The organism is Bacillus sp. L381, from assembly GCF_030284525.1.
GTDB classification, from domain to species: Bacteria; Bacillota; Bacilli; order Bacillales; family Bacillaceae; genus Bacillus; species Bacillus amyloliquefaciens.
This window is the reverse complement of the sequence record NZ_CP127224.1, coordinates 2,581,207-2,811,892: the sequence shown is the minus strand read 5'-3', so window position 1 is coordinate 2,811,892 and position 230,686 is coordinate 2,581,207. Positions and strand designations below refer to the sequence as shown.

General features: G+C 47.0%; 231 protein-coding genes, 2 tRNA genes, 2 pseudogenes, 2 riboswitches and 4 other annotated features (2 of these 241 running past the window's edge). Of the genes and pseudogenes, 177 read left to right on the top strand and 58 right to left on the bottom strand.

Annotated features, from left to right (window positions below):
• From menB to menC, 3 genes are all read left to right on the top strand, one after another.
• Window positions 1-3 carry the 3' portion of a 1,4-dihydroxy-2-naphthoyl-CoA synthase gene (gene menB, locus QRX25_RS14325; RefSeq protein WP_065982149.1) on the top strand. The gene continues 816 nt to the left of window position 1, outside the view, so 3 of the gene's 819 nt are visible here — the last part of the coding sequence; its start codon lies beyond the left edge, outside the window; its stop codon occupies window positions 1-3.
• A gap of 87 nt (window positions 4-90) precedes the next feature.
• Window positions 91-1,554 carry an o-succinylbenzoate--CoA ligase gene (locus QRX25_RS14320; RefSeq protein ID WP_212098819.1) on the top strand — a complete coding sequence of 488 codons (1,464 nt, stop codon included), beginning with the start codon at window positions 91-93 and terminating at the stop codon, window positions 1,552-1,554.
• Window positions 1,551-2,666 carry an o-succinylbenzoate synthase gene (menC, locus tag QRX25_RS14315; RefSeq protein ID WP_212098817.1) on the top strand — a complete coding sequence of 372 codons (1,116 nt, stop codon included), beginning with the start codon at window positions 1,551-1,553 and terminating at the stop codon, window positions 2,664-2,666. Before QRX25_RS14320 ends, menC begins: the two co-directional genes overlap by 4 nt.
• A gap of 159 nt (window positions 2,667-2,825) precedes the next feature.
• On the opposite strand, the gene QRX25_RS14310 is transcribed toward menC, so the two are convergent.
• From QRX25_RS14310 to QRX25_RS14300, 3 genes are read right to left on the bottom strand one after another with little or no spacing between them, the layout of a single operon-like run.
• Window positions 2,826-2,984: a DUF1540 domain-containing protein gene (locus QRX25_RS14310; RefSeq protein ID WP_065982146.1), complete on the bottom strand. Its 159-nt coding sequence runs from the start codon at window positions 2,982-2,984 to the stop codon at window positions 2,826-2,828.
• Window positions 2,985-3,042: 58 nt separating this feature from the next.
• Window positions 3,043-4,083, bottom strand: a complete 1,041-nt coding sequence (locus QRX25_RS14305) for a cytochrome d ubiquinol oxidase subunit II (protein WP_065982145.1) — start codon at window positions 4,081-4,083, stop codon at window positions 3,043-3,045.
• Window positions 4,084-4,105: 22 nt separating this feature from the next.
• Window positions 4,106-5,437 (bottom strand): cytochrome ubiquinol oxidase subunit I, encoded by a 1,332-nt coding sequence (locus QRX25_RS14300; protein ID WP_065982910.1) that lies wholly within the window; start codon window positions 5,435-5,437, stop codon window positions 4,106-4,108.
• 195 nt (window positions 5,438-5,632) lie between these two features.
• Here QRX25_RS14300 and QRX25_RS14295 point away from each other — a divergent pair, with 195 nt between their 5' ends.
• Both QRX25_RS14295 and QRX25_RS14290 read left to right on the top strand, forming a co-directional pair.
• Window positions 5,633-5,881 carry a type B 50S ribosomal protein L31 gene (locus QRX25_RS14295; RefSeq protein WP_003152229.1) on the top strand — a complete coding sequence of 83 codons (249 nt, stop codon included), beginning with the start codon at window positions 5,633-5,635 and terminating at the stop codon, window positions 5,879-5,881.
• A 124-nt stretch (window positions 5,882-6,005) separates the two neighbouring features.
• A complete protein-coding gene (locus QRX25_RS14290) occupies window positions 6,006-6,575 on the top strand; it encodes a beta-class carbonic anhydrase (RefSeq protein ID WP_065982909.1) in 570 nt (189 codons plus the stop codon).
• Here the strand turns inward: QRX25_RS14290 and yidD are convergent.
• A complete protein-coding gene (gene yidD / locus QRX25_RS14285) occupies window positions 6,572-6,799 on the bottom strand; it encodes a membrane protein insertion efficiency factor YidD (protein WP_065521603.1) in 228 nt (75 codons plus the stop codon). The two genes, QRX25_RS14290 and yidD, sit on opposite strands and share 4 nt — an antisense overlap.
• A gap of 125 nt (window positions 6,800-6,924) precedes the next feature.
• Between yidD and QRX25_RS14280 the strand changes: the two genes are divergently transcribed.
• Both QRX25_RS14280 and QRX25_RS14275 read left to right on the top strand, forming a co-directional pair.
• Window positions 6,925-7,398, top strand: a complete 474-nt coding sequence (locus tag QRX25_RS14280; RefSeq protein WP_003152237.1) for an S-ribosylhomocysteine lyase — start codon at window positions 6,925-6,927, stop codon at window positions 7,396-7,398.
• 116 nt (window positions 7,399-7,514) lie between these two features.
• Window positions 7,515-7,958 (top strand): FixH family protein, encoded by a 444-nt coding sequence (locus QRX25_RS14275; RefSeq protein WP_013353277.1) that lies wholly within the window; start codon window positions 7,515-7,517, stop codon window positions 7,956-7,958.
• Here the strand turns inward: QRX25_RS14275 and ytzI are convergent.
• The gene (gene ytzI / locus QRX25_RS14270) at window positions 7,955-8,104 is read right to left on the bottom strand and encodes a YtzI protein (RefSeq protein WP_115997795.1); all 150 of its coding nucleotides are present in this window, start codon (window positions 8,102-8,104) and stop codon (window positions 7,955-7,957) included. The two genes, QRX25_RS14275 and ytzI, sit on opposite strands and share 4 nt — an antisense overlap.
• A gap of 125 nt (window positions 8,105-8,229) precedes the next feature.
• On the opposite strand from ytzI, the gene QRX25_RS14265 reads away from it, so the two are divergent.
• The 3 genes from QRX25_RS14265 to ytkD all read left to right on the top strand — a co-directional run bounded on the left by QRX25_RS14265 (window position 8,230) and on the right by ytkD (window position 9,836).
• On the top strand, window positions 8,230-8,667 hold the full coding sequence (locus tag QRX25_RS14265) for a Dps family protein (RefSeq protein ID WP_003152242.1): 438 nt from the start codon (window positions 8,230-8,232) through the stop codon (window positions 8,665-8,667).
• A 152-nt stretch (window positions 8,668-8,819) separates the two neighbouring features.
• Entirely contained in the window at window positions 8,820-9,224 is a 405-nt protein-coding gene (locus QRX25_RS14260; protein ID WP_065982143.1) for a phage holin family protein, read from the top strand.
• Window positions 9,225-9,356: 132 nt separating this feature from the next.
• Window positions 9,357-9,836, top strand: coding sequence for an RNA deprotection pyrophosphohydrolase (gene ytkD, locus QRX25_RS14255; RefSeq protein ID WP_013353274.1), 480 nt, complete (start codon window positions 9,357-9,359; stop codon window positions 9,834-9,836).
• 34 nt (window positions 9,837-9,870) lie between these two features.
• Here ytkD and QRX25_RS14250 read toward each other — a convergent pair whose 3' ends face one another.
• Genes QRX25_RS14250 through QRX25_RS14240 form a run of 3 tightly spaced genes read right to left on the bottom strand, consistent with a single transcriptional unit; the run spans window position 9,871 to window position 12,456 of the window.
• Window positions 9,871-10,683 (bottom strand): ABC transporter permease, encoded by an 813-nt coding sequence (locus QRX25_RS14250; RefSeq protein ID WP_115997794.1) that lies wholly within the window; start codon window positions 10,681-10,683, stop codon window positions 9,871-9,873.
• Entirely contained in the window at window positions 10,658-11,440 is a 783-nt protein-coding gene (locus QRX25_RS14245; RefSeq protein ID WP_065982141.1) for an ABC transporter ATP-binding protein, read from the bottom strand. Before QRX25_RS14245 ends, QRX25_RS14250 begins: the two co-directional genes overlap by 26 nt.
• Window positions 11,441-11,451: 11 nt before the next feature.
• On the bottom strand, window positions 11,452-12,456 hold the full coding sequence (locus QRX25_RS14240; RefSeq protein ID WP_212098815.1) for an ABC transporter substrate-binding protein: 1,005 nt from the start codon (window positions 12,454-12,456) through the stop codon (window positions 11,452-11,454).
• A 139-nt stretch (window positions 12,457-12,595) separates the two neighbouring features.
• Between QRX25_RS14240 and QRX25_RS14235 the strand changes: the two genes are divergently transcribed.
• Window positions 12,596-13,369 (top strand): alpha/beta hydrolase family protein, encoded by a 774-nt coding sequence (locus QRX25_RS14235; RefSeq protein WP_212098813.1) that lies wholly within the window; start codon window positions 12,596-12,598, stop codon window positions 13,367-13,369.
• 57 nt (window positions 13,370-13,426) lie between these two features.
• Window positions 13,427-13,669, top strand: a complete 243-nt coding sequence (locus QRX25_RS14230) for a DUF2584 domain-containing protein (protein ID WP_003152249.1) — start codon at window positions 13,427-13,429, stop codon at window positions 13,667-13,669.
• Between the two features lie 42 nt (window positions 13,670-13,711).
• Here QRX25_RS14230 and pckA read toward each other — a convergent pair whose 3' ends face one another.
• Window positions 13,712-15,295, bottom strand: a complete 1,584-nt coding sequence (gene pckA / locus QRX25_RS14225) for a phosphoenolpyruvate carboxykinase (ATP) (protein WP_115997791.1) — start codon at window positions 15,293-15,295, stop codon at window positions 13,712-13,714.
• 198 nt (window positions 15,296-15,493) lie between these two features.
• Window positions 15,494-15,632, top strand: a riboswitch (SAM riboswitch).
• Window positions 15,633-15,801: 169 nt separating this feature from the next.
• Between pckA and metK the strand changes: the two genes are divergently transcribed.
• From metK to alaP, 3 genes are all read left to right on the top strand, one after another.
• Window positions 15,802-17,004 carry a methionine adenosyltransferase gene (metK, locus tag QRX25_RS14220; protein ID WP_065982137.1) on the top strand — a complete coding sequence of 401 codons (1,203 nt, stop codon included), beginning with the start codon at window positions 15,802-15,804 and terminating at the stop codon, window positions 17,002-17,004.
• 143 nt (window positions 17,005-17,147) lie between these two features.
• Window positions 17,148-19,046 (top strand): asparagine synthase (glutamine-hydrolyzing), encoded by a 1,899-nt coding sequence (gene asnB / locus QRX25_RS14215; RefSeq protein WP_013353267.1) that lies wholly within the window; start codon window positions 17,148-17,150, stop codon window positions 19,044-19,046.
• Window positions 19,047-19,243: 197 nt separating this feature from the next.
• A complete protein-coding gene (gene alaP, locus QRX25_RS14210) occupies window positions 19,244-20,647 on the top strand; it encodes an alanine permease AlaP (protein ID WP_065982136.1) in 1,404 nt (467 codons plus the stop codon).
• Between the two features lie 175 nt (window positions 20,648-20,822).
• Here the strand turns inward: alaP and QRX25_RS14205 are convergent, their stop codons facing one another.
• A complete protein-coding gene (locus tag QRX25_RS14205) occupies window positions 20,823-21,338 on the bottom strand; it encodes a gamma carbonic anhydrase (RefSeq protein ID WP_115997848.1) in 516 nt (171 codons plus the stop codon).
• A 46-nt stretch (window positions 21,339-21,384) separates the two neighbouring features.
• Between QRX25_RS14205 and QRX25_RS14200 the strand changes: the two genes are divergently transcribed.
• The 3 genes from QRX25_RS14200 to QRX25_RS14190 all read left to right on the top strand — a co-directional run bounded on the left by QRX25_RS14200 (window position 21,385) and on the right by QRX25_RS14190 (window position 24,183).
• Window positions 21,385-22,164 carry an alpha/beta hydrolase gene (locus QRX25_RS14200; RefSeq protein WP_115997789.1) on the top strand — a complete coding sequence of 260 codons (780 nt, stop codon included), beginning with the start codon at window positions 21,385-21,387 and terminating at the stop codon, window positions 22,162-22,164.
• Window positions 22,165-22,184: 20 nt separating this feature from the next.
• Window positions 22,185-23,264, top strand: coding sequence for a tetraprenyl-beta-curcumene synthase (gene tbcS, locus QRX25_RS14195; RefSeq protein WP_013353263.1), 1,080 nt, complete (start codon window positions 22,185-22,187; stop codon window positions 23,262-23,264).
• Between the two features lie 112 nt (window positions 23,265-23,376).
• A complete protein-coding gene (locus QRX25_RS14190) occupies window positions 23,377-24,183 on the top strand; it encodes a glycerophosphodiester phosphodiesterase family protein (RefSeq protein ID WP_115997788.1) in 807 nt (268 codons plus the stop codon).
• A 22-nt stretch (window positions 24,184-24,205) separates the two neighbouring features.
• On the opposite strand, the gene QRX25_RS14185 is transcribed toward QRX25_RS14190, so the two are convergent.
• The 3 genes from QRX25_RS14185 to mnmL form a co-directional block, all read right to left on the bottom strand.
• Complete coding sequence (locus QRX25_RS14185) at window positions 24,206-24,400, bottom strand: hypothetical protein (RefSeq protein ID WP_014470848.1); 195 nt, start codon at window positions 24,398-24,400, stop codon at window positions 24,206-24,208.
• A gap of 128 nt (window positions 24,401-24,528) precedes the next feature.
• On the bottom strand, window positions 24,529-25,110 hold the full coding sequence (gene mnmM / locus QRX25_RS14180; RefSeq protein WP_212098811.1) for a tRNA 5-(aminomethyl)-2-thiouridylate-methyltransferase MnmM: 582 nt from the start codon (window positions 25,108-25,110) through the stop codon (window positions 24,529-24,531).
• Window positions 25,107-26,075 (bottom strand): tRNA modification radical SAM protein MnmL/YtqA, encoded by a 969-nt coding sequence (mnmL, locus tag QRX25_RS14175; protein WP_212098809.1) that lies wholly within the window; start codon window positions 26,073-26,075, stop codon window positions 25,107-25,109. Before mnmL ends, mnmM begins: the two co-directional genes overlap by 4 nt.
• Before the next feature lie 237 nt (window positions 26,076-26,312).
• Between mnmL and QRX25_RS14170 the strand changes: the two genes are divergently transcribed.
• From QRX25_RS14170 to QRX25_RS14100, 14 genes are all read left to right on the top strand, one after another.
• Window positions 26,313-26,585, top strand: coding sequence for a YtzC family protein (locus QRX25_RS14170; protein ID WP_016938496.1), 273 nt, complete (start codon window positions 26,313-26,315; stop codon window positions 26,583-26,585).
• A gap of 348 nt (window positions 26,586-26,933) precedes the next feature.
• Window positions 26,934-27,326, top strand: coding sequence for a GntR family transcriptional regulator (locus QRX25_RS14160; RefSeq protein WP_013353259.1), 393 nt, complete (start codon window positions 26,934-26,936; stop codon window positions 27,324-27,326).
• Window positions 27,319-28,197 carry an ABC transporter ATP-binding protein gene (locus QRX25_RS14155; RefSeq protein ID WP_013353258.1) on the top strand — a complete coding sequence of 293 codons (879 nt, stop codon included), beginning with the start codon at window positions 27,319-27,321 and terminating at the stop codon, window positions 28,195-28,197. Before QRX25_RS14160 ends, QRX25_RS14155 begins: the two co-directional genes overlap by 8 nt.
• Window positions 28,191-29,171 carry an ABC transporter permease subunit gene (locus QRX25_RS14150; RefSeq protein ID WP_212098806.1) on the top strand — a complete coding sequence of 327 codons (981 nt, stop codon included), beginning with the start codon at window positions 28,191-28,193 and terminating at the stop codon, window positions 29,169-29,171. Before QRX25_RS14155 ends, QRX25_RS14150 begins: the two co-directional genes overlap by 7 nt.
• Window positions 29,172-29,186: 15 nt before the next feature.
• Window positions 29,187-30,170 carry an ABC transporter permease gene (locus tag QRX25_RS14145; protein WP_212098803.1) on the top strand — a complete coding sequence of 328 codons (984 nt, stop codon included), beginning with the start codon at window positions 29,187-29,189 and terminating at the stop codon, window positions 30,168-30,170.
• A gap of 36 nt (window positions 30,171-30,206) precedes the next feature.
• Window positions 30,207-31,187 carry an ABC transporter permease gene (locus QRX25_RS14140; protein ID WP_212098800.1) on the top strand — a complete coding sequence of 327 codons (981 nt, stop codon included), beginning with the start codon at window positions 30,207-30,209 and terminating at the stop codon, window positions 31,185-31,187.
• 15 nt (window positions 31,188-31,202) lie between these two features.
• The gene (locus tag QRX25_RS14135; RefSeq protein ID WP_065982126.1) at window positions 31,203-31,898 is read left to right on the top strand and encodes an ABC transporter ATP-binding protein; all 696 of its coding nucleotides are present in this window, start codon (window positions 31,203-31,205) and stop codon (window positions 31,896-31,898) included.
• Window positions 31,888-33,201 carry an ABC transporter permease gene (locus QRX25_RS14130; protein ID WP_212098797.1) on the top strand — a complete coding sequence of 438 codons (1,314 nt, stop codon included), beginning with the start codon at window positions 31,888-31,890 and terminating at the stop codon, window positions 33,199-33,201. Before QRX25_RS14135 ends, QRX25_RS14130 begins: the two co-directional genes overlap by 11 nt.
• Before the next feature lie 66 nt (window positions 33,202-33,267).
• A complete protein-coding gene (locus tag QRX25_RS14125) occupies window positions 33,268-33,963 on the top strand; it encodes a response regulator transcription factor (protein ID WP_212098794.1) in 696 nt (231 codons plus the stop codon).
• Window positions 33,956-34,960, top strand: a complete 1,005-nt coding sequence (locus QRX25_RS14120) for a sensor histidine kinase (RefSeq protein WP_212098791.1) — start codon at window positions 33,956-33,958, stop codon at window positions 34,958-34,960. Before QRX25_RS14125 ends, QRX25_RS14120 begins: the two co-directional genes overlap by 8 nt.
• A gap of 103 nt (window positions 34,961-35,063) precedes the next feature.
• Window positions 35,064-35,819, top strand: a complete 756-nt coding sequence (locus QRX25_RS14115; RefSeq protein WP_212098788.1) for an ABC transporter ATP-binding protein — start codon at window positions 35,064-35,066, stop codon at window positions 35,817-35,819.
• A complete protein-coding gene (locus QRX25_RS14110) occupies window positions 35,816-37,756 on the top strand; it encodes an ABC transporter permease (protein ID WP_212098785.1) in 1,941 nt (646 codons plus the stop codon). The genes QRX25_RS14115 and QRX25_RS14110 overlap by 4 nt, the downstream gene beginning before the upstream one ends.
• A 108-nt stretch (window positions 37,757-37,864) precedes the next feature.
• Window positions 37,865-38,584: a YwaF family protein gene (locus tag QRX25_RS14105; protein ID WP_212098781.1), complete on the top strand. Its 720-nt coding sequence runs from the start codon at window positions 37,865-37,867 to the stop codon at window positions 38,582-38,584.
• Between the two features lie 195 nt (window positions 38,585-38,779).
• A complete protein-coding gene (locus tag QRX25_RS14100; protein WP_115997783.1) occupies window positions 38,780-39,964 on the top strand; it encodes an MDR family MFS transporter in 1,185 nt (394 codons plus the stop codon).
• Window positions 39,965-40,001: 37 nt separating this feature from the next.
• Here QRX25_RS14100 and ytvA read toward each other — a convergent pair whose 3' ends face one another.
• Window positions 40,002-40,787 carry a YtvA family blue-light photoreceptor gene (gene ytvA / locus QRX25_RS14095; protein WP_212098777.1) on the bottom strand — a complete coding sequence of 262 codons (786 nt, stop codon included), beginning with the start codon at window positions 40,785-40,787 and terminating at the stop codon, window positions 40,002-40,004.
• Between the two features lie 389 nt (window positions 40,788-41,176).
• Between ytvA and QRX25_RS14090 the strand changes: the two genes are divergently transcribed.
• The 4 genes from QRX25_RS14090 to QRX25_RS14075 all read left to right on the top strand — a co-directional run bounded on the left by QRX25_RS14090 (window position 41,177) and on the right by QRX25_RS14075 (window position 45,346).
• A complete protein-coding gene (locus QRX25_RS14090) occupies window positions 41,177-41,512 on the top strand; it encodes a DUF4257 domain-containing protein (RefSeq protein ID WP_015418038.1) in 336 nt (111 codons plus the stop codon).
• A 102-nt stretch (window positions 41,513-41,614) separates the two neighbouring features.
• Window positions 41,615-41,828, top strand: a binding site (T-box leader).
• Window positions 41,829-41,937: 109 nt separating this feature from the next.
• On the top strand, window positions 41,938-44,352 hold the full coding sequence (gene leuS, locus QRX25_RS14085; RefSeq protein WP_065982117.1) for a leucine--tRNA ligase: 2,415 nt from the start codon (window positions 41,938-41,940) through the stop codon (window positions 44,350-44,352).
• Between the two features lie 116 nt (window positions 44,353-44,468).
• Window positions 44,469-44,780, top strand: a complete 312-nt coding sequence (locus tag QRX25_RS14080; RefSeq protein WP_212098774.1) for a rhodanese-like domain-containing protein — start codon at window positions 44,469-44,471, stop codon at window positions 44,778-44,780.
• Window positions 44,781-44,857: 77 nt separating this feature from the next.
• Entirely contained in the window at window positions 44,858-45,346 is a 489-nt protein-coding gene (locus QRX25_RS14075; protein WP_212098771.1) for a GNAT family N-acetyltransferase, read from the top strand.
• 37 nt (window positions 45,347-45,383) lie between these two features.
• Here the strand turns inward: QRX25_RS14075 and melA are convergent, their stop codons facing one another.
• Genes melA through QRX25_RS14050 form a run of 5 tightly spaced genes read right to left on the bottom strand, consistent with a single transcriptional unit; the run spans window position 45,384 to window position 50,778 of the window.
• Complete coding sequence (gene melA, locus QRX25_RS14070) at window positions 45,384-46,682, bottom strand: alpha-glucosidase/alpha-galactosidase (protein ID WP_212098767.1); 1,299 nt, start codon at window positions 46,680-46,682, stop codon at window positions 45,384-45,386.
• Between the two features lie 22 nt (window positions 46,683-46,704).
• Entirely contained in the window at window positions 46,705-47,526 is an 822-nt protein-coding gene (locus QRX25_RS14065; RefSeq protein WP_212098764.1) for a carbohydrate ABC transporter permease, read from the bottom strand.
• Entirely contained in the window at window positions 47,523-48,437 is a 915-nt protein-coding gene (locus QRX25_RS14060) for a carbohydrate ABC transporter permease (RefSeq protein ID WP_212098761.1), read from the bottom strand. The genes QRX25_RS14065 and QRX25_RS14060 overlap by 4 nt, the downstream gene beginning before the upstream one ends.
• A complete protein-coding gene (locus QRX25_RS14055; RefSeq protein WP_212098758.1) occupies window positions 48,434-49,711 on the bottom strand; it encodes an ABC transporter substrate-binding protein in 1,278 nt (425 codons plus the stop codon). Before QRX25_RS14055 ends, QRX25_RS14060 begins: the two co-directional genes overlap by 4 nt.
• Before the next feature lie 41 nt (window positions 49,712-49,752).
• Window positions 49,753-50,778 (bottom strand): LacI family DNA-binding transcriptional regulator, encoded by a 1,026-nt coding sequence (locus tag QRX25_RS14050; protein WP_212098755.1) that lies wholly within the window; start codon window positions 50,776-50,778, stop codon window positions 49,753-49,755.
• A gap of 199 nt (window positions 50,779-50,977) precedes the next feature.
• On the opposite strand from QRX25_RS14050, the gene QRX25_RS14045 reads away from it, so the two are divergent.
• On the top strand, window positions 50,978-51,160 hold the full coding sequence (locus QRX25_RS14045) for a sporulation protein Cse60 (RefSeq protein ID WP_013353238.1): 183 nt from the start codon (window positions 50,978-50,980) through the stop codon (window positions 51,158-51,160).
• Window positions 51,161-51,194: 34 nt separating this feature from the next.
• On the opposite strand, the gene opuD is transcribed toward QRX25_RS14045, so the two are convergent.
• Together opuD and QRX25_RS14035 are read right to left on the bottom strand one after the other, a co-directional pair.
• Window positions 51,195-52,733: a glycine betaine transporter OpuD gene (opuD, locus tag QRX25_RS14040; protein WP_065982112.1), complete on the bottom strand. Its 1,539-nt coding sequence runs from the start codon at window positions 52,731-52,733 to the stop codon at window positions 51,195-51,197.
• A 179-nt stretch (window positions 52,734-52,912) separates the two neighbouring features.
• On the bottom strand, window positions 52,913-54,178 hold the full coding sequence (locus QRX25_RS14035; protein ID WP_212098753.1) for a BaiN/RdsA family NAD(P)/FAD-dependent oxidoreductase: 1,266 nt from the start codon (window positions 54,176-54,178) through the stop codon (window positions 52,913-52,915).
• Window positions 54,179-54,386: 208 nt separating this feature from the next.
• Here QRX25_RS14035 and murJ point away from each other — a divergent pair, with 208 nt between their 5' ends.
• Window positions 54,387-56,024 (top strand): lipid II flippase MurJ, encoded by a 1,638-nt coding sequence (gene murJ, locus QRX25_RS14030; protein WP_065982110.1) that lies wholly within the window; start codon window positions 54,387-54,389, stop codon window positions 56,022-56,024.
• A 56-nt stretch (window positions 56,025-56,080) separates the two neighbouring features.
• Window positions 56,081-56,800 (top strand): pseudouridine synthase, encoded by a 720-nt coding sequence (locus tag QRX25_RS14025; RefSeq protein WP_115997773.1) that lies wholly within the window; start codon window positions 56,081-56,083, stop codon window positions 56,798-56,800.
• Window positions 56,801-56,928: 128 nt separating this feature from the next.
• On the opposite strand, the gene QRX25_RS14020 is transcribed toward QRX25_RS14025, so the two are convergent.
• Window positions 56,929-57,150, bottom strand: a complete 222-nt coding sequence (locus tag QRX25_RS14020; RefSeq protein WP_003152337.1) for a DeoR family transcriptional regulator — start codon at window positions 57,148-57,150, stop codon at window positions 56,929-56,931.
• Between the two features lie 280 nt (window positions 57,151-57,430).
• Here QRX25_RS14020 and QRX25_RS14015 point away from each other — a divergent pair, with 280 nt between their 5' ends.
• The gene (locus QRX25_RS14015; RefSeq protein ID WP_212098750.1) at window positions 57,431-58,135 is read left to right on the top strand and encodes an ABC transporter ATP-binding protein; all 705 of its coding nucleotides are present in this window, start codon (window positions 57,431-57,433) and stop codon (window positions 58,133-58,135) included.
• Window positions 58,132-59,292 carry an ABC transporter permease gene (locus tag QRX25_RS14010; RefSeq protein WP_065982107.1) on the top strand — a complete coding sequence of 387 codons (1,161 nt, stop codon included), beginning with the start codon at window positions 58,132-58,134 and terminating at the stop codon, window positions 59,290-59,292. The genes QRX25_RS14015 and QRX25_RS14010 overlap by 4 nt, the downstream gene beginning before the upstream one ends.
• A gap of 34 nt (window positions 59,293-59,326) precedes the next feature.
• On the opposite strand, the gene QRX25_RS14005 is transcribed toward QRX25_RS14010, so the two are convergent.
• The gene (locus tag QRX25_RS14005) at window positions 59,327-60,631 is read right to left on the bottom strand and encodes an NCS2 family permease (protein WP_013353231.1); all 1,305 of its coding nucleotides are present in this window, start codon (window positions 60,629-60,631) and stop codon (window positions 59,327-59,329) included.
• A gap of 95 nt (window positions 60,632-60,726) precedes the next feature.
• Here QRX25_RS14005 and pepV point away from each other — a divergent pair, with 95 nt between their 5' ends.
• On the top strand, window positions 60,727-62,118 hold the full coding sequence (gene pepV / locus QRX25_RS14000) for a dipeptidase PepV (protein ID WP_212098747.1): 1,392 nt from the start codon (window positions 60,727-60,729) through the stop codon (window positions 62,116-62,118).
• A gap of 36 nt (window positions 62,119-62,154) precedes the next feature.
• On the opposite strand, the gene cysK is transcribed toward pepV, so the two are convergent.
• Window positions 62,155-63,138 (bottom strand): cysteine synthase A, encoded by a 984-nt coding sequence (gene cysK / locus QRX25_RS13995; protein ID WP_115997769.1) that lies wholly within the window; start codon window positions 63,136-63,138, stop codon window positions 62,155-62,157.
• Window positions 63,139-63,213: 75 nt separating this feature from the next.
• Between cysK and thpR the strand changes: the two genes are divergently transcribed.
• The 4 genes from thpR (at window position 63,214) to QRX25_RS13975 (ending at window position 66,775) form a co-directional block, all read left to right on the top strand.
• Window positions 63,214-63,765 carry an RNA 2',3'-cyclic phosphodiesterase gene (gene thpR, locus QRX25_RS13990; RefSeq protein WP_115997768.1) on the top strand — a complete coding sequence of 184 codons (552 nt, stop codon included), beginning with the start codon at window positions 63,214-63,216 and terminating at the stop codon, window positions 63,763-63,765.
• 26 nt (window positions 63,766-63,791) lie between these two features.
• Window positions 63,792-64,724, top strand: coding sequence for a hypothetical protein (locus QRX25_RS13985; protein WP_212098745.1), 933 nt, complete (start codon window positions 63,792-63,794; stop codon window positions 64,722-64,724).
• A 52-nt stretch (window positions 64,725-64,776) separates the two neighbouring features.
• The gene (locus QRX25_RS13980) at window positions 64,777-65,706 is read left to right on the top strand and encodes a YegS/Rv2252/BmrU family lipid kinase (protein WP_212098742.1); all 930 of its coding nucleotides are present in this window, start codon (window positions 64,777-64,779) and stop codon (window positions 65,704-65,706) included.
• Between the two features lie 271 nt (window positions 65,707-65,977).
• Window positions 65,978-66,775 carry a phosphotransferase family protein gene (locus QRX25_RS13975; RefSeq protein WP_013353225.1) on the top strand — a complete coding sequence of 266 codons (798 nt, stop codon included), beginning with the start codon at window positions 65,978-65,980 and terminating at the stop codon, window positions 66,773-66,775.
• Here the strand turns inward: QRX25_RS13975 and QRX25_RS13970 are convergent, their stop codons facing one another.
• Window positions 66,776-67,054, bottom strand: a complete 279-nt coding sequence (locus tag QRX25_RS13970; protein ID WP_013353224.1) for a YtzH-like family protein — start codon at window positions 67,052-67,054, stop codon at window positions 66,776-66,778.
• Window positions 67,055-67,239: 185 nt separating this feature from the next.
• Between QRX25_RS13970 and trmB the strand changes: the two genes are divergently transcribed.
• The 3 genes from trmB to QRX25_RS13955 all read left to right on the top strand — a co-directional run bounded on the left by trmB (window position 67,240) and on the right by QRX25_RS13955 (window position 70,573).
• Window positions 67,240-67,893 (top strand): tRNA (guanosine(46)-N7)-methyltransferase TrmB, encoded by a 654-nt coding sequence (gene trmB / locus QRX25_RS13965; RefSeq protein ID WP_065982101.1) that lies wholly within the window; start codon window positions 67,240-67,242, stop codon window positions 67,891-67,893.
• A 58-nt stretch (window positions 67,894-67,951) separates the two neighbouring features.
• Window positions 67,952-68,797: a YtnP family quorum-quenching lactonase gene (locus QRX25_RS13960; RefSeq protein ID WP_065522545.1), complete on the top strand. Its 846-nt coding sequence runs from the start codon at window positions 67,952-67,954 to the stop codon at window positions 68,795-68,797.
• Between the two features lie 78 nt (window positions 68,798-68,875).
• Window positions 68,876-70,573 carry an NAD-dependent malic enzyme gene (locus QRX25_RS13955; protein WP_065982099.1) on the top strand — a complete coding sequence of 566 codons (1,698 nt, stop codon included), beginning with the start codon at window positions 68,876-68,878 and terminating at the stop codon, window positions 70,571-70,573.
• A 55-nt stretch (window positions 70,574-70,628) separates the two neighbouring features.
• Here the strand turns inward: QRX25_RS13955 and QRX25_RS13950 are convergent, their stop codons facing one another.
• Window positions 70,629-70,946: a PepSY domain-containing protein gene (locus QRX25_RS13950; RefSeq protein WP_003152366.1), complete on the bottom strand. Its 318-nt coding sequence runs from the start codon at window positions 70,944-70,946 to the stop codon at window positions 70,629-70,631.
• A 158-nt stretch (window positions 70,947-71,104) separates the two neighbouring features.
• Here QRX25_RS13950 and QRX25_RS13945 point away from each other — a divergent pair, with 158 nt between their 5' ends.
• Window positions 71,105-72,178 (top strand): M42 family metallopeptidase, encoded by a 1,074-nt coding sequence (locus QRX25_RS13945; RefSeq protein ID WP_212098739.1) that lies wholly within the window; start codon window positions 71,105-71,107, stop codon window positions 72,176-72,178.
• A gap of 33 nt (window positions 72,179-72,211) precedes the next feature.
• Here the strand turns inward: QRX25_RS13945 and QRX25_RS13940 are convergent, their stop codons facing one another.
• The gene (locus QRX25_RS13940; protein WP_065982097.1) at window positions 72,212-72,658 is read right to left on the bottom strand and encodes a YtoQ family protein; all 447 of its coding nucleotides are present in this window, start codon (window positions 72,656-72,658) and stop codon (window positions 72,212-72,214) included.
• Window positions 72,659-72,851: 193 nt separating this feature from the next.
• Here QRX25_RS13940 and QRX25_RS13935 point away from each other — a divergent pair, with 193 nt between their 5' ends.
• The 12 genes from QRX25_RS13935 to motS all read left to right on the top strand — a co-directional run bounded on the left by QRX25_RS13935 (window position 72,852) and on the right by motS (window position 84,449).
• On the top strand, window positions 72,852-73,175 hold the full coding sequence (locus tag QRX25_RS13935) for a thioredoxin family protein (protein WP_065982096.1): 324 nt from the start codon (window positions 72,852-72,854) through the stop codon (window positions 73,173-73,175).
• 15 nt (window positions 73,176-73,190) lie between these two features.
• On the top strand, window positions 73,191-74,000 hold the full coding sequence (locus tag QRX25_RS13930) for a DUF1444 domain-containing protein (RefSeq protein WP_081354737.1): 810 nt from the start codon (window positions 73,191-73,193) through the stop codon (window positions 73,998-74,000).
• A gap of 14 nt (window positions 74,001-74,014) precedes the next feature.
• A complete protein-coding gene (ytpR, locus tag QRX25_RS13925; protein WP_115997763.1) occupies window positions 74,015-74,620 on the top strand; it encodes a YtpR family tRNA-binding protein in 606 nt (201 codons plus the stop codon).
• A 167-nt stretch (window positions 74,621-74,787) separates the two neighbouring features.
• Complete coding sequence (locus tag QRX25_RS13920; RefSeq protein WP_115997762.1) at window positions 74,788-77,373, top strand: DNA translocase FtsK; 2,586 nt, start codon at window positions 74,788-74,790, stop codon at window positions 77,371-77,373.
• Window positions 77,374-77,612: 239 nt separating this feature from the next.
• Complete coding sequence (gene murC / locus QRX25_RS13915; protein WP_212098735.1) at window positions 77,613-78,911, top strand: UDP-N-acetylmuramate--L-alanine ligase; 1,299 nt, start codon at window positions 77,613-77,615, stop codon at window positions 78,909-78,911.
• Window positions 78,912-79,067: 156 nt separating this feature from the next.
• Window positions 79,068-79,490 carry a DUF948 domain-containing protein gene (locus tag QRX25_RS13910; protein ID WP_065982092.1) on the top strand — a complete coding sequence of 141 codons (423 nt, stop codon included), beginning with the start codon at window positions 79,068-79,070 and terminating at the stop codon, window positions 79,488-79,490.
• Between the two features lie 32 nt (window positions 79,491-79,522).
• Window positions 79,523-79,936 (top strand): YtxH domain-containing protein, encoded by a 414-nt coding sequence (locus tag QRX25_RS13905; protein ID WP_013353213.1) that lies wholly within the window; start codon window positions 79,523-79,525, stop codon window positions 79,934-79,936.
• Between the two features lie 25 nt (window positions 79,937-79,961).
• The gene (gene ytxJ / locus QRX25_RS13900; RefSeq protein WP_212098732.1) at window positions 79,962-80,288 is read left to right on the top strand and encodes a bacillithiol system redox-active protein YtxJ; all 327 of its coding nucleotides are present in this window, start codon (window positions 79,962-79,964) and stop codon (window positions 80,286-80,288) included.
• 238 nt (window positions 80,289-80,526) lie between these two features.
• Complete coding sequence (locus QRX25_RS13895) at window positions 80,527-81,603, top strand: bifunctional 3-deoxy-7-phosphoheptulonate synthase/chorismate mutase (RefSeq protein ID WP_065982090.1); 1,077 nt, start codon at window positions 80,527-80,529, stop codon at window positions 81,601-81,603.
• Between the two features lie 277 nt (window positions 81,604-81,880).
• Complete coding sequence (gene ccpA / locus QRX25_RS13890) at window positions 81,881-82,885, top strand: catabolite control protein A (protein WP_212098729.1); 1,005 nt, start codon at window positions 81,881-81,883, stop codon at window positions 82,883-82,885.
• A 69-nt stretch (window positions 82,886-82,954) separates the two neighbouring features.
• A complete protein-coding gene (gene motP, locus QRX25_RS13885; protein ID WP_065522551.1) occupies window positions 82,955-83,770 on the top strand; it encodes a flagellar motor protein MotP in 816 nt (271 codons plus the stop codon).
• Window positions 83,760-84,449 carry a flagellar motor protein MotS gene (gene motS, locus QRX25_RS13880; RefSeq protein ID WP_065982088.1) on the top strand — a complete coding sequence of 230 codons (690 nt, stop codon included), beginning with the start codon at window positions 83,760-83,762 and terminating at the stop codon, window positions 84,447-84,449. Before motP ends, motS begins: the two co-directional genes overlap by 11 nt.
• Before the next feature lie 9 nt (window positions 84,450-84,458).
• Here motS and QRX25_RS13875 read toward each other — a convergent pair whose 3' ends face one another.
• From QRX25_RS13875 to QRX25_RS13865, 3 genes are read right to left on the bottom strand one after another with little or no spacing between them, the layout of a single operon-like run.
• Complete coding sequence (locus QRX25_RS13875) at window positions 84,459-85,625, bottom strand: acetoin utilization protein AcuC (protein ID WP_212098727.1); 1,167 nt, start codon at window positions 85,623-85,625, stop codon at window positions 84,459-84,461.
• Window positions 85,622-86,266, bottom strand: a complete 645-nt coding sequence (locus tag QRX25_RS13870) for an acetoin utilization AcuB family protein (RefSeq protein WP_045509841.1) — start codon at window positions 86,264-86,266, stop codon at window positions 85,622-85,624. Before QRX25_RS13870 ends, QRX25_RS13875 begins: the two co-directional genes overlap by 4 nt.
• Before the next feature lie 24 nt (window positions 86,267-86,290).
• On the bottom strand, window positions 86,291-86,923 hold the full coding sequence (locus tag QRX25_RS13865) for a GNAT family N-acetyltransferase (protein WP_212098724.1): 633 nt from the start codon (window positions 86,921-86,923) through the stop codon (window positions 86,291-86,293).
• Window positions 86,924-87,081: 158 nt separating this feature from the next.
• Here QRX25_RS13865 and acsA point away from each other — a divergent pair, with 158 nt between their 5' ends.
• The 3 genes from acsA (at window position 87,082) to sr7p (ending at window position 90,649) form a co-directional block, all read left to right on the top strand.
• Window positions 87,082-88,800: an acetate--CoA ligase gene (gene acsA / locus QRX25_RS13860; RefSeq protein WP_212098721.1), complete on the top strand. Its 1,719-nt coding sequence runs from the start codon at window positions 87,082-87,084 to the stop codon at window positions 88,798-88,800.
• Window positions 88,801-88,853: 53 nt separating this feature from the next.
• Window positions 88,854-89,090 (top strand) — a binding site (T-box leader).
• A gap of 50 nt (window positions 89,091-89,140) precedes the next feature.
• Entirely contained in the window at window positions 89,141-90,403 is a 1,263-nt protein-coding gene (gene tyrS / locus QRX25_RS13855; RefSeq protein WP_065982086.1) for a tyrosine--tRNA ligase, read from the top strand.
• 120 nt (window positions 90,404-90,523) lie between these two features.
• Entirely contained in the window at window positions 90,524-90,649 is a 126-nt protein-coding gene (gene sr7p / locus QRX25_RS13850; RefSeq protein ID WP_014470826.1) for a small protein SR7P, read from the top strand.
• Window positions 90,650-90,690: 41 nt separating this feature from the next.
• Here sr7p and QRX25_RS13845 read toward each other — a convergent pair whose 3' ends face one another.
• From QRX25_RS13845 to QRX25_RS13835, 3 genes are all read right to left on the bottom strand, one after another.
• Window positions 90,691-91,014: an AzlD domain-containing protein gene (locus tag QRX25_RS13845; protein WP_065522555.1), complete on the bottom strand. Its 324-nt coding sequence runs from the start codon at window positions 91,012-91,014 to the stop codon at window positions 90,691-90,693.
• On the bottom strand, window positions 91,011-91,742 hold the full coding sequence (locus tag QRX25_RS13840; RefSeq protein WP_212098718.1) for an AzlC family ABC transporter permease: 732 nt from the start codon (window positions 91,740-91,742) through the stop codon (window positions 91,011-91,013). The genes QRX25_RS13845 and QRX25_RS13840 overlap by 4 nt, the downstream gene beginning before the upstream one ends.
• A gap of 72 nt (window positions 91,743-91,814) precedes the next feature.
• Window positions 91,815-92,621: a TrmB family transcriptional regulator gene (locus QRX25_RS13835; RefSeq protein ID WP_045509852.1), complete on the bottom strand. Its 807-nt coding sequence runs from the start codon at window positions 92,619-92,621 to the stop codon at window positions 91,815-91,817.
• Between the two features lie 218 nt (window positions 92,622-92,839).
• Here QRX25_RS13835 and QRX25_RS13830 point away from each other — a divergent pair, with 218 nt between their 5' ends.
• The 4 genes and pseudogenes from QRX25_RS13830 to QRX25_RS13820 all read left to right on the top strand — a co-directional run bounded on the left by QRX25_RS13830 (window position 92,840) and on the right by QRX25_RS13820 (window position 95,215).
• Complete coding sequence (locus tag QRX25_RS13830) at window positions 92,840-93,712, top strand: cation diffusion facilitator family transporter (RefSeq protein ID WP_065982084.1); 873 nt, start codon at window positions 92,840-92,842, stop codon at window positions 93,710-93,712.
• A 190-nt stretch (window positions 93,713-93,902) separates the two neighbouring features.
• Window positions 93,903-93,977: pseudogene (locus QRX25_RS19850) on the top strand (hypothetical protein); the annotation flags it as partial.
• Window positions 93,978-94,000: 23 nt separating this feature from the next.
• On the top strand, window positions 94,001-94,231 hold the full coding sequence (locus tag QRX25_RS13825; protein ID WP_065982083.1) for a hypothetical protein: 231 nt from the start codon (window positions 94,001-94,003) through the stop codon (window positions 94,229-94,231).
• A gap of 228 nt (window positions 94,232-94,459) precedes the next feature.
• Entirely contained in the window at window positions 94,460-95,215 is a 756-nt protein-coding gene (locus QRX25_RS13820) for an SGNH/GDSL hydrolase family protein (RefSeq protein WP_212098715.1), read from the top strand.
• 15 nt (window positions 95,216-95,230) lie between these two features.
• Here QRX25_RS13820 and QRX25_RS13815 read toward each other — a convergent pair whose 3' ends face one another.
• From QRX25_RS13815 to QRX25_RS13805, 3 genes and pseudogenes are all read right to left on the bottom strand, one after another.
• Complete coding sequence (locus tag QRX25_RS13815) at window positions 95,231-95,359, bottom strand: hypothetical protein (RefSeq protein WP_257784734.1); 129 nt, start codon at window positions 95,357-95,359, stop codon at window positions 95,231-95,233.
• 256 nt (window positions 95,360-95,615) lie between these two features.
• Window positions 95,616-95,687: pseudogene (locus QRX25_RS13810) on the bottom strand (protease); the annotation flags it as partial.
• A 164-nt stretch (window positions 95,688-95,851) separates the two neighbouring features.
• Complete coding sequence (locus QRX25_RS13805) at window positions 95,852-96,079, bottom strand: hypothetical protein (protein WP_065982081.1); 228 nt, start codon at window positions 96,077-96,079, stop codon at window positions 95,852-95,854.
• 276 nt (window positions 96,080-96,355) lie between these two features.
• Between QRX25_RS13805 and hmpA the strand changes: the two genes are divergently transcribed.
• Window positions 96,356-97,546 (top strand): NO-inducible flavohemoprotein, encoded by a 1,191-nt coding sequence (gene hmpA / locus QRX25_RS13800; RefSeq protein WP_212098712.1) that lies wholly within the window; start codon window positions 96,356-96,358, stop codon window positions 97,544-97,546.
• A gap of 172 nt (window positions 97,547-97,718) precedes the next feature.
• Here the strand turns inward: hmpA and rpsD are convergent, their stop codons facing one another.
• Complete coding sequence (rpsD, locus tag QRX25_RS13795) at window positions 97,719-98,321, bottom strand: 30S ribosomal protein S4 (protein ID WP_003152406.1); 603 nt, start codon at window positions 98,319-98,321, stop codon at window positions 97,719-97,721.
• Between the two features lie 290 nt (window positions 98,322-98,611).
• On the opposite strand from rpsD, the gene QRX25_RS13790 reads away from it, so the two are divergent.
• Window positions 98,612-100,360, top strand: a complete 1,749-nt coding sequence (locus QRX25_RS13790; protein WP_115997756.1) for a sensor domain-containing diguanylate cyclase — start codon at window positions 98,612-98,614, stop codon at window positions 100,358-100,360.
• 34 nt (window positions 100,361-100,394) lie between these two features.
• On the opposite strand, the gene msrC is transcribed toward QRX25_RS13790, so the two are convergent.
• On the bottom strand, window positions 100,395-100,877 hold the full coding sequence (gene msrC, locus QRX25_RS13785) for a free L-methionine (R)-S-oxide reductase MsrC (RefSeq protein ID WP_065982079.1): 483 nt from the start codon (window positions 100,875-100,877) through the stop codon (window positions 100,395-100,397).
• Between the two features lie 124 nt (window positions 100,878-101,001).
• On the opposite strand from msrC, the gene refZ reads away from it, so the two are divergent.
• Entirely contained in the window at window positions 101,002-101,625 is a 624-nt protein-coding gene (gene refZ, locus QRX25_RS13780) for a forespore capture DNA-binding protein RefZ (RefSeq protein WP_065982078.1), read from the top strand.
• On the opposite strand, the gene hisJ is transcribed toward refZ, so the two are convergent.
• Window positions 101,615-102,427: a histidinol-phosphatase HisJ gene (gene hisJ, locus QRX25_RS13775; RefSeq protein WP_212098709.1), complete on the bottom strand. Its 813-nt coding sequence runs from the start codon at window positions 102,425-102,427 to the stop codon at window positions 101,615-101,617. The two genes, refZ and hisJ, sit on opposite strands and share 11 nt — an antisense overlap.
• A 195-nt stretch (window positions 102,428-102,622) precedes the next feature.
• Here hisJ and ezrA point away from each other — a divergent pair, with 195 nt between their 5' ends.
• Window positions 102,623-104,314: a septation ring formation regulator EzrA gene (gene ezrA, locus QRX25_RS13770; protein ID WP_212098706.1), complete on the top strand. Its 1,692-nt coding sequence runs from the start codon at window positions 102,623-102,625 to the stop codon at window positions 104,312-104,314.
• A 113-nt stretch (window positions 104,315-104,427) separates the two neighbouring features.
• Here the strand turns inward: ezrA and brnQ are convergent, their stop codons facing one another.
• Complete coding sequence (gene brnQ / locus QRX25_RS13765; protein WP_212098703.1) at window positions 104,428-105,768, bottom strand: branched-chain amino acid transport system II carrier protein; 1,341 nt, start codon at window positions 105,766-105,768, stop codon at window positions 104,428-104,430.
• Between the two features lie 193 nt (window positions 105,769-105,961).
• On the opposite strand from brnQ, the gene QRX25_RS13760 reads away from it, so the two are divergent.
• From QRX25_RS13760 to QRX25_RS13740, 5 genes are all read left to right on the top strand, one after another.
• A complete protein-coding gene (locus QRX25_RS13760; protein WP_212098700.1) occupies window positions 105,962-107,107 on the top strand; it encodes a cysteine desulfurase family protein in 1,146 nt (381 codons plus the stop codon).
• 3 nt (window positions 107,108-107,110) lie between these two features.
• Window positions 107,111-108,316: a tRNA uracil 4-sulfurtransferase ThiI gene (thiI, locus tag QRX25_RS13755; protein WP_065982073.1), complete on the top strand. Its 1,206-nt coding sequence runs from the start codon at window positions 107,111-107,113 to the stop codon at window positions 108,314-108,316.
• An 80-nt stretch (window positions 108,317-108,396) separates the two neighbouring features.
• Window positions 108,397-108,618 carry an alpha/beta-type small acid-soluble spore protein gene (locus QRX25_RS13750; protein ID WP_007408043.1) on the top strand — a complete coding sequence of 74 codons (222 nt, stop codon included), beginning with the start codon at window positions 108,397-108,399 and terminating at the stop codon, window positions 108,616-108,618.
• Window positions 108,619-108,767: 149 nt separating this feature from the next.
• On the top strand, window positions 108,768-110,354 hold the full coding sequence (gene mbcS / locus QRX25_RS13745) for an acyl-CoA synthetase MbcS (RefSeq protein ID WP_212098697.1): 1,587 nt from the start codon (window positions 108,768-108,770) through the stop codon (window positions 110,352-110,354).
• 22 nt (window positions 110,355-110,376) lie between these two features.
• Window positions 110,377-111,972 carry an amidohydrolase gene (locus QRX25_RS13740; RefSeq protein WP_212098694.1) on the top strand — a complete coding sequence of 532 codons (1,596 nt, stop codon included), beginning with the start codon at window positions 110,377-110,379 and terminating at the stop codon, window positions 111,970-111,972.
• Between the two features lie 16 nt (window positions 111,973-111,988).
• On the opposite strand, the gene QRX25_RS13735 is transcribed toward QRX25_RS13740, so the two are convergent.
• Window positions 111,989-112,795, bottom strand: coding sequence for an NAD kinase (locus QRX25_RS13735; RefSeq protein ID WP_212098691.1), 807 nt, complete (start codon window positions 112,793-112,795; stop codon window positions 111,989-111,991).
• Between the two features lie 183 nt (window positions 112,796-112,978).
• Here QRX25_RS13735 and sppA point away from each other — a divergent pair, with 183 nt between their 5' ends.
• From sppA to QRX25_RS13665, 14 genes are all read left to right on the top strand, one after another.
• Window positions 112,979-113,986: a signal peptide peptidase SppA gene (gene sppA, locus QRX25_RS13730; protein ID WP_212098688.1), complete on the top strand. Its 1,008-nt coding sequence runs from the start codon at window positions 112,979-112,981 to the stop codon at window positions 113,984-113,986.
• 13 nt (window positions 113,987-113,999) lie between these two features.
• Window positions 114,000-114,491: an RDD family protein gene (locus QRX25_RS13725; protein ID WP_115997749.1), complete on the top strand. Its 492-nt coding sequence runs from the start codon at window positions 114,000-114,002 to the stop codon at window positions 114,489-114,491.
• Window positions 114,492-114,568: 77 nt separating this feature from the next.
• Window positions 114,569-115,258, top strand: coding sequence for a DUF2953 domain-containing protein (locus QRX25_RS13720; protein ID WP_065982068.1), 690 nt, complete (start codon window positions 114,569-114,571; stop codon window positions 115,256-115,258).
• A 12-nt stretch (window positions 115,259-115,270) separates the two neighbouring features.
• On the top strand, window positions 115,271-115,711 hold the full coding sequence (gene ytfJ / locus QRX25_RS13715) for a GerW family sporulation protein (RefSeq protein WP_013353179.1): 441 nt from the start codon (window positions 115,271-115,273) through the stop codon (window positions 115,709-115,711).
• 114 nt (window positions 115,712-115,825) lie between these two features.
• A complete protein-coding gene (tpx, locus tag QRX25_RS13710; protein WP_212098685.1) occupies window positions 115,826-116,329 on the top strand; it encodes a thiol peroxidase in 504 nt (167 codons plus the stop codon).
• 60 nt (window positions 116,330-116,389) lie between these two features.
• Window positions 116,390-117,376 carry a class I SAM-dependent methyltransferase gene (locus QRX25_RS13705; RefSeq protein ID WP_115997747.1) on the top strand — a complete coding sequence of 329 codons (987 nt, stop codon included), beginning with the start codon at window positions 116,390-116,392 and terminating at the stop codon, window positions 117,374-117,376.
• A gap of 312 nt (window positions 117,377-117,688) precedes the next feature.
• Window positions 117,689-118,876, top strand: a complete 1,188-nt coding sequence (locus QRX25_RS13700) for an acetate kinase (protein ID WP_013353177.1) — start codon at window positions 117,689-117,691, stop codon at window positions 118,874-118,876.
• 100 nt (window positions 118,877-118,976) lie between these two features.
• Window positions 118,977-119,489, top strand: a complete 513-nt coding sequence (locus QRX25_RS13695; RefSeq protein ID WP_013353176.1) for a MogA/MoaB family molybdenum cofactor biosynthesis protein — start codon at window positions 118,977-118,979, stop codon at window positions 119,487-119,489.
• Window positions 119,490-119,638: 149 nt separating this feature from the next.
• On the top strand, window positions 119,639-120,850 hold the full coding sequence (locus tag QRX25_RS13690; RefSeq protein ID WP_013353175.1) for an argininosuccinate synthase: 1,212 nt from the start codon (window positions 119,639-119,641) through the stop codon (window positions 120,848-120,850).
• On the top strand, window positions 120,847-122,223 hold the full coding sequence (gene argH / locus QRX25_RS13685) for an argininosuccinate lyase (RefSeq protein WP_065522570.1): 1,377 nt from the start codon (window positions 120,847-120,849) through the stop codon (window positions 122,221-122,223). Before QRX25_RS13690 ends, argH begins: the two co-directional genes overlap by 4 nt.
• A gap of 73 nt (window positions 122,224-122,296) precedes the next feature.
• On the top strand, window positions 122,297-122,425 hold the full coding sequence (locus tag QRX25_RS13680) for a hypothetical protein (protein ID WP_014470818.1): 129 nt from the start codon (window positions 122,297-122,299) through the stop codon (window positions 122,423-122,425).
• A 137-nt stretch (window positions 122,426-122,562) separates the two neighbouring features.
• A complete protein-coding gene (locus QRX25_RS13675) occupies window positions 122,563-123,330 on the top strand; it encodes an SDR family oxidoreductase (protein ID WP_212098682.1) in 768 nt (255 codons plus the stop codon).
• Window positions 123,331-123,390: 60 nt separating this feature from the next.
• The gene (locus QRX25_RS13670; RefSeq protein WP_045509919.1) at window positions 123,391-124,077 is read left to right on the top strand and encodes a metal-dependent hydrolase; all 687 of its coding nucleotides are present in this window, start codon (window positions 123,391-123,393) and stop codon (window positions 124,075-124,077) included.
• A 138-nt stretch (window positions 124,078-124,215) separates the two neighbouring features.
• Entirely contained in the window at window positions 124,216-125,532 is a 1,317-nt protein-coding gene (locus QRX25_RS13665) for a CBS domain-containing protein (RefSeq protein ID WP_013353170.1), read from the top strand.
• A 28-nt stretch (window positions 125,533-125,560) separates the two neighbouring features.
• Here the strand turns inward: QRX25_RS13665 and QRX25_RS13660 are convergent, their stop codons facing one another.
• A complete protein-coding gene (locus QRX25_RS13660) occupies window positions 125,561-125,863 on the bottom strand; it encodes a YtpI family protein (RefSeq protein ID WP_003152434.1) in 303 nt (100 codons plus the stop codon).
• 116 nt (window positions 125,864-125,979) lie between these two features.
• Here QRX25_RS13660 and QRX25_RS13655 point away from each other — a divergent pair, with 116 nt between their 5' ends.
• Window positions 125,980-126,921, top strand: a complete 942-nt coding sequence (locus QRX25_RS13655; protein WP_088613881.1) for a DHH family phosphoesterase — start codon at window positions 125,980-125,982, stop codon at window positions 126,919-126,921.
• Between the two features lie 17 nt (window positions 126,922-126,938).
• Here the strand turns inward: QRX25_RS13655 and QRX25_RS13650 are convergent, their stop codons facing one another.
• The 3 genes from QRX25_RS13650 to ytrH all read right to left on the bottom strand — a co-directional run bounded on the left by QRX25_RS13650 (window position 126,939) and on the right by ytrH (window position 128,077).
• Window positions 126,939-127,130 (bottom strand): YtzJ family protein, encoded by a 192-nt coding sequence (locus tag QRX25_RS13650; RefSeq protein ID WP_049627160.1) that lies wholly within the window; start codon window positions 127,128-127,130, stop codon window positions 126,939-126,941.
• Window positions 127,131-127,235: 105 nt separating this feature from the next.
• Window positions 127,236-127,739, bottom strand: a complete 504-nt coding sequence (ytrI, locus tag QRX25_RS13645; protein ID WP_212098679.1) for a sporulation membrane protein YtrI — start codon at window positions 127,737-127,739, stop codon at window positions 127,236-127,238.
• Entirely contained in the window at window positions 127,736-128,077 is a 342-nt protein-coding gene (ytrH, locus tag QRX25_RS13640) for a sporulation membrane protein YtrH (protein WP_212098676.1), read from the bottom strand. Before ytrH ends, ytrI begins: the two co-directional genes overlap by 4 nt.
• Window positions 128,078-128,221: 144 nt before the next feature.
• Between ytrH and dnaE the strand changes: the two genes are divergently transcribed.
• From dnaE to QRX25_RS13600, 8 genes are all read left to right on the top strand, one after another.
• Entirely contained in the window at window positions 128,222-131,560 is a 3,339-nt protein-coding gene (gene dnaE / locus QRX25_RS13635) for a DNA polymerase III subunit alpha (protein ID WP_212098673.1), read from the top strand.
• A 139-nt stretch (window positions 131,561-131,699) separates the two neighbouring features.
• Complete coding sequence (gene ystJ, locus QRX25_RS13630) at window positions 131,700-132,932, top strand: NADP-dependent malic enzyme (RefSeq protein WP_212098671.1); 1,233 nt, start codon at window positions 131,700-131,702, stop codon at window positions 132,930-132,932.
• Window positions 132,933-132,942: 10 nt separating this feature from the next.
• The gene (locus QRX25_RS13625; protein WP_065982060.1) at window positions 132,943-133,152 is read left to right on the top strand and encodes a hypothetical protein; all 210 of its coding nucleotides are present in this window, start codon (window positions 132,943-132,945) and stop codon (window positions 133,150-133,152) included.
• Between the two features lie 107 nt (window positions 133,153-133,259).
• Window positions 133,260-134,132 (top strand): acetyl-CoA carboxylase, carboxyltransferase subunit beta, encoded by an 873-nt coding sequence (accD, locus tag QRX25_RS13620; RefSeq protein ID WP_212098669.1) that lies wholly within the window; start codon window positions 133,260-133,262, stop codon window positions 134,130-134,132.
• Window positions 134,117-135,094 carry an acetyl-CoA carboxylase carboxyl transferase subunit alpha gene (gene accA, locus QRX25_RS13615; protein WP_007408067.1) on the top strand — a complete coding sequence of 326 codons (978 nt, stop codon included), beginning with the start codon at window positions 134,117-134,119 and terminating at the stop codon, window positions 135,092-135,094. The genes accD and accA overlap by 16 nt, the downstream gene beginning before the upstream one ends.
• Before the next feature lie 192 nt (window positions 135,095-135,286).
• Window positions 135,287-136,246, top strand: a complete 960-nt coding sequence (gene pfkA, locus QRX25_RS13610) for a 6-phosphofructokinase (RefSeq protein WP_065982057.1) — start codon at window positions 135,287-135,289, stop codon at window positions 136,244-136,246.
• Window positions 136,247-136,285: 39 nt separating this feature from the next.
• Entirely contained in the window at window positions 136,286-138,043 is a 1,758-nt protein-coding gene (pyk, locus tag QRX25_RS13605; protein WP_065982056.1) for a pyruvate kinase, read from the top strand.
• A 110-nt stretch (window positions 138,044-138,153) separates the two neighbouring features.
• Window positions 138,154-138,537 carry an FxsA family protein gene (locus QRX25_RS13600; protein WP_013353159.1) on the top strand — a complete coding sequence of 128 codons (384 nt, stop codon included), beginning with the start codon at window positions 138,154-138,156 and terminating at the stop codon, window positions 138,535-138,537.
• Window positions 138,538-138,568: 31 nt separating this feature from the next.
• Here QRX25_RS13600 and ytvI read toward each other — a convergent pair whose 3' ends face one another.
• On the bottom strand, window positions 138,569-139,684 hold the full coding sequence (ytvI, locus tag QRX25_RS13595) for a sporulation integral membrane protein YtvI (RefSeq protein ID WP_115997743.1): 1,116 nt from the start codon (window positions 139,682-139,684) through the stop codon (window positions 138,569-138,571).
• Between the two features lie 95 nt (window positions 139,685-139,779).
• On the opposite strand from ytvI, the gene QRX25_RS13590 reads away from it, so the two are divergent.
• From QRX25_RS13590 to coaE, 10 genes are all read left to right on the top strand, one after another.
• Window positions 139,780-140,244, top strand: a complete 465-nt coding sequence (locus QRX25_RS13590) for a DUF441 domain-containing protein (protein ID WP_007408072.1) — start codon at window positions 139,780-139,782, stop codon at window positions 140,242-140,244.
• Window positions 140,245-140,579: 335 nt separating this feature from the next.
• Window positions 140,580-141,698, top strand: a complete 1,119-nt coding sequence (gene citZ / locus QRX25_RS13585) for a citrate synthase (protein ID WP_013353157.1) — start codon at window positions 140,580-140,582, stop codon at window positions 141,696-141,698.
• A 160-nt stretch (window positions 141,699-141,858) separates the two neighbouring features.
• Window positions 141,859-143,130 (top strand): NADP-dependent isocitrate dehydrogenase, encoded by a 1,272-nt coding sequence (gene icd, locus QRX25_RS13580; RefSeq protein WP_045509931.1) that lies wholly within the window; start codon window positions 141,859-141,861, stop codon window positions 143,128-143,130.
• Window positions 143,131-143,175: 45 nt separating this feature from the next.
• On the top strand, window positions 143,176-144,114 hold the full coding sequence (gene mdh, locus QRX25_RS13575; RefSeq protein ID WP_003152455.1) for a malate dehydrogenase: 939 nt from the start codon (window positions 143,176-143,178) through the stop codon (window positions 144,112-144,114).
• Between the two features lie 215 nt (window positions 144,115-144,329).
• Window positions 144,330-145,049: a response regulator transcription factor gene (locus tag QRX25_RS13570; protein WP_045509934.1), complete on the top strand. Its 720-nt coding sequence runs from the start codon at window positions 144,330-144,332 to the stop codon at window positions 145,047-145,049.
• A complete protein-coding gene (pnpS, locus tag QRX25_RS13565) occupies window positions 145,042-146,781 on the top strand; it encodes a two-component system histidine kinase PnpS (protein ID WP_212098667.1) in 1,740 nt (579 codons plus the stop codon). Before QRX25_RS13570 ends, pnpS begins: the two co-directional genes overlap by 8 nt.
• A 244-nt stretch (window positions 146,782-147,025) precedes the next feature.
• Entirely contained in the window at window positions 147,026-149,665 is a 2,640-nt protein-coding gene (polA, locus tag QRX25_RS13560) for a DNA polymerase I (RefSeq protein WP_212098665.1), read from the top strand.
• Window positions 149,666-149,689: 24 nt separating this feature from the next.
• The gene (mutM, locus tag QRX25_RS13555) at window positions 149,690-150,520 is read left to right on the top strand and encodes a DNA-formamidopyrimidine glycosylase (RefSeq protein ID WP_212098663.1); all 831 of its coding nucleotides are present in this window, start codon (window positions 149,690-149,692) and stop codon (window positions 150,518-150,520) included.
• A gap of 136 nt (window positions 150,521-150,656) precedes the next feature.
• Window positions 150,657-151,289, top strand: a complete 633-nt coding sequence (gene ytaF, locus QRX25_RS13550) for a sporulation membrane protein YtaF (protein ID WP_013353151.1) — start codon at window positions 150,657-150,659, stop codon at window positions 151,287-151,289.
• Between the two features lie 15 nt (window positions 151,290-151,304).
• Window positions 151,305-151,898: a dephospho-CoA kinase gene (coaE, locus tag QRX25_RS13545; RefSeq protein WP_212098661.1), complete on the top strand. Its 594-nt coding sequence runs from the start codon at window positions 151,305-151,307 to the stop codon at window positions 151,896-151,898.
• A gap of 39 nt (window positions 151,899-151,937) precedes the next feature.
• Here the strand turns inward: coaE and QRX25_RS13540 are convergent, their stop codons facing one another.
• Complete coding sequence (locus tag QRX25_RS13540) at window positions 151,938-152,780, bottom strand: aldo/keto reductase (RefSeq protein WP_212098658.1); 843 nt, start codon at window positions 152,778-152,780, stop codon at window positions 151,938-151,940.
• Between the two features lie 57 nt (window positions 152,781-152,837).
• A complete protein-coding gene (locus QRX25_RS13535) occupies window positions 152,838-154,037 on the bottom strand; it encodes an MFS transporter (RefSeq protein ID WP_212098655.1) in 1,200 nt (399 codons plus the stop codon).
• Between the two features lie 183 nt (window positions 154,038-154,220).
• On the opposite strand from QRX25_RS13535, the gene QRX25_RS13530 reads away from it, so the two are divergent.
• The 9 genes from QRX25_RS13530 (at window position 154,221) to thrS (ending at window position 163,554) form a co-directional block, all read left to right on the top strand.
• A complete protein-coding gene (locus QRX25_RS13530) occupies window positions 154,221-154,607 on the top strand; it encodes a winged helix-turn-helix transcriptional regulator (protein WP_013353147.1) in 387 nt (128 codons plus the stop codon).
• 207 nt (window positions 154,608-154,814) lie between these two features.
• Complete coding sequence (locus QRX25_RS13525; protein ID WP_013353146.1) at window positions 154,815-155,837, top strand: glyceraldehyde-3-phosphate dehydrogenase; 1,023 nt, start codon at window positions 154,815-154,817, stop codon at window positions 155,835-155,837.
• A 237-nt stretch (window positions 155,838-156,074) separates the two neighbouring features.
• Complete coding sequence (speD, locus tag QRX25_RS13520) at window positions 156,075-156,455, top strand: adenosylmethionine decarboxylase (RefSeq protein WP_003152471.1); 381 nt, start codon at window positions 156,075-156,077, stop codon at window positions 156,453-156,455.
• Window positions 156,456-156,705: 250 nt separating this feature from the next.
• Entirely contained in the window at window positions 156,706-157,164 is a 459-nt protein-coding gene (nrdR, locus tag QRX25_RS13515; RefSeq protein WP_003152473.1) for a transcriptional regulator NrdR, read from the top strand.
• A 110-nt stretch (window positions 157,165-157,274) separates the two neighbouring features.
• A complete protein-coding gene (dnaB, locus tag QRX25_RS13510) occupies window positions 157,275-158,684 on the top strand; it encodes a replicative helicase loading/DNA remodeling protein DnaB (RefSeq protein ID WP_065982047.1) in 1,410 nt (469 codons plus the stop codon).
• 24 nt (window positions 158,685-158,708) lie between these two features.
• Window positions 158,709-159,644, top strand: a complete 936-nt coding sequence (gene dnaI, locus QRX25_RS13505; protein ID WP_013353144.1) for a primosomal protein DnaI — start codon at window positions 158,709-158,711, stop codon at window positions 159,642-159,644.
• Between the two features lie 31 nt (window positions 159,645-159,675).
• A complete protein-coding gene (locus QRX25_RS13500; protein WP_212098652.1) occupies window positions 159,676-160,317 on the top strand; it encodes a TVP38/TMEM64 family protein in 642 nt (213 codons plus the stop codon).
• A gap of 65 nt (window positions 160,318-160,382) precedes the next feature.
• Window positions 160,383-161,213, top strand: coding sequence for a putative sporulation protein YtxC (ytxC, locus tag QRX25_RS13495; protein WP_065982045.1), 831 nt, complete (start codon window positions 160,383-160,385; stop codon window positions 161,211-161,213).
• A 409-nt stretch (window positions 161,214-161,622) separates the two neighbouring features.
• The gene (gene thrS, locus QRX25_RS13490; protein WP_065982905.1) at window positions 161,623-163,554 is read left to right on the top strand and encodes a threonine--tRNA ligase; all 1,932 of its coding nucleotides are present in this window, start codon (window positions 161,623-161,625) and stop codon (window positions 163,552-163,554) included.
• A 54-nt stretch (window positions 163,555-163,608) separates the two neighbouring features.
• On the opposite strand, the gene QRX25_RS13485 is transcribed toward thrS, so the two are convergent.
• Complete coding sequence (locus QRX25_RS13485; protein ID WP_212098649.1) at window positions 163,609-164,403, bottom strand: HAD family hydrolase; 795 nt, start codon at window positions 164,401-164,403, stop codon at window positions 163,609-163,611.
• Window positions 164,404-164,590: 187 nt separating this feature from the next.
• Here QRX25_RS13485 and QRX25_RS13480 point away from each other — a divergent pair, with 187 nt between their 5' ends.
• The 8 genes from QRX25_RS13480 (at window position 164,591) to QRX25_RS13445 (ending at window position 170,170) form a co-directional block, all read left to right on the top strand.
• Window positions 164,591-166,372: a sensor histidine kinase gene (locus QRX25_RS13480; protein WP_013353139.1), complete on the top strand. Its 1,782-nt coding sequence runs from the start codon at window positions 164,591-164,593 to the stop codon at window positions 166,370-166,372.
• Window positions 166,350-167,084, top strand: coding sequence for a LytR/AlgR family response regulator transcription factor (locus QRX25_RS13475; RefSeq protein ID WP_013353138.1), 735 nt, complete (start codon window positions 166,350-166,352; stop codon window positions 167,082-167,084). The genes QRX25_RS13480 and QRX25_RS13475 overlap by 23 nt, the downstream gene beginning before the upstream one ends.
• Window positions 167,085-167,214: 130 nt before the next feature.
• Entirely contained in the window at window positions 167,215-167,655 is a 441-nt protein-coding gene (gene lrgA / locus QRX25_RS13470) for an antiholin-like murein hydrolase modulator LrgA (RefSeq protein ID WP_212098645.1), read from the top strand.
• A 12-nt stretch (window positions 167,656-167,667) separates the two neighbouring features.
• Window positions 167,668-168,351 (top strand): antiholin-like protein LrgB, encoded by a 684-nt coding sequence (gene lrgB / locus QRX25_RS13465; RefSeq protein WP_013353136.1) that lies wholly within the window; start codon window positions 167,668-167,670, stop codon window positions 168,349-168,351.
• Between the two features lie 180 nt (window positions 168,352-168,531).
• Window positions 168,532-168,662, top strand: a sequence feature (ribosomal protein L20 leader region).
• A gap of 58 nt (window positions 168,663-168,720) precedes the next feature.
• The gene (gene infC / locus QRX25_RS13460) at window positions 168,721-169,242 is read left to right on the top strand and encodes a translation initiation factor IF-3 (protein ID WP_010886591.1); all 522 of its coding nucleotides are present in this window, start codon (window positions 168,721-168,723) and stop codon (window positions 169,240-169,242) included.
• Window positions 169,243-169,254: 12 nt separating this feature from the next.
• Window positions 169,255-169,455 (top strand): 50S ribosomal protein L35, encoded by a 201-nt coding sequence (gene rpmI / locus QRX25_RS13455; protein WP_003222418.1) that lies wholly within the window; start codon window positions 169,255-169,257, stop codon window positions 169,453-169,455.
• Window positions 169,456-169,486: 31 nt separating this feature from the next.
• A complete protein-coding gene (gene rplT / locus QRX25_RS13450) occupies window positions 169,487-169,846 on the top strand; it encodes a 50S ribosomal protein L20 (protein WP_003152495.1) in 360 nt (119 codons plus the stop codon).
• 57 nt (window positions 169,847-169,903) lie between these two features.
• Window positions 169,904-170,170 (top strand): DUF1294 domain-containing protein, encoded by a 267-nt coding sequence (locus tag QRX25_RS13445; RefSeq protein ID WP_065982042.1) that lies wholly within the window; start codon window positions 169,904-169,906, stop codon window positions 170,168-170,170.
• 13 nt (window positions 170,171-170,183) lie between these two features.
• On the opposite strand, the gene QRX25_RS13440 is transcribed toward QRX25_RS13445, so the two are convergent.
• Window positions 170,184-170,576, bottom strand: a complete 393-nt coding sequence (locus tag QRX25_RS13440) for a sigma-w pathway protein ysdB (RefSeq protein WP_065982041.1) — start codon at window positions 170,574-170,576, stop codon at window positions 170,184-170,186.
• Window positions 170,577-170,758: 182 nt separating this feature from the next.
• Here QRX25_RS13440 and QRX25_RS13435 point away from each other — a divergent pair, with 182 nt between their 5' ends.
• The 12 genes from QRX25_RS13435 to cstA all read left to right on the top strand — a co-directional run bounded on the left by QRX25_RS13435 (window position 170,759) and on the right by cstA (window position 185,533).
• Complete coding sequence (locus QRX25_RS13435; RefSeq protein ID WP_065982040.1) at window positions 170,759-171,844, top strand: M42 family metallopeptidase; 1,086 nt, start codon at window positions 170,759-170,761, stop codon at window positions 171,842-171,844.
• A 141-nt stretch (window positions 171,845-171,985) separates the two neighbouring features.
• Complete coding sequence (gene abnA, locus QRX25_RS13430) at window positions 171,986-172,951, top strand: arabinan endo-1,5-alpha-L-arabinosidase AbnA (RefSeq protein ID WP_115997732.1); 966 nt, start codon at window positions 171,986-171,988, stop codon at window positions 172,949-172,951.
• A gap of 178 nt (window positions 172,952-173,129) precedes the next feature.
• Window positions 173,130-174,623, top strand: a complete 1,494-nt coding sequence (gene araA / locus QRX25_RS13425; protein ID WP_212098642.1) for an L-arabinose isomerase — start codon at window positions 173,130-173,132, stop codon at window positions 174,621-174,623.
• A 1-nt stretch (window position 174,624) separates the two neighbouring features.
• Window positions 174,625-176,310: a ribulokinase gene (gene araB / locus QRX25_RS13420; protein ID WP_212098639.1), complete on the top strand. Its 1,686-nt coding sequence runs from the start codon at window positions 174,625-174,627 to the stop codon at window positions 176,308-176,310.
• Window positions 176,303-176,992 (top strand): L-ribulose-5-phosphate 4-epimerase, encoded by a 690-nt coding sequence (gene araD, locus QRX25_RS13415; protein ID WP_003152509.1) that lies wholly within the window; start codon window positions 176,303-176,305, stop codon window positions 176,990-176,992. Before araB ends, araD begins: the two co-directional genes overlap by 8 nt.
• Window positions 176,970-177,776, top strand: coding sequence for a sugar-phosphatase AraL (gene araL / locus QRX25_RS13410; protein ID WP_373925703.1), 807 nt, complete (start codon window positions 176,970-176,972; stop codon window positions 177,774-177,776). Before araD ends, araL begins: the two co-directional genes overlap by 23 nt.
• A complete protein-coding gene (locus QRX25_RS13405) occupies window positions 177,773-178,957 on the top strand; it encodes a sn-glycerol-1-phosphate dehydrogenase (RefSeq protein WP_212098633.1) in 1,185 nt (394 codons plus the stop codon). Before araL ends, QRX25_RS13405 begins: the two co-directional genes overlap by 4 nt.
• A 30-nt stretch (window positions 178,958-178,987) precedes the next feature.
• Complete coding sequence (araN, locus tag QRX25_RS13400; RefSeq protein WP_115997728.1) at window positions 178,988-180,283, top strand: arabinooligosaccharides ABC transporter substrate-binding protein AraN; 1,296 nt, start codon at window positions 178,988-178,990, stop codon at window positions 180,281-180,283.
• Window positions 180,284-180,322: 39 nt separating this feature from the next.
• Complete coding sequence (gene araP, locus QRX25_RS13395; protein WP_115997727.1) at window positions 180,323-181,264, top strand: arabinooligosaccharides ABC transporter permease AraP; 942 nt, start codon at window positions 180,323-180,325, stop codon at window positions 181,262-181,264.
• Window positions 181,265-181,282: 18 nt separating this feature from the next.
• Window positions 181,283-182,110, top strand: a complete 828-nt coding sequence (gene araQ, locus QRX25_RS13390) for an arabinooligosaccharides ABC transporter permease AraQ (RefSeq protein WP_038463275.1) — start codon at window positions 181,283-181,285, stop codon at window positions 182,108-182,110.
• A 16-nt stretch (window positions 182,111-182,126) separates the two neighbouring features.
• Window positions 182,127-183,626, top strand: coding sequence for an arabinosylfuranosidase ArfA (gene arfA / locus QRX25_RS13385; protein WP_212098630.1), 1,500 nt, complete (start codon window positions 182,127-182,129; stop codon window positions 183,624-183,626).
• A gap of 110 nt (window positions 183,627-183,736) precedes the next feature.
• Window positions 183,737-185,533, top strand: a complete 1,797-nt coding sequence (cstA, locus tag QRX25_RS13380) for a carbon starvation protein CstA (RefSeq protein WP_115997725.1) — start codon at window positions 183,737-183,739, stop codon at window positions 185,531-185,533.
• A 68-nt stretch (window positions 185,534-185,601) separates the two neighbouring features.
• On the opposite strand, the gene QRX25_RS13375 is transcribed toward cstA, so the two are convergent.
• The 4 genes from QRX25_RS13375 to sspI form a co-directional block, all read right to left on the bottom strand.
• The gene (locus QRX25_RS13375; protein WP_115997724.1) at window positions 185,602-186,930 is read right to left on the bottom strand and encodes a (Fe-S)-binding protein; all 1,329 of its coding nucleotides are present in this window, start codon (window positions 186,928-186,930) and stop codon (window positions 185,602-185,604) included.
• Window positions 186,927-188,339: a glycolate oxidase subunit GlcD gene (gene glcD / locus QRX25_RS13370; RefSeq protein ID WP_212098627.1), complete on the bottom strand. Its 1,413-nt coding sequence runs from the start codon at window positions 188,337-188,339 to the stop codon at window positions 186,927-186,929. The genes QRX25_RS13375 and glcD overlap by 4 nt, the downstream gene beginning before the upstream one ends.
• A 117-nt stretch (window positions 188,340-188,456) precedes the next feature.
• Window positions 188,457-189,524 (bottom strand): CdaR family transcriptional regulator, encoded by a 1,068-nt coding sequence (locus QRX25_RS13365; protein WP_115997722.1) that lies wholly within the window; start codon window positions 189,522-189,524, stop codon window positions 188,457-188,459.
• Between the two features lie 60 nt (window positions 189,525-189,584).
• Window positions 189,585-189,800, bottom strand: coding sequence for a small acid-soluble spore protein SspI (gene sspI, locus QRX25_RS13360; protein ID WP_013353118.1), 216 nt, complete (start codon window positions 189,798-189,800; stop codon window positions 189,585-189,587).
• A gap of 120 nt (window positions 189,801-189,920) precedes the next feature.
• Here sspI and QRX25_RS13355 point away from each other — a divergent pair, with 120 nt between their 5' ends.
• The 3 genes from QRX25_RS13355 to pheT all read left to right on the top strand — a co-directional run bounded on the left by QRX25_RS13355 (window position 189,921) and on the right by pheT (window position 194,490).
• On the top strand, window positions 189,921-190,667 hold the full coding sequence (locus tag QRX25_RS13355) for a TrmH family RNA methyltransferase (RefSeq protein ID WP_115997845.1): 747 nt from the start codon (window positions 189,921-189,923) through the stop codon (window positions 190,665-190,667).
• 360 nt (window positions 190,668-191,027) lie between these two features.
• Window positions 191,028-192,062, top strand: coding sequence for a phenylalanine--tRNA ligase subunit alpha (pheS, locus tag QRX25_RS13350; protein WP_115997721.1), 1,035 nt, complete (start codon window positions 191,028-191,030; stop codon window positions 192,060-192,062).
• A 13-nt stretch (window positions 192,063-192,075) separates the two neighbouring features.
• Complete coding sequence (gene pheT / locus QRX25_RS13345) at window positions 192,076-194,490, top strand: phenylalanine--tRNA ligase subunit beta (RefSeq protein WP_115997720.1); 2,415 nt, start codon at window positions 192,076-192,078, stop codon at window positions 194,488-194,490.
• Between the two features lie 38 nt (window positions 194,491-194,528).
• Here the strand turns inward: pheT and rnhC are convergent, their stop codons facing one another.
• The gene (gene rnhC, locus QRX25_RS13340) at window positions 194,529-195,470 is read right to left on the bottom strand and encodes a ribonuclease HIII (protein WP_212098624.1); all 942 of its coding nucleotides are present in this window, start codon (window positions 195,468-195,470) and stop codon (window positions 194,529-194,531) included.
• A gap of 133 nt (window positions 195,471-195,603) precedes the next feature.
• Here rnhC and zapA point away from each other — a divergent pair, with 133 nt between their 5' ends.
• The 5 genes from zapA (at window position 195,604) to QRX25_RS13315 (ending at window position 201,018) form a co-directional block, all read left to right on the top strand.
• Window positions 195,604-195,861 (top strand): cell division protein ZapA, encoded by a 258-nt coding sequence (gene zapA, locus QRX25_RS13335; protein ID WP_003152533.1) that lies wholly within the window; start codon window positions 195,604-195,606, stop codon window positions 195,859-195,861.
• A 7-nt stretch (window positions 195,862-195,868) separates the two neighbouring features.
• Complete coding sequence (locus tag QRX25_RS13330) at window positions 195,869-196,402, top strand: CvpA family protein (RefSeq protein ID WP_212098620.1); 534 nt, start codon at window positions 195,869-195,871, stop codon at window positions 196,400-196,402.
• Between the two features lie 105 nt (window positions 196,403-196,507).
• A complete protein-coding gene (polX, locus tag QRX25_RS13325) occupies window positions 196,508-198,220 on the top strand; it encodes a DNA polymerase/3'-5' exonuclease PolX (RefSeq protein WP_212098617.1) in 1,713 nt (570 codons plus the stop codon).
• Window positions 198,221-198,240: 20 nt separating this feature from the next.
• Window positions 198,241-200,598, top strand: coding sequence for an endonuclease MutS2 (locus QRX25_RS13320; RefSeq protein ID WP_212098614.1), 2,358 nt, complete (start codon window positions 198,241-198,243; stop codon window positions 200,596-200,598).
• 15 nt (window positions 200,599-200,613) lie between these two features.
• Complete coding sequence (locus tag QRX25_RS13315; RefSeq protein WP_003152541.1) at window positions 200,614-201,018, top strand: DUF350 domain-containing protein; 405 nt, start codon at window positions 200,614-200,616, stop codon at window positions 201,016-201,018.
• A 139-nt stretch (window positions 201,019-201,157) separates the two neighbouring features.
• On the opposite strand, the gene QRX25_RS13310 is transcribed toward QRX25_RS13315, so the two are convergent.
• The gene (locus tag QRX25_RS13310; RefSeq protein WP_212098611.1) at window positions 201,158-201,835 is read right to left on the bottom strand and encodes a DUF2711 family protein; all 678 of its coding nucleotides are present in this window, start codon (window positions 201,833-201,835) and stop codon (window positions 201,158-201,160) included.
• 105 nt (window positions 201,836-201,940) lie between these two features.
• Between QRX25_RS13310 and lcfA the strand changes: the two genes are divergently transcribed.
• The 9 genes from lcfA to QRX25_RS13265 all read left to right on the top strand — a co-directional run bounded on the left by lcfA (window position 201,941) and on the right by QRX25_RS13265 (window position 212,575).
• The gene (gene lcfA / locus QRX25_RS13305; protein WP_212098608.1) at window positions 201,941-203,629 is read left to right on the top strand and encodes a long-chain-fatty-acid--CoA ligase LcfA; all 1,689 of its coding nucleotides are present in this window, start codon (window positions 201,941-201,943) and stop codon (window positions 203,627-203,629) included.
• Window positions 203,630-203,717: 88 nt separating this feature from the next.
• Window positions 203,718-204,302: a fatty acid metabolism transcriptional regulator FadR gene (gene fadR, locus QRX25_RS13300; protein WP_014470798.1), complete on the top strand. Its 585-nt coding sequence runs from the start codon at window positions 203,718-203,720 to the stop codon at window positions 204,300-204,302.
• A gap of 13 nt (window positions 204,303-204,315) precedes the next feature.
• Window positions 204,316-205,095 carry an enoyl-CoA hydratase gene (locus tag QRX25_RS13295; protein ID WP_212098605.1) on the top strand — a complete coding sequence of 260 codons (780 nt, stop codon included), beginning with the start codon at window positions 204,316-204,318 and terminating at the stop codon, window positions 205,093-205,095.
• A 13-nt stretch (window positions 205,096-205,108) separates the two neighbouring features.
• Window positions 205,109-205,882, top strand: a complete 774-nt coding sequence (locus tag QRX25_RS13290) for an electron transfer flavoprotein subunit beta/FixA family protein (protein ID WP_212098602.1) — start codon at window positions 205,109-205,111, stop codon at window positions 205,880-205,882.
• Window positions 205,883-205,913: 31 nt separating this feature from the next.
• A complete protein-coding gene (locus QRX25_RS13285) occupies window positions 205,914-206,891 on the top strand; it encodes an electron transfer flavoprotein subunit alpha/FixB family protein (RefSeq protein ID WP_212098599.1) in 978 nt (325 codons plus the stop codon).
• Between the two features lie 213 nt (window positions 206,892-207,104).
• Window positions 207,105-208,595 (top strand): alpha-N-arabinofuranosidase, encoded by a 1,491-nt coding sequence (locus QRX25_RS13280; RefSeq protein ID WP_212098595.1) that lies wholly within the window; start codon window positions 207,105-207,107, stop codon window positions 208,593-208,595.
• Between the two features lie 151 nt (window positions 208,596-208,746).
• Window positions 208,747-209,061: a thioredoxin gene (gene trxA, locus QRX25_RS13275; protein ID WP_003152560.1), complete on the top strand. Its 315-nt coding sequence runs from the start codon at window positions 208,747-208,749 to the stop codon at window positions 209,059-209,061.
• 145 nt (window positions 209,062-209,206) lie between these two features.
• Window positions 209,207-210,979 carry an excinuclease ABC subunit UvrC gene (gene uvrC / locus QRX25_RS13270; RefSeq protein WP_212098592.1) on the top strand — a complete coding sequence of 591 codons (1,773 nt, stop codon included), beginning with the start codon at window positions 209,207-209,209 and terminating at the stop codon, window positions 210,977-210,979.
• 61 nt (window positions 210,980-211,040) lie between these two features.
• Window positions 211,041-211,220: riboswitch (Lysine riboswitch) on the top strand.
• A 125-nt stretch (window positions 211,221-211,345) separates the two neighbouring features.
• A complete protein-coding gene (locus QRX25_RS13265; RefSeq protein WP_212098589.1) occupies window positions 211,346-212,575 on the top strand; it encodes an aspartate kinase in 1,230 nt (409 codons plus the stop codon).
• 46 nt (window positions 212,576-212,621) lie between these two features.
• On the opposite strand, the gene QRX25_RS13260 is transcribed toward QRX25_RS13265, so the two are convergent.
• On the bottom strand, window positions 212,622-213,068 hold the full coding sequence (locus QRX25_RS13260; RefSeq protein WP_013353101.1) for a YslB family protein: 447 nt from the start codon (window positions 213,066-213,068) through the stop codon (window positions 212,622-212,624).
• Window positions 213,069-213,364: 296 nt separating this feature from the next.
• On the opposite strand from QRX25_RS13260, the gene sdhC reads away from it, so the two are divergent.
• The 14 genes from sdhC (at window position 213,365) to QRX25_RS13190 (ending at window position 222,820) form a co-directional block, all read left to right on the top strand.
• Complete coding sequence (gene sdhC, locus QRX25_RS13255; protein ID WP_003152571.1) at window positions 213,365-213,973, top strand: succinate dehydrogenase cytochrome B558; 609 nt, start codon at window positions 213,365-213,367, stop codon at window positions 213,971-213,973.
• 33 nt (window positions 213,974-214,006) lie between these two features.
• A complete protein-coding gene (sdhA, locus tag QRX25_RS13250) occupies window positions 214,007-215,767 on the top strand; it encodes a succinate dehydrogenase flavoprotein subunit (RefSeq protein ID WP_013353100.1) in 1,761 nt (586 codons plus the stop codon).
• 2 nt (window positions 215,768-215,769) lie between these two features.
• Window positions 215,770-216,528, top strand: a complete 759-nt coding sequence (gene sdhB / locus QRX25_RS13245) for a succinate dehydrogenase iron-sulfur subunit (protein ID WP_013353099.1) — start codon at window positions 215,770-215,772, stop codon at window positions 216,526-216,528.
• 59 nt (window positions 216,529-216,587) lie between these two features.
• Window positions 216,588-217,025, top strand: a complete 438-nt coding sequence (locus QRX25_RS13240; RefSeq protein ID WP_013353098.1) for an acyl-CoA thioesterase — start codon at window positions 216,588-216,590, stop codon at window positions 217,023-217,025.
• A gap of 120 nt (window positions 217,026-217,145) precedes the next feature.
• The gene (gerE, locus tag QRX25_RS13235) at window positions 217,146-217,370 is read left to right on the top strand and encodes a spore germination transcription factor GerE (RefSeq protein WP_003152579.1); all 225 of its coding nucleotides are present in this window, start codon (window positions 217,146-217,148) and stop codon (window positions 217,368-217,370) included.
• A gap of 186 nt (window positions 217,371-217,556) precedes the next feature.
• Window positions 217,557-217,997, top strand: a complete 441-nt coding sequence (locus tag QRX25_RS13230) for a MarR family winged helix-turn-helix transcriptional regulator (protein WP_016938743.1) — start codon at window positions 217,557-217,559, stop codon at window positions 217,995-217,997.
• 7 nt (window positions 217,998-218,004) lie between these two features.
• The gene (gene racE, locus QRX25_RS13225; RefSeq protein WP_088613223.1) at window positions 218,005-218,823 is read left to right on the top strand and encodes a glutamate racemase; all 819 of its coding nucleotides are present in this window, start codon (window positions 218,005-218,007) and stop codon (window positions 218,821-218,823) included.
• Window positions 218,824-218,928: 105 nt separating this feature from the next.
• The gene (locus QRX25_RS13220) at window positions 218,929-220,014 is read left to right on the top strand and encodes a GerMN domain-containing protein (RefSeq protein ID WP_013353095.1); all 1,086 of its coding nucleotides are present in this window, start codon (window positions 218,929-218,931) and stop codon (window positions 220,012-220,014) included.
• A 110-nt stretch (window positions 220,015-220,124) separates the two neighbouring features.
• The gene (gene rph / locus QRX25_RS13215; RefSeq protein WP_060562697.1) at window positions 220,125-220,862 is read left to right on the top strand and encodes a ribonuclease PH; all 738 of its coding nucleotides are present in this window, start codon (window positions 220,125-220,127) and stop codon (window positions 220,860-220,862) included.
• A gap of 12 nt (window positions 220,863-220,874) precedes the next feature.
• A complete protein-coding gene (locus tag QRX25_RS13210; protein ID WP_088030569.1) occupies window positions 220,875-221,471 on the top strand; it encodes an XTP/dITP diphosphatase in 597 nt (198 codons plus the stop codon).
• 16 nt (window positions 221,472-221,487) lie between these two features.
• A complete protein-coding gene (locus QRX25_RS13205; RefSeq protein WP_065982014.1) occupies window positions 221,488-221,997 on the top strand; it encodes a YfcE family phosphodiesterase in 510 nt (169 codons plus the stop codon).
• Window positions 221,998-222,111: 114 nt separating this feature from the next.
• Window positions 222,112-222,185 (top strand) — tRNA-Arg (locus QRX25_RS13200).
• Between the two features lie 124 nt (window positions 222,186-222,309).
• A tRNA-Arg gene (locus QRX25_RS13195) sits at window positions 222,310-222,383 on the top strand.
• 251 nt (window positions 222,384-222,634) lie between these two features.
• On the top strand, window positions 222,635-222,820 hold the full coding sequence (locus QRX25_RS13190; RefSeq protein ID WP_212098587.1) for a hypothetical protein: 186 nt from the start codon (window positions 222,635-222,637) through the stop codon (window positions 222,818-222,820).
• 39 nt (window positions 222,821-222,859) lie between these two features.
• Here QRX25_RS13190 and QRX25_RS13185 read toward each other — a convergent pair whose 3' ends face one another.
• A complete protein-coding gene (locus tag QRX25_RS13185; protein ID WP_065982009.1) occupies window positions 222,860-223,210 on the bottom strand; it encodes a DNA helicase in 351 nt (116 codons plus the stop codon).
• A 425-nt stretch (window positions 223,211-223,635) separates the two neighbouring features.
• Window positions 223,636-223,888 (top strand) — a binding site (T-box leader).
• 119 nt (window positions 223,889-224,007) lie between these two features.
• On the opposite strand from QRX25_RS13185, the gene ilvB reads away from it, so the two are divergent.
• The 6 genes in view from ilvB to leuC are tightly spaced (at most 49 nt apart) and all read left to right on the top strand, a layout consistent with a single transcriptional unit that may run on beyond the window.
• Window positions 224,008-225,732, top strand: coding sequence for an acetolactate synthase large subunit (gene ilvB, locus QRX25_RS13180; RefSeq protein WP_212098585.1), 1,725 nt, complete (start codon window positions 224,008-224,010; stop codon window positions 225,730-225,732).
• Window positions 225,729-226,247 (top strand): acetolactate synthase small subunit, encoded by a 519-nt coding sequence (gene ilvN / locus QRX25_RS13175; RefSeq protein ID WP_013353088.1) that lies wholly within the window; start codon window positions 225,729-225,731, stop codon window positions 226,245-226,247. The genes ilvB and ilvN overlap by 4 nt, the downstream gene beginning before the upstream one ends.
• Before the next feature lie 22 nt (window positions 226,248-226,269).
• Entirely contained in the window at window positions 226,270-227,298 is a 1,029-nt protein-coding gene (gene ilvC, locus QRX25_RS13170) for a ketol-acid reductoisomerase (protein WP_212098583.1), read from the top strand.
• The gene (locus tag QRX25_RS13165; protein ID WP_212098581.1) at window positions 227,285-228,841 is read left to right on the top strand and encodes a 2-isopropylmalate synthase; all 1,557 of its coding nucleotides are present in this window, start codon (window positions 227,285-227,287) and stop codon (window positions 228,839-228,841) included. Before ilvC ends, QRX25_RS13165 begins: the two co-directional genes overlap by 14 nt.
• 20 nt (window positions 228,842-228,861) lie before the next feature.
• Window positions 228,862-229,959 (top strand): 3-isopropylmalate dehydrogenase, encoded by a 1,098-nt coding sequence (gene leuB, locus QRX25_RS13160; RefSeq protein WP_212098579.1) that lies wholly within the window; start codon window positions 228,862-228,864, stop codon window positions 229,957-229,959.
• A gap of 49 nt (window positions 229,960-230,008) precedes the next feature.
• Window positions 230,009-230,686 carry the 5' portion of a 3-isopropylmalate dehydratase large subunit gene (gene leuC / locus QRX25_RS13155; protein WP_065982006.1) on the top strand. Its footprint extends 741 nt past the window's final position, so the window shows 678 of its 1,419 coding nt (coding positions 1-678); the start codon lies at window positions 230,009-230,011; its stop codon lies beyond the right edge, outside the window.

Below are 230,686 nucleotides of genomic sequence, written 5' to 3'. Positions count from 1 at the left end.
TGATCAGATGACACTACGAAACAGCTTGAGCCGCTCTGGTCCAAGCTGTTTTCTTTTCAAAAACAGTACTTTTACCTCGGAGATGATAACATGCTGACAGAACAGCCAAATTGGCTCATTCAAAGGGCTCAGCTGACACCTGAGAGAATCGCTCTCATATTTGAAAACAAACAGATGACATTCAAAGAATTGTACCATGCTTCTAAACAAATGGCCGCGCGGCTGTCCGAATACTGCACGCTTAAAAAAGGAGACCGTGTCGCGATTTTGCTTTCTAACAGACCTGAAATGGTTTATGCCGTTCACGCCTGCTTCTTATTAGGAATGGAAGCGGTGCTGTTAAATACGAAGCTCTCAAAACAAGAACGGCTGTTTCAGCTCGAAGATTCACAGGCGAAGCTTTTATTGACGGAGGACGGTTTTCGCCGGGAAGATTATGAATCCACAGTCGCCACCGCAGATGTGGACGAGCTGCAGTCTGAAGAGGCGGAAGACATTGAGCCGGAAGAATATGTAACGCTTGATGATACGGCGACTCTTATGTATACGTCAGGAACAACGGGAAGGCCGAAGGGGGTGCAGCAGACTTTCGGAAACCATTATTCCAGCGCTGTATCATCTGCGCTGAATCTGGGGGTCACGGAGCGGGACCGCTGGCTTATTGCGCTGCCGCTTTTTCATATCAGCGGCCTGTCTGCACTGTTTAAATCGGTCATTTACGGCATGCCTGTCGTGCTTCACCAAAAATTTTCTGTCACTGATGTGCTGGACAGCATCAGCTCACACCGGGTCACGATCATATCGGCTGTGCAGACCATGCTGTCGGGTCTGCTTTCGGAGACTGAACAATGTCCTGAATCACTGCGTTGCATTCTGCTTGGCGGGGGGCCTGCACCGCTGCCGCTTCTTGAAGAATGCCGCAGGAAAAAATTTCCGGTCTTCCAGTCTTACGGCTTGACCGAAACCTGCTCACAGATTGTCACGCTTTCTCCTGAATTCAGCATGGAAAAGCTCGGCTCGGCTGGTAAACCGCTGTTTTCATGTGAAATCAGAATTGAAAAAGACGGAAATCGCTGTGCGCCGTTTGAACACGGTGAGATTACGGTGAAAGGGCCGAATGTGATGAAAGGGTACTATCATCGGGACGAAGCGAATCAGGCCGCTTTTCATAATGGATGGTTTAAAACAGGCGATCTTGGCTATTTGGATGATGAAGGGTTTTTATATGTGCTGGACAGACGGTCGGATCTCATCATTTCAGGCGGAGAGAACATCTACCCGGCTGAAGTTGAAGCGGCGCTGCTTGCCCATCCGGCTGTAGCGGAAGCCGGTGTTTCAGGAGCCGAAGATCCGAAGTGGGGGAAAGTGCCGCATGCCTTTCTCGTTTTGAATTCTTCTGTCAGTTCAGAAGAGCTGACCGCTTTTTGCCGTGAACGTCTTGCAAAATATAAAATACCGGCTGCTTTTTTCGCGGTTGACGAGCTCCCGCGGAACGCGTCCAATAAATTGATGAGGCATCGGCTTAATGAGCTTCGTAAAGGAGAATTGTCATGATTAAGATTGAAAAAATCACCCTTTATCATGTGAGTATGAGGCTGAAAAAACCATTTAAAACAAGTATTGAAACACTGCAGGACCGCAAATTTTTGATCGTGGAAGCGATCGACGAAACCGGCAGAACCGGCTGGGGAGAGGTATCGGCGTTTTCTTCCCCGTGGTATACAGAAGAAACGATTCAGACATGCGCTCATATGCTGAAAGATTTTTTTATCCCCAATATCGTAGGCCGTGAATTTTCCCACCCGTCAGACGTGCCTGACAGTCTCGTGCGTTTCAAAGGAAACCGCATGGCAAAAGCGGGCCTTGAATCAGCCGTGTGGGATTTATATGCCAAGAAAAAGGGGATTTCTCTTGCAGAAGCCTTGGGAGGCAAAAGAGATAAAGTGCCCGCCGGCGTCGTGGTGGGTATTGCTTCGGCTGATGAGATGCTTCGGGAAATTGAGCAATACGTAAAAGAAGGTTATCAACGTATAAAAATAAAAATTCAGCCCGGCAGTGACGTTGATTTGATCAGAGCCATCCGCAGCCGTTTTCCGAATGTACCGCTCATGGCGGATGCCAACTCAGCGTATGAACTGAAAGACATCAGCAGGCTGAAAGAATTGGATGAATTCCAATTAATGATGATAGAACAGCCGCTTCAGGCAGATGATATTGTCGATCACCGCCACCTGCAAAAACACCTGAGAACGGCGATATGTCTTGATGAAAGCATATGCTCATTTGATGACGCGAGACGGGCGATTGAGCTTGGAAGCTGTAAAATCATTAACATAAAACCTGCGCGTGTAGGAGGCCTGACAGAGGCTTTAAAAATACATAATCTGTGCAGAGAGCATCACATGCCCGTATGGTGCGGCGGAATGTTTGAGACCGGCATTTCGAGAGCGCAGACTGTCGCGCTTGCCTCGCTGCCGCAATTTACGATACCGGGGGACATTGCCTCATCAGACCGATACTGGGAGGAGGATATTATCACTCCTGACATCCGTATCGAAGAGGGATTTATCTCTGTTCCGGACGGTCCCGGGCTGGGTGTCGAAGTCAATCAGGAAATAATGAGAAAATACGTCACCCAAATGGACGTTTTTACGACAAACAGCTGATAAAACGATATTTCAGCAAGTTGAGCATTCTGTATGCCGCTGTTATATTGAAACTGTTCATCATCACCCCTTCCCCGTTTGAACCGGCTGTTAAAGCCGGTTTTTTAAATGTGAGCGGTGCGGAAATTAAAAAGAGCTGTATAAAAACAGCTCTTTTTTTTATAAATCATGCGGTTTAAAGGTTTTGCAATCCGTTTCTTCACTGTTTTCAGCTGTTTCGCCTGTATGGCTGACAACATAAATAGCGTCGGCTGTGCATTTGTTGCCTTTGCCCCAATATGAGCAGTTATTGACTTCACACAGAATTTTTTGGTCCATGCTGATTTCCCCTCCCAAATAAAAGGTACGCCATTAGTATGAGCCGCCTCGATTTTTGTTATTCCTCCTGGCGGATATAACGTCTGTCTTTCATAAAGAGCTTCCAGAAGAAATAAAATCCGGGAAACAAAATGATGAACGCGACGATATACGTCATAAACAGCGCCCTGAAGGTTGCAGGTTCCGTAAATCCTGACATGACCGTAATATCGGGATAAATCATATAAGGAAGATGAGCCCGTCCGTACGCATAGCTTGCCAAAAAGTATTGCAGCGCAATGGCAATCATGGCGATCCTCGGTTTGCCGAGGTTTCTGCCGAAGCGTTTATTCGGCAAAAAGAGGGCGACACCGGCAATGATAAATGTAATGACAGACAGGATGAGCCATGTCAGGTCTTTCATCATTCCCGTATACAGCCAGCCGGCTTCAGCGCGCAATGTCAGCATAATGAAGATCGCAAAAAGAAGAGACAGCGGTCCTGTTATTAAAGAGCTCCGTCTGTATATGCGATACGCATGCTCCTCTTCCGCAACATTTGAAAAGTCGGCCAGAAGCAGCGAAGATAAAAATAAAGTGCTTAAAATGGCAAAGCCGATAAAGGCATACGCATTCGGGCTTGTAAAGACATTTGCCAAATTCAAGTGATACACTCCGCCCGTTTTCTCGATAAATCCTCCGTGTGTTACCGGAAGGACCAAAATCAGCACAGCAGGAATAATGAAGCCTGAAATTCCGGAGATATATCTCATGATTTTTCTTTCTTTCGCCGTATTGGAGAAAACGAGAAAGCCGCTTCGGATGGCTAAAAGCAGCAAAATGATACTCCCCGGAATCAATAAAACGGTACCCAGCACGAAGGTTGCCCCAGGAAAGAAACTGAAAAGGGCGACAACGATCGCGACGATAAAGACATTGGTCACTTCCCATGTCGGGGATAAATAACGGTTGGCGATGTTAGTCGCCTTTGTTTGTTCTTTATTTAAATAAATCATAGACCAAAAGCCGGCTCCGAAGTCCATCGTTGCCATAACCGCGTAGATAAACACGAAGCCCCATACGATTGATATCGCGATGAGAGCATCCATGGTAATGTCCATTTCAATTCAGCCCTTTCTGTTGTTAAGATTCCGCCGCTTTTACATCCTCCTCAACGGGATGTTTGCGGAAATAATACAGCAGCACATAAATGACTGCGGCCGCCAAAATGGCGTAAACCACCGTAAACAGGATGAACAGCAAACCGATTGAACCGGTTGTCGTGACGACATCTGACGTTTTCAGAAGATGATAAATCACCCATGGCTGCCGTCCGGTACAGGCGAATATCCACCCGAATTCAATGCCGATCAGACTAAGCGGTCCCGCGGTTAAAAATAAAATCAAAAGCCAAGTCGGAAAGCTGTCTTTCTTTAACACTTTTCTCCACACGATGCCGATGACGGAGTACAAAATGAGCAGCATCCCGATGCCGACCATTCCGTTAAACAGTGTATGGATGAATAAAGGCGGCCACTCGTCTTTCGGAAACGCATTTAAGCCTTTGACGACGGTGTCAAAGCTGTTTGCAGCCAAAAAGCTTAAAGCCCACGGCACTTCTATCGCCCATTTTACTTTCTCTTCTTTTGCATCGGTAAAACCGCCGATCGCAAGCGGAGCATGTGACCTTGTTTCAAACAGCCCTTCTGCGCCCGCAAGCTTCTCAGGCTGGTATTCGTAAAGGAGCTGGGCTGACTCGTGTCCGTTTAAAGAGGCAATAATAGAAAAGATTCCGCCGATCGTTAAAGCGAGCAAAAGCGCTTTCCGGTGAAAACGATATACCTGCTCCTGTTTTCTCGTTCTAAGCATTTTATAAGCGGCTACTGACGCGACGATAAATGCACCGGTCATGAAAGCCGTCAAAACGACATGGCCCGCGGTGGTGAAAAAGCTTGGATTAAAAAATGCCGCCCACGGTTCGACGTCAGTGATTTTGCCGTTTAAAATTTTAAAGCCGGCCGGCGTTCCTTCAAATGCGTGAACATTTGTGATTAAGACGGCAGATGCCGCGGCGCCGATCAAAACGAAAATGACGGCAATGATGCGCATCGCCGGAGTCAGCCGGTCAGCGGCATAGACATAAATGGACATAAACAGCGCTTCGATAAAGAAAGCATAAATTTCAATTTGAAACGGGAGTGACATGACTCTGCCGATGACTTCCATGAATCCGGGCCACAAAAGGGCAAGCTGTGTACCCGCGATCGTTCCGGTCGGTATCGCCACGCCGAGCAGAACAGCCTGCGCCTTTGTCCATCTTTTCGCCATAATGGCATAATGCGGATCTTTTGTTTTTTGATAAATTAATTCAGCCATTAAAATCATCAGAGGCAAGCCGACACCAAGCGTCGCGAAAATAATATGAAAGCCCATGGTTGTCCCGAACAGGCTTCTGGCTAACACTAAATCATCCACGTCATAAACCGCCTTTCTAATTACCGTTTTATGTAATGTGGTTATATTATTTGCTGAAGCCATTAAATTATTCTTCTGATTCCATATATGTGCAGGGTTTAGAAATCAAGGGATCGGGGCATATATGATTGACAAGCGCCTATTTAAGGTTTAAAATAAAGCGTAATCATTACGATTTGAGGAAGGGAGATCAGCATGAAAAAAGATATTCATCCGGATAACCATCAAGTGATTTTTCAAGATGTGAACAGCGGCTACCGGTTTTTAAGCCATTCAACGAAAACATCAGAGGAAACAGCAGAGTGGGAAGACGGAAAAACATACCCGCTGATTAAAGTAGAAGTCAGCTCAGATACACATCCGTTTTATACAGGCCGCCAAAAGTTCAACGAAAAAGGCGGGAGAGTCGAACAGTTCAACAAAAAATACAATATGGGGAAATAAGACAAGCCCGAGGGGTTTGTCTTATTTTTTGTCCCGTCTGTAACTTTGTCATCAAGAGCGGGGAGTGACGAAAGGACCCGCTTTATGTTATATTGTGAATAAAAAGCAGAAAGGAAACACCAAGATGAGTCTTTTAAACGATATCATGAAATTTAATGAGCAGTTTACTAAACAAAAAGAATATGAAAAATACCAAACATCTAAATTCCCGGATAAAAAGATGGCGATTTTATCCTGTATGGACACACGCCTTGTTGAATTGCTTCCGCATGCGATGAACATGCGAAACGGCGATGTGAAAATTATTAAAAGTGCCGGCGCGCTTGTCGCCCACCCATTCGGAAGCATTATGCGCAGCCTTTTAGTGGCCGTATACGAATTAAACGCTGATGAAGTCTGCGTCATCGGGCATCATGATTGCGGCATGAGCAAAATCAACAGCGAGGATATGCTCGGTAAAATTATTGACCGCGGTATTCCGAAAGAGCGGATTGACATGCTGAAGCACTCAGGCGTTGACCTTGATCAATGGCTGAAAAGCTTTGATTCTGTAGAAGAGAGTGTTACAGACAGCGTAAACGTCATTAAACACCATCCTCTATTCCCTGATAACGTGCCGGTGCACGGTCTTGTGATTGATCCTGAAACCGGCAAGCTTGATCTGGTGATCGACGGCTATCAGCATATGGATTAATGCTTTTGTTTTTTTTCCGGTACGGGATCAACCCCGCCTGGATGAAAAGGATGGCACTTTAAAATTCGCTTCAGTGTCAGCCATCCTCCCTTTAATGCGCCGTGAGTCTTGACGGCTTCGATTCCGTACTGCGAACATGTCGGATAAAAGCGGCATGACGGCGGCGTCAGCGGAGAGATGAACTTCTGGTACCCGCGGATTAACGCAATCATTATGGTTTTCATCAAAAAAACCACCTTTCTGATGCTAGTATAGAAAAAAAATTTCAGATTGAAAAGCGTCCGCCGTAATTCTTATCGGAAAACTGTGTTATAATGGGTGCATATTCTGAAAAAAAGGGAGTGCCATTATGCCTTCAGTAGAAAGTTTTGAGCTTGACCATAATGCGGTTGTGGCTCCGTATGTAAGACATTGCGGAGTGCATAAAGTCGGAACAGACGGCGTCGTGAATAAGTTTGACATCCGCTTCTGCCAGCCGAACAAACAGGCGATGAAGCCGGATACGATTCATACGCTTGAGCACTTGCTTGCGTTTACGATCCGCACACATTCTGAGAAATACGATCACTTTGACATCATAGATATTTCACCGATGGGCTGCCAGACAGGCTATTATCTGGTTGTGAGCGGTGAGCCGACAGCGGAAGAGATTGTTGACCTGCTTGACGCTACGCTGAAAGAAGCCATCGATATTACGGAGATTCCGGCAGCCAACGAAAAACAGTGCGGCCAGGCGAAACTTCATGATTTGGAAGGCGCGAAACGTCTGATGCGTTTCTGGCTGTCACAGGATAAAGAAGATTTGCTGAAAGTGTTCGGATAAAAAAACAGGCCTTTTTGCTGTCATGCAAAAAGGCTTTTTTTACATATTTCTAAAAAATGTCACACCTTATGTGTAAGCGTTTGCTAAAATAGAAGCAAACACGAAGGAGTGATGGAATGAAACGGGCTGTATTGGCAGGTATGTGCGGTATGGTATTTCTTTTATCTTCCTGCGGGGGCAATTCGGACAAAACCTCCGCGGATGAAAAGCCTAAAGCGCTTGAGGTCAAGCTTACGGGACCGGAAACGGTAAAGCCGCATGAAAAAGCAGAATACAAGGCGGATGTTTTTTACGGCGGAAAGCGCGTCACGGATGCGGATGAAGTCATGTTTGAAGTATGGAAAGAAGGAAAAAAAGGCAGCAGCAAAACAAGCAAGGCCAAGGAGGAAAAAGGGGCGTATCATCTGCGGACTGAATTTGACGAAGAGGGTGTGTATACCGTTCAATCCCACGTAACGGCAAAACAGCAGCACAATATGCCGACTGTAAAAGTGCGTGTCGGAGATGCTGAAGCTGCCGATGATTCCTCCGGCCATGAGGAACAGACGCATCATCATTAAGGTTTGTTTTTATGCGTCAAGCCGTTTGATGTGTCCTGCGGCGGATCAATCGTATGCTTTACATTATAGGCTCTTACGGTCGACCAGATGGATAAAAGCAGCACGGCGAGCACGATAAGAAAGCCGAGACTCAGAAGAAGCAGCATGAAATCCCTCCTTTTTAACAAATCATAACATATTTTCCAGGCGTAAAATCAAGGGCTAAAAATTTATGTTTTAACAAACGATATAAAGGGTATATCAATAGTAAACCCAAAGGAGGAAGATAGGCATGTCAGAAAAACTATTGGAAGCAGTCAATAAACAAGTTGCAAACTGGACGGTCATGTATGTGAAATTACATAACTATCATTGGTACGTCAAAGGGAAGGACTTTTTTACACTGCATGAAAAGTTCGAGGAGCTGTATAACGAAACGGCTACATATATTGATGACTTGGCAGAACGTCTGCTGGCATTAAACGGCAAGCCGATCGGCACAATGACGGAATCATTGAAGACTGCATCTATAAAAGAAGCGGAAGGCAATGAGAGCGCAGAACAAATGGTACAGAACATTTATGATGATTTCACTGTCATTGCAGAAGAACTGAAAAGCGGAATGGATCTCGCAGATGAGGTCGGAGACGAAACGACCGGAGATATGCTGCTTGCCATTCACCAGAATATCGAAAAACATAACTGGATGCTGAAAGCGTATTTAGGATAATTAACAAGGGAAGGCCGGGGCTTAAAAGCGTCCCGGTCTTTTATTTGGCTGCTGAAGAGAGATGTTGTCCATTTTTCTGAAAAATCCAGTCCGTTCCATTCACTTTTCATAGAATAATGTAAGGCCGTTTCTGTGAAAGGATGTTGGATCAAGTGGGCAGAGACTTTGGCATCTTTTCGTTTTTTGCAGTGATTGTGTCGGCAGCGGGGTTTTTCTTCGGCGGTTTTCAGTATTCGTTTCTGATTTTGCTATCGGTCATGGCGATCGAATTTATCAGTACAAGCTTAAAAGAATCTCTTTTGCAACAGCTGAGCCCAAAAAGGCTTTTTGCGCGGCTGGTCAAAAAAATCGTGACCTTGTCTTTAGTCTCAGTTTGCCATTTTTTTGATCAGCTGCTTCATACCGAAGGCGCCATCCGCAATTTGGCTATCATGTTTTATATTTTATACGAATCGATACAGATTGTGATTACGGCAAGCTCGCTGGGCATCCCGGTTCCGCAGGTGCTCGTCGACCTTTTGGACACCCTGAAAAATAAATTCAAGCGCAAACCGTAACATTTGCTTCATAGGAGGCTATACTAGCGGGTATGATGGTTTTCCTCTGAATTTTTGATAAAGGGCTTCCGAACAAACGCAACTGTGGTATGATGTATGGAAGATATGAAGGAACGGATTAGAGGGATAAACATGTACGAGTTTAAAGACTATTATCAGAACACTGTTCAGCTCTCCTTTGAACACCAGCCTTTTTCAGACAGCCCGAAGCACGTATGGGTCATATGCCGATATGGTGACAAGTGGCTTTTGACTGAGCACGAAGACCGGGGGTTTGAATTTCCGGGCGGAAAAGTGGAGCCGATGGAATGTGCGGAGGAAGCGGCCCTGCGCGAGGTAAAAGAAGAGACCGGCGCCGCGGTAAGACACCTTCAGTACGTCGGACAGTATAAAGTTCTCGGCAGGGAAAAGGTAATCGTTAAGAATATTTATTTTGCCGATATTGAAAAGCTTGAAAAACAGGCTGATTATTTTGAAACAAAGGGGCCGGTGCTGTTCAGCGAACTGCCGGAGAATCTCCCGCGAAATAAAAAGTTCAGTTTCATTATGAAAGATTCGGTGCTTCCGATCAGCCTGAAAAAGCTGAAAGAAGACGGCGTATTTCAATCATAGAAACGAAGACCCGGCGTTTCCGCACGGGTCTTTTTTATATTTTTCCTTTCGTCCATTTTCTCTCTAACAGCTCCACTCCCTGATACATTAATGTCGCAAAAATCGCGATGATCAGAAGGCTTAAAAATACAAGGGTGAAATTGAAGACTTGAAATCCGTATATGATCATGTAGCCTAAACCTTTTTCGGAAACGAGAAACTCGCCGACAATGACACCGACCCAGGATAAACCGACATTCACTTTAAGCGCAGAAACAATGGCAGGGGCACACGCCGGCAGAATGACTTCTTTAAACATGATGCGCCTTTTCGCTCCAAAGGTTTTCATGACCTTAATATAATTTTCATCCACTTCCTGAAAAGCCGTAAAGACGACGATTGTCGTGATAATGACACTGATGACTGCTCCCATGGCTACGATACTTGTAAAATTCGGTCCGAGTGCGACGATGAGAATCGGTCCGAGTGCGACCTTCGGCATCGCGTTTAAAATGACGAGGTACGGGTCTAAAATCCGTGCGAGCCTGTTTGACCACCATAACAGAGCGGCGAGACATGTGCCGAGAAGGGTGCCGAGCACAAAGCCGAGAACGGTTTCGCCTAATGTGACACCGATGTGCGCCGCAAGGGATCCGTCCGCAATCTTTTCAACTAAGAGTCTGCAAACGGCAGAGGGGGAGCTGAAAATTAACGGATCGATCCAGCCCGCTTTGCTCGATATTTCCCACCCTGCAAAAAATACGATAAAAATGGCGGCCTGATACGCACGGATCCGGCGTTTTTCTTTTTGGTGTTTTTTCTTAAACTGCTGATGAAGCTCTTCAATCGTGCCGCTGCTGTTTTTCAAGAGAATTCAGCTCCTTCCATATGGTTTGAAACAGCGGCTGAAAGGCCGGGTTCTGACGCGCGTCAAACGGATCTAAGGCGGCAAGCTCCTTAGGCACGGTGAAGATTTGGTGGATCGTTCCCGGCTGATTCGAAAATAAATAGATCGTATCGCTCATCGCGATGGCTTCACCGATATCGTGGGTGACGAGTACGGCGGTTTTTTGAAAATCCTTTAATGTTCTGAAGACAAGGTTTTCTAAAGAAAGCTTCGTTTGAAAGTCCAGTGCGGAAAACGGCTCATCAAGAAGCAGCAGGCCCGGGTCCGGGGCAAGGGTTCGGGCAAGTGCCGCCCGCTGCCGCATTCCCCCTGACAGCTCTTTCGGATATTTTTTTTCGACGCCGATTAATCCGAGCTTAGGCAGAAGGCCGAGAACTTCAGCTCTCTTTTCTTCTGTTAATGTTTTGGAGATGTGTAAACCGAGCAGCACGTTTTCCTCAATTGATTTCCAAGGAAATAAATAATCCTGCTGAAGCATATAGCCGATTTGGTGTTCTTTATGGTTCGGCACGCTGCCTTCAATAAGCACCCGGCCTTGTGCGGGGGCAATAAGGCCGGCAAGAATGGATAGGAGTGTTGTTTTTCCGCATCCGCTTGGTCCGAGAAAGGAGATGAAATCCCCTTTTTCAATATGAAGATGTATATCTTTCACGGCAGTTGTTTTTTCTTTCAGCGAGAAATAAGTATGTGTCACATGATCCACATGTAAAAAAGACATTCATGTTCCTCCTATTGTTCTGAGGTGACTTTTTTGGCGATTTTTGTGTTGACGAGTTTGCTGTACGGAATATGTTTTGGGAGCTCCCCGGCTTCATCCATAATAGATTGAAGCTGTTCCCATTCATCCTCTTGCAGAACGGGGTCCGAAGAGAATGATTTTTGTTTTTTATAACGGTCTATCGATGCTTCAATAATGGCAGGATCGGTATCGGCAAATTCCTTTTGAATCGTTTTTGCGATGTCTTTGGCCGGATGGCTTTCCACCCATTGCTGGGCGCGGTAGATGGCGCGGGTGAATTTTTCCGCCGTTTTTTCATTGTTTTTTAAATAGCTTTCTTTTGCCATAAAGGTTGTGTAAGGCACTTGGCCGGAAGCTTCTCCGAAGGATGCGACGATATGGCCGATGCCTTCTTTTTCAAATTGGGATGCCGTCGGTTCAAACAGCTGGACATAATCACCGGTTCCGGATGCGAATGCGTTGGAAATATTGGCGAAATCAATGTTCTGAATCAGGTTAATGTCTTTTTTCGGCTGTATGTGATGCTTCTTCAGGACGTACTCACCGGTCATTTGGGGCATACCGCCTTTACGCTGGCCGAGAAATGTTTTTCCTTTTAAATCGTCCCACTTGAATGATGTCACATCCTTCCGCGCCACGAGAAATGTACCGTCTGTCTGTGTCAGCTGCGCGAAGTTGATGATAGGATCTTTTGCTCCTTGCGCTTCCACGTAAATGGATGTTTCAGAACCGACCAGCGCGATATCAGAGCCGTTTGACAAAAGCGATGTCATCGTTTTGTCTCCGCCCCATGTGGTTTGAAGTGAAACGTGAAGCCCTTCTTTTTTAAAGAAACCTTTCGCTTCAGCGACATACATAGGGGTATAGAAGATGGAGTGTGTGACTTCCGCCACCTTTACCTTCGTCAGACTTTCTTCCTGTCGGCAGGCCGGAAGAATGAGCAGGAAAAAGGAGCATATGACAAAGACGCAGCTCGTTTTGAGCCATTTGTTCACGGTGTAACCTCCTTGTTTTAAGCGTTAAAATAACCTTTTTTGCTTTACATATCGTATGATGGGTATAAAAAATGTGTGAGTGCCCATATTCAGGTTGGGAAAGAATAAAAAACTGATGATGGAAGGAGGCTCATTTGTTTTGCTTGTTGAAAAGAAAAGGTTTCCGTCTCCGAGTCCGCATGTCCGCCTCTTTACGGTGTGCTATGAGTCAGAAGGGCTGAAGGTAAAAGGGCTCCTTGCCGAGCCTGCGGCGCCGGAAACATACGACGGTTTTTTATATTTGCGCGGCGGCATTAAAAATGTCGGCATGGTCCGTCCGGGAAGAATCGTTCAATTCGCTTCCCAAGGTTTTGTCGTGTTTGCGCCTTATTACAGAGGCAATCAGGGCGGGGAGGGAAATGAAGATTTTGCGGGAGAGGACAGAGAGGACGCGTTTTCCGCTTTCCGCCTGCTTCAGGAGCATCCGAACGTCAGGGAAGGGCGGATTCATATTTTTGGATTTTCCCGGGGCGGAATCATGGGTCTTTTGACTGCGATCGAGATGGGGCATCAAGCGGCTTCGCTCGTTTCTTGGGGCGGTGTGAGTGATATGGCGCTTACTTATGAAGAGCGGAAGGATTTGCGGCGGATGATGAAGCGGGTGATCGGCGGCACGCCGAAAAAAGTGCCGGATGAATACAGATGGCGTTCGCCGTTTGAAAGAGCAGACCGCATCCAGGCGCCTGTGCTGCTCATCCATGGAGAAAATGACGAAAATGTCTCGATCGAGCACGCCAGGATGATTGAGGACAAGCTGAAAGAGACGGGGAAACCGGTGGAAACCTGGTATTACAGCGGTTTCACGCATTATTTTCCCCCGCAGGAAAACAGGCGCATTGTCCGGCGTCTGGCGGAATGGATGAAGACACGGTAAAATGCCGGATTTATGATATGATAATATAGAAAAAGAGAATGAAAGGGGATTTTCATTTTGGGAATGCCTGTAGAATTTAATACCATGATTGTGACAAAAGGCAATGAAAAACGGATAGAGGAAAATATCTTTTTATTAGAGAAAGAGGGCTATCGGGTCTATCCTCTTGATATTCCGATGGACGTGCGCAAAACAAAAACCGGCGAGAAATCCGGCACGGGCGAAGTCCAAAAGCTCGAATGGGCGAACGGCCGGACAAGCATTACATACAGACTCACTTCGCTTCATTCGACAAACTGAAAAAACAAAAGCCGAGGGCATATACGCCCTTGGCTTTTTTAGTTAAACGAGAGGTCCGCCGGCTTTGGCAATCGAGTCTGCATGGGAAAACTTTTTAAAGTTTTCTTTAAACTCATTGGCTAAAAACAGCGCTTTTTCGTTGTATGCTTTTTTATCGCTCCATGTGTTTTCAGGCTGAAGAACCTCATCCGGAACGCCCGGAACATGAACGGGGCTGTGCAGTCCGAAAATGCTGTCTGCTGTCATGTCTGTCTGATCAAGCGTGCCGTTAATTGCGGCTTTGACCATCGCTCTTGTATACGAAAGTTTCATCCGCTCTCCGACTCCGTACCCTCCGCCGGTCCAGCCTGTGTTGACCAGAAAGACTTGAACGCCGTGTTCGTCGATTTTCTTCCCGAGCATTTCGGCATATACGTGAGCCGGAAGCGGCAAAAACGGTGAACCGAAGCACGTGGAGAAAGTCGTTTGCGGAGATGTCACGCCGCGTTCGGTTCCGGCAAGTTTGCTGGTGTACCCGCTTAAGAAATGATACATCGCCTGCTCCTTCGTCAGTTTGCTGATCGGAGGGAGCACACCAAATGCATCCGCCGTTAAAAAGACGATCGCCTGCGGGTGACCGGCAATGCTCGGCTGCACGATATTGCCGATCATCTCAATCGGGTATGCGGCTCTTGTATTTTCCGTGTAGAAGGAATTGTCGTAATCAGCCTCACCCGTTTTCTCATCAAGCACAACATTCTCAAGAACAGACCCGAAGCGGATCGCATGAAAAATCTGCGGTTCTTTTTCTTCGCTCAGATTGATACATTTAGCGTAACATCCGCCTTCAATGTTAAAAACGCCGGAATCAGACCAGCCGTGCTCGTCATCGCCGATCAGTTTCCGGTCCGCATCGGCTGAAAGCGTCGTTTTCCCTGTGCCGGAAAGACCGAAAAACAGGGCGACATCGCCTTTTTCACCGACGTTGGCTGAGCAGTGCATCGGCAGAATATCCTGCTGCGGGAGCAAAAAGTTCATAATCGAGAATATTGATTTTTTCATTTCTCCGGCGTACTCGGTACCGCCGATTAAAATGACGCGCTTTTCGAAGGACACAATGATAAACGTTTCGGAATGCGTGCCGTCCGTTTGCGGATCAGCTTTAAAATGCGGAGCTGAAAGAATGGTAAACGGCTGTGCTTGCGGATCTCTTTCATTCGTCTCCGGTCTGATAAACAGCTGGCGCGCGAATAAATTATGCCACGCAAATTCATTTACGACTGTAATCGGCAGTCTGTATTTTTCATCTGCGCCTGCGAATCCTTCAAAAACAAACAGTTCATCTCTCTGTTTTAAGTAGCTGACGACTTTGGCGTACAGCTTTTCAAACGCTTCTTCAGAAATAGGCTGGTTCACCGCGCCCCAATCAATTTGATTTTCTGTGCTTTTTTCGCGGACGATAAATTTATCTTTAGGTGATCGGCCCGTATATGCTCCGGTAGTGGCGCGTACGGCGCCTGTTGATGTCAGCGTTCCTTCATTTCGGCTGATCACTTTTTCGGTAAGTTTTGGAGCCGATAAATTATGATGCACATTCGGACTTGCAAGTAACGCTTGAAGATCTGCGGTTAAATCAACTAATTTCATAAAAACCTTCCTTTGCCGGTTTATTTGTATTTCGCTGAATGTGGAATTAGTATAACATATATCTAAAAATAGTCTATACTATTTGTTGTTTTTTGTTTGTGTTTTTTCCATTGCTTCCTGAAATAAAGGCGCGTAATCGCTTTAATTCATATTGACACTTTCCGCCCTTTTACGTTAAGATATTTCATTGAGCGGATACTCTTATCCCGAGCTGGCGGAGGGACAGGCCCGATGAAGCCCAGCAACCGGTTTCTCTGTAAAAAAGCAGGTGAAAACACTGTGGGAAACCAAGGTGCTAACCTGATGCAAGGTTTAATATTTCCTTGAGCGATAAGAGTGAAAGGCACACAGACCAAACCCTTTCCTCGAGTGGAAAAGGTTTTTTTATTTCATAAAATATGCCAATTAACATTCTCTGATATAGTATGACATTGTATTAAGAGGGAGCGAGTTCCGTATCATATGAAAAGGTCTTGCAAAAGATCTTTTTTCAGGAGGAAAAGTGAATGAGTAAAAACCGTCGACTATTTACATCTGAATCTGTTACCGAGGGTCATCCGGATAAAATCTGTGACCAAATTTCTGACAGTATCTTAGATGAGATTTTAAAAAATGACCCGAACGCGCGCGTAGCCTGCGAAACGTCTGTAACGACAGGCCTTGTGCTGGTAAGCGGAGAGATTACAACATCAACATACGTTGACATTCCGAAAACAGTCCGTGAAACGATTAAAGAAATCGGCTACACACGTGCCAAATACGGATTTGATGCGGAGACTTGCGCTGTTTTAACATCAATTGATGAACAGTCTGCGGATATCGCAATGGGTGTCGATCAGGCTCTTGAAGCTCGTGAAGGCACAATGAGCGATGCTGAAATCGAAGCGATCGGAGCGGGGGACCAAGGTCTGATGTTCGGTTATGCGTGTAACGAAACGAAAGAGCTTATGCCGCTTCCGATCTCACTGGCGCATAAATTAGCCCGCCGTCTGAGCGAAGTCCGCAAAGAAGATATTCTTCCGTACCTTCGCCCTGACGGAAAAACGCAAGTTACCGTTGAATATGATGAAAACAACAAACCTGTCCGCATCGATGCGATCGTCATCTCAACTCAGCACCATCCGGAAATTACGCTTGAGCAGATTCAGCGCAATCTGAAAGAGCATGTCATTAACCCTGTCGTGCCTGAGGAACTGATTGATGAAGAAACAAAATACTTCATCAACCCTACGGGACGTTTCGTAATCGGCGGTCCGCAAGGTGATGCGGGTCTTACCGGCCGTAAAATCATCGTTGACACATACGGCGGATATGCACGCCACGGCGGCGGCGCGTTCTCCGGTAAGGACGCGACGAAGGTAGACCGTTCTGCGGCATACGCTGCGAGATACGTAGCGAAAAACATCGTGGCAGCAGGCCTTGCTGATTCTTGTGAAGTGCAGCTTGCATACGCAATCGGCGTGGCACAGCCTGTTTCTATTTCCATCAATACGTTTGATACAGGAAAAGCTTCTGAAGAGAAACTGATCGAAGTCGTACGGAATAACTTCGACCTGAGACCTGCCGGCATTATTAAAATGCTTGATTTGCGCCGCCCGATCTATAAGCAGACTGCTGCTTACGGCCACTTCGGACGCCATGATGTGGATCTTCCTTGGGAGCGTACTGACAAGGCGGATACGCTTCGCAAAGAAGCACTAGGAGAATAATTTTATAGCCGCTTACTTAAGCGGCTTTCCCTTTTTGCAGATGCTGCCATGCTGATTTTTTACATAGCGTGAAACCAATGGCGTAACAAAGCGTCTATAAAAAGGGGGTCCAATTAGAAAATTACACTTATGGAGGCTATACTATGTGTGGATTTGTCGGTGTTTTTAATAAGCATCCATTAACTCAAACCGCAGATCAAGAAGAGCTAATCAAACAAATGAACCAAATGATCGTTCACCGCGGTCCTGACAGCGATGGGTATTATCATGACGAGCACGTCGGTTTCGGCTTCAGACGGCTCAGTATTATTGACGTAGAAAACGGCGGACAGCCTTTATCATATGAAGACGAAAAATATTGGATCATTTTTAACGGCGAAATCTATAACTACATTGAATTGAGAGAAGAGCTTGAAGCGAAAGGCTACAAGTTCAATACAGATTCCGATACCGAGGTGCTCCTTGCGACATACCGCCATTATAAAGAAGAAGCCGCTTCAAAGCTTCGCGGAATGTTCGCGTTTTTAATCTGGAACAAAGCTGACCGCGTCATGTACGGCGCGAGAGACCCGTTCGGAATTAAACCGCTGTATTACACAACTATCGGGGACAAAGTGTATTTTGCATCTGAAAGAAAAAGTTTAATGGCCGCTCAAAACGGTATTGATCTTGATACAGCTTCTTTACAGCAATATATGTCTTTCCAATTCGTTCCTGAACCGAGCACGCTTGACGCTGAAGTGAAAAAAGTCGAGCCGGGCAGCCAGTTTACGATCCGCCCGGAAGGCGATATCGCGTTTAAAACGTATTTCAAAGCGAACTTTAAGCCCGTTCAGTCTGATGAAGATAAATTGGTGAAAGAAGTCAGAGACGCAATCTTTGACTCTGTCAAAGTCCACATGAGAAGTGACGTTCCCGTCGGCTCGTTCCTATCCGGCGGTATTGACTCTTCTTTTATCGTCTCAGTTGCGAAAGAATTTCACCCGAACCTTAAAACATTTTCTGTCGGCTTTGAGCAGCAGGGCTTCAGTGAAGTTGATGTAGCGAAGGAAACAGCTGCCGCGCTCGGGATTGAAAATATCAGCAAAGTCATTTCTCCTGAGGAGTATATGAACGAGCTTCCGAAAATCGTCTGGCACTTTGATGACCCGCTTGCAGATCCGGCGGCGATTCCTTTGTACTTTGTCGCGAAAGAAGCGAAAAAACATGTAACGGTCGCGTTATCCGGGGAAGGCGCGGACGAGCTGTTCGGCGGGTACAATATTTACCGCGAACCGCTGTCGCTTAAACCGTTTGAACGCATTCCGTCCGGACTGAAAAAAATGCTTCTTCATGTGGCATCCGTCATGCCTGAAGGAATGAGAGGGAAAAGCCTCTTAGTCCGCGGCTGCACACCGCTTGAGGAGCGCTATATCGGAAATGCGAAGATTTTTGAAGAGCCTGTGAAAAAACAGCTGCTTAAACATTACAATTCAGAGCTTTCATACCGTGATGTCACGAAGCCGTACTTTACGGAAAGCCGTTCATACAGTGACATTAATAAAATGCAGTATGTCGACATTCATACGTGGATGCGCGGCGACATTCTGTTAAAGGCTGACAAAATGACGATGGCCAACTCATTGGAGCTGCGCGTGCCGTTCCTTGATAAAGTCGTGTTTGACGTGGCCTCTAAAATTCCGGATGAACTGAAAACGAAAAACGGCACGACGAAATACCTCCTGCGTAAAGCCGCTGAAGGGGTAGTGCCTGATCATGTGCTTAACCGCAAAAAACTCGGCTTCCCTGTGCCGATCCGCCACTGGCTGAAAAATGAAATGAACGAATGGGTGCGCAACATCATCCATGAAAGTGAAACAGACGCTTATATTGAAAAGGATTATGTCCTTCAGCTTCTTGAAGATCATTGTGCCGACAGAGCGGATAACAGCCGCAAAATCTGGACCGTGCTGATCTTCATGATCTGGCACAGCATCAATGTCGAAAAAAGACTGGTGCCGGAAGAGCTGAATCATCAGCCGAAAGAAGTCATCTTCGTTTAATCCAAAAGGCTTTCGATGTTATCGAAAGCCTTTTTTCTTTTTTTTAAAACCTCCTATTCCGCTATGTTTTTCGTAAAGTATTACGCAATATTCAGAAAAATGTTATTATAGGACTAATCGGGCAGATTCCGGAGAGTGTTTTCTGGCTATTTCGTCTCGGTTTGTTTTTTCTGTCACAATCAGGGGGAGGGAGAGTTATGCAAAACAAAGGAAAAACGCTTCACCGCGGCTTGGAAGAGCGGCATATCTCGCTTATGTCTTTGGGAGCCGCGATAGGAGTCGGGCTGTTTCTCGGATCAGCTTCGGCCATAAAGCTTGCCGGGCCGGGGATTTTAGCCGCTTACGCCTGCAGCGGGCTGATTATGTTTTTTATTATGCGGGCATTAGGGGAAATGGCGATTCAAAAACCTGTGGCCGGCTCATTCAGCCGGTATGCCAGAGATTATCTCGGCCCGCTGGCGGGGTTTTTAACGGGCTGGAATTATTGGTTTTTATGGGTCGTTACCTGCATGGCGGAAATCACCGCGGTCGGCATTTATATGGGCTACTGGTTCCCTGACGTGCCGTCATGGATCTGGGCGCTTTGTGCACTCGTCATTATGACGGCTGTGAACTTTCTGGCGGTCAAAGCATACGGTGAGCTTGAATTCTGGTTTGCGCTCATTAAAGTTCTGGCGATTCTGTCAATGATTGCGATCGGCCTTGTGATGATCGTATTCGGTCTCGGAAACGGAGGCGTTGCGCTCGGAATCAGCAATTTATGGAGCCACGGCGGCTTTTTCCCGAATGGGATTAAAGGGGTGCTGCTGTCGCTGCAGATGGTCATGTTTGCATATCTCGGGATTGAGCTGATCGGTGTCACAGCCGGTGAGGTCAAAAATCCGGAAAAATCACTGGCGCGCGCCATTGATACTGTTTTTTGGCGAATTCTCATTTTTTACGTCGGAGCTTTGTTTGTCATTATGTCAATTTATCCGTGGCAGGAAATCGGTTCAGGCGGAAGCCCGTTTGTTTTGACATTTGAAAAAATCGGAATACCCGCAGCGGCCGGAATCATTAATTTTGTCGTTTTGACGGCGGCTCTTTCTTCCTGCAACAGCGGGATCTTCAGCACAGGACGCATGCTGTTTAATCTGGCCGAGCAAAATGAAGCCCCTAAAGCCTACGGCACGGTCACAAAAGGCGGGGTGCCGGGAAAAGCGGTAGTGGTTTCAGCGGGTGCGTTATGCATCGGCGTTCTGTTGAACTACGTGGTGCCGGCGAAAGTGTTTACATGGGTGACAAGCATTGCGACGTTCGGAGCGATTTGGACGTGGGCGATTATTTTGCTTTCTCAAATGAAATATCGTAAAAGCTTACAGCCGGAAGAACGAAAAAAACTGAAATATAAAATGCCTTTATATCCCTTTTCCTCTTATATCTCACTGGCATTTCTCGCTTTTGTCGTTGTACTGATGGCTTTTAATGCAGAGACCCGAGTGGCCGTCATCATCGGTCCTGCCTGGTTCGGCATATTATTAGCAGCCTATTACGGGAAAGGCTTCCATAAAAGAAAACACATAAATCTGGAAAATGGCCAGACATTTGCCGAAAAAGCGTAAAAAAAGAGCCCGCTGAAATGGGCTCTTTTTTCATAGGATCGGGTCAAAGGGGGAAGAATAAAACAAATTCCTGAACATTTTGCTTCTGTTTTCTGACAACCAGCAGAACGCAAATGGTTTTTGCTTAAATAATATTTTGAAAAATGGTACAGTAGTAAAACAAAGCTGATCTTTTTTATTTCTCTTGCAGTGCTTTATAGTATCGGCCTTTTTCAACATATTCCGTTCTGATTCTTTCCATGTCACGTACATCTTCTTCTGTCAGCCGGCGGATGACCTTTGCGGGGCGGCCGAACGCAAGAAAGCCGGGCGGAATGGTTTTGCCGGGAGGAACGAGACTTCCCGCGCCGATAAACGCGCCCTCTCCGATTTCTGCCCCGTCCAGAATGACGGAGCCCATACCGATTAAAGCATTCTTTCTGATGATTGCGCTGTGCAGTGTAACCTGATGGCCGATCGTGACGTCATCTTCAATAAGAAGCGGGCGTCCCGGACTTTGATGCAGACAGCTCAAGTCTTGAATGCTGACTCTTTTTCCGATTCTTGTCGGCGCCACATCCCCGCGGATGACGGCTGAGAACCAAATGCTTGATTGTTCTCCGATCACGACGTCGCCCGTAATGACGGCGTTATCCGCAATAAACGCTTCAGGATGTATGTCCGGCGTAAATTCTTTATAAGGGTAGATTATCATGTCTCATCCTTCTTTCTCTAAATTTATGTAAGAGGTGAACAGCATGTGGACTTGGAAAGCAGACAGGCCCGTCGGTACCATTGTCATAATCCACGGGGCAAGCGAATACCACGGGCGTTATAAATGGCTCGTTGAAATGTGGAGATCTTCCGGATATAACGTGGTGATGGGTGATTTGCCCGGTCAGGGAACATCCACCCGCGCCAGAGGGCATATTCGCTCTTTCCAAGAATACATTGATGAAGTAGATATATGGATTGATAAAGCGAGAACGCTTGAATCGCCCGTTTTCCTTTTGGGCCACAGCATGGGCGGACTGATTGCGATAGAATGGTTTAAGCAGCAGAGAAATCCCCGCATTACGGCACTCATTTTATCATCACCTTGTCTTGGGCTGCAAATAAAAGTCAATAAAGTGCTTGATTTTGCGTCTAAAGGACTGAATGTCCTCACCCCGTCCCTCAGAGTGGACTCCGGTTTATCACCTGATATGGCGACGAGGAATGCGGATATGATTGAAGCGGATCAAAACGATTCTTTATATGTCACGAAAGTATCTGTAAGATGGTACAGAGAGCTTTTAAAAACCATTGATGCCGCTATGGTGCCGACTGATGCGTTTTTAAAAGTGCCGCTTTTGCTTATGCAGGGCGGCGATGACAAAATCGTTGATAAAATGAAGGTCCGCAAATGGTTTTCCGGTGTGGCTTCCCATAATAAATCATACCGGGAATGGGAAGGGCTTTATCATGAAATTTTTAATGAACCGGAAAGAGAAGCTGTGTTTAAGGCGGCGAAAGCCTTTACAGATCAGTATATTTGAATTCGCTGGGGGTGCATTTGTTGACAGTACCGGAACATCCTTTTAACCTTATGGCAAAAGTGTATCGTGAAATTTTTCCGCTCGTACATCAGGAATTGAATATATGGCGGGAAAAATCAGATTCCATTAAAAATACCGAACTGCGGGAGCAGGCGGCCGCAAGTATCCGTGATAAATCGTTTCATTGTGAGGGCGGCGGCATTTTAGCCCTGCTGTCGGGAGAGCAAAAACAGAAATGCGTGCAATTTATCATAGCGTATCAGACGATCAGTGATTATCTGGACAATCTGTGCGACCGCAGCACATCGCTTGATCCGGAAGATTTCCGCATGCTTCATCTTTCCATGCGTGACGCGCTGACAGTCGGTGCCGAGGTGCAGCCGTACTATCAGTACAGAGAGGAGCAGGATGACGGCGGTTATCTTCATGAGCTGGTCAGAACATGCCAGCGGGTGCTTGGGTCAATAGAACACTACGGCATCATTAAACCTTATTTGCTTGAGCTGTGCGATTATTATTGCGATCTTCAGGTGCATAAGCATGTCGTTGAGCATGAACGCGTTCCGAGGCTTAAAAGCTGGTTTGAGCAGTACCGGTCACAGCTTCCGGAAATGGAGTGGTTTGAATTCTCGGCTTGCGCAGGATCGACGTTAGGCATTTTCTGTCTCGTCGCTTACTCATTCCAGCCTGATTTCAACGAACATACCGCTGAGAAAATCCGCAGCAGTTATTTTCCGTACATACAAGGGCTGCACATTCTGCTCGATTACCTAATAGACCAGGAAGAGGATCTGCTTGAAGGCGATCTGAATTTCTGTACGTATTATCAATCTCATGAAGAAATGATGCAGAGACTGAAGCATTTTATTGAAAAAGCGGATGAACATTTGCACGGCATTCCGCATGAAAATTTTCACCGGCTGATTAACCGGGGGCTGCTCGGCGTCTATTTATCCGATGACAAAGTCGCCAGCCAAAAAGAAATGGGCCGCCTCGCGCGAAAGCTGATCAGGGCAAGCGGAAAAACATCATTTTTCTTTTATATCAACGGCAGAGCCTACCGTAAATTTCAGAAGATGGCTTGGACGAAAAGTTCGTAATGGGTGAAAAGTGAACTGCGCCTTTCGTGTATATCATGAAGGCGCAGTTTTTTATTCATGAGGTGTAGGATGAAACATTGTTTGTCCTGTCAGAATATGATACTCTAATTTTATGAAAAAATTAAAGTATTTAGTCATCATAGGATTACTTTCCATTTCCGGCGGCTGCTCCGTCATACATGCTTCCGCCGGCTATCATCCCATATTGATAGCGCATAGAGGCTCTTCTGCGATTGAGCCGGAACATACATCTTTATCTTATGCACGTGCCATTAAAGACAAAACAGACTATATTGAAATAGACTTAAGGGAGACAAAGGACGGCCATCTGATTGCAATTCATGATAAGACCGTAGACCGGACAACTGATGGTAAAGGAATGACAGAGGATCTATCTTTGGCTCAGATCAAGAAACTGGACGCGGGAAAAGGAGAAAAGATTTTAACTTTAGAAGAAATCATACAGAAATTCGGACAAACTGCCAATTACTATATTGAGACAAGAGAAAGCGACGGAAGTTTAGTTATGGAAAAGAAGCTGATTGACATACTACAAAAACATAAACTGATTTCCAGCCATAAAGCAGTCATTGAATCTTTTAGCGAGAAGAGCTTAAAGAAAGTCCGATCTATGAATAAAAACGTTCCTCTTGTTCAATTATTAAAAGATAAAGAGGCTGAGAAGATAAATGATAAGCAGCTGCAAGCCATCAGAACATATGCTGATACAGTCGGGCTTAATGCAAAATTAACAAATGAGACCGTTGTAAAGCGTATCCATCATAATAAGATGAAGGTGCATGTATTTTTTGATAAGAAAGATGAGCGGACTTTAACGCCGATTATGCTGAAACAAAAAGTAGATGGTGTATTTACAAACAATCCCGCTTCTACACGCAGCGTGCTGCAAAAACAGTAAATGAAAAAGAGACATGCGCAATTTACGCTGTCTCTTTTTTTAATGGTTTCTTTTTTTCCGCAAAGTGCATTACAAATTTGCCGACCAGCCCGATGACGAAAAATGCAGCAAACCACCAATAATAGGTTTTCGCGAACTCAAATCCTAAATGTCTTGATAAAATGATGATGAACATCACGTAGGGAACACTTGAAAAAATGATGCGAAGAATATTCAAACTGCTGCTCCTCTCAGGTGTTTCATTGGAAAAATGAACTTTTTCCCATTATTTCATGGTAATTGACTTTTTTGAAAAAGTAAACACGTTCACAAAAAGAATCGGCCCGTTTATGACAGGCCGATTCTTTATTTACCAGGAGATTTCTTTTCAATCGCTATAATAAACGGCGGGTCGTTTCGCTGGTTGAGAAAGCCGTAGCTCAGCACCCGCGCCTTTTCCTGATCAAGGTTTTCACAATATTCCAGAAGCGCATTCTTTTCCGTCTTGCCTTCAGGATGCCCGTGGTAGACCACGAGAACGATCAGCCCGTTCTCTTTCAGCAGTTCAAGGAGCTGTTCGATTGCAGAAATGGTCGAGTGCCCGTTTGTCGTAATGCTTTTATTGCCGCCGGGCAGATAGCCGAGATTAAACACGGCACAAGCCACACGCCCGTGTGCGTCCTCGGGCAGAGATGCCTTTATTTGATCATGGCTCTTATGGTGCAGCGTGACGCGCGGGCCGAGGGCGGCACCGAGACGCTCCTTCGTTTTGGTGAGTGCGTCCGCCTGAATATCAAAGGCATGGACATGTCCTGTCTCACCGACAAGGCCGGCCAGAAAATATGTATCATGCCCGTTGCCCATTGTCGCGTCAACCGTGATATCTCCTTCTTGTGCGGCGGACTTCAGCAATTCTTTACTGAAAGGGAGGATGTGCATCAAAGTCATAGGGCAGACTCCTCCCCGATTTTTCTGAAGAGCTTTCCTTGATAGCTTCCCCGTGTTTCCAGCTCTTTTTGAATGGCGCCCAGTACTTCCCACTTATTGACGCTCCACATCGGCCCGACCATTAATTCGATCGGCCCGTCCCCCGTAATGCGGTGAACGATCATTTCCGGGGGAATGATTTCGAGCTGATCACATACAAGCTGGACATATTCTTCCTGCGAAAGGAATTCAAGCTTTCCTTTTTCATATTGCTTCACCATCGGTGTGCCTTTTAATAAGTGAAGCAGGTGAATCTTAATGCCTTGAACATCCAAATCAGCGACGGCTTTGGCCGTCTCCATCATCATGTCCCTGTTTTCGAGCGGAAGCCCGTTAATGATATGGGAACAAACGCGGATGCCGTGTTTTCTCAGTTTATTGACGCCCTCAACATAGCAGTCAAAATCATGGGCGCGGTTGATCAGAAGGGCGGTCCGCTCATGTACGGTCTGCAGCCCGAGCTCAACCCACAAATATGTCCGTTCATTCAGTTCGGCCAAATACTCCACGACATCATCCGGCAGGCAGTCCGGACGGGTCGCGATAGACATGCCGACAACGCCGTCAAGCTTGAGTACGGATTCAAATTTCTCACGCAGCTCCTCCACCGGCGCATGTGTATTCGTGAACGCTTGGAAATATGCGATATATTTGCCGTCTTTCCACTTTTCGTGCATGCGGTTTTTGATATCGTGAAATTGCGTGATTAAGTCATCGGCCCGGTTGCCGGCAAAATCGCCTGATCCCGCCGCACTGCAGAATGTGCATCCGCCGTGTGCAACTGTGCCGTCCCGATTCGGGCAGTCAAAACCGCCGTCAAGCGCGACTTTAAACACTTTATGCCCGAAATGCTCCCGCAGATGATAATTTAATGTATGGTACCGTTTTTCCGTATTTGAATAAGGAAAAGGGTTATTCTCGTTCAATGTTCAAAAAGCCTCCCTCACATCAGATGCATCCTAAAATTGTAGCATGAATGATGGGGGTTCACAATGTGAAAACAGATGCGGCTTTCTTTTGTTTATTATAACTGCGGGCAGGATTCTCATTCCTTTTCCTGACCCACGGAAAATTTGGTTCCCTTTCCTGCAATCTTCGGGTGTTAATCATTTTTCGTCCGCTCAAACTAAGGTTGATTTCCCATTCACTGAGGAGGGGTTTCGTTGGCAACAAGACAATCAGTAGATGAACATCTCCAAAGAAGCGAACAGGCGTATGAATTTGCGAATGAGCAATTTATAACCGCTTCCAAACAAGAGCATTATAATGATAATGAGTACAGTGAAGCGCAAATGATGCTTGAAAACGCGGTGAATGAATTAAACAAGCTGTCATTATCTGCGAATGATCAGCAAAGAGAGCAGCTTTACCGAATGAGATTGCAGCTCCAGACCCTGCAAAACAATATGATTTTGCAGCGTAATTTCGATTACTGACCCCACCGTTTTAGATGGTGCAAAAGACCTGCCGGAATCCCGGCGGGTTTTTTTGTATTTCTTTTTAAAAAAGAATTGACAATAGGGCGAAGTGTGTTTATTGTATTACGTGTACTACTTGATGTAATACACCACAAACACTCAAAAAATGAAATCGAAATATAAATGTTGAGCATAGGAAAGGAGAGCCTTCATGAAAAACAAAAGATCCGTAAAACAAGATGTGCCTCTTATTATCGCCGCCTCGGTTTTGGCCAGCAGTCTGTTTGTCATTCTTGTCGTCATCGGTTTTCAGTGGCAGAACATTTAAAGAAATAGAGCAGCTCGTAAAAGAAAGAAGGGAAGTAAATGATTCAAATCGATCCGAGAAGCTCAACCCCGATTTATGAGCAGATCATACAGCAATTGAAAGAGCTTTGTTTAAAAGGGATCATGAAGCCGGGGGATAAACTTCCTTCTGTCAGGGAATTGGCAACGATCATTATCGCCAATCCGAATACAGTCAGCAAAGCGTACAAGGAGCTTGAACGCGATGGCGTCATTGAAACGTTGAGGGGAAGAGGAACGTATATATCGGAGAATGCAAAAAAGACATTGGTTGAAGGGAAGATGACGATGATAAAAGAGCAATTGAAACAGCTCATCATCGATGCCCATTACGCGGGAGTTGAGCTGGAGAAGCTGCAGGAATGGATAAAGGAAATCAGCGCTGATGTGAAAGGAGGCAGGGATCATGATTGAATTGCGCAATCTGTCAAAAACGATTGACGGTAAAGAAGTGCTCAAGGATATTTCACTCACCATCGGAAAAGGAGAAATTTTCGGGCTGCTCGGCCGAAACGGATCAGGGAAAACAACGCTGCTCCGGCTCATTCAGCAGATTCTGCTGCCGGATCAAGGGACGGTTTTATTTAATCAGGTGGAGATAAAGCGGCACCCAAAAGTAAAACAGAATATCATTTATATGCCTGTTGAAAATCCTTTTTATGACAAATATACATATAAACAGCTTGTTGCTATTGTAAGCAGAATCTATCCGAATTTTGATGTGACTTACGCTAATGAGCTGATGAACAGGTACAGCATTCCGGAAACGAAGAAATACCGGGAATTATCCACAGGGCTGAAGAAACAGCTGGCGCTCGTCCTTGCCTTTGCTTCACGTCCGGCATTGATTCTTTTGGATGAACCGACGGACGGAATTGACGCCGTAACGCGTCATGACGTGCTTCAGCTTATGGTGGATGAAGTGGCTGAACGGGAAACGAGCATTCTGATTACTTCACATCGTTTAGAAGATATTGAGCGCATGTGCAACCGGATCGGATTTTTGGAAGGAAATCAGCTGACGAATGTGATGGATTTGGATGATATGAAAGAAGATTACATGAAAATCCAAATGGCGTTTGATGAGGATGTCAACTTGATGATCAGAGAACAAAACATACCGATCCTCGACCATGCCGGTGTGTTTTATACAGTGCTGATTCCGAAGAACGATGAGAAGAAAAAGAAATTTCTGCAAGAGCTGCGCCCAAAAGTGTGGAATGAGCTTCCTGTAAACTTAGAAGAAGTCTTCATCGCGAAGTTTGGAGGGAACCGGAGATGGTAGACAGGGGATTGCTGTACAGGGAATGGATGCAGAATCGTACTGTTCTCGTTATGGTCGGCCTTTTTTTAGCGGCGGTCAATCCGTTTGAAGTGTTAAATACCTATCTGGTCTACCAAGGCTGTCTGGATACCCCGGGAGCATATTGTAAGTTTTATGTGAATTCTTTTGAGAGCAGAATGCTGAACTTGAACTGGGCGCCCGCTGTGATTTTGGCGGTTTGTTTATTCGGACTGGAGCGCACAAAAGGAACGATTGATACGCTTTTCAGTCTGCCTTATTCCCGCGCTCAGGTGTTTCACACTAAATTTTGGCTCGGAGCGTCGGTCATTGCCGGCTTTCAGGTCATCGGCTACGGGCTGGCTGAGCTGTTGATCCTTCTGTTAAAGCCTGAGCGCGTATATTTCTTCCACCATTACAGCGTCGGAGAGATCATTGTGAGTGTTTTGGCTTTTACATTGGTCGTAAGCGCAGGCTGCTTAACGGGCAATACGTTCGCCCAGCTGTTAACGGCGTTTGCTGTATCGATAGCGCCTTACCTGATTATTACGTTGCCGTTGACAAATGCGGAAGTCATCTTCGGGGTCGGCATGCATGAGCTGATGCCGCCAGTCAATGCTTACCTAAACAATTCTTTTCAATATCTGAATCCGATTACGTACATTGATACGAATTGGGTATCTGCCAGCAAGTATATATTAATCATCCCGGCAGTAATGAGCGTTATATTTTATGCCATCGGGTACTTATGCTATGTCAGACAGCCCGTAGAACGTAACGGCCGTTTTTTCCTCTGGAGACAGCTTGACCGGCCCATTCAGATTGTCGTAATCATAATCGCCGTTCTCGGTTTTGGCCTGGCGGGGTACTCGACGGGACAGACGATGACAGGGTATGCGGTCGGGATGCTGGTCGGAGGAGCGGTCGGATTTTTGGTCAGTTATTTTGCGATTTATAAAAAAACGAAGCATGTGTAAGAAAGGAGGACCGGAATGATACCGCGGGGGCTATTGTACACTGAATTGAAGAAAAATCAGTGGTTGTTTTTATTGAGCAGTATTTTTTTAATAGCGGCAAATCCTTTTATGGTTTATAACAATTACGTAACATATCAAGGATGTTTGAATCATCCAGCTCCGCAAGATTGTGAGTTCGTCGTCAGTTATACGAATGGGTCGCTTCTTTCCTTCAGCTGGGTTGTGAGTGTCATCATTGCCGTCTTCTTATTAGGCTTGGAGCGGACAAAGGGAACGATGGATGCCCTGTTAAGCATGCCTTACAGCAGAAGCCAAATCTTTCAGACCAAATTCTGGCTTGGCGGGGCAGTCATAGTTGTTCCCCAGGCGATAGGCTACGGAGCGGCGTCATTGCTGATTTCTCTGCTGAAACCGAGCCATACGTACGATTTTGATCATTTTTCAATCGGAATGATTGTCATCAGTTTTATGGCTTACGCTCTGTTAATGGCATCCGGAGCATTGACGGGCCATATATTCGCTCAGCTGTTAACGGCGTTTACCGTAACGATTCTGCCCTTTTTACTCATCGGTCTGCCGGCCGCGAATTTGGAGGTTGTTTTCGATTTTAGTATTGGTAATGAATTCTCTTTCATCAGCAGCTATATCGAATCTCGTCTTTTTATATTTGTAACACCTATTGGATATGTGTTTAACGACTGGATCAGAGAGAGACATTTGGTCTTAATCATTCCGGCAGTCATGAGCCTCGTCTTTTATCTGATCGGTTACGTCAGCTTTCTGAAACATCCGAATGAACGGAACGGCAGATTCTTTCTTTGGAAAAAATTGGACCGCCCGGTGCAGATATTGGTAATCGCGTTTGCGGTTATGGGTTTTGGAGTTTTCGGATATGGGGTCACGGACACAATGTTCGGATATTTAGCCGGCATTATTATCGGCGCCGTTATCGGATTTTTGATCAGTTATTTTACGGTTTACAGGACAAAGCATATGTAGGTCTGTATGAACATGTTTAGTTTGGGGGAAGGCAAGGTGCCGATTAACGGTTTGCTTTATAAAGAATGGAAACAGCGGCAGACGCTGCTGCTCCTTACCGCGGGGTTCTTACTTATCATAGGCCCTTTGGCAATTATAAATGAGTATTTTCATTATAAGGATTGTTTGAGTGGACTTCATCAATATCCGGGTTCAGTTTGTACATTCAGCATTGATTACAGCAATCGGAATGTAGTTGGGCTGCATTTCATTCCTCCGGTTATTATGGGGCTTTTTCTGACAAGAGCAGGACGGGCTGAAAAAATGTATACATTAAGTCTTCCGTATTCGAGAAGCCGGATATTCCATACTAAGTTTTTACTGGGAGCAGCCGTGTTAGCCGGTTCCCAGCTTGTCTCTTACGGGGTGTCTGACATATTGTTTCTTATGCTTAAACCTGACGCTGTACATCATTTTCACTCATTCAGCGCAGGGATGCTGGTCATCAGCTTGATGATTTATGCATTAGTGACAGCTGCCGGCACAATAACTGGCAATTTAGCAGCACAGCTCATCACAACGTTCACGATCTCCGTCTTTCCAATCGTGATTTTCACCATTTATCTATTAAACGCTGAGTTCCTTTTTGGCAAGCAGGCTGTGCAGGATATTGATTTCCCTTGGAGCGGGTTTCTGATCTATTTCATGCCGGCCGCTTATATCCATACGTCATGGATTCATTACATGAAACATGCATTGCTTATATGTGCATTAATGGGTTTTTGTTTCTATCTTTTCGGCTATGTGAATTTCCTGAAAATGCCGAGTGAACGAAGCGGACATTTTATCTTGAGCAAACATACAGAACGCATCTTCCAAGTGCTCGTCATGGTGATCAGTATGTTGGGAAGTGCGGGTGTATGCGGATATGCTTATAACGGTTCATATTCTGGCTACATATTCGGCATGCTTATCGGTGCGGTTATCGGGTTTTTCATCAGTTATTACTTCATCTATAAAAAAACGAAACAAATATAAAGGGGAGTGGTTTACGTGATAGATGTACAGCATATCGATCATTCATTTAAAATCGGCAGGAAAGGCAGAGAGAGTGCGGTTCCGGTGCTGAAGGATGTCTCTTTGACCGTTGAAAAAGGGGAAATCGCCTGTATCGTCGGGCGGAGCGGTTCCGGAAAATCAACGCTTTTGAATTTAATTTCCGGCTACATAGCACCGACGAAGGGCCGTATCGTCATTAACGGCACTGATGTGACGGGCTTTAGTGAAAAAGAGTGGGCGGAGTTCCGCCTTGGGCATTTCGGTTTTATTTTTCAAAGTTTTCAGCTCATTCCGAGTCTGACAACCTATGAAAATGTTGAAATGCCGCTTGCCCTAAAAGGCGTAAAACCTTCTGAACGCAAGCAGAAAGTCGCGGATATGCTGAAACGGGTCGGTCTTGAAAATCATGCGAATCATTATCCGAATGAGCTGTCAGGCGGCCAGCAGCAGCGTGTCAGTATCGCAAGGGCGCTGATTTTAAATCCGTCTATTATTTTAGCCGATGAGCCGACGGGAAGCCTGGATTCAGAAACGGAGCTTGAAGTGCTTGCATTAATTCAGCAGCTGAACCGGGAGCGCGGAATTACATTTGTCATCATTACGCATGACGATGAAGTGGCTTCCATTGCTCATTCAAAATTCCAGCTGCATGACGGTGTATTAAAAGGGGGCGTTACAGTTGAGATTTAAGGATCAGGTTCACTTTATCAGAAGAAATATGAAGAAAAACCGGCTGCGTGTTTTCATGACGGTGCTGGCGACGACAATGGCGTGCGCGTTTTTAGTCGTCTTGTCCTCCGTCGGATTCGGCATCCAAAAAACGATTACAGACATTACCATGAGCCAGCAGATTGTTACGGAAATCAATGTGCTCGGCCAGGAAAACGGAAAAGCCGTAAAGAAATCAGACTTGGAAAAGTATAAGAATGTCAAGTCTGTCGTTGAAAGAACACAAGTGTATGAACCGAATAAAGCGTCATTGGGAAACAGAACAAATGAAGATTCAGCCATTGTGCTGACAAACATGAAAGACGAAGTCAAAGCCAATATGGAGCTTGATCGGGGAAGAGTCGCCAAATCAGAAAATGAAATTGTGGTCGGCTATAATTTCGCGAAGAACCTATGGACGAAAAAAGAGGCTGATGAATACAACAAGGAATTAAAGGATCATCAAGATAACCCGGGAGACGTCAAAAAGCCAGAAGGATATACGAAAGACCTGCTGAATAAAACCATCCAGCTGAGCATTTCTAAAACGAACAATGATACCGGAAAAACGGAAGGAACCAAAACGTACGACTTTAAAGTAGTCGGAATAACAAAAAAACCGTCCCAAGATTGGATGGAGGACACGAATATTTTTATCAGTGATCAATTCAAAAAGGACTTTTCGAAATTCTTAGATCTGAAAGGCGGAAATGCTGAAAAAAGCATAAAAGTCTACGCCGACAAATTTGACAATGTTGAACAGTTAACGAATGATTTGAGTGATGACGGTTATAAAGTCATGTCCGTTACAACCGAGCTGCAGGGCGTCAACACATTTTTCCTCGTCTTTAAAATCGGCCTGATCTTTGTCGGCTTTATCGCCGTCTTGATTTCTGCCATCGGTATTTTCAACACGATGACAATGGCGGTTACAGAAAGAACGCAGGAAATCGGGATTATGAAAGCGATCGGCGCAAGCCCGTCCATCATCCGCAGAATGTTTCTGATGGAAAGCGCCTATATCGGGATTTTAGGATCTGTGATCGGGATTATTATTTCCTACGGAGTGAGTTTTGCCGTTAATCTGGCTGTGCCGGTTATTTTGAAAGCGGTAGGGGGAAAGACCGGAGCTGAAGATCTTCATTATACCTTCTCCTATATCCCGCTCAGTCTCGTTGTGATCGCAGTTGTCATTTGTGCGGGAGTCGCGGTGATCTCGGGTATGAATCCGGCCCGGAAAGCGACAAAAACCAACGTTCTGACCGCGTTAAGAAGAGAATTGTAAAGAGAAAGGACCGGCTGAACACAACAGCCGGTTTTTCCTCTATCAACAGAAAAAGGGTGTATACAAATGTTTCATATTTTGTTAATAGAAGATGATAACACTTTGTTTCACGAGTTGAAAGAGAGATTAACGGGCTGGTCATTTGCGGTGCACGGGATAAAGGATTTCAGCCGGGTCACCCGGGAGTTTACCGAAATCAAGCCCGATTTGGTGATGATTGATGTGCAGCTGCCGAAATTTGACGGCTTTCATTGGTGCAGAATGATACGCTCCCAATCAAACGTGCCGATTCTGTTTTTGTCCTCGCGAGATCATCCCGCAGATATGGTCATGTCGATGCAGCTCGGAGCAGATGATTTCATTCAGAAGCCTTTTCATTTTGACGTCTTGATTGCTAAAATACAAGCCGTGTTTCGGCGGGTGTATCAATACAATGCAGAACCGGCGCTCATCAAAAGATGGTGCGGGGCTGCCATTGATGCTGAAACAAACATGGTCAGCCATGAAAACGGTTCAGTTGAGCTGACCAAAAATGAAATGCTGATTTTAAAACTGCTGGCCGAGCAGAAAAATAAAATCGTCAGCCGCGAAGAACTCATCAGAAGCCTGTGGAATGATGAGCGTTTCGTCAGTGATAACACGCTGACGGTGAATGTCAACCGGCTGCGGAAAAAACTTGATCAATTAGGCATCGGGAAGATGATTGAAACCAAAGTGGGGCAGGGGTACATCGCGAAGGAAGAAGACGGTCTTTATGATTAAATCATTTCTGCTTGAAAGAAAAAGCTGGATCGCGATGTTTCTTTTTCAGCAGGCCGTGCTCCTTTTTGCGGCATATATTGATCCATCCATTCCGTTTTTATCGGTGCTGTATTTCGTTTACCTATCGCTTCTTCTGTTTCTTGTGTTTCTCTTGTTCCGCTATCGCAAAGAGACCGCTTTTTATAAAAGCTTAAAAGAATGGGACGCCAATTTAGACATTTCCTATCTGAAAGAGCCTGACAGTCCGTTTGAATCCATCATTGAACAAAGCATCGAAGGGCAGACAGAGCAATTGAGAAAAAGCTCACTTCATCTCCAGACGGCCTCAGAGCATGAGAAAGATGAGCTGATGTCATGGATTCACGAAGTCAAAACACCGCTGACAGCGATGAACCTTATGATCGAACGCTTGGATGAACAGCCGCTGAAAGCTCCTTTGCAGTATGAATGGCTGCGGATTCACCATCTTCTTGACCAGCAGCTTCATCAGAAACGATTGACCTTTATTGAAAATGATTTATCATTTCAGCACGTTCAGCTCCGTCCTCTCGTTTTCAACGAAATTAAAAATCTGCAATCATGGTGTATACAGAAAGGAATCGGGTTTGACATTCAGCTTGAGGCACCAGACGTTCTCAGTGACGGGAAATGGCTGTCCTTTATCATCAGACAGCTGTTAAGCAACGCCGTCAAATACAGTGAAGCGGATGATATTACTGTAAAAAGCTATGAACAAAACGGCCGGGTGCATGTGGATATCGAAGACCGCGGCATCGGCATCAAGCCTAAAGATCTTCCGCGCATTTTTGAAAAGGGGTTTACTTCAACGCGAATGAGCCGTGATCACGCGTCAACCGGGATGGGCCTGTATTTGGCTCAAAAAGCCGCGGCCCCGCTTCTCATCCGCATCAGTGTGCGATCAGAGCCGAAACGGGGCACGGTTTTTACATTGGTGTTTCCGAAGCAGAACGATGCCGTCAGCACGTTCAGCGTGTGACAAAAGTGTCACATGCTTTTCTCTTTTGTTCGCTTAATCAAACGAAAAAAACGGCTCCTGTTCTTACAATAAATATAACCAATGTAAAAAGGAGAATTGTAACGTGATGATTTTAGAAGCAGGCAATATTCGCAAAAGCTATGGAAATAAGCTGAATAAACAAGAGGTGCTGAAAGGAATTGATCTGCAGATCCACAAAGGGGAATTCGTCAGTATTATGGGCCCGTCAGGATCAGGGAAAACGACCCTTTTGAATGTGCTTTCCTCCATTGATAAAGTGAGCGCGGGCACCATTAAACTGAATGAGACGGAGATTACGTCCATGAAGGAAAAACAGCTTGCCGAATTCAGAAAACGGCATCTCGGCTTTATCTTTCAGGATTATAACTTATTGGATACGCTGACCGTGAAAGAAAACATACTCCTGCCGTTATCCATTACGAAAATGTCTAAAAAAGAGGCGGACCTGCGATTTGCCGAGACGGCAGAGGAGCTTGGCATCTATGATTTGAGACATAAGTATCCGAGTGAAATTTCCGGCGGGCAAAAACAGCGGACATCTGCCGCAAGAGCTGTTATTCATGAGCCGGGCATTATTTTTGCCGATGAGCCGACCGGAGCGCTCGATTCTAAGGCTGCATCGGATTTACTGAATAAACTGAGCCGTCTGAATCAAAAGCGCCGCGCCACCATTGTGATGGTGACGCATGATCCGGTTGCCGCCAGCTATTCCGGACGTGTGGTTTTCATTAAAGACGGCCGTGTGTATACACAGCTGAATAAAGGCGGTCAGGAGAGACCAAACTTTTTTCAGGATATTATGAAAACACAAAGCGTGTTGGGCGGGGTTCAGGCATGAGTATTCATCATTTGATCTTCCAGAACCTGAAAAAGAATATGAAAAACTATTATCTTTACGTTTTCGCTCTGGTGTTCAGCGCCGCCCTTTATTTCGCCTTTGTCACGATGCAATACGATCCGGCGCTTGATGAAATGAAAAGCTCCATAAAAGGAGCGGCGGCGATCCGGGCCGCCTCCATTCTGCTTGTGGCGATTGTGTCGGTATTTCTTTTATACGCCAACACTATTTTTATTAAACGGCGCGGCCGGGAAATCGGCTTATTCCGATTAATCGGCATGACGAAAATGCACATTTTCCGCATACTCAGCACAGAAAATTTCATTTTGTATTTCGGGTCGATATGGATCGGTATTTTTGCCGGCTTTTCTCTTTCGAAATTATGTATGATGATGCTGTTCCATACAGTCGGTGTGAAAGCCGCTGTCTCATTGTTTTTCTCAAGCAGGGCGCTCGTTCAGACGTTGATTGTGTTCGGGGCCGTTTATGTGCTGATTATGATGATGAATTACTTATTTATTAAACGGCAAAGCATTTTGTCTTTATTTAAAGCCGCGTCATCGTCAGAAAGCGGCATAAGGCGGCTCTCTTGGCTGCAGATGACAATCGGCGTTATCGGTATCGGGACCATTATCGCAGGCTATGCTGTGTCCGCTCAACTATTCGGGGGCAGTTTTACGACCATGAATGAACTGTTTTCGGCAATGGTGTTTATTCTTGGATCGGTGATTATCGGAACCTATTTGTTTTATAAAGGTTCGGTCAGCTTTCTGGCTAACCTCATCAGAAAATCAAAGGGCGGGTATCTGAATGTCAGTGAAGTGCTGTCTTTGTCATCCATCATGTTTCGGATGAAGTCTAACGCCGTGCTGCTGACGATTATTACGACTCTTTCGGCGCTGTCAATCGGTTTACTGTCTTTAAGCTATATTTCGTATTACTCTGCGGAAAAATCAGCTGAGCAAAATACGGCGGCTGACTTCGCGTTTGATAACCAAAAGGAGGCTGACTCATTTACCGCCTTATTGAAAAAAAACGGAATTGAGTATCAAGTGAAGACAATCAAGACCATTCAGGCCGGTGTCAATATGAAGAACATCATAAACGGTGATATGAAAAGCTTTAAACAAGACCCATCCCACTTGGCGCTGCCGATTGTAAGTGAGACAGACGCGGAAGGGGTGACACTTTCTGACGGAGAAGCCGTGTTTACCGGATATAATGATATGATGAAAAAATTTCTCGACCTAAAAACGTCGGGTTCCATTGAAGTAAACGGCAAAACGGATAAAATACCGCTCGCGTATAAGGGCTTGAAGAACGACTTCATCCTGTCTTATACATTCACAAGCGGGGGACTGCCGACCGTTATTGTCACGCAGCATGTATTTGACCGGATCGAGAAAGATATCGACCCATCCATCCAGGGAAAATCAAATCAATTTTTCGGCATTACACTCAAAACGGAAGAGGACGTCCAAAAAGCTGATGACCTGTTTCAGGCGCAGCGCTATTCAGACGGCGGGCTTTCACAGTTTGAAACGGCTGACACCCAAAAGAAAAACATGGGGCTGATCATGTTTATCGTCGGGTTTTTGGGCTTAACCTTTCTGATCACCTCAGGATGTATCCTTTATTTTAAACAAATGGGCGAGTGCGAGGATGAAAAGGCTGATTACACGATATTGCGGAAGCTCGGTTTCACCACGGGAGATCTGCTGAAAGGCATCCGCCGGAAGCAGGCGTATCATTTCGGCATTCCGCTCGTTCTCGGACTTTTCCACAGCTATTTCGCCGTTCAGTCAGGATGGTTTTTATTCGGAACCGAAGTGTGGACGCCGATGATCATTGTCATGGCGCTGTATACGCTGCTGTATTCCATCTTCGGCATATTGTCGGTGCTTTATTATAAAAAAGTCATTCAATCCGCATTGTAAAATAAGTTGAGGAGCTTCCGCACAGCGGAGGCTTTTTTTTGCATGAATAGAAGAAAGCGATTTTTAAAAGAATAGACATACGTCATTTTTTTCGCGCGGGGGAGCCTTATGCAGAAATATTTTCAATTGAAATCTGAAACAGGGGCCTTTCATCTTTTTTCTGTGGAACACATTTTCACGCTTTTCATCATCGGATTGCTGGGAGTGTTCGTGATCATATTACGGAAAAAACTCAATCACGGCCGGCCGAATCGCGTTTTCCGATATGTGCTGTTCATTCTTCTTGCCGTGTCGCAGATCTGCTACCATATATGGCTGCTCTTTCATCATGCCTGGTCGCTGAAAACATCTCTGCCGCTGCAGCTGAGCGACCTTTCCGTCTATTTGGCGATGCTGATGGTCATGACAAAAAGCAAAAAGCTGTTCGCCTTTCTCTATTTTGCCGGTTTGGGCAGCGCCATACAGGCGATGGCTACGCCTGATTTAGGGGCGTATACCTTCCCTCATTTTCGATATATCGTGTTTTTCGTCTCTCACGGCAGTGTTTTTCTTGCCTGTCTATTTATGGCCAGTGCTGAAAAGTACAGACCGTCGGTGCGCGCGCTCTGGGTGTCAGTGCTGATCGTCAATCTGTACGGGGCGTGTGTCTTTTTTATTGACCGTGTGCTGAATGCGAACTACCTCTATTTAATGAAAAAACCGAAGACCGCTTCGCTTCTGAATGTTTTCGGGCCTTGGCCGTGGTATCTTCTTTCAATGGAAGCGGCGGTGATATTGAGCTTTTTCATTCTGTATATCCCGTTTTGGCTGCTAAAGAAAAGAGCATGATGCCGGCATGTTTTTGTGAATCCAATCATTTGTAATTTTTTCAACATTCCGGCATTATTTTTTTCAGATTCTTATGTTGAAAAAAGGCGTCCGCGGGGATAGAATGAATGTGCTATGATAACGTGATCGATACGGAGCTGCAGCTTGCGGTTTCCGTTTTTTCATGGATTTTTTTATAGAGAAAGGGGGATCGGTATGCCGCGCGCTTTGAAGATATTAATCATCGGAATGTTTATCAATGTGACGGGCGCATCTTTTTTGTGGCCGCTGAATACGATCTATATTCATAATCATTTAGGGAAATCGCTGACTGTTGCGGGGATTGTTCTGATGCTGAATTCCGGAGCCAGTGTAGCGGGGAATTTATGCGGCGGATTTTTGTTTGATAAAATCGGCGGATTCAAATCCATTATGCTAGGCATTATGATCACTTTGGCAAGTCTTCTCGGACTTGTTCTGTTTCATCAATGGCCCGTTTATATTTGGCTGCTCATCATTGTCGGGTTCGGTTCCGGCATCGTGTTTCCGGCAAGCTACGCCATGGCGGGAGCGGTCTGGAAAGAAGGCGGGCGGAGAGCTTTTAATGCGATATATGTAGCTCAGAACGCAGGTGTCGCTGTCGGTTCCGCACTGGGAGGAATGGTTGCGGCGTACTCGTTTACGTACGTGTTTTTAGCCAATGCCTTGCTGTATGTGCTGTTTTTCCTTATTGTATTTTTCGGTTTTCGAAATATCAAAACCGGAAATGCGAGCCAGGTCTCTGTTCTGGACTGCGAGCCAGTCAGCAGCAGAACGAAATTTACGGCGCTCCTTATACTGAGCGGCGGGTATGTTCTTGGGTGGATTGCCTATTCGCAATGGTCCACAACCGTTGCGTCACATACTCAAAGCATCGGTATGCCGCTTTCATTATACAGTGTGCTCTGGACCGTAAACGGAATATTAATTGTCGCCGGACAGCCTCTTATAGGAGTTGTTCTGAAAAAATGGTCCGGTGCGTTAAAAACGCAGATGGTCATCGGCTTTTGTATTTTTATCGTCTCGTTCGGCGTGCTTCTCGGCGCCAAGCAATTTCCGATGTACCTCACCGCGATGGTGATTTTAACGATCGGAGAAATGCTTGTCTGGCCTGCCGTTCCCACTATTGCCAATCAGCTTGCGCCTAAGGGGAAAGAAGGGTTTTACCAAGGGTTCGTCAACAGCGCTGCCACGGGCGGCAGAATGATCGGCCCGCTCCTTGGCGGCGTGCTGGTTGATCAGTACGGCATGAGCGTGCTGCTCTTGATCCTGATGGTGCTTCTTGTCGTCAGCATCGCAGCGACGGTGCTTTACGACAAACGCCTGAAAGCTGTTCATAAACAAAACGTCCAAGTGCGATGACGTCAAAAAAATCCCGCTGTTTCGGCGGGATTTTTGTTTATACAACGGGAAGCACGTTGACGGCGTCCTTAACATTTAAATAGGTCTTAAATGAAGAAAAGCTGGCATCAAGCTGATTCATTTTCATGGCAAGAGAAGGCTTGATACCGGTGATAATTAATTCTGTGCCGATTAATTTAAGCAGGTGGTGCAATTTGAAAATCCGGTCCGCGGTCTGTTCGTTCACCTCGGCCAAACCTGATAAGTCTATAATTAAGTAATCATCTTTAGATGCGGTTAATATGTCCGTCAAAGTTGTCACAATTGAGTCAAATCGTTCTTCTGTTAAGTTCCCCACTAACGGCAAGGCGGAGATGCCGTTTCTGATCGGAACAATCGGCGTTGACAGCATCGTAATTTCTGCGAGGGAATCCTCAAGGAGTTTTTCGTATTCTTTCTGCTCTGTGATGTCTTTTTGAAAACCGACAAAATAGAGCTTGTCTTCAACATAAAGAGGATCAATATTGAGTTCATTCCAAAACGGGGTGCCGTCTTTTTTTACATTTTTCAGCCGCACCGTGATCTTTTCTTTATGTTTTAAGCTTTTTCTTATTTTCGCGACTTGTTTTCGGTCGGTTTCTTTGCCTTGCAGAAATCTGCAGTTCTTACCTAATATCTCTTCGGAAGAATAGCCTGTCATATCCATAAATCCCTGATTCGTATATATGATGGGATTGTCCTCAAGAGAGGGGTCTGTAATCACCACGCCGATCCGTGCGTGATCAAGCGCCTTTTTGATAAGCTCCAGCTGCTCCAGTTTTCCGAATACATTTGAGTCAGCCATATAAAACCCCCTTTAGGCCGTAAAGCTTTGCGCTTTTTTCAGCCGTTGTTTCTCCCCTTTTTAAATGAATCTACAGTAACCGTAGCATAACACATGTTCTGTTTCAAGCAGCCGAAGTTTGCGATTTGTCATTCGGGCTTGTCCTCATATACACTGAAGATATAAGGGGAAGGTATATCGCCGCTAAGTAAGTGACTAGGTCATTGTCACTGGGTGAAAAATGAATCTAATGCATCAAGCTTACCGATCATGTGTTCACATATAATGGAAGAAACAAGCTTTTTACTTTCCTGCTCATTCGCCGGTATGTAGATATCGAAAATCATCGTATTCGTAAGGGGGCTGGATGGCCTGAAGTCGCTTTACTAAATAAGGGCTTTAGGAAGGTGATGAAGATGCTGCATCAGGTAATTATTGCTTGTGTAATTGGAGGAATCATGGGGGTTCTCGGTCATGTGAAAAAGAGAGGCAGGCTGGAGAAACCCAGAATGACAAAGCGGTTTATCTATCTCGGTTTTTTGGAAGATGGTTTTATCGGAATGGCTGCTTCCATCTTACTTGTCTTATCCGCTGACCCCGATTCAGGAATTCAACTCGTCATCTTATCCATAATCGCAGGCTACGGCGGAGAAGCTGTTCTCAGAAGCTTTGATTTTGTCAGGGAACAAAACAGTGATTCGGCCGAAGCAAAACCACACCAGCAAAAAAATCCTCCATCAAAATAATATCCCCGCTCATGACCCGTTCTGGGTACATTCCCATTGTATACAAACCTGCTTGCACTTATGAACAGAATTCTATAAAATACAGGTAAGATTACGGTAGCGATAAGAACAGTGAAGAGGAGCAGTAAGAAGCAGATTTTGCAGTCAGAGAGTTGACGGCCGGTGCAAGTCAATCAAGTCTGTTTCCGAACTCGCCTCAGAGTTGCAGCGGCAAAACCGCTGACGCATAACTGCGTTAAAAGTATCAAGTGAGTGCGGCTTAAAACCGCGCTAACGAGGGTGGTACCGCGGGAAACAAAAATCTCTCGTCCCTTTTTGGGATGAGGGAGTTTTTTTTAGTTTTAGAATAATCTGAATATAATCTTCCTCATCCCGTCAATACTTGGACTACATACGCCGTATTCAATAAGAAGGAGGTTTTTGCGTTGAGTTTTCAGCACGAAAAAATAGAAAAGAAATGGCAGAATTACTGGTTGGAGCATAAAACATTCGCCGTCAGTGAAGAGAATGACAAGCCGAAGTTTTACGCGCTTGACATGTTCCCGTATCCTTCAGGAGCCGGCCTTCATGTCGGGCATCCGGAAGGCTATACGGCAACCGATATTCTTTCACGTATGAGACGCATGCAGGGGTACAATGTGCTTCATCCGATGGGATGGGACGCGTTCGGGCTTCCTGCCGAGCAATACGCGCTTGATACGGGGAATGATCCGGCCGAGTTCACGAAACACAATATAGATAATTTCCGCCGCCAGATCCAATCGCTCGGCTTTTCTTATGATTGGGATCGTGAAATCAATACGACTGATCCGGACTACTACAAGTGGACGCAGTGGATTTTCACCAAGCTGTATGAAAAAGGCCTCGCTTATGTAGACGAAGTGCCTGTCAACTGGTGCCCGGCACTCGGAACGGTGCTTGCAAACGAAGAAGTCATTGACGGCAAAAGCGAGCGGGGCGGACATCCGGTTGAACGCCGCCCGATGAAACAATGGATGCTGAAAATCACCGCTTATGCGGACAGGCTTCTTGAAGATTTAGAAGATCTGGACTGGCCTGAAAGCATTAAAGACATGCAGCGCAACTGGATCGGACGTTCTGAAGGCGCAAACGTGCATTTCGCAATTGACGGCACTGATGACACGTTCACGGTGTTTACGACAAGACCGGACACGCTGTTCGGCGCGGCTTATGCCGTTCTGGCTCCTGAGCATGAGCTTGTTGAAGCCATTACGACGGCTGAACAAAAAGAAGCGGTAGACGCTTATGTTAAAGAAGTTCAGGCGAAAAGTGATCTGGAACGGACGGATCTTGCGAAAACAAAAACGGGCGTCTTCACGGGCGCATATGCAATCAACCCGGCAAATGGGGAAAAGCTGCCGATCTGGATAGCTGATTATGTTCTCGCTACTTACGGAACGGGTGCTGTTATGGCCGTGCCGGCGCATGATGAACGCGATTTTGAATTCGCAAAAGTGTTCAGCCTGCCTGTCAAAGAAGTCGTAAAAGGCGGAAACACAGACGAGGAAGCGTACACGGGTGACGGAGAGCATGTCAATTCCGGCTTTCTGAACGGACTGAATAAAGCGGAAGCGATTGAAAAAATGATCGCCTGGCTTGAAGAAACGAAAAACGGTGAGAAAAAAGTGACATACCGTCTGCGTGATTGGCTGTTCAGCCGTCAGCGCTATTGGGGCGAGCCGATTCCGGTCATTCATTGGGAAGACGGCACGTCAACAGCCGTTCCTGCGGAAGAGCTGCCGCTGATTCTGCCGAAAACCGATGAGATCAAACCAAGCGGAACCGGTGAATCACCGCTTGCCAACATAAAAGAGTGGGTGGAAGTCACTGATCCTGAAACGGGCAGAAAAGGCAGAAGGGAAACAAACACGATGCCGCAATGGGCGGGAAGCTGCTGGTACTTCCTTCGCTTTATCGATCCGAAGAATCCGGATCAGCTCGCTTCACCTGAGAAACTGGATAAATGGCTGCCTGTCGATATCTACATCGGAGGAGCGGAGCATGCCGTGCTTCACCTTCTGTACGCGCGTTTCTGGCATAAATTCCTCTATGACATCGGTGTCGTGCCGACGAAAGAGCCGTTCCAAAAGCTGTATAACCAAGGAATGATTCTCGGGGAAAATAATGAAAAAATGAGTAAATCCCGCGGAAACGTCGTCAATCCGGATGAAATTGTGGCGTCTCACGGAGCAGATACGCTGCGCCTGTACGAAATGTTTATGGGGCCGCTTGACGCATCTATCGCCTGGTCTGAATCAGGTCTTGACGGAGCCCGCCGCTTCCTTGACCGCGTATGGCGTTTGTTTATCGAGGAAAACGGAGAGCTTACCGGCAAAGTGACAGAAGGCGCGGGAGAAACTCTTGAACGCGTCTACCATGAAACAGTCATGAAGGTGACAGAAAACTACGAAGCCCTTCGTTTTAACACAGGCATTTCTCAGCTGATGGTCTTCATTAATGAAGCTTACAAAGCGAATGAACTGCCGAGAGAATATATGGAAGGCTTTGTGAAGCTGCTTTCTCCTGTTGCCCCGCATCTGGCGGAAGAACTGTGGGAAAAACTTGGCCACGAAGGTTCGATTGCATATGAAGCTTGGCCTGCTTATGACGAATCAAAACTGGTTGATGATGAAGTGGAAATCGTCGTCCAGCTGAACGGAAAAGTAAAAGCGAAATTAATGGTTCCGGCTGATGCGGATAAAGCAGCATTAGAACAGCTCGCACAAGCTGATGAAAAAGTGAAAGAGCAGCTTGAAGGAAAAACGATTCGAAAAATCATTGCCGTACCGGGCAAGCTTGTCAATATTGTGGCAAACTGACCGGGCGAAGCCCCTCTCATAAAGAGAGGGGTTTTTTTATCAGGCCTCTAGCATAGAAATTGCCCCGCAGGCTTTGGTATACTTAAAATCATTAAGACGAATGGGAGTGTCACACATTGAAAATAAATGAAATCAGCACAGCCGCACTGGAAGAGAAATTAAAAGCGGGAGATGAGCTTTATCTAATTGATGTCAGAGAAGATGAAGAAGTAGCCGAAGGAATGATTCCGCAGGCTGTTCATATCCGCATGGGAGACATCCCTGAGAAAATGGATTCGTTAGACAAGGACAAAGAATATGTATTTATCTGCCGTTCCGGAAAAAGAAGCATGAATGTTTGCATGTATTTACATGAGCAGGGCTTCCGCACGGTTAATGTTGAAGGCGGTATGCTGGAGTGGGAAGGCGAAACAAAGCCGAAGAAATAACGTTTTGCAGTGAAAGAAGAAAAAGGGACGTACGTCTTTTTCTTCTTTTTTTATACAAAAAACGGGAGGCGAATCAAGTGAAACCGGTAATACGCACTATGAAAGCAAGTGATATCAAACAGGTCCGGCAAGTCGCGGAACGAAGCTGGCATCATACGTATGAAGGGATTATCCCCAGACACATTCAGGATCAGTTTCTCAAATCCGCCTATCAGGATGAAATGATGGAACGCCGGCTTCAGCATTCTCTGTTCTTTGTGGCAGAAGGAAAAGAGGGAAAAGCACTTGGCTTTGCAAATGTCACTCCGGTTCAAAAAGACGGAAAAGCGGAGCTGGCATCTATTTATATTGATCCGGGTTTTCAGGGGAACGGGATAGGCACGTCACTCCTTAAAGAATGTATCAGACAGTCTGCTGGAATAAAAGAGCTTTATGTCCATGCAGAAAAAGAGAACCGCACCGCCTTGTCCTTTTATCAAGCGAAAGGGTTTCAACGGGTATGTGAATTCGAAGAAGACTTTAAAGGACACACCCTGCAGACGGTCAAACTGGTGCTGAACATATAAAGCGATCCAGCCCCCTCCCGGGCCGGATCGCGAATAATCAGTGATAAGCCGGAAGCCAGTCTTTATGGGCTTCAAATAAATCATCGCACAAAGAGATGATGTCATTCATGGAAAGCTCGGCGCTCGTATGAGGATCAAGCATGGCCGCCTGATATACGGCTTCCTTTTTTAAAGTAACGGCCGCTTCGATGATTAAAAGCTGTGTGTTAATGTTTGTTCTATTGAGCGCCGCGAGCTGTTCCGGAAGTTCGCCTGAATAGCACGGCATAATTTGATTTTTAACGGCGGCGCAAGGCACTTCAACGACTGCTTTCGCCGGCAGATTCGGTATGAGTCCCGTATTCAGCACATTGCCGCCGAACATAAACGGACGGCCCGTCTCCATCGCTTCTATAATTCTCGAACCGTATTCTTTCGAGCGCTCATGCGTCAGATTTTGATTGTTGATGATGCCGTCTCTCATCGTTTCCCAATTTTTGATTTGTTCTGCGCATCTTCTCGGATATTCATCTAGCGGGATCTGGAGTTCATCTATCAGCTCTGGATACCGGCTTTTTATAAAATACGGGTGATATTCGGCATTGTGCTCGGATGATTCCGTTACGTAGCAGCCGAACTTATCCATCAGCTCAAACCGCACCATGTCATTATGTTTCGTCTTTTGTTTCTCGCGGGCGCGTCTTTTAATTTCTGGATATAAATCAATTCCGTCTTTTTTGATCTCTAAGAGCCAAGCCATGTGGTTGATGCCTGCAATGCGTTCTTCCGTACCTTCGTGATCCATGCCGAGTGAGTCAAACAGATCTTTTGTACAGACCTGTACGCTGTGGCACAGGCCGACTGTTTTTACATTTGTATGTCTGAGTATCGCTCCTGTCAGAGAAGCCATCGGATTTGTATAGTTTAACAGCCACGCATCCGGACAGACCTCTTCCATGTCTTTAGCGATGTCAAATAAAACGGGGATGGTGCGGAGGGAACGGAAAATGCCGCCTATTCCGACGGTATCGGCAATCGTCTGGCGCAGGCCGTACCGCTTCGGGATGTCAAAGTCAATGACCGTCGCGGGTTTATAGCCGCCGACCTGAATGGCGTTTATCACATATCCGGCCTGTTTAAGCGCCTGTTTTCGGTCATCGTAAGAAATAATGGATACGCTCGTATTATAGCGGTCTCTCATGTTTTCCAGCATGAGCTGGGATTCTTTCAGCCGTACAGCATCAATATCATAAAGCGCGAATTCAAATCCGTTTAAAGCCTCAGTCAGTAAACAGTCTCCCAGTACATTTTTCGCAAAAATCGTGCTTCCCGCTCCGATAAACGTAATTTTCTTCAACAGAAATTCCTCCCTTTTCTTCTCAGCCTTTGACCGCCCCGGAGGACAGCCCTGAGATAAAATATTTTTGAAGGGCCAAAAACAAAATGACCATCGGCAGCATCGCCATAATTGCGGCTGCGGCGACTAAGTGAAGATTGTTCGTGTTTTCGCCGAAGAATCCGGCCATGGCTACGGTCAATGTCTGCACCTTTTGATCTTGTAAAAAGAAAATCGCAAATTGATAATCGTTCCAGATAAACACGCAGGAAATAATGCAGACTGTTGCGGTAATCGGTTTCAGCAGGGGAAACACGATCGTATAAAAAGTCCTGATCAATCCGGCGCCGTCCATCTTGGCCGCTTCCTCAAGCTCTTTCGGAATGGAAGAGCGGATAAATCCTGAATATAAGAAAACGGTCAGCGGCATATATGCAGCCGTATTAATGAGAATCGCTGCGGCATGCGTATTGATCAGTCCCGCATCAGCGACCATCTTGTATAAAGGAACCATGGAAGTCAAAGGCGGGATGATCATAATTGAAATCAAAAGGCCGAAGACGATTTTATTCAGCTTCGTATTTCTTCTCGCGAGCGGATATGCGGCAAGCGAACCCATGAAAATTAACAAAGCGGCGGAAACGGCTGTAATGATTATCGTGTTCAGAAAGGATTGCCCGAGAGAGGCCCGCTCCCATGCTTCACGGAAATTCTGAAATGAAAAAGCGGAGGGCAGCGACCATTTTGAACTGTAGTCTCCTTTTGCTTTTAATGACGTGGTCAGCAATATATAAAAGGGGACAATATGAACGCATGAGATGACGGCAGCCAGCAGGGTAAAGATCCGCATTCGGGCTGTTTTCATGACATTTCCGTCTCCTTTCGTTTGAAATACACAAGAGCCGAAAAGCTGATGACAAGAATAATGACGGACATAAACACGCCTTGGGCGGCGGCATATCCCGCATCCTGCCGTTTAAAATATAAATCATACATAAACGTCGACATCGATTGGGAGGAATTTCCCGGCCCGCCTGCGGTCAGGGCGAAAATGACATCAAACAGCTTGAGTCCTCCGATGATATTAATGACCATGTTGATGGTGACAGCCGGCATCAATAAAGGCAGGGTAATGGTGAAAAACGGCTGAAAGCCTCCCGCGCCATCTATTTTTGCCGCTTCGTAATAATCTTTCGGAATGCTTTGCAGGCCCGCCAAATATACAATCATCGCAATGCCTGCGTATTGGTAGGTGTTAATCATGACGATGATCCACGGGTTTGCCGTCGGGCTTGCCAAGGCGTTGACAGAACCGATCCCCAACGCGCCAAGCACATCATTCAGCGCGCCCCCGTCATACGAGAAAATAAAATACCAAATGTATCCCATGATCAGCGGACTGATAATGACGGGCAGGTAGACGATCGTTCTTGTGAGCGCCTTCATTTTTAAGCTTTGATTCAAAAGCAGCGCATATAAAAGGCCGAGCATATTCTGAAAAAAAGTGCTTCCGAGTCCGTAAAGCAAAGTGTTTTTCACAACGAGCCACGTGTCCGGATCTGTCAAAAGCCTTTTATATTGGGTGACCCCCACCCATTGATATGTCTGTGAGAAGCCGTTCCAGTTTGTAAATGTGATAAAAGCGCCTTTGACAAACGGAAAAATCATGAAAATAAAAACCGTGGCAAGAGCAGGGACGTACATCCACCATAATGACGCGGGTTTAATCGGCTTTTTATTTTGAAATCCGGCGGTTTCTCTTGCAAGATCACTCATTCTTCTTCAGCTCCCTGTGAATCAAATTGAAGACGGAGCCGCTTATATTCCCTGCCGAGTTTCGCCGAAATTTCTGAGGGAGTTAAGATATCAGCCATCAGCTCCTGCCCGGCCGTGCCCATCACATCCCACATTCCGTTCGGCAAATAAAGGCGGTCGAAATAAGGCTGCACCTTAATATGCTGATAGCGCTTATAGTCATTTGCGTAGAAAATGTCCGTTTTCACATTCACTAATCCTGCCGGAAGCGAGGTCGCTTCGGCAATTGATTTTGCATGTTCTGGACGGGCCATAAATGCGATAAACTGTTTCGCTTCTTTCAGCCGCGGGGAATCCTTGGATGCCGCCAGCGTATAACGTTCGCCCCCGATCCATACCGGTGCGTCTCCTTTGTGGACTGCCGGGGTCGGTATGATGCCGACTTTTACCTTCGGATTGATTTGAGCGACGTCTTGGCCGAGGGTGCCGCTCTGCAGCGTAAAGGCGATTTTGTTTTGCGCCATCAGTTCAATTAACTGGGAACGTTTTGCCGTCACGGCATCTGTATTGAGCAGGTTTTCTTTTTGCATCTCTTTCAGTTTGTCAGATAAATAGGTGAAGTGTGTCCAGCGGAAGGTTCCGTTTAACAGCTGCTTTTTGTAACGGTGAGCGGGATCTGTGATGAGAAGCGGTGCGGCGAATTGATCGTAATATTGGGCAAATGAGCTTTTCTCATAGCCGGCAAACCAGAAGGGAGTGACTGTTCCGCCGCTTTTTTCTTTAACCTGTCTCAGTGCCTTCATGAAATCGACCATCGTGTCCGGCGGTTTAATTCCGTATTCTTCCAATAGGGTACGATTGTAAGCAAGCCCGTCCTTTGCCTGATTCAAAGGGAAGGCGTATATCCTGCCTTTGGCGTCCTTGAGCATGCTGTTTAAATTCGGATCGAGCCGCTTCGTCCAAGACATGCCGCTGAGATCGGCTGTATATTCTCCGTAGCGGATTTTGGCCCAGCCGTGAGTGTCGAAAAGGTCGGGCATGTCATCGGCAGCCATTCTGACTCTCATCATATTTTCATAGTCATTGCCTGGGAAATGAACTTTTACTTGAATGCCCGGATGTTCTTTTTGAAATGAATCAGCCAATTTTCTGAACACGGCGCGTTCGCTGTCTGAGGATATAGTGGAATAGACGGTCAAGGTTTTCTGCTTTTCTCCTGCGCTGCTCTGTCCCGCGGAACAGCCGGGAAGTATCATACAAGTAAAAGAAAGAAACAAAACCAGTAAGCGTTTCATCTTTTCCTCCTTTAAATATGATATAAATGCTGCGGGAAACGTCACCTCCTTTCTTGTGAGCCGCAGCTTTGTCTGATAATCAGTGAAGTGGGGAGCGTCACGGCCAGCGGGACGGTCCTGCCGTTCAAACGGTCAAGAAGCAATTTGACACCCGTCCGGCCCATCTCTTCTGTATATACTTTTACCGTTGATAAAGGCGTGCTGGCGTATTCCGCTTCATCAATGCCGTTGAAGCTGACAATCGCTGTATCGCGAGGGACTTGAAGGTTGGCTTCCTGCAGGGCTTTTAAAGCGCCGATGGCCATCGAATCACTTGCGATAAAGAAGGCGTCGGGCAGACTGCCGCCTTTGATGGCTTCCTTCATCAGCCGGAAACCTTCGCGCATGCTGTATTCGCCGACCAGTACGTGCTCCGGCTCGGCGCCGGCCATTTGTAAGAAAGCGGTCAGGCGCTTATCTTCAATTGTTTGATTGCTGTTTACACCGTCTATCACGGTATGCTCCCGCTCCCGGCCGCCGATATAACCAAGCCGCCGATAACCGAGCGACAGCAGATGTTCTATCGCCTTCTGCGCTGCGGCATAAAAGTCTACGCTGACGGAGTCATAGCGGGCGGGATCAGGTATGCCGTTAACAAATACCGCGTGTCTGAAAGCGGTGCTGATATTCGTGAGCGCCTCGTCTTGGAGACTGCCGATTACGATCACACCGTCCAATTCGTGAAACATATGCTCTTGAAAAGAACCGAGATGGATAGAAGAAGTGATGAAAATTTTTTGCTGAAAACATTCTTCTTCAATGCCTTTTCTGATCGCCGAAAAATAAGGATCCTGCCGTTCTTCCTCCGGTGACAGGCAGCTGACAACGCCGATCAGGGGGGCGGAATCATTGCGGCTGCGGTTTTTTCGTTTTTTTGCCGACGGCTGATAGCCCAGCTCATCGGCGATCCGCAGGACTTTTTCTCTTGTTTCTTCAGTCACGGTTAAAGAGTCATCCCTGTTTAAAATTCTCGATACTGTGGCGCTGGATACAGACGCCTGTAAGGCAATATCTTTGAGACGGACCATTTTGCATCTCCTTTTTACTAAAAATTTACTAAATAGAAATGACTTGGTTATTGTTGAAGTGATATTATCACATATTAGTAAGCGTTTTCAACAACTTCTTTGGAGTTTTTTAGTAAAAAACAGTAAAAAGGGAAATCTGTTTTTCTCTATCATATTTCAGTTGAATCGGAATAAATTGATAGAGAAAGGAGAGGGTGACATGCTGAAGATAGCTGTTTTTGATGAGGAGCATGAAAAGGATCTGCAGACTGAAGTCAATTCATTTTTAAAAGGAATTTCCGAAGAACAGCTCGTTGATATTAAATATACGGTAGCGGCTGCCTGTGATCCTGAAGGGGAGCAGCTTTATTGTTTTTCCGCTCTCATTTTATACCGAAAGTAAAGAAGCCCGGGCGAATGCCGGGCTTCGTTGTGTATTATGCTTTTTTGACGCGGGGACTTCTCGGCTTTTGGTATTTCTCCGCTTGTTTGATTCCTTTTCTTTCGCTCACTAATGATTTGTACAGAGACACGATCATCAGAAGGATCACGACTGAAAACGGAACCGCAGCGAGAATGGCCGTGTTTTGCAGTGCGGCCAGACCCCCGGAATATAATAAAACCGCTGCTACGGCAGACTGGATGATGCCCCAAGTGATTTTTACCCGATTTGACGGGTCCAATGAGCCGTAAGACGTTTGCATTCCAAGCACAAATGTCGCTGAATCTGCTGATGTAATAAAGAATACAGCGATCAGAACAAGCGTTAATACGGATGTCACCATTGTGAGCGGATAGTGGCTGAGTGCGCCGAACAGCATCGTATCCGTTGACATTCCGGCGACATTGAAAACGCCTTTTTGCTGAAGATCCATCGCGGATACACCGAAGATTGCAAACCATAAGAAAGCCAATATACAAGGTGTCACTAACACACCGATTAAAAATTCCCGGATGGTCCGGCCTCTTGAAACCCGGGCGATAAATATGCCGACAAACGGTGACCAGGAAATCCACCAGGCCCAATAGAAAATGGTCCAGCTGTTAATCCATTCGCGTTTTTGGGGATCATTCGGTGACAAGCGAAAGCTCATCTGCACGATATTTTGGATGTATTGGCCGATAGAATCGGTAAATGAGTTCATAATCAGCACAGTCGGACCTGCAATGAGCATAAAGATCATTAAAATACCCGCGAGCACCATGTTTGTATTGCTTAAGTATTTAATTCCTTTGCCGATTCCGCTCCACGCAGAAATTAAGAAAAGCACGGTCACGACAACGATCAGTATCAGCTGAACGGAAAATGTCTTCGGAATGCCGAATAAATAATTCAGGCCGCCGTTGATCTGAGTCGCTCCGAGACCCAAGCTTGTCGCCACACCGACAACGGTAGCAAACACGGCGATACAGTCAATTACCTTGCCGATCGGCCCGTTTACTTTATCGCCTAAAAGCGGTGTCAGTGTGCTGCTGATTAAACCGGGCGCGTCTTTTCTGAATTGAAAATATGCGATACATAAAGCGACGACCGCATAGATGGCCCAAGCGTGCAGCCCCCAGTGGAAAAACGTGTACCGGAGCGCATCACGAAAAGCTTGGGGCGTTTCTGTTTCACCTGAGGGAGAGCTGATGGCGTAATGGCTGATCGGTTCCGCAGCCCCGTAAAATACCAAACCGATTCCCATGCCCGCGCTGAAAAGCATGGCAAACCATGATAATAACCCGAATTCCGGTTTTTCCCCGGGTTTTCCGAGTTTTATGTTGCCGATCGGACTCACAATGAGAAAGAGACAGAAACCGACAAATATAGAAACGACCAGGAGATAATACCAGCCGAAAGAATCTGTAATAAAATTTTGCGCTGTTTCAGTGACTTGCTGCAGGCTGTTCGGAGAGATGACACCCCATAAAACCGCAGCGGCTGTGATAACGATCACAATCCAAAAAACACTGGAGATATTCTTCTTCTTCAAACGTTCTCACCCTCTGACTATTTTTTCAATACGCCATTTTGTTTTAGTATGGTCGTACGATTGCAGATCATTCCTTTCTTCCTATTCCCTCAATCAGGTGAAACAAAACGCAGAAAACTCTATCATGTTTTTGATCAATTATCAATGGGGAGGCTCAGGTAAATGTGCTTTACACCATTTTACAGCGAGTGTGAGAAACGTCCTGCATTCAAGCCGGCGAGACGCCCAGTGACAAGGGCTGAGGTGATATTGTAGCCTCCCGTGTAGCCGTGAATATCGAGGATTTCTCCGCAAAAATATAAGCCTTCCATTTTTTTAGACGCCATTTGTTTCGGTTCAATCTCTTTTACGGAAACACCGCCGCCTGTGACAAACGCTTTGTCCAGAGAAAGCGTTCCGTCAGCTGCAACCGTAAATTGTTTGCAGTCTTTGACAAACGCCCTGAATTGATCCTTCGGCAGCTCCGTAAAGCTGATCTGCGGATCAAGACCGTTCCGTTCCAGAAGGAAAAGCAGGTACCGTTCCTGCATCCACGGCTTCAGCGCATTTTTGAGCGCTTTTTTCGGTGCGTCTTTCAGCTCCTTATGCATCCGCTGAAATAAATCTTCCTCGTTGATGCCGGGGAACAGGTCGATGCGGAGTTTGACCTCGGGCTGCTTTTTCAGTTCTTTGACGACAAACTGGCTGCAGCGGAGAATGGCGGGGCCTGACAAGCCGAAATGGGTAAACAGCATGTCCATCACATGTGTGACGATAGGTTTGCCTTTTTTATTCAGGACGCTGACGGCCGTGTTTCTAAGGGACAGCCCCTGAAGTGTTTTTTGTTTAATATACGGCTCTGACGACGTAACCGGCACTTCTGTCGGAAAGAGTTCCGTCACGGTGTGGCCGGCCGCTTCCGCCCATGCATAGCCGTCTCCGGTGCTGCCGGTGTGGGGGACTGATTTTCCGCCGACGGCGATAATGACGGCGCCGGCGGAAATGTGTTCGTCATTGTTTGTCGTAATGCCCGCAGCCCTGCCGTTCTCGTACCGCACTTCTTTGATTTTTTCATTTGTGCGGATGGTGACATTCAGTTCTTTTAAACGGTTCAAAAGCGCATCGACAACGCTTTGCGCTTTGTCTGTCACTGGGAACATGCGCCCGTGGTCTTCTTCTTTCAGCTGAATCCCGAGTTTCTCAAAAAAGGCGATGATATCTTCATTGTTAAATTCGGAAAACGCGCTGTATAAGAAGCGGCCGTTGCCGGGGATGTGTTTGATGATTTCTTCAACGGGGAGGCGGTTGGTTACGTTGCAGCGCCCGCCGCCGGAAATCGCCAGCTTCCGCCCCAGCTTGTTTCCTTTATCAATTAATAAGACATCTGCCCCTTCTTCGCCTGCGGCAATCGCAGCCATTAAACCGGACGGGCCGCCGCCGATCACAATCACGTCATAATGTTTCATATTTCATCAACAACTTTCTTTTTCGCGTAATAATAGGCGGAAATGTCCGCTTCCTGCTATTATAGCGAAAGTAGGGGATTCCTTAAACGTATTTTGTTTTTTTAAGAGCTTTCCCAAGAAGTTTTCCGCTGTAATTATTACCGTCTATTTGCCCAGTTGTGTTAAAATAGAAAAGTTGAATCTTCGTAGAAAATGGTGATGAGGAAACATGTCAAGCAAATTGTTAAGGGGCACGTTCGTGCTGACGCTCGGCACCTATATATCGCGGATTTTAGGGATGATTTATCTGATCCCGTTCGGAGCGATGGTCGGAGCGACGGGCGGAGCTTTGTTTCAATACGGATATAATCAATATACACTGTTTTTAAACATTGCCACGATGGGATTTCCCGCCGCGGTTTCAAAATTTGTCTCGAAATATAATTCCAAAGGAGACTATGAAACGAGCAGGCGGATGCTGAGAGCGGGAATGTCGGTTATGCTCGTTACCGGGATGATCGCTTTTTCGATTCTTTATATTTCGGCGCCGTTTTTTGCGGAAACATCTCTCGGCGGCACGAGTAATAACGGACTTACGATTGACCACGTCGTTTATGTCATCCGGATGGTCAGTCTGGCACTTTTGGTTGTGCCGATTATGAGTCTTGTGCGCGGTTTTTTCCAAGGCCATCAGATGATGGGGCCGACAGCCGTTTCTCAGGTTGTGGAACAGCTTGCCCGGATCATCTTTTTATTGGGCGCGACGTATTTGATTTTAAGAGTGATTAACGGCGGCCTTGTCATCGCAGTCGGATATGCGACTTTCGCAGCGCTGATCGGATCATTCGGAGGGCTTGTCGTCCTTTATATTTACTGGAATAAGCGGAAGGGCGATCTTCTGGCGATGAAGCCAAACCTTGTCCCGTCCGCAAACTTAAGCTATAAAAAAATGTTCATTGAGCTTTTCAGCTATGCCGCTCCTTACGTTTTTGTCGGCCTGGCGATTCCTTTGTATTCTTATATCGATACGAATACGTTTAATAAAGCGATGATTGCGGCGGGCTATAAGGACATCAGCCAGGACATGCTGGCAATTGTCACTCTTTATGTGCCGAAACTTGTGATGATTCCGGTTTCACTGGCGACCGCATTCGGTCTGACACTGATTCCGACGATTACCGAATCGTTTACGAGCAGGAATTATAAGCTTTTGAACCAGCAGATTAACCAGACGATGCAGATCATTCTGTTTTTGGTTATTCCCGCCGTTGTCGGGATGTCCGTGTTATCGGGGCCGGCCTATACGTTCTTTTACGGCTCTGAAAGCCTTCGCCCGGATATCGGACAGGATATTTTATTCTGGTACGCGCCTGTCGCGATTTTGTTTTCTCTGTTCACCGTAAACGCCGCGATTCTGCAAGGGATTAATAAGCAGAAATTTGCTGTCGTGAGTCTTTTCATCGGCGTCATTATAAAAGTGGTGCTGAACGTGCCGCTGATCAAGCTGTTTCAGGGAGACGGGGCCATATTGGCAACGGCGCTCGGTTATATCGCTTCTCTTCTGTACGGTTTTATCATGATTAAGCGCCATGCGGGCTATTCGTATACAGTGCTTATGAAACGGGTCATTTTAATTGCGGTCTTATCCGTCGTGATGGGAGTTGCGGTCAAGCTGACTCAATGGCTGCTCGGCTTTTTCGTCACGTACCAAAGCGGCCAGCTGCATGCGGCGATTGTCGTCTTTGTCTGCGCTGCTGTCGGCGGTGCGGTGTACATGTTTGCCGCGTACCGAATCGGATTTTTGCAGAAAATGTTTGGAAACCGTCTGCCCCGCGTTTTGAGAAGAGGCAGGCATTCCGCCCATTGAGGAATAATGAATAGTCCGCTTATCGCGGGCTTTTCTTTTTAAAGGAGAGGATCATGATGAGACTTGATAAGCTGCTTGCCAACAGCGGATTCGGCTCAAGAAAAGATGTGAAAAAAATCGTCAAGGCAGGGGCTGTCATGATTGACGGAGAGCCGGCGAAAGATGTGAAAACCCATGTCGATCCCGATAAACAGGACATAACGGTATACGGAGAGCCGGCAGACTACCGCGAATTTATTTATGTCATGATGAATAAGCCGCAAGGAGTGCTGTCCGCTACAGAAGACAGCCGCCAGCAAACGGTGGTTGATCTGCTGACGCCTGAAGAACAGCGGTTCGAACCGTTTCCGGCGGGACGTCTTGATAAGGATACGGAAGGCTTTTTGCTTTTGACTAACGACGGGCAGCTCGCTCATCGCCTGCTTTCGCCGAAAAAGCATGTACCCAAAACATACGAGGTTCGGTTAACATCACCTCTGTCTCCGGAAGACATCATCGATCTGGAAAGAGGCGTTGTGATTGAAGGAGGCTATAAGACGAAGCCGGCAGCTGTTAAAACCATTACCGAAGGTCCGGATGAAACGGTCATTCATTTGACCATTACAGAAGGCAAGTATCATCAGGTGAAGCTGATGGCAAAGGCCGTCGGAAATGAAGTGGCTTATTTAAAGCGGCTTTCGATGGGAGCTGTTTCTCTTGACCCGGAGCTTAAGCCGGGAGAATTTCGCGAGCTGACTGAAGAAGAGCTCGCAGCGCTGAAAGACGCTGAAGTGTAATCGAAATCAGAAAAACCCAAAACAGATTTGTTTTGGGTTTTTTATATAGAGGAACAAAAAGCAAGGCAAAGACGCTGCCTTTGCCTTGCAGCATGTCAGGCCGAAAAGGGCCCTATGTAATTGTTCGCTTAAGATGTAATTTTCACTTTTTTTCGTGTTGTCTCCCACTTGCCTCGGCTAGGACTATGAACAAGATCATTGTATGCTAACACATTTAAGTCTCGCTGAATGGTTCTAGGTGTAATGCCGAATTCATCAACCAGTTCCTGTGTTGTCACAAGGCCTTTCTCTTGGATGAACATGTAAACTGATTTAATCCGAGTCAGCATACGATTTGTTGAAGGTTTCAAAAAACCACTCCCTATCATAAGATCGGATGGACTTGATATACCACAACTCACGACTCTAAAACTTCGTACGAATAAGCAACAAAGGCAGACATTCTGTTTTTTCTCTTTTAACTGCCTCCATTATACACGATATGGAGGACACGAATCTAGGAATAAGCGCAGATAATTTTTTCCAATTGGGTGCCGCCTTGGTGCATTACTATGCCTGGCCCGCTTTTATTATTATGGAAACTGAAACTTTTTTTATACATGTCCGTATGAAAATGGGGGAGTGAGAAGCTTGGGAGACTTATTGAATGCAAATATCGTCTTTGCCGGTTATGCCGACAGGCCGAAGGTGATTTCAAATGTATCTTTGTCAGTCGGCACGGGAGAAATTGCCGGGTTAATCGGGGCGAACGGCGCGGGAAAAAGTACAGTGATAAAGGCGATTCTCGGGCTGTCCCGGGATATGGAAGGGTGTATTGAGTGGAATGATTCATCTTATGCTTACATACCGGAGCGGCCGAGTTTTTATGATGAACTGACGCTCTGGGAGCATCTCGAGCTGACTGGGTCATTACGGGGCATAGAAAGCGGAGCATGGCGTGAGCGGGCCGAGCGGCTGCTTGATGAATTTTCATTGACGGCGGTAAAACATGAATTGCCTTCCGGTTTTTCAAAAGGGATGCAGCAAAAGCTGATGCTCATACAGGCGTTTTTGGCGAAACCGGATATTTATATCATTGATGAACCGTTTATCGGACTTGACCCGATCTCAACGAAGCTGTTTACCGACATGCTGATTGCTGAGAAAGAACGGGGCGCGGGTATTTTGATGTGCACCCATGTTCTGGATACAGCCGAAAAAATCTGCGACCGGTTTTATTTGCTGGATCAAGGCGCTCTGCTGCTTCAAGGCGCGTTAGAAGAGCTTCAGGAAAGAACAGGGGGCCGTTCATTGTTGGATTGCTTTTATTCAGCGGTTCGGGGCAGTCAGCGATGACCGGGCGGGCTTTGTTTTTTCAAAGGATGTTTCATTATTGGCGGTATCAATGGAAGGTGTTCCGGACGGTCATTGATTGGACGGTCGCGCTCTATATCGTTCTTCCGGCTGCCGCATTCGTCGTTTACCAGTACGCAGAATGGCTGAACGGGAGGGGGCTCCTTGATGGGGCGGCCGGCGTATTGGGCTGGGACTGGCTGTATGTATTCAGTGTCCTGCTATTGTGCACGGGGTTTATTCATACCTTTTTGCTGGAAGCGGATCACGTGTTTTTGGTGCATGCAAAACATTTGATGCAAAAGCTGAAACGGTACGCGCTCTTGTATTCGATGTTCTTATCTTTCATCAAATGGGGAGTGCTTGCGGTGCTGTTATTTCCCTTATGGCGCCAGTACGGTGACTGTACTTTTTCGGCATATTCAGGTATGTTTTGCTGTCTGTTCGGGTTCCATACCGCGATATTAGCGGTGCACCGGCAAAGAAAAAACAGCAGGCAGACATTCGGGAATCAGACGTCAGGCTGGCTGAAAGTGATTGTTCTGATGGCGGTCGCGTTTTTTATGATCCGTTTTGCCGCCGAGTGGTACTGGCTTTGGCCGGCAGGCTGTATATTGTTCATCTGCTCTGTTTTTTTTACTTGGAAAGAGGCGGATTCTTTATCAGCTTTTGAGGAAGAAGTGCTTGAGGAGAATAAGCGCAAGCTTTCATTTGCGGCCTCTGTTTTGATGCTCAGCCATGATGTGCAGCTGCCGAATGTGAAAAATAAAGGGCGGAGCAAGCCGTTTTTTTATCCCGGCTCAAAGCATATCTTTTCAAAACGGTCGGCGTATACGGCGTGGAAAGAATTGTTTTTTAAAGTGCTGATCCGTAATGGCGGGTATCTCCGGCAGCTTTACCTTTTAACCGCAGCTTTTACGGCTCTTATTCTCGTTCTTCCGCTTTTGCTGAAGCCGGCCGCCCTCATTTTATTTATGCTAGTCAGCCGGTACGCCGCTTCGCTTTTATTTGACAGGATTACGGACAAACCGGTTTTAAGCGGAATTAAGAGAGAGAGTGATGACTATTTTCGGGCGAGAAACAGCGCAATAACTCTCATTCAAGTTATCTGTTCCGCCTGGTGCCTCATTGCCGCGATTCTTTCCGCCCTTTATAAGTGAAAAATCCCTCTCCGAAAAAGGAAAGGGATTTTTCTTAATGCCCGTTTAAAATAAAAAGCTGAATAAAAAACAGCACGGCAAAGATGATGACTAAAGGATGAATTTCGCGCCATTTTTTCTTAGCGAGCTTCACAAGCGGGTATGAAATGAACCCGAGTGCGATTCCGGTTGAAATACTGGACGTTAAAGGCATCGCCAAAATGACGAGAAATGCCGGGAACGCTTCATCAAGTTCATTCCAGCGGATATTCGACACCGCCCCCATCATCAGGCTGCCGACAATAATCAGAGCCGGTGACGTAATCGCGGACACTTCCGATAAGACGCTGACAAGCGGGCTGAAAAACATGGAAACAGCAAACATAACGGCAATCGTCAGCGCCGTCAGACCCGTTCTTCCGCCGGCGGCCACCCCTGCTGAAGATTCAACGAACGCGGTTGTCGGGCTGGTGCCGAAGATGCTTCCGACTGTCGTAGCGGTCGAATCAGCCAAAAGCGCTCTTCTGGCATTCGGAAGCTGATTGTTTTTGATCAATCCCGCTTGTTCGGCGACACCGATCATAGTGCCGGTCGTGTCAAAAATCGTAACGAGAAGAAAAGAAAACACAACGGCATACAGACCGTGATGTACGACATCCCCGAGGGCTCCGAACGGATTAGTTATCAACAGCCCCTCCGGCAGGTGCGGGAATGAAAGGAAGCCTTTTGTAAAATGGATCTGGCCGGTCAAGAAGGCAATGACGGCAGTCAGCGCCATGCCGATGAACAGAGCGCCGTTTACATTCAGCACCATCAGTACAATACTGATGATAAGCCCGATAAGCGTTAAAATGACGGCGGGCGAATGAAGATCGCCGAGTGCGACTAAATTAGATTTGTCAGCTGTGATAATTCCGGATTGGCGTAAGCCGATAAAAGCGATAAATAAGCCGATGCCGGTCGTAATTCCGTATTTTAAATTGCCCGGAATTGCTTCTATTAGTTGTTTTCTTAAAGGCGTTAACGATAAAATAATAAAGATGACTCCCGCGATAAATACGGCGCTGAAAGCTGTCTGATACGTAATTCCGCTGCCTGCGCCGACGACATGAAAGGCGAGATACGCGTTTAAGCCCATGCCCGGGGCAATGGCGATCGGAAAATTCGCAGCGAGAGCCATCCATAAAGTTCCGACAATGGAAGCGATAATCGTCGCGGTGAACACCTGGTCAAACGGAATCCCCGCATTTGAAAGGATCACCGGATTGACGACAATGATATACACCATTGTAAAGAAAGTGGTCAATCCCGCGGTAATTTCTCTTTTTATTGTCGTTTGATGCTTGTCGAGATGAAACATAAGTACCTCCAATGACGAACATTTTTTCAAAACATCATCTATATTATTCGTTCTATCAACATTTTGCAAGTCTTTATCAAGAAAGGGGATTTGTGATGAACTGGGAAGTGGAAGTGATCAGAAACAAAGAAGATCTGATTCGTGACACGCAGAAGTTTCTGCAAATCAACAGCGTAATGGACGAATCAACAGCCGGTCCCGGCCGGCCGTTTGGGGAAGGCGTAAATGACTGCCTGAATTCACTGTTGGAATTTGGTGAAAAAGAAGGCTTCACCGTAAAAAATCTTGACGGCTATGCGGGCCATATTGAGTGGGGGACGGGGGACGAAATCGTCGGTGTTTTGTGCCACGTCGACGTCGTTCCTCCCGGAGACGGCTGGACGAGCGATCCGTTTTCAGCCGACATCAGGGATGGCCGGATATATGCCAGAGGCGCCATTGATGATAAAGGGCCGACAATGGCGGCGTTTTACGCGCTGAAAATCGTCAAAGACATGCAGCTGCCTTTATCCAAACGCGTGAGAATCATCATCGGAACGGATGAAGAGAGTGATTGGAGATGTGTGGACCACTACTTCAAACATGAAAAAATGCCTGATGTCGGATTTGCCCCTGACGCAGATTTTCCGATCATTAACGCAGAAAAAGGAATTATAGACGCATCACTGCGCATTGCAAAAAGCGCTTCTGACAAAGATGCAACAAACGGGCTTCTGTCATTCCGTTCAGGACTGCGCTTGAACATGGTGCCTGATGCGGCTGAAGCGGTCATTGAAGGGACCGGCCTTGATGCCGTTCACACGTATTTCAGCAACTGGCTGGAAGAGACCAAAACACAAGGTAAAGCGGTTTCAGAAAACGGAAAACTGACGCTTCGGGTGTACGGGAAATCATGCCACGCAATGGAACCGGATAATGGCGTAAATGCCGGCTTAAAGCTTGCTGAATGCCTTGTCGGAGCGGAACTGGATGAAGCCGGAAAGCAATTTGTCAAAACTGTCAGTGACTATTTTTCTAATGATACACGAGGCAAAAAGCTGAAAATTGATTGCAGGGATGACATCAGCGGAGAGCTTACATTGAATGTCGGCACCTTTACATACAATAAGGGTGAGGAAGGGGAACTCGGCATCAACATTCGTTACCCTGTCACTTCAGACAGCAAAGTCATCCGTGATGCCTTTATGTCTGCTGAAGAATTCCGGCTTGAAGAATTTAAAGACAGCAAACCGCACCACGTATCTGCCGATCATCCGCTCGTAAAGACGCTTCAGAACGTATACGAAGGGCAGACGGGAAAGAAAGCGGATCTGATTTCAATCGGCGGAGGAACGTACGCGAGATCCCTTTCGGCTGGCGTCGCATTCGGGCCGCTGTTTCCCGGCAGGCCTGACAGCGCGCATCAAAAGGATGAGTACTTTGAGATTGATGACCTTCTCCGGTCAACCGCCTTATACGCTCAAGCCATTTATGAGCTTGCCAAGTGATAACAAAAGGGACGCCGAAAGCGGCATCCCTTTTTATCATTCAAATGACCATAAATCCGTTGATAAATAACGTTCTCCCGTATCGGCCGTCATACAGATGACGATCTGCTCGGAAGGGAGGCGTTTTGCGGTTTCAATGGCGGCGAAGCAGGCGGCGCCTGAAGACGGTCCGACGAGTATTCCTTCTTCTCGGGCCAGACGCCGGGTTGTCATATACGCATCTTCATCAGAAATTTTCATGATTTCATCGTAAACGTCCTGATTTAATATGTCTGGAATAAACCCGGGGCTTGTCCCGACAAGCTTATGGGCGCCGGGTTTTCCGCCTGATAATACGGGGGAACCCGCCGGCTCGGCGACATGGACGGTCAAATCCGGGAAAAGCTCTTTCAGTGTTTCTCCGGTTCCGGTAATGGTTCCGCCCGTCCCCGCCGTTGCCACAAAAGCACCGAGCGGTTTGTTGAGCTGCAAAACGGCCTGATAGATTTCAATGGCGGTCGTTTTCCGATGGGCATCGGGGTTTGCGCTGTTATCGAATTGCATCGGGATAAAACTTCCGGGGATCTGTTCGGCAAGTTCTTTCGCTTTTTTAATGCTGCCGGGCATTCTTTCCGCCCCCGGTGTTAACACAACCTCCGCGCCGTACGCTTTCAGCAGGTTGATGCGTTCTTTCGTCATCGTGTCAGGCATGACGAGGATTGCCCTGTAGCCGCGCGCCGCCGCGTTCATCGCCAGACCGATGCCTGTATTGCCGCTTGTCGGTTCAATGATGACAGAGCCGGGTTTTAGATGTCCGCTTTTTTCCGCTTCAATGATCATATTGTAAGCCGCTCTGTCTTTAACACTGCCGCTCGGGTTAAAAGATTCTAATTTTAAATAGACCTGTGCTGCATTTTCCGGCTGAAGGCGATTGAGCTTTACGATCGGTGTGCTGCCGATCAGTTCCGCCGTGCTGTTTACTATTTTCAAGGCCGGCTCATCCTTTCTGTATAAAACTTTCAGTACATAATATCCTATCATAATAAGCGGACAGGGTTCTCCTCTCCGCTTATCCGTTTTATAATAACACCATAACCAAAGATGGGAGATCCTCGCATGAAAGTTTCATTGCCGCATTATTTTATCGGCATTCCGATTCCGGCTGACATTGCTGAACCGATTTGGGAAGCAGCCAGAAAGGAGCCGGCGTTAACATTCAAAAAATGGGTGCATCCGCATGATTATCATATTACACTCATTTTTCTCGGAGCCGCGGATGAAGACCGGCTTGCGAAACTATCGGCTCTGCTCGCAGATGCTGCGTCGGCAGCACAGCCGTTTACCGTACAGTTTCAGCATCTGGACGTTTTCGGCGACCGCAGACAGCCAAGAGTGCTTCACCTTGAACCAGAACGCAATCAACTGCTCTTTGATTTGCGGGAAAAAACAAAACAGGCTGCTTTGAAAGCCGGTTTTCAAGTGGAAAAACGGCCGTATCATCCTCACATGACGATGGCGAGGAAGTGGGCGGGAGACCGGCCGTTTCCGGAAGATGTGCCGTTTGAAAGCGGCAGGGTGCAAAGTGCCGTCAGCCGGTTTTCCTTGTTTCAGACCCACCTTGACAGGTCGCCTAAATACGAAGAAATCGCACAGTTTCAATTGACATAAACAAATATTCGGAGTGGGGAAATCACATGGCACAAATCATCAAAATTCATGACTGCATATCAAGATATGAGCTTGATCCATATCACTATATGAACCAGTTTATCCGGCTGAAGAAGGAACGCTGGGAGACCCTTCTTGAAGAGTTTGACCGGAAAAAAGAAGAAAAAACAACAGAAACGGCTGCCGGCGGTGAAACCGATCAAGCGCCGGCCCGAAAAAAATTTTTCTTAAAAAAGAGAAAAGAAGAAAATCCGGCCGATATAAATGAAAAGAGGCACCAATGGTTTGATGAGCCGGAGGAAGATGAGGCGCTGTTCGGGAATCTTCCGTCTCAAAAGTCTGAGCTCGCATCTTTTTTCAAAGCCCAGCTGTATGACTTTCAATTAAAATGGGCGAGCTCCACGCTTTCTCAAAAGTCTGAGCTTTCGCAGGAAGTCAAGCGGGACGGGATGTTAAGAATGCTGGCTCAAAAGCTGCCCGATTCCTATTTTGTGATGTATCATCCGGTTCTTCAAATTCAGCAGGCGTCCGTCGAATTGAGCATCGTCATCATCTCCCCGCTGGAGATTTTCTGCGCTGCTTTTATGGAAGCTGAAGAAGACAGCGTATATATCGGATCAAAACATCGTTTCTGGGAAGAAAGGGGTTCCGGCAGCACCCGCCAAGTATTAAATCCGTCTCTCAGCCTGAATCGGACGGGTTCAGTCGTTTCGCAAATCATGAAAGAAAAGCAGGCCGACATTCCCGTCAGGAAGCTTTTGTTCAGCAGAACGTCTTATATTGATTATCCGGAGCCGCCGTACGGGCTGGATATAGCTGATAAACGGACTGCCGCAGAGTGGCTGGAAAAGCAGCAGAAAAATACGGCGCCGATCAAGCACCACCAGCTGAGGGCGGCGAAGGCTCTTTTGTCTTACGGCTTGAGTCAATCAAGCAGAAGACAGGAATGGCTTGATTAAAACGGACGTTTGCCGGCTGTCTCTTCATCTATGAAGCAGGTGAAAACAAACGATGAGTCAATGGTTTTTTATAATTAATCCGGTCTCAGGAGGCGGGCGGGGCCAGCGTGTCTGGAAATCGGTTCAAAAAGAGCTGACCAGGCGCGGGGTCAGCCACCGCTCCTTTTTGACCGGGCATCCCGGACATGCGGAGGTGCTGGCGAGACAGATTTCAACGATGCAGGATCATAAGCTTAAGCGGCTGTTTGTTATCGGCGGGGACGGCACGATGCATGAAGTCATTAACGGGCTGAAAGGAATGGATCAGATTGAGCTGACCTTTGTGCCTGCCGGTTCGTACAATGACTTTTCCAGAGGGCTCGGCATTAAGAAGTCGGCGCTTCTCCATGAAATCAAAGGTCTGCACCGCCCGCTCACACGGAAATTTTTTGCGGGAAACATCAACTTTTTTCATGACAAAGCACAATCTCTTTATTTTATTAACCATCTGTCTGTCGGCTTCGATGCCTCGGTCTTGAAGGCGGCCGCGGAGTTTCCGTTTTCGCGCGTTCTTCGGTTTCTGCGTCTCGGCTTTGTGATTTACCCGCTTTCGCATATACGTACGGCCTCGGGGTTTCAGCCGTTCAGATTTGCTTGCACCGCAGACGGCCAAAGGCATGAATTCCGCAATGTCTGGTTTGTCATTGCGGCTAATCATCCTTATTACGGAGGCGGTATGAAAGCGGCGCCTTCTGCAAATCCCCGCGAAAACCATTTTGATATTGTCATTGCAGAAAACCTGACCTTTTTTCCGCTGTACCGTTTTCTATGGGCGATGAGCTTTGGCCGGCATACCAAAATGGACGGAGTGACGATTTTAAAGGGGAAGGAATTCATTTTTGAAACAGATGGGAAAATTCCGTTTCACGCTGACGGCGAGCTTGTCGGAACGACGCCGTTTCGGCTTATGCCGGGCGGAGCGCCGTTAAAAATAAAAACATAATAAACAAATAAAACCCGTCAAATCTATCTCGGCAAAGAGCGGTTCGCGACATAAATCTTCAGAATTCACAGGTGTTCTTGCTAGTTTTGCTTGACGAAGTTTGTGCTGTAGCGCTAAAATTTATAAGACGGCTATTGATTAGCATATGAGACTCTCAATAGCTGTCTTTTTTATTCTCAAGAAATTGTTTATGACAGGCTGCTCCGCCAAAAAGAGAAAGGCTGGAGGCCTATTCTAAAATATTTTAAGAAATGATGGGTTGAACATTGATATGAACTGGTTGGGACAATTACTAGGTAGCGATTGGGAGATCTTCCCCGCCGGAGGAGCTACAGGAGATGCATATTATGCGAAACATAACGGCCAACAGCTTTTTTTAAAACGTAATAGCTCACCCTTTTTAGCCGTGTTATCCGCCGAAGGCATTGTTCCGAAGCTGGTTTGGACGAAACGGATGGAAAACGGAGACGTTATTACGGCTCAGCATTGGATGGCGGGCAGAGAGCTGAAGCCGAAGGATATGAGCGGACGCCCGGTGGCTGAGCTGCTTCGCAAAATCCACACATCCAAAGCCTTGCTTGACATGCTGAAAAGATTGGGAAAAGAACCGCTCGATCCGGGCGCCCTTTTGTCGCAGCTGAAGCAGGCCGTCTTTGCCGTGCGGCAATTTTCGCCTCTTATCCAGGAAGGCCTTGCTTATTTGGAAGCGCATGTGGATCAGGTTCAATTCGGTGAAAAAGTCGTCTGCCATTGTGATGTGAATCATAATAACTGGCTTCTGTCTGAAGACAACCAGCTGTATTTAATAGATTGGGACGGCGCCATGATAGCCGATCCGGCCATGGATCTCGGCCCTTTATTGTATCATTACGTCGAAGAGCCAGCGTGGGACAGCTGGCTTGGAATGTACGGCATGAAGCTCACGGAAGGGCTGCGGCTGCGGATGGCGTGGTACATGTTATCAGAGACCCTCACCTTCATTGCCTGGCACAAATCAAAAGGAAACGACAAAGCGTATCATGATGCCATGGAAGAGCTTCATGCCCTGATGAAGCGGATTGTCAAGTAGTCAGGAGTACGAATTCATCTGTTCCACCCATTGGGACAAATGGTTTTGGTGCTCCTGAATATGCGTGTCGATGGAATCGGCCGTGATGCCGGACTGGCTGTAGCGGTATACATCCTCGAGCACGTTTTTTATATTTGAATCAAGCCCGGTGTTGGCCATCAGTGATTTGATGACGCGCTCGAGCTGTTCATATTCGGCAACGGTCCCGCAGCAATCCAATTGATGGTCGGCCAATATGTCCTTTAATAACCGGACCTGATGTTCGCTTGTTAAGCCCATGATTCATATACACATCCTTTCTGTGTCATACATTGTGCAAAGCGGTGCGGTTTTATGCATCACATGAGTGTTCCGGACCGGGGAGCCTCTTTTTTTATGCAGCCGGAGCCTTTAAAAGGCGCTTGCGGCTCTTTTTGTTTCATGGTATGTTGTTACTCGAAATTATAGATAGAGGTGTCAATCATATGAGAATGCGCCATAAACCTTGGGCGAATGATTTTCTGGCAGAAAACGCTGACATCGCCATCAGTGATCCGGCTCAGTATAAAGGGCGGTGGAACACGGTCTTTGGCAATGACAACCCGATCCATATTGAAGTCGGTACGGGAAAAGGGCAGTTCATTTCAGGAATGGCCAAGCAGAATCCGGATATCAACTATATCGGAATCGAACTGTTTAAAAGCGTCATCGTCACTGCCGTCCAAAAAGTAAAGGACAGCGGAGCTCACAATGTCCGCTTGTTAAATATAGACGCGGAAACACTGAATGACGTATTTGAACGGGGAGAAATCAAACGCGTATATTTAAACTTTTCTGACCCTTGGCCGAAAAACCGTCATGAAAAACGCCGTTTAACGTTTAAAACGTTCTTGAAAAAATACGAAGAAGTAATGGGCGAAACAGGTGAGATTCATTTCAAAACCGATAACCGCGGTTTATTTGAATACTCCCTGAAAAGCTTTTCTGAATACGGCCTGCTCTTGACGGATGTCAGTCTCGATCTGCACAACAGCGATCCGAAGGGCAATATTATGACAGAATATGAAGAAAAATTCTCCGCGCTCGGCCAGCCGATTTACCGGGCGGAAGTTGAATGGAGAACAAAAGACAGACTCTGATGCGGGAGTCTGTTTTTTTATGCCGCCATTTGCTACCATTACATCAGGAGGGATTAAGATGGAGACATTGAATATTGGGAATATTTCATTAACATGGCTGGACGGCGGTGTGACGCATATGGACGGGGGAGCGATGTTCGGCGTTGTCCCGAAGCCTTTATGGTCGAGAAAATACCCCGTAAATGACAAAAACCAGATTGAATTAAGAACAGATCCGATTCTGATCAGAAAAAACGGCCTGAATATATTGGTTGACGCGGGTATCGGCAGTGGGAAATTCTCCGATAAGCAGAAAAGGAATTACGGCGTAACACAGGAATCCAATCTGAAAAAATCTCTCAGTGAGCTGGGGCTTTCCTGTGAGGACATTCATATTGCGGCGATGACCCATCTTCATTTTGACCATGCATGCGGTCTGACGGAATACAGCGGAGATGAGCTTGTCTCTGTTTTTCCGAATGCCCGTATTATCACTTCTGCGACAGAGTGGCACGAAATGAGAAATCCTAATATCAGATCGAAAAATACATATTGGAGAGAAAATTGGGAGGCGGTACAAGATCAGGTCGAAACCTTTGATAACGGGTATCAGCTGACAGAAGGCATTACGATGCACCACACCGGCGGCCACAGTGACGGACACAGTGTAATTGTCTTAGAAGACGGAGGAGAAACGGCTGTGCATTTTGCCGACCTGATGCCGACAAACGCTCATAAAAATCCGTTATGGGTGCTGGCATATGATGATTATCCGATGACCTCGATTCCGCAAAAGCAGAAATGGCAGACGTTCGCAGCGGAGAAAGACGCCTGGCTGATTTTCTATCACGACGCGATTTACAGAGCGGTAAAATGGGGTGAAGACGGCGAAGTGGCTGCGTCTGTCAAACGGGAGAAAAAATAAGCGGCCAAATGATTTACCTGTATGAATTTCGGGAATACAAGCAAACCTAAGACAAATTGCTTTGAAAGGAAGAGACAGGTGAATCAATTTCAAGTGACGAAAGATGGAGAAATCAAAACGACCCTGCGCGGATTAGAATTGCTTTCTACGCCTTTTTTAAATAAAGGGGTGGCCTTTACACAGGAGGAAAGGAAAGAACTCGGACTCGAGGGATTTCTGCCGCCGAAAGTATTGACAATCGAAGAGCAGGCGAGACGGGCTTACGAACAGTTCAGTTCGCAGCCTGATGAGCTGAGCAAAAATGTGTACTTGACCGCTCTCCATGATCGGAATGAAACGTTATTTTACAGGCTTTTAAATGATCATTTAGGCGAAATGCTGCCGATTGTATATACGCCGACTGTCGGCACTGCGATTCAGCGTTACAGCCATGAGTACAGAAAACCCCGCGGTCTGTATTTATCAATAGATGATCCTGAGGGAATGCGCACCGCATTTCAGCAGTTCGGAAAAAATGAAAATATTGATTTAATCGTTGCGACGGATGCCGAGGGCATTTTGGGAATCGGTGACTGGGGTGTCGGCGGCATCGCCATTTCTGTCGGAAAACTCGCTGTGTATACGGCAGCGGCGGGGATTGACCCGTCAAGAGTGCTTGCGGTCGTATTAGACGCAGGGACAAATCAAGAAAGTCTCTTAAATGACCCGCTGTATGTCGGAAACCAGCATTCAAGAGTCCGCGGCGAGAAATATGACCGTTTTATTGATGAATATGTCTCGCTTGCGCGGGAAACGTTCCCGAATGCGCTGCTTCATTGGGAGGATTTCGGTACGGCTAACGCCCGCGGCATATTAAAACGGTATAAAGATAAAGTCTGTACGTTTAACGATGACATTCAAGGAACGGGCGCGGTGTCGCTTGCAGCAGTGTTAGCCTGCGCGAAAGCATCAAAAGTGCCTTTAAAAGAACATAAAGTCGTTGTCTTCGGAGCAGGAACGGCCGGCATCGGAATTGCTGAGCAGCTCCGTGAAGCAATGGTGCATGACGGATTAAGCGAAGAAGAATCATACAGCCATTTTTGGTGTATCGACAGAAACGGACTGTTAACGGATGACATGAAGGATTTGCGTGATTTTCAGGTTCCGTACGCCCGGCCTGCTGATGAAGTGAAAGAGTACGGCCGCAGCGGTGAAGGCGGATCAATTGATCTGGCGGAGACGGTGCGCCAGGCGAAGCCGACGATTCTGATCGGTACGTCCACTGTATCAGGCGCATTTACGGAAGAAATCGTCAAAGAAATGGCCTCTCATGTCAAGCGGCCCGCTATTTTGCCGATGTCAAATCCGACCACTTTATCTGAAGCAAAACCAGAAGATTTAATAAAATGGACGGAAGGCCGTGCGCTTGTCACAACGGGAAGTCCGTTCCCTCCTGTTGCGTATAACGGCGTTACCTATCATATCGGACAGGCGAACAACGCGCTCGTATTCCCGGGACTCGGGCTCGGCACGATTGTGACGAAAGCAAGGCTGATTACGGACAATATGTTCGTTGCCTGCGCGAATGCCATTGCCGGTATGGTCGACGTCGGCAAGCCGGGGGCGCCGATGCTCCCGAAAGTGGAGGATCTCAGGACGGTATCGGCAACAGTAGCGGTAGCTGTAGCGAAAGCGGCCATTCAGGACGGTGTAGCGGAGACTGAACCCGAGGATCTGATCCAAACGGTGCAAGACGCGATGTGGCACCCTGTATACAAACGGATTCGGCCGATGTAACCGAATAAAGCCCAAAACGCTGATGGTTTTGGGCTTTATTTTTTGCTTGTCCGAATTATGAGGCGACAGAATCAATGACATCGACAATCTGGCCTGTTTTTGCATTGACCATAACTTCATATTGCTCCAGCTCGCCAAATGCCGAACGTGTCACGCCGGTTTTGTATACCTGAATGGTTTCTCCGTTTACCTGGTAAGGCTCGGGCTCTGTGTATATCCATGATCCATCTATCGGCCCGCGCTGTTTAAAAGCCGCTTTCACGATGCGCAGCGCTTTTTCTGAAGAGATATAAGGTTTCATCGCATACTTTTTCACTGCGATGGCAGCGCATAATCCGACTCCCGCACCTAAGAGAAAATGACGTAATTTCAATATGAAGCACCTCCAGTTATGTCGTAGTTTTTATTATACAGAAGATGCCAGACGGTGTTAAGTAAAGCGGCGGTTTTACAGCCCATTCAATTTGAGAGCTTGGAAAACGGTTGCTTTTCTAATAAAATAAAAGCACTACATAGAAATGAGGGGAAAATATGAATGAGGAAACGAAAACGCTTTTCCGGACGCTGACGCAGCTTCCCGGCGCACCGGGAAATGAACACCAGGTCCGCTCCTTTATGAAACGGGAGCTTGCGAAATATGCGGATGACATCGTGCAGGACAGACTCGGAAGTGTTTTCGGCGTAAGGCGCGGCGCTGAAGATGCGCCCACCGTTATGGTAGCCGGCCATATGGATGAAGTCGGATTTATGGTGACGCAGATTACGGATAACGGCATGCTGAGATTTCAGACGCTCGGCGGCTGGTGGAATCAGGTGCTTCTTGCCCAGCGCGTCGAGGTGCAGACGGATAACGGACCTGTCATCGGCGTCATCTCAAGCATCCCGCCCCACATTTTAACGGATGCCCAGCGCGCCAAGCCGATGGAGATCAAAAATATGATGATTGATATCGGTGCCGATGACAGAGAGGACGCGGTCAGAATGGGGATCAGACCGGGTCAGCAGGTCGTGCCGGTATGCCCGTTTACCCCTATGGCCAATGAGAAGAAAATATTGTCCAAAGCATGGGATAACCGCTACGGCTGCGGATTAAGCATTGAATTATTAAAAGAGCTGCACGGAAAAGAGCTGCCGAACAACCTGTACGCCGGAGCCACCGTTCAGGAGGAAGTCGGCTTGAGAGGGGCGCAGACAGCAGCCAACATGATTCAGCCTGATCTCTTCTTCGCACTTGATGCCAGCCCGGCAAATGATATGAGCGGCGATAAGGAGCTGTTTGGCCGTCTCGGCGAGGGAGTGCTGCTCCGCATTCTCGACAGAACGACGGTCATGCACCGCGGGATGAGAGAGTTCGTCCTTGATATGGCGGAAACGCATAATATCCCTTATCAATACTTCGCTTCAGGCGGGGGAACGGATGCCGGAAGGGTCCACATTTCAAACAGCGGAGTTCCGTCTGCCGTCATCGGCATTTGTTCAAGATATATCCATACAAATGCCGCCATCATCCATGTCGACGATTATGCCGCGGCGAAAGAAATGCTCATTAAGCTGGTCATGGCGAGTGACAAACAGACGGTCGAAACGATAAGAGAAAATGTGTAAAAAAATAAGCAGGCCCTCATAAAGGCGGCCTGCTTATTCTGTTTCAAATAAATAAGAGAGTGCTTTCATCGCTTGATTTACGGTTTCCACCGTTATATTCGCTTTTCCGGAAAGCTCTTTCAGAGGATGATGCAGCTCTTTCGGGCGGATAAGAATGAGCGGCTTTCCTTTTGCGATGGCATAAGAAGCATCCATCGCGGTATTCCACTGTTTATATTTCTCGCCAAACAGGGCGATCACAAAATCGGCTTTTTCCATCAGCACCTCTGTACGGAAATTGTTGATATCAGAAGCTCTGGCGTCTTTTAAAACAGAATCAGGCTGCTCGCCCATAATCTCTTCTCCGATATTGTCTGAGCGCTCATGGTTTTCCATCGGACCGACAAACGTAATTGGCAGGTGCAGCGCTTTTGCTTTGTTCTTGATCTCGTCCCGCCAATCGCTGTGGATTTCACCGGCTAAGTACACGACAAACTGCATCTTTTATCTCCTCCTTATGTACATATTCAGATTTTCGTACGGCTATAAACAAGATGGTAAACGAAACTTGCTTGATAATGCAAATGAAATATGATAATGATATTGCATATAGTTGGTCTTGCTGTAAGCAGTCTGGTATGATCCAATTGGACTCAGCATACAAAAAACTCAAAATCCAAATGGAGGAATCACAATGAAAAAAATTGAAAGCACGGAAGAATTGCAAAAAGCGGTACAGGACGATTGGGCGGTATTTATGTTTTCAGCGGATTGGTGCCCGGACTGCCGCTTTGTGGAGCCGTTTCTCCCTGAGCTGGAAGCGGACTATCCTGAATTCACTTATTACTACGTAGACCGCGATCAGTTTATTGATACATGCGCGGAATGGGAAATCTACGGCATTCCGAGCTTTGTGGTGTTTAACGAAGGAAAAGAAGTGAACCGCTTCGTCAGCAAAGACCGCAAAACGAAAGAGGAAATTGAGCAATTTTTAACCGATTCCCTTGCTAAAGCGTAAAGGAGGCCACAGGCTTTGAAAATGACGTCAAGGAAGCTGTCGGACCTATTAAAACAGCGCCTGCAGCACGAGAACCGATCCTTCTTTTTTGACAGAGAAAAAGACACCCTCCGTGTTGAGGATCAAACGACCAAAAAAGGCATCACATTGGAGCTCCCGCCGATTATCGCCAAGTGGGAGACGAAAAAAGAAGAAGCGATCGACGAGATTGTCTACTATGTGTCAGAAGCGATGGAGGCGATGGGTGGCAGCGGCCAGGAGATGACCGGAAAGGAAGCCGGAATCTATCCGGTGATCCGCTCCACATCATTTCCTGATCAAACGAGCGACGGCATTCCGCTCGTGTATGATGACCATACGGCCGAAACCAGAATCTACTACGCGCTTGACCTCGGCAAGACGTACCGCTTAATTGACAGCCGGATGCTTGAGAAAGAAAACTGGACAAAAGAACGGATCAGGGAGACGGCGTCATTCAACCTCCGCTCTCTCCCTTCCGTCGTCAAGCAGGATGCGGTTGCGGGCAATTATTTTTATTTTTTCAGGGCGAATGACGGCTATGACGCCAGCCGGATTCTCAATGATTCAATTCTTCATGAATACAAGCAGGCCGCTGAAGGCGAATTAGCGATTTCTGTCCCGCATCAGGATGTATTAATACTTGCTGACATTCGAAATGAATCGGGTTATGATATTTTAGGGCAAATGTCCATGAGCTTCTTTGCAAGCGGCACGGTGCCGATTACGGCCCTTTCATTTCTGTACAATGAAGGCAGACTGGAACCTGTGTTTATCATGGCGAAAAGCCGGCCGAAAAAGGATTAGAAAGGATTTTTCTTATGAACGCTTTTTACAATAAAGAAGGTGTGGGAGATACGCTTCTGATCTCTCTTAAAGATGCAGCACGCGAAGAAATCGGCTATGAAAGAGAAGGCGATGTCGCAAGAATCTTTAACAAAGAAACAAAAGAAACGACGGGCTTTAATATTTTTAACGTGTCTTCTTATTTACAGATTGAGGACAACGGCCCCGTCGCTTTGTCTGAGACATTCGTTCAGGACGTGAATGAAATACTGAACAGAAACGGCGTTTCAGAAACACTGACGGTTGACCTTTCTCCGAAATTTGTTGTCGGTCACGTAGAATCGAAAGAAAAACATCCGAATGCGGATAAGCTGAACATCTGCCAAGTGAATGTGGGAGAAGAAACCCTTCAAATCGTTTGCGGCGCGCCGAACGTGGACAAAGGACAGAAAGTCGTCGTCGCTAAAGTCGGCGCGGTTATGCCGAGCGGGCTTGTAATTAAAGACGCTGAACTAAGAGGCGTTCCGTCAAGCGGCATGATCTGCTCCGCGAAAGAACTCGCTTTGCCGGATGCGCCGAAGGAAAAAGGCATACTTGTTCTTGAAGACAGCCGCGAGGCCGGCGAAGCATTTCAATTCTAACTCCCATAAATAAGCGCACAGAATCGAATGATGTGAGGGAAAGCCGTTAAGCATGTCTGCTTAACGGCTTTCTTCTGTTGGGAGCTTAATCTTTTCTGAGCCGCCCGGCAATGGTATACTAAATATCGTCCCAGACTACTAAAAAGGGAGTTAGAGAGTGATTAAACATGAGTTGGCTGAATAAATTTTTTGACTTATTTTTAGGTGAAAAAGAAGAAGAGCATGAACTTGAACCGAACACGCATGCACAAGTCCCGAAAGAGCATATACCGGATCAGCCAGAAGGCAAATTAACGCGCATGGAAGATCCTAAAATATATTATGAATATCCGAAAGGGAATTTCCGCTTCCCCGTCGTTCCGGACGGCTATAAGCGGACGGAACAAAGACAGCAGGAAAGGCACGAACGCCGCCGCCAGCCTTCACGGGGTTATGCTGCCGCAAAGGAGCATACGGAGCGGAAGGAGCATACATATAAAGAGCCGGATACGGTGAAAAAGCCCTTTAAACCGTCATCCATTCCTTCACCGGTCTACGGCTTTCAATCTCAGCACAGCATTAAAAAAGCGCCTAATCCCCAAAAACAGCGTGAAGAGAGCGTAACATTGCTGTCAGAGGAGCAGTTTGTTCCGCCAAAGTCCGGTCAGGAAACGGAAAAAGAGCCCGTATTCACAGCATCCGGTTTAACAAAACAGACGAATACCCAGCCGGAACCGTTAACGAAACAAGAAACGGAAGAATACCCGGCCGCCAGACAAGAGCAGCTGCACACTGAGGCTGAACATGCGGAAGAGCAGGTGTACAGAGCATCCGAACCGCCGCAGTCTAAAGACCCGCAGCAAACGGAAAGCGCGGTGCCTGCCGGCTATACAGAAGAACAAGAGCATGAACAAACAGAGCCATCTGTAAAAGAACCTGAGTATGAAGCATCCCTGCGGGCTGAACACACAGAAGACCAAACGCCGCAGCAGGAGGAGTATCAGCAGCCTGAGCCGGAAACAGCCCGGCCTTTTGACACCGCGGAAGAACGGGGGTATACATACTCAGAAGAACAAGAAGAAGTTCAGCCGCAGTCTGAAGACCGGCCTGAATTGCCTGAAGCTGACGTGAAACAGGAAGCAGATCCTCAGCCTGAGTACAATGATGCCCCTCAGCAATCAGAACCGGAGCCTGAGCCTGTAAACATTGAGACGGCCGATGCCCCGGCCCGGCCTGCCGAACAAAAAACCGATCGCACCGCTCAGCCTGTGAGAAGAGCGGAGCGGCCGAGAGAGCGTAATGTGCCGTTTAACGTCATGATGCTTAAAAGCGATAAACACAAGCAGGCGAAGACGTCAGAAGGCGGTTCGAGCTATGTCTTTCCTAATCTGTCGCTTCTGGACGTGCCGCCGGCGCAAAGACAGGACGACCAATCATGGATTGAAGGACAGCGCGAGCTTTTAAACGTTACGCTGAAAAACTTTAATGTGCGCGCCCAAGTCGTTCATGTCACACAAGGCCCGTCTGTCACACGATTTGAAGTGCATCCTGAGCCCGGAGTGAAAGTGAACAAAATTACAAATTTAGCAGATGATATAAAACTGAGTTTATCTGCCAAGGATATTCGGATTGAGGCGCCGATCCCCGGTAAAAATACGATCGGCATTGAAGTTCCGAACCGCGTAAGCAAGGTCGTCGATTTACGGCAGATGATCAGAAGCGCCGCTTTCAGGGAGAATCCGTCTCCGCTTACAGCCGCGCTCGGTGTCGATATTTCCGGAAACCCGGTTGTCATTGACCTGAAAAAGATGCCGCACGGGTTGATTGCGGGTGCGACGGGATCGGGAAAAAGCGTCTGCATCAATACCATTTTGGTAAGTCTGCTTTATAAGGCGGATCCGAGCGATGTCAAAGTGCTTCTGATTGATCCGAAAATGGTGGAGCTTGCGCCTTATAACCAAATTCCGCATTTGGTCAGCCCCGTCATCACAGACGCCAAAGCCGCGACCGCCGCGTTAAAATGGGTTGTGGAAGAGATGGAACGGCGGTATGAACTGTTTGCCCATTCGGGTGTAAGAGATATCGGCCGCTTTAATGAATTAACGGCCGATCATGAGACCGGCGAAAAGCTCCCATACCTTGTTGTGGTCATTGATGAGCTTGCTGATTTAATGATGGTTGCGCCGAACGATGTGGAAGAAAGCATTGCCCGAATCGCGCAGAAAGCGAGAGCCTGCGGTATTCATCTGCTTGTCGCTACACAGCGTCCGTCTGTCGATGTCATTACCGGAATGATCAAAGCGAATATACCGACGAGGATTGCATTCTCCGTCTCAAGCCAGGTAGATTCCAGAACGATTATCGACATGGCGGGAGCGGAAAAGCTTCTCGGAAAAGGCGACATGCTCTACTGGGAAAACGGCACCGGAAAACCGGTGCGCCTGCAGGGCAACTTTGTGTCCGACAGAGAGATTGACCGAGTCGTCTCCCATGTCAGAAAGCAGCTGCCGCCTTCTTATTTGTTTGAACAGGAAGAACTGATCAGGCAGGGAACCGCTCTCAAGGAAGAGGACGAGCTGTTTCCTGAGGCGTGTCAATTCGTCGTGGAACAAAACAGCGCCAGCACCTCAAGCCTTCAAAGAAGGTTCAGAATCGGCTATAACCGCGCCGCGAGGCTGATTGACATGATGGAGGCTGAAGGCATGATCTCAGAAGCGAAGGGCAGCAAACCCCGCGAAGTGCTGATTACGGCCGCTGACATTTCTCAAGAATAAGAATATCGTTCATTTTTCTCACAAACATGGTATGATAGTGGATGGACCATCAAACTGCATCACTGTCACGCGCTGAAATATCATGCGGCAGGTTTAATCAAAAAGAAAGTTACAGATACTGACGATAACGTAAAAATAAATGGAAGCGCCGCTGTGCGGGCTTTTTGCCCGCGGCGGTCGCAAAATGAAATGAGCGTCATATACTGGGGAACAGATAGACGTTTGTTGGAGGTACGATTATGACTGTTTATCATTTTGTTGGAATAAAAGGGACAGGTATGAGCCCGCTTGCTCAAATCCTGCATGATACAGGGTATCAGGTGCAGGGATCGGATATCGAGAAGCAGATTTTTACTCAGGCTGCCCTTGAAAAAAGAAATATCCCGATCTATCCGTTCAGCGCCGATAACATCAAACCCGGCTTAACGGTAATCGCCGGAAACGCATTCCCTGATTCTCATCCGGAAATCGCAAAGGCGCTTTCTGAGGGGATTCCTGTTATCAGATATCATAAATTTTTAGCTGAATATATGAAAAAATATACAAGTGTCGCGGTAACGGGCGCACACGGAAAGACGTCCACAACGGGCCTCTTAGCACACGTGATGCAGCAAGCGAAGCCGACTTCGTTTCTTATCGGGGACGGAACGGGCAAAGGAAATGAAAGCAGCGAATACTTTGTATTTGAAGCCTGCGAGTACCGCCGTCATTTCTTAAGCTATCAGCCTGATTACGCGATCATGACGAATATTGATTTTGACCACCCTGATTATTTCGCCAACATTGACGATGTGTTTGATGCTTTCCAAAACATGGCGCTTCAAGTCAACAAAGGCATCATTGCCTGCGGTGATGACGAGTACCTGCCGAAAATTCACGCCAATGTGCCTGTCGTTTATTACGGCACGGGAGAAGAGAACGATTTTCAAGCGAGAAACATCGTAAAAAATACTGAAGGCACGACATTTGACGTCTTTGTCCGCAACACGTTTTACGATACGTTCTACATCCCGGCATACGGCCATCACAATGTCCTCAATTCATTAGCGGTCATTGCGCTCTGCCACTATGAAGAGATAGACGTGAACATGATTAAGCTCGGACTTGAATCATTCGGCGGCGTCAAACGCAGATTCAATGAAAAAGTGATCGGCAGCCAGGTGCTGATAGACGACTACGCCCACCATCCGACTGAAATTAAAGTCACGATTGAGGCGGCCCGTCAAAAATATCCTGAACGTGAAATCATCGCGGTATTCCAGCCGCATACGTTTACACGGACGCAATCTTTCCTTGATGAATTCGCAGAAAGCTTGAGCGCTGCCGATCGCGTATATCTGTGCGACATTTTCGGCTCAGCCCGCGAGAACGTCGGAAAGCTCACCATCACGGATTTACAGGAAAAAATCGATAACGCAGAGCTCATTGAAGAGAGTGACACATCGGTGTTAAAAGCGCATGAAAACGCAGTGCTGATCTTTATGGGCGCCGGAGACATTCAAAAATATATGAGGGCTTATGAAAACGTCATAGCGTAACAAAAAAGCAGTGGGGCTCTCACTGCTTTTTTGCGCGTGCTGCAAAGGGATTTCCCGATAAACGGAGAAATAGTATACAGACAGCCCCTTTCATATATGTTTATCATTTTAATAATTGGGTATATACCATTATATCCTGCAATAAGGAGGTATTAGATGATTATCATTCTTTACTTAAGCGTCGCACTCATTGCCGTAGCATTTCTTATCCTCGTCATTTATCTGTCCAAAACATTAAAGTCTGTGCAGATGACCTTAACAAACGTAGCATCTACTTTAAACGGCCTTGAGGGGCAGATGAAGGGCATCACCACAGAGACCGCCGAGCTGTTACATAAGACAAACCGTCTCGCGGAGGATATTCAGGAAAAATCAGAGAAATTAAATACGGTTGTCCATGCTGTGCAGGAAGTGGGAACTTCCGTCCAGCAGTTTAATACATCCATAAAGCAGGCAGCCGGTTCCGTTTCGGCCTCTGTAAGAGAGAACCAAGACAAGATCAGTCAGGTTGTCACCTGGAGCCAGGCGGCTATGGAAATATGGGACAAGTGGAAACAAAAGAAAAAAACATCGCTTTAATCATAAGAAAAATCCACTAAGGAGGAATCATAATGAGCAAAGATGGAATCAATAGTAAGGATTTTCTAATCGGAACGCTGATCGGGGGAATTATCGGCGCGACAACAGCTTTGTTTCTGGCGCCTAAATCAGGCAAGGAGCTGCGCGACGATCTCGGCAGCCAGGCTTCCGCATTAAAGGATAAGACGGACAGAATGACGGCCGACGCGAAAGAAAAAGGCTCTCAATATGTCAGCATCGCCAAGGACAAAACATCTAACATCACCCAGCTGGTAGCTGATCAGTCAGGCCAGATTATGAATAAAGTAAAGGATTTAAAAGACCGTTCTAAGAGCACACTAACTGAGAAAGCTGAAGAGACGAGAAGTGAAATGCAGGATACGGCTCAAAGCATCAAGAACGAAGCGGAAGAAGCCGCGGAAACAGCCGGTCAGGCAAATCGCTGATCTTCAATAAGGAGAGATAACCGACATGACTAAGCAGCTGATATCGTCAGAAGAAGAGTTCAAAACTGCCGCTGAGAAAGAAAACACGCTCGTGTTTTTGAAACACAGCACAACCTGCCCGATCAGCCAAGCGGCGTTTCAGGAGTTTGACGCCTTTGCATCGGAGCATACAGAAGTGCCTTCTTATTATCTGCAGGTGCAGGACAGCCGGCCGCTTTCAAACTATATCGCCGAGACCTACGGCGTGAAACATGAAAGCCCGCAAGTATTCGTCATTACAAACGGCGAAGTGAAATGGCACGCGTCTCATTCGCAAATTACAAAAAACGCAATAGAACAGCATCTTTCATAATTGCTTGCCGCCGGATAATACCGGCGGTTTTTTTTTTTTGAAAAAAACTATTGATCATTTCAGACATATCATGTAGGATAACATTATACGTTACTTCAACGCATAAAAGCTTAAAAGCGTTTTTGTGATAAAGCGGAATGTGAAAAAATTTATTATTTCATATTCCTATTTTCGCATAACTGTAGTAAGATGCATGTTAACTATTAAAATAAAACATAGCATAGAAGGGATGAAAAAGATGAGCAACAAGGAATTAGAGAACCTAAGACAGCAGGCAGACGCACTAAACTTAGAAATCCTTAAATTAATCAATGAACGCGGAGCCGTTGTAAAAGAAATCGGTAAAGCAAAAGAAGCACAGGGTGTCAACCGATTTGACCCTGTCAGAGAGCGTACAATGCTTAACCGCATTATTGAGAGCAATGACGGCCCATTTGAAAACTCAACAATCCAGCATATTTTCAAAGAAATTTTCAAAGCCGGCCTCGAGCTTCAAGAAGAGGATCACAGCAAAGCGTTGCTCGTCTCCCGGAAGAAAAAAGCAGAAGATACAATCGTTGACATTAAAGGCGAAAAAGTCGGTGACGGCGATCAGAGATTCATCGTCGGACCTTGTGCCGTAGAAAGCTATGAGCAGGTTGCGGAAGTAGCAGCCGCAGCGAAAAAACAAGGCATTAAAATCCTGCGCGGAGGCGCGTTCAAACCCCGCACAAGCCCGTATGATTTCCAAGGTCTCGGCGTAGAAGGCCTGCAAATCCTCAAACGCGTCGCTGATGAATATGACCTCGCGGTGATCAGTGAAATCGTAACGCCTGCCCACATTGAGCAAGCGATTGATTACATTGACGTCATTCAGATCGGCGCACGGAACATGCAAAACTTTGAATTGCTGAAAGCCGCCGGTTCCGTTAAAAAGCCGGTATTGTTAAAACGCGGTCTTGCCGCAACGATTTCAGAATTCATCAACGCAGCTGAATACATCATGTCACAAGGAAACGACCAAATCATTCTTTGTGAGCGCGGAATCAGAACGTACGAAACAGCAACGAGAAATACACTCGACATTTCTGCCGTGCCGATTTTGAAACAGGAAACTCACTTGCCGGTGTTTGTTGACGTAACACATTCAACAGGCCGCCGCGATCTCCTGCTTCCGACAGCAAAAGCGGCGCTTGCGATCGGCGCTGACGGCGTTATGGCTGAAGTTCACCCTGATCCTTCCGTTGCCCTTTCAGACTCTGCGCAGCAGATGGATATTCCTCAATTCGAGAAATGGCTGAACGAATTAAAGCCGATGATGAAAGTAAAAGCATAATACAGTGTTCCGCTCTTTAAGGCCGCCGTGTGCGGCCTTTTTTCGTTTCTTCATTTTATTTAATTATAAAATGAAAGTGAACGTTTTCATCACTGGGAAAAACGTGTATAATTTCATGAGAAGTATTTAAATTTGATGAATAATGAAAAATAATGTACACTACTGACTTACGCTTACAACCATAAACGACAGAATGCGAAAACGTACGACATTTCTTTACATAAAGTGTTTATGCTATAGATAAGGATAAGTGTATCCAGTAAAAGGAGTGGTTTCAGTGAGCAACATTACGATATACGATGTGGCCAGAGAAGCAAATGTCAGCATGGCGACTGTTTCCCGCGTCGTAAACGGCAACCCGAATGTAAAACCGACGACCAGAAAAAAAGTATTGGAAGCCATTGACCGGCTTGGCTACCGCCCGAACGCGGTGGCAAGAGGACTGGCAAGCAAAAAAACGACTACGGTCGGCGTCATCATCCCTGATATCTCAAGCATTTTTTACGCGGAACTTGCGCGGGGAATTGAAGATATCGCGACGATGTACAAATATAATATTATTTTAAGCAATTCAGACCAAAATCTCGAGAAGGAACTGCACCTGTTAAATACGATGCTCGGTAAACAAGTAGACGGTATCGTATTTATGGGCGGCAACATTACGGACGAGCATGTCGAAGAATTTAAGCGCTCTCCCGTGCCGATCGTATTGGCCGCGTCAGTTGAAGAACAGGGCGAGACGCCTTCTGTCGCCATTGATTATGAACAGGCGATTTATGATGCCGTCAAGCTTTTCATTGATAAAGGGAATCGCGATATCGCATTTGTCTCCGGACCGATGGCAGAGCCGATCAACCGCTCGAAAAAACTGCAAGGGTACAAACGGGCGCTTGAAGAAGCGGGCATTGCGTTTAACGAGCAGTTCGTAGCGGAAGGCGATTACACCTATGATTCCGGTATGGAGGCGCTTCAAAGCTTGATGAGCCTTGACCGGAAACCGACGGCGATCCTTTCTGCGACGGATGAAATGGCGCTCGGCATTATTCATGCGGCCCAGGATCAGGGTATGTCGATTCCTGACGATCTTGACATTATCGGTTTTGACAATACGAGATTGAGCCTGATGGTCCGCCCTCAGCTTTCAACAGTCGTGCAGCCTACGTACGATATCGGCGCCGTGGCGATGAGACTTTTGACAAAACTGATGAACAAAGAGCCGGTTGAAGAGCATATCGTTGAATTGCCTCACCGCATCGAATTAAGACAATCAACCAAGTCATAAGAAAAACGGAAAAGCAAGCTTCACTCTGCCTGAGTGGAATCTTGCTTTTTTACTTGATAAGGAGAAGATATGAAACGTTTTGATTATCTGACACCCGTTGGATTTATGTTAGGCTGTATTATTGTCGCAATCGGAATTCTGTCAGGAACGGGACTGGCGGGAATCAGCTCATTTTTAGATCTGACTTCTTTTTTAATCGTAACAGGCGGCCTTGCTGCGGCAGTGTTTATCAGTTTTCCGCCTCGGGATTTAAAGAAAACCCCATCTGTTTTAAAACAGGTATTCTCCCGTCAGGATGATAATGTGAAGGAGCTTGTCAGAGTATTCGTCAGCCTTGCGGAGCAGGCGCGCAGGCAGGGGCTGCTGTCTCTGGAGGATCAGGCGCGTGAGATCAAAGATCCGTTTTTAAAAAAGGGGTTATTGCTTGCGATAGACGGCTGGGACGAGGAAACGATCCGGCTGGTGATGGATTCTGAGATCGCCGCTATGGAAGAAAGGCACAGAAAGGGAAGACGTGTTTTTGAAAAAGCCGGCGATTTTGCGCCCGCCTGGGGAATGATCGGGACGCTTGTCGGACTCGTGCTCATGCTTAAAAACTTAAATGACCCGCATACACTCGGGCCGAATATGGCTATTGCGCTATTGACGACGCTGTACGGGGCGCTGCTTGCCAATTTGGTGTTTATCCCTATCGCGGCAAAGCTTGAAGAAAAAACCGAAAGTGAAATTTTCATCAAACAGGTTATCATCGAAGGGGTTGTCGGCATCCAATCGGGAAAAAATCCCCGCAATCTCGAAAGTCAGCTCGTCGTTTTCAGCTCAAGAGAAGACTGGCGTAAAGGACAGCCTGCGAACAAGAAAAAGGGCGCTGTCCATGAAGCTTAGAAAAGAGCGTTTTGAACGCAGGAACAAACAGGGAAATACAGGCGGTTCACCAAGATGGATGGTGACGTTTGCCGACTTGATCACGCTTATTCTCGTGTTCTTTATATTGCTTTTTTCGATGTCGCAAATCGACGCGGAAAAATTTCAATCAGCCGTTACTTCGATTCATACAAACGGCAGCGGGGGTGAACCGGCGTCATCAAGCAAAGCAAACGAAAATAATGAACAGGATTTGCTGTTGCAGAACGTGAAGACATACATAAAAACACACCATTTAAGTTCCAAAATGACAGCGAAGCGCGATGAGCGCGGAGTGGTCCTTGTGCTGCAGGAGGCCGTTCTGTTTCAGACTGGAAAAGCGGATGTGCTGAAAAACGCTGAGCCAGTCCTGCATCAGATCGCTGTGCTTTTGAAAACACTTCCGAATGCCATACAGGTTGAAGGCCATACGGACAGCCGCCGGATTTCCACCTACCAATTTCCGTCGAACTGGGAGCTTTCATCTGCAAGAGCGGCGAGTGTAATCCGTTATTTTACCGCAAAAGAAGACTTTTCCGCCAAACGGTTTATTTCTGTCGGTTACGCGGATACGAAACCTGTGAAGGACAACAAAAGCACCGGACATATGAAAGAAAACCGCCGTGTAGAAATTGTCATAAAAAAAACGACCTCCTCGTAAGGTCGTTTTTTATTTTGTTTTATACCGCTGCTCAGACCGGATGGCAAAAAGCGCTTTTTCCACGGTTTGGGCATTTTTTTCTGAGATTTCTTCTTTTCGGGGAATCGGAGGATATAATTGGTCAGGATCACTCCAAAAAGCGGGCAAGGTGTAGGGAGAGTGTTTCTGCCATTTTTGAATCCACTTCTGCGGTATGCGCTCCCCAGGGTCAATCCCTTTCATCTCAAGCCATATGCGGCTCCATGCTCTCGGGACGACTCTCCAAATATCGTAACCGCCGCCGCCGACCGCGATCCATCTGCCGCCGCAATATTGATGGGCTAAAGAGTGAGCGAGCCGCGGGATCTCTTGATAAATGAAGATGGTGTTGGACAGGTGTGTCAATGGATCGTAATAATGGGCGTCCGCTCCGTTCTGAGTCAGAATCACATCCGGCTTAAAAAAAGACGCGATTTCCGAGGCGGCCGTTTTGTAAGCGTGGAGAAAGGAATCATCCTCTGTGAAGGCGTCCAGCGGGATGTTAAAAGAATAGCCGTAGCCTTGGCCGCTTCCTTTTTCCAGTACCTGTCCCGTCCCGGGAAATAAATAACGTCCGGTTTCATGAAAAGACACAGTGCAGACATCAGACCTGTCGTAAAATGTAAATTGAACGCCATCGCCATGATGAGCGTCAGTATCAATGTATAACACCTTTGCTCCGTAGTTTTTCTGAATGTATTGGATGGCTACGGCGCTGTCATTATAGATACAAAAGCCCGATGCCCTGCCGCGGAAGCCGTGATGAAGGCCGCCTCCTAAATTGCAGGCATGCCTTGCTTGTCCCGTCATGACATAATCGGCCGCTGTTAAGGTGCCGCCCACAAGCAGCGATGCAGCTTCATGCATGCCGGCAAAAACGGGGGTGTCTTCCGTTCCGAGCCCGTAGCTTTCTCCTTCTTTGGCAGGGAGCCGGCCCCCACCGGCAAGTTCCACAGCCTGTATGTAATCCTCCGTATGAACGAGAGCCAGCTCTTCTTTAGAGGCCGTGCGGGGAGCGACGATATCTCCCTCTTCAAACGCGTCCGCCGCCTGTAGCAGATCGTATGTCAAAAGCACGCGCTGCTGATTGAACGGATGTTCCTGATGAAATTGATACGTCTGATAAGAAGGCGAGTAAACAAAAACGCTGTCTCTCATGACTGATCCCTCAAATGTTTCGGCCACAAGACATTGTATCCGGCTTCATGAACGGCACGGATGAAAGGGAGCGGATTCATCGTCTTCACCCGGAAGACGAGTATATTCGACCCGGCTGAATCATGGGGATAGACGAGCACACTCAGGATTTGGAGCTGAAGATCACGGCACATGCAGCTGAGATCAGCAAGGCTTTGGGTCATATCCGTCACCAGGATTTCCACCTGTGATCCCGGCTGAGCTGCGCCTGTCAGGCTGACGAAAGTCCGAAGTACATCGGTTTTGGTTAAAATGCCTGTCAGCTTATTGTTTACTGTGATCGGCAGACAGCCGATGCCATGCTCATAAAAAGAAGCGGATATTTCTTCCACGAAATCAAGCGGATGGGCGCAGATGACATTCCGTTTCATAATGGTTTCCACTTTGTTTGTCAGAAACGCGCCGCGGTCTTCTTGTTCAAAGCTGCCCGGGCCGGCCTGTTTAATGTCCCTGTCTGTGACGATACCGGCGACGTGCAGGTCTTCGTCGGTGACAGGGAGATGACGGATATGATATGCCTTCATTTTGCGTACGGCTGTTTCAATGGAGTCGTTTTTTGTGACGGTGATGACATCCCGTTTCATGATTTGTTCTGCAATCATTTTTTTATCCCCTTTGTAGGTCAGTCAATACATAAATCGCTGATAAAAACGAAGCCTGTCGAACTGTTCGATTGACTCCTGACTGACGTGCCTGCCGATGCGGGCCATCAGACAATTGGCCGGATGAGAGCTGATTTCCGGTTCATCCGTTGCAAACCAGACAAGACCCCCGGCATTCATCATCTTTTCCATAATCCTTCTGTATTCCCACACGTCTTTTTTCATTCCTTTTAAATCCCAATGCCAGTAATATTCCGTCGTCATGATGATGTAATGTTCCATCTGTTCATCCATCATGCTGACTGTCAGCAAAGTTTTTCCGACAGAACAGCCCCTGTAGCCGGGAGCGACCTCGATCGCCCCGAGTTCAAGGAGGTCTTCCATATTTCCGTCAGACCACCGTTCAAGCGGATCGGGATATAAATACGTCACATAGCCGATAATCGTCTGTCCGTCCCTGGCGATAATGATCCGCCCTTCGGGAAGCCCGGCTATTTCGATTAACGCTTTGTGCTGTTCATGAGGAAGGCGAAAGGCAGTCAGGCCTTCATGAAACTCATACTGTGCTAAGTCCTCTGGAGGAACGGGCCCTTCTACTAAAAGAGGGCCGGCTGCTGTCTGAATAGATGTAGAATGGTACGTTTTATGATGTTTCACTGATTCACCGCCTGTCGGTTCTTAATAAAAACACATCTCCTTTAAGCATAACAAATTATAAAGCGTTTTCAATAGTACAGTAATTTATATTTTAAAAATTGAGAAAACTGTGAACTTCTACTATAATTAGTCTATAGATCAGCAAAGGGGGATGTTGCATGAATTTGAAAGCGTTGCCAGCAGAAAAGGGGAATTATCATCTGCAAAATTATGAGGAAACATACCGCAGCTTCGATTGGAAAGAAGTAGAGGCGGAGTTTTCCTGGCATCAGACCGGTAAGCTGAATGCCGCATATGAAGCGATTGACCGCCATGCCGAGTCATTTCGCAGAAACAAAGTAGCGCTGTATTATAAGGACGCAAACAGGGAAGAAAAATACACATTTAAAGAAATGATGGAGGAATCGAACCGGGCGGGAAATGTGCTGAGACGGTATGGAAACGTGGAAAAAGGAGACCGCGTTTTTATTTTCATGCCGCGTTCGCCGGAGCTGTATTTTATCATGCTCGGCGCTATTAAAATCGGTGCGATTGCCGGCCCTTTATTTGAAGCGTTTATGGAAGGCGCCGTCAAAGACCGTCTGCTGAACAGCCAGGCAAAGGTTGTCGTGACAACACCTGAACTGGCCGAACGGATTCCGGCAGAGAGTCTCCCCGACCTGCAGCATATTTTCATTGTCGGCGGCAGCGAAGAAACGGGAGATAAAATCATCCATTACGATAAAGCGGCTGAAGGAGAAAGCACGAGACTTGACATTGAATGGATGGACAGAAGAGACGGCTACCTGCTTCATTACACATCAGGATCTACCGGAACGCCTAAGGGTGTGCTTCACGTTCATGAAGCCATGATTCAGCAATACCAGACCGGCAAGTGGGTGCTTGATCTTAAAGAAGACGATATTTACTGGTGCACTGCGGACCCAGGCTGGGTGACCGGGACGGTGTACGGGATTTTTGCGCCATGGCTGAACGGGGCGGCGAACGTGATCGTCGGCGGCAGATTCAGTCCGGAAAACTGGTACGGCACAATTGAAAAGCTCGGTGTCAGCGTCTGGTACAGCGCTCCGACCGCTTTCAGAATGCTTATGGGCGCCGGAGATGAAATGGCGTCCAAATTTGACCTTACTTCACTTCGTCACGTCCTGAGTGTCGGAGAGCCTTTGAACCCTGAGGTCATCAAGTGGGGGCATAAAGTATTCGGCAAGCGCATCCACGATACGTGGTGGATGACGGAAACCGGCGGACAGCTTATCTGCAATTATCCTTGCATGGAGATCAAGCCGGGTTCAATGGGCAAACCGATTCCGGGAGTGGAAGCGGCGATCGTTGACAATCAAGGGAATGAACTTCCGCCGTACCGGATGGGGAACCTGGCTATTAAAAAGGGCTGGCCGTCCATGATGGATTCCATTTGGAATAACAAAGAAAAATATGATTCTTATTTCATGCCGGGCGGCTGGTATGTTTCCGGAGATTCAGCTTATATGGATGAAGACGGTTATTTCTGGTTCCAAGGGAGAGTCGATGATGTTATTATGACATCCGGTGAGCGTGTCGGCCCGTTTGAAGTCGAAAGCAAACTTGTTGAACATCCGGCGATTGCCGAAGCAGGTGTCATCGGAAAGCCGGATCCTGTCAGGGGAGAAATCATTAAAGCGTTTATCGCCCTCAGAGAAGGACATGAACCATCCGATCAGCTGAAAGAGGACATTCGTCTCTTTGTAAAACAGGGGCTTGCCGCGCATGCCGCACCGCGTGAAATTGAGTTTAAAGATAAACTGCCGAAAACACGGAGCGGAAAAATCATGCGACGTGTGCTGAAGGCGTGGGAGCTGAACCTGCCGGCAGGCGACCTGTCCACAATGGAAGATTAAAGCCGGCGTTGACATTGCATCTAGTTTATGTTAAAAATGAGTAAGCTTCATACGAAAAGGTTTTGATTGAGACAAGTAGGATATCTGATTGTTCCAGAGAGCTGATGGCCGGTGAAAATCAGCACATAAGATATGCCGAATACACTCATGAACCGCTTTTGCGAACAAAGTACTTCAAAGGAAGGCTTTCAGTAGTGAAAGAACGGACACGGTCCGTTATCAGGAAGAGTGATAAGAGCTTTTTTAGGCTTTTATTAGTAGGGTGGTACCGCGATTATATCGTCCCTTCGTTTTAAACGAAGGGGCGTTTTTTATTTCTATAAACAAAGGAGAAGACAAAATGACTAATTTATTAGAAGATTTATCATTCCGCGGCTTAATCCAGCAAATGACGGATGAAGAAGGACTGAATAAACAGCTGAACGAAGAAAAAATCCGTTTATACTCAGGGTTTGACCCGACGGCTGACAGCCTGCACATCGGACACCTTCTGCCGATATTGACATTGCGCCGTTTCCAGCTTGCAGGCCACCATCCGATTGCGCTTGTAGGCGGCGCAACGGGACTGATCGGCGATCCGAGCGGCAAAAAAGCGGAACGTACGTTAAACACTCAGGATATCGTTGTGGAATGGTCGCAAAAAATTAAAAATCAGCTTTCCCGATTTTTAGATTTCGAAGCCGGAGAAAACCCCGCTGTCATAGCGAACAACTTTGACTGGATCGGAAAAATGAGCATCATTGAATTTCTTCGCGACGTCGGAAAAAACTTCGGAATCAACTACATGCTAGCGAAAGATACCGTAAGCTCAAGAATTGAAACAGGGATTTCTTACACGGAATTCAGCTACATGATCCTGCAATCCTATGATTTCCTGAATCTGTACAGAGAAAAGAACTGCAAACTCCAAATCGGCGGCAGTGACCAGTGGGGCAACATCACGGCCGGTCTTGAACTGATCAGAAAATCGGAAGAAGGGGCGAAAGCGTTCGGTCTTACCATTCCGCTCGTTACAAAAGCGGACGGCACGAAATTCGGCAAAACGGAAGGCGGCGCGATTTGGCTTGATAAAGAAAAAACATCGCCGTATGAATTCTACCAATTCTGGATCAATACAGATGACCGCGACGTTGTCAAATATTTAAAATACTTTACTTTCTTATCAAAAGAGGAAATTGAAGCTTATGCTGAAAAAACGGAGACGGCTCCTGAGAAAAGGGAAGCACAGAAACGTCTCGCTGAAGAAGTGACTGTTCTTGTACACGGCCGCGAAGCGCTTGAGCAGGCCGTTCATATCTCCCAGGCGCTGTTCAGCGGCAATATTAAAGAGCTTTCCGCTCAAGACGTCAAGGTAGGGTTTAAAGACGTGCCTTCGTTTGAAAAAGACCGCTCTGAAGAACTGTCTTTAGTAGACGTGCTTGTGGAATCTAAATTGTCGCCTTCAAAACGGCAGGCCCGTGAAGACATTCAAAACGGGGCCGTCTACATTAACGGCGAGCGCCAGACGGACATCAGCCATCTTCTGACAGCAGAAGACCGCATCGAAGATCAATTTACCGTACTGCGCCGCGGAAAGAAAAAATACTTCCTGATCACGTACTGAAAATAAAAAGCAGCCCGGCCGCTTTATGCGGCAGGCTGCTTTTTTATGTTTTGTGAATACTGCACCGGGAAATGAGTACAGTACATAGTATAAGGCAAAACAGGGAAGGGGCGCTGCGCCGTGAATTTCATGTTCACCATCGCGAAGGAAAGATTGCAGCGGGATCATTGGGAACAGCAGCAAAGCATGAACGCCGAAGTCAAAGCCGAAGAACCTGAGGCGGAAGAAGAAAATCCGCCATCATAAAGTAAAAAGCCTTCATTCTGCGGAATGGAGGCTTTTGTTTGTCACCAGATCAGCCTGACGGCGGCCATCAGCACGACTCCCGTGATGACCGTAATTGATAAGCTTTTTGTCCACATCGCGCAAAGCAATGTCGGGATGAGAACGATCATTGATTTCCAATCAAAGGTCAAAGCGCTGTTTGTTTTCACGATCATGCTCTCCGTTACCAGGGCGGTCAAAATGCAAAGCGGAATAAAGGAGAGCCATTTTAAAGCCAATTCAGGCATCTGAATGTTCCGGACAAATATAAACGGAACAATGCGCGGCACAAGTGTAACAATCATGCAGCCGAGTATAATCCAGATCATTTGCGTACTGATGCTCATTTGTCCGTCACCACCCCGATGGTTGCCACAATCACGGTTGAGACGATGACCGCGATGTGTGACGGCACGATATACGATAACAAGACCATAAAAATAATCATATAGACGATTAAGGAAAGATTGTGCTTCAGTTTTTCCGACGCGGACGTCTGCAATTGCAGCACCAGCAGCGCCGCAAACATAGCGGGCAAAGCAAAGTCCAGGCCGAGGGCGTAAGGATCAGATATCCATTGTCCGAGAAGCCCGCCCATCATACAAGAAATAACCCAGCACACATAAGCTGTTACATTCAGGCCGTTCATCCACTTATCGTAAAGCCTGCCGTTCTGAGCCGCCTTGTTTACCGCTACCCCGAAAGATTCGTCGGTAAGCAAAGCGCCGAAGCCGATATTTTTCACCAAAGAGTATTTCGTGAAATAAGGTGCGATGGTCAGACTGAGCAGAAGGTGCCGCAGATTGACGATAAACGTCGTTAAAATAATGGCGGAAATCGGACTCCCGGAAACAAGGAGCGAGCAAATAATAAATTGGGCGGCGCCGGCATAGACAAACACGGATAACAAACAAATTTCAAGAATACTGAGATGTGAGGCCACGCCGACAATGCCGAAAGCAAAACCGATACTCATATAGCCAAGCAAGGTAGGCACACAATCCCGGACCCCCTGTAAAAACGTATCGTTCATTTCCCGGGAAACGGCGGTTTTTTGCACTTCTGTGTTAATCATTTTTTATACTCCTTCCTTAGAGATTATAATGATAACGACTAATGAAAAAATCAAAGAAAATACGGTTCACATTTATATGAACCGATTTCCGGTGACGACATGAAATAACGAATGGTTTTGTTTCATCAGGCCTTCAACTTTCTCAGCCCCTACTTCTTTTACAAGCTCCGCGAACATAAGGTCGTGCCTCATATATTCCATGGCGACGAGAACGAGAGCGGGATCTTCTGATTTAATGGCCCAGGCATTCGTCTGTGGAGAAAAATTGGCGATTAAGACTTCTTTATTATCGCGTGCCGCTATCGTTAATCTCCCGCCCATGCGTTTTTCCGCCACTTCAGGCGACATATTGTGATGTGTCGTATTTCCGAGCTTCACTTCCGGAGGACCGAACACAATCGAAAAGACGGGCAATTTTTCGGCGGCGCGTTTGTTAGCGGCTTCTTGAATAAAGGGAATCTGCTGTTCCCAGACAGACAGCCACAACTCTTCCTCGGCTTTTTCAATCATATCCTTCAATTCATTGATGACATGATCATTTGTGCTGATGCGGCGGATGACATTCATCTCCTGCTCGCTTTCAAGCGCCAATAATTTCTCCTCAAGATAGCCGAAGGAGCTCTCGAAATCGTGCCGCAGCCGGTCAATTAATTCCTTTCCGGCAAGCGGGGCATATGTAACCGGATCAGACGGCACAATATGGACAGCGCCTTTATCAACTAATTTTCCCAATACTTCATAGATCATTGAGCGGGGGACGCCTGACCTTTTACTGACTTCGTATCCGGTAACAGGCGAGTGTTTTAACAAGCCGATATATGCTTTGCATTCATATTGAGAAAATCCAAATTTCTGTAATTCTTTCAGAACATCCTCCATAAACATCCTCCGTAGTGGTTATTCATGAAACTACTATAATGTAAGCGGTTATATGTTGTCAATGGGACTTGAGTGCTGAATGAGAGGCACAGCTGTTTTGTCGCTTTCCAACTTATTTTAGAGCGAGTTACTTGTATGGCTCTCGTGAAAAACGTTGCCGTAGACCCACACGAATGCTGTTTGATACGATAAATATAAGAAGTCAAAAGAGGAGGATCATGGTGGAAAACACCTCTAAAATCGCTTTTTTATCAGTTATAAGCAATTCTCTGGTTGTCATGCTCAAAATAGCGGTGGGTATTATAACAGGGTCTGTCGCGATACTTTCCGAAGCCATTCATTCTTTTTTAGATTTGATCGCCGCCTTCATCGCCTTTATTTCCGTCAGAATATCAAAAAAGCCGGCTGATACAGGGCATCCGTACGGACATGGAAAGGTCGAGAATCTGTCCGGGACCATTGAGACGATTCTGATTTTTGCGGCAGGGATTTGGATGATATATGAATGCGTTCAAAAATTGGTGAATCCGGAGCCGGTTCATCTGCCGGTATTGGGAATTGTTGTGATGCTTTTAGGGGCTCTCATTAATTTGGTCGTCTCGAAATTAGTAAAAAGAGAAGCTGAAAAGGTTAATTCCGTAGCAATGAAATCAAATGCCCTGCACTTACTGACTGACGTATACACATCATTAGGCGTAGCGGCAAGCCTTTTGGTCGTTACATTAACGGAGTGGTATATACTTGATCCCATTATAGGTATGGTGCTTGCGGTATATATCATATATGAAGCGTTTAAGTTAATGAAAGAAGCATTTCCGCCGCTGATTGATACCCGTCTGTCAGAAGAAGAAGAGAAAACAATTTTAAAGATTATTGATACATTTCATCAGGAATTTATTGAAATCCACGATTTTCGTACAAGGCGGTCAGGCCCGCAGGAGTATATTGATTTTCACATGGTCGTGGCATCTCACGTGACGATTAAAGACGTGCACGACTTGTGTGACCGCATTGAAAGGGATATTACGGATGAATTTAAACAAGCACAGGTGATGATTCACCCCGAGCCGGAGAGCGAAAGGAAGAAATAAATGATCTTGCCTTTGTCACCGGCAGGTTTCTGACAGCGATAATCGTGATCTTTAACTGAGAGCCCCGTGTAAAACGGGGCTTTTTTGTTATGCAAATGACTATTTTTCTCTCCATATGAGAGAGAAGCTTATACAAGTGAAAGGTTCATTTCATACGTTATGTTGTAAAGAAAAAAGGAGGTGAATACAATTGAACGCTATTTCTGTTAAAGAAATTGAACATGGAGTTGCCGTTGCTGAAAGAGAAGGTTTAGGGGAGTATTTACACCAAGAACCGGTTTCCGGAAAATGTTCGCGCCGTTCACGCAGCAGAAGACGGACGCGCCGGACACATTGTCCGCGCAGCAGAAGACGGACGCACCGTTCACATCGTTCACGCAGCAGAAGACGGACACGCCGGACACATTGTCCGCGCAGCAGAAGACGGACACACCGTTCACACCGTTCACATCGTTCACGCAGCAGAAGACGGACGCGCCGTACACGTCGTTCGCATCGCACAAGACGGTCCCATCATAAGCACCGCTCTTTCCGTAAGCGCTGTTTTAAATGCTGACTATAGAAACTACGATGTGTAATGAATGCGTATAGAACCGGGATCTGCTATAATGGCAATAGAAAGAACTGGTAAAATTCCAGTATCATCATCTGCGGACACTGAACTGACAACATGACGCTGTTTGTTCGGTGTCCGTTTTTTTGTCTGAACATGATGCCGAAAGATAAAAAAGGAAGGGATGACGCCGAATGAAGCTGAATGAGGATTTTTATAAAGACTCTGAAGGAAAAACGGTCTATTCGCAGACCATCAGCAGCAAGCAGTTACATATCACAGACAGCGGGCATATCAGCGTGGACTTCATCAGCATAAGCAGGCTGCGGAAGGCTTCGAAAATCGCGATCTTAGGTGACAGCGTCGCCCGGGGGCTGCGTGCGAAATACGGCTTTGGTGACATTCTGAAAGACCGGACAAACGCTGCAATTACCAATCTGTCTGTCAGCGGCGTCAATATGAGCAACAACGGAACCGATAACATTTATCAGCAATCGCTTAAAACGTCGGGCCATGATGTCATTATTGTGCAGGGAACAGATGATGATTGGTGCGGCCATATTCCCATCGGCACAGATGAAAAGGATATCACCACATTTTACGGAGGCTTCTGCCAGGTCATTCAGCAGCTCCGAAGCAGAAATAAAGACTGCAGCATCATTGTGGTGACACCGACAAGACAGGCGAAAATGTCAAACGGAAAAATCGTCCGCCGTGATACTGATAAAAATAAACTGGGCCTGAAGCTGGCGGACTATGTAAAAGCCCAAAAAGAAGCCTGCACACTCCTCTCTGTACCGTATGCTGACCTGTTTGATACAGATCTCATTGCCCCGTATAATCCCGCTTTCCGTAAAATGTGCATGTCAGAAGGTCTTCATCCGAACGAGACAGGGCATCAAATCATTTTTCAGGAAATCTGCCGAAATTATTATTACTATTACGGATGAAACAGCACTAAAAGGTTATTTTCGGCTTTTCTCTTCTAAAAGCTCAATCATTCTTTGAGATGCACGTCTTTGCGCTCTCAAAAGCGAGACAATATTCCCGGTAAAACCGATTAAAATAATAAGCAGCAAAATGATTATCCACATAAGCGAACCTCCCATCGAGTTTTGAAAAACCCACTCTTTATTTTACTTATTTTGGATGGTAAAGAGAATAGGTCCAGTTTAAATATCCATACAAAATGCACAGACTGAACTGTCTGTGCATTTTGTATTCGCTTATTTCAGCAGATTTAATGATTTACGATTCATTACCTTTATAAAATTTCCGCCGGCATTGATTAAACTTTGCGGATGCTTTAGTAAATTCACCCGGACGGTCATCTGCGAATTCACCTGCGTCTGAGATCGCTTGATCGATCTTTACTTTCTCCTCGTGCCTGCCGGTCACTTCTTTTCCTGCTTCCCAATCTATGGGGCTGTATATTCGATATCCTTTTGCTCATATGTCATGTCTGTTTGTATATGACAAGGGTATAAGGCACAAGAAAAGACCCCTCTTAAGAAGAGGAGCCAAAAAAGACGGAGGTCTGCTTAGCTTGCGTGTTTAACTTGAGATAAGGCAAGAAATCGAACCAATTACCATCTGTGTCTTTTTTTGTGTTTTTTACACTCACATTTTCCAGGATCGCCCGGATCAATGACCTCATGAATTGTTTCTTCCTGATAAACGTGACGGGGAACATAACGGATATGCTCTCTGTTAATGTGTTTGATGGGATGGACGTACACCACTTCCCTGTCAGTATACGTGTCAGTCACAACATACTTAGGGTCACAGTAATACACTTTCGATTCTTTACCCATTTATCTCACCTCCCGTACTTTATTAAATGCTGACAAGGAGGATTTTGAAGCGGACAAGTACACTGAGAAAAGGCACATTTTTTAGGACCGCATGTTTGGTTTTTATAATGCCTATATCTGCTGTTTTTATCCTGATAGTATCTGCAGCGTTTTCCTGAATTCGCTTCAAATCGGGATGGTTAATTCTTTTTGACCAGGGAAATCTATAAAAAAGAATTTAAAAACGATTCTTTTCTCAGCTCAATCGAGATGCATACATCTTGGGGGGATTTCAGAATGCTCGATGAAAAAACAATTGCAATCATTAAAAGCACAGTGCCGGTATTGGAAAAGCATGGTGAAGAAATCACAGGACGATTTTATGACCTGCTGTTTCAGCATCACCCTGAGCTGTTGAATATTTTTAACCAGACGAATCAAAAGAAAAAAACCCAGCGTACAGCCTTATCGAATGCAGTGATTGCAGCCGCCGCCAATATTGACCGCTTGGAAAACATAATTCCCGTCGTTAAACAAATCAGCCATAAACACCGGAGTATCGGAGTTAAGCCCGAGCATTACCCAATCGTTGGAAAGTTTTTGTTAATAGCGATAAAGGATGTGTTACAGGACGCGGCTTCTCCTGAGGTCATTCAGGCGTGGGAAAAAGCATACGGCGTAATTGCAGACGCATTTATCGGAATTGAGAAGGACATGTATGAACAAGCGGAAATGCAAAAAGGCGGGTGGAAAGACTATAAGCCGTTTATAATTGATAAAAAAGTCAGAGAAAGCAAAGAGATAACGTCATTTTATCTAAAACCGGAAGACGGACAGCCGCTGCCTGAATTCAAAGCAGGACAGTATATCAGTGTTAAAGTATACATTCCGGACACGGGTTATACGCATATCCGCCAGTACAGCTTATCGGACGTGTCCGGTAAGGATTATTATCGGATTTCTGTAAAAAAAGAAGGGATTGTTTCCTCTTATCTGCATGACCAATTACATGAAAAAGATTCAATCGAGATCAGCGCCCCGGCCGGTGACTTCATATTGGATCCTGCCTCAAGGAAGAACCTGGTTCTCATCAGTGCCGGTGTCGGGATTACGCCGATGATCAGCATGTTAAAAACGGTTGTGAAAACCCAGCCGCAGCGAAATGTTCTTTTTATCCATGCGGCAAGGAGCGGAGAGTATCATGCTTTGCGGCATGAAGCTGAGGAAGCTGCGGAACATTCATCCGTTGACACTGTCTTTATTTACAGTGAGCCGTCCGAACAAGACCGTTCAGAAAACATTCGTTTTCGGGAAGGCCGGATTGACAAGCAGCTTTTAGAAGAAGTGATGACAGATAAAGATGCTGATTTTTACCTGTGCGGATCACCGTCATTCATTAAAGCAATGAAAAAGCTGATTTCTGAATTCAATACACCGCCAGAATCGATCCACTACGAATTATTCGAACCGCAGCTGAGTATGGTGTGATTAAAGAATGAAATACGATAAAAAGCACCCGGATGATCGGGTGCTTTTTTTATTCTCCGGGATAAACGGCTGAGTACCGGGGCAGTTTACACAACCAAAAGAAAAACCCCGGAAACATTGTCATCACAACATTTCCGGGGTTTAATCCAATGCTCTTTAAAGAGCATTTCAATTAACGAGAGTAGAACTCAACGATAAGCGCTTCGTTAATTTCCGGAGCAAGCTCAGAGCGCTCTGGAAGACGAGTGAATGTACCTTCAAGCTTTTCAGCGTCGAAAGTAAGGTACTCAGGAACGAAGTTGTTTACTTCTACAGATTCTTTGATGATAGAAAGGTTTCTTGATTTTTCGCGAACACCGATTGTTTGACCAGGTTTTACTTGGTAAGACGGAATGTCAACGCGGCTTCCGTCAACAAGGATGTGACCGTGGTTTACTAATTGGCGTGCTTGACGGCGAGTACGTGCAAGACCAAGCTTGTACACAACGTTATCAAGACGTGCATCTAAAAGAATCATGAAGTTTTCGCCGTGTTTACCAGTCATTTTTGCAGCTTTGTCAAACAATGTGCGGAATTGACGTTCGTTTACACCGTACATGTGACGAAGTTTTTGCTTTTCTTGCAATTGCAAACCGTATTCTGATAGTTTTTTACGCTGTCCCGGACCGTGAGGACCTGGTGCGTAAGGGCGTTTTTCTAATTCTTTACCTGTACCGCTAAGAGAGATTCCTAAACGGCGAGACAGTTTCCAAGATGGACCTGTATAGCGAGCCATAATGTGACTCCTCCTTTGGTTTTATTTTGTGGAAAATAAAAACCGTCTGTTCGATCCGACCGTGCACATTTTGTTTTCATGTATCCTCGCTCCAGCAGCAGAGAGTTACACGATACACCTTACAGCTAAGGAACAAAATGAAAACACAGAAGCTGAACAAAAAGGCTGCAATATTTCACACAAAGAACATTATATGATTTTTCCCCGCCGCCGTCAACCATTTCTCCATGAAGACTGCCGGTTTATGATATAATGTACAAAAATGAGTAGTACATGTTTAGGTGATAAAAATGAAAAAACAAACAATCGATGAAGTTACGGCCTTTCATCAGAAAATGCTTTCTTTTTTCTTGACGAAATCTGAATCCGTCTCATTATCCGAATCGCTGTTATGGCTGGCCTCAGCTCTTGAATCCTGCTTTACATCTCTTTCATTGACCCTTTCACCGGCTGAATCAACACGTTTCACCATAAAAACAGAAGAGGAACCGAATTATGCTCCGCTGAAAGAGAGTGACTGCCGTTTTGTGATCAGGAATCAGACGTCCGGCAGATCCTTTTATCTGCGCTCGGAAAGCGGACTTCCGATCCCGGAATCATTACCTGAGCTCGTTACTCAATTTATCAATCAATCTGTGAGACAAAGCGGGCTGTTTGACAAAACAAAGCATCAGCGGAAAATTCACAGAATGACAGAAATGTTCCATTCGCTTTTAGATCAGGATGAAGTATTGGAAAAACTGCAGGCGAGTTTGAGGAAGGCTTTCCAGTCTTTCCGTTTTTCACTGTTCATCTCGCAGGATCAGGATACGGACAGACAGCTCCCCGCAAAAGAATTGCATATGGACGGAGAAGACGCCGACCCGTTTGCCCTGAAGGTTTATTTGTCAGGCAGAATGCTCAGGAAAGGCAGGTCATCTGCTTACCTGCCGATCAAAGGCCAGCAGGGGACTTACGGGGTTCTGAAGGCTGAGGGGCTGCAGGATGCCGCGCTTTCGTGCAGTTCCCTGAGTGAAATGATGCTGCTTACGGGCGCAGCGGGAAAAGCATTTGAAAATGCGCAGCTCTATGAGCAATCGAAAAAAAGCATTGCGAATCTTGAACTCATTAATGAAACATCGCGTCAGCTGAATCAGCGCCTCAGACTCACTGATACGATGCGAGAGCTCGCCGCCATTATGATTCAAACGTTTCATGCGGAAGAAGTGGCTTTTTTTCATATTGACCATTTTGAAGCGCAGAATCTGCTCCCCGGACATACCGCTTTTTTTAAGACAGAACGTGCGGACTCATACATCAGCATTGTGAAAGAAAAGCTGTTCGAAGGAGAAAAGGGTGTGTTTATCGGCAGCGGAAAGACTGTATTCGGCGAAAATGGCTACGGTTCGCTGATGGCGGTGCCGATGATCGAAAATGACACCGTCTTCGGATTTGCGATTTTATTGAAAAAGGATTTATACGCTTTTACGTTTGAAATGTATAAGCTTTTTCAGGCGCTCATTCACCATGCGACATTGGCGGTCACGAACTCCATGCTGCGCGACAGGCTTGAGCATCTTGTTCAGACAGACCAGCTGACGGAGCTGTATTCAAGAACCTATTTGGATGAGAAGATTCAATACAGCATGAAAATTCATAAACGGGGTGTATTCATCCTCGTTGATATCGATAATTTCAAAAACATTAATGATACATACGGTCATCAAACGGGGGATTCGATCCTGATACAGGTGGCCTCCGTTATGAAAAACCATATCCGGGAGCACGATGTCGCTGCGAGGTGGGGAGGCGAGGAACTGGCTGTCTATCTGCCGAATATCAACGTATCATCCGGAGAACGCATCGCCAGAAGGCTGGTCCGCGCCATCCGGGAAAACACCGAACCGCGCGTGACGATTTCCTGCGGTGTTTCCTGCTGGTCAAAGACTGACCCGATGCCGTTGAAAATGCTCGTTCAGCAAGCGGATGAGGCGCTTTATACCGCCAAGCGGAGCGGTAAAAACCGGCTGATCATCCATCAAAACAGCACCGCGACGTAAAAAAGGAGCCGGCCTGCGGGCCGAACTCCTTTTTTTATCCTAATCGTTTTTCAAGCGTTTCAACAAACTGTGCTAAATAGGATTCGTCTGTTTCATCAAAACGGTTTTTCACGGGGCTGTCAATGTCCAGCACACCGATCACTTCACCGTTTACGCGGATCGGAAGAACGATTTCTGACTGGGAAGCCGCGTCACAGGCGATATGTCCCGGGAATGCATTCACATCGGCAATCCGCTGCACCGCGCCATTAGAGTAGGCGGTGCCGCATACGCCTTTGCCGAACGGAATGCGCACACAGGCAGGAAGCCCTTGAAACGGTCCGAGCACAAGCTCTCCCTCTTTAGCGAAGTAAAACCCCGCCCAGTTGACCTCATGTAAGGAATGGTATAAAAGCGCTGACGCATTCGCGTAATTTGCGATCGCATCCGTTTCATCTTCTGTCATGGCTTCGAGCTGTTTAAGCAGAAGCTGATAACTTTTTTCTTTATCTCCGGATTGTTTTTCGACATGAAACATGGAAAACCCTCACTTTTTCTATAATATCAAACAAAGTTCCGGCCGTTCTGCCGGCATTTGTCGAGAAGTTCTTACAGGAACGGCGCCCTTCGGCTTGAATTGGTAACATAAAGGGGTGAGCCGTATGAAAGTAAGCACCAAAGACAAAATTATTAACGCCGCTGTCCAGCTGTTTAACCAAAAAGGCTATTCCGGCACGTCCGTCCGTGAAATCGCAAAGTCAGCTGATGTAAATGTTGCGCACATCTCCTACTATTTTAAAGGGAAAGGCGGATTAATGGAACATTTAGTTTCCGAGTTTTACGAAGGCTACACTGAGGCGCTGGAAAACGCCGCAGTCAGTATGAACGGTGAAGACGCACAGGAACGCATCCTGCGGGTGATTTTCGATATTTTATCCTATCAGCACGATCATCGTCAATTAACGCGGTTTGTGTACCGGGAAGTGACGATTGATTCTGTGCTTATCAGGGAAATTATGTCTACTTATTTAATGAAAGAAAAATATATTTTCCAGCTGGTGATCGAAGAAGGGCAGTCACGGCATAGGCGTCTGACGCTGCCCGTGCCCCATTTTATTCTGCAATTGAAATCCCTCTTGATGATGCCGTATCTTCAGCCTCAATATATTACGGAGGTGCTCTATATGCAGCCTCATGAACCGTATTTTTATAAAAGGTATTTTGAAGAGGTGAAGATTTGGATCGAAAGCGTGTTTCGCCGGCCTGATGCGGTGCTTATGAAGTAATGATGCTTTTGTACGTTTCATAGGAACTGCCGACATCTTCCGCTTGATGGGCGTCCGACCCGAATATGAGCGGGATTTTTTTTTGCTTCGCCGTCTCCGCCATCCAATCCTCCATGTATACTTCCCCGGAAAACTTCTTTCTGAGCCCGGATGTATTAACATCCAGCTCCATTCCGTGCTTCTTCACAGCGTCAAGGCAGCGGGTCACAAGCTCTCTTATTTGAGGTGACATGCTGTAAGGGAAAAGGCGCGCGAATTTTTTAACGAGTGTGATATGGCCGACCCGTTTTGGCTTAAAGGGGCCGAGCGGTGTTACAATGGAAGAATACACAGTTTCATAGTATTGCTCATATACCGCTTCAATGCTTCCGAAGTGCGCGGCCAGCTGCTGAAACGAGTGCTCGTCATAATCGAGGCATATATAAGACGGGCCGGCCTTCAAAAAATGAACGGATAAAATGCCGTCATCCAGTGAGGGGCCGTATGTATTCAGAAACGCCGCGGTTTCCTCCTCATACCCTGAGATAAAATCGGTTTCAAGCCCTGTCAGGATGCTGATTTGTCCCATGTATTCCTTTTTTAATTGTGAGACCTGATCCAAATAAGCCTCCATCTGTCTGAGAGCCATGGCGCTGTCTCGAAGCGGTGTAGGATCTTGAAAAGACGGAGGGAGGGGGGCATGCTCTGTAAATGTGATAGATGTAAAGCCTCTTTCCAGGGCTTTTTCGACATATTGTTTCAGCGCGTCCTTCGAGCCGTGAGGGCAAAAAGGCGTGTGGATATGAGCGTCTCGTTTTTCCATTTTTGTCACTCCATTAAAAAATTGCAGAATCCTGCCGAAATTATGCAAAAAGTTTTTGATTTCTGGTCAAAAAATGTTGGTTACATGGTATCATAATAACAATGAAAACGACAGATTTTCTCAATACATATATTGAAATCTTTCTGAATACATAAAACACCCTGACAGATTAAGAGAACAACAAGGGGGCTCATTATGGAGTTAGTCATCGGATTATTGGTTATACTGCTCGCACTCTTTGCGGCGGGCTACTTTTTCAGGAAAAAAATTTATACGGAAATTGACCGGCTGGAGTCATGGAAGATTGAAATTTTAAACCGTTCGATTGTGGAAGAAATGTCCAAGATCAAACATCTGAAAATGACCGGAGAGACGGAAGAGTTCTTTGAAAGATGGCGCGAGGAGTGGGATGAAATTGTCACAGCCCATCTGCCGAAAGTAGAAGAGCTCCTTTATGATGCCGAAGAGAACGCCGACAAATACCGGTTTAAAAAAGCGAATCAGGTGCTTGTCCACATCGACGATCTCCTCACCGCCGCCGAATCAAATATAGAAGGCATACTGCGTGAGATCAGCGACCTTGTGACGAGCGAGGAAAAAAGCCGCGGAGAGATTGAACAGGTGCGTGAGCGGTATTCAAAAGCGCGGAAGAACCTTCTGGCGTACAGCCATCTCTACGGAGAGCTTTATAACAGCCTGGAGACGGATCTCGACGAAATCTGGAGCGGCATAAAAGTGTTCGAAGAAGAGACGGAAGGCGGCAATTACATCAAAGCGAGAAAAGTGCTGCTTGAACAGGACCGCAGGCTGGATCAGCTTCAAACATACATAGATGACGTTCCGAAACTGCTCGCGGACTGTAAACAGACCGTGCCGAACCAAATTGCCAAGCTGAAAGACGGCTACCGGGAAATGACGGAAAAAGGCTACAAACTGGAACATATTCAAATCGAAAAAGAGCTGGAGACACTCACAAATCAAGTGAAACGGGCCGAACACGCGCTTTTGGAAGAATTGGATGTCGACGAAGCGTCCGCCATTCTTCAGCTGATTGATGAAACAATTCAATCGATGTATGAACAGCTGGAAGGCGAAGTGGAAGCCGGACAGTCCGTCTTAAGCAAAATGCCTGAACTGATCATCGCGTATGAGAAGCTTGAGGAAGAAAAAGACCGCACAAAAACCGAAACAGAGCTCGTCAAGGAAAGCTATCAGCTGACGGCGGGAGAAATCGGCAGACAGCACGCGTTTGAAAAACAGATGGAAACGATCGGCCGGCTCCTAGAGCAGGCGAGAGAAAAACTTGACGGAGAGCATGTCGCTTACTCTCTGCTGATTGAAGAAGTCGAGGCCATCGAAAAGCAGATGGAAGAGGCTCAGAAAGAACATGCCGAATACCGTGAAAATCTGCAGGCGCTCAGAAAAGAAGAACTGCAGGCGCGGGAAACGCTGATGCAGCTTCGGAAAACCATTTCTGACACAGCCAGAATGCTGCAAAAAAGCAATGTGCCGGGTATTCCTGAACAGGTCAAGGACAAGCTCGAGACGGCAAATCATCATATAGAAAAAACCGTCAGCCAATTGGAAGAGCTGCCGTTAAACATGGAGGAAGCCGCCAAACATCTGACTGAAGCTGAAAAGATGGTTGCGGAAGTCAGTGAAGAGGCGGAAGAACTGGTGATTCAGGTGAAGCTTATTGAGCGGATCATCCAGTACGGCAACCGTTTCCGAAGCCAGAATCACATTTTATCCGAACAGCTGAAAGAAGCGGAGCGGCTGTTTTACGCTTACAGCTATAATGAAGCTTACGAGATGGCGGTGGCTGCTGTTGAAAAAGCGGCTCCCGGCGCCGTGAAAAAAATTAAAGCTGATCAATCTGCTTCATAGCGTACAAGCAAAAACTGCACCCTGATGGAAATCAGAGGTGCAGTTTTTTTGTTTCTCCCGGAATATAAAAAAGCGCCTGCGGCTGATATACGTCAAGCCGCAGACGCTGAATGTTACGATTTTGCTTTATTCAATTCGATTGGCGGGCTGGTAAAAAACGTGATGATACAGCCGATGATCGCTCCGGCAATGCCCGGAAGCACCCAGCCGATTCCAATGCTGTAAAGCGGAAGATTCGCGTTTAAGAATGAATCTAGTGATCCGAGCGGAATGCCGGCTGCCTTCAAGCCGTCCAAGATGCTGAACAGTCCCGTTCCGATCAGGCAGGCGATATAGACTTCCCGTCTTTCCTTAAAGATTTTATCAATAAAGGAAAGGACAATAATGACAATCGCCAATGGGTAAATGGCTGATAGAATAGGAACTGAAAATGCAATGATCTCAGCAAGCCCGAAATTTGAAATCGCCAGGCTGAACAGCGTGACAATCGTAACCACCATTTTGTATGATAAAGCGGGAATCAATTTTGAAAAATATTCGCCGCAAGATGTGACAAGCCCGATGCTCGTCGTTAAACACGCAACGGTGATGGCGGCACCGAGAACGATGTTTCCTAATGAACCGAACAGGTAATCAGATGAAGCTGATAAAATCTTTGCGCCTTCGCCGAGCGGCCCTACAGCGTTTGTGCTTGTCGCTCCCAAATAGGCCAAAGATAAATAAATGAATGTCAAACCTGCCGCTGCAATAAGTCCCGCTTTAATACAAGCGGCCGCGAGCGCTTTTCGCTGGGTGACGCCCCTGCCCTTAACAGCATTGACCACCACAACACCGAAGACGATCGAAGCGAGCGCATCCATTGTTTTATAGCCTTCCAAAAATCCTTTGAACACCGGCGTTCCGGAGTATGACTGATGTACGGCGCCCAGTCCGCCCATCGGAGTGACGATGGCTTTAATGACAATGATTAAAATAATACCGAATTTAATGGGAGTCAAAATCTTCCCGACTCTGTCCACGATTTTGGATGGATTGAGAGCTAAATAATACGTAATGGAAAAAAAGATTAAAGTGAAAACAAATAAAGATAATCTTTCCGGAACACCGCTTAAGAACGGAACTGCACCGATTTCATATGAAACGGTTCCGGTTCTCGGAATCGCAAAAAGCGGCCCGATTGATAAATAAAGCACAACGGTGAAAATCGTGCCGAATACCGGATGAGCTTTATCGGCAAGTCCTTTTGCATCTTTTCCCGTTAATGCGATGGCGATAATACCTAATAGCGGCAGACCTACGCCGGTCAGTAAGAAACCGCCCATCGCTTTCCAGACATTATGTCCTGCCGCTTGCCCGAGCTCCGGCGGATATATCATGTTTCCTGCCCCGAAAAAAAGTGCGAAAAGCATGAAACCGATAATCACGGTATCTTTGACAGGTAGTGAGTGTTTCATAAAAGTCCTCCTAAATACTATGTTGAAATATTCTGTCAATTAATTGTCAGATAATATAACAAAACGAACATTACTTATTATATGGCAATGTCCAGAGAAGTCAATACTCGATTTATTGCGAATTTATATTTACTTTTGTTATGGTAGCATAAATATCATACGATGTACCGTTTTCATTAAAGGAGTAAAAAAAATGATATATTTAGACAATAGCTCAACGACCGAACCGTATGAAAAGGTTTTGGATGTGTATAAACAGACGAGCAGCCGTTATTTCGGCAATCCTTCGTCTCTGCACCGGCTAGGAACTGAGACGGAGCAGCTCCTTGAAGCGGCCGCTCAGCAAATAAAAAAAACCTTGGGTTTAAAAAATTATGATATTGTATTTACATCAGGAGCGACTGAAGCGAACAACGCTGCGTTAAAGGGAGCCGCCTGGGCCAACATGAATAAAGGAAGACATATCATTGCTTCAGCGATTGAGCATCCTTCTGTGACGGAGACGCTTGATCAGCTGACAGAGCTGTTTGGCTTTGAAGTCACATATCTTCCGGTCGATCAAGACGGCTTCGTTTCTTTAAAAGACGTAAAAGCGGCTATCAGGCCGGACACGATAATCGTCAGCGTTATGCATGTCAATAACGAAGTCGGCTCCATCCAGCCTGTAAAGGAAATCGGCGGACTGTTGAAACAGCATGGGAATATTCTGTTTCATGTTGATCATGTACAGGGCATTCATAAAGTCCCGCTGTCTATAGAAGAAGCGGGCATTGATCTGTGTACCATTTCAGGGCATAAATTTCACGGCTTAAAAGGGACCGGGGCGCTCATCGTCAAAAAAGGAACGCGGCTCATTCCCCTTATTACGGGCGGCTCGCAGCAAAAAGGCGTCCGTGCCGGAACAGAACATACAGCAGGCGCCGTCTCCCTTGCAAAAGCGGTCAATCTTTCCGCACGTGATATGAACGAGCGGCTTTCTTCAGTGGATGCTGCTAAGAATGCGCTTATGGAAAGGCTGAGCAGGACGGACGGGGTCGTCATCAACACTCCTGCTGAAAACAGCGCGCCGCATATCATTAATTTTTCCGTTCCGGGTGTGAAAGCGGAAGTGCTGCTGCACATGCTTGAGGAAAAAGGAATATACGTCTCCACAACCGCGGCATGTTCGGCAAGAGAGCATAAACCGAGCCGTGTCCTCCTGCAAATGAATAAAGGCGAACAGATTGCATCAAGCAGCATCCGAGTCAGCCTGAATTTCAGCCACACGGCTGACATCACAGAGCCGTTTATGGCCGTGCTTGTGCCGGCTGTTCAAAAACTAAAAAAAATGATGAGGTAGCATATGAATTACGACCATATTTTAATCCGTTTTGGTGAAATATCCACAAAAGGAAAAAACAGACGCAGTTTTATTGAAAGATTAAAACAGAATATCCGCCTGGTATTAAAGGATTATAAAAAAGTAAAATACTTTTCCAACCGGGACCGGATGTCAATTACTCTTAATGGAGAAAACCCGGAGGAAATATGTTCCTTATTAAAGAATATATTCGGCATTCAGAGCTTCAGTCTCGCAATTAAATGCGAAAGTAAGCTGGAAGACATTAAAAAAACGGCATTAGCCGCAATGGAAGGCCAATATACACCGGGAAATACTTTTAAGGTCGCGACCAAACGGGCTTACAAGCAGTTTGAGTTAGATACGAACGCAATGAACGCTGAGATAGGCGGCCACATTTTGAAAAACACGGAAGGATTAACCGTCGATGTGAAGAATCCCGATATTCCGCTCCGGATTGAAATCAGGGAGGAAGCGACATTCCTGACCATTCGTGATGAAAAAGGCGCTGGAGGTCTTCCCGTCGGTTCTGCGGGTAAAGCGATGCTGATGCTTTCCGGCGGTTTTGACAGTCCGGTAGCAGGGTTTTACGCGATGAAACGGGGATTATCAGTGGAAGCCGTGCATTTCTTCAGTCCGCCGTATACGAGCGAACGGGCAAAGCAGAAAGTCATAGATTTGGCGGGATGCCTTGCAAGGTTCGGAGGAAGTATGACACTTCATATCGTGCCGTTTACAAAAACGCAGGAACTCATTCAAAAACAAATTCCGGAAAACTATACGATGACAGCGACGCGGCGTCTCATGCTGCAAATCGCAGACAGAATCAGAGAAGAACGAAAAGCGCTCGCAATTATTACGGGGGAAAGCCTCGGCCAAGTGGCGAGCCAGACGCTTGAAAGCATGTATGCGATCAATGCCGTGACGGCAACACCGGTTTTGCGCCCTTTAATCGGAATGGACAAAACAGAAATTATCGAGAAATCAAAAGAAATCGGCACTTATGAAACAAGCATTCAGCCGTTTGAGGACTGCTGCACCATCTTTACGCCGCCAAGTCCGAAAACACGCCCGAAAAAAGAAAAAATCGAGCACTTCGAAAGCTTCGTTGATTTTGAACCGCTGATTGCAGAGGCGGCTGCCGGCATCGAAACCATAACTGTTTATTCAGAACAAGAAGCTCACGATAAATTTGCGGACCTGTTTTAGAACTGTATACAATTACCAAAGTTTTTTTGAATGAGGACATGTGTTTTATCACATTCTATACTCACAAGGAGGTGATACACATGTCACAACAATCAAACAGCGGAAACAGCAACCAGCTTTTAGTGCCAGGAGCTGCTCAAGCTATCGACCAAATGAAGTATGAAATCGCTTCTGAATTCGGTGTAAACCTTGGACCGGAAACAACTTCTCGCGCCAACGGTTCTGTCGGTGGAGAAATCACAAAACGTCTTGTTTCTTTTGCTCAGCAAAGCATGGGCGGAAGCAGCCAGCAACAGTTTTAATCACAACTTCACATAATGGCTAAGAGAGCGGGGAATTCCCCGCTCTTTTTTCATGAATAAAGGTAGAAGGCGGGAAGCAATTTATGCATATCTTTATTGTAACGTCCTATGTTTATGTATAATGGGGAAAGAAAGTGAGGAGTTGTTTCGTGTTAAAACGAGAAGATTTAATCGCCCCAAAGAACTATAACCTTGTGAATGAAATCGAAAAGTTCAGCCGTTCCAAAGAGAAGAACGCGCTTATTTGGGAGGATCAAACAGGCAGCAAGAAAGTCTGGACGTATGAAAAACTGATGGAAGAAACGAATAAAATCGGAGCCCGCCTGAAAGGTCTCGGCTTTGAAAAAGGCGATAAGCTGATTGTCATGGTTCCTAGAGTGCTTGAAGCGTATGCCGTTTATTTAGCGATCTTAAAAGCGGGTATGGTCGTCATTCCTTGCTCGGAGATGCTTCGTGCTAAAGATCTTGAATACCGGATCAAACACGCCGATGTTAAGGGCGTGATCGTTTATCCTTCATTTATAAACGCGTTTGACGAGGTGAACACCGATCAGCTGGTGACATTGTCCATTGGTGAAAATGATGCCGGCTGGAAAAACCTCTTAACGATTGAAGCGGACGGAGACAGTTTTCAAACAGCAGATACAACAAGAGAGGATATGGCATTTTTATCCTATACTTCAGGCACGACCGGCCAGCCTAAAGGCGTTGTACATACACACGGATGGGCCTTTGCCCATTTAAAAACATCCGCCGGTGCATGGCTGGATATTTCTGAAGACGATACGGTCTGGGCCACCGCGGCGCCCGGCTGGCAGAAATGGGTGTGGAGCCCGCTGCTTGCCGTTCTGGGAAGCGGCGCAACAGGCTTCATTTATCACGGCAGATTCGACGCCAAGACGTATTTAGAACTGCTGGAGCGCCATCAGGTTAATGTCTTCTGCTGTACGCCGACTGAATATCGCCTGATGGCAAAGGTGGAGGAATTGGACAAATATGATCTTTCCGCTCTGCACAGCGCAGTTTCTGCGGGTGAGCCGTTAAACCGGGAAGTCATTGACGTATTCCAGAAACATTTCGGCATTAAAGTGAGAGACGGCTACGGCCAAACGGAGAGCACCCTGTTAGTCGGCGTCCTGAAGAATATGGATATTAAGCCGGGCAGCATGGGGAAACCGACACCGGGAAATCAAGTTGAAATTATAAACGATGAAGGCGAAGTATGCGAAACAGGCGAAACGGGTGATATCGCCGTGCACTTGAGCACACCGGCCTTATTCAAGGAATATTATAAAGACCCTGAAAGAACGAAAAAGCAGATTCGCGGAGATTACTTTCTTACAGGCGACCGCGCGAAAAAGGATGAGGACGGCTATTTTTGGTTTGAAAGCCGCAATGATGACATTATCGTCAGCTCCGGATATACAATCGGGCCTTTTGAAGTAGAAGACGCGCTTGTGAAGCATCCGGAAGTGAAAGAATGCGCCGTCGTGGCGAGTCCGGATGAAATCAGGGGTTCAATCGTAAAAGCCTATGTCGTTTTGCAAAACGATGAAAAGCGCAGTGACGGACTTATCAAAGAACTGCAAAACCACGTAAAAACGATTACGGCGCCTTACAAATATCCGAGAGAAATTGAATTTGTCGAAAGTCTGCCGAAAACGGCGTCTGCAAAAATCAGACGGGTGGAGCTGAGAGAGCGCGAAGAACGGCTGAAGGCGGATAAAAAAGCATAATATAAAAAAAGGGTGAGCGGGGATGAAAGCGATATGGCACGGCGGCACCATTTATACAATGCTTGAGAAGAACCATGTCACTGAAGCCGTTTATACTGAAGGCGGCATCATCATACAGACGGGCAGCTTCCGGGAGCTCCGTGAAACATACGGTTCGTCTGATACGGAGGAAATCGATTTACATGGGGCAGTCATGTTTCCCGGGTTTACGGACAGTCATATGCATTTAATCGGACACGGTGAAAAACAGCTTCGCCTTGATTTGTCGCAGCTAACCTCAAAAGAAGCAATACTGCAAGCCGTTAAAGAAGCAGAACGTGAATTGGAAGATGGTGAATGGCTGATCGGCGAAGGCTGGGATGAAAATCTGTTTGAGCGGCCGGTTTACGTAACGAAGCATGACCTTGACCCGCTCTTTCCCGACCGCCCCGTCCTGCTGAAGCGGGTATGCAGGCACGCCGTTGCGGTCAATTCGGCCGCATTGCGAGCCGCTGGGATTACAAACGAAACACCTGATCCAAACGGCGGGATTATCGTCCGGGACAGCGCCGGTCCGACAGGCCTTCTGCTGGATAAAGCCCAAGAGCTTGTGACTCAGGCTCTTCCGCCCGTCTCACTTCACTATGTCAAACGCGCTCTTCAAACGGCGGTCACGGACTGCTGGTCAAAAGGCCTGACCGGCGGGCATTCAGAGGATCTGTCATACTACGGAGATCCGTCCGTTCCTGTTGCCGCGTACGAGTCAATAACCGGCAGCGGCCTTTTTCCTTTTCGCGCCCATCTGCTCGTTCATCACGAAGCCGTCGACAGGTGGAGCACTCTGGACAAATCGACCGGCCCGTATTTGGAATACGGAGCGATGAAAATATTTGCAGACGGCGCGCTCGGCGGAAGAACAGCCCTATTGAAACAGCCTTATCATGATGATCCGTCTGTTTCCGGCGTTCAGGTGCACGATGACAAAACACTTGCCTCTCTTGTTTCTAAAGTGAGAGAGAAAGGGATGGAAATCGCCGTGCACGCGATTGGCGACCTCGCCTTTGAAAAGGTGCTGGATGTTATCGAAAGATATCCGGCAAAGCCCGGACAGCTTGACAGACTCATTCATGCGCAGGTATTAGATGACGGTCTGATTGAAAGAGCCGCCCGGCTTCCGATCGGCCTTGATCTTCAGCCGCATTTTGTCGCCAGTGATTTTCCGTGGGTGATTGACCGGCTCGGCGAAGAGCGGATGAAAACGGCTTTTGCCTGGAAAACACTGCTGTTAAAAGGGCTGCTGTGCGCCGGAGGCTCAGATGCCCCGATAGAACCGGCCGATCCGCTTCTGGGCATTCAATCGGCTGTGCTCCGTACTAGCAAGCAGCACCCGGAAGGTCCGGCCTATTATGAAAAAGAGTGTCTGACCGTGTACGAAGCCATTCAGCTTTACACGGAGGGAAGCGCGGCAATCATCCATAAAGAACATAGCCGCGGACGGATAGCCCCCGGCTATGATGCCGACTTTACCATTCTCAGCGGTGATCCGTTTAAAATGGACCCGAAAAGTCTTCATAAACTGGAAGCTGTCAAAACCGTCGTCGGCGGCCGTATAGTATATGAAAAAGAGGACAGGCGTTAATGCCCGTCCTCTTTTTTTATGATAAAAATGAGCGCTTTACTTTTTCCCAGAAAGAGTTGTCTTTTAGTTTCACCGTTTTGATCTTTTTATCGGAAAGAGTAATCTCAACTTTTTTGACATTCCGCGTGCTGAGCGCTTCATTGTCAAGTCCGATAATCGGATGCTCATTGCCGTCCTGCACCACTTGCAGTGTCAGCTTCCGGTCCGAGCTTAAAATAAACGGAGATCCGAGTGTTCGGTATGTGTTATTGTTCAAAGAGGCCAGTTCGGATACCTGCATGCAGGAAATCAAAGGATCGACAACCGCGCCTGATACGGATTTATTGTAGGCTGTGCTGCCTGTCGGGGTGGAAATGATCATGCCGTCTCCCCTGAATGTTTCAAAGTGAAGATCATCAATTAACACATCCATCACAAACGTTTTAATAATGCTTGAACGGATGGAAACCTCGTTTAAACAGTGAAAATGATTGCTGCCGTCCACCGTTACGTGAATAAGAGGGTATTTTCTGACCTCAAGCTGTTCCGCGGTCATGCTGTCCGCCATTTTTTCAGGCTCATCGCTGTGAAAATCACAATACAAATGGGCTTTTCCTTTTTTAGCGATGCCGACATACAGGCAGTCGTCACGGAATCCGGTTTTTCTGACGGCCTGCAGAAATGAGCCGTCGCTGCCGATGCTGGCGATAATCCCCGCATCCTCCGGGTGAGCCGCAACTGTAAAACCGTGCGATTCAGCCAATTGCGTAAGAGAGCTGACTTGTTCTTTTGTTTCGTTGTCTTGTTTGTGAAAAAAATAAACATTGCGGCGAAGATCGGTCATATCTCCATTCCCCTTTGCTGTCATATTTACGTTTTTCTCCCAGCAGGTATTGTGTTAAAATACCTGTGGCAATAGTGTAACATGTTTCCTGTTTATCCGTTAAGTGAAAGCGCTTCATGAAAAAAATGAATCTTTTTTTACGGGGGAACGTACGAATATTGACAGAAAAGGAGGCAGAACAGAATGAATGCAAAAAGATGGATTGCGCTCGTCATCGCCATCGGCATTTTCGGCGTATCAGTAATCGCAAGTGTGACCGTCGGGGTGCTGAAAAATGTCGGAGATACAGGGGCTGACTTTGCCTCGCTGACAGATGACTCAGAGGAAGTGACGCTCGATGAGGGCAGCCCCGGCAGTAAAATCGCCGTGCTTGAAGTGGACGGCACGATCGAGGACAGCGGCGAGTCCGCAGGCTTGCTCAGCTCAGGCGGGTATGATCACAGATCGTTCTTAAAACATATTGAGCGTGCGAAAGAAGATAAAAGCGTCAAAGGAATTGTCCTGAAAATCAATTCCCCTGGCGGAGGCGTATACGAAAGCGCGGAAATACATAAAAAACTGGAAGAACTAAAGAAAGAAACGAAGAAACCGATATACGTATCCATGGGCTCCATGGCGGCATCGGGAGGCTACTATATCTCAACCGCCGCCGATAAGATCTATGCTTCACCGGAAACGATCACCGGCTCACTCGGAGTCATTATGGAAAGCGTCAATTATTCTAAGCTTGCCGATGAACTCGGCATCAAGTTTGAAACGATTAAAAGCGGCGCGCATAAAGACATCATGTCTCCGACCCGCGACATGACGAAGGAAGAAAGAAAGATCATGCAGACGATGGTCAACGATTCTTATGAAGGATTTGTCAATGTCATTTCAAAAGGGCGGCACATGTCAAAAGCTGATGTGAAAAAAATTGCTGACGGCCGTGTCTATGACGGCAGACAGGCGAAAAAAATCGGCCTTGTTGATGAGCTCGGTTTTTACGATGATACGATCAGCGCGATGAAAAAGGATCATAAAAATATGAAAAACGCTTCAGTCATCACATACGAAGAAGGATTCGGATTAAGCTCGCTCTTTTCGATGAGCGCAGCGAAAATGTTTAAAAGCGAAATTGATTTTCTGAATATGAAAGAGCTTATTTCGCAATCCGGTTCGCCGCGGATGATGTATCTCTATGCAAAGTAGGGGGGAAGAAAGAATGGACGCGACTTACGAAGGCTTTCACGGCAAAGAAGAGGAAGCCGAACAACAGAGGGCGCTCGAGCCGGCATACGCGGGCTTTTGGATCAGGTTTTGGGCGTTTCTTCTCGATTGGCTGGTGATCTGGGGACTTAACCATCTCATCGTTTCACCGGTTTTCACGCTGATGAATCTCCCGAAAACAAGCGGAATGTTTACAATCTCAGTCTATTCCGTCACAACCTTGATCGTCTACCTCGCCTATTTTGTGTTCATGACAAAATGGTTTCACCAGACACTCGGCAAAATGGTTTTCGGGTTAAAGGTCACTCCTTTGGCGCCCGGAAAGCCGCTGACATGGGGCACCGTCATTTTCAGAGAAGCGGTGGGGCGTTATATCGATAAAATCTGGATTCTTTACATCGTCATTGCATTTACGCCCAAAAAGCAGGGGATTCACGATCTGATTGCCGACACCACGGTGATTCACGAAGCGCTGTACCGCAAATAAAAAGCAGTAAACCCGGAGAAACGTCCGGGTTTATTTTTTTGGGATTTGGCGATAATGCAGCTAAGGAAGTGAAGCTTATGGGATATGCCGCAGCAGCTGTTATTCTCATTCTCATTTTGGCCTGGCTGCTCATGAGGATGAAAATCCATCTGGCTTTCGAATATCTGCATGATAAGGATAACGACAAAATGACGTTTAAACTCTCGGCCTTACACGGGCTGATCCGTATAAAAAAAACGCTGCCCGTCATTAAAGTAAACAGCGAAGATGCGTCAATTGATGTTAAACAGGACACGAAATCCGAAATGAAAGGCCAGCAAAAAGAGAAGAAAAAAATCACATTTGAAGATGTCAAACAGACCATTGACAGAATAGAAATGATTCTGCAGCAGGTCGTCAGGATGCGTCAAATCGGTGCTTCGTTTCTTGCGGGAGTCCGTGTGACGAAGTTCGAATGGGTGACGGTTATCGGAATAAAGGACGCCGCCGTTACGGGAATCGCCGCCGGAGGCGTGTGGGCCGTAAAGGGAGGCCTTACGGCGATGCTGTACGACCATCTGCGTTTTATACATAAACCGGTGTGCGAAGTCATTCCGTCTTTTCAAGTGCCTGCCTCCAAGACGCATTTACAGTGTATATTCTTTTTTCGTTTTGGACATCTTATAGGTGCAGCTTTCAAATTGCTCAAATACGGGCGGAACGGACTTTCTATCATACGAAAGAAACAGCCGGTTCCGGTTGCTTCAAAGAATGATTCATCAGTTTAAGGAGGAGCGCATATGGCAGACCATCCCATTCAAGGTTTAATGAAAACCGCTATGGAAAATTTAAAAGAAATGATTGACGTGAATACAATCATCGGCGATCCGGTTGAAACGCCTGACGGCAGCGTAATCTTAACGGTATCAAAAGTCGGCTTCGGATTTGCGGCGGGCGGAAGCGAGTTTGGAGGAAAGCCGGCTGAAAAAAGAACCGAGGACGATGAAAGAAAAGAGCAGAAGCTCCCGTTCGGCGGCGGAAGCGGCGGCGGAGTATCCATTACGCCGATTGCGTTTTTGATTGTCGGAACAAACGGCGTGCGTATGCTTCATTTAGACGAAAACACCCATCTGATTGATAAACTGTTAGACTCCGCGCCTCAAACGATTGAACGCATCCAGCATATGTTTAAAAAGAATGAAAAAGGCCGGAACCAAAAAAGAACGGATATCGATTTATAAGAGAAAAGTTAACTGCCGCCCGCAGTTAGCTTTTTTTACGATGCGGCATAACCTTTGCAGTTTGCCTGAAACTCGACTATGATAGAGCTATACATAGATAAGGGAGGAATCAGAATGGCTGAAATTACATTTAAAGGCGGAGCCGTGACGCTGATCGGACAAGAAGTGAAACCGGGTGACCAAGCTCCTGACTTTACGGTTTTGACAAACGGATTAGAAGAGAAAACATTAGCAGATATGAAAGGGAAAGTAACGATCATATCCGTTATTCCTTCCATTGACACAGGCGTATGTGACGCACAGACGCGCCGCTTCAACGAAGAAGCAGCAAAACTCGGTGATGTGAACGTTTATACAATCAGCGCCGACCTCCCGTTTGCACAAGCGCGCTGGTGCGGAGCGAACGGAATCGACAAAGTTGAAACATTATCGGATTATAAAGAGATGTCATTTGGTGAAGCATTCGGTGTTTACATCAAAGAACTTCGTCTTTTGGCACGTTCCGTTTTCGTTCTCGATCAAGACGGAAAAGTCGTTTACGCTGAATATGTAAGTGAAGCGACAAACCACCCGAATTATGAAAAGCCTATCGAAGCTGCAAAAGCGTTAATCAAGTAAAGAGTGAAAAGAGCTCCGGGTGCTGCCGCGGAGCTCTTTTCATGGCAAGGAGGAAACAGTATGCAACACGACCATGTCGGTCAGATTTATGAACTTTTAGATGAAGCAGCCCGAGTGATAGCAGAAGGCCTTCAGCTGTCCTATATTGAGGGGCTTGCGGAAGCGGGAGAGATGTATTTTCTCGAGACGGCCGAACAGCTGCCGCTTCAGGAAAAGCAAACCGGCGAGCTTAAAAGCCTGCTTGCGAAAGCAGACTTCAAAAAATGGGAGCATGAATGGATCCGCAAGGCGTTTCAGCTCGCCATTTTAAAAGGGCTGAAAGATAAATCCCATCCGAACAGACAGATGACGCCTGATACGATCGGCCTTTTCATCAGTTACCTCGTGAATAAATTTACGGGCGGTCAAAAAGGCCTGACATTGCTGGATCCCGCCTGCGGCACCGGAAATCTTCTGCTGACTGTGGCAAACCAGCTTTCTGACAAAGCGGCAAAAAGCTTCGGCATTGATATTGATGATGTTCTTCTGAAGATTGCTTATGCTCAGGCGAATCTGCAGGAAAAAGAAATGGAGCTGTTCTGCCAGGACAGTCTTCAGCCGTTATTTATCGAACCCGCTGATGCGGTCATCTGCGATCTGCCGGTCGGCTACTATCCGAATGACGAAGGCGCTGAAGCGTTTGAGCTGAAAGCAGATGAAGGCCACTCATTTGCCCACCACCTATTTATTGAGCAGAGCGTCAAGCATACAAAACCGGGCGGATACTTATTTTTTATGATCCCGAATCATTTGTTTGACAGCGCCCAAAGCGATAAACTGAAGCAATTTTTGGCGGAAAAAGTGTATATTAACGCTCTTCTTCAGCTGCCGGCTACTCTGTTTAAAGACGAAGCGCAGGCAAAGAGCATTTTAATTTTGCAAAAAAAAGGCGGAGAAGCAACCCCGCCGAAACAAACGCTTTTGGCGAATCTTCCTTCCTTCGCGAACCAGCAGGCGATGCGGGAGATGATGGCAAAATTGGATCAATGGATTCAAAAAGAAAAATAATGGCTGAAAAGGCAGCGCGTGACCCAGAATCCGCGCTGCCTTTTTGCTTATTAAAATGAATGGAAATCAGGGGAATAACACAAATTAAGGAAAGAAAATAAAATTCCGTAAGTCCGTGCCGTCCATTTGGCACAAGGAGAATTTATCAGAAAATAACGACTTCATTTTGTAAGCGGTACCAATGTGGATGTTGACTTGAAATGCTGAGTTGACAATGTTTAAATGAAAAAGTCAGATATTTTTTGGACTGCAGTTACGGTCTGGGAAAAAAGAACGAAAAAACGAAGAAGAATTTTGATAGGAGCGTCATTTATGTCTAAAATTATTGCAATTAACGCAGGAAGCTCATCTTTAAAATTTCAGTTATTCGAAATGCCTTCAGAAAAGGTGCTAACAAAAGGTTTAGTAGAACGGATCGGTATCGCCGACAGCGTTTTCACTATCTCTGTTAACGGCGAAAAAAATACAGAAGTGACAGATATTCCGGATCATGCGGTTGCGGTGAAGATGCTGCTTCACAAGCTGACTGAATTCGGTATTATAAAGGATTTAAATGAAATTGACGGAATCGGCCACCGTGTGGTGCACGGCGGAGAAAAATTCAGCGATTCTGTTTTGCTTACAGATGAAACAATCAGTGAGATTGAAGAGATTTCAGAACTTGCGCCGCTTCACAACCCGGCAAACATCGTCGGCATTAAAGCCTTTAAAGAAGTGCTTCCGAATGTGCCTGCGGTTGCAGTGTTTGATACGGCGTTCCACCAAACGATGCCTGAGCAATCTTATCTGTACAGCCTTCCGTATGAATACTATGAGAAATACGGCATTCGCAAATACGGTTTCCACGGCACGTCTCATAAATACGTGACAGAGCGCGCTGCTGAGCTTCTCGGCCGTCCGCTTGAAGATTTGCGCCTGATTTCCTGCCACTTGGGTAACGGAGCAAGTATCGCAGCCGTTGAAGGCGGAAAATCCATTGATACGTCAATGGGCTTCACTCCGCTTGCGGGTGTGGCGATGGGAACACGTTCAGGAAACATCGACCCTGCCTTGATTCCGTATATTATGGAAAAAACAGATCAGACGGCGGATGAAGTATTAAATACGTTAAATAAGAAGAGCGGACTGCTTGGCATATCCGGCTTCTCAAGCGACCTTCGCGATATTGTTGAAGCTACAAAAGAAGGCAACGAAAGAGCGGAAACGGCTCTTGAAGTGTTCGCGAGCAGAATCCATAAATACATCGGTTCTTACGCGGCGAGAATGAGCGGCGTTGACGCCATTATTTTCACGGCCGGTATCGGTGAAAACAGCGTTGAAGTCAGAGAACGCGTACTTCGCGGCTTAGAATTCATGGGTGTTTATTGGGATCCTGCGCTGAACAACGTGCGCGGCGAGGAAGCGTTTATCAGCTATCCTCACTCTCCTGTCAAAGTCATCATCATTCCGACTGATGAAGAGGTCATGATCGCACGCGACGTTGTCCGCCTTGCACAGTAATTATCGAAAAAAAGCACATCCCAAGGGGTGTGCTTTTTTATTGAATGCCGCACAATCAAACGTTACGATATGTTTATTACATAAATGATGAGGTGAAACAATGAGTGTGCATGAACATAAACAAGAAGCCCCGTCAGCGGTTCGCTGCAAGGTGATCACGGTCAGCGACACGAGAACGAAAGAAACCGATAAAAGCGGACGCGTCATGATGGATTTCATCAGGGAAGCGGGATTTGAAACGGTCGCTTACGACATTGTAAAAGATGAAAAAGATGAATTGCAGAAAGCCGTTTTATCCGGCTGTATGGATGAATATACAGATGCGGTGCTGTTAAACGGAGGGACGGGCATTGCCGAAAGGGATGTCACAATTGAAGCGGTCACGCCGCTGTTTTCAAAAGAGCTTCCGGGATTCGGCGAGCTGTTCCGCATGCTGAGCTATACCGAGGACATCGGTTCTGCCGCCATTTTGTCCAGAGCGGCAGCGGGTGTAATCCAAAATACCGCAGTCTTCTGCACACCGGGTTCCTCAGGCGCCGTCAGGCTTGCAATGAGTAAACTGATTATTCCTGAACTGCCCCATGTGCTCCGGGAAATCCGAAAAGATTTATAAATATATAAAGCCTCTGCTCCGCTCAAAAAATTGGGTGGAGTTTTTTTTATAAAAGGCTTGAAAAAACAAAATTTACTTGTTACAGTGTATACATACAAAATGCATTTTTATTAATTAAAACTAATTTTTATACAAAGGGAGCTTTTAACATGGCAGAACAAAAAAAGGTTGTATTGGCATACTCAGGAGGGCTTGATACTTCTGTAGCGATAAAATGGCTACAAGAACAGGGGTACGACGTTGTTGCCTGCTGCTTAGACGTAGGTGAAGGTAAGGATTTGGCATTCGTTCAGCAAAAAGCGCTGGAAGTAGGCGCCGTAAACTCCTATGTGATTGATGCGAAAGAAGAATTCGCCCGGGAGTACGCGCTCATTTCTATGCAGGCTCATACAATGTATGAAGGCAAGTATCCGCTCGTATCTGCATTATCCCGTCCGTTAATTGCGAAAAAACTCGTCGAAGTGGCGGAAAAAGAAAATGCGGTGGCCGTAGCGCACGGCTGCACGGGAAAAGGAAACGATCAGGTTCGTTTCGAAGTATCCATTAAATCATTAAACCCTGATCTGGAGGTCATCGCTCCGGTCCGTGAGTGGCAGTGGTCACGTGAAGAAGAAATCGAATATGCCGCAAGCCGCGGCATCCCGATTCCGATCAATCTTGACAGCCCATATTCCATCGACCAGAATCTGTGGGGCCGCGCCAATGAATGCGGTATATTAGAAGATCCGTGGGCGGCGCCGCCTGAAGGGGCATATGACCTGACAGCATCTCTTGAAAACACGCCGGACGTTCCCGAAATCATCGAAATCGCATTTGAAGCCGGTGTTCCGGTTTCAATCGACGGCGTATCCTACCCGCTTGCTGATTTAATTCTCAAGCTGAACGAGACTGCCGGAAAGCACGGAATCGGCCGGATTGACCATGTCGAAAACCGCCTGGTCGGCATTAAGTCCCGTGAAGTTTATGAATGCCCGGGCGCAATGACTTTGATTACGGCTCACAAAGAGCTTGAGGATCTGACTTTGGTGAAAGAAGTGGCTCACTTCAAGCCGGCAATTGAACAAAAACTGTCTGAAATCATTTATAACGGTTTATGGTTCTCGCCGTTAAAAGACGCGCTGCTTGCATTCCTGAAAGAAACCCAAAAACACGTCACCGGCGTTGTGCGCGTCAAGCTGTTTAAAGGCCATGCCATTGTAGAAGGACGTAAGTCGGAATATTCTCTCTACGACGAAAAACTTGCCACATATACAAAAGACGATGCTTTTGACCATCACGCGGCAATCGGCTTTATCGAGCTTTGGGGGCTGCCGACAAAAGTAAACAGCATTGTGAAAAAGAAGGAGCAGATTGAGGCATGAAGAAGCTTTGGGGAGGCCGTTTTCAAAAAACACCGGAAAAGTGGGTCGATGAGTTCGGCGCATCCATCACATTCGACCAAAACTTAGTCAAAGAGGATATTACAGGGTCTCTCGCTCATGCGGCAATGCTGAAAAAATGCGGCATTCTGACGGAAGAAGAAGAAAGCGCCATCCGTCAGGGCCTGCAGACCCTCCTGCAAAAAGCAGAGGAAGGAACGCTTGAATTCTCTGTTGATTATGAAGATATCCATTTGAATATTGAAAAAATGCTGATCGAAGAAATCGGACCGCTCGGCGGCAAGCTCCATACCGGGAGAAGCCGGAATGACCAGGTGGCGACCGACATGCATTTATATTTGAAAGACCATGTCTCGCATATCATCGTGCTGATTGAACAGTTTCAGAAAGCGCTGATCGAAAAAGCGGAGGCTAATGTCGAGACAATTCTGCCGGGGTACACCCATTTGCAGCGGGCCCAGCCGATTTCTTTCGCCCACCATCTGCTCGCCTATTTTTGGATGCTTGAACGGGATAAAGAGCGTTTCCGTGACGCCATGAAGCGGATAAATATATCGCCGCTCGGATGCGGGGCGCTTGCCGGAACTACGTTTCCGATAGACCGTAATTATTCGGCGGAGCTGCTCGGCTTTGACGCCATTTATGAAAACAGTCTTGACGGAGTCAGCGACAGAGATTTTATTCTCGAGTTTTTAAGCAGCAGCAGTATGCTGATGATGCACCTTTCACGTTTCTCAGAAGAAATCATCCTTTGGTGCTCGCAGGAATTCAGATTCATTGAATTGGATGATACGTACGCGACGGGAAGCAGCATGATGCCGCAAAAGAAAAATCCCGACATGGCGGAGCTGATCCGCGGAAAAACCGGTCGCGTATACGGTGATATGATGGGTCTTTTCACGATTATGAAAGGACTCCCGCTCGCTTACAACAAAGACCTGCAGGAAGATAAAGAAGGCATGTTTGACACGGTGAAAACCGTTGAAGGAAGCCTTCAGATTTTCACGGGCATGATTGAAACAATGACCGTAAACAAAGACATCATGAAACAGGCGACAAAACAAGATTTTTCAAACGCCACCGAACTTGCCGATTATTTAGCCAAAAAAGGCATGCCGTTCAGAGAAGCGCATGAAGTGGTCGGCAAGCTTGTGTACAGCTGCATTGAAAAAGGAATTTATTTAAGTGATATGGCGTTTGCAGAATTCCTTCAAGCCAGCAGTCTCTTTGAAGAAGATATCTATACTGTGCTCGATCCGCATCACGCGGTTGAAAAAAGAATGAGCGCCGGCGGAACGGGTTTTCAGCAGGTAAAACAGGCGCTCGTAAAAGCAAAAGCCTGCGCCGGCGTTTAATTTGTTAAAATTACCTTCATATTTTCCCGTCATATCAGACACCCTACATCTATAATGATGGGAGGTAGAAGGAATGCGCAAAGAACAAGACCGTTACATCTATGATGAAAAAGAAAGTGAAGAAACGGCCAGGCTCATTTCAGAGGCATATCAAAGCGGTTATGTCGGCCTGGAGGAAGCCTCAGCCCCTTCAGAAAATTAAGCTGTCTGTAAAGACGGCTTTTTTTTCGTACGGATGAAGTGCAAAAAAGTGATATTGCCGCTTGTTTATAGTAAAGTAGAGGGAGAAACGACTTTATTCTATTGAAGCGGCAACGTTGCCTGGGGAGGGTATTCAATGTGCGACATGCTCTAATCACTGCCGGTACGAAGGGATTGGGCCGAAAAGTGACTGAAATGCTGCTGGAAAAAGGCTTTTCGGTCACAGTGAATTACAGACAGGACGAAGAAGCGGTCGCTTGTCTGAAGGCCGATTATCCCCGGTGCCATGACAGGTTGCAATTCGTTAAGGGCGATGTAACCCGAAAAGAAGATCTCATGCGGATCGCCGATGCAGCCCTTCAGCGGTTTGGAAGGATTGACATACTGATTAACAATGCCGGGCCGTACATATTTGAGCGCAAAAAGCTTGCCGATTATTCCGATCACGAATGGTATGACATGCTTGAAGGGAATTTAAGCGCCGTTTTTCATCTGTTTAAAGCGGTTATCCCGGTAATGAGACAGCAGCGGTTCGGCCGGATTATTACATACGGCTTTCAAGGAGCCGACCATGCTCCGGGCTGGCTGCACCGTTCCGCTTTCGGAGCGGCTAAAGTAGGATTGGCTTCGTTAACCAAAACCATTGCGATTGAAGAAGCCGAATCAGGCATTACGGCTAACATGGTCTGCCCGGGTGATATTGTAGGGGATATGAAAGAAGCGTCTATAGAAGAAGCAAGACGGAAGATCGGCAAAGACAACACGCCGATCGGCAGGTCCGGAACCGGAGAGGACATAGCGAGAATCATCGCCTTTTTATGCGAAGAAGATTCCGATCTTGTAACCGGAACGGTCATAGAAGCAACAGGCGGGCTGAATGTGATTAACAGGCATCAATCCCTGTAAGTTTTTTCGTTTGTTAAAAAGGGAACTTGATAAATATTAACTTTTTATGAGGTGAAAACGATGAAAGTGACTTATCACGGACATTCTGTCATTCATGTGGAAACGAAAACCCATAATATTATTTTCGATCCGTTTCTAACCGGAAACAGCCTGACAAATCTGAAGCCGGAAGAAGTGAAAGCGGATGTCATCCTGCTTACTCACGGACACAATGACCATGTCGGAGATACAGAGCAGATCGCCAAACAAAACGATGCGCTCGTTATTGCGCCGAACGAGCTGGCCGTTTATCTCGGCTTTAAAGGTTTAAACGTCCACCCGATGCATATCGGCGGGGCGCGCCAATTTGATTTCGGCAAAGTGAAACTGACACAGGCATTCCACGGGTCGGCGGTCACTGATGAAGAAAACAAAACCATCACATACACAGGGATGCCGGCAGGGATTTTATTGACGATTGACGGCAAAACGATTTTCCACGCCGGGGACACGGCGCTGTTCTCAGATATGAAACTGATCGGGGAACTGAATCACATTGACCTGGCGTTTCTGCCGATCGGTGATAACTTCACCATGGGCCCTGAAGATGCGAAACTCGCGGCTGAATGGCTGAGAGCGAAACAGGTCGTTCCCGTTCATTACAATACATTCCCCGTCATTGAACAGGACCCTGACGCTTTCGCCGAAAGTCTGCCCGGAGGCGTCGGCAAAGTCATGGCGGTCGGCGAGACTATTGAGCTTGCCTGACATAAATGTCAAAGACCTTCTGAATTATGCATTCAGAAGGTCTTTTTGTGATGCCGTCTTTTTTCGGGCGTCTCATTGCGAATGAATCCCCCGTGCCCTTATAATAAAAGCAGAAGACTGTCCTTAGAGGTGAAACGCTTGGCAACAAAGCATGAACAAATCCTATCATACATAGATTCGCTTCCTGTCGGTGAAAAAATTTCGGTCAGACGAATTGCAAAAGAAATGAAAGTCAGTGAAGGAACGGCTTACAGAGCCATTAAGGAAGCTGAAAATAAAGGGTTTGTTTCCACTATTGAACGAGTGGGAACGATCCGGATTGAACAGAAGAAAAAAGAAAATATCGAAAAGCTGACATACGCCGAAGTCGTCAATGTGATAGACGGCCAGGTGCTCGGCGGAAAAGCCGGTCTGCATAAAACGTTGAATAAGTTTGTGATCGGCGCGATGGAGCTTGACGCGATGATGCGTTATACAGCCGCTGGGAACCTGTTAATCGTCGGGAACAGAATCAACGCTCACCGCCAAGCGCTTGAAGCGGGTGCGGCTGTTTTGGTAACCGGAGGGTTTAATACCGATGACAGCATTATCGAGCTGGCCGATATGCTTGAGCTACCGATTCTCTCCACGAGCTATGATACCTTCACCGTAGCCGCGATGATCAACCGGGCGATTTATGATCAGCTCATAAAAAAAGAAATTGTACTCGTGGAGGACATTTTGACGCCCGCAGATCGGACAGTGACGCTGTCTCCTAAGGATAAGCTGGAGAAATGGTACGAAAAAAACTATGAAACCGGACACGGACGCTTTCCGGTCATCGATCAGCAGATGAAAATCCACGGGATTCTCACATCGAAAGATATCGCCGGGCATGACCGGTCAGTTCCGATTGAAAAAGTAATGACCAAAAACCCTGTCACGGTGATCGGGAAAACGTCTGTCGCCTCAGCGGCCCAAATGATGGTTTGGGAAGGAATCGAAGTGCTTCCGGTGACAGACGGGCACCACAGACTGATCGGGATGATCAGCCGCCAGGATGTCTTAAAAGCGCTTCAAATGGTTCAAAAGCAGCCTCAGGTCGGGGAGAAGCTTGATGATATCGTTTCAAGGGGATTTAAAGAAGAGGAAGATGATAAAACGCCGGCCGTTTATCAATATGAAGTCACGCCGCAGATGACCAATCAGCTCGGGACGATTTCTTACGGGGTGTTTACAACGATTTTAACCCAGGCCGCCAGCCGATTTTTACGTTCCCGCAAACGCGGCGAACTGGTCATTGAAAGCATTACGATTTTCTTCTTAAAGCCCGTTCAGATGGAATCGGTCATTGAAGTGAAACCGCGCATTTTAGAAGCAGGCCGGAAATTCGGGAAAATGGAAGTGGAAGTGTCAAGCCAAAGCGGCATCGTTTCAAAAGCGATGCTCATGGTACAGCTGATGGAGAGAAGCTAAGGGACGCATCTCGGTCCCTTGACATTCATTATGCGTGGTCCCTCTCCGCTTCCTTTGCATGGATGGGTTCATAATGCTTATAGGCTTTATACCCGGCCCATGCGCTGCCTGCTCCGATTAAAATGAAAACGCCGCCGATGACAAGGGTGAGGACGGAGTGGAACAGAATCATTTGATTTACTCCGTACAAAAGCACCAGCGCGCCTAACGCCATACTTGATTTAGCCGAAAAGCATTCCTTCTCCAGCGCCCGTTTCGTCTGGATGCCTTTTACTTTGTAATACACGTAAAAGCAGGCAGAAAGCCCGATGAGAAAAACAAAAACCAGCATAAATGAAATCCTCCATTATATGAGTTTGCAAAACTGTTTATACCGTTCCTGAAAGATTTTCCTTTTCCACGGATAAAGAGTATGATTAAATGAATAAAAACAAAAAGGAGAAAACGATGAAATCTGAACTGATCAGAACCATATCATTATATGACACCATTATCTTACATAGACATGTGAGGCCTGACCCAGACGCTTACGGATCACAGTGCGGCCTTACGGAAATCCTGCGGGAAACGTATCCCGAAAAAAATATTTTTGCCGTCGGACAGCCTGAGCCGTCCTTGTCTTTCTTATATTCCCTCGATGAGGTGGATGACGAAACCTATAAAGATGCTCTTGTCATCGTGTGCGATACCGCAAACCAAGAACGGATCGACGATCAGCGCTATCATTCCGGCGCAAAGCTCATGAAAATAGACCACCATCCAAATGAAGATCCATATGGCGATCTGTTATGGGTCGATACGAATGCAAGCTCCGTAAGCGAAATGATCTATGAGCTGTATCTGGAAGGAAAAGAGCACGGCTGGAAGCTGAATACGAAAGCGGCTAAGCTGATCTACGCGGGTATCGTCAGTGATACGGGACGCTTTTTATTCCCGAACACCACAAAAAAGACATTCAAATACGCGGGAGAGCTCATTGAGTTCCCTTTTTCACCGTCAGAGCTTTTCAATCAATTGTATGAAACAAAATTAAATGTGGTGAAGCTGAATGGCTTTATTTATCAAAATGTGTCATTGTCTGACAACGGCGTCGCTTCCGTTTTCATTAAAAAAGACATTTTGGAGGCATACGGAACCACCGCTTCAGAAGCATCGCAGCTTGTCGGAACACTCGGAAATATTTCGGGTATTCGCGCTTGGGTGTTCTTCATAGAAGAAGACGATCAAATCAGAGTCCGGTTCCGTTCAAAAGGCCCGGTCATCAACGGAATTGCCCGGAAATACAATGGCGGCGGACATCCGCTGGCGGCCGGCGCATCCATCTACAGCTGGGATGAAACCGGTCCGATTCTTGCTGATCTTGAAGAGATATGTAACGAACACAAGTAGAGGGGAGACCCTCTTTCTTAGTGTTCATCTGTCACGGGGATGAACCAGCAGCCGAAATCAGTCAGGTCTTCGTAGACGCGGAGATTACAGATTTGGAGTTCTTTTTTTATGAGGGAAGCGAGTGTGTCTGTTTCTGCATATGCGGAATAGCCTTTTCTGATTCGGTCTGCATGATCTTTTGCCAAGCGGCGTTCACTAAAAACCTCCATTTTCCCTTCCTCCCTTCAGAATCATTGAAAATGTCTCATTTACAGTTTATAAAAAAGCGGAGAAAAAAGCGACAGATCTATGGAAAATTTTTAAAAATGACATAATTACGTCGCAAAAGAAATATGAATTTCGACAGACAGCCTCGTATAAATCGTCAGTTCCTTTACTTCAGCTTTATATTCCTTCTCATTTATGGTGTACACCTTGTTTTCAATCGTCCGTTTTAAAAGTTCCTTTGTTTTATACACACTTTCAATATCCTTTGTGATGACTTCAGAAATATTATCTTTCACCTGTTCTTCAAATTTCATCTTATCGGGCTGGGCGATTCTGTATTTTTCTCCATTGATCAGCTTCACATCAACGCTTTGGATAAGCAGTCTTTGCTTATTATCCTCATTTAATTTATGAAGATCCTTCTGATAGATGGAGATCTGGTTTTTCAAATCCCGTGCGTGCTCCCGCTGTTTTTCAATTAACGTCACCTGTTCTTCCTGAAACGTTCCGTATGTAAACAGAAAGAACAGCCAGCTGACGATGGCTCCGCACATCATTCCCGCAAAAAAACGCTGCCACCCCGGTTTTTTATAATACTCGGGAATTCTCATGAGGAAACATTCTCCTGCGCCAGCCATGAAACAATCAGCCAGCCGGTCTGTGCGCCGCCCATTGCTGAAATAATTAAAAGAAGCTGTTTGAAAATGTCGCGCGTGTTGCCTTCAAACAGCCCCCGCTCAAAACTGTATACCGCGTCAAACGTTCCTCCGATGGCCGCGACAAGCGCCCAGATCTTCAGCCTGTTCGCCAATTTTGTAATCGCTGTAAGCGGAGGCTCGCCTGATAAATAAGCTCCGACGCCGCCGATGAGCGCCCCGCCGAGCAAAACACCGAGGGCGATAAAATAACTGCTGATAAAATTCGCCATAAAGCCGGCTTCCTGATCCATATATACACCACCTCACTTTTCTATCATATTGAGCGAAACGGACAAGTATGATGATGAGTCAAAAAAGAACATTTGTTTCTTAAGAAAACCCGTCTTATAATGTAGAAAGGCAAATTGAACGTATACGGGAAAGGAGTGGCGGCATTGTCTTTTGTTCACCTTCAAGTACATAGCGGCTACAGCCTGTTAAACAGCGCCGCTTCTGTAAAAGAGATTGTTACACAAGCGAAGGAGCTCGGATATTCTTCATTGGCGCTCACGGACGAAAATGTGATGTACGGCGCCATTGAGTTTTATAAAGCATGCAAGTCAAACGGAATAAAGCCGATTATCGGTCTGACGGCTTCAATATACACGGACGAAACTGAGCTTGAAGCACGCCCGCTTGTTCTTTTGGCGGAGACAAATACCGGATATCAGAACCTGCTGAAAATCTCAAGTGCGCTGCAATCCATAGCAAAGGGCGGCATGAAGCGGAAATGGATGAAGAGCTATCATGAAGGGCTGATCGCCATTACGCCCGGTGAAAACGGGTACATTGAAAGCCTGCTTCAAGCAGGGAAGTTTGAAGAAGCGGTCCGGGCTGCCGAAGGATTCCGGGAATTGTTCGGAGAAGGCCGTTTTTATTTAGGGTACCAGCCGTTTAAAGGACATGAGACGTTATCAGAAGAAATCCTCCGCCTGTCAGCCGAGACGGAAATCGCTGTCTGCGCGGCGGGGGATGTCCGTTATATCAAGAAAGAAGACCAAGATGCGTACCGCTGTCTGTGCGCCATTAAAGCCGGGGAGAAATGGGAGGATCAGAGCGGGAACCTGCCGGACTTATACTTGAGGCCGCCTGAAGAGATGGAAAATATTTATATGAAGAATCCGGAAGCGATCGAAGCAGCCGCACGTATCGCCCGGCAATGCCAAGTCGATGTCAGCCTCGGACAGACACAGCTTCCGTCTTTCCCGGCGCCGGACGGCAAATCAGCCGATGACTATTTGGCGGAAGTCTGTCATGAGGGGCTTCGTCTCCGTTTCGGCACTCCTGATGAGCGTGCTGTCCGCCGTCTTGACTATGAGCTGGATGTCATCAGGCGCATGAAATTCAGTGATTACTTTCTCATCGTATGGGACTTTATGAAGTACGCGCATGAAAAGGGCATTGTGACAGGTCCGGGAAGGGGGTCTGCGGCAGGCTCGCTTGTTGCTTACTCCCTTTTCATTACAGACGTGGACCCGCTTAAACATTCTCTGTTATTCGAGAGGTTTCTTAATCCCGAGCGGATCAGCATGCCCGATATTGATATCGATTTCCCTGATACGAGAAGGGATGAGGTCATTCAGTATGTGCAAAATAAGTATGGGAGCATGCACGTCGCCCAGATTATCACCTTCGGAACCTTGGCCGCGAAGGCGGCGTTAAGGGACACCGGCAGAGTGTTCGGAATCAGCCCGAAAGAAGCCGACCAGCTTGCCCGCCTGATCCCGTCTAAACCGGGAATGACGCTTGAGGAGGCGAGACGGCAGTCCGCTCAGCTGGACAGGCGGCTGTCTAAATCCGACGTTCTTCATAAAGTGTTTCAGATCGCAAGGAAAATCGAAGGTCTTCCGAGACATACGTCTACACACGCGGCCGGCGTTGTTCTCAGTAAAGAGCCGCTTTCTGAAGTTGTCCCCCTGCAGGAAGGGCATGACGGCGTGTATTTAACGCAGTATGCGATGGATCACTTGGAAGATCTCGGTCTTTTGAAAATGGACTTTTTAGGTTTGCGCAACCTGACGCTTATCGAATCCATTAAGACGATGATTGAAAAAGAGACAAATACGAAAATTGATTTTTCCGAGATTTCTTATCAGGATGAAAAAACGTTCTCACTATTGTCAAACGGCGATACGACGGGGATTTTTCAGCTGGAATCATCAGGAATGAGGAATGTGCTGAAGCGTCTGAAACCGTCAAGGCTTGAAGACATTGTCGCGGTAAACGCGCTTTACAGGCCGGGGCCGATGGAAAATATTCCGCTATTTATCGACCGGAAGCACGGTCGGGCGCGTGTGGAAGTCCCGCACGAGGATGTAAGAAATATTCTCAGTGACACGTACGGCGTCATCGTCTATCAAGAGCAGATTATGATGATCGCCTCGCGCATGGCAGGGTTTTCATTAGGTGAAGCGGATCTGCTCAGACGGGCTGTCAGCAAAAAGCAAAAGGATATTCTGGACAGAGAGCGAAGCCATTTTGTTGAAGGGTGCTTAAAAAAGGAGTATTCTGTAGTCACTGCAAACGAGGTCTACGATCTGATTGTCAAATTCGCTAACTACGGATTCAACAGAAGCCATGCTGTCGCATACAGCATGATCGGCTATCAGCTCGCCTATTTAAAAGCGCACTATCCTTTATATTTTATGTGCGGGCTTTTGACGAGCGTCATCGGCAATGAGGACAAAATATCGCAATATCTGCACGAAGCGAAGGGGAGCGGGATCCAAGTCCTTCCGCCGTCTATCAATAAGAGCGGTTTTCCGTTTGCACCTGAAAACGGAGCCGTCAGATACAGTTTGCGGGCCATAAAAAACGTAGGCGTCTCGGCAGTGAAAGATATTTATAAAGCAAGAACACATAAACCGTTCGAGGATCTTTTCGATTTCTGCTTTCGCGTTCCTGCCAAAAGCGTTAATCGGAAAACAATCGAAGCCCTTATATTTTCTGGCGCCATGGACGAATTCAATCAAAATCGCGCCGCCTTGCTGGCCTCCGTTGATGTGGCTTTAGAGCATGCTGAGCTTTTTCGTGCAGACGATGACCAAATGGGATTGTTTTTGGAAGAATCGTTCTCCATTAAGCCAAAATATGTAGAGGCTGAGGAATTTCCGCTCGTGGATAAGCTTCGGTTTGAAAAAGAAGCTCTCGGTGTTTATTTCTCAAGCCATCCTTTGTCAGCTTTCAGGAATCTCTTGAAAAAACGGGGGGCGCAAGCGATCGAAACAGCGCTGCAGATGCCGAAAGGACAGCTGTCAATCGGCGCTTTGCTCGCAGGCATTAAAACGATTCGGACAAAGACAGGTCAGCATATGGCTTTTCTCACATTAAGCGACGAAACGGGAGAAATGGAAGCCGTCGTGTTTCCTGACCAATATAGAAGGCTGTCTCCGCTGTTAAAAGAAGGCGCGCTTTTATTCGCGTCCGGAAAAATGGAAGAGCGGCAGGAGAAGATACAATTTATTATGTCACACGCCTCTCTCCTTGAGCAGACGGAGGCAGACAGAGCGCCGTCTGTTTACATCAAAATCGAAGGCAGCCGGCACAATCAGGAGTTTCTGGAAAAGATGAAGCGTATTTTACTGGAGCATAAAGGGGAAACCGGCGTTTATCTTTATTATGAAAAAGACAAGCAGACCATCAGGCTGCCCGATACTTTTCATATTCAGGCCGACCATCAGGCGTTATACCGTTTAAAAGAGCTGCTGGGCCGCGAAAACGTCGTGTTAAAATAGTGGTAACAACAATAGTTTTGTTATACAATTGAAACAATTGTGCTATCTTATTTAAAGATTCTGAAATTTTTCACCTCCAGAGATTGTACCAGTCTATGCGGCAGAATATGTAACAAAGTACTTAAAAGGAGTGTTTAGAATGTCATTAAGAGAAGAAGCATTACATTTACACAAAGTAAACCAAGGAAAACTCGAATCAAAAGCAAAGGTAGAAGTCAGAAATGCAGACGATTTAAGCCTTGCCTACTCTCCGGGGGTAGCTGAGCCTTGTAAAGAAATTTATAACGATAAAAATAAAGTATATGATTATACAATGAAGGGGAACTTGGTAGCAGTCGTAACAGACGGATCAGCCGTTCTCGGTCTCGGAAATATCGGACCTGAAGCTTCTCTCCCAGTTATGGAAGGGAAAGCGGTTCTTTTCAAAAGCTTCGCGGGCGTGGATGCATTCCCGATCGCGCTTGACACAAACGATGTGGACAAAATCATTGACACGGTGAAGCTGCTTGCACCGACATTCGGCGGTGTCAACCTTGAGGATATTGCGGCGCCGAACTGCTTTATCATTGAAGAACGTCTGAAAAAAGAAACAAACATTCCTGTTTTCCACGATGATCAGCACGGCACAGCCATCGTAACCGTTGCCGGACTTGTAAACGCGCTGAAATTATCAGGAAAATCCATGTCATCCATTAAAGTTGTGGCAAACGGAGCGGGAGCGGCAGGCATCGCGATCATCAAGCTTCTTTACCATTTCGGCGTACGCGACATCGTAATGTGCGACTCTAAAGGAGCCATTTACGAAGGGCGTCCGGCCGGCATGAATGCGGTGAAAAACGAAGTGGCGAAGTTTACAAACCAAGACCGCAAAGACGGTTCGCTGCAGGATGTTATCCAAGATGCAGACGTCTTTATCGGCGTTTCAGTCGAAGGCGCTCTGACGAAAGAAATGGTGGAAAGCATGGCGAAAGATCCGATTATTTTCGCAATGGCCAACCCGAATCCGGAAATCATGCCTGAAGACGCGCGCGCAGCCGGCGCAAGCGTAATCGGAACAGGCCGTTCTGATTTCCCGAACCAGGTAAACAACGTACTGGCATTCCCAGGCATTTTCCGCGGAGCGCTTGACGTTCGCGCGACTCACATCAACGAAGAAATGAAAATTGCTGCGGTTGAAGCGATCGCTTCCCTCGTTTCAGAGGATGAATTAAGCGCGGATTATGTCATCCCGGCTCCATTTGACAAACGCGTGGCTCCTGCCGTTGCGAAAGCTGTTGCGAAAGCAGCGATGGAAACGGGTGTCGCCAGAATTACGGTCGACCCTGAGGAAGTGGCTGAAAAAACAAGACAGCTGACGGTCATCGGCGAATAATAACACAAAAATGAAATGGCAGCGCGTTGGGAAAAACAACGCGCTGCTGTTCAATATACGGACTGCTGGCATTTTTTTAAGGGCAGGTCTTAAAAAAATTTCAGCAGAATCCTTATTTCTTTTGAAAACGCTGACAGATAAGGCTGAGCAACGCTTTTTGCGGTCTGGAATCCGCCCGTTTCCGCCTGTTTTACAGCAAAAAATGTCGAATGGAGGATGACACCGTTTGACAAAAAAAGTACAATAGTTTCGGTAAAGTTATTATTAAGTCTATCTAATCGGAAGACATGCAGTGAAGAGAACCCTTCACAAAAGGGAGGTAATCATTTGTTAAAGGATATATTCACAAAAAAGAAAAAATATGCTTCCGTGCCGTCTGAGCAGGCAAAACATGATGTTCCGGAAGGCATTATGACAAAGTGCCCGAAATGTAAAAAAATCATGCTCACAAAAGAGTTAGATAAAAACCTGCGCGTCTGCATGAACTGCGGGCACCATTTCCCGATGAATGCAAAGCAGCGCGTTGAAAGCCTCCTGGATGAAGATTCATTCGAAGAATTCAACCAGGGAATGATATCTGAAAACCCGCTCGGTTTCCCGGGATACTTAGAAAAAGTCGAAAAAGACCGCGAGAAAACATCGCTGAATGAAGCGGTTGTTACCGGAAAAGGAACCATCAGCGGATTCCCTGCTGTGATCGCGATCATGGATTCGACATTCCGCATGGGCAGCATGGGATCGGTTGTCGGCGAAAAAATCACGCTGGCAATTGAAAAAGCAAAAGAGGAAAAAGTCCCGTTCATCATCTTTACCGCTTCCGGCGGCGCACGTATGCAGGAAGGGGTCTTAAGCCTTATGCAGATGGCAAAGACAAGCTCTGCGCTGAAACTGTTCAGTGAGGAGCAGGGTCTGATTATTTCGGTCATGACCCACCCGACGACAGGCGGCGTATCGGCGAGTTTCGCGTCTCTCGGTGATTATAATTTCGCTGAACCGGGCGCCTTGATCGGATTTGCAGGAAGACGTATTATTGAACAGACGATCGGGGAAAAACTGCCGGAAGATTTCCAGACGGCAGAATTTTTATTAAAGCACGGCCAGCTTGATGCGGTGATTCACCGAAACGACATGAAAGACAAACTCGCATTTCTGCTGGACATGCACCAAACAGGAGGTGAGCATGAGTGGCTGCAAGATTAGAATTTGAAAAACCGGTAATTGAACTCCAGACGAAAATCGCCGAACTGAAAAAATTCACCCAGGATTCGGAGATGGATTTAAGCGCTGAAATCGCAAGGCTTGAAGACCGGCTCAGCAAGCTCCAGGATGAGATTTATAAAAACCTGAAACCGTGGGACAGAGTGCAGATCGCACGCCTTCCCGACCGGCCGACGACGCTTGATTACATTCAATACCTGTTTACCGACTTTTTTGAGTGCCACGGAGACAGAACATACGGAGACGATGCGGCGATTGTCGGCGGAGTCGCCAAATATCACGGCATGCCTGTCACCGTTATCGGTCATCAGCGCGGAAAAGACACGAAAGAAAACCTTGTCCGCAATTTCGGGATGCCTCACCCGGAGGGCTACCGTAAAGCGCTCCGCCTCATGAAGCAGGCGGATAAATTTAACCGCCCGATTATCTGCTTCATCGACACGAAGGGAGCGTATCCGGGCAAAGCGGCGGAAGAACGGGGACAAAGTGAAGCCATCGCCAAGAACCTGTTCGAAATGGCCGGCCTGACAGTGCCTGTCGTTTGTATCGTCATCGGGGAGGGCGGCAGCGGAGGCGCGCTTGCATTAGGTGTCGGCAACCGCATGCTGATGCTTGAGAACTCGACGTATTCCGTTATTTCTCCAGAAGGAGCCGCGTCCATTTTGTGGAAAGATTCCAGCCTTGCCAAAAAAGCAGCTGAAACCATGAAGATTACTGCGCCCGATTTATTAGAATTAGGAATTATAGATGATATGATTAAAGAAGTGAAGGGCGGAGCTCACCATGATATCAAGCAGCAGGCGGGCTACATTGACGGCATTCTTAAAGAAACATTAAAATCTCTTCTTCAATTGAACGCCGAAGAATTGATCTCACAGCGCTACGAAAAATATAAAGCAATCGGAAAAGTTTCGGTTGAAGATCAATATATCGGGGTAAACTGAATAGACGTGAAGCCTATGGCTCACGTTTATTTTTTGTGTTTTTTGTGATATTCCTTAAATTTTATTTAAAAACAATTTATTTAATTGTATAATAGGTAAGGTTTCATGGGAGCTCAGGCGTCCCTTTTCATTGTTTTAGGGCAATGATCATGATATGTTTAACATATATATGTTGCTGAGGTGAATAGGAAAATGAAGCGTATAGGAGTATTAACGAGCGGCGGGGATTCCCCGGGGATGAACGCAGCGGTGCGCGCGGTTGTGCGGAAAGCGATCTACCACGACGTAGAAGTTTACGGAATTTATAACGGTTATTCGGGATTAATCAGCGGAAAAATAGAGAAACTGGAGCTGGGTTCGGTCGGCGACATCATCCATCGCGGAGGAACAAAGCTGTATACGGCCAGATGTCCTGAATTCAAAACAGTTGAAGGCCGTGAGAAAGGAATTGAAAATTTAAAGAAACTCGGCATCGAAGGTCTTGTCGTTATCGGCGGAGACGGTTCATACATGGGCGCGAAAAAATTAACGGAACACGGGTTTCCATGTGTAGGCGTACCGGGTACGATAGATAATGACATCCCGGGAACTGATTTTACGATCGGATTTGATACGGCGTTAAACACCGTAATTGATGCGATTGATAAAATTCGTGACACCGCTACGTCGCATGAGCGTACATACGTTATTGAAGTTATGGGGCGCCATGCAGGCGACATTGCTTTATGGGCAGGGCTTGCAGGCGGAGCGGAATCAATTTTAATTCCTGAAGCGGATTACGATATGGAGGAAATTATCGGCCGTTTGAAGAGAGGGCATGACCGCGGCAAAAAACACAGTATCATCATCGTTGCAGAAGGGGTAGGCAGCGGGGTTGAATTCGGAAAACGCATCGAAGAAGAGGCGAACCTTGAAACACGGGTATCCGTTTTAGGGCACATCCAGCGCGGCGGATCTCCAAGCGCTTCTGACCGGGTTCTTGCAAGCCGCCTCGGCGCTTACGCGGTTGAGCTTCTGCTTGAAGGAAAAGGCGGACGCTGCGTAGGTATACAAAACAACAAGCTTGTAGACCATGATATTATAGAAATTTTAGAGACAAAACATACTGTTGAACCAAACATGTATCAGCTTTCAAAAGAACTGTCTATTTAAGACGGAAGAAGCTGAAGATTTCAGAAGGAAGTGAACGAGTTGAAAAAAACAAAAATCGTTTGTACAATCGGTCCGGCCAGTGAAAGTGTAGAAATGCTGACAAAGTTGATGGAAGCGGGTATGAACGTTGCTCGTCTGAATTTTTCACACGGTGATTTCGAAGAGCACGGCGCAAGAATCAAAAACATCAGAGAAGCAAGCAAAAAGCTCGGCAAAAACGTGGGAATTCTGCTCGATACGAAAGGTCCGGAAATCCGCACGCACGATATGGAAAACGGCGAGCTTGAGCTTCAGGCGGGAAATGAAATTATCGTTTCTACGAAACAGGTGCTGGGAACACTTGAAAAGTTCTCTGTTTCTTATGAAGGCCTGGCAGACGACGTGTCAGCAGGATCTATCATCCTGTTGGATGACGGTTTAATCGGATTGGAAGTGCTTGAATCAAATCCGGAAAAACACGAAATCAAAACAAAAATCTTAAACAGCGGCACGCTGAAAAATAAAAAAGGTGTAAACGTTCCGGGTGTCAGCGTCAACCTTCCGGGAATTACTGAAAAAGACGCCAAAGACATCGTATTCGGTATTGAGCAAGGCGTAGATTTCATCGCTGCGTCATTTGTGCGCCGTTCTACTGATGTCCTGGAAATCCGCGAACTGCTTGAAGAGCACAACGCGTCTGACATTCAAATCATCCCTAAAATCGAGAACCAGGAAGGCGTGGACAACCTGGATGCGATCCTGGAAGTTTCTGACGGCTTAATGGTAGCGCGCGGAGACCTCGGCGTTGAGATTCCGGCTGAAGAAGTACCGCTCGTGCAAAAAGAAATGATCAAAAAATGCAACGCGCTCGGCAAACCGGTTATTACTGCGACACAAATGCTTGACAGCATGCAGCGCAACCCTCGTCCGACACGCGCTGAAGCAAGTGACGTTGCCAACGCTATTTTCGACGGAACAGATGCTATCATGCTTTCCGGTGAAACAGCTGCGGGACAATATCCTGTTGAGGCGGTTCAAACAATGTTTAACATCGCCACACGCACGGAAGAATCTCTGAACTACAAAGAAATTCTGTCTAAACGCAGAGATCAGGTCGGCATGACAATTACCGATGCGATCGGCCAATCAGTTGCGCATACGGCGATCAACCTGAACGCAGCAGCTATCGTTACGCCTACAGAAAGCGGCCATACGGCGCGTATGATCGCGAAATACCGTCCTCAGGCTCCGATTGTAGCCGTTACGGTGAATGAGTCTGTATCACGCAAACTAGGCCTTGTATTCGGTGTATTCCCGTCAAGCGGCCAAAACGCAAATTCAACAGATGAAATGCTTGAAGATGCGGTACAAAAATCACTTGACAGCGGAATCGTTAAACGCGGTGATCTGATTGTCATTACAGCAGGTTCTGTCGGTGAATCAGGCACGACGAATCTGATGAAAGTCCACACTGTCGGCAGCATTGTCGCAAAAGGGCAGGGCATCGGACGCAAATCCGCTTTCGGTCCTGTCGTAGTTGCAAAAAATGCGAAAGAAGCTGAACAAAAAATGACAGACGGCGCGGTATTGGTTGTCTCAAGCACTGACCGCGACATGATCGCTTCACTTGAAAAAGCATCCGCGCTCATCACTGAAGAAGGCGGTCTGACAAGCCATGCTGCCGTGGTCGGTTTAAGCTTGGGCATTCCGGTTATCGTAGGCCTGGAGAACGCAACTTCAGTTTTAACAGAAGGACAGGTTATCACAGTTGACGCTGCCCGCGGCGCTGTGTATGAAGGCCGCGCAAGCGTTCTTTAAAAGCTTTAAAAAAGAGAGGGGGATTCGCCCTTCTCTTTTGTCTTTAGGCTGATTTTCCTATTCCCATGCGGGCGGTGACGCGCTTTTTAGAAGGGCAGGAGGGCAGAAAAATGAGAGTTTTATTCTTACTGTTTATCGTGTGTCCGGCGATTGAAATCGGCTTGTTTCTGCTGGCGGGAAAATGGCTCGGCGTTTTTCCGACCGTCCTTCTCATCATTTTGACAGGCGTGTTAGGCGCCTTGGTGGCAAAAAGACAGGGAACTGATGTGTATCATCGGGTGATGCGTGATCTGCAGCACGGCAAAATGCCGGGGGAAGCACTTCTTGACGGAATATGCGTCTTTATCGGAGGCCTGCTTTTGATGCTTCCGGGTTTTTTGTCCGATATTGCAGGGGCCTGTCTTCTGATTCCGTTCACTCGGAACCGCATGAAGCCGCTTTTGTTCAAATGGCTGAGAGGAATGTCAAAAAACAAGCGGATCATTATCAAATAAAAACGGCAGCCTTTTTACAGGGCTGCTGTTTTTATTTGGACTGAACAGTAATATAGGCCCATATTTCTTTTAAAGCGCCCGTTGTGATAAATGCCTGAATGAAAACAAGCAGTGCAGGCCCCGCAGCCAGTCCTAAAATTCCGAACAGCTTAAAGCCGGCAAACAGGGCGATTAAGGTCGCAAGCGGATCAAGACCGATCGACTTGCTTAAAATTTTCGGCTCCGTCAGCTGGCGCTGAATGAGAACCACAATATATAAAATACCGAGGCCGATCGCTTGAGGAAGCTGTCCGGCAATGGCCAAATACATAATCCAAGGGACAAATACCGATCCGGCGCCGAGATACGGGAGAAGATCCACCAGGCCGATAAAAAAGGCAATGGTTGCCGCATGCTCAACCCCTAAAAGAAAAAGTCCGATAAAGACAATGATCATCGTAAAAAGGATGAGTACGGCCTGCGCCTTAATGAAACCTGCCATCGCTTTTTTCAGCTCTCCCGATACGGCCTTGGCGTTTGCCGAAACCCGTTCCGGAAGAATGGAATAAAGCAGCGCTTTCAGCTTGTGCCAGTCCTTTGTCATAAAAAAGGTGGCGAGCATTGCGAAAATGAAGACGGCGGCTGTATTGGGAAGGAAGGCAATCCATTTCGGCACCAGTTCCAACAGATGTGAAAGCATCAGCCCTGCGTTTTTAGCGGCTGTATCACCGAGCGTCTGGATATGCGTCACGATTGATGCCTGCTGATTGGTTTCCAGCCCGTTAAATAAGACGGTCAGCTCGTGGTACAATGGCTGAATGCGGGAAGTGAACAGCTCTTCGCAATACGTCATAAAGGCGCTGATATGGGGAGGGAGCGTTTTGGCCAGATAAGCGGTTCCCGAAATGATTTCCGCAACCAGAAAGGTCGCCGCGCCAAGAAGGATCAGCAAAAAGAAGGCCAGGACAATGACTGTATTGACTGACCGCGGCAGACCCGTCAGTTTGTCCAGCCAGTCAACAACGGGAATGATCGCCGATGACAGAATAAGGGCGATCAGAAACGGATAAGTTAACGGGAATGAGGCGTAACCGGCCGCTAAAGCGCCGCCGGCCGCAGCGAGTACAAACAGCGCGCGGAAAAAAACAGTTGCATAGTGCGGATTCACATCGATCCTCCTCTCGGTCGGCACGTCCTATTATTAGTTTATTCGTCAAAAAAAAGGATATGAATACAGTTATGATGAAGGATGGTGCTTTCAGGATGTTTACACAGGCGAATTTATTTTTACTATTATTGCTGGCCATCGCATTGATAGCCAAAAATCAGTCATTGCTTTTTGCCGTCGGCTTTCTTATCGTGATAAAAGCTGTCGGTCTTGACCAGAAACTGTTTCCGGTTATTCAGTCAAAAGGAATCAACTGGGGGGTTACTGTCATTACAATCGCCGTTTTAGTGCCGATTGCTACGGGTGATATCGGTTTTAAACAGCTCGGAGAAGCGATGAAATCGTATTACGCGTGGATCGCGCTCGGTGCCGGGATCGCCGTGGCCTTAATCGCCAAAAACGGTCTCACCTTATTGGAAAACGATCCTCATATTACAACGGCGCTGGTCATCGGCACGATACTTGCCGTCGCTCTTTTCGGAGGCGTCGCCGTCGGTCCGTTAATCGGCGCCGGAATCGCCTACTTGGCCATGCAAATCGTTAAAATATTCACTTCGTAAAGTAAAAAAGCGGCTAAAAGCTGCTTTTTTTTTGCTGAAAAAGATGAAAAAACCGCGTAAAATCAAGAAAATGTGCGAGAAAGAAAAAAAAATTATAGGTAAACATTTAACAAATGTCTGATTATTGTTTATAATAAGAATAGGCTTAAACTTAAATAAGCTTATAAGAATTTGTTATGTTCCTCTATAAGCATATCGGTTATGTAACCGCAACCAGTGAAATGTAAGCATTTTCTTAAAGGGGAAAGGGATTGTTTGCATGACTCATTTTAAGTAAGCCGTATGTTTTATATACTCTTTAAAGGGGAATTTTGATTGAAAAGGAGAGGTTGAATATGACAGCAACACGCGGTCTTGAAGGGGTTGTAGCAACAACATCATCTGTAAGCTCTATTATCGACGATACCCTTACATATGTAGGGTACGATATTGACGACTTGACAGAGAATGCAAGTTTTGAAGAAATCATTTATTTGCTGTGGCATCTGCGCCTGCCGAATAAAACGGAACTTGCTGAATTGAAAAAACAGCTTGCGAAAGAAGCTGCCGTTCCACAAGAAATCATTGAGCACTTCAAATCCTATCCCCTCAATAACGTACATCCAATGGCGGCGCTTCGGACGGCGATTTCATTACTCGGGCTGACTGACAGTGAAGCCGATGTCATGAATCCGGAAGCGAACTACAGAAAAGCCATCCGCCTGCAGGCGAAGGTGCCGGGCATTGTCGCCGCTTTCTCAAGAATCCGCAAAGGGCTTGATCCCGTTGAACCGAAGGAAGAGTACGGAATCGCGGAGAATTTCCTTTACACTTTAAACGGTGAAGAGCCTTCTCCGATCGAAGTGGAAGCGTTTAACAAAGCGCTCATTCTTCATGCGGATCATGAGCTGAATGCATCAACATTTACGGCGAGAGTATGCGTCGCCACCTTATCCGATATTTACTCAGGCATCACAGCAGCCATCGGCGCTTTAAAAGGGCCGCTTCACGGGGGAGCCAATGAAGCCGTCATGAAAATGCTGACAGAAATCGGCGAAGTGGAAAACGCCGAGCCTTATATCCGCAGCAAAATGGAGAAAAAGGAAAAAGTAATGGGCTTCGGGCACCGCGTGTATAAGCATGGGGACCCGCGCGCCAAACATTTAAAAGAAATGAGCAAACGCCTGACGAATCTGACGGGTGAAAGCAAATGGTACGACATGTCAATCCGTGTCGAAGAAATCGTGACGTCGGAGAAAAAACTTCCGCCTAACGTTGATTTCTATTCCGCATCTGTCTACCACAGTCTAGGCATTGATCATGACCTGTTCACGCCGATCTTTGCGGTCAGCAGAATGTCAGGATGGATCGCGCACATTCTTGAGCAATACGATAACAACCGCCTCATCCGCCCTCGCGCTGAATACACGGGTCCGGATAAGCAGACTTTTGTTCCGATTGATGAAAGAGCCTGATCAAACGGGAGGCTGGTGATTTTCATGTCGTTAGCCTCTTGTTAATCAAGCCCGGGTTGGTTTACAATTTTGATAGAATCTTGAGAAAAATCATTTTATTTTTTATACAAGAAAAATAAAATGTTTTCTAAATATGAATTACATACTGGGAGGTAATATTGTGTCACAAGGTGAAAAAATTACAGTCTCTAATGGAGTATTAAACGTACCAAATAATCCGATCATCCCGTTTATTGAAGGCGACGGCACAGGCCCTGATATTTGGAATGCCGCTTCGAAAGTTTTGGAAGCCGCTGTTGAAAAAGCATATAAAGGCGAGAAAAAAATCACGTGGAAAGAAGTTTATGCCGGTGAAAAGGCTTATAATAAAACAGGTGAATGGCTTCCTGCCCAAACGCTGGAAGACATCAGAGAGTACTTCATCGCCATCAAAGGACCTCTGACGACACCTGTCGGCGGCGGTATCCGTTCTCTGAACGTAGCGCTGAGACAAGAGCTTGATTTGTTTACGTGTCTGCGCCCTGTCAGATATTTCACTGGAGTGCCTTCTCCGGTCAAACGCCCTGAAGATACAGATATGGTCATTTTCCGCGAAAATACAGAAGATATTTACGCCGGAATTGAGTATGCGAAAGGTTCTGAAGAAGTTGAAAAGCTGATCAGCTTCCTGCAAAATGAAATGGGCGTTAACAAAATCCGTTTCCCTGAAACATCAGGAATCGGCATCAAGCCTGTTTCTGAAGAAGGAACAAGCCGCTTAGTCAGAGCCGCCATTGAGTATGCGATCGAAAACGGCCGTAAATCTGTCACGCTTGTCCACAAAGGAAACATCATGAAGTTCACTGAAGGGGCATTTAAAAACTGGGGCTACGAGCTTGCTGAAAGAGAATACGGAGATAAAGTATTCACTTGGGCTGAATATGACCGCATTGTCGAAAAAGACGGAAAAGAAGCGGCTGATAAAGCGCAGAGCGAAGCGGAAGCAGCAGGGAAAATCATCGTCAAAGACAGCATCGCTGATATTTTCCTTCAGCAGATCTTAACCCGCCCGAGCGAATTCGACGTCGTGGCGACAATGAACTTAAACGGAGACTACATCTCTGATGCGCTTGCCGCTCAGGTAGGCGGAATCGGAATCGCGCCGGGAGCGAACATCAACTATGAAACAGGGCATGCGATTTTCGAAGCGACTCACGGAACGGCTCCAAAATATGCCGGCCTTGACAAAGTCAACCCGTCATCCGTTATCCTTTCAGGAGTGCTTCTTCTTGAACACCTGAACTGGAATGAGGCGGCTGACCTAGTCATTAAAGCTATGGAAAAAACGATTGCTTCAAAAGTAGTAACTTACGATTTTGCAAGATTAATGGACGGTGCAACTGAAGTAAAATGTTCAGAGTTCGGTGAAGAGCTAATCAAAAACATGGACTGAACCTAAAGCAGACTTCTAATGAAGCCAAAAAAGGAGAAGAGAATCATGGGAAAAACACGCAGTAAAGTTTCTGTTATCGGAGCAGGATTTACGGGAGCGACAACAGCCTTCCTTACAGCTCAAAAAGAGCTCGCGGATGTTGTGCTCGTTGATATTCCGCAATTGGAAAACCCGACAAAAGGAAAAGCGCTTGATATGCTCGAAGCAAGTCCGGTTCAAGGATTTGACGCGAAAATCACAGGCACGTCCAACTACGAGGACACAGCTGGTTCTGATATCGTCGTTATCACTGCCGGAATTGCCAGAAAACCAGGCATGAGCCGTGATGATCTCGTATCTACAAACGAAAAAATCATGAGAAGCGTCACACGTGAAATCGTGAAATATTCTCCTGACTGCATCATCGTTGTATTAACAAACCCTGTTGATGCGATGACATATGCGGTGTACAAAGAATCAGGCTTCCCGAAAGAGCGCGTCATCGGCCAATCCGGAGTGCTTGACACTGCGCGATTCAGAACATTCGTCGCTGAAGAATTAAACCTGTCAGTAAAAGATGTGACCGGCTTTGTTCTTGGCGGACACGGTGACGACATGGTTCCGCTCGTCCGTTATTCCTATGCGGGCGGCATTCCGCTTGAAACGCTTATCCCGAAAGACCGTCTTGATGCGATTGTAGAGCGCACAAGAAAAGGCGGCGGTGAAATCGTCAACCTCCTCGGAAACGGAAGCGCCTACTACGCGCCTGCTGCATCACTGACAGAAATGGTAGAAGCCATTTTAAAAGATCAGCGCCGCGTACTTCCGACCATCGCTTATTTAGAAGGTGAATACGGTCATGAAGGAATTTACTTAGGCGTACCGACGATTATCGGAGGAAACGGACTCGAGCAAATCATCGAGCTTGAACTGACAGACTATGAAAAAGCGCAGCTGAGTAAATCAGTTGAATCTGTCAAAAACGTGATGAAAGTATTGTCATAAGAAAAAAGGGAAGGCTTCCGAAGCAGAAGCCTTCCTCTTTTTACAATTAATGAAAGCGTTTTCTTTTTCCCTGAACGATCCTTTCTCTGAAAATGATCAAAAAGGCGAATTGTCTGAACGGGCAGTATTGGATAAAATGAAATCATAAAGTGATATGCAACACATAAAATAGAGAAAATTGGATGTCGGGGAAAATAGACAGCGGAGGGCGCAGCATGAACAAAAAAATTTTAGTTGTAGATGATGAACAATCTATCGTTACTCTTTTGCAGTATAATCTGGAAAGGTCCGGCTATGATGTCATTACCGCATCAGACGGCGAAGAGGCTCTGGAGCAGGCAGAGAAGGAAAATCCGGATTTAATCGTATTGGATGTCATGCTGCCGAAAGTGGACGGAATCGACGTCTGTAAACAGCTCAGACAGCAGAAAATGATGGTTCCGATCTTGATGCTGACAGCAAAAGATGAGGAGTTTGATAAGGTGCTGGGACTGGAGCTCGGAGCGGATGATTACATGACAAAGCCGTTCAGTCCGCGGGAAGTCACTGCGCGGGTGAAAGCCATTTTAAGAAGGGCTGACATTTCTTCACTGTCACAAGGCAGAGAAGAGGAAAAGGACGGGCAGATCCTCATCGGCGAGCTGAAAATTCTTCCGGAGCATTACGAAGCGTACTTCAAGTCAGAACAGCTGGAATTGACGCCTAAAGAATTTGAACTGCTTCTGTATTTGGGAAAACACAAGGGAAGAGTGCTGACGAGGGATCTTCTGCTGAGCGCGGTCTGGAACTATGATTTTGCCGGGGACACCCGGATTGTTGACGTTCATATCAGCCATCTGCGCGACAAAATCGAATCAAATACCAAAAAACCCATTTATATTAAAACAATCAGAGGTTTGGGGTATAAACTGGAGGAGCCAAAAATGAATGAATAAAGTCCGTGTGCGTCTGTTCGCTTTACTCGTTGTATGTATCATATTGGTTTTCAGTGTTCTCGGCCTTTTTTTACAGCAGCTTATTTCTTCATCCGCTAAAGAAAGAACGGCGGATCAGCTGAAAAAGGAAGCGGTATACATAGCGGGCCTTCTTGACACCGGCCGAATCGGCAATAAAAGCAATGACACGGTGATTCACGACGCCGGCCGCACCCTCGGTATCAACGTCTCCGTGCTTAATGAGAAGGGTGACGCCGTATATCATTCCGGCAGTCATGCCGATGATTCAGCCGTAAAGGAGTTCATGTCTCACAATAAAAATGAGGAGGCCATACAGGCGGGAAGCAAAGTGATCCGTGGGACTGCCGTGAAAAATGACGCCGGGCAAACGGCAGGATATGTAGTCGTTTCTTCGGAGATCAACGGCGGTTCAAGCATCACCGGAGAAATGTGGGGCATGCTGGCGGCAAGTCTTTGTACCGCTTTTATCATTATCGTTTTCTTTTATACAAACATGACGTCCCGTTACAAAAAATCAATCGACGCCGCGACAAAAGTGGCGACGGAGCTGTCCAAAGGGAATTATGACGCACGCTCCTACAGCGGTTACGCAAGACGGTCGGACCGTCTCGGACGTGCGATGAACAGTCTGGCGGTCGATCTGATGGAAATGACGAGAACGCAGGATATGCAGCGCGACCGTCTGTTAACCGTCATTGAAAATATCGGTTCCGGTTTGATTTTAATAGACGGGAGAGGCTTTATTAATCTCGTGAACCGGTCGTACACGAAGCAGTTTCATACAAAGCCTGAACGTCTGCTTCGCCGCCTTTATCATGATGCGTTTGAGCATGAGGAAATCATTCGGCTTGTCGAAGATATATTTATGACGGAGACGAAAAAATGCCAGCTGCTCAGACTGCCCATCAACATTGAACGGCGGTACTTTGAAGTTGACGGGGTTCCGATCATGGGTCCTGATGATGAATGGAAGGGCATCGTTCTCGTCTTTCACGATATGACGGAAATTAAAAAATTGGAGCAGATGAGAAAGGACTTCGTCGCCAATGTCTCCCATGAACTGAAAACGCCGATCACCTCCATTAAAGGTTTTACAGAAACGCTGTTAGACGGGGCGATGAAAGACGATAAGGCGCTTTCAGACTTTCTTTCTATCATTCTGAAAGAAAGTGAACGGCTCCAATCGCTCGTGCAGGATTTATTGGATTTATCCAAAATGGAACAGCAAAACTTTACGATGCGAGTAGAATCCTTTGACGCCGCAAAAATTCTGCATGAAATTGAAGCGCTTTTGCAGCATAAGGCTGCGGAAAAAGGCATCAGCTTTCAGCTCGACCTTCCGGAAGAGCCGATTTTTGTGACGGGTGATGCGCACAGGCTGAAGCAGGTATTTCTGAATTTGGCGAACAATGCCTTAACCTATACTCCTGAAAAAGGGACGGTGGGAATTTCGGTAAACGTGAAAGAAACCGTTGTCGATATCAAAGTGTCCGATACGGGAATCGGCATTCAGAAGGAAGAGATTCCGCGTATATTTGAGAGATTCTACCGTGTGGATAAAGACAGAAGCCGCAACTCAGGCGGAACGGGGCTCGGCCTCGCCATCGTGAAGCACTTAATAGAAGCCCATGAAGGCCATATCGAGGTCACAAGCGAGCCGGGACAGGGGACTGTGTTTACTGTAACGCTGAAGCGGCCGCCGGAAGCGTGATCAGCTTTACAAAGGATTAACATTTTCTTCATGACCTGTTAAACCTATCTTGTTAGGATGTAACAGAACCCCTTCATCCAAGGAGCCAATTTGACGGCGGGAACGTGTTTTCTTGTTCCCGTCCTTTTTTGCGTTTTCTCGGGGTTCCCTCATTTTCCTTTCAAATTGAACTTTGTTAAAATAAGAGAAGCTGTGAGATTAAAATCAGAGGAATCACGAGCTTTTGCTCTTAGGAGGATATTGAATGACGGAACGAAAAAAATTAGTGCTTGTCGACGGAAACAGTCTGGCGTACCGGGCGTTTTTTGCATTGCCGCTTTTAAGTAATGAAAAAGGCATTCATACAAATGCCGTATACGGCTTTGCTATGATTTTAATGAAAATGCTGGAGGATGAAAAACCGACCCACATGCTGGTGGCTTTTGACGCGGGAAAAACGACTTTCCGCCACAGCACGTTTAAAGAATATAAAGGCGGAAGACAAAAAACGCCGCCGGAGCTTTCAGAACAGATGCCGTTCATCCGCGAACTCCTTGATGCATACAACATCAGCCGCTATGAGCTTCCTGAATACGAAGCGGATGATATTATCGGCACGCTTGCCGTATCTGCTGAAAAAGACGGCTTCGAAGTAAAGGTATTTTCCGGAGATAAAGACTTAACGCAGCTTGCAACCGGGAAAACGACCGTTGCCATTACGAGAAAAGGCATTACCGACGTGGAAGATTACACGCCGGAGCACGTCGAAGAAAAGTATGGTCTGACACCTCTGCAAATTATTGATATGAAGGGATTAATGGGGGACTCATCCGATAACATACCGGGCGTTCCCGGCGTCGGAGAAAAAACCGCAATTAAGCTCTTAAAGCAGTTCCATTCCGTTGAGAAACTGCTTGATTCAATTGATGAAGTCAGCGGAAAAAAATTAAAAGAAAAGCTCGGGGAATATAAGGAACAAGCCTTGATGAGCAAAGAGCTGGCGACGATTATGACAAATGCGCCGATTGAAGTCAATCTCGAAGATTTAGATTATCAAGGGTTTGACCGTGAACAAGTTGTCGCCATATTTAATGATCTCGGTTTTAACACGCTTCTTGAACGGCTCGGTGAAGAAAGCGGAGAAACTGCGGAAGAAGACTTTGAGGACATCGATGTTGAAACGGTTGAAGAAATCACCGAAGACATGCTCGTTTCGCCGTCCGCTTTAGTCGTCGAACAAATCGGTGATAACTATCATGAAGAACCGATTCTCGGCTTTTCTATCGTGAATGAAACAGGTCTTTATTATATTCCGAAAGAAACAGCCATTCAGTCCGAAGCGTTTAAATCCTGGGTTGAAGATGAGTCGAAGAAAAAGTGGGTGTTTGACAGTAAACGCTCCGTCGTCGCTCTGCGCTGGCAGGGAATTGAGCTGAAGGGAACGGAATTTGACGCGCTTCTCGCGGCCTATATTATTAACCCGGGCAATTCATACGACGATGTCGCGAGCGTAGCGAAAGAATACGGGCTCAATATCGTTTCCAAAGACGAAGCGGTTTACGGAAAGGGCGCAAAGCGCGCCGTTCCGGCTGAGAAAGAGCTTGCCGACCATCTCGCGCGGAAAGCGGCTGCCGTTAACAGCCTCCGGGATAAGCTGCTGCACGCGCTCAAAGAAAATAATCAGCTCGAACTGTATGAAGATCTCGAACTCCCGCTTGCGCTGATTCTCGGAGAAATGGAATCTATGGGCGTTAAAGTGGATGTTGAAAGACTGAAGCGAATGGGTGAAGAGCTCGGCGTGAAACTGAAAGAATATGAAGAAAAAATCCATGACATCGCCGGTGAACCGTTTAACATTAATTCACCAAAGCAGCTCGGCGTCATTTTGTTTGACAAGCTCGGCCTGCCGGTAGTGAAGAAAACAAAAACAGGCTATTCCACTTCAGCCGATGTGCTGGAGAAGCTTGCCGACAAACATGATATCGTCGCTTATATTCTGCAATACAGACAAATCGGCAAACTTCAATCGACCTATATAGAAGGGCTGCTGAAAGTCACGCGCAAAGATTCTCATAAGGTGCATACACGATTCAATCAGGCATTGACTCAAACAGGGCGCCTCAGCTCAACGGATCCGAACCTGCAAAACATTCCGATCCGGCTGGAGGAAGGGCGGAAAATCCGTCAGGCTTTCGTTCCGTCAGAACCGGACTGGCTTATTTTTGCAGCCGACTATTCACAAATTGAATTGAGGGTGCTTGCGCATATTTCAAAAGATGAAAATCTGATTGAGGCGTTTACGAATGACATGGATATTCATACAAAAACCGCAATGGACGTGTTTCATGTCAGTGAAGAGGAAGTGACCCAAGCGATGCGCCGCCAGGCAAAGGCTGTCAATTTCGGCATCGTTTACGGCATCAGTGATTACGGTCTGTCGCAAAACCTCGGCATTACCCGGAAAGAAGCGGGCGCTTTTATTGACCGCTACCTGGAGAGCTTCCCGGGTGTCAAGGCGTATATGGAAGAATCGGTGCAGGAAGCGAAGCAAAAAGGATATGTTACGACACTCATGCAGCGCCGCCGCTATATCCCTGAGCTGACCAGCCGCAACTTCAATCTGCGGAGTTTTGCGGAACGCACGGCCATGAATACGCCGATTCAGGGCAGCGCCGCCGATATTATTAAAAAAGCCATGATTGATATGGCAGCTGAGCTGAAAGAGAAAAACCTGAAGGCAAGACTGCTGCTGCAGGTGCACGATGAATTGATTTTTGAAGCGCCTAAGGAAGAAATTGAAATATTAGAGAAGCTGGTTCCTGAAGTGATGGAACATGCTTTGGATTTAGACGTGCCGTTAAAGGCGGATTATGCTTCAGGCCCGTCTTGGTACGATGCAAAATAAACAGAGAAAAAGGAAGTGATGATTGTGCCGGAATTACCAGAAGTTGAAACGGTCCGGCGCACTCTGACCGGTCTTGTGAAAGGGAAAACGATTGAATCGGCCGACATCAGATGGCCGAATATCATCAAAAAACCCGCCGAGCCGGAGGAATTCGCGCGGCAGATTGCAGGAGAAACAATCCGATCCATCGGAAGAAGGGGAAAGTTTTTGCTTTTCCATCTGGATCATTATGTCATGGTGTCCCATCTACGGATGGAGGGGAAATACGGTCTTCACCAGGCCGATGAGCCTGACGATAAACATGTGCACGTCGTGTTTAACATGACGGACGGAACACAGCTCCGCTACCGGGACGTCCGGAAATTCGGCACGATGCATTTATTTGCGCCGGGAGAGGAACTGACTGCATTACCGCTTTCACAGCTCGGGCCCGAGCCTGACGATGAAGCATTTACCGCCGCCTATTTAAAAGAGCGGCTCGCCAAAACGAACCGCGCGGTAAAAACCGCTCTGCTCGATCAAAAAGCGGTCGTCGGCCTCGGCAACATTTATGTCGATGAAGCTTTATTCCGGGCGGGGATTCACCCTGAGACAAAAGCGAACAGTCTGTCAGACGGGCAGATAAAAAAGCTTCATACAGAAATTAAAGACACCCTTCAGGAAGCGATTGACGCGGGCGGGAGCACCGTCCGGTCTTATATCAATTCTCAAGGGGAGATCGGAATGTTTCAGCTCAAACATTACGTATACGGCAAAAAAGATGAGCCGTGCAAGACGTGCGGCACGATGATTTCTAAAATCGTGGTCGGCGGAAGAGGTACGCATTTCTGCGCCCGATGCCAAAAAAAACCATAAACTGAAGCTGTTCAAGCGGACGCCGGCAGAATGACTTTTTTCTAACACAGTTGATGACCTTTCTCCATATATATATTGTGATTCACCCAATAGGCATTTGTCACAATTGCCGATCAAGAGAAAGGGAGAAACGGATATGGAGATTGTTTCTTTGCTGCTTTTGGCTTTTGCTGTCAGCTTGGACAGTTTTTCAGTCGGGTTTACGTACGGATTGAGAAAAATGAAAATCCCGTTCAAAGCGATTGCCGTGATCGCTTGCTGTTCAGCCTCTGTGATGTTTATATCCATGCTGATCGGCCATTTTCTGACAAAGATTTTTCCCGTATCCGTCACGGAGAAACTGGGCGGGCTGATCTTAATCGGAATCGGGGCATGGGTCATCTATCAATTTTTCAAACCGGCTAAAGAGCCGGATTACTTATTACATGAAAAAACGTTACTTAATCTTGAAGTGAAATCGCTCGGCATCGTGATTCACATTTTGAAAAAGCCGACCAGCGCCGATATTGATCAATCCGGAACCATTAACGGAGTCGAGGCGCTTTTGCTCGGTATCGCCTTATCAATTGACGCGTTTGGCGCCGGCATGGGAGCAGCCATTCTCGGCTTTTCTCCGGTTATGATGAGCGTGACCGTCGGGGTGATGAGCTCGCTGTTTGTTTCACTCGGCATAAACGCGGGGCATTTCTTTTCAAGATGGAATTGGATAGATAAAATGACATTTTTGCCGGGAGTCCTGCTGATTATCATCGGGATTTGGAAAATGTAAGAAGGAGTGGGCTTTTTGAGCTTGGTCATCGGTTTAACGGGAGGCATCGCCAGCGGCAAAAGCACGGTAGCGCGCATGCTGATCGACAAAAAGATTACAGTCATTGATGCGGATGTCATCGCAAAACAGGCGGTGGAAAAAGGAATGCCGGCTTACGGACAGATCGTTGAAACGTTCGGAAAAGAAATCCTGCTGGAAAACGGCGGGATTGACAGAAAAAAACTCGGTGCCATTGTTTTTACGGACGACCAGAAGCGTCTGACGCTGAATCAGATCGTTCATCCGGCGGTGCGTGCGGAAATGATGAAACAGCGGGATGAGGCTGTTGCGCGAAAAGAGCAGTTCGTCGTTTTAGATATACCGCTTTTGTATGAGAGCGGGCTTGACTATCTTGTCGGCAAAGTGCTCGTCGTCACCGTACCGGCAGACATTCAGCTCAAACGGCTGATGGAGCGGAATGCCCTTACAAAAGAAGAAGCGATGAGCCGGATAACGTCGCAGATGCCTTTAGCGGACAAAACAAAAAAAGCTGACGCCGTCATTGATAACAGCGGCAGTCTTGAACATACAAAGCATCAGCTGGAGGAAATATTGAGCAGCTGGGCATAAACAAACACCGTTCGGGAAGCCGAACGGTGTTTTTCTGAATTAAAAATCAAAATTGTCAGGGTCCGGACCGACACGAAGATTTTCGTTCAGATCATCAACCCGTTTCATATCTTCAGCTGACAGTTCGAAATCAAAGACATTTGCATTTTCTTCAATACGGTGTTTTTTAGTTGATTTCGGGATGGTAATGACACCGTTTTGCAAATCCCAGCGCAAAATCACTTGAGCGGCTGATTTGCCGTACTTCTGAGCGATCTCCTGTAAGACGGGATGATCAAGCAGCTGGCCTTGCATCAATGGCGACCACGCTTCAAGCTGAATGCCTTGTTCGTCGCAGAATGCCTGCAGTTCTTTCTGTGTCAGGCGCGGGTGGTATTCCACCTGGTTGATCATCGGCTTGATTTCCGTTTCTTTCATAAGATGTTTCAGATGGTGAATTTGGAAATTGCTCACCCCGATCGCTTTAATGCGTCCATTGCGGTAGAGGGTTTCGAGCGCCCGCCACGCATCAATGTACTTTCCTTCGACAGGCCAATGGATCAAATATAAATCTAAATAGTCTAAACCGAGTTTTTCTAAGCTTGTGTCAAACGCTTTTAACGTTTCTTCATATCCTAAATCGGCATTCCATACTTTTGACGTGACAAAAATGTCTTCACGCTTTAATCCCGCTTCTTGCAATCCTTGGCGGATGCCTTCGCCGACACCCTCTTCATTACCGTAAATCGCGGCGGTATCAACGCTGCGATAGCCGTGCACCAATGCCGTTTTCACCGCATTGACGAGTTCCGCGCCTTCCTCTACTTTGAACACCCCGATGCCAAACCAAGGCATTTTTACTCCATTATGCAATGTTGCTTTTGCTTGTAAATATGTTGTCATGTATATGTTCCTCCAATTATTTGTTTGTTGAAAAAATCAAAATGCCTGAAGAAAAACTCATCTCCTTTCAGGGATGATGTGATCCCGCTTTTCAAGCTTCCTGCTCCATCCGGTTAACACGACCGCGCTGAGCACCATGAGCGCCCCGATCCAAGCGGTATGAATGATCCCGATTGAGTCTGTAATGACTCCGCCGGCAAACGAGCCGATCGCGATTCCGGCATTAAATGCCGCGATGTTTAAAGCTGATGCTGTATCAACGGCGCTTGGGGCAAAACGTTCACTGAGCATCACGACATATACCTGCAGTCCCGGCACATTCATAAACGCCAGCAGTCCCATTAAAATAATGGTGATCAGCCCGGCTGTTTTAAACGGCGCGGTAAAAGTCAAGACAAACAGCACAGCCGCCTGGACAATGAACATGTAAAACAATGCTTTCAGCGGATTCCGATTTGATAATCGGCCGCCAATCATATTTCCGATGGCGATTGCAATTCCGTAAACAAGCAGGACGGCCGCGACGGTTTCTTTCTGAAAACCGGTTACTTCCTGAAGAAGCGGGGATAAATACGTAAACACGACAAACGTTCCGCCGTAGCCTAACGCTGTAATCATAAATAAAAGCAATAACCGGCCGTTCGTGACGAGTTTTACCTGCTCGGAAAACGCGGTCTTCGTCCCTTTACGCAAATTTGACGGAACGAGAAGCGCATTTGTAAGGAATGCAATGATTCCTACCGTGACAATGACGGCAAACGCAATCCTCCAGCCGAATTGCTGGCCGAGATAGGTGCCGAACGGAACGCCGGTCACCGTAGCCACCGTCAGCCCCGTAAACATAATGGAAATCGCGCTTGCTCTTTTATGTTCCGGTACGATACTGGCGGCGATTGTAGCACCGATTGACATGAAAATGCCGTGGGAAAACGCTGTAATGACCCGCGCTGTCAATAAGATCCCGATTGAAGACGCGCTCGCCGCGAGTATATTTCCGGCGATAAAAATCAACATGACCCAGAGCAGCAGTGTTTTCCGCGACATGCCGGATGTGAGAGAAGTTAAAACCGGCGCGCCGAATGTCACGCCGAGAGCATACATGGAAACGGTAAGGCCCGCCGTTGTCACGGGTATATGCAGATCCTGAGATATAAGCGGCAGCAATCCGACACTGATAAATTCGGTTGTGCCGATCGCAAAAGCGCTGACGGCTAATGCAAGCAGCGCTGGTAAATAGCTTTGGCGATGTGAAGACATCTGTTTTCCTCCTTGGTCGATAATGTATGGTTGAAATGATGCCGGGTAAACGATATAAGTATAAGAGTACATCCCTTTTCATCCGGCAAATGTCATTATGATTGATAGGAGCTTCATTGAAAAGAACGTACTTTTAAGTGCCATAGGCACTTTTTAGTTCCTATAGATGAGGAGGAATTACCGTTGCTGAAGAAAAAATACAATATATCCGTAGAGGCGACGCTTGAAGTGATCGGCGGAAAATGGAAGTGTGTGATCCTCTGCCACCTTATGCGCGGGAAAAAGCGGACAAGTGAATTGAAGCGGCTTATGCCGGAGATTACCCAGAAGATGCTGACACAGCAATTGCGGGAATTGGAAGCAGACGGCGTCATCAACCGGATCGTGTACAATCAGGTGCCGCCAAAAGTCGAATACGAGCTGAGTGAATACGGGCACAGTCTGGAAAGAATTTTAAACGCGCTGTGCGATTGGGGCGCGATGCATATTTCTAAACGGTACGGCGAGGTGTCTTCCGTTTTAGAGGACAGCATTTTAAATGACAAATTTAAAGATCCGGAACAAATATAAGAAAAAAGCAGGCAGCATGAGACGCTGATCCTGCTTTTTTTATGGAAAAAAGATCATTTTATATGCAAAAAAACCGATTGAACAACATATTGATCGGTATAAGGGTGGATTTTTATCAAGTTGTACTGGCGGATTTCTTTTAATGTGTTATACTATATATAATTAAAAATTAATTAGAGTGGCATATTAAAAAGGGGTGACCTGAGCATGAAGGTAAAAGTAGCAATCAACGGGTTTGGAAGAATCGGAAGAATGGTGTTCAGAAAAGCGATGGAAGATGATCAAATTCAAATAACAGCCATTAATGCAAGCTATCCCCCGGAAACGCTTGCTCATTTGATAAAGTATGACACAATCCACGGCAGATACGATCAAGAAGTCGAGGCCGCCGAAGACAGTCTGATTGTCAACGGAAAACATATTATGCTGTTCAATCGGCGGGATCCGAGAGAGCTTCCGTGGAAAGAGTGCGGAATAGACATCGTCGTAGAGGCAACGGGAAAATTTAATTCAAAAGAAAAAGCCATGAGCCATATTGAAGCAGGGGCAAAAAAGGTCATTTTAACCGCTCCGGGCAAAAATGAAGACGTTACCATTGTCATGGGAGTCAATGAAGAGCAATTCAATCCGGATGAACATGTGATTATTTCAAATGCATCCTGCACGACAAACTGTCTCGCACCGGTCGTTAAAGTGCTTGATCAGGAATTCGGGATTGAAAGCGGCCTGATGACGACTGTTCACGCTTATACGAATGACCAAAAAAATATCGACAACCCGCATAAAGATCTGCGGCGGGCGAGAGCGTGCGGAGAATCCATCATTCCGACTTCTACAGGCGCCGCAAAAGCGCTGTCGCTCGTGCTGCCTCATCTGAAAGGAAAACTTCACGGCCTTGCTTTACGGGTTCCTGTTCCCAATGTGTCATTAGTAGACCTCGTCTGCGATCTGAAAACAGATGTGTCGGCCGAGCAAGTGAACGCCGCTTTCCAAAGAGCCGCAAAGACGTCAATGTACGGAATTCTTGATTATTCGGATGAGCCGCTTGTGTCTTCGGATTATAATACGAATTCACATTCCGCGATCATTGACGGACTGACAACAATGGTGATGGAAGACCGAAAAGTAAAGGTGCTCGCCTGGTATGACAATGAATGGGGATATTCCTGCCGGGTCGTTGATCTTATCCGTCACGTGGCCGCGCGAATGAAACACCCGTCAGCTGTGTAGAATAAAGATCATGGACTTTTGTTAGAAAAAACCCTTAACGGCATATTCGCAAAAAACACTTCTTGCAAAATAAACTTAAACACAGTATACTATCTTTCGTGAACTTCTTGCTCGTGACTGCTTCGGAATTACTTAAAGGGTTAGGACCTCTCCGGACTAACTTTCCCCCGTGGTAAATAGCCGGGTCAGTTCTCGGAAATTCACTTTTTTAATTCTTGTTAAGGGGGGTCCATGATTATGGAAACAATGGGGCGTCACGTCATCTCCGAGCTGTGGGGATGCGATTTTGATAAGCTCAATGACATGGATTTTATTGAAAAAACGTTTGTAAATGCTGCTTTGAAATCAGGAGCTGAGGTGCGCGAGGTCGCATTTCACAAATTTGCACCGCAAGGCGTAAGCGGAGTCGTTATAATCTCTGAGTCACATTTAACGATTCACAGTTTTCCTGAACACGGATATGCAAGCATTGATGTTTATACTTGTGGAGACCTGGATCCTAATGTGGCTGCTGATTACATTGCGGACGCATTACATGCAGATACAAGAGAAAACATTGAAATACCGAGAGGAATGGGGCCTGTACAGATCAAACAGGCACAAGCGAAAGTACTGTAATTTTCAAAACGCACACACAAGGGAGCTAAGCTGAAAAAGCCATTACGCGCTTTGAGGCTGATGCTCCTTTTCTAATGTAAAAAAACAGCATTGCTTTTTCTTTAAGCATTTTTTTTGTAAAATAGAGAAAGATAAGGCCGGTCTATCGGCTCTCCCAACACAATAGGCTCATCCTAGAAACGTTGGCGGGCATTTACCGGAAGCTTGTGAACCGCATTACAGCAACGAAACAGATGGGAGCTGATCCAATTTGAAATGTCCTTCATGCCAGCATAACGGTTCCCGCGTACTTGATTCACGGCCTGCGGACGAAGGGAAATCAATCCGCAGAAGGCGGGAATGCGAAGCCTGCCATTACCGCTTCACCACATTTGAGAAGTTTGAAGAGATGCCTCTGATCGTCGTGAAAAAAGAAGGCGTCCGGGAAGAATTCAGCCGTGAAAAAATGCTGCGCGGGTTAATTAAAGCTTGTGAAAAAAGACCCGTTCCTTTAAAAACACTGGAAGACATGTGCTTTGACATTGAAAAAGAGCTGCGAAATCAAGGCGTATCTGAAGTCAAAAGCGAACTAGTCGGAGAAATGGTGATGGACCGCCTGGCGAAAATCGATGAGGTGTCTTATGTCCGCTTTGCCTCCGTCTACCGGCAGTTTAAGGATATAAACGTGTTTATCGATGAATTGAAAGATTTAATAAAGAAAGAACGCTAAAGAGCTAAGAGATTGTGTCTGGCTCTTTTCTCATGAGCAAAATTGGCATTTGATAGATTGCGGAAACGGTGTAAAATGAGAGTAGAAACATATCGGAAGGTTTGAGAATCATGGCTGACTATTGGAATGACGTATTGCCTGTAGATCCTTACACGGTCAAAAGCCGTTCGCTTCTTCAGGATGTCGACAGACAGGTTTTGACACATCTGTACCAGCCGCTGATCGGTTCTTTTGCATTCTCCCTGTATATGACCTTATGGGGGGAGCTTGAGCAGAACCGTTTGTGGGGATCGGAATCCACTCACAGACAGCTGATGGGCATGATGCAGTCAAATTTAAAAAAGATTCATCATGAACAGGGAAAGCTTGAAGGAATCGGTCTGCTGAAAGTGTATATCCGCGAGTCCGAGCAAAAGGAGCGGATGTTTATTTATGAGCTGCTTCCCCCGCTCAGACCGAATGATTTTTTTGAAGACGGCATGTTGAACGTCTTTCTTTATAACAGAGTCGGTAAAACGAAATACCAGCAGCTGAGACAATTTTACACGCATCCTTCCGTCGGCGAAGGCGCAAGGGAAATTACGCGGCCTTTTAATCACGCCTTTGCTTCTTTCCAGCCGAGCGAGTGGAAAATGACGCCGGATATGGAAGAAGCGATGAACCTCCCCGAGGATTATGAGACGGCGTCTGTCGGACAAGCGCCTTCCTATACGGTGACGGAGGAAGTGTTTGATTTTGAGCTGTTTTTAGCGGGATTATCAGAAACAATGATACCGCGCAAATCAATCACACAGGACGTGCGGGAGAGTATTAAAAAGCTTTCGTATTTATACGGAATAGATCCTATCTCCATGCAGCACGTCGTCATGACCGCAATTAATGAACAGGATACGATAACGGCCGAAGCGCTGAGGAAAGCGGCCAGCGACTGGTACCAAATTGAGAGAAGCGGGAAGCTCCCGGAATTGATTGATAAAACACAGCCTGTCCGTCTGAGAGAAAACAAGGCGGAAAAGGAAGATTCATTGAATGCCGAACTCATTGCACAGCTTGAGACCATTTCACCGAGAAAGCTCCTTCAGGACATTGCGGACGGGACCGAGCCGTCAAAAGCCGACCTGCAGATCATAGCGGATATTATGTTCGAACAGAAGCTTGAGCCCGGTGTCACCAATGTGCTGATTTATTATGTCATGCTGAAAACGGATATGAAGCTGTCCAAAAACTATATCCAAAAAATCGCCGCCCACTGGGCCAGAAAGAAAGTCAAAACGGTGCGGGAAGCTATGAAGCTCGCAATAGAAGAGCATAGGCAATATCTTGATTGGGCGGACGGCAAAACAAACGGCGCGCCGCGCGGCAAAAAAACCGTCCGGGAAGAAAAACGCCCTGATTGGATGAAAGAAGAAGAAACAGGGAATAAGCCTGAAAAGCCGGCTCTTTCCGCACAGGATCTTGAAGAACAGAAGAAAAAAATGATGGAAGAAATGAAAAAACTGAAAAAATACTCTGCCTATTGAGACAGAGAAGCGGGGTGATATGTAATGGAACCGATCAGCCGATCCTTAGAAGGCGTGACGAAGAGACCTGACTTTCAAAAACGCCTGGAACGAATGCAGCAGCAGGTCATGGCCGACAAAGACGTCCAGGCTTTTTTGAAGGAACAGAATGATGTAATCAATCAAAGCATGATTGACAGAGGGTTAAATAAACTGTACGAATACGTTCAGCAAAGCAAGCAGTGCGCCTTCTGTTCAAAAGACAACGAGACGAACAGCCTGCTTGAAGGCTATCATCCGAAGCTTGTGATCAACGGGCGTTCGATTGATATTGAATATTACGAATGTCCGGAAAAGAGAAAGCTCGACCGCCAGAAAAGACAAAAGTCCCTGATGAAGAGCATGTATATCCAGAAAGATCTGCTTGGCGCGACCTTTCAGCAGATCGACATTACTGATCCGAGCAGACTCGGCATTTTCCAGCACGTGACTGATTTTTTGAAGAGCTATAATGAAACGGGCAAAGGCAAAGGGCTGTACCTGTACGGGAAATTCGGAATCGGAAAGACATTTATTTTAGCCGCCATTGCCAATGAGCTTGCGGAAAAAGAGTATTCATCAATGATCGTATATGTTCCCGAATTTGTCAGAGAGCTGAAAAACTCGCTCCAGGATCAGTCGCTGGAGGAGAAACTGAATATGGTAAAAACGACGCCCGTACTGATGCTTGATGACATCGGAGCGGAATCAATGACAAGCTGGGTCAGGGATGAGGTCATCGGCACCGTGCTTCAGCACAGAATGAGCCAGCAGCTTCCTACTTTCTTCTCGTCTAATTTTTCACCTGACGAGCTGAAGCATCATTTTACGTATTCACAGCGGGGAGAAAAGGAAGAAGTCAAAGCGGCAAGATTGATGGAGCGGATTTTATATTTGGCTTCGCCTGTCCGTCTTGACGGGGAAAACCGCCGCCGTTCATAGTGCCGGCGACAAATGGGAAGGATTTGAGGGAATGAGGAATAAGAAGGCTGTCACATGGGCTGCGGCTGCGGCGGGAGCGGGCCTTTTGCTGTGGGCAAACCGCAAATATCTGAATCTGTCGCCTAAGGAGATCCGTCTTTGGGTGTTATCGTTCGGTGTTTTTGCGCCGCTTGTGTTTATCGGAATTTCCATCGTGAGGCCTTTTGTGCTGTTTCCCGTATCAATCGTTTCCGTCGCCGGAGGATTGGCGTTCGGACCGTTTTTCGGCACCGTGTATACGCTGGCAGGCTCAATGGGCGCTGCCGCCGTGTCTTTTTTTGCGGCGGGCCTGTTTGCCTTTAAAGAAAAAAGCCGTCACGGAAAAATGGAAGTCATTCAAAAGCAGATGAAAACCAATGGTTTCTTTTATATTTTTATCCTTCGCATTCTGCCTGTTAACTTTGATGTGATCAGCTATGCCGCGGGTCTTTCGAAAGTCAGGCCGATGACGTATCTTTTGGCGACCGCGGCGGGCATCATTCCGGGAACGATTGTCCTGAATGTGCTCGGCGCGAGCTTTATGTCCGGCAATGTGCTGACCATGTTCGGAGTGATCTGTCTTTACATCGTGTTTTTATCGCTTCCCCTCATATTTAAAAAGAAGATGCGCCATTTGTTCAGCGGTGAAAGCTAACCTTTACGTCTATTTTAAAAAGATCCCCCATATACTTGTAACAGATGCCGTAAGGGGGGACAAATATGCTTGAAGTGATCTTTGAAGATGACCACGATACCGCCGCTTTTTTACATCTCATTCAGCAATCGGACGACCGGAGACATTTTATTGTCCGTGAAGGCATAAAAAAAGTCGGAATCGAAAGGTCTGAATCGGCTTTTTCCGTTCAGCGTTTTATTGAGCCGATATTTGTCAGGTTTTTTTTAGAATGTAAAGAAGACGAGCATATGCTTTCTCTCATAGAGGACGCATATTGCTTCACCGATCAGGATGAACAGCAGCAAATCCTTCAGCTTGCGCACAGCATTATGGAAGGAGAGCTTGATGATCATCCGTTTGAGCCGAAGAAAGAGCCGCGCGCACAGTTTATTTCAGATGCGCTCCGGACGATTTCACTTGATGCGGGTGTTTTTTCCGTGCGTTCGTTTCAGACGTTCCGGCTTGGCAAGTATTATGAGCGGCTCAGGGAATACACGGAGGCTGCGATAGATGAATACCGGATGGAACAGGAATATCAAAACTTTATCCAGTCTCTGAGAGATTACGTGACATCCAATCCGCCGCGGATGAAGAAAGTCCGCATCGTACATGACCGGGCTTTTACGCTGTGGGAGCTGCGCTATGTGTCAGAACGGGAACAGAAAAAATACATAGACAGACGGTTCGTGCGGGAGCACCCGATGTATATAGATTCCCATCTGCTTGCGCCGCTGATCTCCATTGCGCCCGAGACGGTGGAATTGTATACGGACAAACCGGAGCATATGATGTCCAGAACGATTCAAAACGTGTTTCAGGAGAGGGTGCGCCTCTTCCCGTTAGGCGCGTTTGTGTCGGAGAAGACGGAAGGATAGCCGCACAGACGGCCTTGCGGCAGCAGCGGGGCTGTCTGGGCGAAATCAGATGGAAAACCGAGTTGCATTTTTCTCACAGACATTTTATAATACATAACAGATTAATGATTGCTACACGTATTGATAAGGACATGAAGCATTGATACCGGCTTTATAAGAGAGGAGAGCCCAGGCTGAAAGCTTTCCAGCTATGGATCATTGTCTTTACCGCCTTTGAACTTCAGCTGTGAACGCAGGAATAAGCGCCAGTAATAGCTGACGGGAACTCCCGTTACAGAGTTTAGAGCCGCAGGTGCCGAAAAAATCGGCCGCGCGGAAAAAAGGGTGGAACCACGATTCCGTTTATTTAACCTCGTCCCTTTCATAGGGGGCGGGGTTTTTGATTTGTATAAAAAAAGGAGTGACGAAGATGTCAGATATGATCAACATCACATTTCCGGACGGAGCGGTAAAGGAATTTCCGAAAGGATCAACAACAGAAGATATCGCGGCATCCATCAGTCCGGGATTAAAGAAAAAGTCTTTAGCCGGTAAACTGAACGGACAGGAAATTGATTTAAGAACGCCGATTCAAGAGGACGGTGCCGTAGAAATCATTACAGAAGGCACAGAAGAAGGCCTGAACATCATGCGGCACAGCACGGCGCATTTATTGGCTCAGGCGATTAAGCGCATTTATAAAGATGTGAAATTCGGAGTCGGTCCCGTCATTGAAAACGGATTTTATTATGACGTTGAAATGGAGCAGGCGCTGACGCCGGATGACCTTCCGAAGATTGAAAAAGAAATGAAACGCATTGTCGGTGAAAATCTGCCGATCATCCGAAAAGAAGTGAGCCGTGATGAAGCAAAAGCCATGTTTGCGGAAATCGGCGATAATCTGAAGCTTGAACTGCTGGATGCCATCCCTGAAGACGAAACGGTCTCCATTTATGAGCAGGGCGAGTTTTTTGACCTCTGCCGCGGCGTGCACGTGCCGTCTACAGGAAAAATTAAAGAATTTAAACTGCTCAGCCTTGCAGGCGCGTACTGGCGCGGAGACAGCAAAAACCAAATGCTTCAGCGCATTTACGGCACGGCCTTCTTTAAAAAGGATGACTTGAAAGAGCATTTGCGCATGCTTGAAGAAGCGAAAGAGCGCGACCACCGAAAACTGGGAAAAGAATTAAAATTGTTCGCCAACTCTCAAAAAGTCGGACAAGGCCTGCCGCTCTGGCTGCCGAAAGGCGCGACGATCCGCCGCGTGATCGAGCGATACATTGTGGATAAAGAGCTGAGCCTCGGCTATGAGCACGTCTATACGCCTGTTCTCGGAAGCAAAGACCTGTACGAAACATCAGGACACTGGGAACATTATCAGGACGGCATGTTCCCGCCGATGGAAATGGACAATGAAACGCTTGTGCTTCGTCCGATGAACTGTCCTCACCATATGATGATTTACAAACAGGACATTCACAGCTACCGCGAGCTTCCGATCCGCATTGCCGAGCTCGGAACGATGCACCGCTATGAAATGTCAGGAGCGCTTTCAGGTCTTCAGCGCGTACGCGGCATGACGTTAAATGACGCACACATTTTCGTCCGCCCTGATCAGATTAAAGAAGAATTCATCCGCACGGTCCGTTTGATTCAAGACGTATACGAAGACTTCGGCCTGAGTGATTACACTTTCCGCCTGTCTTACCGCGATCCTGAAGATACGGAGAAATATTTTGATGATGATGACATGTGGAACAAAGCGCAATCCATGCTGAAGGCGGCAATGGATGAAATCGGCCATGATTACTATGAAGCGGAAGGCGAAGCGGCGTTTTACGGCCCTAAGCTTGACGTGCAGGTAAAAACGGCGATCGGCAAAGAAGAGACATTGTCAACTGTACAGCTTGACTTCCTTCTTCCGGAACGCTTTGATCTCACTTACGTCGGTGAAGACGGCAAACAGCACCGTCCTGTTGTTATTCACCGCGGTGTCGTATCAACGATGGAACGCTTCGTTGCTTTCTTAATCGAAGAGCACAAAGGCGCTCTTCCGACATGGCTTGCGCCGGTGCAATTCCAAGTCATTCCAGTATCACCGTCTGTGCATCTTGACTACGCGAAAAAAGTGCAGGAGCGCCTGCAGCGTGAAGGCCTGCGTGTCGAGCTTGACAGCCGGGACGAGAAAATCGGCTATAAAATCCGTGAAGCCCAAATGCAAAAAATCCCGTACATGCTTGTGGTCGGTGACCAAGAAGCGGAAAACGGCGGGGTAAACGTCCGGAAATACGGCGAGCAGAAATCCGAAACCGTTTCACTGGACGATTTTGTGAAAAAGGCTGTAGCCGAAGCGAAAAAATAATCCGGAAACATAAAAAACCCCATTCTGAATGAGTGGGGTTTTTTCGGTATATGATTATCTTTGTTTTTGTTTCTCTATAATCGCAAACAGCTCGTGAAGATCGCTGATCACGTAATCAGGCGTAATGTCCGTTTCATTTTTCTTGTTCGTCCGGTTTACCCAGACAGTTGTGATGCCTGCCCGTTTGGCTCCCAATATATCAGTATTGAGGTTGTCTCCGACCATAATGGCGTCTTCTTTTTTCAGATGCAGAAGACTGAGGCAATGTTCAAAGATGGAGGCGTCTGGTTTCCCTTTTCCGAAAGCGCCAGAGATGACAATTTCATTAAAATAAGGCGCGAGCTCAGGAACGCCGGCAAGTTTTTCTTTCTGCAGGCTGGGGTCGCCGTTTGTCAGCAGAAGCAATTCATAAACGCCTTTCAGCTTTTCAAGCACCGCAAACGTCTCATCATACACATACGGACGCTGTCTGCGTTCCGCCGCGAAAAACTCCGCTAAATATTCGCCGTAAGCCGCATCGTCTATGCCGACGCTTTTTAACCCGTTCGTCCAGGCGTTTCGTCTGTATTCCGGCGCAATCTGATTCAGCTTTTTAAATCCTTCGCTGACCGGCTCAGAAAAATTCGCCCATAATCCTTCAAATGGATTAATGCCGATCATGACCGTATAAGGATAGGTTTCGTATGACATATACAATTCCCGTGCCGCTTTCCGAACCGCTTCTTCGAATGTGTGCGGGTCAAGGCCATACTTTTTTTCCGCTTGTAAACATGTTTCTCTGAATGTTGTTATGACGCTTTTTTCATCCCATAACAGTGTATCGTCCAAATCAAAAAATACGGCTTTCATGATCTTCTCCTCTTTGTTATATTCTGAAACTATCTGCCGAAAGGCTCCCGTTTATTCTACAATAGATACATAGACTGTGAAAGATTTGTTTTCAGATGATTTGAAAAAAACAGGCAGATTTGTGTCCGATTCTGTCTCTTGCTTTAAAACATGATAAAATAAAATTTGAAAGAACAGGTGAAAAAGTATGCTGCATTTGATCATTATGATGCTGGAAAGAGTCGGAATTATCGTCATATTGGGATTCGTTCTGGCTCATACCAGATTGTTCAGACAGGCTCTCCAGCAGCCTGAGAGCTATAAAGGAAAAGCGGTGCTGATTTCAATTTTCTCGCTGTTCAGTATCATCAGTAACTATACGGGGATAGAAATTCAGCGGAATATGATCATGAATAATGACTGGGTGTTTCAAATTAATCCGTCCGGTTCAATTGCCAATACACGGATTATGGGCGTTGAAATCGGCGGACTCTTAGGCGGCCCGTATGTGGGGATCGGCGTCGGCATACTGGCCGGCCTGCATCGTTTATCACTCGGCGGCGCGACCGCAGTCAGCTGTGCCGTCTCTTCCGTTTTAGCGGGCGTTTTGTCCGGCTGGATCGGGCGGTATTTCAGAAAACGTTATGCAATGCCGACGCCGCGGGTTGCCGCACTTGTCGGGCTTGGGATGGAATCTTTGCAAATGCTGCTCATCCTCTTGATGGCCAAGCCGTTTTCTGACGCTTGGACGCTTGTGAGCATCATCGGCATCCCGATGATATTGGTAAACGGGTCAGGGACTTTTATTTTTCTTTCCATCATTCAGTCAATTATCCGGAAAGAAGAGCGGGCAAGAGCGCTTGAAACTCACAGAGTGCTCATGATTGCCGACCAGACGCTTCCGTTTTTCCGCCAAGGGCTGAATGAAAGCTCATGCAAAAGCGTTGCCGCCATCATTCACAGGCAGACAGGGACGGATGCGGTATCACTTACGGATAATGAAAAGATTTTAGCGCATGTTGGGGCGGGTGCCGACCATCATATTCCGTCTAAAAGCCTGATCACCGGATTGTCAAAACGGGTCATCAAAACGGGTCATATTATGAAAGCGACATCAAAGGAAGAAATTGAATGCACGCACGATCCCTGTCCGTTGCATGCGGCTATCGTATTGCCGCTGACGTCAAACGGCAAAACGATCGGAACATTGAAAATGTACTTTAAAAGCCCGTCGGGTTTAAGCCGGGTTGAAGAAGAGCTCGCGGAAGGACTTGCCATGCTGTTTTCCACCCAACTTGAGCTCGGCGAGGCGGAACTGCAGAGCAAATTGCTGAAAGATGCAGAAATAAAGGCGCTTCAGGCACAGGTCAATCCGCATTTTCTGTTTAATGCGATCAATACGATTTCTGCTCTTTGCCGCACGGATGTGGAAAAAACCCGAAAGCTTCTGCTGCAGCTCAGCGTCTATTTCCGTTCCAATCTGCAGGGAGCAAGGCAGCTGCTCATTCCGCTTTCTAAAGAACTGAACCATCTGCAGGCATATTTATCACTGGAGCAGGCTCGTTTTCCCGGGAAATATAAAATCAGTCTTGAGATCGAAAATGGTTTGGAGGATATCGAAATCCCTCCTTTTGTGCTGCAGATTCTTGTAGAAAACGCGCTCCGCCATGCGTTTTCAAGAAAGCAGGACAGCTGTGCCGTCAATGTCAGCGTGGTATCCGCCGGTCCGTCGGTTTTAATGCGGGTTGGGGATAACGGGCGGGGAATTGATCCGGAATTGCTGTCTGTGCTCGGAAACCGTCCGCTGCCGTCTAAAGAAGGAACGGGAACCGCGCTTTACAATTTAAATCAGCGGCTGATCGGACTGTTCGGTCCCAAAGCTGCTCTGCGATTGGAAAGTGAGGCCGGAAAAGGTACAGACGTATCATTTGAGCTGCCTTTGAAACTGATGACAAAAGGAGAAGAACATGCTGAAGGTGTTAATCGTTGATGATGAAATGCTGGCAAGAGATGAATTGGCTTATTTGCTGAAACGGACGAATGAAGTAAGTGACATAAACGAAGCGGAAAATATTGAATCCGCTTTTGACAGCATGATGGATCAAAAACCGGACCTGCTGTTTTTAGATGTTGATTTGTCAGGAGAAAACGGATTTGACATTGCCAAACGGCTGAAAAACATGAAAAATCCGCCGGCTGTCGTTTTTGCGACGGCGTATGACCAATTTGCTTTAAAAGCCTTTGAAGTCGATGCGCTCGATTATTTAACAAAACCTTTCGATGAAGAAAGAGTCCGCCAGACGATCAGAAAGTTTAAAAGGGTGAAGCAGGACAGGGCAGAAGCCGTCTCAGAACAGCCGTCCGCAGCCGGTGCGCATAAGCTGGCGGTATCGGCCGGCGAATCTATCGTTATTTTAGATACGAAGGACATTATTTTTGCCGGCATGGAGGACGGACACGTTTCTGTCAAAACTTTCGCCGCGTCTTATTCCGTTCATGAAACCTTGGCGGTCATTGAGAAAAAACTGCCTGAGACGGGCTTCTTGCGAGTGCACCGCGCGTTCATCGTAAATACGGAGCATATTACGGAGATTCATCCGTGGTTTAATTCGACCTACAATCTTATTTTAAAAGACGGTTCTAAAATTCCCGTCAGCCGTACATACGCAAAAGACTTAAAAAAGCTGCTTCATATTTTATGAGGCGGCTTTCTGCATTTCAACAGCCGTTTTTTGCATTTCAGAATGAATATTCTGCCGTTTGTCATGAAAGCGCTTTATACAGCGGTGTCTCTTTTATAATGGACCTAACAAAGAGAAAGAGGTGAAGAAAATGAGTGCGAAAAAAGTGTACGGATTTCTGACACAAGCATTTATTTTTGCCGTAATTATGCTCATATCTAATGGGATTGCAGCGATTGTCCCCATTCCTATACCCGCTTCTGTAGTAGGTTTGGTGTTATTATTTGTCTTCTTATGTCTGAAAGTGATTAAGCTTGAACAAGTAGAAACGCTGGGAACATCATTAACGTCACTGATCGGATTTTTATTTGTCCCGTCGGGCATCTCCGTGATGAATTCACTTGGCGTCATGCAGCAGTACGGCGTGCAGATCGCACTCGTCATCTTACTCGCCACTATCATTCTGTTAGGGGCGACGGGTCTTTTTTCTCAGCTGATTCTGTCTGTCAGCCAAAAACGTCAGAAGGCCGCTCCGGCTGATAAACAAACGGCGCGCCGTTCCAATCAAGAAAATGAACTTGTGCAGCATTAGGAGGGAAAACGAATGAGTCCATATTTCGGTATTGTCGTTTCACTTGCAGCATTTGGCATCGGCACGTATTTATTTAAAAAAACGAAAGGCTTTTTCCTCTTCACCCCGCTGTTTGTCGCGATGGTGCTCGGCATCCTTTTTCTGAAGCTCGGCGGTTTTTCATATGAAGATTATAAAAGCGGCGGAGACATTATTAAGTTCTTCCTGGAGCCCGCTACGATCGCTTTTGCCATTCCTTTATACAAACAGCGTGACAAGCTGAAAAAATACTGGTGGCAGATCATGTCTTCAATTATTGTCGGCTCTGTCTGCTCAGTCACGATTGTATATTTGATCGCAAAAGGCATTCAGCTTGACGCGGCCGTTATGAAAAGCATGCTTCCGCAGGCGGCGACAACGGCAATTGCCCTTCCTCTGTCAAAAGGGATCGGCGGCATCACCGACATCACCGCTTTCGCCGTCATTTTCAACGCCGTGATCGTCTATGCTCTGGGCGCTCTGTTCTTAAAAATGTTTAAAGTGAAGCACCCGATCTCTAAAGGACTGGCTCTCGGCACATCAGGTCACGCACTCGGTGTTGCGGTCGGTATTGAGATGGGAGAGGTAGAAGCGGCAATGGCAAGTATCGCGGTTGTCGTCGTAGGAGTGGTGACGGTGCTGGTCATTCCGGTATTCGTTCAGCTCATCGGTGGATAAGCCCGGGTCATAGACCCGGTTTTTTTTATTGTCCGGCACATCAAAGGTTGCAAAGAACGAAATTTCACATTTTTCCTTGCGCTTACCCCGGCACCGTGTTAAAATGAAAAAGTTGATCCGGATAAGTCATTCTTGACTAATGTTCCGGTATTGTGTAGAATAGTTACTGAATTGAATATAAATCACAAGCAGAGGCACCCGCTTCTCACCTGATTGACACATTCATGTAGTTGGCAGGTTGACCGTACATTTTTATTTATGCAGATGTTCGTAGTGTGGGTGTGTTATCATGCCCGCACTTTTTGTTTGCCTGCAGAATGCAGTCAAAAAGCGTTGTGAATCAATTCGAAGAAACTATGGAGGTGGCTCATTATTAGCAAAGATCAATTGGTTAATGAGGGTATCCGTGCACGTGAGGTCCGTTTAATCGGACAAAATGGCGACCAGCTTGGAATCAAGTCCCGTCAGGAAGCACTTGAAATCGCCGGCCGCGCAAATCTTGACCTTGTGTTAGTTGCAGCGAATGCAAAACCGCCTGTCTGCCGAATCATGGACTACGGTAAGTTCCGATTTGAGCAGCAGAAAAAGGAAAAAGAAGCACGCAAGAATCAAAAAATCATTAACTTAAAAGAAGTTCGGTTAAGTCCGACAATCGATGAGCATGACTTTAACACGAAATTGCGCAATGCGATTAAATTCCTTGAAAAAGGCGATAAAGTGAAAGCTTCTATCCGCTTTAAAGGGCGCGCAATCACTCATAAAGAAATCGGCCAGCGCGTATTGGACCGTTTCTCTGAAGCATGTGCGGAAGTTGCGACAGTCGAAACAAAACCAAAAATGGACGGCCGCAGCATGTTCTTAATGCTCGCGCCGAAAAACGAAAAGCAATAAGGAGGAAATCCCATGCCAAAAATGAAAACTCACCGCGGATCTGCTAAACGTTTTAAAAAGACAGGTTCTGGGAAGTTAAAACGTTCTCATGCATATACAAGTCACTTATTCGCCAACAAATCTCAAAAGCAAAAGCGTAAGCTTCGCAAGAGTGCTGTTGTAAGCGCTGGAGACTTCAAACGTATCAAACAAATGCTTGCCAACATCAAGTAATCGGACAAGGAACAATTAGGAGGGAAATCTAATGCCAAGAGTAAAAGGCGGAACTGTTACACGTAAGCGTCGTAAAAAGGTTCTTAAATTAGCAAAAGGTTATTTCGGTTCAAAACATACATTATACAAAGTAGCAAACCAGCAGGTCATGAAATCTGGAAACTATGCATTCCGTGACCGTCGTCAGAAAAAACGTGATTTCCGTAAGCTTTGGATCACTCGTATCAACGCTGCTGCACGTATGAACGGTCTTTCTTACAGCCGTTTAATGCACGGTCTTAAGCTTTCAGGTATCGAAGTAAACCGTAAAATGCTTGCTGATCTTGCTGTAAACGATCTTACTGCTTTCAATCAGCTTGCTGATGCTGCTAAAGCTCAGTTAGACAAGTAAGTTGAAAAAGCCGCTCTCTTTCCGGGGAGCGGTTTTTTACGTAAAGGGTGACAATCAATGGCTCTCTTCATTTATGCGGTATTGATAAACGGATACGGCTTTTGGATCATGGGCGCTGATAAAAGAAGAGCAAAGGCGCGCAGGTGGAGAATCTCAGAGAAGCGGATATGGCTCACAGCCGCTATGTTCGGCTCGCTCGGCGTATGGATCGGCATGCGCGCCTTCAGGCATAAGACGAAGCACAAATCCTTTTTATACGGGGTGCCGATGCTTTTTCTCACCGAAGCCGCTCTTGTGCTGATCTATTTGATGTATAAAAAATAAAAAGCAGGAGAGCTCAGCGCTCGCCTGCTTTTTTTGCTTTTTTGATGGGCTGGTCCCAATCAATCTTGCAATTGGGGTACCGCTCCAATACCTTTCTCTCGACTTCTTCATAATCATCTGCAGAAAAGCTGCCAAGCTTTTCCGGAGTCTCGGTCCATACGAAGATCGTATGAATAAACAGCGGATGATCTTTGGAGGGGATATGCTTCTCTCCTTCAAAGAGCACTCCTTTATAAGTAAGCTGGAGATTTTTTCGCGTGTTTTTCTGTTCATCAATAAAATAAAAATTTTCTTTTGACTGCGCCAGTCTGAGCTTTCTTTTCGGATTTGCGTAGAATTTGACCGCCATGTAAATAAAATAAATAAGAAGTGCAAGCAAGACAATCCTGAATACTGTAATGGCCATATGTGTGAAGGCACCTCCTCACCTTTGTCATGATCTGATGTAATACGAAAAACAAAACAAAAGGTTTCATTTTTTTAAAAGAAATATATAAAACATTTACCCGTTTTTCAGGCGAATTAATCGTATGCTTCAGCATTGGTTCTGTATAATAAGAAGGGTAGTAAAAAAAAGGAGGTTTATTGATGACAAAATTAGATGCAACGCTCACCATGCTGAAAGCGTTAACGGACGCAAAAGGGATACCGGGAAATGAGAGAGAAGTAAGACAAGTGATGAAATCATACATAGAACCATTTGCCGATGAAGTCACAACAGACCGGCTGGGAAGCCTAATCGCCAAAAAAACCGGAAAAGAAAACGGTCCGAAAATCATGATTTCAGGGCATTTAGACGAGGTCGGTTTTATGGTAACGCAAATCACTGATAAAGGCTTCCTCCGTTTTCAAACCGTCGGCGGCTGGTGGTCTCAGGTAATGCTGGCCCAGCGCGTCACCGTCGTTACAAAAAAAGGGGACATCACGGGGATCATCGGTTCGAAGCCGCCTCATATTTTACCGCCTGACGCCAGAAAAAAAGCCGCTGATATTAAAGAGATGTTCATCGATATCGGCGCATCCAGCCGTGAAGAAGCGATGGAATGGGGCGTTCTTCCGGGAGACCAGGTTGTGCCGTATTTTGAATTTACAGTGATGAACAATGAAAAACATTTATTGGCGAAAGCATGGGACAACCGCATCGGCTGTGCGATAGCCATTGATGTATTAAAAAATCTGAAAAACAGCGATCATCCGAATGAAGTATACGGTGTGGGAACGGTTCAGGAAGAAGTCGGGCTTCGCGGAGCTAAAACAGCGGCGCATACCATCCAGCCTGATATCGCATTCGGTGTGGATGTCGGAATTGCCGGAGATACACCGGGAATTTCTGAAAAAGAGGCGCAAAGCAAAATCGGCGAAGGGCCGCAAATTATTCTGTATGACGCGTCAATGGTATCTCACAAAGGCCTGCGCGATCTTGTCGTGAATACGGCGGAAGAAGCGGGTATCCCGTATCAATTCGATTCCATTGCCGGAGGAGGGACGGATTCAGGTTCCATTCATTTAACCGCGAATGGAGTGCCGGCGCTGTCCATTACAATCGCAACGCGCTACATCCACACTCATGCCGCTATTTTGCATCGGGATGATTATGAGAATACGGTAAAACTGATCACAGAAGTAATTAAAAAATTGGACCGGGAAACGGTTGACCGTATTACATATCAATAAAGATACGGAAGAATCTGCTTTTTTTCAGCAGATTCTTTTTTTGTCTGTACAAATATGGGCCCTGCGGCTACAATAAGGAAGACACAGAAAAATCTGACAATATATTTTTGTAAGCGCTTAAAAAAAGGGAGGGTTTATGAAATGAAAAACAGATTCAAACGCTTGATCCGCTTTTCGTGCGCAGCCGTTACAGCCGGGCTGCTGCTGATGTCTTCATCTCCGGCATCTGCCGCGTTTTGGGGGGCATCAAATGAATTGCTTCACGATCCGACGATGGCGAAAGAAGGAAACACGTGGTACGCCTTCGGAACCGGTTTGGAAGGTGAGAGGGGGCTCCGTGTCTTAAAGGAGGGCAGCGGCGGCGTATGGACCGTTCAAAAATCAATCTTTACTTCCCCGCTGTCATGGTGGAGCAATTACGTGCCGAATTACGGGCTGAATCAATGGGCCCCCGATGTTCAATATTATAATGGAAAGTATTGGCTGTATTATGCCGTTTCTTCATTCGGAAAAAATACCTCCGCAATCGGTCTCGCTTCATCAACAAGTCTCAGCTCAGGAAACTGGAAGGATGAAGGGCTCGTCATCCGTTCGACAAGCGCAAATGATTACAATGCAATTGATCCGGAGCTGACAATTGATAAGGACGGAAACCCTTGGCTTGCCTTCGGTTCTTTCTGGAGCGGCATCAAGCTGACAAAGCTTGATAAAAGCACAATGAAACCGACGGGATCACTTTACTCCATCGCTGCCAGGCCGAATAACGGCGGAGCTTTGGAAGCGCCGGCCATCACCTATCAGAACGGCTACTATTATTTAATGGTGTCATTTGATAAATGCTGTTCAGGTGTAAATAGTACGTACAAAATCGCTTATGGAAGATCCAAAAGCATCACCGGCCCATATCTTGATAAAAGCGGGAAAAGCATGTCAGAAGGCGGCGGCACAATTCTTGATTCCGGCAATGACCGCTGGAAAGGCCCGGGCGGTCAAGACATTGTGAACGGGAATATTTTAGTGCGCCATGCGTATGATGCCGAAGACAGCGGGATTCCGAAGATGCTCATCAATGATATCAACTGGAGTTCAGGCTGGCCTTCCTATTAATTGAGCAGCCGGGCATATGGTCCGGCTTTTTACTTGCAATAAAAGATTGACAGTTTGATTCCTCCTTAACTATAATGAAATTGTTCGTACAAATAAAAGGATTTAAGTTTTATATTTTATATTCATACGTATATTTTTAAATGCAAGCGCTTTATTTTGATGGGAAGGGGAAATGAATGTGCTTCAGAACAAGGAATATGAATTTTGGTTTATAACGGGAAGCCAGCACTTATACGGAGAGGAAACACTTCAGCTTGTCGATAAACATGCAAAAGGGATATGTGACGGTCTCAGCGGGGTGTCATCAAGATATAAGATCAGGCATAAACCGGTTGTCACGTCATCTGAAACAATCAGAGAGGTTTTGCGGGAAGCCCAGTATCAAGAAAACTGCGCCGGGGTCGTGACGTGGATGCATACGTTTTCTCCCGCGAAAATGTGGATTGAAGGTCTTTCCGCCTTTCAAAAGCCGATGCTTCATCTGCATACCCAATATCATCGTGATATCCCGTGGGAAACGATTGATATGGATTTTATGAACAGCAACCAATCCGCTCACGGAGACCGGGAATACGGATATATCCAGTCAAGAATGGGGCAGACGAGAAAAGTCATTGCGGGCTATTGGGATGATGAGGAAGTCAAACGCGACATTTCACAATGGATGAACACTGCTGCCGCCTGGAATGAAAGCAGGCATATTAAAGTAGCACGGTTCGGCGACAATATGCGGAATGTAGCCGTTACTGACGGAGACAAAGTCGGCGCCCACATTCAATTCGGCTGGCAGGTAGACGGATACGGAATCGGCGATCTTACCGAAGGGATGAACAGCGTCACCGATGCCGAAATTGAAGCGCTTTATGAAGAATACGACAAGTTGTATGTCATCAGCGACGAAACGAAACAGGATGAAGCAAAAGTTTCTTCCATTAAAGAACAGGCGAAAATCGAACTCGGATTAACAGCCTTTCTTGAGCGGGGCGGATATACGGCGTTTTCGACTTCCTTTGAGGTGCTGCACGGTATGAAGCAGCTTCCGGGGCTTGCCGTTCAGCGTCTTATGGAAAAAGGGTACGGATTTGCGGGCGAAGGCGATTGGAAAACGGCAGCCCTGGTGCGGATGATGAAAATAATGGCGGACGGACAACAAACCTCCTTCATGGAAGATTATACGTACCATTTTGAGCCGGGCCGTGCGATGATTCTCGGATCACATATGCTTGAAGTATGCCCGACAGTCGCTCTCGATCAGCCGAAAATCGAAGTACACCCTCTCTCAATCGGAGGCAAAGAAGATCCTGCCCGGCTGGTCTTTAACGGAATCGGCGGTTCAGCCATCATCGCCAGCATCATTGATATCGGAGGGCGGTTCCGTCTCGTTCTGAATGAAGCGGAAGGCAGGGAAATTGATCATGACATGCCGAATCTCCCTGTGGCGCGGGTGCTGTGGAAGCCTGAGCCATCGCTGAAAACAGCTGCGGAAGCATGGATTTTGGCGGGAGGCGCCCATCATACCTGCATGTCTTTCCGGCTTACGGCTGAACAAATGCTTGATTGGGCTGAAATGGCGGGCATTGAAAGCATCTTTATTTCCCGCAATACTGAAATACGCGAGCTGAAAAAAGAGCTGAAATGGAATGACGCATTATACCGGTTGGGAGGGATTTGATATGGCGTATACGATAGGTGTCGATTTCGGCACATTGTCAGGCCGGGCGGTGCTCGTCAATGTCCGGACAGGGGAAGAAATCGCATCCGCTGTAAAAGAATACACTCATGCTGTCATCGACCGTACGCTGCCGAAGACGGGTGAAAAACTTCCTCGGGACTGGGCGCTTCAGCATCCTGCCGATTATATCGAAGTTCTGGAAACGGCGATTCCGAGCCTGCTTCAGCAGACGGGCACTGATCCGAAAGACGTGATCGGCTTAGGAATTGATTTTACCGCCTGCACCATCTTGCCGGTAGACGGATCGGGACATCCGCTCTGTATGCTGCCGGAATTTGAACGGGAGCCTCACAGTTATGTGAAGCTGTGGAAGCATCATGCGGCTCAAAAATATGCGGACCGTTTAAACCGTATAGCCGAGGACACAAACGAAACATTTCTCAAAAGATACGGCGGTAAAATTTCTTCGGAATGGATGATCCCGAAAATCATGCAAATCGCGGAAGAAGCGCCGCATATATACGAGGCGGCAGATCGGATTGTGGAAGCGGCAGACTGGATTGTCTATCAATTGTGCGGTTCATTGAAGCGAAGCAACTGTACGGCCGGTTACAAAGCAATCTGGAATGACGAGACGGGGTATCCGCCGGATCATTTTTTCGAAAAGCTCAACCCGTTAATGAAAACGATTACAAAGGATAAATTAAGCGGAACCATTTATTCAGTCGGGGAAAAGGCAGGCGGGCTGACCGAAAAAATGGCGGAGCTGACCGGGCTCCTGCCGGGGACGGCCGTTGCCGTAGCCAATGTCGACGCCCACGTGTCAGTGCCGGCGGTCGGCATTACAAAACCGGGGAAAATGCTGATGATCATGGGAACGTCCACCTGTCATGTGCTGCTTGGCGAGGAAGAACATATCGTCCCCGGTATGTGCGGAGTCGTCAATAACGGCATCTTGCCCGGATATGCCGGATATGAAGCGGGGCAGTCCTGTGTCGGCGACCACTTTGAATGGTTTGTCAAAACGTGTGTTCCGAGGGACTATGAGAAGGAAGCAGAGGATAAACACATAGATATTCACGAGCTTTTAAGCATAAAAGCGGCTGAGCTTATTCCGGGGGAAAGCGGTCTTCTCGCGCTTGACTGGTGGAACGGAAACCGGTCAACCTTAGTGGACGCTGATTTGACGGGTATGATGCTCGGCATGACGCTGCACACGAAGCCGGAAGAAATCTACAGGGCATTGATTGAAGCGACGGCTTTCGGAACGAGGATGATTATCGAAACGTTCCGGGATAACGGTGTTCCGGTCGAAGAGCTTTACGCAGCCGGAGGAATCGCTGAAAAAAATCCTTTTATCATGCAGATTTATGCAGATATCACAAATATGGACATTAAATTATCCGGGTCTCCGCAGGCGCCTGCGCTGGGTTCCGCGATTTTCGGAGCGCTCGCTGCGGGACGGGAAAACGGAGGTTTCTCCAATATTGCTGAAGCCTGCGCGCATATGGGGAAATTAAAAGACGCCTCTTATGTCCCGAATCGGGAAAGAGCTGAGATTTATGACAGCTTATATGCGGAATATAAAGAGCTCGTTCACTACTTCGGCAAAGAAAACAATGTCATGAAACGCCTGAAAGCCATTAAAAACCGTGAGTTCGTGAAAGGGGAGAGCCGCTATGCTTGAAGCGTTAAAAGAAGAAGTGCTCGCCGCCAATCTGAAGCTTGAGGAACATAACCTTGTCACGTTTACATGGGGAAATGTCAGCGGCATCGACCGAGAGAGCGGGAGAATTGTCATTAAACCGAGCGGTGTCGATTACAGTGAACTGACCGCGGACAAACTGGTCGTCCTGAATGAGGACGGAGACATTCTGGAAGGCTCGCTGAAGCCGTCCTCTGACACGCCGACCCATCTTTATCTGTATAAAGCTTTTCCGGCTATCGGCGGAATCGTTCATACACATTCCCGCTGGGCGACGAGCTGGGCACAGTCAGGCAGGGACATTCCCGCACTGGGAACGACTCACGCGGATTATTTTGAAAGCGCTATACCCTGCACGAGGGAAATGTATGAAGAAGAGATTGTGAAAGATTACGAATATCATACAGGCAAAGTCATAGCGGAAACCTTTCAAAATGAACCGTATGAACAAAATCCGGGTGTCCTCGTCCACAGCCACGGCCCGTTCTGCTGGGGAACGGACGCGCTGAATGCCCTGCATAACGCCGTAGTGCTCGAAACAGTGGCGGAAATGGCCTACCATTCTCTTATGCTGAACAAACAGCTCAGTCCGATCGACAGAGTGCTGCATGATAAGCACTTTTACAGAAAACACGGGGCGAATGCTTATTATGGCCAAACTTGACGCCTCCGGGTTTCTGATTGATTTAGACGGAACCATATTCAGGGGGCAGGAGCTGATTGACGGCGCAACAGAAGCCATTCACACCCTTCAGTCACTGGGCAAATCGGTTGTCTTTTTAAGCAACCGCGGCAATTTATCAAGGGCAATGTGCCGGAAGAAACTGCTCGGTGCCGGCATCCGGACGGATGAACGGAGCATCGTGCTGTCCTCCAGTGTGACGGCATCATTTTTAAAGAAGCATTATCCTTTGTCAAAGGTGTGGGTGTTAGGGGAGAAAGGGCTGACTGATGAACTCGCTTTAGCGGGTGTCACCATGGCGCAAAAACCGCAGGCGGCAGACTGGCTTGTCATCTCCCTGCATGAAACCGTCACCTATGAGGATCTGAATCTCGCTTTTAAGGCAGCTTCCTCCGGCGCGCGCATCATTGCCACGAATCGGGACCGATCCTTTCCGAATGAAGGCGGCCATGCCATGGATGTCGCGGGAATGATCGGGGCCATTGAAGCATCTGCCGGAGCAAAAACGGAGCTTGTCGTCGGCAAACCGTCTTGGCTGATGGCTGAAGCGGCATGTGAAGCGCTCGGGCTTCCCCCGGTCGAATGCGCCATTATCGGAGACAGCCTCGAATCAGATATCGCAATGGGCAGGCTGTACGGAATGAAAAGCGTATTGGTTATGACTGGATCGGCCAAACTCGGGGTGCCCCGTCTTTATGAACCTGACATCGTACTCGATTCTATTAAAGATCTGACAGAATTAGCGAAGGAGGGAATCCTTTTATGAAACTTTCTCCGGCGGACATTCAATCCGAGTTTGACAGAGAAGGGGGCAGCTGCTCGCCTATTCAAATAGAAGATATCGTGATCGGAGCGACTGCAAAAGAAGAGCTGCTCAGATTTCTGCAAAAAAAATGCTGGAAACATTCGGTGATCGTCTGTGACCGGAACACTTACGAGGCGGCGGGACGGGTGCTTGCGGACGAATTGAAGGCCGGCGGGGTTAAAGCGGCAAAGCTCATCATTCCGGAGCATGAAGCCGGGGCCGCTGCGGCTGATGAGAGGACACTGGTCTATACGCTGATCAATATCGCGGAAGAGACGGATGTAATCATTGCAGCCGGTTCAGGGACGATTCACGATATTACACGGTTTGCCGCCTATCAGCGCGGTTTACCGTTTATATCATTCCCCACCGCTCCGTCAGTCGACGGTTTTACATCGGCGGGCGCGCCGCTCATATTAAACGGAATCAAAACGACGATTCAAACGAAAGCGCCGATCGCCCTCTTTGCGGATACGAATCTTTTAAAAGACGCGCCCCGCTCGATGACAGCCGCGGGTTTCGGCGATATGCTCGGAAAAATAACATCGCTGGCAGATTGGGAGATATCCCGCAGGCTTGCGGATGAGCCATACTCAGAAGCAGGGGCGAAGCTTGTGAAAGATGCGCTTTGGCAGTGCATTGATCACCGCGCTGACATTGCCGCGGGGACAGAGACCGGCATTGAGATACTGATGGAAGCGCTGATCGTTTCGGGCCTTGTCATGCTTGCCCTTGATCACTCCCGTCCCGCCTCAGGAGGAGAGCATCACATCTCGCATTGGATTGAGATGGATATGCTGAAGACAAAACAGCCTCCGATTCTCCATGGTGCGAAGGTGGGGTGTGCGTGCGCGGTGCTGAGTGATATTTACAAAGAACTGGCTTGTCACGAAAAGCTTGCAGAACTGCCGCCGAACTTTCGCGAGGCGATTCAATCAGCATATGAGGGGCTTCCTGACGGCAAAACAATTGCCGGGTGGCTCACATCTGCGGGAGGTCCAGCCTGTTTCGATGAAATCGGTGTCAATAAGGACCTTGTCTGCGCCGCGCTTAAGCATGCGCACACACTGAGAGACCGTTATACCGGTTTGACCATCATAAATGAACATGCAGCGCTCTTTGCACATCATTTGCTTCAATAGCCGTACGGCCTAAAGTGGAGGGGGAATGACATGAAAAAAACGACCGCTGTATGGTTGGTGGTGATGATGCTCTTATTGTTTACCGCCGGCTGTTCACAAGAACGGACTGCCGGACGGCCGGGAGAAACGGAGCTGACTTTTTGGACGTTTAACGGACTGCACGAACAGTTCTATCAGGAGATGGTCAAAGAATGGAATCAGAAATATCCGGAGCGGAAAATTAAGCTGAATACCGTTGTTTATCCTTATGGACAAATGCATGATAATCTATCCGTTTCGCTGATCGCGGGTGAGGGGCTTCCCGATATAGCCGACGTGGAATTAAGCCGGTTCTCGAACTTTCTGAAAGGAAAGGATATCCCGCTTGCCGATCTGACTCCGCTGATTGAAAAAGACCGCGATAAGTTTGTGGAAGCGCGTCTTGCCCTATACAGCAAAAACGGCAAATTGTACGGCCTTGATACACATGTGGGGACGACCGTCATGTTTTACAACATGGATATCATGAAAAAAGCGGGCGTTGATCCCGCCTCTATTAAGACATGGGAGGATTACCGGCGGGCAGGGAAAAAAGTGCGCGAAATCACGGGAAAACCGATGGGAACGGTTGAAACAAATGACTCCGCCACATTCCTCTCCATGATTTCGCAGCAAGGATCAGGCTACTTCAGCAAAAACGGCAAATTGATTCTGAACAGTAAAACGAATATAGACACATTGAATTACTTAAAGGATATGGTAAATGATAAAACCCTTCTGCCGGCTCCCGGCGGCGGCCATCACAGCGAAGAATACTACGGTTTTATGAATCAGGGCGGGGCGGCGTCAGTGCTGATGCCCATTTGGTACATGGGACGGTTTATCGATTATATGCCTGACTTAAAAGGAAAAATGGCGATTTACCCTATGCCGGCCTGGAAAGAAGGCGGTGACCGATCAGCGGGCTTGGGCGGAACAGCCACTGTCGTGCCGAAACAGGCTGAACATCTGGAGCTCGCGAAAGAATTTCTCGGATTTGCGAAAGGTTCAAAGGAAGGAAATATTAAGCTGTGGACAGTGCTCGGCTTTGATCCGCTCCGCTGGGACGTGTGGAATTCAAAAGAATTGAAGGAGAAAAACAAGTACACTGATTTCTTCCGGAACGGTACGTCAATTTTTTCCTCACTCCTTGAAATAAAAGATGAGATCAATCCGATTTATCTGCATGAAGACTTCTCTAAAGCGGCTGATCTCGTAGTCAGACAGGTGCTGTTCGATGCGCTTAAGACGCAGGAAAAAACACCTAAGGAAGCCTTGGACGAGGCGGCACAGCAATTGGAAAAATAAGAAGCCGCCCAATTTAACAGAGAAAGCGGGGGAGCTTTTATGAGACCTGTAAAGACAGAGACAGCGCAAACCGTTTCTGCAGTCCGGAGAGAGCCGCGCCGGCGCAATGTGCTGTATTCAAAAAAAGCGGCGCCTTATCTATTTACGGCGCCTTTTATCATTTCGTTTCTCGTTTTCTTTTTGTATCCGATCATCAGTGTGTTTATCATGAGCTTTCAGCGGATACTGCCGGGAGAAGTTACATTTGTCGGGTTTTCCAATTATACCGCTCTTCTTAATCCAACCTTTTATACCGCATTATTTAATACATTGGAATATACCTTCTGGACGCTCGTCGTGCTGATTCCGGTGCCGCTTCTTTTGGCGGTGTTTCTGAATTCGAAGCTCGTCATGTTCAGAAATGTATTTAAATCGGCACTGTTTGTACCGGCTTTAACATCGACCATCGTAGCGGGCATTATATTCCGGCTGATGTTCGGAGAAATGAATACATCGCTGGCAAATGAGCTGATGATCAAGCTCGGCGCCTCGCCCCAAAACTGGCTCAACAACAAAGGAACCGGCATGTTTTTAATGGTGCTCCTTGCATCATGGAGATGGATGGGCATTAACATTCTTTATTTTTTGGCCGGATTGCAGAACGTGCCGAAAGAATTATATGAAGCCGCTGAAATTGACGGGGCGAGTACGTGGAAAAAGTTCCGGCATATTACCCTCCCGTTTTTAAAGCCGGTGTCCGTTTATGTGTTAACGATCAGTATTATCGGCGGTTTCAGAATGTTTGAGGAAAGCTATGTGCTTTGGCAGAATAATTCCCCGGGCAATATCGGCCTCACGCTTGTCGGTTATTTATATCAGCAGGGGCTTGCGTATAACGAAATGGGGTACGGTGCCGCAATCGGAATTGTCCTTTTGCTCGTCATCTTACTGGTAAGCCTTGTTTCGCTGAAACTGTCCGGTTCGTTTAAAAGGGAGGGATAAGCGGTGCGTCACAATCACATGTCTCTTGTGTACAGAGTTGCGTTTACCTTGTTTTTTATCATGCTGAGCCTGCTGTATATCTTTCCGTTGCTCTGCCTGCTGCTCGGTTCACTAAAGCCGTCATCTGAGCTGATGCGCATCGGGCTGAATCTGCGTCTTGATCCGGATGTGATGAGCCTTGATAACTACACGTATCTGTTCCACGGGGGAAGCATTTATTTTAAGTGGTTTTTTAACAGCCTGCTGCTCGGCGTTCTCACCACGGTTCTCACGCTGTTTTTTTCCTCTATGATCGGCTACGGACTCGGTGTCTACGAGTTTAAAGGCAGAAATGTTATTTTCGTTCTTGTGCTGATCATTATGATGGTGCCTCTTGAAGTGATGATGCTTCCGTTATTTAAACTGACGGTGGGCCTTCATTTGATCGATTCTTATACGGGGGTGATTCTGCCGTTTATCGTGTCGCCTGTCGCCGTGTTCTTTTTCAGGCAATATGCGCTCGGCCTTCCGAAGGATCTGCTTGATTCAGCGAGAATGGACGGCTGCACGGAATTCGGAATTTTCTTCAGAATTATGGCGCCGCTCATGAAACCGGCATTCGGAGCAATGATCATTCTCCAATCTTTAAACAGCTGGAATAACTTTTTATGGCCGCTGATCGTGCTTCGGTCGAAAGAAATGTTTACGCTTCCAATCGGGCTTTCAGGGCTGCTGAGTCCGTATGGCAATAACTATGACATGCTGATCTCCGGTTCCGTTTTTGCGATACTGCCGGTTATCATCATATTCTTGTTTTTCCAAAAATACTTCATTTCCGGCCTGACAGTCGGCGGAGTGAAGGGATAGAGAGGGAGGAAACATAATGAAAAAAGCGGGAATTACAGCAGATAAAGAATATATCATCGGTGAAGTGGACAAACGGATTTACGGTTCATTTATTGAACATATGGGCCGGGCGGTGTATGAAGGCATTTATGAGCCCGGACACCCGAAAGCCGACCAGGACGGTTTCAGAACAGATGTACAGGAGTTAATCAAGGAATTGCAGGTGCCCTTCATCCGCTATCCGGGAGGGAATTTTCTCTCAGGCTACAATTGGGAAGACGGCGTCGGACCTGTGAAGGACCGCCCGCGGAGGCTTGATTTGGCATGGCAGACGACAGAAACGAACGAAGTCGGGACGAATGAATTTTTAACGTGGGCAAAAAAAGTGAATGCCGAAGTGAATATGGCGGTCAATCTCGGGACGAGAGGAATCGATGCCGCCAGGAACCTCGTTGAATACTGCAACCATCCTGAAGGGTCATACTGGAGCGATTTACGAAAATCGCACGGATATGAGAAACCTTACGGCATAAAAACATGGTGCTTAGGAAATGAGATGGACGGCCCTTGGCAGATCGGGCATAAAACGGCGCACGAATACGGGCGGCTCGCCGCTGAAACGGCAAAGGTAATGAAATGGACGGACCCGACGATTGAATTGGTGGCTTGCGGAAGCTCAAACAGCGGCATGCCGACCTTTATCGAGTGGGAGGCGGAGGTGCTGGAGCATACGTACGAGCATGTGGATTACATCTCACTGCATACGTATTACGGCAACCATGAAAATGATCTTGAAAATTATTTGGCGAAGTCCATGGATTTAGACCATTTTATCAAATCCGTAACAGCCGTATGTGATTATATGAAAGCGAAAAAGCGCAGCAAAAAAACGATTCAGCTTTCATTAGATGAATGGAATGTGTGGTATCACTCAAATGAAGCGGATAAAAAAGTGGAACCGTGGATTACGGCCCGGCCGATTCTTGAAGACATCTACAATTTTGAAGATGCGCTGTTGATCGGCTCATTGCTGATTACGATGCTGCAGCATGCGGACAGACTAAAGATCGCCTGTCTCGCCCAGCTTGTTAACGTGATTGCGCCTATCATGACAGAAAAGGGCGGAGAAGCATGGAGGCAGCCGATCTTTTACCCTTACATGCACGCTTCTCTCTATGGAAGAGGGACTTCAATGAAGCTGCTGGTGACCTCCCCGAAATACGACTCCGCGGATTTTACGGATGTGCCGTATGTTGATGCCGCAGCCGTTTACCATGAAGAGGATGAAACCCTGACCATTTTTGCCGTCAACAAAAGCAAGGAACTGATGGAAACGGAGATAAAGCTCAGAGGGTTTGAAAATTACCGCATCATTGAGCATATCGTGCTCGAGCATCAGGATATGAAAGCGACCAATCAAAAAAACAGAAAACAAGTCATTCCGCACACGAACGGGACATCTTCCGCAAGCGCCGAAGGAATAACGGCTCATTTTACGCCGCTGTCCTGGAATGTCATCCGTTTATCAGGAAAATAATGTTCCGAAAAGCCGGGCTTTGCCGCCGGCTTTTTTCACGCAAAAAATCATCTCCTGTCATTTGATAATTGTGATAATATTTAGAAAAAGAGAAAAGGGGCTGGGACTAAATGAATGCGATTACAATCGTCATAGCGTCTATATGTATTTTGGCGATCGCCTATCGGCTTTACGGTACTTTTATGATGGTCAAAGTATTAAAAATCAATGATCAGACACCGACTCCGGCCCATGTGTTTGAGGACGGGAAAGATTATGTGCCGACAAATAAATGGGTGTCATTCGGGCACCACTTTGCGGCAATCGCTGCCGCCGGCCCGCTTGTCGGACCGATTCTGGCGGCACAGTTCGGCTATCTGCCCGGGCTTTTATGGCTGTTAATCGGGGCGGTGATCGGAGGAGCCGTGCACGATATTGTCGTATTGTTTGCATCGATGCGGAAAAACGGAAAAACGCTTTCTGAAGTCGCCAAAGAAGAGCTCGGCCCGGTGGCAGGCTTTTGCACTGGTCTTTCCATGCTGTTTATCATTACGATCACGATGGCGGGGCTGTCGATGGTTGTGCTGCATGCACTTGAACAAAACCCGTGGGGAACGTTTGCGGTAGGGATTACGATTCCGATCGCCATGGGGGTCGGCGTCTACTATAAAAAAACGGGCAATCTCAAACTAGCATCAACTGTCGGTTTTCTTTTACTGATGGCCGGTGTTGTGATCGGGCCGTGGCTGCAAACAACGGCTCTCGGCGACATGCTGACATTGGATGCGAAAACACTCGCGGCGGCGCTTCCCGTCTATGCATTTTTCGCCGCGGCGCTTCCGGTTTGGCTTTTGCTTGCCCCGCGTGACTATTTAAGCAGTTTTATGAAAATCGGGGTTTTTGCCGCATTAATCGCAGGTGTCTTTTTCGTAAATCCAGCCGTTCAATTCCCGGCCGTGACAGAGTTTATTCACGGCGGCGGACCGGTGATCGCGGGTCCAGTCTGGCCGTTTATTTCAATAACGATTGCCTGCGGCGCCATTTCAGGCTTTCATGCATTTGTCGGTTCCGGCACAACCCCGAAAATGCTGGATAAATGGAGTGATATAAAGCCTGTTGCTTTCGGAGCGATGCTTGTTGAATGTCTCGTCGGAATCATGGCGCTTATTGCAGCTGCCGCTCTTGAGCCCGCCGACTATTTTGCCATTAACAGCACGCCTGAAATATTCCGCACGCTTGGGATGAATGTCGTCCACCTGCCTGAATTGAGCAAAGAAATCGGGCTCAGTCTGGAAGGAAGAACGGGAGGCGCTGTTACACTTGCCGTCGGTATGACTTATATCTTTACGGAAATTCCTTTTTTCAGTCATTTGGCTTCATACTTTTTTCAATTTGTCATTATGTTTGAAGCGGTGTTTATTTTAACGGCAATTGATGCGGGAACCCGTGTCGCCCGCTATTTGATTCAGGAGTTTTTCGGAGAGGTATATAAGCCGCTGAAAAAAACAGATTGGCTGCCGGGCTCGATTTTCTCAAGCGCGCTCGCCTGCCTGCTGTGGGGCTATCTTCTGTATTCGGGCGACATCAGCTCCATTTGGGCGCTGTTCGGCGTGTCCAATCAGCTTATGGCTTCTGTCGGATTAATCATCGGTGCGACCGTCGTATTGAAAATAGCCGATAAGCGGCGCTATATGCTGACATGCCTGATTCCCCTCGCTTATTTGTACGTGACCGTCAACTATGCTGGGTATTGGATGGTGAGGTATGTGTATTTGAATCCCGAAGCGGCAGGATACAATGTGCTGAATGGTGTTTTATCCATTATCATGCTCATTCTCGGACTTGTGATTATCATTGCGGCTGTGAAGAAATGGGCAAACGTATGGCGTGATCCGAGTGCCAGACTGGAAGCTTCAATACCCGGATAAATCCGCCGCCGATCCGCACATTGCAGCATCATAAAAGCAGAGAGCCGATCGGTCTCTCTGCTTTCGGTTTATGACAAATCTGCCGCTTCCAGAAGGTAGTCCGCCAAATGAACCGCGCGGACACGGTCTGTTACGCCTTCACGCAATATGCCGAGCTGCATTTGCAGAAGGCATCCGGGATTGGCTGTCACGATGACGGCCGCTTCCGTTTTTCCGGCAGCTTTCATCTTGCTGTCTAATATTTTCATAGACATTTCTGATTCTGTTATATTATAAATACCCGCCGACCCGCAGCAGCTGTCGGCTTTTTCCATTTCTCTGTACTCAGCCCCTTTAATGCTTTTCAAAAGCGTGCGCGGCTCTTCTGACGTATGCATCACATTTCGGAGATGGCAGGAGTCCTGATATGTGACGATATGAGGGGACTGCGCCCGAAGGTTCCTTTGATGGAACTTCAGTTCAACCAGTACGGATGAAAAATCCTTGAGCTTCCGGACGAATTGTTTGGCGCGCTCCGCCCAGTCAGGTTCATCTTTCAGTAAATGCGGATATTCCTGAAGAAAGGCGCCGCATCCGCCGGCGTTTGTAATGATATAATCAGCGTCAAGCGCCTCAAAGGCCGCGATATTCCGCTTGGCGAGTTCTTTTCCCGTCTCTTTTTCTCCGCTGTGCCCGTGAAGCGCGCCGCAGCACGCCTGACCCTCCGGAACCGCGATTTCACATCCGGCCGCCTGTAACAGCGCAGTTGTCGCATGATTTGTCGCTAAAAACATCGTATCCATTAAGCAGCCCGAGAAAAAAGCGGCCCGTTTTTTAACGGAACCCGCGGCGGGAAGAAATCGCGGGCGTTCCTTCATGTCTTTCCGTTTCGGGACGGGCGGAAGCACTTGTTCCATTGTGCGCAGATGCTCAGGCAAAACGCGCAGCATACCGGTTTTTCTGACGGCGGCCTGCAATCCCGACCTTTGATATATCCCGAGAAGGTTTGCCGCTGTCTGCATGCGGTTTTGATGAGGGAAAAGCCCGGTAAAGGCGGCTTTCCGCAAAAGGCGCACGCCCGGCTTATGTTTTTTATTTTGATGAATGATATCCCTTGCTTCTTCAAGCAGCTGTCCGTAATTAACCCCTGCGGGACAAACGGGTTCGCATGCCCTGCATCCGAGACACAGCGAAAGTGAGCGCTCGACATCTTCATCCGGCTCGATCAGTCCGTCTGTGACGGCTTTCATCAGGGCGATCCGGCCGCGTGGCGAATGGGATTCTTGAAATCCCGATTCTATATAGGTCGGACAGGAAGGAAGACAGAAGCCGCAGCGCATACAGTTCAGCAATTCACCTTCATCCATCCGGCTTTTGAATTCTTTTTGAATTTGCTTCTGCTCTTTAGCTGTTGTCATTTCATCACCACCACGCGTTTCCTTGATGAATTGGCGAATATTTTGCCCGGATTCAGCAGGTTTTGGGGATCTAGCGCTTGTTTGATCGCTTTCATTGCGGTGATGCCTTCTGTTTTCAGCTTCATTTCTAAATACGGCGCTTTCACGATGCCGACCCCGTGTTCACCCGTTATCGTTCCGCCCAGCTCAATCGCTTTCTCAAAAATGGCGGCAAAGGCTTTTTCGACACGTTCCATTTCCTCTGTATTTCTGATATCGGTGGTGCACGTCGGATGAAGGTTGCCGTCGCCTGCGTGGCCGAAAGTACAGATGGACAAGCCGTATGTTTCTGCAATCTCGTTAATGGTTTTGACCATGCTGGCAATTTGTGATCTGGGCACGGTCGCATCTTCCAGAATCGTTGTCGGTTTCAGTCTGGCAAGGGCTGATAATGCGGATCTTCTGGCCTCTGTAAGGGCGAATGCCTCCTCCTCGGTTTCAGCCGTTTGGACGGATACGGCGGCTCCGTTTTTACAGATGGCTTCGATTTTTTTCATATCGCGTCTGACCGTATCACTGTCACCGTCCTGTTCGATCAGCAGGACGGCTTTTGCGTCGGTCGGAAGCCCGATCTTGGCGTAATCTTCAATGACCTGCAGTGTCGGCTGATCCAGAAATTCGAGTGTCGCCGGAATGATTTTTTCAGCAATGATGGCAGAAACAGATTCCGCAGCCGCTTCAATATGTTCATAGAGTGCGAGAAGCGTTTTTTTCGTTTCCGGCTTTGGAACAAGCTTTAAAGTCGCTTCCGTCACAACGCCGAGCGTTCCCTCAGATCCGACAAAAAGCCTTGTCAGATCATAACCTGCGACATCTTTTGTCAGCTTTCCGCCTGTGCGGATGATATCGCCTGATGCCAGGACCGCTTCAAGGCCGAGCACATAATCCCGGGTGACGCCGTACTTCAGTCCGCGCAGCCCGCCGGAATTTTCATTAATATTCCCGCCGATGGTCGATATTTTCATGCTGCTCGGATCAGGCGGATAAAATAAACCTTTCCGTTCCACCGCATGGATCATATCTTGCGTAATCACGCCCGGCTGTACGGTTGCCGTCAAATTTTCTTCATCAATTTCAAGAATGCGGTTCATATGTTTGAATAAAAGAACAAGACCGCCTTCAGACGGACATGTGCCGCCGCATAAGTTTGTGCCTGAACCCCTCGGCACGATCGGAATGTCATGCCTGCTGCAAATCGTTAGTATACGTGATACGTCATCCGCGCAGCGGGGGGCTATTACCGCATCCGGCATGGCCTGTAGCTGAGGGGCCGCATCGTACGAATACACAAGACGCCCCGCCGCCGAATCATCATAATTCTCCTTGCCGACCGCTAGAATGAACTGTTCCTTTGCCTCTCGTGAAATCATATTCTCCCAACCTCCCTGATTAGAAAAGCGTTTTCATTTAATTGTAAAGAAAAATGATTCCGCGCACTATGGAGAAACATATGAAAAATGACGATGATATTACGTGTTTTTTGTATGTTAGTCTAAAAAGCGAAGCGCCAAATAAAAAGCCGTAATGTCTTCAGGGCGGTCAAGCTTCATATTTGTCAATGATTCCAGTTTGGAAAGACGGTAGCGCAATGTATTAATATGAATGTGCATGTCGCTAGCGGTGCGCTTTAACGATAATTGCCGGTCGAAAAAGGCGCGCAGCGTATCAAGAAGTTCTTCACGGCCGAGAACATGCTCGAGAACACGGCGTGAAAATTCCGACCGTGTCCCGGGCGCAATTTCGGCAAGACACATATCCAGTTTTAAATCTTCTTCAAAGACGGCCTGCTTGTCGGCAATGCCTGCCGAAAGAGCTTTCTCCGCCTGTCCGTATGATTCCGTGAGGCGCTCTCCCGGAACAATCCGACCGATGCCGGCCGTGACAGGCTGCCCAAAAACAGCGCCGATTCTTTTGATCAGCTGCTGCTTAGAACTTGAGTTTGTTTCATGGTTTATGAGAATGCGTTCATTTCCCCAGCGGACACACAGGTCTTCGGGGCATTCGTTCTGCCAGATTCGCCCGAGCTCTTCCGCTTCATATTGTTTATAACGGCCTTGAATGAGTATGATCCGGCGGTGTGAATGCAGATCTGCGCCGAGGAGCTTTGCTTTTTCTATAAAGCCCGGGGACCATTCCTTTAACTGCAGCCAATCAACCATAAAAGATTCAATCATTCTCGCACGCCACTGCGCTTCTTCCATGTGGCGCGTTTCTTTAATAAACAGCTCTGTCATTTTTCTGAGCAATTCTCCAAAAGGCAGGATATCGTCAGGGTTTCCTGTCAGACCGAATACTCCGATCACCTCATGACCCGAAAAAACGGGGAGGTTCAGTCCTGCTTTTACGCCCTCGAGCCGTTTTTCATCTTCTTTTGTAATGATGACATTCCGTTTTTCGCGCGCGCAGATCAGTGCGCCTTCATGAAAACATCCGGCGCGCGCCTCGTTGGTGCCCGCGATGATCATTCCTTTTGTATCGGCAATAATCACTTCGCGGCTGTACATGTGTTTGACTTCGGCAATCAATTTCTTTGCCAGTTCCGGCTGTAACTGCATGGCGATCCCCCTCGCCGTTATTATACAAAAAAACCGGGTGTGCCATCACCCGGTTCATGCTTATTGCGCAGGTTTTAATCCGCCTTCAAGTGTTTTGAGCATTTCATTTTTTTCTGATTCTGACGCATGCTGCCAAAGAACTTCGAATAATACGCCGAGGCCAGGAAGCATTTTTTCTTCACCGCTTTGGATGGCGTCAACGATAGTGTGCTCCAGCTGATCTTGGTTATTGCCGGTTACATTGGCAATAACGGCGTTGCGTAAATTAAGATCCATTACAACCGCTCCTTTTTCCTGAATGTGATACGCATATTCTTACCGCGCACGCGGTTTATTATGTGCTGTTCTTGAGATATAATAACAACATGCATGAAAAAAGGAGAGCACAAAAATAAAGTGAAACGAATCGACTCTGCAAAAAACCAAAAAGTGAAGGACTGGAAAAAACTTCACACAAAAAAAGAGAGACTTAAAACGAATACATTTCTGATAGAAGGAGAGCATCTGGCAGAAGAAGCGCTCAAATCAAAGGGAACGGTAAAAGAAATTCTCGTAAAAGATGAGAGCGCCATCCCGGCCGATCTGGACATGAGCATTCCTTGTTATGTGCTGAGCGAAGACGCGTTTTCAGCCGTGACGGAAACGGAAACGCCGCAGCGGATCGCCGCAGTCTGCCATATGCCGGAAGAGAAACCTGATCAGCTGAAGCGGCTCCTTCTGATTGATGCCGTGCAGGATCCGGGGAATTTAGGAACAATGATCAGAACGGCGGATGCGGCGGGTATCGACGCCGTTGTTCTTGGTGACGGGACGGCAGATCCATACAGCGGAAAAACGCTGCGTTCAGCCCAAGGATCTCACTTTCATATTCCCATTTTGAAACGTCCGCTTGATGAGTTTACCGATGAGCTGAAATCACAAGGTGTCGCGATCTACGGTACGGCGCTCGAAAACGGTGCGGTTTATCAAAGCGTGAAGCCTGAAGAAATGTTCGCGTTAATCGTCGGGAACGAGGGAGCGGGAGTGGACGCCGGCCTTCTGCAAAAAACAGATCTCAACCTGTATGTTCCGTTGTACGGACAGGCGGAATCGCTGAATGTGGCGGTGGCGGCCGCAATCCTGGTATATCATCTCAGAGGATAGGTTGCGCAAAGCCGCGAATTTCACTATAATAGATAGCAATAATGTAAAAACCGTGACAGAGGACGTCAATTTTTGCACACACTGCCTTCCAGGGAGAAAATGCCGCTGACTGAAAGCATTTTTATCGCAGCACAGAAATTGATTTTCACCTCTCGAGTTGTCACCGGGACCGCGCAGAACGCGCGTAAAGGTGAACCGGAACGATCGTTTCCGTTATGTCAATGAAGTTTTCGGCAGATGAAGTCTGCCTTAAAAAGGGTGGTACCGCGGCCACAACTCGTCCCTTCTCTAAGGGGCGGGTTTTTTTGTTTTCTGAAAAAGGCATAGAACGGTTTGGTTTACATAAAAGGAGGATGCATGATGGAAGAGAAGCTTAAACAGCTCGAACTGGAAGCTGCAGAAAAAGTAGAAGCGGCTGGTTCATTAAAAGAAGTTAACGATATTCGGGTGCAATATCTCGGAAAAAAAGGGCCGATTACAGAAGTTCTCCGCGGCATGGGCAAACTGTCCGCCGAAGAGCGCCCGAAAATGGGAGCCCTCGCCAATGAAGTGAGAGAGCGCATTGCAGCAGTCATAACGGCGAAAAATGAACAGCTTGAACAAGAAGAAATGAATAAAAAACTCAGCAGCCAGACGATTGACGTCACATTGCCGGGCAGTCCGGTAAACATCGGCGGACGCCATCCGCTGACGGTCGTTATTGAAGAAATTGAAGATTTATTTATCGGTATGGGATATACCGTAGAAGAAGGCCCTGAAGTGGAAACGGATTATTATAACTTTGAAGCGCTGAATCTGCCGAAGGAACATCCGGCCCGCGACATGCAGGACAGCTTTTACATTACTGAAGAAATGCTGATGAGAACGCAGACGTCACCGGTGCAGACACGCACGATGGAAAAACATAAAGGAAAAGGCCCCGTCAAAATCATTTGTCCCGGTAAAGTGTATCGCCGTGACAACGATGACGCGACACATTCCCATCAGTTCATGCAGATCGAGGGTCTCGTCGTGGACCGCAAAATCAGCATGAGCGACCTGAAAGGCACGCTTGAATTGGTCGCGAAAAAAATGTTCGGCCAAGACCGTGAAATCAGGCTCCGTCCGAGCTTCTTCCCATTCACAGAGCCTTCTGTCGAAGTGGATGTGACCTGCTTTAAGTGCGGCGGACAAGGCTGCTCCGTCTGCAAAAAAACAGGCTGGATCGAAATTCTCGGCGCCGGCATGGTTCACCCGAACGTGCTGAAAATGGCCGGGTTCAATCCTGAAGAGTACCAGGGTTTTGCTTTCGGGATGGGTGTTGAACGTATCGCGATGCTGAAATACGGCATTGAAGATATCCGCCATTTCTATACCAATGATGTCAGATTCATTTCGCAGTTTAAACAGGCGTAAGAGGAGGATACACATGTTTGTTTCTTATAAATGGTTAGAAGATTACGTTGACTTGCAGGGAATCGACCCGGCCGTGCTTGCAGAAAAAATTACAAGAGCCGGTATTGAAGTTGAAGGTATTGAGTATAAAGGGGAAGGCGTAAAAGGCGTTGTCATCGGACACGTGCTTGAACGTGAACAGCACCCGAATGCCGACAAACTCAACAAATGCCTTGTCGATATCGGTGCGGAGGAACCCGTGCAGATTATCTGCGGCGCCCCGAATGTTGATAAAGGACAGAAGGTTGCCGTTGCAACGGTCGGAGCCGTGCTTCCCGGCAATTTCAAAATTAAAAAAGCCAAGCTTCGCGGCGAGGCATCTCACGGCATGATCTGTTCCCTTCAGGAGCTCGGCATTGAAAGCAAGCTCGTGGCGAAAGAATATGCGGAAGGCATTTTCGTGTTTCCAAATGATGCTGAAACGGGAGCTGACGCAATGGCCGCCCTTCAGCTTGACGATGCGATTTTAGAATTGGGCTTAACGCCGAACCGCGCCGACGCGATGAACATGCTTGGCGTAGCTTATGAAGTCGCGGCTATTCTAGGCGCAGAGGTAAAGCTTCCGGAGACTTCATATGAAACAGTGGCAGAAAAAGCGGCGGACGCTGTTTCTGTCAAGATTGAAGATACGCAGGCCAACCCGCTTTATGCCGCGAAAATTATTAAAAACGTCAAAATCGGCCCGTCACCGCTTTGGATGCAGACGAAGCTGATGAATGCAGGCATCCGCCCGCATAATAACGTCGTGGACATTACAAACTTCGTCCTGCTTGAATACGGCCAGCCGCTTCACGCTTTCGATTACGACCGGTTCGGTTCAAAAGAGGTCGTCGTCAGAAAAGCGGCGGAAAACGAAACCATCGTAACGCTCGATGAACAGGAGCGCAAACTGTCAAGCAGCCATTTGGTCATCACAAACGGAAAAAAGGCGCAAGCAGTCGCGGGAGTAATGGGCGGAGCCGAGTCTGAAGTCCGTGAAGACACCACCTCGATTTTACTGGAAGCCGCTTATTTCGACGGACAGACCGTCCGCAAAGCGTCGAGAGACCTCGGGCTGAGAAGCGAAGCGAGCGCCAGATATGAAAAAGGCATTGACCCGGCACGCGTTCTGCTTGCAGCTGAACGGGCCTGCAGTCTCATTCAGGCGTATGCGGGCGGAGAAGTGCTGTCAGGCACGGTTGAAGAAAACCATCTGAAAATCGAAGCGAACAACATTCACGTGTCAGTTGAGAAGGTGAACGCCGTGCTCGGCATGACAATCGCTAAGGAAGAAATCATCAGCATTTACAAGCGGCTCGGTTTTGCAGTCGGTGAAGCTGAAGACGTTCTCGTTGTAACGGTGCCGTCACGCCGCGGAGATATTAAAATCGAAGAGGACCTGATTGAAGAAGCGGCAAGATTGTACGGATATGACAATATTCCGTCCACGCTTCCGGAAACGGCCGGCACGACAGGCGGCTTGACACCGTATCAGGCAAAACGCCGGAAAGTGAGACGTTTCCTTGAAGGAGCGGGTCTTTCACAAGCGACCACATATTCATTGACCAATGATAAAAAAGCGGCCGCTTTTGCGATCGAAAAATCATTCAACACGATGCTGGCTCTGCCGATGAGTGAGGAAAGAAGCATTCTCAGACACAGCCTCGTGCCGAATCTGCTTGAAGCCGTTTCATACAACCTGGCCAGACAGACTGATTCCGTTGCATTATACGAAACGGGTTCTGTATTTCTGACGAAGGAAGAAAATACAAAACCGGTTGAAAAAGAACGGGTTGCCGGAGCTGTAACCGGATTATGGCGCAAAAACTTATGGCAGGGTGAGAAAAAGCCGGTTGATTTCTTCGTTGTCAAAGGAATCGTTGAAGGCCTGCTGCATCAATTGAATGTGTCAGACCGGATTGAATTTGTCCAGTCAGAACGCAAAAACATGCATCCCGGCCGGACCGCAAACATTCTTTTGAACGGCTCACTTGCCGGATTTATCGGACAGGTGCACCCGGCAATGGAAAAAGAGCTGGATATCAAAGAAACGTATGTGTTCGAGCTTGATCTGCACGCGCTTCTGACCGAAGAAACAGAACCTCTCGTGTACACGGCGATTCCGAAATACCCGTCCGTCACGCGTGACATCGCGCTTGTTGCAGATAAAACCGTTACTAGCGGACAGCTCGAAGCCGTTATCAAAGATGCCGGCGGCGCGCTGTTGAAAGAAGTGACCGTCTTTGATGTGTACGAAGGCGAGCATATGGAAGAGGGCAAAAAATCCGTCGCCTTCTCGCTTCAATATGTCAATCCTGAACAAACATTGACAGAAGAAGAAGTGACAAAAGTCCATGAAAATGTGCTGAAAGCGCTCGAAGAAACATATCAGGCCGTATTAAGAGGCTAAAGAAAAAAGCTTGCAGATCACTCTGCAAGCTTTTTTTATTATGACTGCTTCCGTTCAACAAGGCGCTTCGCCTTTTGCGTATTGGCAAAATGAAGTTTGGTGAATGTTCTGAGCGCATTTTCTCCCTTATTGATGATCAGCTTGGCGGCAGCTTCATCGACGTGCGGCCCCGCGCCTTTGGGGATCGTCATCCCGGCTTCACGGGAAAGCTTATCCATTTCAAGTAAGAAAGAATATCGCGCGATGATAGAGGCTGCGGCGACGGAAAGGTGTATGCTTTCCGCCTTCGTGCTGAAAAACGTTTTTTCTTTTACGATATCCCGCCCGGAAAGATGCTTAAAATAAATGCCGGGCTCTGCAAATTGGTCAATCAGAATCGCTTCCGGTTTGACGCCGTTCATTTTTTTCAGCAGATTGGAAATCGCCTGATTATGAAGTAGCGCCTTCATTTTTCCTTGGCTCATGCCTTTTTCCTGCATCTGATTGTATTTTTCGTTTTTTAACACAAGCAGGCTGTAAGGGATGGTTTTAATTAACAGTTTGGCGATTTCAATAATCTGCGGATCTTTTAAATCCTTCGAATCCTTGACGCCCAGTTCTTTCATTAAAGAAAGCTTTGTTTTGTCGGCGTAGGCGCAGGCAACCGTTATCGGCCCGAAGTAATCGCCTGTTCCGACCTCATCTGAGCCGATCACCGACATGGACGCAATGCCCGCCGGGGGAGCGTAGATCGGATCGGCCGCTTTTTTGACGGTTTTCTTTGCCTTCGGCGCCTCAGCCGTTCCCCAGCGGGCCGCTTCTGTGCCGGCGTTTTTTCCTTGAAAGAGAACCTTGCCCGAGCGGTAGGCTGTAATGGTACAGCCCGGCGGCTTAGCCTGGAAGACGGCGCCCTGCGGAACGGCGGGGGTAAGGGAGCCGGCATAGGAATGTTTCATTTGTTCTATAGCGGAAGCGGATACTTTTATAACTGAATGGGACACGATATAATCTCCTTTTTTGGCACTTTTCACTGTATATACCAGTGTATCATAACAGCCCGAGGCTCGTCTTTCCATTCAAACGATAATCGTGGTATGATAGGAACTAGGATTCTCGCGGAATGGAGGAGAAACGTTGTCTGACGGCAAAAAAACCAAAACGACAGTTAACATTTACGGCCAGCACTTCACCATTATCGGGGAAGAAAGCAAAGCGCACATGCGTCATGTGGCCGGAATGGTTGATGATAAAATGAGAGAAATCAACGAGAAAAATCCATATCTTGATATAAATAAGCTCGCTGTTTTGACTGCGGTCAATGTAGTGCATGATTATATGAAACTGCAAGAAAAATATGAAATACTGGAGCGGCAGCTTAAAGAAAAGGAATGAACACCATATGATAGATATCATCATCTTAGTTTTGCTCTTGATGGGCACATTGCTTGGATTGAAAAGAGGATTTGTCCTCCAATTTATATATTTAACGAGTTTTATCCTTTCGATTGCGTTTGCGGCGCTTTTTTACAAAAACCTTGCGCCGCATTTGAGCTTTATACCTGCGCCTGATTTTTCCGGCGGCCAGGCGGCTCTTTCCTTTATTAAAGGAAACGTAGAGACGGCTTATTACAATGCGATCGCGTTTGTCATTTTGTTTATCATCGCAAAGATTCTGCTCCGTATTATCGGAGCGGCCCTTAATATCATCGCCAGCATTCCGGTCATTAAACAGATCAACAAACTGCTGGGCGGGGTGCTCGGGTTTCTGGAAGTCTATCTATTTGCGTTTATCCTGTTATACGTCGCATCCGTACTGCCTGTAAGCGCGCTTCAAGATATGCTCGCACAATCAACGCTTGCGGATATCATCACACATCATACGCCGTATCTGTCAGGGCTCCTGCAAGAACTGTGGGCCCAGTACGGGGCATAAAAAACTTCTCTTGACCGGAGAAGTTTTTTTCAAGCTCTGCGTCAGTTGTGCAGGAGGAGAAAAATTTGTATGATGAAAAGCAGGAAACGACTGGGGGTTAACAGTATGCATAAAAAAGATATTATCAGGCTGCTTGAAACGATTGCGGTCTATATGGAACTGAAAGGGGACAACCCGTTTAAAATATCAGCCTTCCGAAAAGCGGCAGCGGCGCTTGAGCAGGACGACCGCAGCCTGTCGGAAATCGACGACATGATGTCTTTATCCGGCATCGGAAAAGGCACTTACGCCGTCATTCGTGAATATATGCAGGAAGGTGTGTCCGGCACGCTTCTCCAATTGCAGAAAGAAGTCCCAGAAGGCTTGGTTCCTCTGCTGAAGCTTCCGGGCCTCGGCGGCAAGAAAATCGCCAAGCTGTATCAAGAGCTGGGCGTTCATGACGCGGAATCGCTGAAAGAAGCATGCGAGCAGCAAAAAGTACAGGGTCTCGCCGGTTTCGGCAAAAAAACAGAGGAGAAAATCCTCCAGGCTCTCGGAGAAGCCGGAAAACAGCCTGAACGTTTTCCGATCGGCTATGCGCTCAGCATTGCTTCAGTGATTGAAGAACATTTGGCCGGGCTGACGGATATTCAGAAATATTCCCGTGCCGGCAGTCTCAGAAGAGCGCGGGAAACCGTAAAAGATCTGGATTACATTATCGCCACAGATCATCCGGCGGCTGTCAGAGACCAGCTTCTGTCCCTGCCGAACGTAAAAGACGTGATAGCGAGCGGGGATACAAAGGTATCAGTCATCCTGACCTTTGAATATGAGACGAGTGTGGATTTCCGGCTTGTGACTGAGGAGCAGTTTGCGACCACACTGCATCATTTTACCGGCTCCAAAGATCACAATATTAGAATGCGCCAGCTGGCAAAAGAGCGCGGTGAACGGATCAGCGAATACGGGGTGGAAACGATAGAAACGGGAGAAGTCAAAACTTTCCCGAGCGAAGAAGCCTTTTACGCCCACTTCGGTCTGCCGTTTATTCCTCCGGAGCTCAGAGAAAGCGGGCAGGAGGTCGACACGTATCGGGAAGAAACGGACCTTGTGGAGCAAAAAGAGATAAAAGGCGATCTCCATATGCACTCAGCTTGGAGTGACGGCGCTTTTTCCATCAGGGAAATGGCAGAAGCGTGTATGGCAAAAGGCTATCAGTACATGGCGATCACCGATCATTCCCAATATTTAAAGGTAGCCAACGGGTTAACGGCCGAACGGCTCAGAAAACAAGCGGAAGAAATTGACACGTTGAACGCCGAGTTTGAACACTTCCATATTTTTAAAGGCGTGGAAATGGACATTCTCCCCGACGGCTCGCTTGATTATGATGACAGTGTCCTGTCTGAAATGGATCTTGTCATCGCGTCTATTCATTCAAGCTTCAGCCAGCCGGAACATGTCATTATGAAACGGCTTGAACAGGCGCTGACGAATAAGCACGTGGACATTATCGCCCACCCGACGGGCCGGCTGATCGGCAGACGGGCCGGCTATGAAGTCGACATCGACATGCTGATTGAACTTGCCGCCAAAACAAATACGGCGCTTGAACTGAATGCAAACCCCGCGCGCCTCGATTTACGGACTGAGCATCTGATCAAAGCAAACGAAAAAGGCGTGACTTTGGTCATTAATACGGATGCCCATAATATAGAGATGCTCGATGATATGCAAACGGGCGTGACCGCTGCGCGCAAAGGCTGGACAGAAACAAAGAATGTTTTAAACGCCCGGCCGCTACATGAGGTCAAAGCATTTCTGACGCGCAATGATTAAGTAAGGAGGACCACAAAACCGTGCAGCAAAAAGTGTTATCATCACTTGAATTTCATAAAGTAAAAGAACAGATTACCGCACATGCCGCCTCATCGCTCGGCCGGGAAAAGCTTCTGCAGCTGAAGCCTTTGACTGATCTCGCCGACATCCAAAAACAGCTGGATGAAGTCGAAGAAGCATCCGCCATCATGCGCTTAAGAGGCCATGCTCCGTTCGGCGGTCTGACGGATATAAGATCGGCTTTGCGGCGGGCGGAAATCGGCAGCGTGCTGACCCCGGCGGAATTCACCGAATTGTCCGGGCTGCTGTATGCCGTTAAGCAAATGAAGCACTTTATCAGCCAAATGACAGAAGACGGCGTCAGCATTCCGCTGATACAGGCCCATGCAGAAGAGCTGATTACATTGGGCGATTTGGAAAGGGAGATTAATTCCTGCATTGATGATCACGGCGAAGTGCTTGATCATGCATCTCCCGCTTTAAGAGGAATCCGCACGCAGCTCAGAACGCTTGAATCAAGAGTGAGAGACCGGCTTGAATCGATGCTGCGTTCATCTTCCGCTTCAAAAATGCTGTCTGACACGATCGTTACGATTCGGAATGACCGCTTTGTCATTCCGGTCAAGCAGGAATACAGATCAAGCTACGGCGGGATCGTGCATGATACTTCTTCATCAGGTGCGACGCTGTTTATTGAACCGCAGGCGATCGTCGATATGAACAACTCGCTTCAGCAGGCGAAGGTGAAAGAAAAACAGGAAATCGAACGGATTCTCCGGATGCTGACGGAGCATACGGCTGAACACACACAAGAGATTGTTCAAAATGTGGAAGTGCTGCAGACACTGGATTTCATTTTCGCAAAAGCGAGATACGCAAAAGCGATGAAGGCGACAAAACCGTTCATGAACGGAGACGGCTTTATCCGTCTGAAAAAAGCGCGCCATCCGCTGCTGCCTCAAGACCAAGTCGTGGCCAACGATATTGAACTGGGCGGAGATTATACGACGATCGTCATCACGGGTCCGAATACGGGCGGTAAAACCGTTACGTTAAAAACGCTCGGGCTGTTGACGATAATGGCGCAGGCAGGACTGCACATACCGGCTGATGAAGGATCGGAAGCCGCCGTATTTGATCATGTTTTTGCCGATATCGGTGATGAACAGTCGATCGAACAAAGCCTGAGTACGTTCTCATCTCACATGGTCAATATCGTCAGTATTTTAAAAGACGTGTCCGAAAACAGTCTGGTGCTGTTTGATGAGCTCGGTGCCGGAACCGACCCGCAGGAAGGGGCGGCGCTTGCCATGAGCATTCTTGACGAAGTCCACCGGACAAACGCCAGAGTGCTTGCGACAACTCATTATCCGGAGCTGAAAGCATACGGTTATAACAGACAAGGCGTCATGAATGCAAGCGTTGAATTTGATATTGAAACGCTTTCGCCGACCTACAAGCTCCTGATCGGAGTGCCGGGCCGAAGCAACGCTTTTGAAATCTCAAGCCGCCTCGGCCTGCCGGAGCATATCATCGGCCAGGCGAAGTCAGAAATGACCGCCGAACACAATGAAGTCGATCTGATGATCGCGTCACTTGAAAAAAGTAAAAAAAGAGCGGATGAAGAGCTTTCTGAAACCGAATCAATCAGAAAAGAAGCAGAAAAACTGCATAAAGAGCTGCAGCAGCAAATCATTGAGCTGAATGCCCAGAAAGACAAACTGATGGAAGAAGCCGAACAAAAAGCAGCGGAAAAACTGGAAGACGCCGCAAAAGAAGCGGAACAGATCATTCGCGAGCTCCGGTCCATCAAGCAAGAACACAGATCCTTTAAGGAACACGAGCTGATTGATGCCAAAAAACGTCTCGGAGACGCGATGCCGGCTTTTGAAAAATCAAAGCAGCCGGAAAGAAAAACAGAGAAAAAACGCGAGCTGAAGCCGGGTGACGAAGTAAAGGTGCTCACATTCGGACAAAAAGGGGCGCTGCTTGAAAAAACCGGCGAGAAAGAATGGAATGTCCAAATCGGCATCCTTAAAATGAAGGTGAAGGAAAAAGATCTTGAGTTTCTCAAGTCCGCTCCTGAACCGAAAAAAGAAAAAGCCATCACCGCCGTAAAAGGGAAGGATTATCACGTGTCCCTTGAACTTGATCTGCGGGGAGAGCGTTACGAAAATGCCCTCAGCCGCGTCGAAAAATATTTAGATGACGCGGTGCTTGCCGGCTATCCGAGAGTGTCCATCATTCACGGAAAAGGCACGGGCGCCCTCCGAAAAGGGGTGCAGGATCTTCTGAAAAACCACCGCAGCGTGAAAAGCTCGCGGTTCGGGGAAGCGGGAGAAGGAGGATCAGGCGTAACGATTGTCGAACTAAAATAAAAGGGAGTAAACGTCATGAATGCTTTTTGGGAAAATGAGCTTGTTGAAATCGCGGCTTATTACAGTGTAGCCGTTTTGTGTCTCGTCATTTTTCTGACCGTGTTTGAATTGGTGACATCCTATAAAAACTGGGTAGAAATCCAAAAAGGCAATCTTGCGGTTGCAATGGCGACCGGAGGGAAAATTCTCGGGATCGCGAATGTCTTTCAGCACAGCATCGCCCAGCACAATTCGCTGCTGCAAATGATCGGCTGGGGCGTATACGGATTTATTATGCTTTTAATCAGCTATTTTATCTTTGAATTTCTGACGCCCCGGTTTAAAATTGATAAAGAAATTGAAAAAGATAACAGAGCTGTCGGCTTTATTTCATTTGTCATCTCAGTCGGCCTGTCATTTGTGGTGGCCGCCGGGATTTAAGGGGACGGGGAAAAATGGAGAAGCTTGCGAAAGTGCTGCTGTCGGCAGCGGGAATTTTTCTGTTCATCGGACTTATTTATCTGGTCATGACATCTTAATACTGAAAAAAAGGCTGCCGAACTAAACCCGGCGGCCTTTTTTATTGAGAAAACCAGTTTATGCAGGTCGTATCAGAGCAAATGACGGCTTCCCAATTCATGGTCTGGACTACAGACGGCATGTCTTGATCTTCCATGAGAAAGAGTGTCGTGAAAGAATCATACATACTCATAAACGCGGCGCTGCGCTTTTCATTGGCAATGATCATGTCAGCCTGCAGCAGTCCGCATACATCCAAAGGCGCCGTTTGATTGAGCGAAAACATACCTTTCTCTTCGACCGGCTCATAATAAATGCAGCGCTCAATGCCTTTTGAACGGAACACGTCTAAGAGCCCCGGAATCAAAAATGGCGAAGTGACATCATCGCTCGGCAAGTACAGATCCGAATGATGAAGCCGATTAAGCAGCTCGGCGGATTCAGGCTGTGCATATTCATCCCGCAATGCCGTGACAGCGGTCATAAGTGCAAGCGCGGTCTCTTTTTCAGAGTGCAGTCCGCAAATGGTCATGACGGTATTCCAAGAAACGGGTCTGCCCATTGTGATGATCTCCTCATCACTCGGATAAATATGTTCAAAAGGCCGCTTGCGCTTTTGCTCTTCCCACCCATCCGGCATTCGGACAAAGGGATGAAGCAAAAAGGCGGCTGAAGTAAACGGCCTCGGAAGCTGGCGCAGAATAGGAACTCCCTCTTCAAAATGCATCGTTTCCAGCAAAGACAACACCTCCTGAACGTCAAAATTCACATGAAACGCTTTCCAATTCCAATCAGCCTTCTGCTATAATAATAGCGTATAGGAAAAACAGAAGGGAGAGGTTTTATGCAGTCTGAAAAGCCATGGCTTTCTCAATATCCCGAAGAGATTCCGCATGAGCTTGAATTTACCGATCAAACCCTGCCATCCAATCTGACAAACTCCGCAGCTCAATTCCCAAACCATACCGCCATTTATTTTCTCGGAAAAAAACTCACATTCCAAGAGGTTCTCACAGATTCATTAAAGCTTGCCGCTTTTTTACGCAAAACAGGTCTGAAAAAAGGTGACAGAGCCGCCATTATGCTGCCCAATTGTCCGCAGTCGGTCATCGCTTTTTACGGTGTATTGTTTGCCGGCGGCATTGTTGTTCAAACCAATCCTCTCTACACGGAACACGAGCTTGAGTATCAGCTGAAAGACAGTGCGCCGCGTGTGATCATCACCCTCGATATGCTGTTTCCGAAGGTGATAAAAATGAAAACGTTATCAATCGTCGAGCGCATTATTACAACCAGTATCAAAGACTTTTTGCCGTTTCCGAAAAAAATGCTTTATACGCTCACGCAAAAACAACAGGTGCATATTGATTATGACGGCCACGAACAGATTCACAGCTTAGCGGACATCTTAAAAGAAGAAAAAGCCGAGGAAGCGGAGCTATCGGATATTGACCCTGCGCATGACATTGCCGTGCTTCAATACACGGGCGGAACAACCGGCTATCCGAAAGGCGTCATGCTCACGCACCGGAACATTCAGGCCAATACAGAAATGTGCGCCGCCTGGATGTACAAAATGAAGAAGGGAGCCGAAAAGGTGCTCGGCATCGTACCTTTTTTTCATGTGTACGGATTAACCGCCGTGCTCAATTTTTCCATCATGCAAGGGTGTGAAATGATCCTTCTTCCTAAATTTAATCCCTTGGACACCCTAAAAACAATCGACAGGCTGAAGCCGACGGTTTTTCCGGGGGCGCCGACGATTTACATCGGGCTTTTGCATCACCCCGAACTGAATAAATATGATCTCTCGTCCATCAAAAGCTGTCCGAGCGGTTCAGCTGCTCTGCCGGTCGAAGTCAAACAGAAATTTGAAAAAGTGACCGGAGGAAAGCTTGTGGAAGGCTACGGGTTATCTGAAGCATCACCGGTTACCCATTCAAACTTCATTTGGGGAAAAAATAAACCCGGCAGCATCGGCTGTCCTTGGCCCAATACCGATGCCGGAATATATTCAGAAGAAAAAGGCGGGCTTGCGGAGCCGTATGAACACGGCGAGCTGATCGTAAAAGGCCCGCAGGTTATGAAAGGCTATTGGAACAAACAGGAGGAGACGGCGCGTGTCATCAGAGACGGCTGGCTGTTTACCGGTGATATGGGTTACATGGATGAGGAAGGGTTTTTCTACATCGCTGATAGGAAAAAAGACATCATCATTGCCGGCGGATACAACATTTACCCGCGAGAGGTGGAAGAGGCGCTGTATGAGCACGAAGCCGTTCTGGAAATCGTCGTAGCGGGCGTGCCGGACTCCTACAGAGGGGAAACGGTGAAAGCATTTATCGTCTTGAAAAAAGGGGCCGAGACAGATGCCGATGAGCTTGACGCGTTTGCAAGAGAGCGGCTTGCGCCGTACAAAGTCCCGAAGCTTTACGAATTCAGAAAAGAGCTTCCGAAAACGGCTGTCGGAAAAATATTGAGAAGACGCTTAGTCGAAGAGGCAGATGCTTCCCGTGAAAACAAAGTGCCTTAAAAGAAAAACTTGACAAAACCCGGATTCCTTTTTATCATGAAGTTATGAATGAATAGTCATTCATTTATTGAAGGAAGGAACGATGACATTGAACCAAAAACGGCCAAAGTATATGCAGATCATTGATGCAGCAGTAGAAGTCATAGCGGAAAACGGCTATCACCAATCACAGGTGTCCAAAATCGCCAAGCAGGCCGGCGTTGCGGACGGCACCATCTATTTATATTTCAAAAACAAAGAGGATATACTCATTTCTCTTTTTAAAGAAAAGATGGGCCAGTTCATTGAACGCATGGAAGAAGAAGTGAAAGAAAAAACGACGGCAAAAGAAAAACTCGCTCTCGTCATTAAGCAGCATTTCACACTGCTCGGCAATGACCGCCACCTCGCGATTGTGACCCAGCTTGAGCTCAGACAGTCGAATATCAAGCTGCGCCTGAAAATCAATGACATTTTAAAAGGTTATTTAAACATGCTGGACACCATTTTGACCGAAGGAATTGAGTCGGGCGAATGGAAAGACAATCTCGACGTCCGCCTCGCCCGGCAGATGATATTCGGGACGATAGATGAAACAGTGACAACATGGGTGATGAACGATCAGAAATATGATCTTCCGGATTTGTCAGACAAGGTATTGGAACTGTTGGTGTCAGGGATTCATCAAAACTAAAGGGGGTTGACGGATGAAAAGCCTTTCAGTGGCGGTAGAACAATCTGTCGCGGTGATCACCATTGATCATCAGCCGGCCAACGCGCTGTCCGGTGCGATTTTAGATGAATTGTCCGGTCTGTTCGACCGGTATGAAACAGATGACAGCGTCAGAAGCATCATCATTCGCGGTGAGGGGAAATTTTTCTCGGCGGGCGCCGATATAAAGGAATTTACGTCGCTTGAAAATCTTGAGCAGTCTTCTGCCATGGCGGATAAAGGCCAGCAGCTGATGGAAAAAATTGAAGGGTTTCCAAAGCCTGTTATCGCGGCGATTCACGGCGCTGCGCTCGGCGGCGGTCTGGAGCTTGCCATGGCATGTCATATCAGAATCGCTACATTGGATGCAAAGCTCGGCCTGCCCGAGCTGAATCTCGGCATTATTCCGGGCTTTGCCGGGACGCAGCGTCTGCCCCGGTACGTCGGCACGGCGAAAGCGCTTGAAATGATCGGCACTTCAGAACCTGTGACCGGAAAAGAAGCGCTCAGCCTCGGGCTTGTCACCATAGGTGCCGAAAATGAGGAAGAGCTGCTGCAGAAGGCGAAAACGCTCGCGGGCAAGTTTGCGGAAAAAAGCCCGCAGTCGATGGCTTTTCTGCTTGAGCTCCTTTATACAAACAAGGTTTATTCTTATGACGGCGGCTTAAAGCTTGAAGCAAAGCGCTTTGGGGAAGCATTTGCATCAGATGACGCAAAAGAAGGCATTCAGGCATTTCTCGAAAAAAGAAAGCCTCAATTCGGTGGGCGAAGATAAAGGGGATAAGAATATGAATCTATTTGTACTGATGAAACGGACGTTTGACACAGAAGAGAAAATCGTCATTGAAGCAGGAAAGATTCAGGAGGACGGAGCCGAATTTATCATTAATCCGTATGATGAATACGCCATTGAAGAAGCCATCCAGCTGAAAGAAGAGCACGGCGGAACCGTTACCGCCGTAACGGTCGGCGGAGAGGACGCGGAGAAAGAACTGCGCACAGCTCTTGCGATGGGCTGCGACCAGGCGGTGTTAATCAATATTGAAGATGACCTGAGCGATCCTGACCAATATTCCATTTCAACGATCTTATATCACTATTTCAAAGATAAGGAATATGATCTGATTCTCGGCGGAAATGTGGCGATCGACGGCGGCTCCGGCCAAGTGGCGCCAAGACTTGCCGAACTGTTAAACATTCCTTGCATCACAACGATTACAAAATTGACAATCAGCGGCGATGAAGCTGTTGCAGAGAAAGACAATGAAGGGGATACCGAAATCATTAAAACTTCTCTTCCTTTAGTCATCACGGCGCAGCAAGGATTAAACGAGCCGCGTTATCCGTCGCTTCCGGGCATTATGAAGGCGAAGAAAAAACCGCTGGAAGAACTTGAGCTCGATGACCTTGACATTGATGAGGACGATGCTGCTCCGAAGCTCAAAACGATCGAACGTTTTCTGCCGCCGAAAAAAGAAGCGGGCAAACTGATCGAAGGAGAAGCCGCCGAGCAGGCGAAAGAGCTTGTGTCATTGCTGAGAAAAGAAGCCAAAGTCGTATAAACTGATATTAAAGAAACTGGGGGATGTCAGAATGGGAAAAAAAGTGATCGTACTCGGAGAAATTCGTGACGGCGCCTTACGGAACGTCACCTTTGAAGCTATAGCCGCAGGCAAAACCATTTCCGGCGGAGGAGATGTAATCGGCGTGCTGCTGGGAAAAGGCGCGGCTGATGCAGCACCAGAACTCATTCACTACGGCGCCGACAAAGTATTTACGGCTGATACACCGGGGCTTTCTCAGTATACAGCAGACGGATATGCCGCAGTTCTCGGGGATCTGATCGAAAATGAAAAGCCTGATGCGGTCATTTTCGGCCACACTTCTATGGGAAAAGATTTGTCACCGAAGCTTGCGGCCCGTTTTGAAACGGGATTGATTTCAGACAGTACGGATGTAAGCGTTACCGGGGACAACATCGTTTTTACAAGACCGATCTATTCCGGCAAAGCCTTTGAACAGGTGATTTCAACCGATCCTTTCATCTTGGCGACAATCCGTCCGAATAACATTCAGGCATTAGAAAAAGACGCGAGCCGCACGGGTGATATTGAAGAGCTTGCGGCGCCGGCGGCAGATTTGCGGACGGTCATTGAAGAAGTAGTCAAAAAGACAGCGGACGGCGTGGATCTGTCAGAAGCGAAAATTATCGTTGCGGGCGGCCGCGGCGTCAAAAGCAAAGACGGGTTTGAACCGTTAAAAGAACTTGCCGAAGTGCTGGGAGCAGCGGTGGGCGCTTCGCGCGGCGCTTGCGACGCGGACTATTGTGACTATTCTCTTCAGATCGGCCAGACGGGAAAAGTCGTCACGCCGGATTTGTATATTGCCTGCGGAATTTCCGGAGCGATTCAGCACTTGGCGGGAATGTCAAACAGTAAAGTCATCGTTGCCATTAACAAAGACCCGGAAGCGGAAATATTCAAAATAGCGGACTACGGAATTGTCGGTGATTTGTTCGAAGTGGTTCCGCTTCTGACCCAGGAATTCAAAAATGCCAATATTCATTCATAATCAAAACCCTCTGGCTCTTTTGTCAGAGGGTTTTTGTTTGGGATAATTGGTTCGTACAAATTATACATTGATAAAATAATAGATTGACATGTACGAACCAATGTAATAAGCTTTCTGTAAAGCGCTTACAAACTTATCCTTTCAGCATACATCCCGGAAACAAAGATTGACTGTAGTGCTTTCATTCTTATTAAGGGAAAGGAATGATCAAGTTTGTCTCACAATACGGCAGTCATTCAAACCGATATCACTAGGGCAACCATTAACAAAAATATATACGGGCATTTCGCGGAACACTTAGGAAAAGGCATATATGAGGGCATCTGGGTCGGAAAAGATTCCGATATCCCGAATACCGACGGGATCAGGACAGATGTCGCATCTGCTCTCAAAAAGCTTCAGATTCCTGTTCTCAGATGGCCCGGCGGCTGTTTTGCTGATGAATACCATTGGGCAAACGGCGTAGGGAAACGCAAAACAATGCTGAATACCCATTGGGGCGGCACGATTGACTCTAATGAATTCGGCACGCACGAATTTATGATGCTTTGTGAACTGCTCGGCTGCGAACCGTACATCGCCGGAAACGTCGGCAGCGGAACGGTTAAGGAAATGGCTGATTGGATTGAATACATGACATTTGAAGCAGGCACGCCGATGTCCGACTGGAGAAAGGAAAACGGGCGGGAAAAACCATGGAAGCTGAAATATTTCGGAATAGGAAATGAGAACTGGGGCTGCGGCGGAAACATGCATCCTGAGTATTATGCCGACCTTTACAGAAATTTTCAAACCTATGTCCGCAATTACAGCGGTAATGAAATCTATAAAATTGCCGGCGGCGCGAATGTCGACGATTACCGCTGGACCGAAATCTTAATGAAAAAAGCCGCAGATCTCATGGACGGGCTGAGCCTCCATTATTACACAATACCGGGCGACTTCTGGAAGGGAAAAGGATCAGCGACGGAGTTTACGGAAGATGAATGGTTCATCACGATGAAAAAAGCGGCGCATATGGATGAATTGATCACAAGGCACAGCGCCATCATGGATCAGTATGATCCGGAAAAAAGAGTCGGTCTGATCATTGATGAATGGGGCACATGGCTTGATCCTGAGCCCGGCACGAATCCGGGCTTTCTGTATCAGCAGAATACGATCCGCGACGCGCTTGTCGCCGCCACGCATTTTCACATTTTTCATCACCACGCAGACCGTGTACAGATGGCCAATATCGCGCAAACCGTCAACGTGCTTCAGGCAATGATCCTGACAGAAGAGAAACAGATGCTGTTGACGCCGACATATCATGTGTTTGATATGTTTAAGGTTCATCAAGACGCTTCTCTTTTGACATCAGAAACAAAAGCGGCAGGGTACGAATGGAAAGACGGCCGGCTCCCGCAGGTCAGCATTTCAGCGTCCAAACAGCAAAACGGCGACATACATATCAGCATTTGCAATATCGATCATCTGCACAAAGCCGACGTGAAGATTGAACTGCGAGGCATGAAAAAGGCAGGGAAGCCTTCGGGAACGATTCTGCATGCGGAAAAAATGAATGCCCGCAATACATTCAGCAGCCCGGAAAACGTCAAACCGAAGCCGTTTTCCGGATTTACTCAAAAGGGCGGAAACCTTGAGGCGGAGCTTCCTCCGATGGCGGTAGTTTTAATTACGCTGCCTGCTGACCCATCTTAAGTTTTGAATGCCTGCTGATCGGTAATAATACACCATATAAAGAAGATTATTTCAGACGGGTTCGGGAGAAAATAATATAAGCATTAAATTAGCATGAACGAATGGGAGATGCTATACTAAAAATCATCATTTGACATTGGAGGAATAACAAATGGCTATCGTAAAAGCAACTGATCAATCGTTCTCAGCTGAAACAAGTGAAGGGGTCGTATTGGCGGATTTCTGGGCTCCTTGGTGCGGACCTTGTAAAATGATCGCGCCCGTTCTTGAAGAGCTTGATCAAGAAATGGGAGACAAACTGAAAATCGTGAAAATCGACGTTGATGAAAACCAAGAAACTGCCGGTAAATACGGCGTAATGAGCATCCCGACACTTCTTGTGTTAAAAGACGGAGAAGTCGTTGAAACATCTGTCGGCTTCAAACCGAAAGAAGCGCTTGAAGAGCTTGTAAACAAACATCTGTAAGCCGAAAGCGGCCGTTACGGCAGGGCGATTCCTTTTTAAAGAGGAATCGCCTTTTTTTGTTCTGCCAAAAGCTGAGAATGGAGAAAAACAAATGTTCGTGATACACTGAATGGACACAAGAAATGAATATAAGGAAGGGTAACGTATGAATAAACAACTGAAAGAAAAGCTGGCCCTCCTTCCCGATCAGCCGGGCTGTTATTTAATGAAAGACCGTCAAAAAACAGTCATCTACGTGGGGAAAGCGAAGGTGCTGAAAAACAGGGTGCGATCCTATTTCACCGGTTCTCACGACGCAAAAACCCAAAGGCTTGTGACGGAGATTGAGGACTTTGAATACATCGTGACCTCCTCCAATCTTGAAGCGCTTATTTTGGAAATGAATCTGATTAAAAAATACGATCCGAAATACAATGTCATGCTGAAAGATGATAAAACCTATCCCTTTATTAAAATCACCCATGAACGCCATCCGCGGCTTATTGTCACCCGGAATGTCAAAAAAGACAAAGGACGCTATTTCGGCCCGTACCCGAATGTTCAGGCGGCGCGGGAAACGAAAAAACTGCTGGACCGCCTATACCCGCTCAGGAAGTGCTCGAAGCTTCCGGACCGCGTCTGTCTTTATTATCATCTCGGACAATGCCTCGCTCCTTGTGTTAAGGATATTTCTGAGGAGACCAACCGCGAGCTGGTTGAAGATATCACCCGTTTTTTAAAGGGAGGGCATAACGAGGTCAAAAAAGAGCTTGAAGAGAAAATGGCAGAGGCGGCGGAAAAACTTGAATTTGAACGGGCTAAAGAATTCCGCGATCAGCTTGCTCACATCGAATCGACGATGGAGAAGCAGAAAATGACCATGAATGACCTTTTGGACCGCGATGTGTTTGCTTATGCCTACGATAAAGGCTGGATGTGCGTTCAGGTCTTTTTCATACGCCAAGGAAAGCTGATTGAACGCGATGTCAGCATGTTTCCGATGTATCAGGAAGCGGATGAAGAATTTCTGACCTACATCGGCCAGTTCTATTCTAAAAACAATCACTTTCTGCCTAAAGAAATTCTGGTGCCTGACAGCGTGGACAGGGACATGATCAGCGAGCTTTTGGAAACCGCCGTGCATCAGCCGAAAAAAGGCCCGAAAAAAGAGCTGCTTTTGCTTGCGCACAAAAATGCGAAAATCGCTCTGCAGGAAAAATTCTCATTAATCGAGCGGGATGAGGAACGGTCAATCGGTGCTGCCGAACGGCTCGGTGAGGCGCTGAACATTTACACGCCGCATCGGATTGAAGCGTTTGACAACTCCAATATTCAAGGTACAAACCCTGTGTCGGCCATGATTGTCTTTATTGACGGTAAGCCCAATAAAAAGGAATACCGCAAATATAAAATTAAAACCGTAACAGGGCCTGACGATTACGGCTCTATGAGGGAAGTCGTCAGAAGAAGATATTCGAGGGTGCTCCGCGAAAATCTCCCGCTGCCGGATTTAATCATCATTGACGGCGGAAAAGGGCAGATTAATGCGGCGCGCGACGTGCTCGAAAATGAGCTCGGCCTTGATGTCCCGGTAGCGGGATTGGCGAAGGATGATAAACACCGAACATCCAACCTTTTGATCGGCGATCCGCTTGAACCGGTGTTTCTGGAGCGGAACAGCCAGGAATTTTACCTGCTTCAGCGCATTCAGGACGAAGTTCACCGCTTTGCGATCAGTTTTCACAGGCAGATCCGGGGAAAAAGCGCCTTTCAATCCGTTTTGGATGATATCCCGGGAATCGGCGAAAAACGCAAAAAAATGCTCTTAAAGCATTTCGGATCTGTTAAAAAGATGAAGGAAGCAAGCCTTGACGATATTAAAAAAGCCGGTGTGCCGGCTGCGGCGGCTCAGCTGCTGTTTGAAAAATTGAAAAAATAGTATTGTGCTTTCCTGAAAAATCTGCTAGAATGTGAACTAATTTCATAAGATCGTGTTATATGGTGAAGATAGAGGTGCGAACTTCAATAGTAAGCTTTTGGAGAATGATGGATTCTGCGAGAAAAGCTGAAAGGGGAGCGTCGCCGAAGTGAATCACATCCCATCGGTGTGTTTTGCTGGCCTTGCATTAAATAAATGTAAGGCTGTCAAGAATTCATTTTCTTGGAGGGCTATCTCGTTGTTCATAATCAATCGTAATGATATGAAAAAGCAATGAGAGCTATTCCTCTCATTGCTTTTTTTATTGTGGACAAAACGCTCTTTTCTCCTCACCCGCACGAACCAAAATGTAAAGGGTGGTCTAGTATGGGTCTTATCGTACAAAAATTCGGAGGCACTTCCGTCGGGTCTGCCGAAAAAATTCAACATGCCGCAAATCGAGCCATTGCTGAAAAGCAAAAAGGCCATGACGTCGTAGTCGTCGTTTCGGCAATGGGAAAATCAACCGACGCGCTCGTTAACCTGGCGGCTGAAATCACATCTGAGCCAAGTAAACGCGAAATGGATATGCTTCTGTCTACGGGAGAGCAGGTCACGATTTCGCTTTTAGCCATGGCGCTTCAGGAAAAAGGATATGACGCCGTCTCTTATACGGGATGGCAGGCGGGTGTCCGCACAGAAGCCGTCCACGGCAATGCGAGAATTACGGATATTGATATCACGGCAATTCAGGCCCAGCTTGCTGAAGGCAGGATTACAGTCGTCGCAGGTTTTCAGGGCGTAACAGAAGATGGCGGCATCACGACGCTCGGACGGGGCGGTTCCGATACAACGGCGGTCGCTCTTGCCGCAGCATTAGGAGCGGATAAATGTGACATTTACACGGACGTTCCGGGCGTGTTTACGACAGATCCGCGGTACGTCCGGTCAGCTAGAAAACTGTCGGGGATTTCTTATGATGAAATGCTGGAGCTTGCAAATCTCGGAGCGGGTGTCCTTCATCCGCGGGCGGTTGAGTTCGCGAAAAACTATCAAGTGCCTTTGGAAGTGCGGTCAAGTACGGAACATGAAGCGGGAACGTTAATTGAGGAGGAATCATCAATGGAGCAGAATTTAATCGTCAGAGGAATTGCATTTGAAGACCAGATCACGAGGGTGTCCGTCACTGGCCTGACAAGCGGGCTGACAACACTTTCAACGATCTTCACCGCCTTGGCAAAACGAAACATCAACGTTGACATCATTATTCAGACACAGGCGGACGATGGGGAAGCGGACATTTCTTTCTCAGTGAAAACGGAAGATGCCGCTCAAACGGTCGCTGTGCTTGAAGAATATAAAAACGCGCTTGACTATGAAAAAATTGAAACTGAAAGAAAACTGGCAAAAGTATCTATTGTCGGGTCAGGCATGGTCTCAAATCCCGGCGTCGCTGCGGACATGTTTGCCGTACTGGCGGAAAAAAATGTACAAGTAAAAATGGTCAGCACATCTGAAATAAAAGTATCAACGGTTGTCAGCGAAAATGATATGGTGAAAGCGGTCGAAGCGCTTCACGATGCGTTTGAGCTTTCTAAACAGCCGTCTGCAGTATAAACGGGCAGGCAAAAAGGCGGGACTTGGAGTCACCGCCTTTTTTCAATTATACAGGGTCCTTCATATCCCATTTTACGGTCAGGACGACTTTATCCGCTCTCTTTTTTACCTGTTCATAAGATTCTGCAATCTGATCGTTCATCAATTGAATCTGTTCGGCTATAAAACCGGCTTCAAGCTGAAAACACGGCTCTTTCTGATGTTTGAGCCTGCTTGATACGAGCGGTCCTTCCAGTTCAAATTCAAGCTCTTGCTTTTTTGATCCGGTATTTGTCAAAGTTCCCCAGCCGGCTTTTTCAAAAAAGGCGGGGATTTCTTCCCACGATTGAAGAGGAAATTTGCGGGCGAGGCGTTTTCCCGCCCAATACATCATGGATGAATGTTCCGGGCCCAGGATATCCGGAAGCACGATTTCCCGGATTAATTCGTAGCCGTATGCGCTGACGTCGAGTTCAGTTAAAGGTTCTAAAGCTGCTTCATAATTATTCTTCATATTATGTATTCCCCTCTCTCCTTCGTTTATTATAGCTTAAACAGGGGGGAGGATTACAGGATGATCCTATAAAACACGTGAAAAAAAGTGAGAAAGATATCGCAGGAAAATAAAATTTTCCCGTCAAATAATCAATTCCGAAAATTATAATTTATGTACACGTTTTCTTGACGCCCATTTGAGGGAGGAGTAAAATGAAATTGTCAATAAATTTTAATAAAGTGCTTACAATTGAAACGAAGTGGGGGCAGAGATTTTAGCACATTTCGCACTTAAATCAAACAGGGGGTAAAGTAATGTCTGGGAACAGAGAGTTTTATTTTCGAAGATTGCATTCCTTGCTCGGTGTTATTCCGGTCGGCATCTTTTTGATCCAGCATTTAGTCGTCAACCAATTTGCCGCAAGGGGAGCAGATGCGTTTAACAAGGCGGCCGGCTTTATGGACAGTCTGCCGTTCAGGTATGCGTTAGAAATTTTTATTATTTTCTTACCTTTAATTTATCATGCGGTTTACGGTGTGTACATAGCATTTACTGCGAAAAACAACGCTGGCCACTACAGTTATTTCAGAAACTGGATGTTTGTGCTTCAGCGTGTCACTGGTATTCTCACCCTTATTTTCGTCAGCTGGCATGTGTGGCAGACGCGGATTGCCGCACAGATGGGCGCTGAAGTCAACTTTGATATGATGGCGAATATTTTGAGCTCGCCGTTCATGCTCGGTTTTTACATTGTAGGCGTTTTATCGGTCATTTTTCACTTTTCAAACGGCTTATGGTCTTTTGCGGTCACATGGGGGATCACGGTCACGCCGCGTTCTCAAAGAATTTCGACTTACGTGACGCTGATTATATTTTTAGCGCTTTCATACGTCGGTCTAAAAGCAATTTTTGCGTTTGTGTAAGAGAACTAGATTACTAGAGGGAGAGGGGCTATCATGAGTCAATCAAGCATTATTGTAGTCGGCGGGGGTCTTGCCGGCCTCATGGCGACAATTAAAGCAGCGGAATCAGGCACGGCCGTTAAATTGTTTTCCATCGTTCCGGTCAAACGCTCTCACTCGGTCTGCGCGCAGGGCGGGATAAACGGAGCTGTCAACACAAAAGGGGAAGGAGACTCTCCGTTCGAGCATTTTGATGACACGGTATACGGAGGCGACTTTTTGGCAAACCAGCCTCCTGTAAAAGCGATGTGTGAAGCAGCGCCGTCCATTATCCACTTATTGGACCGCATGGGGGTTATGTTTAACAGAACGCCGGAAGGGCTCTTGGACTTCCGCCGTTTCGGAGGCACACAGCATCACAGAACAGCATACGCGGGAGCGACGACGGGTCAGCAGCTTCTTTACGCACTGGACGAGCAGGTGCGCAGATATGAAGTGGCGGGTCTCGTCACAAAATACGAAGGCTGGGAGTTCCTCGGCGCCGTTCTTGACGATGAGCGCACGTGCCGCGGTATCGTAGCTCAAAATCTGACCAATATGCAAATCGAGTCATTCCGTTCTGACGCCGTTATTATGGCAACTGGAGGACCCGGAATCGTATTCGGTAAATCAACAAACAGTATGATCAACACGGGATCTGCCGCATCAATCGTTTATCAGCAGGGAGCTTACTACGCTAACGGCGAATTTATCCAAATTCACCCGACAGCAATTCCCGGAGACGATAAACTGCGTCTGATGAGTGAATCGGCGCGCGGTGAGGGCGGAAGAGTCTGGACGTATAAAGACGGAAAACCTTGGTACTTCCTTGAGGAAAAATATCCGGCTTACGGGAACCTCGTGCCGCGGGATATTGCGACACGTGAAATCTTTGACGTATGCGTGAATCAGAAACTCGGCATCAACGGAGAAAACATGGTGTATCTTGATCTTTCGCACAAAGATCCGAAAGAGCTTGATGTTAAGCTTGGCGGCATTATCGAAATCTATGAAAAATTCATGGGGGATGACCCGCGCAAGCTTCCGATGAAAATTTTCCCTGCCGTTCACTACTCAATGGGCGGCCTGTGGGTTGATTATGATCAGATGACAAGCATCCGCGGATTGTTCGCAGCGGGTGAATGTGATTATTCAATGCACGGAGGAAACCGTTTAGGGGCGAACTCTCTGCTTTCCGCCATCTACGGAGGAATGGTTGCCGGTCCGAATGCGGTGAAATATGTTTCAGGACTTGAAACATCAGCGGAAGACATGTCTTCTTCATTATTTGATTCCTATGTGAAAAAAGAAGAAGAAAAATGGGCCGATATCATGAAGATGGACGGCGATGAAAATGCCTACGTGCTTCACCGTGAGCTCGGAGAATGGATGACGGCCAACGTAACGGTGGTGCGCCACAACGACAAGCTTTTGAAAACGGATGACAAAATTCAAGAGCTGATGGAACGCTTTAAGAAAATCAATATCAACGATACGACAAAATGGAGCAACCAAGGGGCAATGTTCACCCGCCAGTTCTCCAACATGCTTCAGCTTGCCAGAGTCATCACGCTCGGCGCATACAACCGAAATGAAAGCCGGGGAGCGCACTATAAACCGGATTTCCCTGAAAGAAATGACGATGAGTGGCTCAAAACGACAATGGCTAAACATGCCGGTCCGTTTGAAGCTCCGGAATTTGAATATCAGGATGTCGATGTATCACTGATTGCGCCCCGTAAACGCGACTACTCGAAGAAGAAGGTGGCGAAATAATCATGAGTGAGAAAAAGATACGGTTTATCATTACACGCCAGGATACGCCCGAAAGCGCGCCATACGATGAAGAATTTGAAATCAATTACCGTCCGAATCTGAATGTGATTTCTGCCCTGATGGAAATCCGCAGAAACCCCGTTAATGCAAAAGGGGAGAAAACGACGCCGGTCGCATGGGACATGAACTGTCTTGAGGAAGTATGCGGCGCCTGCTCCATGGTCATCAACGGAAGACCGCGCCAGTCATGTACGGCGCTGGTTGATAAGCTGGAACAGCCGATCCGTCTGAAACCGATGAAAACATTCCCGGTTGTCCGTGACCTTCAGGTGGACCGCAGCAGAATGTTTGATTCACTGAAAAAAGTGAAAGCATGGGTGCCGATTGACGGGACTTACGATTTGGGACCGGGACCGAGAATGCCGGAAAAACGCCGCCAGTGGGCATATGAATTGTCTAAATGCATGACATGCGGCGTCTGCCTCGAAGCCTGCCCGAATGTCAACAGCAAATCGAAATTCATGGGGCCTGCCCCGATGTCGCAAGTGCGTCTGTTTAACGCCCATCCGACGGGCGCGATGAACAAGTCAGAACGTTTAGAAGCTTTAATGACAGACGGCGGCCTCGGAGATTGCGGGAATTCACAAAACTGTGTTCAATCCTGCCCGAAAGGCATTCCGCTCACGACTTCAATCGCTGCTTTGAACAGAGATACGAATTTACAAGCATTCCGCAATTTCTTCGGAAGCGACAGAGTATAAGAAAGAAAAAAAGAGCCTCTTCCGCACGGGAGAGGTTTTTTTATAAGGAGCTGAAGGTGATGAAACAACCGCAATATATTGACATCCCGTTTGAAGAATGGAGACAGTCGTTTTCTTTCTTCACTGAAGTGACGGTTCGGTTTTCAGAAACGGATATGTTCGGCCATATGAATAATGTAATCCCTTTCATCTATTTTGAAGAAGCCCGGATCGCTTATTTTAAACAGCGGGGCATATCAGCGCAAAATTCGGAAACGATGACGGTCGTCGCAAGCCAGCAGTGCGACTATATGCGTCAGGTGATGCCGTATGAAAACCTGCGGATTCATGTCAAAGCAAGCTCTGTCGGAAATGCGTCCGTCACCCTTCATTACCTTGGAGAAAATGAGTCAGGCCTGCCGTGCTTTACCGGTTCAGTCGTTATGGTTCAAGTGTCAAAGACAAGCGGCAAAGCGGTCAGCTGGACGGAGCGGGAGAAAGGCATTCTGCTCTCCTGAACGGATAACTATTTCTCTAAGTGACGTCACCTCCGAAGCGCCCTTTACATATGATATCTTGACTATATAAACCCATTCGTTTCAGATTCGCTCTCACCTTAGCAAGGAGGGTTACAATACTTGAAGGAGAAAGATTTTCAATCAAAGCCGCTGCTGACCAAAAGAGAAAGAGAAGTATTCGAATTGCTCGTTCAAGACAAGACAACAAAGGAAATTGCAAGCGAGCTATTTATCAGTGAAAAAACTGTACGGAATCACATTTCAAATGCCATGCAGAAGTTAGGTGTGAAAGGGCGTTCGCAAGCTGTTGTCGAGCTTCTTAGAATGGGTGAGCTAGAGCTCTGATTCTTGCCGGTTTTCCTTCTTTACGAGAAGGAGCCGGTTATTTGTGTTGGCGCCCAGGATGATGGGCATGCGGTGAAAATCCCGGCTTTCCCTTTTTCTCCCTCAGTCTTGCATTTTCTTAAAAAAAGAAGGAAAATAGACACGGAGCGTATAGCCCAGAAAGATCCTTGAGTGAGGGATGGACAAATGACATCAAAATCTGTAGAGCATGTTGCGGATATCGAAAAATCACTCCGCCATATCGCTGCGATCATTAAACAAAAAGGAAGAGAAATCCTTAACCAATATGCAATTACACCGCCGCAATTCGTGGGGCTTCAATGGCTTTATGAATTGGGGGATATGACAATAGGCGAATTATCAGGCAAAATGTATTTGGCTTGCAGCACGACGACGGATCTGATAGACCGCATGGAAAAAAATAAGCTTGTCGAGCGGGTTAAAGACCCGGCTGACAGACGGGTCGTCAGAATTCATCTTCTCGCAGAAGGAGAGCGCATTATCCAGGAAGTGATTTTGAAAAGGCAGGCTTATTTGCGGGATATGTTTGAGACATTTTCCGAAGAAGAAACAGCCGTCTTTGAAAAGTCATTATTGAAACTGCAGCATGAAATGAAAAGAAAATGAGGCGATTTTGTTGGAACAGCCGATAGGAGTCATTGATTCCGGGGTTGGCGGGTTAACCGTTGCCAAGGAAATCATGAGACAGCTACCGAAGGAAAATATCATCTATGTGGGAGATACAAAACGCTGCCCGTACGGCCCGCGTCCTGAAGAAGAAGTTCTTCAATACACGTGGGAAATGACCGATTACCTGCTGGAAAACCACCATATCAAAATGCTCGTGATCGCCTGTAATACGGCCACGGCCATTGCTTTGGAGGATATTCAGCGCAAAACGGATATTCCGGTTGTCGGCGTCATTCAGCCGGGTGCGAGAACGGCGATAAAGGTCACGAAAAATCAGCATATCGGCGTCATCGGCACGATAAATACCATTAAAAGCCGAGCGTATGAGCAGGCGCTGCTCGGATTAAATGCAGACCTTCAAGTCGAGAACACGGCTTGTCCGCTGCTGGTGCCGTTTGTGGAAAGCGGACGGTTTCTTCAGGAATCGGCGGCGGAAGCGGTCGAAGCATCGCTTGAGCCTTTAAAAGGTACAGCAATTGACACCTTGATTTTAGGGTGCACGCATTATCCGATTTTAAAAGATCCGATTCAGGATTATATGGGAAAGCATGTGAAAATCATTTCATCCGGAGACGAGACAGCGAGAGAAGTGAGCACCATTTTGTCTTATAAAGGCTTGTTAAACCAATCGAAACATGCACCGGAGCATCAGTTTCTAACAACGGGAGAGCGGAACGGCTTCGCAAAAATTGCCGAAGACTGGTTCGGTCATGAAATCGGCCATGTCGAGTGCATCTCCCTTCAAGAGCCGATCAGAAAATAAATCAAAAAACCCGCTGTTTACGGCGGGTTTTTTTGCGCATCCCGGTCTATTTCCCGCACAGGGCTCGTATACATCATAGTACAAACAGCCTTAGGAGGGAAAAGTATGCTGAAAAAAGGACCTGCAGTCATTGCTGCAACATGTCTTACTTCGGCTTTTGTATTATCAGGATGCGGTTTGTTTCAATCCGATAAAACAGCCGGGGAAATTGACCCGCCTCAAGACATTTCATATGTAAAAGATGAAGCGGGAATTCAGGCGAAATCAACGCAGTCAGAAAAAAACGGCACATCTAAAGCCGATCAGCCGGCCAATACAGTCATGAGAGAGCTGTATCTGATTGATAAAAACGGCTATGTCGCAGCACAGACACTGCCTCTTCCGAACAGTGAGGGAACCGCGAAGCAGGCCCTTGAGTATTTGGTTCAGGGAGGGCCTGTGTCAGAAATTCTGCCGAATGGCTTCAGAGCGGTGCTCCCTGCGGATACGACGGTAAACGTTGATATTAAAAAAGACGGTACCGCCGTCGCTGATTTTTCGAAGGAATTTAAAAACTACAAAAAAGAAGACGAACAAAAAATCCTGCAATCGATTACATGGACGCTTACCCAATTCAGCTCGATAGATAAAGTCAAAATCAGAATCAACGGGCATGAACTGAAAGAAATGCCTGTGGGCGGCACGCCGATTACGGGCGACTTAAGCAGAAAAGACGGAATTAATATTGAAACCGCCGGAGTGAATGATCTGACAGACACCCATCCGCTGACTGTGTATTATCTGGCGGAAACAGAGACCAGCGAATACTACGTGCCTGTCACGAAGCGGATTGACAATTCAGAAACAAACGACATCACCGCAGCCGTTGAGCAGCTCGCCGACGGACCGGGCAAAGCAAGCGGGCTTTTGACGGACTTTAATAACGATGTTAAGCTCCTCAGCAAGCCGAAAGTAAAAGACGGCCAGGTTACACTTGATTTTAACAGCTCTATTTACGGAAGCGCCGATGAAAAAACAAAAATGGTATCATCGGGCGTGCTGGACAGCATCGTCCTCACATTAACAGAACAGCCGTCGATAAAAAGTGTTTCTATAAAAGTAAACGGAAAATCAGAACTGGTGAATGAAAAAGGAGAATCCCTTTCAAAACCTGTTTCGAGGCCGTCCCAAGTGAATACGGGTAGTTTTTAATTTGCGATTTTTGATATACTAGTAAAAAAGAGGTTAGCGTTCCGGGCTGCCTCTTTCTTTATTCACAATCCGGAACAAAAGGTTTATGTACATATAATCGGAGGTAAAATATGAGACACGACGGAAGACAGCACGATGAGCTGCGCCCTATCACATTTGATTTGGATTTTATCACTCACCCGGAGGGCTCTGTTTTAATTACAGCGGGAAATACAAAGGTCATCTGTAATGCATCAGTGGAAGACCGGGTGCCGCCATTTTTACGCGGCGGAGGAAAAGGCTGGATCACAGCGGAATACAGCATGCTTCCCCGCGCCACGAATCAAAGAACGATAAGAGAATCTTCAAAAGGAAAGGTTTCCGGAAGAACGATGGAAATCCAGCGTCTGATCGGGCGCGCGCTCCGGGCCGTCGTTGATTTGGAGAAGCTCGGCGAACGGACGATCTGGATCGACTGCGACGTTATTCAAGCGGACGGCGGAACAAGAACGGCTTCCATTACCGGCGCCTTCTTGGCAATGGCCATTGCGGCCGGCAAACTCGTAAAAAGCGGCGTTATCAAAACCTCTCCTGTGACAGACTATCTCGCGGCCATTTCTGTCGGGATGGATAAAGAAGAAGGCCTTCTTTTGGATCTGAATTATGAAGAGGATTCAGCGGCTGAAGTCGATATGAATATCATCATGACGGGAAGCGGACGTTTTGTAGAGCTTCAAGGGACGGGCGAAGAAGCCACATTCTCCCGTGAAGATTTAAACGGACTGTTAAGCCTTGCCGAAAAAGGAATCCAGACGCTTATTCAAAAACAAAAAGAAGTGCTGGGAGAAACATTGCCTGAACTGAAATAAAGAAAGAGAGGCCTGATCAGCGTGAAAGAAGCCATTATTGCGACACACAATCCGGGAAAAGTGAAAGAATTTAAGGAAATACTCGAACCGAAAGGCTACAGTGTCTCTTCTTTGGCGGAAATCGGATTTACGGAAGAAATTGAAGAAACCGGACATACCTTTGAAGAAAACGCCATCTTAAAAGCGGAAGCCGTGGCAAAAGCCGTAAACAAAATGGTCATTGCGGACGACTCCGGTTTATCAGTGGACAACCTGGGAGGCAGACCGGGCGTTTATTCAGCCCGTTATGCCGGCGAAGCAAAAGATGATAAAGCGAATATGGACAAGGTGCTGTCAGAATTAAAAGGCATCGAAAAAGAGCAGCGTACGGCCCGTTTCCGCTGCGCCCTTGCCGTCAGCATGCCGGGGCAGGAAACCAAAACGGTCGAAGGCCATGTTGAAGGATATATTGCAGAAGAACCCGAGGGAGATAACGGGTTCGGCTATGATCCCATTTTTATTGTAAAGGATAAAGATAAAACCATGGCCCAGCTGACAAGCGCTGAGAAAAACAAAATCAGCCACAGGGCTGAAGCGCTCAAGAAACTGTCAAAGCTGCTTGATGCGTAAGGGGGAGCGTAATGCAATGAAAGTGCTGATGATAAGTGACAGTCACGGCCTTGAAGACGAACTGGAGACGATCGCGAAGCGGCACGAAGACGAAGTGGATCTGATGATTCATTGCGGTGATTCAGAGCTTGACGCCGCACATCCGGCGCTCACGCCGTATCATACGGTGAAAGGCAACTGCGACTTTGGCGGCGGATTTCAGGACGAGCTCCTGCTGGACGCCGGTTCAAAGAAAATCCTGGCCGTTCACGGACATCTTCACGGCATTAAACAGTCACTTTTAACTGTTTTTTACCGGGCGGAAGAGCTTGGAGCGGATATTGTCTGCTTCGGCCACTCGCATATTGCCGGGAGTGAAGTGCTTCGGGGCAAGCTTTTGATTAATCCGGGGAGCATCCGCCTTCCGAGAGTCCGCAATGTGAAAAGCTACGCCATTCTTACTCTCACAGAAAGCGAAGGCGCCGTGGCATTTTACGACGAAACAGGTCAGGAATTGAAGGACTTGGGGAATACAATCAGCTTTTAACATATGATGGGGAAGATTTCTTTCTTCCCCATAAAAAGTTTCTAAAAAAATATTGACTTATGATATGAACCTGTATATAATAAATCTTGTCGCTGATACATAAAGCAAAACCTTGTCCCAGTAGCTCAGCTGGATAGAGCAACGGCCTTCTAAGCCGTCGGTCGGGAGTTCGAATCTCTCCTGGGACGTACAAAAAAAGAGCTGGTGACATCAGAGTGAAAACTGATGCCGCTGGCCTTTTTTATCGGCTGACCATATTGTAAATTCGCTGTCATCATGGTAAAATGATCAGCAGAACGATTTGATTTTCATGTCCCAGTAGCTCAGCCGGATAGAGCAACGGCCTTCTAAGCCGTCGGTCGGGAGTTCGAATCTCTCCTGGGACGTATAATTAAAAACCTCAAGCCCTGTCAATGGGTTTGAGGTTTTTTTTGTATTTTGCTTTTGTTTTATGAAACAAAAGTTCCGTATTTGATGAAAATTGTAAATAAATTTTAATATAAATGAAACTTAATGAAATATTTACCGTAAGAAATATATGTATAAAGATACTTAAGGCGCCCTTGAGTGATAAATTATCTGATTTCTATTATTCGTTTTGTCAATGTTTGATAGAAAGACAGGGAGGAATTAGCTTTTGAAGTACGCATTTGCATATAAGAATTACAATATAGAAACCATCTTTTGCGGAAAAGATGAGCTGTTTGAGGAGCTGAAACAATTTTTAATCACTCAATGCGGTTTAATTATTGTTGAAGTGTCAAAGGCTGATTACGTTACGGAGCAAAAAATGAATCAATGGAATGACCGTTATACACTGTAAGTAAGAAAAAAACCGGCCGTGCGGGGCCGGTTTTTTATATCATCTGAATCCGCTTGGAGCGCTGAATCCGGTATGGCCGCCGCTGAAACCGCCTCCGAGCGCGCCGGGATGTGTCCCGGTGCCGAGGCTTCCTCCGACGTCACTGAAGGTTTGGCCGTAGTACCCGGATGTATAAGGGTACGGGACGAATTGCTGTCCGGAGAATGCCAGCGTGCTTTGCGGGGTCTGCTGTCCGTAACCGGATGGCGGAAATCCCTGCTGAAAAGAAGGACCGGCGTGATATGGGGCTGTATGCATCGGAGCCGGAGGATAATAAGACTGCGGCGGTAAAACCGGTAAAGGCGGAAATCCAGGAGGCAGGCCTTGCATGCCTGATAACATCTTATTCATGACATCACTCATTTCTTCACGAGATAAGAACAGTGTATGCGTATGTCTGTATAAAGAGCCTGTTCAATCTGAACTGAATATCTGACAAGCGGGACGGAAAGACCGTGAAAAATCGTGGAATAAAATGTGACATATTCGTATATGAACGGAAAAATTTCATGTAATCTTAAGAGATTAACAAAAAAATTATAAAAACTTTTAACATTTACCGATCCTTTTATATCAGTAATGAAAGCGTATACAAAATAGATTGATTAATCTAAATTGTCTAATAATTATAAATATGCTGTTGACACTGCCTGTAAACGAGCGTAATATGAGTTCAAACAAAAATAATTAAATGATTCACACTAAAAAGAAAAATCATAAAACACTGAAAAAACAAACAAATGAAGGTTCTTTTTTAAATAAAAGAGCCGCCATAATAAAAAGCGCAGAAGAGGATAAGTAGCTTTGCTGAAGTTTTTCACAGAGAGCCGGTAACGCTGAGAGCCGGTAAAAACAAACCAAAGTGAACTCGCCTCAGAGTGCCGGTCTGAAATGTGAAGAGTAGGACTCGGCCGAGTGAACGTCAATGTTTACTCGTTATCAAAACGGATAGTAATTATCCATGAGACGGTCTGCATATGACCGTAAACAAGGGTGGTACCGCGGAAAGCAAGCCTTTTCGCCCCTTTTGGCTATCGCATAAAATGCTTGGCTGAATGTGGGTGGGAAGGCTTTTTTATTTGCGTCAGCCGGCGCTTCGTTTTATGAATTGGATTTTAGAAGGGAACATTGAAAAGGAGGAACTGAAAATGGGCACAAATGTACAGGCGGATACTTTGTCTGCCGATTGTACAAAGACAATGAACGGGGCTTTAATGCTGATTGAATCATTAAAGAAAGAAAATGTCGAAATGATCTTCGGCTATCCGGGGGGAGCCGTTCTTCCGATTTACGATAAGCTGTATCAATCAGGATTGGTTCACATCCTGCCCCGCCATGAGCAAGGCGCGATTCATGCGGCGGAAGGGTATGCGAGAGTCTCCGGGAAGCCGGGGGTTGTGATCGCTACTTCGGGACCGGGAGCGACAAACTTAGTTACCGGTCTTGCGGATGCGATGATTGATTCACTGCCGCTCGTGGTGTTTACCGGTCAGGTGGCCACTTCGGTCATCGGCAGCGACGCTTTTCAGGAAGCTGACATTTTAGGAATTACAATGCCGATTACGAAACACAGTTATCAGGTTCGCCGTCCGGAAGATCTTCCCCGTGTGATTAAAGAGGCGTTTCATATCGCCACGACGGGAAGACCGGGTCCGGTATTAATTGATATACCGAAGGATGTGGCATCATTTGAAGGGGAATTCAGGTATGATCACGAGATCAGCCTTCCGGGGTATCAGCCGGTAAAAGAGCCTAACTATCTGCAGATTCGAAAGCTTGTGGAAGCTGTCAGCAGTGCGCAAAAGCCGGTTATTTTAGCCGGAGCGGGTGTTTTGCACGGTAAAGCTTCAGAAGATTTAAAAAATTATGCCGAACAGCAGCAGATTCCGGTTGCGCACACGCTTCTCGGTCTGGGCGGTTTCCCGGCAGACCATCCGCTTTTTCTGGGGATGGCGGGGATGCACGGCACATACACAGCGAATATGGCGCTTTACCACTGTGACTTGTTAATCAGCATCGGAGCGCGGTTCGATGATCGCGTGACTGGGAACCTGAAGCATTTTGCAAAGTCCGCCAAGGTGGCGCATATCGATATTGACCCTGCCGAAATCGGAAAAATTATTGAAACGCAGATTCCGGTAGTCGGCGACAGTAAAATCGTCCTTCAGGAATTATTGAAGCAAAACGGAAAACAGGGACACTCGGAGGAATGGAAACAGCAGCTTTCCGAATGGAAAGAAGAATATCCGCTTTGGTATACAGACAACAGTGAAGAGGGCTTTAAACCCCAAAAGCTGATTGAGTATATTCACCAATTCACAAACGGAGAGGCGATCGTGGCGACGGACGTCGGCCAGCATCAGATGTGGGCGGCTCAGTTTTATCCTTTCCGAGAGGCGGATAAGTGGGTGACCTCGGGAGGTCTCGGCACAATGGGCTTCGGCCTTCCGGCGGCTATCGGAGCGCAGCTGGCTGATCGTAATGCCACGGTCGTTGCAATCCTCGGAGACGGAGGTTTTCAGATGACTCTGCAGGAATTAGATGTCATCCGGCAGCTGAATCTTCCGGTCAAAGTGGTTATCCTGAACAACGAATGTCTGGGCATGGTCAGACAGTGGCAGGAAATCTTCTATGAAGAACGCTATTCTGAATCCAAATTCTCGGCGCAGCCTGACTTTGTCAAATTGTCAGAAGCCTACGGCATTACAGGCGTCCGGATTTCATCGGAAGAAGAGGCGGAAGAAGAGCTGCAAAAGGCGCTTTCATCAAAAGAGCCGGTCGTTATTGACGTCCGGGTCGCCAAAAGCGAAAAAGTATTCCCGATGATTGCGCCCGGTAAAGGACTTCATGAAATGGTGGGGGTGAAACCTTGAAACGCATTATCACATTAACGGTGGTCAACCGCTCGGGAGTATTAAACCGGATCACCGGACTGTTTACAAAAAGACACTATAATATCGAAAGCATCACTGTAGGCCACACGGAAACAAGCGGTGTTTCAAGGATTACATTTGTCGTCCATGTGGAAGGCGAAAATGACGTAGAGCAGCTGACAAAGCAGCTGAACAAACAAATTGACGTCTTGAAAGTGACGGATATCACAAATCAATCGATCGTACAGCGTGAGCTTGCATTAATTAAAGTTGTTTCCGCACCGTCGGCCAGAACGGAAATGAATGGAATCATTGAACCGTTCAGAGCTTCCGTCGTTGATGTCTCAAGAGACAGCATCGTCGTTCAGGTCACCGGCGAATCCAATAAAATCGAAGCGCTTATAGAGCTTCTCAAACCTTATGGCATTAAAGAAATCGCGAGAACAGGCACAACGGCTTTTGCAAGGGGAACCCAGCAGAAGGCGTCATCCAATAAAACAATTTCCATTGTATAACACAAAAAAGGGAGAGATTAAAATGGTAAAAGTATATTATAACGGTGATATCAAAGAGAACGTATTGTCAGGTAAAAAAGTAGCGATTATCGGTTACGGTTCACAAGGTCATGCACATGCGCTGAACTTAAAAGAAAGCGGAATTGATGTGATTGTCGGCGTCAGACAAGGCAAATCATTTACACAGGCTCAAGAAGACGGTCATCAAGTATTTTCTGTAAGAGAAGCGGCTGCACAGGCTGATATCATTATGGTTCTGCTTCCGGATGAGCAGCAGCAAAAAGTATATGAAGCTGAAATCAAAGATGAATTGACAGCAGGCAAATCACTGGTATTCGCACACGGATTTAACGTCCATTTCCATCAGATCGTGCCTCCTGCTGATGTAGATGTATTCCTTGTCGCTCCAAAAGGGCCGGGACACCTTGTCAGAAGAACCTATGAACAAGGCGCAGGCGTACCGGCATTGTTTGCCATCTATCAGGATGTATCAGGCGAAGCGAAAGACACGGCGCTTGCTTATGCAAAAGGAATCGGCGGAGCGCGTGCGGGGGTTCTTGAAACAACATTTAAAGAAGAAACGGAAACGGATCTGTTCGGTGAGCAGGCTGTTCTCTGCGGAGGTTTAACGGCACTTGTCAAAGCAGGTTTTGAAACGCTGACAGAAGCCGGATATCAGCCTGAACTCGCATACTTTGAGTGTCTGCATGAACTGAAGCTGATCGTAGACTTGATGTATGAAGAAGGATTGGCAGGCATGAGATACTCTATCTCCGATACGGCTCAATGGGGAGACTTTGTATCGGGACCGCGCGTAGTCGACGCAAAGGTAAAAGAATCTATGAAACAAGTGCTAACGGATATTCAAAACGGTACATTCGCAAAAGAATGGATCGTGGAAAACCAAGTGAACCGTCCTCGTTTCAATGCGATCAATGCAAGTGAAAACGAGCATCAGATTGAAAAAGTCGGCAGACAGCTTCGTGAAATGATGCCGTTTGTCAAACAAGGCAAAAAGAAGGAAGCGGTGGTCTCCGTTGCGCAAAATTAATGTCTTCGACACGACTCTTCGTGACGGTGAACAATCTCCCGGAGTCAACCTTAATGCACGGGAGAAACTGGCGATAGCCAAGCAGCTTGAGAGACTCGGGGTGGACATTATTGAAGCGGGATTTCCCGCTTCATCCCGAGGTGATTTTTTAGCCGTGCAGGAAATCGCAAGAACGATTAAAAATTGTTCGGTAACAGGGCTTGCCCGCTCTGTCAAAGGTGACATCGACGCAGCCTGGGAAGCGCTGAAAGACGGAGCCAGCCCGCGGATTCACGTCTTTATCGCCACCTCTGACATTCATCTGAAGCATAAGCTGAAAATGACGCGGGAAGAGGTTAAGGAAAAAGCGGTTGAAATGGTGAAGTATGCAAAAGAACGCTTCCCGATCGTTCAATGGTCAGCGGAAGACGCCTGCAGAACCGAGCTTCCGTTTCTGGCTGAAATCGTAGAAAAAGTGATTGATGCCGGTGCGAGCGTCATCAACCTGCCGGACACTGTAGGTTACCTGACGCCTGCCGAATACGGAAACATCTTTAAATATATGAAGGAACACGTTCCGAATATCAGCAGGGCAAAACTCTCAGCCCATTGCCACGATGATCTCGGAATGGCGGTTGCCAACTCACTTTCGGCAATTGAAAACGGGGCTGATCAAATTGAATGCGCCATTAACGGAATAGGAGAAAGAGCCGGTAACGCCGCGCTTGAGGAAATCGCCGTTGCGCTTCATGTCAGAAATGACGCGTATCAGGCTGATTCATCTCTCACCCTTCATGAATTGAAGCGGACGAGTGATCTTGTCAGCAAACTGACGGGAATGGCCGTTCCCCGCAATAAAGCGATCGTCGGAGATAATGCTTTCGCCCATGAGTCAGGTATTCACCAAGACGGTTTCCTGAAGGAAAAATCAACATATGAAATCATTTCACCGGAACTTGTAGGTGTGACTGCTGAGGCGCTCGTGCTCGGAAAGCATTCCGGACGCCACGCGTTCAAAGACCGCCTGAATACGCTTGGGTTCCAGTTTGACAGTGATGAAATCAATAAATTTTTTACGATGTTTAAAGAACTGACCGAAAAGAAAAAAGAAATCACCGATGATGACTTGATTTCTCTTATTTTAGAAGAAAAAGTGACGGACAAAAAAATCGGCTATGAATTTTTGTCTCTGCAAGTGCATTACGGGACGTCTCAGGTGCCGACTGCGACAGTCTCTTTGCAAAATCAGGAAAACGAACAGCTAATTCAAGAGGCGGCAACAGGAGCGGGCAGCGTAGAAGCCGTTTATAACACGCTCGGGCGCTGCATCGATAAAAATATTGAACTGTTGGATTACCGCATCCAGTCCAACCGGAAAGGCGAAGACGCGTTGGCTCAAGTTTATGTCAGAGTCACCGTGAACGGAAAAGAATCATCAGGGCGGGGAATCGCGCATGATGTTCTGGAAGCTTCTGCAAAAGCTTATCTGAATGCAGTGAACCGGCAATTGGTGCTGGATTGCAATATAGACGGATTAAAGAGACAGACTGCGGTCGGCTCGTAATAGAAAGGAGAACGTTTGATTTGAAAAAACGCATTGCTTTGCTTCCCGGTGACGGAATCGGGCCGGAAGTGGCGGAATCAGCGGCAGATGTACTGAAAAGCGTTGCCGAACAATTCGGACATGAATTTGAATTTGAAAACGGGCTGATCGGGGGAGCGGCCATTGACGCCCATCAAAATCCCCTCCCTGAGGAGACGGTTGCTCTTTGTGAAAGATCCGACGCCATTTTGCTAGGTGCAGTCGGCGGACCGAAATGGGACCAAAATCCCCCTGAGCTCAGGCCGGAAAAAGGCTTGCTAGGCATCAGAAAAAAACTCGGCCTGTTTGCCAATCTGCGTCCCGTGACCGTATTTGAAAGCCTGTCTGAGGCATCACCGCTGAAAAAAGAATATATCAGCGGGGTCGACTTTGTGATCGTCCGAGAACTGACGGGCGGCCTCTACTTCGGAGAGCCGAGCAGACAGTATGTCAATGAAGCGGGAGAAAAGGAAGCGGTCGATACCCTTTTTTATAAGAAAGAAGAAATCGAACGCGTTGTCAGAGAAGCCTTTAAGATGGCTGCCGGCAGAAAAGGAAAAGTGACGTCAGTTGATAAGGCGAATGTCCTTTCTTCAAGCAGGCTGTGGCGTGAAACGGCAGATGAAATCGCAAAAGAATTTCCTGATGTGACGCTTGAGCATATGCTTGTCGATAATGCCGCGATGCAGCTCATTTACGCTCCGAATCAGTTTGACGTCATCGTAACTGAAAATATGTTCGGCGATATTTTAAGCGATGAAGCCTCCATGCTGACAGGCTCGCTCGGCATGCTGCCGTCAGCCAGTTTATCAAGTTCAGGTCTTCACTTGTATGAACCCGTGCATGGATCGGCGCCTGACATTGCCGGTAAAGGGATAGCCAATCCGTTCGCGGCGATTTTATCAGCGGCGATGCTCTTGAGAACATCTTTCGGACTTGAAACAGAAGCACAAGCCGTAGAAAAAGCGGTCGCAAAGGTGCTTGCAGACGGCAGCCGCACACGTGATATCGCCCGGGGCGGCCAATATGCCGGAACGCATGATATTACTGAAAAAGTAAAAGCCGCATTAGCCGGCGCGAATACAAAATCTATAGTGTGACGCTTAAAAGAGAGCGGTCTTAGTTCATAGGTAGAGGGAGGAAACAAAGATGATGCCTCGAACAATCATCGAAAAGATTTGGGATCGGCATGTTGTAAAAAGCGGTGAAGGAAAACCCGATCTTCTCTATATTGATCTGCACTTAATTCATGAGGTGACGTCTCCTCAGGCGTTTGAAGGATTAAGGCAAAAGGGAAGAAAGGTCAGACGGCCGCAGAACACATTCGCGACGATGGACCATAATATCCCGACTGTCAACCGTTTTGACATAAAAGATGAAGTCGCAAAGCGCCAAGTAACCGCGCTTGAACGAAATTGTGAGGAGTTCGGCGTCCGTCTTGCGGATCTTCACAGCGCGGATCAGGGAATCGTTCACGTGGTCGGGCCTGAGCTTGGTCTGACACTTCCGGGGAAAACGATCGTTTGCGGAGACAGCCATACATCGACTCACGGCGCATTCGGGGCGCTTGCCTTCGGTATCGGCACAAGTGAGGTGGAACATGTTCTTTCCACACAGACATTATGGCAGCAACGGCCGAAAACGCTTGAAATCCGCGTTGACGGAACGCTCCAAAAAGGAGTGACCGCGAAGGATGTCATCTTGTCGGTCATCGGAAAATACGGGGTGAAATTCGGTACGGGATATGTCATTGAATACACCGGGGAAGTATTCAGAAACATGTCTATGGACGAACGCATGACCGTCTGCAATATGTCAATAGAAGCG

What these genes read in the sequence shown, in the direction of transcription:
- QRX25_RS14320 (WP_212098819.1), top strand. Translation starts at nt 91, where the DNA reads ATGCTGACAGAACAGCCAAATTGGCTCATTCAAAGGGCTCAGCTGACA.
- menC (WP_212098817.1), top strand. Translation starts at nt 1,551, where the DNA reads ATGATTAAGATTGAAAAAATCACCCTTTATCATGTGAGTATGAGGCTG.
- QRX25_RS14310 (WP_065982146.1), bottom strand. Translation starts at nt 2,984, where the DNA reads ATGGACCAAAAAATTCTGTGTGAAGTCAATAACTGCTCATATTGGGGC.
- QRX25_RS14305 (WP_065982145.1), bottom strand. Translation starts at nt 4,083, where the DNA reads ATGGACATTACCATGGATGCTCTCATCGCGATATCAATCGTATGGGGC.
- QRX25_RS14295 (WP_003152229.1), top strand. Translation starts at nt 5,633, where the DNA reads ATGAAAAAAGATATTCATCCGGATAACCATCAAGTGATTTTTCAAGAT.
- QRX25_RS14290 (WP_065982909.1), top strand. Translation starts at nt 6,006, where the DNA reads ATGAGTCTTTTAAACGATATCATGAAATTTAATGAGCAGTTTACTAAA.
- yidD (WP_065521603.1), bottom strand. Translation starts at nt 6,799, where the DNA reads ATGAAAACCATAATGATTGCGTTAATCCGCGGGTACCAGAAGTTCATC.
- QRX25_RS14280 (WP_003152237.1), top strand. Translation starts at nt 6,925, where the DNA reads ATGCCTTCAGTAGAAAGTTTTGAGCTTGACCATAATGCGGTTGTGGCT.
- QRX25_RS14275 (WP_013353277.1), top strand. Translation starts at nt 7,515, where the DNA reads ATGAAACGGGCTGTATTGGCAGGTATGTGCGGTATGGTATTTCTTTTA.
- ytzI (WP_115997795.1), bottom strand. Translation starts at nt 8,104, where the DNA reads ATGCTGCTTCTTCTGAGTCTCGGCTTTCTTATCGTGCTCGCCGTGCTG.
- QRX25_RS14265 (WP_003152242.1), top strand. Translation starts at nt 8,230, where the DNA reads ATGTCAGAAAAACTATTGGAAGCAGTCAATAAACAAGTTGCAAACTGG.
- ytkD (WP_013353274.1), top strand. Translation starts at nt 9,357, where the DNA reads ATGTACGAGTTTAAAGACTATTATCAGAACACTGTTCAGCTCTCCTTT.
- QRX25_RS14245 (WP_065982141.1), bottom strand. Translation starts at nt 11,440, where the DNA reads ATGTCTTTTTTACATGTGGATCATGTGACACATACTTATTTCTCGCTG.
- pckA (WP_115997791.1), bottom strand. Translation starts at nt 15,295, where the DNA reads ATGAAATTAGTTGATTTAACCGCAGATCTTCAAGCGTTACTTGCAAGT.
- metK (WP_065982137.1), top strand. Translation starts at nt 15,802, where the DNA reads ATGAGTAAAAACCGTCGACTATTTACATCTGAATCTGTTACCGAGGGT.
- asnB (WP_013353267.1), top strand. Translation starts at nt 17,148, where the DNA reads ATGTGTGGATTTGTCGGTGTTTTTAATAAGCATCCATTAACTCAAACC.
- alaP (WP_065982136.1), top strand. Translation starts at nt 19,244, where the DNA reads ATGCAAAACAAAGGAAAAACGCTTCACCGCGGCTTGGAAGAGCGGCAT.
- QRX25_RS14200 (WP_115997789.1), top strand. Translation starts at nt 21,385, where the DNA reads ATGTGGACTTGGAAAGCAGACAGGCCCGTCGGTACCATTGTCATAATC.
- QRX25_RS14190 (WP_115997788.1), top strand. Translation starts at nt 23,377, where the DNA reads ATGAAAAAATTAAAGTATTTAGTCATCATAGGATTACTTTCCATTTCC.
- mnmM (WP_212098811.1), bottom strand. Translation starts at nt 25,110, where the DNA reads ATGACTTTGATGCACATCCTCCCTTTCAGTAAAGAATTGCTGAAGTCC.
- QRX25_RS14160 (WP_013353259.1), top strand. Translation starts at nt 26,934, where the DNA reads ATGATTCAAATCGATCCGAGAAGCTCAACCCCGATTTATGAGCAGATC.
- QRX25_RS14155 (WP_013353258.1), top strand. Translation starts at nt 27,319, where the DNA reads ATGATTGAATTGCGCAATCTGTCAAAAACGATTGACGGTAAAGAAGTG.
- QRX25_RS14150 (WP_212098806.1), top strand. Translation starts at nt 28,191, where the DNA reads ATGGTAGACAGGGGATTGCTGTACAGGGAATGGATGCAGAATCGTACT.
- QRX25_RS14145 (WP_212098803.1), top strand. Translation starts at nt 29,187, where the DNA reads ATGATACCGCGGGGGCTATTGTACACTGAATTGAAGAAAAATCAGTGG.
- QRX25_RS14125 (WP_212098794.1), top strand. Translation starts at nt 33,268, where the DNA reads ATGTTTCATATTTTGTTAATAGAAGATGATAACACTTTGTTTCACGAG.
- QRX25_RS14120 (WP_212098791.1), top strand. Translation starts at nt 33,956, where the DNA reads ATGATTAAATCATTTCTGCTTGAAAGAAAAAGCTGGATCGCGATGTTT.
- QRX25_RS14110 (WP_212098785.1), top strand. Translation starts at nt 35,816, where the DNA reads ATGAGTATTCATCATTTGATCTTCCAGAACCTGAAAAAGAATATGAAA.
- QRX25_RS14105 (WP_212098781.1), top strand. Translation starts at nt 37,865, where the DNA reads ATGCAGAAATATTTTCAATTGAAATCTGAAACAGGGGCCTTTCATCTT.
- QRX25_RS14100 (WP_115997783.1), top strand. Translation starts at nt 38,780, where the DNA reads ATGCCGCGCGCTTTGAAGATATTAATCATCGGAATGTTTATCAATGTG.
- ytvA (WP_212098777.1), bottom strand. Translation starts at nt 40,787, where the DNA reads ATGGCTGACTCAAATGTATTCGGAAAACTGGAGCAGCTGGAGCTTATC.
- QRX25_RS14090 (WP_015418038.1), top strand. Translation starts at nt 41,177, where the DNA reads ATGAAGATGCTGCATCAGGTAATTATTGCTTGTGTAATTGGAGGAATC.
- QRX25_RS14065 (WP_212098764.1), bottom strand. Translation starts at nt 47,526, where the DNA reads ATGAAAACAGCCCGAATGCGGATCTTTACCCTGCTGGCTGCCGTCATC.
- QRX25_RS14060 (WP_212098761.1), bottom strand. Translation starts at nt 48,437, where the DNA reads ATGAGTGATCTTGCAAGAGAAACCGCCGGATTTCAAAATAAAAAGCCG.
- QRX25_RS14055 (WP_212098758.1), bottom strand. Translation starts at nt 49,711, where the DNA reads ATGAAACGCTTACTGGTTTTGTTTCTTTCTTTTACTTGTATGATACTT.
- QRX25_RS14050 (WP_212098755.1), bottom strand. Translation starts at nt 50,778, where the DNA reads ATGGTCCGTCTCAAAGATATTGCCTTACAGGCGTCTGTATCCAGCGCC.
- QRX25_RS14045 (WP_013353238.1), top strand. Translation starts at nt 50,978, where the DNA reads ATGCTGAAGATAGCTGTTTTTGATGAGGAGCATGAAAAGGATCTGCAG.
- QRX25_RS14035 (WP_212098753.1), bottom strand. Translation starts at nt 54,178, where the DNA reads ATGAAACATTATGACGTGATTGTGATCGGCGGCGGCCCGTCCGGTTTA.
- murJ (WP_065982110.1), top strand. Translation starts at nt 54,387, where the DNA reads ATGTCAAGCAAATTGTTAAGGGGCACGTTCGTGCTGACGCTCGGCACC.
- QRX25_RS14025 (WP_115997773.1), top strand. Translation starts at nt 56,081, where the DNA reads ATGAGACTTGATAAGCTGCTTGCCAACAGCGGATTCGGCTCAAGAAAA.
- QRX25_RS14010 (WP_065982107.1), top strand. Translation starts at nt 58,132, where the DNA reads ATGACCGGGCGGGCTTTGTTTTTTCAAAGGATGTTTCATTATTGGCGG.
- QRX25_RS14005 (WP_013353231.1), bottom strand. Translation starts at nt 60,631, where the DNA reads ATGTTTCATCTCGACAAGCATCAAACGACAATAAAAAGAGAAATTACC.
- pepV (WP_212098747.1), top strand. Translation starts at nt 60,727, where the DNA reads ATGAACTGGGAAGTGGAAGTGATCAGAAACAAAGAAGATCTGATTCGT.
- cysK (WP_115997769.1), bottom strand. Translation starts at nt 63,138, where the DNA reads ATGATAGGATATTATGTACTGAAAGTTTTATACAGAAAGGATGAGCCG.
- thpR (WP_115997768.1), top strand. Translation starts at nt 63,214, where the DNA reads ATGAAAGTTTCATTGCCGCATTATTTTATCGGCATTCCGATTCCGGCT.
- QRX25_RS13985 (WP_212098745.1), top strand. Translation starts at nt 63,792, where the DNA reads ATGGCACAAATCATCAAAATTCATGACTGCATATCAAGATATGAGCTT.
- QRX25_RS13980 (WP_212098742.1), top strand. Translation starts at nt 64,777, where the DNA reads ATGAGTCAATGGTTTTTTATAATTAATCCGGTCTCAGGAGGCGGGCGG.
- QRX25_RS13975 (WP_013353225.1), top strand. Translation starts at nt 65,978, where the DNA reads ATGAACTGGTTGGGACAATTACTAGGTAGCGATTGGGAGATCTTCCCC.
- QRX25_RS13970 (WP_013353224.1), bottom strand. Translation starts at nt 67,054, where the DNA reads ATGGGCTTAACAAGCGAACATCAGGTCCGGTTATTAAAGGACATATTG.
- trmB (WP_065982101.1), top strand. Translation starts at nt 67,240, where the DNA reads ATGAGAATGCGCCATAAACCTTGGGCGAATGATTTTCTGGCAGAAAAC.
- QRX25_RS13960 (WP_065522545.1), top strand. Translation starts at nt 67,952, where the DNA reads ATGGAGACATTGAATATTGGGAATATTTCATTAACATGGCTGGACGGC.
- QRX25_RS13945 (WP_212098739.1), top strand. Translation starts at nt 71,105, where the DNA reads ATGAATGAGGAAACGAAAACGCTTTTCCGGACGCTGACGCAGCTTCCC.
- QRX25_RS13940 (WP_065982097.1), bottom strand. Translation starts at nt 72,658, where the DNA reads ATGCAGTTTGTCGTGTACTTAGCCGGTGAAATCCACAGCGATTGGCGG.
- QRX25_RS13935 (WP_065982096.1), top strand. Translation starts at nt 72,852, where the DNA reads ATGAAAAAAATTGAAAGCACGGAAGAATTGCAAAAAGCGGTACAGGAC.
- ytpR (WP_115997763.1), top strand. Translation starts at nt 74,015, where the DNA reads ATGAACGCTTTTTACAATAAAGAAGGTGTGGGAGATACGCTTCTGATC.
- QRX25_RS13920 (WP_115997762.1), top strand. Translation starts at nt 74,788, where the DNA reads ATGAGTTGGCTGAATAAATTTTTTGACTTATTTTTAGGTGAAAAAGAA.
- murC (WP_212098735.1), top strand. Translation starts at nt 77,613, where the DNA reads ATGACTGTTTATCATTTTGTTGGAATAAAAGGGACAGGTATGAGCCCG.
- QRX25_RS13910 (WP_065982092.1), top strand. Translation starts at nt 79,068, where the DNA reads ATGATTATCATTCTTTACTTAAGCGTCGCACTCATTGCCGTAGCATTT.
- QRX25_RS13905 (WP_013353213.1), top strand. Translation starts at nt 79,523, where the DNA reads ATGAGCAAAGATGGAATCAATAGTAAGGATTTTCTAATCGGAACGCTG.
- ytxJ (WP_212098732.1), top strand. Translation starts at nt 79,962, where the DNA reads ATGACTAAGCAGCTGATATCGTCAGAAGAAGAGTTCAAAACTGCCGCT.
- QRX25_RS13895 (WP_065982090.1), top strand. Translation starts at nt 80,527, where the DNA reads ATGAGCAACAAGGAATTAGAGAACCTAAGACAGCAGGCAGACGCACTA.
- motP (WP_065522551.1), top strand. Translation starts at nt 82,955, where the DNA reads ATGAAACGTTTTGATTATCTGACACCCGTTGGATTTATGTTAGGCTGT.
- motS (WP_065982088.1), top strand. Translation starts at nt 83,760, where the DNA reads ATGAAGCTTAGAAAAGAGCGTTTTGAACGCAGGAACAAACAGGGAAAT.
- QRX25_RS13875 (WP_212098727.1), bottom strand. Translation starts at nt 85,625, where the DNA reads ATGAGAGACAGCGTTTTTGTTTACTCGCCTTCTTATCAGACGTATCAA.
- QRX25_RS13870 (WP_045509841.1), bottom strand. Translation starts at nt 86,266, where the DNA reads ATGATTGCAGAACAAATCATGAAACGGGATGTCATCACCGTCACAAAA.
- acsA (WP_212098721.1), top strand. Translation starts at nt 87,082, where the DNA reads ATGAATTTGAAAGCGTTGCCAGCAGAAAAGGGGAATTATCATCTGCAA.
- tyrS (WP_065982086.1), top strand. Translation starts at nt 89,141, where the DNA reads ATGACTAATTTATTAGAAGATTTATCATTCCGCGGCTTAATCCAGCAA.
- QRX25_RS13845 (WP_065522555.1), bottom strand. Translation starts at nt 91,014, where the DNA reads ATGAGCATCAGTACGCAAATGATCTGGATTATACTCGGCTGCATGATT.
- QRX25_RS13840 (WP_212098718.1), bottom strand. Translation starts at nt 91,742, where the DNA reads ATGATTAACACAGAAGTGCAAAAAACCGCCGTTTCCCGGGAAATGAAC.
- QRX25_RS13835 (WP_045509852.1), bottom strand. Translation starts at nt 92,621, where the DNA reads ATGGAGGATGTTCTGAAAGAATTACAGAAATTTGGATTTTCTCAATAT.
- QRX25_RS13830 (WP_065982084.1), top strand. Translation starts at nt 92,840, where the DNA reads ATGGTGGAAAACACCTCTAAAATCGCTTTTTTATCAGTTATAAGCAAT.
- QRX25_RS13825 (WP_065982083.1), top strand. Translation starts at nt 94,001, where the DNA reads ATGTTCGCGCCGTTCACGCAGCAGAAGACGGACGCGCCGGACACATTG.
- QRX25_RS13820 (WP_212098715.1), top strand. Translation starts at nt 94,460, where the DNA reads ATGAAGCTGAATGAGGATTTTTATAAAGACTCTGAAGGAAAAACGGTC.
- QRX25_RS13815 (WP_257784734.1), bottom strand. Translation starts at nt 95,359, where the DNA reads ATGTGGATAATCATTTTGCTGCTTATTATTTTAATCGGTTTTACCGGG.
- QRX25_RS13805 (WP_065982081.1), bottom strand. Translation starts at nt 96,079, where the DNA reads ATGGGTAAAGAATCGAAAGTGTATTACTGTGACCCTAAGTATGTTGTG.
- hmpA (WP_212098712.1), top strand. Translation starts at nt 96,356, where the DNA reads ATGCTCGATGAAAAAACAATTGCAATCATTAAAAGCACAGTGCCGGTA.
- rpsD (WP_003152406.1), bottom strand. Translation starts at nt 98,321, where the DNA reads ATGGCTCGCTATACAGGTCCATCTTGGAAACTGTCTCGCCGTTTAGGA.
- QRX25_RS13790 (WP_115997756.1), top strand. Translation starts at nt 98,612, where the DNA reads ATGAAAAAACAAACAATCGATGAAGTTACGGCCTTTCATCAGAAAATG.
- msrC (WP_065982079.1), bottom strand. Translation starts at nt 100,877, where the DNA reads ATGTTTCATGTCGAAAAACAATCCGGAGATAAAGAAAAAAGTTATCAG.
- refZ (WP_065982078.1), top strand. Translation starts at nt 101,002, where the DNA reads ATGAAAGTAAGCACCAAAGACAAAATTATTAACGCCGCTGTCCAGCTG.
- hisJ (WP_212098709.1), bottom strand. Translation starts at nt 102,427, where the DNA reads ATGGAAAAACGAGACGCTCATATCCACACGCCTTTTTGCCCTCACGGC.
- ezrA (WP_212098706.1), top strand. Translation starts at nt 102,623, where the DNA reads ATGGAGTTAGTCATCGGATTATTGGTTATACTGCTCGCACTCTTTGCG.
- brnQ (WP_212098703.1), bottom strand. Translation starts at nt 105,768, where the DNA reads ATGAAACACTCACTACCTGTCAAAGATACCGTGATTATCGGTTTCATG.
- QRX25_RS13760 (WP_212098700.1), top strand. Translation starts at nt 105,962, where the DNA reads ATGATATATTTAGACAATAGCTCAACGACCGAACCGTATGAAAAGGTT.
- thiI (WP_065982073.1), top strand. Translation starts at nt 107,111, where the DNA reads ATGAATTACGACCATATTTTAATCCGTTTTGGTGAAATATCCACAAAA.
- QRX25_RS13750 (WP_007408043.1), top strand. Translation starts at nt 108,397, where the DNA reads ATGTCACAACAATCAAACAGCGGAAACAGCAACCAGCTTTTAGTGCCA.
- QRX25_RS13740 (WP_212098694.1), top strand. Translation starts at nt 110,377, where the DNA reads ATGAAAGCGATATGGCACGGCGGCACCATTTATACAATGCTTGAGAAG.
- QRX25_RS13735 (WP_212098691.1), bottom strand. Translation starts at nt 112,795, where the DNA reads ATGACCGATCTTCGCCGCAATGTTTATTTTTTTCACAAACAAGACAAC.
- sppA (WP_212098688.1), top strand. Translation starts at nt 112,979, where the DNA reads ATGAATGCAAAAAGATGGATTGCGCTCGTCATCGCCATCGGCATTTTC.
- QRX25_RS13725 (WP_115997749.1), top strand. Translation starts at nt 114,000, where the DNA reads ATGGACGCGACTTACGAAGGCTTTCACGGCAAAGAAGAGGAAGCCGAA.
- QRX25_RS13720 (WP_065982068.1), top strand. Translation starts at nt 114,569, where the DNA reads ATGGGATATGCCGCAGCAGCTGTTATTCTCATTCTCATTTTGGCCTGG.
- ytfJ (WP_013353179.1), top strand. Translation starts at nt 115,271, where the DNA reads ATGGCAGACCATCCCATTCAAGGTTTAATGAAAACCGCTATGGAAAAT.
- tpx (WP_212098685.1), top strand. Translation starts at nt 115,826, where the DNA reads ATGGCTGAAATTACATTTAAAGGCGGAGCCGTGACGCTGATCGGACAA.
- QRX25_RS13705 (WP_115997747.1), top strand. Translation starts at nt 116,390, where the DNA reads ATGCAACACGACCATGTCGGTCAGATTTATGAACTTTTAGATGAAGCA.
- QRX25_RS13700 (WP_013353177.1), top strand. Translation starts at nt 117,689, where the DNA reads ATGTCTAAAATTATTGCAATTAACGCAGGAAGCTCATCTTTAAAATTT.
- QRX25_RS13695 (WP_013353176.1), top strand. Translation starts at nt 118,977, where the DNA reads ATGAGTGTGCATGAACATAAACAAGAAGCCCCGTCAGCGGTTCGCTGC.
- QRX25_RS13690 (WP_013353175.1), top strand. Translation starts at nt 119,639, where the DNA reads ATGGCAGAACAAAAAAAGGTTGTATTGGCATACTCAGGAGGGCTTGAT.
- argH (WP_065522570.1), top strand. Translation starts at nt 120,847, where the DNA reads ATGAAGAAGCTTTGGGGAGGCCGTTTTCAAAAAACACCGGAAAAGTGG.
- QRX25_RS13680 (WP_014470818.1), top strand. Translation starts at nt 122,297, where the DNA reads ATGCGCAAAGAACAAGACCGTTACATCTATGATGAAAAAGAAAGTGAA.
- QRX25_RS13670 (WP_045509919.1), top strand. Translation starts at nt 123,391, where the DNA reads ATGAAAGTGACTTATCACGGACATTCTGTCATTCATGTGGAAACGAAA.
- QRX25_RS13660 (WP_003152434.1), bottom strand. Translation starts at nt 125,863, where the DNA reads ATGCTGGTTTTTGTTTTTCTCATCGGGCTTTCTGCCTGCTTTTACGTG.
- QRX25_RS13655 (WP_088613881.1), top strand. Translation starts at nt 125,980, where the DNA reads ATGAAATCTGAACTGATCAGAACCATATCATTATATGACACCATTATC.
- QRX25_RS13650 (WP_049627160.1), bottom strand. Translation starts at nt 127,130, where the DNA reads ATGGAGGTTTTTAGTGAACGCCGCTTGGCAAAAGATCATGCAGACCGA.
- ytrI (WP_212098679.1), bottom strand. Translation starts at nt 127,739, where the DNA reads ATGAGAATTCCCGAGTATTATAAAAAACCGGGGTGGCAGCGTTTTTTT.
- ytrH (WP_212098676.1), bottom strand. Translation starts at nt 128,077, where the DNA reads ATGGATCAGGAAGCCGGCTTTATGGCGAATTTTATCAGCAGTTATTTT.
- ystJ (WP_212098671.1), top strand. Translation starts at nt 131,700, where the DNA reads ATGTCATTAAGAGAAGAAGCATTACATTTACACAAAGTAAACCAAGGA.
- QRX25_RS13625 (WP_065982060.1), top strand. Translation starts at nt 132,943, where the DNA reads ATGAAATGGCAGCGCGTTGGGAAAAACAACGCGCTGCTGTTCAATATA.
- pfkA (WP_065982057.1), top strand. Translation starts at nt 135,287, where the DNA reads ATGAAGCGTATAGGAGTATTAACGAGCGGCGGGGATTCCCCGGGGATG.
- QRX25_RS13600 (WP_013353159.1), top strand. Translation starts at nt 138,154, where the DNA reads ATGAGAGTTTTATTCTTACTGTTTATCGTGTGTCCGGCGATTGAAATC.
- QRX25_RS13590 (WP_007408072.1), top strand. Translation starts at nt 139,780, where the DNA reads ATGTTTACACAGGCGAATTTATTTTTACTATTATTGCTGGCCATCGCA.
- citZ (WP_013353157.1), top strand. Translation starts at nt 140,580, where the DNA reads ATGACAGCAACACGCGGTCTTGAAGGGGTTGTAGCAACAACATCATCT.
- mdh (WP_003152455.1), top strand. Translation starts at nt 143,176, where the DNA reads ATGGGAAAAACACGCAGTAAAGTTTCTGTTATCGGAGCAGGATTTACG.
- QRX25_RS13570 (WP_045509934.1), top strand. Translation starts at nt 144,330, where the DNA reads ATGAACAAAAAAATTTTAGTTGTAGATGATGAACAATCTATCGTTACT.
- pnpS (WP_212098667.1), top strand. Translation starts at nt 145,042, where the DNA reads ATGAATAAAGTCCGTGTGCGTCTGTTCGCTTTACTCGTTGTATGTATC.
- polA (WP_212098665.1), top strand. Translation starts at nt 147,026, where the DNA reads ATGACGGAACGAAAAAAATTAGTGCTTGTCGACGGAAACAGTCTGGCG.
- ytaF (WP_013353151.1), top strand. Translation starts at nt 150,657, where the DNA reads ATGGAGATTGTTTCTTTGCTGCTTTTGGCTTTTGCTGTCAGCTTGGAC.
- QRX25_RS13540 (WP_212098658.1), bottom strand. Translation starts at nt 152,780, where the DNA reads ATGACAACATATTTACAAGCAAAAGCAACATTGCATAATGGAGTAAAA.
- QRX25_RS13535 (WP_212098655.1), bottom strand. Translation starts at nt 154,037, where the DNA reads ATGTCTTCACATCGCCAAAGCTATTTACCAGCGCTGCTTGCATTAGCC.
- QRX25_RS13525 (WP_013353146.1), top strand. Translation starts at nt 154,815, where the DNA reads ATGAAGGTAAAAGTAGCAATCAACGGGTTTGGAAGAATCGGAAGAATG.
- speD (WP_003152471.1), top strand. Translation starts at nt 156,075, where the DNA reads ATGGAAACAATGGGGCGTCACGTCATCTCCGAGCTGTGGGGATGCGAT.
- dnaB (WP_065982047.1), top strand. Translation starts at nt 157,275, where the DNA reads ATGGCTGACTATTGGAATGACGTATTGCCTGTAGATCCTTACACGGTC.
- dnaI (WP_013353144.1), top strand. Translation starts at nt 158,709, where the DNA reads ATGGAACCGATCAGCCGATCCTTAGAAGGCGTGACGAAGAGACCTGAC.
- QRX25_RS13500 (WP_212098652.1), top strand. Translation starts at nt 159,676, where the DNA reads ATGAGGAATAAGAAGGCTGTCACATGGGCTGCGGCTGCGGCGGGAGCG.
- ytxC (WP_065982045.1), top strand. Translation starts at nt 160,383, where the DNA reads ATGCTTGAAGTGATCTTTGAAGATGACCACGATACCGCCGCTTTTTTA.
- thrS (WP_065982905.1), top strand. Translation starts at nt 161,623, where the DNA reads ATGTCAGATATGATCAACATCACATTTCCGGACGGAGCGGTAAAGGAA.
- QRX25_RS13485 (WP_212098649.1), bottom strand. Translation starts at nt 164,403, where the DNA reads ATGAAAGCCGTATTTTTTGATTTGGACGATACACTGTTATGGGATGAA.
- QRX25_RS13480 (WP_013353139.1), top strand. Translation starts at nt 164,591, where the DNA reads ATGCTGCATTTGATCATTATGATGCTGGAAAGAGTCGGAATTATCGTC.
- QRX25_RS13475 (WP_013353138.1), top strand. Translation starts at nt 166,350, where the DNA reads ATGCTGAAGGTGTTAATCGTTGATGATGAAATGCTGGCAAGAGATGAA.
- lrgA (WP_212098645.1), top strand. Translation starts at nt 167,215, where the DNA reads ATGAGTGCGAAAAAAGTGTACGGATTTCTGACACAAGCATTTATTTTT.
- lrgB (WP_013353136.1), top strand. Translation starts at nt 167,668, where the DNA reads ATGAGTCCATATTTCGGTATTGTCGTTTCACTTGCAGCATTTGGCATC.
- rpmI (WP_003222418.1), top strand. Translation starts at nt 169,255, where the DNA reads ATGCCAAAAATGAAAACTCACCGCGGATCTGCTAAACGTTTTAAAAAG.
- rplT (WP_003152495.1), top strand. Translation starts at nt 169,487, where the DNA reads ATGCCAAGAGTAAAAGGCGGAACTGTTACACGTAAGCGTCGTAAAAAG.
- QRX25_RS13445 (WP_065982042.1), top strand. Translation starts at nt 169,904, where the DNA reads ATGGCTCTCTTCATTTATGCGGTATTGATAAACGGATACGGCTTTTGG.
- QRX25_RS13440 (WP_065982041.1), bottom strand. Translation starts at nt 170,576, where the DNA reads ATGGCCATTACAGTATTCAGGATTGTCTTGCTTGCACTTCTTATTTAT.
- QRX25_RS13435 (WP_065982040.1), top strand. Translation starts at nt 170,759, where the DNA reads ATGACAAAATTAGATGCAACGCTCACCATGCTGAAAGCGTTAACGGAC.
- abnA (WP_115997732.1), top strand. Translation starts at nt 171,986, where the DNA reads ATGAAAAACAGATTCAAACGCTTGATCCGCTTTTCGTGCGCAGCCGTT.
- araB (WP_212098639.1), top strand. Translation starts at nt 174,625, where the DNA reads ATGGCGTATACGATAGGTGTCGATTTCGGCACATTGTCAGGCCGGGCG.
- araD (WP_003152509.1), top strand. Translation starts at nt 176,303, where the DNA reads ATGCTTGAAGCGTTAAAAGAAGAAGTGCTCGCCGCCAATCTGAAGCTT.
- araL (WP_373925703.1), top strand. Translation starts at nt 176,970, where the DNA reads ATGCTTATTATGGCCAAACTTGACGCCTCCGGGTTTCTGATTGATTTA.
- QRX25_RS13405 (WP_212098633.1), top strand. Translation starts at nt 177,773, where the DNA reads ATGAAACTTTCTCCGGCGGACATTCAATCCGAGTTTGACAGAGAAGGG.
- araN (WP_115997728.1), top strand. Translation starts at nt 178,988, where the DNA reads ATGAAAAAAACGACCGCTGTATGGTTGGTGGTGATGATGCTCTTATTG.
- araP (WP_115997727.1), top strand. Translation starts at nt 180,323, where the DNA reads ATGAGACCTGTAAAGACAGAGACAGCGCAAACCGTTTCTGCAGTCCGG.
- araQ (WP_038463275.1), top strand. Translation starts at nt 181,283, where the DNA reads ATGTCTCTTGTGTACAGAGTTGCGTTTACCTTGTTTTTTATCATGCTG.
- arfA (WP_212098630.1), top strand. Translation starts at nt 182,127, where the DNA reads ATGAAAAAAGCGGGAATTACAGCAGATAAAGAATATATCATCGGTGAA.
- cstA (WP_115997725.1), top strand. Translation starts at nt 183,737, where the DNA reads ATGAATGCGATTACAATCGTCATAGCGTCTATATGTATTTTGGCGATC.
- QRX25_RS13375 (WP_115997724.1), bottom strand. Translation starts at nt 186,930, where the DNA reads ATGACAACAGCTAAAGAGCAGAAGCAAATTCAAAAAGAATTCAAAAGC.
- glcD (WP_212098627.1), bottom strand. Translation starts at nt 188,339, where the DNA reads ATGATTTCACGAGAGGCAAAGGAACAGTTCATTCTAGCGGTCGGCAAG.
- QRX25_RS13365 (WP_115997722.1), bottom strand. Translation starts at nt 189,524, where the DNA reads ATGCAGTTACAGCCGGAACTGGCAAAGAAATTGATTGCCGAAGTCAAA.
- sspI (WP_013353118.1), bottom strand. Translation starts at nt 189,800, where the DNA reads ATGGATCTTAATTTACGCAACGCCGTTATTGCCAATGTAACCGGCAAT.
- pheS (WP_115997721.1), top strand. Translation starts at nt 191,028, where the DNA reads ATGGAAGAGAAGCTTAAACAGCTCGAACTGGAAGCTGCAGAAAAAGTA.
- pheT (WP_115997720.1), top strand. Translation starts at nt 192,076, where the DNA reads ATGTTTGTTTCTTATAAATGGTTAGAAGATTACGTTGACTTGCAGGGA.
- QRX25_RS13330 (WP_212098620.1), top strand. Translation starts at nt 195,869, where the DNA reads ATGATAGATATCATCATCTTAGTTTTGCTCTTGATGGGCACATTGCTT.
- polX (WP_212098617.1), top strand. Translation starts at nt 196,508, where the DNA reads ATGCATAAAAAAGATATTATCAGGCTGCTTGAAACGATTGCGGTCTAT.
- QRX25_RS13315 (WP_003152541.1), top strand. Translation starts at nt 200,614, where the DNA reads ATGAATGCTTTTTGGGAAAATGAGCTTGTTGAAATCGCGGCTTATTAC.
- lcfA (WP_212098608.1), top strand. Translation starts at nt 201,941, where the DNA reads ATGCAGTCTGAAAAGCCATGGCTTTCTCAATATCCCGAAGAGATTCCG.
- QRX25_RS13295 (WP_212098605.1), top strand. Translation starts at nt 204,316, where the DNA reads ATGAAAAGCCTTTCAGTGGCGGTAGAACAATCTGTCGCGGTGATCACC.
- QRX25_RS13290 (WP_212098602.1), top strand. Translation starts at nt 205,109, where the DNA reads ATGAATCTATTTGTACTGATGAAACGGACGTTTGACACAGAAGAGAAA.
- QRX25_RS13285 (WP_212098599.1), top strand. Translation starts at nt 205,914, where the DNA reads ATGGGAAAAAAAGTGATCGTACTCGGAGAAATTCGTGACGGCGCCTTA.
- trxA (WP_003152560.1), top strand. Translation starts at nt 208,747, where the DNA reads ATGGCTATCGTAAAAGCAACTGATCAATCGTTCTCAGCTGAAACAAGT.
- uvrC (WP_212098592.1), top strand. Translation starts at nt 209,207, where the DNA reads ATGAATAAACAACTGAAAGAAAAGCTGGCCCTCCTTCCCGATCAGCCG.
- QRX25_RS13265 (WP_212098589.1), top strand. Translation starts at nt 211,346, where the DNA reads ATGGGTCTTATCGTACAAAAATTCGGAGGCACTTCCGTCGGGTCTGCC.
- QRX25_RS13260 (WP_013353101.1), bottom strand. Translation starts at nt 213,068, where the DNA reads ATGAAGAATAATTATGAAGCAGCTTTAGAACCTTTAACTGAACTCGAC.
- sdhC (WP_003152571.1), top strand. Translation starts at nt 213,365, where the DNA reads ATGTCTGGGAACAGAGAGTTTTATTTTCGAAGATTGCATTCCTTGCTC.
- sdhA (WP_013353100.1), top strand. Translation starts at nt 214,007, where the DNA reads ATGAGTCAATCAAGCATTATTGTAGTCGGCGGGGGTCTTGCCGGCCTC.
- sdhB (WP_013353099.1), top strand. Translation starts at nt 215,770, where the DNA reads ATGAGTGAGAAAAAGATACGGTTTATCATTACACGCCAGGATACGCCC.
- QRX25_RS13240 (WP_013353098.1), top strand. Translation starts at nt 216,588, where the DNA reads ATGAAACAACCGCAATATATTGACATCCCGTTTGAAGAATGGAGACAG.
- QRX25_RS13230 (WP_016938743.1), top strand. Translation starts at nt 217,557, where the DNA reads ATGACATCAAAATCTGTAGAGCATGTTGCGGATATCGAAAAATCACTC.
- QRX25_RS13220 (WP_013353095.1), top strand. Translation starts at nt 218,929, where the DNA reads ATGCTGAAAAAAGGACCTGCAGTCATTGCTGCAACATGTCTTACTTCG.
- rph (WP_060562697.1), top strand. Translation starts at nt 220,125, where the DNA reads ATGAGACACGACGGAAGACAGCACGATGAGCTGCGCCCTATCACATTT.
- QRX25_RS13205 (WP_065982014.1), top strand. Translation starts at nt 221,488, where the DNA reads ATGAAAGTGCTGATGATAAGTGACAGTCACGGCCTTGAAGACGAACTG.
- QRX25_RS13185 (WP_065982009.1), bottom strand. Translation starts at nt 223,210, where the DNA reads ATGAATAAGATGTTATCAGGCATGCAAGGCCTGCCTCCTGGATTTCCG.
- ilvB (WP_212098585.1), top strand. Translation starts at nt 224,008, where the DNA reads ATGGGCACAAATGTACAGGCGGATACTTTGTCTGCCGATTGTACAAAG.
- ilvC (WP_212098583.1), top strand. Translation starts at nt 226,270, where the DNA reads ATGGTAAAAGTATATTATAACGGTGATATCAAAGAGAACGTATTGTCA.